This is a genomic window from Paraburkholderia lebeckiae (assembly GCF_050436225.1).
GTDB classification, from domain to species: Bacteria; Pseudomonadota; Gammaproteobacteria; order Burkholderiales; family Burkholderiaceae; genus Paraburkholderia; species Paraburkholderia tuberum.
Map to the genome: position 1 here is coordinate 2,699,899 of NZ_JBNDLU010000002.1, position 226,910 is coordinate 2,926,808.

The window sequence follows — 226,910 nt, forward strand, 5'->3', positions numbered from 1 at the left end:
GGACGACACCATCACCACGGAACCCTGCGTTTCTTCAGACGGAAAAGTGGTTGCTTTCGTTGCATCTTTTCGCAACCAGTCGGTGCAATGCTCAATCAGCCGCGACGCGCTCGAACGGCATTTCTGGTTGCCGGCCGGTGCTAATGAGGCGCGCACATTGAAAGCATTTGCCGACGGACACCAGCGCATAACGGCAGCCGTCGAAAGAAGAATGCTCAAGAAGACCGGCACCGCGATAGTCTTGTCGGCAGCAGATTTTCCGGACCGATGACGCGGCTGGCTCCAGCAACGACCGTCTGTGACGTTCCGCACCGATTAAATCCGACGCATCTTTTAGAGTCGGCGCATTGCGTGCTTCCAACGCAGGCAGTCTCAGGGAAGCAACGCCAAACGCCGACCGAAGCGTTCGGGCCGTGGTCGCGCCCGCCCCCAAGGAATCAACGACGATGAAAGAAAAAAGGTCTCGGCGGAGGCACGCGCCCTCGTGCGTGTGGTGAGCGCCGCGCGAGAAGTACAAGCCGCGTCACTACGGCTCGAAGCGCACTACGCAGGAGACTCACATGAGCATCCATCGACTTTGGGATTGGCCAGATTCGCGGGGCCATGCAGGAACTGAAGGACGCGCGCGAAGCCTTCGATGTTCTGGTCGAGAAATGAGACCTGACCTCGGGCGACAATCTCAAACGTCGGCTTTGAGGGCCACTCGTGAGCCGTCAGCAGTTCCCATACTCGCACTGATGGCATGTCGCAGTCGCGTTACCGTCGACTGGCTCACATCCATAATGCTGGAGCTCCTGATGGTCCTTCCGCCCTCCGTAGAAGAAGGCTTTTCAGATGTCGTCCAGAGACAAGACGACTGTGAGCGTCTTTCTCAAGACCGGCATCCGCCTGACCGGGAAAATCGAATCGTTTGACCGCTACACCGTCGAGCTGGCGTCGCCCAGAGGCTCACAATCCATCATGAAGCACGCAATCGCCACCGTACTGCCGGGGGGGGGGGGAACCGCCTGCTCGCGCCGCATCCGACAAGCCGGAAACCACAGAGCGCCAACTGAATCAGCTTCGGATTCGCTAGTAGCCGAATGAAGGCTCGCCTGCGCCCAAGCGGACAGGACACCGCTGTCGAGAGGGCGCGGAAAATGATGTGGTCCGGCCTCGGCGTTTGCAGTCTGAGAGGATTCCTGCGTAGTGCAGGCCAAGGTTCCGGTTCTGTTGGCAGCATGCCCGGCATGAGGCCAGTGCTCAAATTTGCCACCGCGTCCGCCAAAGCTGATATTGACGGGGAGGCGGCGCCGACACCGCCGTTCACTCGGAACGCTTCGAATTGTGGGGGTCATGCGAATGGCAAAGAGCAGGACGACGACAAGCGCGCTGTACGGCAAGCGTGACGATTACCCCGGACAATAAGCTTATAGTCGCGTCCGGTGTCCTTGGAATTTTCGATAGCGAAGAAGAAACGTCAAAGCGCCCCACGCTAATGCGACGGGGTATGGGACTGGCAGCGCGAGAAGCATTCTCGTCTGACGCCGGGTCATTATCAATTTCCCTGTGGAATACCCGCTCGACCGCCGGCGTCACCGCAGCAGACAGCAAAGCAATGCCTAGGCGGCCAGGAGAACGCTCGCATCGCTGCTGCAGCGAGCATCTTCGATGACTTGCATGAGTGCTTCGAGGGAGAAGGGCTTTTGCAGACACACATCGAAGAGCCGGGCAAACTCTTCGTTGCTATCGCTGTCACCCGTCATGGACGCAACAAAGGGTCGGGGGAAGACTGGCCTGTCCAGCAGCGACAGCGCGACGGCACTGCCGTTGATGTCGGGGAGGTTTTCGTCCAGGAAAACGAGTTCGAAAGTGCCGGCATGGAGCAGTTCCAGCGCAGTCTCCCCGTCGTGCGCCATAACGGCGCGGTGACCAATGCAGTCCAGCAGGAAGGCCAGACTGTCCGCGACGAACTCATTATCGTCGACGACGAGCACATTCATTCAATATCCTTATTACGCGAAGTTCGCGGCGCTGCCAAGAATGCTTCTTTTGTAATAAATATTATTAAATGGCGTTGCCTGTACGTTTAGTTTTACAGATTAATTCGTAAGTATATATCCACAGCCCCCTTCAGCAGGCGTTTAAATACCCCCCATACGACGCAGAGGACAAGGTCGACAATGCAACCAGGGACTAATGGAAGCAGCGGAGCCCCAAGAGCCCGGGTCTTCGCTTCAATCACGCCGGACGTGCCGCCGCCTGGCGTCACTCTCTATCGCGCGGGCAATAGACAGCTCCGCCAGAAAGGCCGGAGTCAAATTTCGACGTCCGCGCTCTTCCGGTGTCGGATAGTTCTGCTTATCGTCATACGTCAGTTGAATTGACAGTGGAGGTGTTGAAAGACTCGTCGACATGCAATGGAGGCTGAAACTGGTCACCGCACGGTCCCGACGCTGCCGCGCGTCGGCGGGTTGCGTCCAGGTCACGCACGGCCTCAGCTGTCGGGGAACTGTTGAACACGACGAGCGCATCTCTGTAGCGTTCAATGTGAACGCCCGTGACCGCCGCCACCGCCCCAGTAATGGCCGCCGCCGCCCATACCACCCCTTGGGTATCCCTGCGCGCCCCAGCCGCCATGACCGCCCCAACCGCCGCGATATCCATGGCCCCAATGGCCGTGGTGGCCCCAGTAGCCGTGCCGGCCCCCGTAACAGCATCCGCCCCAATAGCCGAAGCTCAGTGACACGGATGGTCCGCCCCACCAGGCGGGCCAGCCGTAGTACGGATACGCGACGGGGTAATACGCAGGCGCGACGAAGACGGGCGCGGCTGGTGCGATATAGGTGTTCGTCGATGCAGTTACATCTGACGCGGCCGCACTGGTCGCAGCTGCGTCGGTCATCGAGAAAGGATATTGCTGCTGCGGCGCTGCCGCCGGCACTTCGCCGTACGGAACGTAGCCGTAGGGCATGTAGTAGTAGCAACCGGACAAAGCTGCGGACAGGACCACCACCGCAACGACGCCGCCCGCGCGCGACGTTGCATCCAGCGTCTTCATGACCAGCTCCCGGGTCTGATGCGACGTAACCTGCGCCGCGCCTTTAATACAGTTAGCTTACTTCAGCAAGCAGGATGCCTAGCGTCGCGGGTTCATGCGCATCTGGTTGCGGCCGCCGGGAACGGTCGCGAAACTTTCCTTAACGCTAAAGGGGCCTCAGACGTTCGAGTGAGCTATGCTCCTATTGGACTTCAACGCTGAGAACATTGCGCAACAAGTATTGTTTCGTCAAAGCCGACCAATCCAAAACCGTGGCGAGGACCTGTTGCGTACTTCCCGAGATTCAGACAAAAGGCTTCAAATCGCTGCAGGACAACCAGAAGGTAAGCTTTGACCTGAAGCAAGGCCCGAAGGGTAGCGGGCGGCAAAAATTTATCCGAGCTGACACCTGAGCGCAACTCGCTGACACGCAAAAGAATGGCCCGCCTCGGCGGACCATTCTTTCTTCAGCTATGTGCCGTGACACGGTCTCCCCGGGTGTGTTGGTCCCGGCGCGAGACTGGTAACAGACGTGGGCGGACATGACGTGCGTCCCAACGACCGACCACCGCACACGAGAGCTGGGCTTGTCCGGTCGAGGCCAGGTCGCATGTGTGGCTAGGCGCGTTAGCTCGCCGCGCCGCGCGACCACGGGTTCAACGTTCCTTCAAATTATTGCTTCGCAGCTTTTGCTGCTTTCTCGACTGCCTCGTCAGCCGCTTCGGTCACCTCCGATGCGGCTTTTGTTGCAGCGTCCAGGTTACTTTGCGCGACTTCGACTGCCTGCTTCGTGGCCTTTTGCACGCTTTCCTGAGTGGTGTCGGCCAGCGTAATAGCTTGTTTCAGAAATGCGATTGTGGCTTCGGAGCCGACCGGGGCGTTTTGCGCGAGATTCTCGACGAACGATTGAACCTGGCGGCTGACCTCCTGGTACCGCGCATTGACGACCTCTGCCAGCTGCGTTTGCGTGGTCGAGGCAATCTCCGCAACCTGACGTTCGTACTTCAGGACCTTCTCCGCCGAGTGCAGCGCCAGCGCGTCTTGCAGACCGGTAACTTCCTGTCGGTCCATTTTCGCCACCCCGTCCTGCTCGCGTTGCTGCCAATCGGCAAGCGTCGTTCTCGCCGTATCCAGATTCAGTCTGACGAGCTTTTCCTCGCCCTCCAGCATTCTGCTGGCCAGGCCAAAAAAGAAGTCAAGATTGGCTTGCTGGACTGTAGCAGCCTGTCTCTGAAAATCAGTCATGTTCGCCTCCAGGAGATGTATGCGCAACGCCCAGCATGTTCGGCAACGGTGACCAACTGATGAAGCGCGTCGTCTGGAAGCTCCCGGGTCGGCTCCATTTTCGACACCGGCTCCGCAGTCGTATTGGTCTCAGCCGCGAGCCCGTACAACGTCCCCAGCGCTGGGCTGCGTAAGGGGTGCTCTGCGGACGTCGACAGATGCAGGAACTGCAAACGACAAAGTTAAATTACAGGACGGTGGCGGTCAGGGCGCCAATTGAATCTGTCTATCCGGGACACCCTTGAAGAAGTGGATAGCGTCAAGCAGGACGTCCGGTTTACCGACAAACATCTTGGCCGGTCGGCCGAGGTGATTGTCGCTGCGTCAGGGGAGCATGGTTGTCGCTCCGTTCGGGTTGTCAGTGGGTAATTGACGGCGGCGCTCTTTCTGTTTGTCGCTGGCTGTGCGGCGCCGATAGCTTTCGACATTCAGCTCAAAGATCGTCGAGTGATGGACGAGCCGGTCGATGGCCGCCACCGTCATGCCGGGGTCCGGGAAGACGTCATTCCAGCCGGAGAATGGCTGGTTGGCGGTTATCAGAAGACTTTTCCGCTCGTATCTTTCGGCGATCAGCTCGAACAGCACGCTGGTTTCGGCCTGGTCCTTCCTCACATACGACAGATCGTCCAGGATGATCAGGTCGAACCGGTCGAGTTTGGCGAGCGCCGAAGGCAGTTGCAAACTTTGACGTGCGACCTGGAGCTTCTGCACGATTTCGCCGGTCCGGGTGAACAACACGCGATAGCCGGCATCGATCAGGGCATGTCCGATTGCGCTGCCAAGATGACTTTTCCCGCCTCCAGGCGGCCCGAACAGGAGAATCGTGGCGCCTTTCTCAAGCCACGAATCGCCGGTGGCCAGCGCCATCACATGCGCCTTTGAGACCATAGGCACAACACCGAAGTCGAAGGTGGCGAGCGTCTTGGTCGGATCCAGATGTGACTCGGCACGATGACGTTCGATTCTTCGTTTGGCGCGCTCGGCAAGTTCATGTTCGAGCAATGCACCGAGTAACCGCGACGCCTGCCAGCTTTCCTTGTCCGAGCGTTCAGCGAAGTCCGGCCACAACCGGCCGATCGTTGGCAGGCGCAGTTCGTTGAGCATAAGTGCGATACGGCCAGTATCGTAGGCGGCGTTCATGCGAGCACCTCCTCATCGAGCAACGTATCGTAAAGCGCGGCGGACGGCATCTCGACGACAACCACCGGACACTCGGCCTGGCGCGGCGCGAACTCATCGAACAACACCTTCAGATCGGGCAGTTCACCGAGTTCGAGCAAAGCATCGAGCCGCTCGGCCAGTTGCGCCTCAACGCCGTGGTGCCCGGCGAGTTCAAGCAGGCCCACCATGGTCTTGCAGGCGCTACGCGGCGTCAGTGCCTGATCCAGCCGTTCCCAGGTGCGACGATAGGCTTCACGCGGAAACAGATCGTCACGGAACGCGAGACCCCTGAAGGCCTGCGGCTTGCGTTTGAGCGAATCGATGAAGTGCCGGTAGTCGATGCCGCGACCGCGCCGCTTGCTGGTGTGCGTGGCCCTCGTCGTGCTGTGCACGAGCGCGCCGGACAGATAGCAATCGAGCCGGTCACTGTAAAGGCGCACCTTCAGGCGATGGCCGATCAGCCGCGACGGCGCGCTGTACAGGACGCAACGTACGGTGAAGGTTCCGCAACGGGTCACGCGCGCCTCTTCCTCAACGAAGTCGGTGGTACGGTGCTCAGGCAGATCCAGCAGGTGTTCGCGCTCGATCTGGAACGCTGCAGCATTGCGCCGGTTGCGGTGCATTACCACCCCGCGCACGAACTCGTCGTACGCGGCGCGGTCTGCGAAGTCGCGGTGACCGCGCAACTCCAGAGCCTGATCGACCTGATCCTTCAGATAGCGATGCGAGGATTCGACGCTGCCATTCTCATGACCCATGCCACGGTTGTTGCGCGTGCCTTGCATCCCGTAGTGTTCGAGCAGCGCTGCATAGCGAACCGTGAAGTCTTCCTCTTCCTGCAGGTTTCTGAACGCCGCCGACAGACTGTCGGAACGGTGTTCGCGTGGGCAGCCGCCGGCCTGCCAAAGCGCGTTCTGCAGTCCCGTCGCGAGCGCCTGGAAGCTCTCGCCACCATCGACCACGCTGGCGTATTCCCAGCGCGAGAACGCCAGCACGAAGTGATACAGCAGGTGGTTGAACGGGATGCCACCAATCGTTACGCACAACTTGTCCATGTGCGTGAAGTCCGACAGGCCTCGCGCGCCTGGTTGATACGTTTGAGGGAAGAACACTTCCTGGTTCGGCCCTTCGAGCGCGCGCCACTGGCTGACATGCCGCTCGAACGTGCGCCGCATGCTGTCCGGAAAGCGTTCGGGATGGTCCTCCTGCAATTTGCGCAGCAGGGTGATCGCCTTCAGCTTTGGCGCAGCGCGTAGCAATGGCACCACTTCGCTATCCCAGACATCGGCGAACGGATCTGGGCGCGAGCGCCAGTAGCGCCGGGGCTGCTGCGACGGTAGCCCGGCTTCGTGTTCGACACGCCGCGCCGTGCGCTCGCTCATGCCTGACTTCGCCGCAGCAAGCTTCTGCGGATGGTGTTTGCGATGGTTCATGTAGAGGCGGACCTGCAGGTCGGTAATGCGGCTTCCAGACATGGGCTGACCGCCTCTTTTTAGGTTCAGTCAGCCATCCTAAGCCTCGCCGCTCCGGCGCCGCCGGCAGTTCGTCGTCTCCGGCGGCTACGCCGCCTCCGACTCCTCACTACCGGCCAAGATGAATGTCGGTACACCGGACGTAGTCATTGTCGCCGCCCAAAGAAGGGTGTTTTTTCTCCCGGCGCCACCTGCTGGATGCGTCTGCATCCTTATTGCGATGGCGCTTTCGCCGGAGACCATCATCGCGTTGTGTGACGAGGTCGTGGAACAGCACGCCGCTCCTTTCCACGCAAGCAGATATTTCGCCAGTGGAACTTGCGGCACCCGCGGGTGACCAACGCCGGTGGCGCACGAACAGGTGCCGTCCTTCGGGTAGGTTTTCCGACAGACCTACCTCTGTGAGCGTTGTCATTGCGCTGCTACTTCACTCGAAGAAAGCGGCGGAGTGACTTCTGGCCGTGTACGGCATAGGGAAAACGGTATCCGGGTCGATTACAGCGGGCATTTAAAGCCTTAACGCAGAGCGGGGAAGACGCGCCGCAACGGGCGCTCAGGTGCAGTGAAGTTCACGCGAACGAGACATGCAGCCCGAGTAAAGACGTTCGACCCCAAGCATCAACATCGAAGTCGTGTCACACCTTCGTAGCCTGGAGTACATAGGTTTGGTCACGATGAGTTACAGGGAGCATTGCACGTCATGAATCGTCGTCTGAATCTTGATGTACATCTGCAAGGCACTCTCCAACACAACGGCTCCAGGCGGGCCTTCGCTGCACGACTGGACATGACCATCAAGCGCGCCAAGGTGACCTCCGGTCGGGTGGCCAGGTCACTCGGCGTACCAGAACACGAAGTGACCCTTTGGCGCGCCGGAGTTACCGTTCCGAAGAGTACCGATTGCGCGCGCCTGTCTGAACTTCTCGACGTGGACGTCGTCTGGCTATGCGCAGGTCAAGCGTAAGCGACAGCATGTCATGGCAGTTCTCATCGGACACGGCCTCGCACGCGCTCCGACTTGTCGCCACTCACCGGCACCTCGGTCGGGTCACGTGCCTGGCTCCTGCCATTGGCCGGCAGGACGGTCGAAATGGCATGTTTGAAAACAAGTTGCACACCCGGACCAGACTCGAGCAGAACTACAAACTGGTCAAAGGCGGCCAGTTGACCGCTCAGTCTGATGCCGTTCACGAGGAACACGTTTACGGTGGTCTTGTCGTTCAGGAGCATCTGCAAAAAATCGTCTTGTACGCTTGAGCGTCCGGTCATGTTCGAAGTCACAGCGATAGGTCCTTGGATTGTACCGGCGATACCTGAAGCCGCCAGCCGTTTCGATTTTGGACACAATGATGGCAACCGGTACCGTAAAGTGGTTCAATGCTGCGAAGGGTTTGGGTTTCATCACGCCGGATGGCAGGGGTGAAGACCTTTTCGCTCATTTTTCGGAAATCAGCGCAGAAGGGTCCAAGTCGCCGCAAGAGAATCAGAAGGTCAGCTTCGGCGTGAAGATGGGGCCGAAGGGCAAGCAAACCGCGAATATCAAACCAGTCCAGGAGATAGTCTGTCTCTTTGCCACCTACGGCGCCGGTTCGTCAGGCGTCGTACTTTCAAGGCGGAGTCGAGCAGGAGCGCCTGTCGAAAGAGCAGAATCCGCTACTCAGCGCGGAGATTGGCAGTCAATGCGAAGCGCGCGGTGGCGTCATCACGCATGACTCGAACGCCGATTGCTTCGACCCGTTCGTCGGCGTGGGTCTGTCTGCTCCCGCATCGACGCTTTCACCTTCCGCTGTGAAACTGGCACGCGGAGCAACTTCACGAGTAGTTGCTCGCGAAAATCTCTGCAGGATTGAGCAATGGACAACGTTTCGCGGGAAGGGAAGATTCATGTACGGGCCTACGAGCTCTGGGAAAAAGACGGCAGCCCCGACGGTCGCGCCGACGAGTATTGGGAGCAAGCCCGCGCACAGATAGAAGAGGAAGAATCCGACGCCGACGGGAGCGGAGCCGACCTGAAAGGTCGGCTGCCGCTGTGACGAAAACTGACCTGGCGCTGACGACGAGCCCGCCATAGACCGCTTGGTCGAGTTGCACCTGAAGGCGAGCGACAGCGGCGCAATGCTCGCAACGAGCCTCTTCGTTGTCGCTTTGCGCAGACCACCCGACGTTCCGGACGCTATCCAGCGTCGCTGGTGTCCTGCCGGTACCACGCTCCCGACCGCGAGGCTGGCCTGGCAGGTTAAACAGCGTGCCTCCGCAGCGACACCCTTCTCAGTAAGTCTTCTTCATTCCGCTGCCGTCAGAGGCGGGCGCACTCATTCCCCCCTTCTTCTCCATTTTCGGCTTCATCTGTTTCTGCGACATCTCCCCCGACTTACCCATGGTGTTTGCGCCAGACGCGCCAGATGGTGACTCCGTAGCGCCGCTTGCATTCGGCGTTCCCATTCCGGTGCCACCCTGGCCTGCACCGGCGCCCCCTCCACCCCCTGTTCCCGCACCCTGCGCGCAGACGGCGCCGGACAAACTCAACATAAACGCCGAAGCAAGCAGGATTCCTTTCGTCGCGACTCGCATGATGGACTCCTCCGTATGCAGAGCGACCGGCTGCGACCCAGGTCGGTGCAGCCCGTCGTCCTGGTTGCCGCATTTCCCGTGCCGCTTCTGGCCTTGGCATAAGGTCCTTGATTTCATCGTTGAACGGGTAACAGCCCAGCTATCGCGCGCGCAGCACCCGGGGAGGTTCCCAGCGCGCTCGCGTTTTCAAGGCGGTCAACACAGCGTCTGCAGAATCGGCGGGCGCTGACGAGGAATTACGCCGCTACATGCCGCACGTCATTTCACGGGCGGACATTGTTCACCACCGGTACTGCAGACGGCTGCAAATCTGCCGGCAAGCTTGCCCTGTGAATCTGGGCGCCGACCGCCTCCCACGAGCCGGCTGACGTCACAGTCACGGCATGTCGTGCGCAAAAAGGGCTTTCGCCGTGGCATGCGCGTTGCGAGCTTCGGGGCATCCCCTTTTCAGGAGCGGACAATCCCCGACCCCAAAATACCGTCGCGGACGGGCGGTTCCGGTGCGAACATCGCCGGCGGTGGAGCGGGTGCAGGGCCGGGGCCGGAGGTGATGCAGCGTCGACTCTGGATGGCAACAAGGTGGTCTCGTCGGACGGAGCAGAGATTGGCAAAATATCCGACATCATGCTGGACGTGCGCAGCGGCCATGTCGCATATGCTGTGAGGGGGCTTCCTCAACATGGGCAGCTTCCTGCACGCGATTCCGTGGAGTGCGCTGACACTGGACACTGACGAGCAGTGCTTCTTAGTCGACATAACGGCCGAGCAAATCAAACATGAGCCTGGTTTCGACAAGGACCACTGGCCATCCACGGCGGACGCGCAATGGAGCACCACGGTTCATCGTTAATGCAACCGGGACCCGTACTGGTCTGCGCCCCGCGCTGTTTGCGAAGGAGACGTAACCGACATTTAAGAGTTCCGTCCGCGGTCGGCGGCATGCGAAGCTGCCGCCGCCTGTCAGCCAGTCGGACAGGCAGACCCGGTACATCGGGTCGTTGCCTCCCTCACGGAGGACACCATGACGAATCGACGAAAGAGACAGACGCGCGACGTGCGCCGCGACGATGCCAACGATGAGCAGCCAGGCGACGCCCCGAACGCCTCTAGCTCACCGGTGCCTGACAGCGCTCCCCCTGTCCTGCAGTCAGAGGACGATGACTCATTGGTCGACGAAGACGCGCCGGGACAGGAGTCGCCGGGGCGCGGTGTTGCGCCGGAACAGACCGTTTCCAGCCAGGCACGCAACGAGAGGAGATAGCTGCAGTGGACGACCGATTTGACCGACGCGAACCGCTGCTGCACCTCGGGGACATGCTCGAAGTTTTGAGCTGTTTAGCCGGGACTGGTCGGCCGGATGCGCTGGTAGTGGAGCTTGCGAAGGAACAGGATTTGTTACAGGACTTTGAGTTCCTCCGCGCACTTGCGCGGAAGATGACAGTGGGCGAGGTCAGCGCACGCGTCGCTAGTGCGTTCTTCCTGTGGCCAAAGGAGCTGCTCGATACTGAACTCAACCGCAATGCGCTCGCGTCAACCGTTCAGCATGACCTCTTTGACGGCAACCCTGACGGCTGGAAGGCGTACGTCGCTCACATGCAGAAGAAGGTGAAGTGGTTTGGGACCGGGCTTCCCCAGCTGAGAAGGGACGCGTGGGCCGAGCCGTTGCACGACGTCCAGTCGGGGTCGCTTCGCCCGCGGAGCGGGATGCGCCCGGCGAGCTGAAGGGCGGGCCTTGTCCCGAACCAAAGCCGACGACCTGACCGATGCCGTCGCGACGTTTCTGCCAGACTCAAGGTCAACCAGCGCGCCCCGGCTCAGCCTTGGCGACATCATCGTCAACGACGAAGTCTGTCTCGTGAAACGAACCGGCGACAAATTTGACGACCCTTCCGCGGGACGAAGCCGTCGACTGGTCCACGCGTTCACCGAGCCTGCAGGCATGCGCTAGTTGCTTGTCGAGTGAGCCTGTCGCGATGTTAACGCCGCGTGCAGTCCGCTGTTACCACTACTGGCTGTTTTCTTTTGGGCCGTACCGTGGTCTGTTCACGTCGCTGTTCGCGCCGCTACGGGTGCCCATATTCAGACCATTGGCCTTCCCGCGGTTAGAACGTCCGGTCGGAGGGCTGCTCTGCATCGCACCGACGCCACCGCGCGTGACATCCGGCGAACCGTATCCACTGTCGTTCGGGGCTGTCATCGAACCGACCCCCGGTCTTAACGTCCCGCCAGCAGTGCCGCCCGCGTGCGCGTATGTGATTGCCGCCAGCGCCATCACGAGAGCCGAAGCGCAAAACGTCCTATTGTTAAGTTTCATGGTTCACCTCCGAAGAGGGATGTCTGAAAGCGACTGCCGCTGACGAACGAAGTGCTGCAAGGCCCGTGCCTAGGGCCGCTGATTCGTCGCTTTGCAACGGCAGGTAGGCGATAGAACAGACAACGGACGCTCATTCCGTATCCGAAAATGCCCGCCCTCACAACGCCCCTTCGCATAGCTGGCGCTCCGCGGCGGCCTGCCGTGCAGCGGTGTCATTTTTTTGCTTTGCCGTGCCTACAGCAACGCTTGGTGCTCCCGGTACCTTGGCGGCGGAGGCAGAAGTCACCCTCACCTCTTTTTTCCTTGCGTTACCTACGCCTGTTTCCTATCCTCTGAACAATGGAATTAAGGAGCTTCTAGTGTCCCAGATAAGAAAAAAGATTTCCGTGATATTCACTGCTGCTCGCCTGAGTGCACTCGACGACCGTTCGGCAAGCCGGTTTCGAGGTCGGGTCGGGCAGGTCACAGCGCATGAGCCCACGGGAAAGCACGTAAGCGTCGAATTCCCGGTGGATGGTGAGCGGCGGCCTGAACGGCTGGAGCGGGTTCCGCTGGAATACCTTGAGGTCGTTCATGCGCACTCTGGCGCGGCAGTCCCCTCTCCTGCACACTCACCGCACGCTAATGCAGCTCGAATGCAGCACTCGGCAAGGTTTAAGCGAGACACCTGACGCTTTCATTAGGCCTTGGAGCCACCGCGCTTGCACTTTCAGGGGCAGCGGTGGCTCACGGCGATGTGGGACAAACTATCGGGTTTCCGGCAGCCGTTCATGTGGCGCCCGCCTGTGTATGCGCCACCGCTACCTCTGCCGTCTATGAGCAGCCCGCCCGTACGCGCCAGCGCGAGTCATCGCGGGCCCTGAATAAGTCATCGGCTGGAATGGTGACGGGTGTTGGGACGGACATCGTTACTGGAATAGGCGCGATTGGTGCGCGCGCGGATATCAGCACTATCGCTGCGGCTAACTCGCTCCTCAGGTCAGTTAAGCGACAGGACCACGACCGATGCGACAGTACGAGGTCAGCGTCGAAATGCTACGATGGTCGATGGAAGAGACATTATAAAATAGTTGCAGTTCGCTCAGGATACTCAAAAGCCCGGCAGGTCAAGCGTAAGCAACCTCTTGAGACTGGCCAGATGAGGATGCGCTCCGATTGCGCCGTCTTGCGCCGGTTCTCGATGACGTGCTTAATGCAGGAGAGGTCGAACACGCAGACCAGGCCATGGACCTCGCATTACTGTCCCGGTTATGCTCACAGTTGTTCGACACGTATGACGAGCAGCACCGGGTGGAAATTGCGCAAGCGCGAGCCGACGCCGTTGAGTCGCAGTAGCACATACCTGTGGACTGGCTGTTGATTCCCGCTACGCCGTTGAGGGTCGCACTGCACGAGTTCCTGACCGTCATTCGAAAGTTGCCGGCGTCAAGGAACTTTCCATCAGTGCGGCAAAAATCTGCAGGCGCGTTCGCGCCAATATCGAAGAAGACAGTGTCCGTCGTAAAAACCGTGCCCAGGCTGGCTGCATTGTCGTAGTTGCGTTTCGGCGATAAACCGGTGAGGGTCTTCACAATCGATTCCCGGCCCAGTACGGTTGCGCGCACCCCGCAATATCAGGTCGGCAAACGTCGTGGCACCCTTCGACTGCCTCAAGCCGAAACGCCCGTTTGAAGGCGGCGCTCGCATCACGCAACACATCCTCCGCGCCATACGTCGCCACAATTAGCGAACCGTGGGCCAACGCGCGAACCAGTGCATCCGCCGGCCCGGAACCAGACAGCACGGCGGCTGTTGGGTCCATATTGGCGTAAGGTGAGTCAGCGCGGAGTAGCCAGTCGTGCGCTGCGTGGAGGTTGAGCTTGCAAAGTTATGTCAATAGGTATCCTAACGACATTACATCTTTTTATGTCGATTTAATTCTTCGGTTTAAGAAGCAGTCAAGACGTTTCTTGACAATGTCTTCAGGCAGAGCAAAAACTGAAATCTCGCAGAACTGCATTGACCCATGTGCGCGAGTTACACCCATTGCCAGCCGGCGATTCGTTATCATCGAAGTTACCGGTGCTGCCCTCAAAGAAGGATACGGAAACTGTGCACCGGCAGCCCGTGTCGACCGGTGCGAATCCCACGCAGGAACGATGGTCATTGGCTGTGCATCAGCCGCGCGGGCTATCGCCTTGGGGAGAATCCCTGCTCGCAAGAACATCAGCCAAACGCCATACCTGACATGGCCTGCGGCACAGGCCGTCGAATCCGGGAAGTCTTGCCTCGTAGGCGTCGCATCCGGCCATGCACCGCTCACGGTAACGACGAGGGCACCGCCATATGCCGGGTCGTCGCGTGCTTTCCGGACGAGCCGGAAGTCGTCGCTCCTGCAAAACCGAATGTCGATTAGCCGCGCGCGGCTTCCCGTTTTCAATCATGAGCTTGAGGGTTTGGAGACTTGGCGCATGTCTAGGCTTTTTACGCTACTGCCATCCAAGCCGCGTTGGTCGGAAATCCGTATCGTGGCGGCGACCGGCATAGATGAGAGACAGCAACGACGAACAACGGAAGCCGGCGGATTCGCCCACATGTTGTGCAACACCGCCTCACAGCCAATCGAATCGCAGTTGAAGGGGCGGCGGCTCGCGGCAACGCAAAAAAAGCCCGTTCAACGAACGGGCTGCCAGAAACACACCTTGGAGGGCTGCGAGCAACTGCCCGAAAGTGACAATAGGACGTAGTTTGTGCGGATGCAATATTCGGCGGGCGGATTGTCCGGGAGATGCTACGCGACCTAGCCGGCTTGAAGTGCAATCCCGCCGACCACGATAGCAGCAGCGATGGCGTGCGGGCCGCGCCCTGTTCTGCTCAAACATATCTCCGCTTGTCGATTACCCAATCACACGCGTTCCGCTCGCCTATTCCTGCGCGTTTTTCTTCGCACAAAGCAGTGCGCGCCGCCGCTGCGAGCCGCCCCTCAGGCTTCGTACTTGAATGACAAAGATACGCGTGCGCGATACTCGACGACTTTGCCGCCATCGACCCTCATGTCGAGCTTGCAGACTTCGGCAACGCGCAAATCTCGTAGTGAATTCGCAGCGAGTTCCACAGCATTCTTCGCGGCATCTTCCCAGGAGTTCGGGCTGGTGCCGATAATCTCTGTGACGCTGTAAACGCTGCATTCAGTGTCCTGCGTGGCCATGATTTCCACTCCTCTCGGTTAGGAGGCGCGATTCCCCACCTCGGTCATTTCATCATAGGCCCCGACGTGCGAACCGTCGTCGCTGCCCTCGGAGCCGCGCGTCTCGGCTGGTTAGCAGCCGGTGGAGATTTTTCGGATGTTGTGCGCCCGTCACCTATATCGCAGGCGTTTGTTCCTAACGAAGGCCGGCGCTCAATGCTCGTGGAGCGATTGGCCTCGTTCCGAGCGCTGTACAGGCAACTATCGCCACTTTTCCCAACGTGATGTTGCCAAGGACGGAGCCGAAACTCTTCGCTCGAGTCGGCATTACCCTTCAAATCTCTACCTGCGCTCCCAGTTCGATGACCCGATTGGGCGGAATCTTGAAGTAATCAGCCGCGTCGCGAGCGTTGCGAGACATCGCGGAATACAAGGCCTCCCGCCATAGCGCCATGCCGGCTTTCGGCGTGGCGAGGACTGTCTGGCGGGCGATAAAGAAGGAGGTTTGCATCGGGTTAATCGAGAGTCCAGCATGCCGACCTTTTTGCAAAGCGCGCGGTATGTCGCGCTCATCCGAGAACCCATAGTAGACGTTGACTTGATAGCAGTTGTGTCCAAGCGGGACCACCTTGATGCGTTCCCTATCCGGAACTCTGGGGATGTCGGTGGCGTACACAGTCAAAAATATCGTTCGTTCATGCAGCACTTGGTTATGCAGTAGGTTATGCAACAGCGCATGGGGTACGCCGTCACCTTCTGCACGGAAGAAGACGGCCGTACCAGGCACGCGTAGCGGTGGATTGATGAAGAGCGACTGGAGGAAGTCGTCGAGAGGGATGAGTTGGCGTTGGAGGCTTTGGAATACCAGTTCGCGCCCCCTTCGCCACGTCAGCATGAGCATGACCATCAGCGCACTGATTGTTAGAGTAAACCAGCCGCCGCTAATGATTTTCAAACTCGTGGAAGAGAACAAAGCGACGTCAATCATCAAAAAGAATCCGGTCGCTGCGACCGACAGCAACAGCGGAAATTTCCAGCCGAAACGAACAACGAAGAACGTCAGCAGCGTCGTCGTCAACATCGTAGCGGTCGCAGCAATGCCATAGGCCGAAGCCAGATTGGAAGACGAGCCGAATCCCACAACGGCCAATATGACAGCCGTGAGCTGGAGCCAATTGACGAGTGGGATGTAGATTTGCCCCTTTTGACTTTCAGAGGTCTGGCGGATGCGCATACGGGGCAGGAAGCCCAGCGCAATAGCTTGCTGAGTCACTGAAAATGCACCAGAGATTGTCGCCTGCGATGCGATAACGGTCGCCATCGTCGAGAGCACTACGAGCGGATAAACGCTCCAAGGGCCAAGTTGCAGAAAGAAAGGATTCGAAACCGCTGCCGGATTCGATAACAACAAGGCGCCTTGCCCGAGGTAATTGAGTGCCAGCGCGGGAGCGACGATAGAGAACCAGGCCAAGCGAACTGTCTTCTTGCCAAAATGGCCCATATCAGCATACAGCGCTTCCGCACCGGTGAGCGCCAGGACAACCGCACCGAGGGCGACGAAGGCCAACCACCCGTTGTGGATGAGAAAGCCGAGGGCGTGGAGCGGATTGAAGGCAATCAGAATGACCGGGTTCTTAGCGATATTAGCAACGCCCATCGCAGCAAGCGTAATGAACCAGACCAGCACAATCGGGCCGAACCATTTTCCGATACCGGCTGTGCCCCTGCGCTGCAACAAGTACAGTGCAACCAGAACGGCCAATGTCACAGAGATAACATACGGCTTAAGAGCCGGCGCGGCCACTTCCAACCCTTCAATGGCCGACAAGACTGAAATGGCTGGCGTAATCACACCGTCGCCGAAAAACAGCCCTGCGCCGACCATGCCAAGCAGCATCACCGGATAGTACCAACGGGATTTCTGAGTGACCGACGATAGCGCTAACGCGGTCATCGCCATAATGCCGCCTTCCCCTCGGTTGTCCGCCCGCAAAACAAGAGTTACGTACTTGAGCGAAATCACGATTATGAGGCCCCACAAAATCAGCGAGACCACCCCCAGCACATTGACAGGGACAAGCGAAAGACCGTGATGTTTCGCGAATACCTCCTTCATTGTGTAAAGCGGACTGGTTCCAATGTCGCCGTACACAATTCCAATGGCAGCCAGCGTCAGCGCAGCAATGCTACTTTTATTGGAGTCTGTAGTCACGACGCCGCCTCATTGTTGAGCCTCAAAGCATGTAACTGCGGAGCAAACTGCTGCTCCAGCTCACTACAACTTCTGCAACCGTCGCATCGCATCCGACCGCAACCGACCTCCGCTTACGTTCCGGCAGTTCGCCGCGACGGCGCTTCCCACCTTGTGATAGTCATTATAGGCGGGTGCCATTCTTGCCCGCTCCGAATCCGTAGCCGCGAAGTTCGCGCAAGTCTATGCATTCGGGTTGGCAGGACGCTGCATGGAAGTATGCGCACTCTAAAGCAAGACGTTGGCTTGCTGATAACTCATGGCGGTGATGGAGGTCTTCTCGGGAGCCCTTTATTAGCAATACGGCTCCGGACTGGTACAAACAAGAGCTCGCATCTCAATTGAATTCCATTCGACAACTGGTCGCAGCTCAGCCGTCACTTTCCGTGACGGCCCAGACCGGCACGAGCCTGGTCCCGGGCACGCTTCGGGCGCGGACGGATACGCGTCGTCCGTAGGTGACTGACAAAACAGCAGGCGTGCCTCTTGGGGACACCGGGGGAATGAGCGTTCCCGCCGCGCTGACAAACTGGTCACCACCTCCGATTTCGTAGCACCTGCGCGCCGTGCGTATGGCGTCGGCGTCCCCCGCCGAGAGCGTGTCCTGGACCGCAAGAGACTCAATTGCCGACCGTTGGTCGGCATTTTTCATGGGTGCGGCTTAGCCGCCCCCGCCAGCACCCGTTCGAGCGCCATCGACCTGGCCGCTTCCTCCGCTTGCTCGGCCGTATCGAACACACTGCCCGACACATACACCCTGTGCCACTCCGGGTTATCAGACGCGTCACGGAAAATGCGAAAGCGCGCGCAGTAGCCACGTGGCGTAGCCGGTATCACGTCGATGTCGACGGACGCACCTTCTATCTGATGCCTGACGAAGCCGTCCATGCCACCCTCCTGACGCCTGCGTTGTACGCAGAAATCCTAGCATGATGGTCGCGATGCGGTAGGTGCGTTGCAGCAAATCACCGGGCATCAATCAGACGCTCGATGACTTGCACACTCGTTCGACTTGATTGACATCGGTCCACAAGAAGGGCGCGAAGGAGTTCACACTGCCCGGTCTGCTGAAGGTTGTGGCTCAGGGCGTGCCCGCCACGAAGAAGCGCTTCGGCAAGGACCCGTTCACGGGTGAAGACAAGTGGTTCGCCGCGAAACCTGCTTCAATGCGTCTGAAAGTGCGGCCGCTGAAGAAGCTGAAGGACGCCGCACTGTAAGCGAAAGTGTTCCGACGTGATAGCGCCCCTCGCGACCAAAATCCGGGGGGCGTTTTGATTTGCGACGCACGACGTCGGCGTAGCAATTGGATAGCGCGTCGTTTTGTGAGTGAACCGGTTCTGGTTGAGCGCCCGCCATTTCCTTCTGAAGGACCAGCTCGCGCGTGAGTATGACGCACGACACTTCTCGTCCGGGCCGAAAGCCTCACTACGGTGCGACGTCATTCGACAGCGGCAAGCCTGGCGATGAAAAGCCTTCAGGCCAGCTCTTTAACCTGTCGCGTCGCCCGCTCCGAACTAGGAAGACCCTCAACCATCCGGGCCTGAGCTTTCGTGATGTCGTTGAGGGAAGCAGCGTTGAGTTGTTCACCGAATACAGCAAGAGCGGTGGATAAAGGCAAGTAATCTGCATCGCAGACACGCCACCCGCCTCCTGCGTGCGCTTCGGCGTTGATATGCATAAGTGTGGCTTGTGCCGATTCCCCGTGGGAAAGCATCCAGTGCGATGTAGCACTGCAGAAGCATCGCCTGCGTCACAGGCTCAAGCGAAGCGTGGCTGTAAGTCAGCGTGCGCAATAAAGGCGACATTGCCGGGCGGCTGTGTTTTTGAGAACGAATTTTGCTGGTCACGTTCAGTTGTCTGGTAGCGCGGCAAACGGCCAACATGTTGAGTTAGATGGACGAAAAGCACGATGGCTGCACGACCGCTTTTTGCCGAGCCTCTCAAGGCAACGGTCAGGTCGGCCCGTTAGCACGCTGTGACCCATGACACTGGCTCAAATCCGATGTGTCTTGCAGCTCAAGGCGAGACACGCGCTGGCCGGACTGTTGTCGCCAATGCCAGCTTGACCCGCATGCCGTAATGCGGACGACCAGTTAGATTGGGCCGCGACGCATCGATGCTGGAGTCTTGGTTTGATGCAGGTAGGCCAATCCGCTGTCGGCATGTGGGTCAAAATCATTTTGGCGTCGACAGCAAATCTGCTTGTTCCCTCCCCCTGAGGTTACCGCGTCGTTTTGCCAAAGTACGCCGCTCAGCCGCTTAGCCTCCTGCCAGCGGGCGTCGTGTATTATCGGTGAACACCGACGTTGCCCCGAAACAGGTTTTCCGCACAGGAGGAGCCAATGGACGTATCTTTTCTCATCGACCCACTGCGCGAGACTGTGACAAGTGTCCCGGATGGCTACGCGCGAGCCGCTGAACTGATAGGCACTGATACGGCGAGCGGCTCGCCGCTATGGTCGGAGGCGACTGACCCGGATGCCTCTGTCGAGGTGATTACTGCGGACGACAGCCTGACAAACGAGCCCCTTTCGCGTGGCTTGTTCATGGTCACCTTGACCAGGGACGGTGTACCTTATGAACGCGTATTTGCGGGCAAGGCAATTCTGAACGCCTATGGCAACCCGCCGTCGGACATCAAGGACCAAGTGAAGACGCTGAAAGCTGCACGAGAGCGCGTCAGGTTTCTCGGCTCGGAAGATGCCCTCCTTTGGTTCGAGCAGCACGCAGGTGGTGCCCCCTTCAACCTCGACGGGTCCACGGAAAACTGATTCTCAACGCCGAGCATTTTTGAGTCTGTCGGAGACAGCCCTCGCTATACCTGTAGGTCACCAGGACCCTTAGTGAGGAACTCTATGTCGGCTATTCCTCAGCGAGCGCCGAGATTCCGCGTCACGCGAAGCTTGGGTACAGGCGGCGCCAGCTTGGACTGTCATCGCGGTCGCACGAAGCGGCAACGAAGGAACACCACGCGAGCACCGCGCCGCCGTGCAGTTCGCCAGCAAGAGGAATGTAGTGGCCTGGGTTATGGCTCGGCCACGCACTCAACGGCGTGGCTACTCCTCAGCGCTAGCCGGTTTTCGTCACCCTGGCAGCCGGCCCTTCGGGCCGTCTCCGTTGTCGTCGGCTTCTGATTCTTCCTCATCTATCTGAAACCGCGCTTGTTCCCAATACTCGTCGGCGCGTCCCTCCGGGCTGCCGTCTTTTTCCCAGAGCTCGTAGGCCCTTGCACGAATCTTCTCTTCCCGCGAATCGTTATCCATTGCATGCCTCCTGGTAGGTTCCCCACGACCAGCTACTCATCAATTTGCACAGCGACCCTTTCGATGGCAGAAGGCGAGCAAGAGCGAACGAAAGAACAGACCAACTCAAAGTCGGCGAACATATGAAAGCGTTCCGGACGCTATCCTGCGCTCCCGGCAACCTGCCGCGTAACGCTCCCTAACCGCGAGCCTGACCGTGCAGATTGCTGGGTACACGTCCAACAGCACCGCCTCGCATCCGGGTTTTCGCTTTCGCGCCCATCGTCCGCATTGTCGCGCAGCATCCCTGACCTTTTCCAGACCGCATATGAAAGTTGACGACCCGGGATGGGACGCCTCAAACCCGACCAATGCGAGCAGGCACCGTGCTTATTGACCGCCATACTCCGCGTTTATGCGGTCGAGTTCGCCCGATTTGCGCGCTTGCAGCAACTCCTGCTTGACCTGGGCCCGGGTCTTTCCCGTTGGAGCGCCAGCGTCACTCCTCGTGGCGGGCACACCACCCAGCGAATCTGACGAAGACACGGTGGGATTTGTGGGCTGCGTTGCAGGTGCCATATTTTGCGCGTGGGCATATCCGAATGCGAGAACGGCGGTGATAGCTGCCGCGACTTTGAGCGGTTTCATATCCATGTACTCCACAAAGTTCGATTGGTTTGGTTTCTTTGAACCGACCACCAGAACCGCTATTTCAAATACGGTCTCCTGGGACTATCCCGTCACGGGCAAAGCGGTCGGACGATAAGCCGCGGCATGACGCTCCCCGGTTGCGCTCTGACTTAATTGCCCAAAAAAACGTCGCACTGAGGCCTCGGCTGACCCACCTACCGCTTAAAACGAGACTCGAGCAATAACGACTCGCTGTCCAATTACGGTGTGGTCATCCAAATTTCCGCATGCGGGTCAAGCTGGCATCGGCGACCTCAGGCGTGCTAGCTGCCCTGATAGATATCGCAGGACAGGCCCACCGTGCACGAGGCACCGTTTCTGGCTTTGCCGCTGCCGCTGCTTCCGCCGGGCTGGGGTCCGTATCCCAGGTCAGGGGTGCGGTCCATAGTCGTGGCCGGCTGGGCAGTTGTCATGGGCTGCTGGGCAGACGACGGGTCAGTTGTGCCCGACGGTTGCATTTGCTGCGAGTGGGCGGCGCCGGTCGCAGTGAGCAGGGATACTGCACTGACTACAGCTAAAAGTTGCACTTTCATCTCGTCACCTCTTTTTCGTCAACGGGTTGCGAATAGCACGACCCCGGAATAACAGGGGACTGGCATCCCCACGAGCGCGCGATGGTTGCACTAGACCTTTTCTCGCTCCTTGCTGATTCCTGCTTTCGCTTCACCAAATGCCATACAGCGTCGTCTCCGACGCCGTTTAGCCGAGCAAATGCGAAGTTGGCTTGTGGCACCGTTTGTGCCCAAAGCCGGACTTATTCGATGACTACCTGGGTAATGACGCGAGGCTGGTACCGGGCGGGGCAGAAGTATGCGCAATGAGTGCGCCGGTGACAGGACGTTGTACGCCCATTGACCAATAAGACCGCTGCTGCGTTTATGTTATAGAACGCCAAGGTCATGATTGACAGCGGAATCGACAATCGGCAAATCAGGGGGGCGACAGTCGCGCCTGGTCGCTCGCACGGCCATCGGAAGCAGCGACACACCTGTCACCCCCCGCATCCAGCTACCCGAGGCCCCCGTATATGCAGTCAACGCAGCGCAATCCGTCGCGTCATGAGGAAACCGCTCATGAAACACACCGCTTTTCTCGTTGCTGCCGCGTTGTCAGCCGCAGGGTCCGGGTTTTCGCGGCTAGCGATACCGTCACGGCGGACGGTGCGGCGACGTATCCCGTTGAAGGCATTGTGGACATCGCGATAAATTCGACGGACCACACCACGCCCGTCGTCGCAGTTAAGGCAGTAGGCCTCGTGGGTACGCACAAGCGTGTTGCGCGCCTTATCGTTTTCGCACCGGCCAATGAAGCATTTGCAGCATTGCCGCCGGCCACGGTCGACAGCCTCATCAAACCAGAAAACAAGCCGATGCTGACCTGTATCCTTCCCTGTCCCGTTATCCCGGGGCGTTACGATTTTTAGAAGCTCGACCAGCCCATCAGGGAAGGTGACGGCAAGGTGGAACTTAAAACCGTGAACGGCGAGACGCTCACGTCCCCGGACGGACCACACAACATCGTGCTATTGGACGCTGCGGGGGCACACGGCAGACATCTCGGCCTACGACGTCATCCAGGGTAACGGCGAAGTCGTGATGGTCGACAAGATACCGACGCCGAAGCAGCAGGACCGGCGCGCACGGTCAACTGTTCGAATCCAGCCCGGCTCTGTCATTTTCGGCGCCGAACCACGACTTATCTGCATGCCTGGCGTCCGGATAAGGCAACTGTCTGCCCTGTTCTGGCCCGAGCGGCTGCTTGCGCTTCGCCGCTGCGCAATCAGTCATCCAACGGTCAGGCGTTAGCGGTGCATGAAACTTCGACGCGGCTACAGCACGCGCCGAAATCGCAGGAGCAATGTGATGGAAAAGGTAACGCGGAAAGTCGTGCTGGCGTGCGTCGCTGTCGTCTCACTCTGCGCCTCGAGCGCGACGTTTGCGCAGGGTGGAGGGAATGGGAACGGTGGAAGTGGGGGCGGCGGTGCTCACGGTGCCGCAACAGCAGGGATGACATACCACAGCGAGCCTGTCTCGAGCCCGTGGAACGCGAGACCGGGCAAAATGACAAAGAACACTGGCTCGACCGATACAGGCATGCATAGTATGTCGCCGGACGACGATGTTATGCCGGCAAAAACAGGGCAGTAGTGCCCGCTGCCAGTAAAAGGCTGGCGCGTTTCATACAGTTCTCCTGTCCCGCTCACTGCTGGCGGGTACATGACAGGAGGGAGCGGCTGGGGCTGTACGGGTGGCTCGCCGGACCAGGTAAAGCCGAAACGCGCATTCTGGCCGGCAGCCCCCCGCCGGTCATGTCGGCTTTCACGATGAATCCGACGCCGTCAGAAAGTCGTCGGCGACGTGGACTCGCTCACCAATCTGCAGGGTCGCTGCGAGTCACGGTTAGCACTGGCGTCAAGTCGTCCGCGTACCACGCCAATACTTATTCCTGCCGCGGGCAACGAGTCTGCGCGATGTGCCTCATAGCGTGCTGGCAGCATCTTGCGCTTGGCAAGGGCGGCAGTTGCACCACACAAAACACAAGCGAAGGAAGCCACGCGCGAAAGACGGGTTCAGCGTCTGCGACTCACGACGAGAGGAGTAACGTACGCCATCCCCTTCACGCGTAACGTCTACATCGGCAACGGCGTGATGACGGCAGCAGCGTATGCTACAGGGAGTGTTCAGGAGACGACCATGACCCTTGCCGGCAAGACCATATTCATGTCTGGTGGCAGTCGCGGCATCGGACTCGCCATTGCACTCAGAGCCGCACGTGACGGAGCCAATATCGTGATTGCGGCGAAGACCGGCGACCGGGACCCGCGTCTCGAGGGCACGATTTATACGGCAGCGGCGGCTGTTGAAGCCGCTGGCGGCACGGCGCTCCCGCTTGTTGTGGATATTCGCGACGAAGAACGCGTGAAAGCCGCGGTTGCCGAGACCGTTGGGTTGTTCGGTGGCATCGATATCCTCGTGAACAATGCCAGCGCCATTCGACTGACTGGCACGCTAGACACACCCGTCAAACGGTACGACCTGATGCATGGGGTCAATGGCAGAGGCACGTTCGTGTGCGCGCAAGCGTGCCTGCCGCATCTCCTCAATTCGCCGAACCCGCACATCCTCACGCTGTCACCTCCGTTGGTCCACGACGCAAAATGGTTTAGCGACTTTCCGGCATACACCATTGCAAAATACACGATGAGCCTGTTCACCTTAGCGCTTGCCGGGGAGTTCAAAGACCGAGGTGTCGCAGTCAATTCGCTGTGGCCGCGAACAGCTATCGCGACCGCGGCTGTGCGAAATGAGATTGGTGGAAAGGACATGATTGCAGCGTGTCGCAAGCCTGAGATAGTTGCCGACGCGGCCCACTATATCCTGACGCGCCAAGCCAGGGAGTGTTCGGGAAACCTCTTCCTCGACGACGAGGTTCTGCTGGCAGCGGGTGTGCGCGACTTTGCACAGTACGACGTGCAGGCTGGGGCTGCATTGCAAGCAGATTTCTTTGTGGAGGCCCTGCCGGGCATGTTGCCGGCGGACAATATGACGAAACGTCCATCCCGCAGTCCCCTCCGCTAAATAGCTAGGATGTGCGGAAACGGACTGACGGCACGGCATACGTAGCTACTCTAGTCCCTGTTGAATCCGGAGGAACCATGAATCGAACTGAGACAGCGGTGATTGTGGGCGCAGGCAAGGGATTAAGCGCCTCCCTTGCTCGCCTGTTTGCGGCAGAGGGCATGCAGGTTGTACTCGCTGCCCGCGACACCGGCAAGTTGACAAACCTCGTCGACGAGACGGGCGCTCTCGCCTTGAGTTGCGACGCTAGTCGAGCGGACGAGGTTGCAGCACTCTTTGACCAGGTAGAACGCGCCTTTGACGTCCCCGACCTCGTTGTCTACAACGCGAGTGGCCGCTATCGCACGGCAGTTGAAGCCATCGAGGCAGAGAGACTTGAAGCCGCCCTTAGGGTCACTGCATTCGGCGGCTTTCTCGTCGCGCAAGCCGCAGCCGTGCGCATGCTGGCCCGCGGCCACGGCACCATCCTGCTGACCGGTGCTACGGCAAGTGTGAAAGGGCTAGCCGGTTCGACACCGTTTGCCATGGGAAAATTCGCCCTGCGGGGAATGGCCCAGTGTATGGCGCGAGAGCTTGCCCCAAGGAATCTCCACGTTGCGCATTTTGTGATTGACGGCGGCATTGCCAGTAGCTGGGCACAATCAGACGATGGCGGGACGGACGACAAATGGTTGAACCCTGACGCGATAGCGCGGGAATACCTTCACGTTCATCGTCAGCACCGCAGCGCGTGGACGTGGGAGGTGGAACTCCGACCATGGGTGGAGAGATTTTAGGAAACACCGCTCGCCTCACAACGCTGCGAAGTTGGCCGCTATGCCAGCCGTGGTCTCCCTGAAGAAACAGTGAGATACACCTCGCCATTCTTTCAAGGACTTCGCATGGACGCTGACGACGAAGATGGGATGCCTGAGACTCGGCTCGTTCGAGTACGCGGTCAGGTACAGGGCATCGGCTATCGGGATAGCGTGCGTACGCCGGGCTCAAGCGCTCGGCGTCTCCGGCTGGGTGCGCAACCGGATGGACGGTTCGGTAGAAACGATGCTGCAGGGCTCATCCCGTGCAGCTTGCCGAAAATGTGCGCCTGGTTGAGCGGCGGGATGTCTGTAGCGCTTGTCGACGAGCTTGAGGTGACCGGGGTTCAGCCGGCGTTTGCCCGCTTAGACCACTTTGAGCGATTGTCCACGCTGTAGTGGCGAGCGAGTTTCGCGAAATTGCTCGACGCTGTGTACGCCGAGTTCTACAGCTGCCCGCCGATGCTGCGCCCCACTTTCTGCGGCGGTCGGACTGTGGCCTACGTTAGTTTTGAAGGAGCACGGGAAAAAGAAAGCGAACTTCCTTGTCGGCAATGAAGTCCTTCGTCGCGTCGTCATAGATGGCCCGATATGGCTTCTCGGGCTGCTCGCTGAGCCATTCGTCTCGGGTGCCGTTCCAAACTTCGAATAGAACCAGTTCGTCCGGTGCCTCCGGGTCTTCGCTGAGCACCGCACTGACGAAAGCTGGTTCTTCGGCCATCGTCTTCATGAGCTCCGCAAGATGTGGCACGAACAGTGACCTGGTCGAGGGGTAAAGCTTGAAACGTACGTAGAGAGACAGCATTTGGCGTGTCCTTAATGTTTGCTACGCAGGGTATGACTGGCGAGCGCGAATGTCTCTGGAAGGTCAACTTGTGGAGCATTCGACGAGTGGAAGTCCTAAGGTGACGGCCGCGTTTGCTCGTTCGCGGCCGTTCACAGCTGGGTCCTATTGACGCTTAGTTCTCGAACTGGCGAATCGTCGCGTTATACGCCCGCGCGGCCATCTCTTCTAGCGGCAGCTTGCGCTCAACTTCGGACAGGATTTCCACGCCCCACGGACCATCGAAGCCGGTCGCCTGGACTGCCTTGATGAAGCCGCGCACGTCGAGTACGCCTTCGCCAGGCAAGCGGCGTTTGTGGCAGGTGTCCATCCACAACGGCTCGATTGCGTAGCGGTCCGCGTCGTCGAGTTCGATGCCCTTGATGAATTCCGGCTTGATTGTGGCAATTTCCTTGAAGTCGACATTGCCGCGACTCAGGTGCCAGATGTCGAGCAGCAGGCCAGCGTTCGCCTTGTTCGCCCCTTCGACAATGGCTTTACCGGTTTCAATCGTACGCACGTTACTGAAGGGCATGATTTCCAGCATGACTTGCGTACCTCGCTTCTCCGCGTCATCGGCCAACTTGCCGAACTCGTCGACCATGAGCGGGACGTTTGCGGTCTCTTCGCCGATGCCCGGGCCGACTTTCACGATACGCGCGCGGAGTTCTTCTGCAGCCTTGAGGTAGTAGTACCGCATGCTGTCCGACGTGCGGCGGCGCTCGCCAGTTTGATACCAGTCGACCAGGAACTCGAACTCAACGTGCTTGATGCCATTAGCTTCGAGGATTTGGCGCATCTCGCGGAAGCCAATCTTGTCGGCGGTAGCGTAGATGTCCGAGTGAATCAGACCGATACCATCCCAACCCGCTTTCGCTGCCGCTTCAACGCGGTCCTTGAAGCTGAAGGGGCTGATTTCGGTCGGACCAAACGGAAAAACGTCGCCAGACAGAGTGAAGTAAGCAGCAACAAGTTCGACCTTAGATTTGGACATGTAACCCTCGTGAAGGAAGTAGCGACAAGCCCGACGCGGGTATCGCATGAAGACTATGTCCGAACTATTACGTAGAAACGGCGACGGATAAACAGCCCTGAAATCGCCTCACCGAAGAATAAAAATCTACAGTGCCGCCTCCGGCGACTTGGCGGGCTTGTCGGGGGTCAGAAAAAGTGGCGCGCCGCTTGATTGTTCAAAGGCCGTGGGTCTACCGCAGTTCAGGCGCGTTAATTTTTCCGGTGAGTGGAAATAACTTTTCGTTCTGTCGCATTTTTCTTTCGCATAGCAAGCCTTACTGTGCCTCCTCGAGAACACTAAAACCCGGCTCATCCATCTCAGGGCCCTTCAGGAGACACAGCATGAACATCCGCAAATCCGTTATTTCTTGCCTCATTCTCAGCGCTATCGCCAGCGCTTTCGGCAATGGCGCCCAAGCCGCGGACCAGCCGCGCGTCGCTTTGCTCATGCCGACGCAGAGCGTTGAATACTGGGCGCTCTACGTCAAAGGCTTCGAAAAGGAAGCTGCGGCACAAGGCATCAAGCTCGATGTGAAGGTCACCAACTACGACCCGAATGAGCAGGCAACCCAGGTCGACCAGACGCTCGCGCAGAAGCCCGATGTCATCGTCCTTGTACCGGTGGATTCGAGCGCAATGGTCCCGTCGATTCGCAAGATTGACCAGGCGAAAATCCCGCTCGTCATCTCCAACTCGATGCCAGACCAAAAGTACTCGCGGTACTGGAAGGTTTTCACGGGCCCGAACGACATCAGCAACGGCGAGGTCGCGGCGAAGACGATGATTCAGGGCTTCAAGGAAAAGGGATACGGCGATAAGGGCAAGGTTATCGTCATCAACGGGCCGATGGGCACGCCGCCCCAAGTCCAGCGCTATCAGGGCTTCGTCGATGGCCTCAAGAAGAACGCACCCGGCATCGAAGTCGTTGGCTCGCAGCCGGCCGACTGGGATGCCGTGAAGGCGGAAGCCGCAGCTTCGGCACTCTTCACGCAGTTCAAAGACGTGAAAGGCGTCTACACCGAGAACGACTCTCAACTTCGCGGCGCTGTGACTGCCGCGCAGCGACTCGGACTCGACCCTTCGAAGCTCGTCATCGTCGGACATGGGTGCGACTCCGGCGCGGTTGAGGCTATCTTGGCTGGAAAGGCGTACGCCACCGTCGAGCAATCTCCTTTTGACGATGGTGCCTATGCCGCGAAAGCCGCGAAGGAACTGGCGTCCGGCAAGGCGCCGCAAGCCGTGCAGTACCTGCCGAACCCGGCGGCTACCAAGGCCACCATCAACGTCTGCTATTCCCAGAAGAAGTAGGTCGCGCGTCGGCTACCCAGTTACTGCGTAGCCGGCAGGATGTAACTGCGACCCTGCGGGGTCGCTTTCGCTTTGAAACGGAGACAAGAATGAGACGAGAGATTGGCGTGGCGGTGATTGGAACTGGTTTTATGGGAAAAGCACATGCCCTCGCGTACCGGGCGGTGCCGAATGCTTTCTCTAACTCGTTGAAGCCGCGACTGGTGGCGGTCGCCGATGTAAGCGAGGCAGGTGCGAGGCAAGCGGCAGAGCAATTTGGCTTCGAGCGTGCGACGTGCGACTGGCGTACGCTCCTTGACGACCGTAACGTTCAAGTCGTCTCAATCACGACGCCATGCAGTTTGCATCGGGAGATGGCATTGGCCGCAATCGCTGCTGGGAAGCATGTGCATTGCGAGAAGCCGATTGCGCCGTCCGCATCCGACGCTCACGAGATGATGAGGGCGGCCGAGTCCGCGAACGTCGTCACGCAAGTGGGTTACAACTACATCAAGAATCCCATTCTCAAACTGGCGCAAGAGATGATTGCGTCTGGCGAACTGGGCGAAATCACAAGCTTTCGCGGCATCCATGCGGAAGACTACATGGCCGACCCCGAGATTCCCTACAGCTGGCGAGTCGACCCTCAAAACGGGGCTGGCGCGCTGGCTGAAATCGGCAACCACATTGTCGGAATGTCGCGATTCCTTCTTGGTCCGATTACCCACGTGAACGCACAACTCGAGACCGTCAACAAGACGCGCCCGGCGTCAGTTGGTTCGCCCGAGCGCCGGGAGGTCAAGGTCGATGACATTGCAAGATTGATGATGACCTTCGACCGTGGGTGTTCAGGCTCAATCGAAGCGAACTGGACCGCAACCGGCCGCAAGATGCAGCTTGAGTTCGAGATTTATGGAACAAAGGGTGCGCTGTGCTTTTCCCAGGAGCGCTTCAATGAGCTTCGATATTTCAAGGCCGGCGGCGACCCTCGCACATCGGGATTCACCCGAATTGAAGCCGGCCCGGTTCATCCTCCCTACGAAAACTTCACGGTAGCTGGCGGGCACCAACTGGGTTTCAACGATTTGAAAACTATTGAGATGGCGGAGTTCATCGCGGCAATCGAACATGGGACGCCTACTTTCCCGGACTTCCGGGAAGCGTGGGAAATTCAACGGATTGTTGACGCCGCCATCCGGTCTTCGGCCGAGGCACAGCGAGTCTCTCCGTAAAAGACCAGCAGGCTCCAAGGTTAACGCGCGGTTTGGCAGGCGTCACGTCCTGACTTCCGCGCGTTTTTTTACGACTCCCGCCGGACGCCGATATTTCCGGTGACTGGAAATATCATTTCGCGGTCACGCATTTTTCTTTTCCTGGCGAACGAATAACCTGTGTCTCAACGATAACGAAGCCGCTGAAGCGAGTTTCTGCTGGAGACGACATGCATTCCTGCGCACGCAGCGATTCCTTGCGAACTCCTCTCCCTCCTCGACCAACAGCAGCATCACTGATGCGGAAGCGCCCCATGGTTCGTCGCGAGCCTTGGCAAGCATCCGCTTCAGCTTCGATGCAAGCCTTCGCTATTCGAAATGTATGTGTCACCCAGTGTGAGCAATCACGCGGATGAGCCAGGTGACGGTGACGGGGCATCAACCCGTGGCAGCGGACGACCGAAGAGTGTCCGCGTATGGAGGAAGACAATGCTGCAAGACGCTAAAACAGGCGGCGAGACACTCGCCGCTCAGAGTCTGCTCTGCGCTCGCAATCTGACCAAACACTATGGTGGCGTGAAGGCGCTTACCGGTGTCAGCCTCGAACTGGCACCTGGTGAGATTCACGCACTATGTGGCGAGAACGGTGCGGGCAAAAGCACGTTTATCAAAATTCTCGGTGGCCTCGTGCACCCGGACGACGGCGAAATTACCGTCGACGGACATCAACTGAAACTCGGGCATCGCACGGACCCCAGACTTATCTCCATCGTTCACCAGGAGCTTGCTATCGTCCCGACGCTGTCGGTGCTCGACAACATTCTTCTCGGTGGCGCGGACCAGAGCGAAATCTACCGTCGCAGCCAATACCGGGATTCTGTTCGCGAACATCTGGATTCGGTCGGACTGTCGCATATCAAGCTCGATGTGCCTGCCTCGCGGCTCAGCCTCGCCGAATGCCAGCTCGTCGAAATCGCTCGGGGCATGTCGCGTCAAGCGAAGGTCCTGCTCCTGGACGAACCTACCGCGACCTTGTCGGATGCAGAGATTGTCCGGGTCTTTGACGTCGCGCGCAGGCTGCGTGACCAGGGGACCGCGATGATTTTCGTCAGCCATCGACTCGACGAAGTGTTTGCGCTCACGGACCGGGTAACGGTCTTCCGCAATGGACAGCATGTGCTCACGCAGCGCACCGCGGATATGACGACCGCAGAGGTGGTCAAGGCAATGATTGGTCGCGAGCTGGTGCATAGCAAGGTCATGCCGGCGGAGAACCGCGGCAACATCACGCCGCGTCTCTCGATTTTCAACCTGACGGTCGCGGACAAGGTCAAGGAACTCTCACTGAACGTCGCGCCGGGGGAAATCCTCGCCGTGGTCGGCCAGTTGGGTTCGGGAGCGGAAGTTGTTGTTGAGGCCCTCGCTGGCCTTCGCGGTGATATTTCCAGTGCTGTGAAAATGGACGGTCAAACCGTCAAGCTCGACAGCATCCGGAACTCGCTGCGAGCTGGTATCGCTTACGTGGCGGAAGACCGCGCTGACAAAGGCGTTTTCCTGGATGCGCCGATTGCCATCAATATCACCGCGTCCGTCATGGCGAAGTTCACCCGAGCGGGAATCATGCGGCGAGCCGGTGAACAGGAAGAGGCACGACGCCTGGCCTCAATGTTCACCATCGACCCCAAGCGCCTTCCGCACGAGGTATCCACACTCAGCGGCGGCAACCAGCAGAAAGTCTCTCTCGCCAAGGCAGTGGCACTGGCGCCTCGTCTGTTGCTTCTGAACGAACCTACCCGGGGCGTTGATATTGGCGCCCGCAGCGAAATTTACGCGACGCTGCGCAAGATGGCGGATGAAGGGTTGGCGATTGTCTTCTACTCGACGGACCTCGAAGAAATCCTGGAGCTCGCGGATACGGTTCTGACAGTATTCAAAGGCCGGATGGTCCGTCATAAGCCGCGGTTCGAAATAAGCGGCGACACGCTTCTGCATGACATCGTGGCAGGCGACGGCGATGCATCTCATGCCCATGTCTCTTTCCGAAACCAGCCTGTGGAGGTGGGTAATGCATAAGACAGCTCTTGAGCCTACCGCGCAGGTATCAACAACTGCGCTACGACGTTGGGCCGCAGCATTGTTTGGCACGACGAGTATTCACGCTGCGTCGATTCGCATCGCAACCCTTGCTCTTATCGTGGTCGCTGCGGCTATCGTTCCGCACTTCACCGAATTCGGAAACGTGCAGTCACTAATGTACTCGGTGGCCGCGGTCGGCATTGGCGCTATCGGGATGGCGCTCGTGACCCTCAGCGGAAATCTGTTCATGCTTTCAATGGGTGCGACAGCGGCCGTCTCCACTGTGATGTTTGCCGCGCTCATTCATCTGGGCCTTGGCGCAACGCTGCTGCTCGTCGTGCTGAGCGGCCTTCTGATGGGGGCTGTCCAGGGTGGAATCATCGCATTGGGTAAAGCGAATCCCATCATCACCACGATTGCCACCTCTTCAATCATCGTTGGTGCTGGTGTTATCTACACCGGAGGGCTGACAGTCATCGGAAAGGGTGACGCTACGTGGCTCGGTCAAGGAAGGTTGTGTGGCTGGCTGCCGAATCAAATCCTGGTGCTGGCTATCTTTGCGGCCATCGCAAGCTTCATCCTGCAGAAATCTCGTATCGGGCGGGAAATTAGACTGATTGGTATGCGAGCTGAAGTTGCACGCATCGCTGGACTCCGGTTGATGGCAGCACCGCTCGTTTGCTACGGATTCGCAGGGGCCGCAGCCGCGCTTGCCGGGTCGTTGATTGCATCGTCGTCGGCTCAAGGCAACCTGACCTACGGCATCGACCTCGACTTCAACGCAATCGCTGCCGTGCTCGTCGGCGGAATCTCGATTCGTGGCGGACGCGGACAAATCTCCGACGCGGTCACGGGAGCAATTTTTCTCGCCGTTATCAGCAACATCCTGCTGGTCAGCGGTGTGAGTTACGAGTACCAGTTGGTAGCAAAGGGCATCGTGGTGCTGGCGGCCGTCGTGTTCGGAGCGTTGCTCGCCCGACTCGGCCCGGGACGGAAATAACAGGAGATTTGAAAATGGAAGAGTCTCAACGACTTCTCAATCTGGCCATTCGCCTCGTATTGCTCGTGGGAATGCCTGTTATCTTCGGCCTCTGCGTCGACCACTATTTTTCGCAAGCGAACCTCTACGCAATCTTCCAGGCGTTTGCCTTCCTCGGCATCATCGCGCTGGGTCTCTCGGTCACGATGATTGCGGGCGAGTTCGACCTGAGCGTCGCTGCAATCTCGACAGTTGCCGGCCTCATCACGGTGAAGTTCGGTGGCGATAGTGCGATGCTCGGCATACTGTACGCAATCATCTTCGGCGTGGTGGTCGGCGTCGCCAACGCTGCCCTGCTGCCGTGGCTCGGTGTCTCTTCGCTGGTGACGACCGTCGGCTCCATGATGTTCCTTACCGGTGTCGGTTACTGGATTGCAGGTGGTCGCGTGTTGAGTTACGCCAACCTTGATGTCAGCGACTTCCTCGACCAGAACGTCGCGGGAATCTTCTCGCCCCGTAGCCTCATCACAATCGTCTGTTTCATCGTCGTGTCGCTTTTCCTGCGCTACACCACCCTCGGCCGTGACATCTACGCGTCAGGCGGTCATCGGAAGGCAGCAATTCAGAGTGGCGCGCGTGTGGGTAAGGCGCTAACAGTCGGTTTCGTCATCTCCGGCGGACTGTCGGCACTTGGCGGAGGCCTTCTCTCGCTGAGCCTGGCGACTGCGTCAGCAACGATGGGAAGCAATATCCTGCTTCAGGCGGCTTCGGCCGCGATTGTCGGCGGTGTTGCGTTGGGCGGAGGTATCGGCTCGCCGCTCGGTGTAGCAATGGGCGTTCTGATTCTTACGGTGCTGAACAATGGGCTCGGCCTGTTGAATGCCACGTCTACCCAGATTCTTCTCGTCAACGGACTGTTGCTTCTGATTGTGGTTCTGCTCGATGGGCGCCTGGGCGCGGTATTGGCGGCGCCGCTCGAACGATTCGTTCGGCGAAAGGCGGCCACCGCGGTTTAGCGAAACGATGCTGTTGCAAGGCCGACGCGCTTTTCACGCGTCGGTCATTTTTTTGGGGAGCCAATCTAGAACAGACGTGCCGTCCTGTGCCCCGAGACTCCACGCGACGCTACCCGTAGCTGGAGGGGCCTGCTCGAAAATCGTAAGCCCAGCAGGCCTATGGACAAGGCGAGGTGTCCAGTGGTTACCTTCGACGGCACGCATCGCTAGTTCGACCGACATCCCCGGCTCGATGTTCGCCGGTCCAACCACGTGGATACCGACTGCCGGGCATGACACCTCCAGGTCAAAAGGACCATAGCTACGGCCATAGATTTCCAGGTCGATGCGGTGTTTGAGCGTCATTGCCTCCGGCGTCTGATTTGCGAGGATAGCCTTCAACGGCATGGCTTGGTCGGACGACGCCGCGAGAAAGTTGACTTCGGTCTCTGCGGAGGTTTCGAGGCTAATCAAACCGAGCAGCCAGGCCATGTCGCATTGGAGGAGCAGTACGTCGCTGATGTCGGCAGGCAACGCGAGGTTCAGCTCGAAGAAAGCATCAAGTCGCCGAATAACCGAGATTTCATCCAAAAGCGCGCGCAATGGCCGAAATGTTTCACGTCCATCGAATAGACCCGTCCCGAATTCAGATTCGAGGCCTTCGTGCGTGCATAGGATTTGAACTCGAGTCGGCGCCGTGAGAAGCTGGACAATCTGCTGCAGACGAGAGAAATGGGGTAGCCGGCGAACCGGCTTGCTCGCCCACTGCTGGGTATTGATGTTAAATGTGAAGTCGGTTAAAGCGCCCGAGTAGTCGGCGGTCAGGGTTGCCGTGAGCATTCCGCCGAACGCCGTACCTTGGAACTTCGCACCTTTATTGCCTCGGGAGCCGTTACCGGCGAACTCGATATACAGCGGCGAGCTTGACCTCTCCGCCACCACAACTGTCATCGTGACCGGGCGTAGGGTTGACGATAGCTGCCAGCGAGTGGCGGCTACCTCGTCCGTCCGAAATAGGGGGGAGCCTTCCATCCGAAGGTCCGCGCCGTCCAGCATCAAGTTGCCGCCATAGTTGAAAAATTCGCGTAGTGCCTGGACTTTGCGCTCGTTGTCCTCGGCGGTGACCACGAGCCGGGCTTCAACTGTCTCCTTTGCCGTGACCTCGTACATGGGGCCCGACTCGCCCATGCGCACACCGACCTTGAAGCGCGGGTCGATGCGCTCTTGGCGCGCCGACTCCCGACTGCAAAACACGTCCACCGCTCGCTTGATTGCGGTGGGGTTCGTCAATGCTGACACCTCGCTGCCAGGTGGTTTGCCTGCTCTTATGTTTGCGACCCACTCAGCGTCCGTCTTGATGCGGAGTAAGTCTGCCACCGAATACGCTTCGGCGTCGCGGTCGATGATGTCCGCGCAGGTGGCGCACGCCCACACACCATTTTCAATGGATTTGCGCTCGGCCGGCGTCTGATTCTTGTCGTAACGCGGACCGTTCTTCGCGGCGGCCTTGATGTGCGCCGCCTTGCCGACCGAAAACCTCTTGTCCGTTGTCCCGGTTTTTGACCCCAGAGTCGGCGCGTCGCAGACCGAGCAATGGAAGTTGACGCGTTCGGCGAGCATCTGCTTCACCGGCTGACTGAAGTCGTCTCTTGTGTTTGTTCCCATCTGGCTTCCGCGGCCCATGCACATGATTGTGGCGGCATTCTAGCGCTGCGCGCCTCCCTACACCTCATCAGGACAACCACACCGAGTATGAAAATAAATCTTCGCTCCCTGGAACACGAGTGTGCTGTCGGACGTACGTCGTAGTCAGCATCGTGGTGCCCGCCTGTATTGTGAGCACGGCGGCTTCCGAGCAGCGGAACAATCCCACAACCGTTCCGTGCGAACGGGCATGGGCCCTCTGGGGAAATCCGGTGCGAAGCGCGGCATTGCCGCGCTCTGCATGGCGGGGATGAAGCGACCGCAGTGGCACTGCAGATGGTTTAGCGCCTGGAAAACAACTTCGGCGACGGGTGTGTGCTTATATGGATTCAAAGGAATGGCAACCGTTCGTTTCGCGGATAGCTTAGCATTCATGCCATAGCTTGATTTTGACGTTGACTCCGCGCCAGAGCAATTTCAAATCCAGAAGGAAAACCTGCCGACATGCTGACCGACATCTTTGCCTATCGATATACGAAGTATCGGGTTTGGTCCCAATATACCGAGGCCGAGCGTCGCCTCCTCAATCAAACAATCGCCCTCGCGAAAGAGATATACACAGTATTCGGCGGCTCGGGTAAAAAGGTCGAGGCGAACGAAGCCAAGTGGCAAGAAGCTCACAATCGCCTCGCTCGAGAGTTAGGTGTGAACGAATTGGCGCAGCGCCACTATTCGTTTACGACAAAAGGACCGATGGGTCAGGATTGGCATCAGTCTGGCTATTGGACCTACGACTACGTGTGCGAGCAATTCGTAAACGCCATGCCGCAGGTTGGTCTTTCCAACGCTGACCCCTACATTAAGGAGCGGGTGAGCTTCATTGAACTGGTCATGCGCCTGCGCCACGATGAGGTAGCCAAAGCAAACGCGGACCTCCCACAAGCTCTGCTCGCAGCGAAGCTCCGCCCGACTGCGCGGCAAGGCCTTCGCGTGCCGGGGCTCGCGGAGGACGGAGTTCGGGCGCAAAATGCGTCGCTGAATCAGACCTTCCAAAGGCAGGTCGAAGAGCTCAACGAGCGGTTCCGTCGAGCGGGTGCTCCGTTGACGTTTCACAACGGATTCGTCCAAGTAGCTACCGACGAGGTCATCGAGCGCGAGATTGCTTCTCCCTTCTGGCGTCTCGTCGCGTCTCCTGTGTGGGAAAACGTGAGCATTGACATGGCTGAAGCACTTGACCGTCGCGATTCCAACGACAAGGACCCGGCATTTTTCGCCGGAAAAGCGCTCGAGAGCGCTATCAAAATAGTGTCGGATACCAAAGGCTGGACTCGTGGCAAGGAAAATGGCGCTAGTGCCTACATCGACAATCTTGTGAGGACCAACCTGAGCCCGTCAGTCAGGATTCAGTGCAAATCAGCAGTTATACACGCACACGCGGAAGAATCGTGTTCTACCAGGTTCCTCGACAGTCGCTGCGTGGGCATTGGAGCGGCTAACCCGGAGCACGGTACGGCGAGTCTTTGGCGGAGGAGAGGATTCACAGCTTTTGGGCTGCTTTCAATCAGGTACCCCACCACTACGAATCGACACGCACCCGTGCGTGGAGAAACCTGCCGCTCGCCGCAGTGAACGAAGGTTTGCGACGCACTTCTCCTTGCGGCCCGGCGACAACCGCTGGTCGAGGGAAACGGAATACGGCCGAACAGCGCTGATGCATGCGGGCGCGCATTCGTCGAGCGCCGGCGTGGCGCGTGGCTGCAAAGTGGCGAGTCATCCTTCAAAGGCTCGCGGACCATTACGCCGTTCCTCGCGCAGATGGCGGTCGCTCCGATTGGCTATGGTGACAAAGGCGCGGTGATTATGTGACCGCGCGGAGCAGATAGGGAGGCCCCGACAACTGGTGTTGGGGCTCTTAGAAAAGATTTGGTAGCCCGCGGCCCTCCGACGACGCCAGCGAACTGCTGATACGGTGGGACTCTCTATCCACTCACCGCCTACTTGATTCAGGCCGTTCGATGACTACTGGGCGAGGTATCCGCCGTCGATGACCAATTCGCTTCCCGTTATGAAGGAAGCCTCGTCGCTGGCAAGGAACACGCATCCGGCAGCCACTTCCTCCGGAGTTCCCATCCGACCCATCGGCGTGCTCTTGATGATTCCCGCATTCATGTCGTCGGACTGAGCGTCAACAAGCGGTGTACGAATAAGGCCGGGATGCACTGAGTTCACGCGAATATTCTCAGGCGCGTACGTTACGGCGGCATTCTTGGTCATGTTCCGGACACCGCCCTTAGCTGCGTTGTACGCTGCGGCCCCAGGCACACCCACGTTTCCCCAAATCGAAGAGAAGTTGATAATCGAGCCATGCTTGACGGCTCGCATTGACGGCAGGACGGCCTGCATACCAAGGAAGCTTCCCGTGAGATTCACGGCGAGAACGCGGTCCCAGCTTTCCCTGTCAGTTCCGTGTACCGGCTCGTAGCACTCCACAATGCCAGCGTTGTTGACAAGGACATCAATGCGTCCGTGTTTCGTAAGAATTCCATCAACGACGCGAATCCAGTCATCGTTCAACGAAACGTCGAGCTTCACATGCTCAACCCCGTCCGTCGCGGCTCCGGGTTTAATGTCTCCGGCGATTACTGTCGCTCCCTCTCGTGCAAATGCCTGTGCCACAGCCAGGCCAATTCCCTGCGCTGCTCCCGTGACGAGAGCTACTTTGCCTTTAAGTCTGTCCATATTCATCTCCGGTTCAGCGTCTACGGTTTCTTTTGTCCAGGGTGGAGGCGTCAAGCGCCTCGGTTACGGTTCTAGCGGCCCCTGCGGCGCATCTGGTCGAGGAACACGATGACGATAATGAGGATGCCAGTCACGATTCGTTGCCAGAACGGGTCGATGTTCAGAAGGTTCGCGCCCTGAGCAAGCGTAGTGAGAAGGGCTGCTCCGATAATCGGACCCTGGATGTTTCCGACTGCGCCAAAAAGACTTGCTCCACCGATGACGGCCGAAGCAATCGACTGCAGTTCCCAGCCCTCGCCGGTGGTTGCCATGCCAATGCTGAGGCGACTTGCAACGAGAATGCCGACGAGCGCCGCACATACGGCCGAGACTATGTAGGCCACGTAAATAACGAGGGGCACGTTCACACCAGACAGACGAACGGCCTCTTTGTTCGAACCGACGGCAAAGAGGTAGCGGCCCCACCGGGAACGATGCAGGAGGAAATATCCAGGGACCGCTACGACCAGAACCGTCCAGAAAAGCGTCGGAACACCCAGGAACGAACCGCGTGCGAATGACGTGAACGCCATGGGTAGTCCCGCTACGGGCTCGCCCCGGGTTATCAGGAGCGTGAACCCGCGCAACGACGTGAGAGTTGCCAGCGTGGTGATAAAAGGCGGGAGGCCGAGTTTGGTGGTGCAAAATCCATGGAACCCGCCAATCACGACTCCAATCAGCAAAGTCAGGACAATCGCGGCGCTGATGGGCATGCCACTCTTAATCAGCATCGAGACCACAACAGAAGAAAGACCCACGACAGCACCGACAGAGAGGTCGATGCCAGCGGTAATCATCACGAATGTCTGTCCGATGGCGATGATGGCCCAGAAGGAGACTTGCCGGAGGAGGTTCGTGATGTTTTCTTCCGTGAGGAAGTTCGGGGTCGCTAACGACAGTCCTATCCATAAGAGCACGAGGACGAGAAAGAGTGTGAGGTCCAGCAGCCAGGTCATCCGACCGAGCCGAGACATCGTCGCGGGAGATTGAATGGTCGACATTTTCATCCTCGAGTAAATCCAAAGATTTGGTTGTGAAGCCATCAAGCGCCGATTGCGGCGGCGAGAATCGCTTCGTGGGAAGTTGAGCCAGGATGAGCGCTGGCCGCCAGCTTTCCCTTGCGGAAAACGTGCAGCATGTCCGCGAGGTCGTAGACCTCGGGCAGATAGGACGAAATCAGGATGATTCCGGCCCCGTCCGCTAGCAGCTTTGCAAAGAGCTTGTAGATTTCGCTCTTGGCCCCGACGTCGACTCCGACGGTCGGCTCGTCCACGATGAAGAGGTCGGCACCCGGAATCAGCCACTTGCCAAGCACGAGCTTCTGTTGGTTGCCTCCGGAAAGCGACGACGCGTTGACTTCGATGCCAGGTGTGCGGATAGAAAGCGCCTTGACCTGGTCGCTGGCGTTCTTGCGTTCGTCACCTCGACGCAGCAGACCTCCGAGTGAAATCGACGGATAACTGGCCAGATTGAGATTCAATCGAACCGACAGATTGAGACATAGCCCTTGGTCCCGGCGGCTCTCGGGCAGCAGCGCGATGCCTGCCTTGACCGCATCTCGCTCAGACCTGATACGCAACGACTCTCCGCGCCACTTGACCGCGCCGGCTATTTGCTTTCGACGGCCGAAGACAGTCTCGACAAACTCGCTCCGACCGGAGCCAATCAGCCCATAGAGCCCGACGATTTCTCCGCGGCGCACTGTCAGGGATATGTCTTCGAATCCTTTCCCCGATAGCCCTTCGACCTTGATGAGTTCTTCGCCGGTAGGAACCTTCGCCTTGAAGTGGACGTCTGCCAACTCGCGCGCGACCATGTCTTTGACTAGCCGGGCCGAGAGTGGCGCCGCATCAACACCTTTCACCTGATGCGTCGAGATGAGGCTGCCGTCGCGCATCACGCTGGCGCGGTCCGCAAGCTCGAGAATCTCCTCCATGCGATGGCTGATATACACCACCGTCACGCCGCGCCCATTCAGTTCTCGAACAAGCTTGAACAACTGGTCGGTCTCGCTTCGCGTCAGGTAGGCAGTCGGCTCATCGAAGATGATGAGTCGCGTATCGCCCGCAGCAGCTCGAGCAGTCGCCACAAGCTGCTGCTGTCCTATCGTCAAATCACCGAGCCGTCGCGACGCGTCGATGTCGAAGCCGACGCGTTTGAGCAAGGCACGACCGTCGACGAGCATCTTGCGCCGGCGCATCATGCCGAGTTTTGTCTCTTCATGGCCGAGGTAGAGATTTGCGGCAACGCTTAGATGCGGGCAAAGAACTACCTCTTGATGAATCGCAGCGATGCCAAGCTTCAACGCATCCAACGGACCGTCGAACTCGACTGGTGTGCCTTCCCACACGAGCGACCCCGTGGTCTTCTGCACGGCGCCGGTGAGTATCTTGATGAGCGTCGACTTTCCAGCCCCGTTCTCACCTACGATTGCATGGATTTCGCCCTTGCGGAGCTCGAGGTCTATCGACTTCAGTGCGGTCGTACCTGGATAGACCTTGCTCAATCCGCGTAGCGTGAACAGAGGTTCGTTCATGGCGCTTCTCCCTGTTATCGTTGCCGGGTCTTCACCGGCAGCTGAGGTCCGGATTGAGCAGGCGCTTTCCTTCGGGTGTGTCGAGGTCGGCGGTGCGTATGACGTGGGCTCCGGTGTCAATGAAGGTGTTGACTTTTTCGCCCTTGACCTTCTTGACCGCGGCCTCAATGGACAGGTAGCCCATCTGGAATGGGTCTTGCACAATCATCGCCTTCATGTCGCCGCTGCGAACCAGCTTGACGAGTTCATCGGTCGAGTCGACGGTGACCCCCATCACACGGTCTTTCGCGTGCGTCTCTGCGATACCTTGGCCGACCCCGAGCCCACTGTAAAAGGTGTCGCCAAAAATCCCACGGAGCTGCGGAAACGTCGAAAGCACGTCAAGCGTGGTGTTGAGAGAACCGGTTACCGACCCGTCGCCGATACGGGTCGTGACCACCTTGATGCCCGGGTACTTTTTGGCCATTTCATCCTTGAAACCGTCGACACGGTCCTGAACGGACTTCACGCCTGGTAGGAACTGGAGAATCGCAACCTGGCCTTCGGCTTTGCCGTACTTCTTCTGAATCTCCTGCGCAAGGGTGTCCGCGCCCAGGCGACCGGCAGCGACGTTGTCCGTCATCACAGTCGCGGCAACTTTCTTGGAGTTCGAAGGCGTGTCAGCTACGACGACCGGAACCTTTGTCGCGGCTTCGTCGATGGCCGGTCCGAGCGCCTCAGCGGAGACCGGGGTAATCACGACGGCCGCCGGTTTTCCCGAGACAGCGTTCTCGAAAATGCCGATTTGTCCGGACATGTCTGCCTCGCTGCTTGCGCCAAGTCTGGGCACCGTGACGCCATATTTCTTTCCGGCCGTGCATGCACCGGCGAAGACGGCTTGCCAGAACGGCACGCTCGTGTTCTTCACGATGACGGGGATTGTCATGGTCGGCGCCGCCACCAGGTTCGGTGACACCAATACCGTGGCCATAGCAGCAACGCTTGCAATGAATGCTTTCATGTTTGTCTCCTTCAGTAATACGCTTATGTGATTGCTTTGAGCAACTGACGTTTAGCTCATCGGTTAATGCTGACGAGAATCTTCAGCTTTGCGCTTCCGGGCGCGAGCAATGCGTCAAACCCTCGCTCTTTGACATCGTGCATATCGACTTCTGCATCGACGACTTTCTCGACCGGAAAGAGTCCGCCACGCATCATCGAGAAAATGCGCGGCCAGATGGTTAGGGGGTAGTTCAGCGAGCCCCTGATGGTGAGGTCCTTGACGGTCCAACGGAACGGGTCCGCCTCAATCTTTCCCGGCATCAGTCCGACCTGAACGACCACGCCTTGTGCGCGGACCGCGTCGGTGCAGGTGTTGAATGCTCTGCCGTTGCCTGAACATTCGATGGCGGCATCCACGCCGATGCCTTCGAAAGTCATGCCGCGAACCCGGGATGTGATGTCAGTGGACAGAGGGTCGAAAACGGTTACCCCGATGTCCATGCGCTGAAACCGTTCGCGACGGTTTGCATTCGGCTCGCTTACGAAGATGTTCGTGACCCCGGACGCCCGCGCAGCCAGGGCCACCATCGCGCCGATGGTCCCCGCTCCGGTGATGAGGATGCTGTCCCCAGGCTTGATGCCTGAACGGTCGACCGCGTGTACACCCACGGCAGCAGGTTCGACAAGTGCGCCTTGCTGGTCCGTGATGTCCGGTGGCAGCACGATTGCGTTTGATTCCTGGATGATGGCTTTTTCTGCCATGCCACCCCATGGCCAACTCAGACCTACGACCGAAGCTTTTGGGCCGAGGAATGGTAGATTGCGACGGCCGAAATAGTCTTCGCGAGGCCCAATCTGCGGTTGAATGGAAACGCGGTCACCCGGTGAGACGTTCGTCACGGCGTTGCCGACCGCGAGTACCTCGCCGGAGAACTCGTGTCCAAGAATTTGTGGAAGCGCCGCGCCGCTGTATGGGTTCGATTCTGCGGAGGTCCAGGTAGGTCCGTGGTCGTACTCGTGAAGGTCCGTGCCACAGATGCCGCAGAAAGTGGCACGTACAAGGACCTGGTCGGACTTGAGGTCGCCGGGTTCTTTGACGTCGTCAATGCGAAGGTCGTGCTTGCCATGGAATCGGACGGCTTTCATCTCTATCCTCAAAATGAAGACAACAGGTCACCAGTCGGACAAGACCGAAATGGTCTTCCGCAACAAAAAGCGTGCGCTGTAGATTTGCTACCCGGCCGACTATGAGCGAAGGGGTGCAGAGGGAGCGCTCGGTGGCGAGGCGAGAAGGATTGGATAGTTCATAGGTGTCTCCTGGGCATCATGGGCTTCGGTTCCCTGAGCGGGATTTTGTTTTTATAGGGTATGGCCGCCTTCCATCGGGAAACATGCCTGATGCCGAAATCATATTTCCACCAGGCGGAAATATCGGTACACGTTAATGGGCTTCGGGTCGGCGAAGCCCCGAGGTCCCGGCCTGCTTCAAGTCGCAAAGGTCATCCATCGTTCCTCGAGATTGAGATTCTTCACGCGCTCGATGAGGAACTCGGTGAAAACTCTGATTTTCGCCGGCTGGTAACGCCTGCTTTGATAAGCCAGGTTGATGGTCAGACGCGGCAGCTGCCAGTCTTCGAGTACTGGAACGAGGCGCCCCGACACGATGTCATCGTGAATGATGTAAAGGGGCTGCACGACAATTCCGAGTCCCGCCCGTCCGGCCGCCACGATGACCTGGCCTTCGTTTGAGTCCAGGGCACTGGTGATGGCGATATTGCGTTCTTCCTTTCCGCGACGCAGGTGAAGCAGACACGGGTCAACGGCGAGGTTGTAGACGAGCATGTTGTGCTGCTCCAGGTCCTCCGGGTTCTGAGGACGACCGTGAGCCGCGAGGTAAGCCGGTGACGCCGCCAGCACTCGCCGGGTCTCAGCAAGACGACGAATGGTGATGCCCGAGTCTCCCTCGTGCTCCTTGGTGCGAATGGCGATGTCTATCCCGGCTTCGATGAAGTTCTGGTACTGATTCGCCGCGACGATTTGCACCGACAGGTTGGGATAGCGCTTGAGGAACTCGGGAAGCGATGGAGCGATGTGCATCATTGCGAATGACACGGAACTCGTCACGCGAAGAACGCCCTTCGGACTGACCGCTTCTTCGGAAGCAATCGAGTCAGCCTCGGACAGTTCAGAGATAACCGCGGTGCAGCGACGATGATATTCACGACCGGCGTCAGTGAGCCACATGCGCCGCGTCGTCCGTTCTATCAATCTCGCGCCGAGGCGCTCTTCCAGCGAACTTAGGGTGCGGCTGGCGGCGGCGTTTGACATGTCGAGCTGCTCCGCAGCCTTCGACAGGCTGCCCAAATCGGCAGTGAGCACGAACAACTGCAGTTGCGTCCAGCGGTCCATCATCTACCTCATCGAGTCCTGCTGGAAAAATCGGAAGGGATTCTTCCACGCCTTCGGGACCAAATATGCCGTAGAAGGGAGAACTGATAAACCGACTTCAGGTAGTCGATTTGTAGAATCACTTTCTACAATCGAGAAGCGAGCACGAACGGGCAAAAGTGCCGTGAAGGCCTGAATTGCGGCAGGCGGGCCGATTCTTCCGGAGGGTGGAAATGTCATTTCACTTCGAGGCATTTTATTTACCCGGTTGACCCTTTACCTTTCGTTCTCAGACGCCTGAGCGCACAACGGAGACACGCACGATGCGCAACATCAACGAAGACACCATTACTCAAGCCGCCATCGCCTCATTCGCAGACTGCACGGACGCGAGATTGAGGACCGTAATGACGAGCCTGGTTCAACACCTCCATGCCTTTGCCCGCGACGTTCATCTCACCGAGGACGAGTGGTTCAAGGCAATCAGGTTTCTGACGGAAGTAGGTCACATCACCGATGACAAACGGCAGGAGTTCATCCTGCTGTCCGACACGCTCGGCCTTTCCATGCTGGTCATGTCGCAGAACAACCGGAAGCCGTCGAATTGCACGGAAGCAACCGTCTTCGGGCCATTCTATGTGGAGGGAGCGCCCCTCTATAGCAACGGCGACGACATCTCGAACGGTGCGAAGGGTGCGCCCTGCTATGTGAAGGGGCAGGTTCGCGGCGCAGATGGCGAAAGCATCGCGAATGCGCAAATTGACGTCTGGCAATCGGACGAGGACGGGTTCTATGACGTCCAGAACCTCGACGAGGCAGGCAACGCCATCCACCGTGCCCGCGGTCGATTGAAGGCCGACGCCGAAGGTTTTTTCAGCTTCCGCTCGATTCTCGCCGAAGCGTATCCCATCCCGCACGATGGGCCTGTTGGTCGCATGTTGGCGGCTACCGGTCGGCATCCGTGGCGGCCTGCTCACCTGCACTTCATGATTGAAGCGCCGGGTTACCAAACGCTCATCACGCATGTGTTTCGTGATGGGGACCAGTATCTCGATTCGGACGTCGTGTTCGGGGTTCGCTCATCGCTGATTTCCGAATGGAAGCGCCACGAGCCGGGTGTGGCGCCGAATGGCCGGGAAATGACGGTCCCGTGGTATTCGCTTGAATACGACTTCGTGCTTAACCCTTCGGAGGTTCACGCATGATTCGGCATATCGTGATGTGGCGAGTCCGTGGTGACACGCCCGCGGAGCGCCTAGCTGCATCTAACCTCGTCAAGACCAGTTTCGAGGGTCTGCGTGGCCGCATCCCCGGGATGCGGCACCTCGAGGTCGGACTTGATGACAGCCAGGTCGCTTACGCTTGTGATGCAGTTCTCGTCACCGAATTCGACTCTTGGGAAGCGTTGGAAGCATATGCGTCTCATCCCGAACATCTGCGCGTGCGTAATGAACTCGGTGACCTGCGCACCGAACGGTTCCAGGTCGACTACCACGCCGATGTCGGTCTAAGTTTCGAGCGTACAGCGGAGTTACTTAATGCAAAAGCGTGAGTTTGTTTATCAGGCACGTGCCGGCCGGGTTGTGTTTGGCCCGGGCAGTTTGCAGCACCTTGAGCGCGAAGTGCTTCAGCTGAATTCCGAGCGAGCACTCATTCTGTGTAGCCCGGAGCAGAAGGAGACGGGCGAAGCCGTCGCTGCGCGCCTCGGGTCGCGCGCCGCTGCCGTTTTCGACCGCGCGGTCATGCACGTGCCACTCGAGTTGGCCAAGGAAGCTCGCGCCCTCGCGAGGGAACTGAAGGCCGACTGCGCGATAGCTGTTGGAGGCGGCTCGACGATAGGTCTGGGGAAGGCTATTGCGCTCGAGTCAGACCTGCCGATTCTCGCGGTACCGACGACTTATGCGGGCAGCGAAATGACGCCTATCTATGGCATCACTGATGCCGGGCTGAAGAAGACAGGTACGGACCTGCGCGTGTTGCCAAAGACAGTCATTTACGATGCGGACCTGACGATGTCGCTTCCGGTCGCGCTGTCGGTCACGAGCGGCATCAACGCAATCGCACACGCTGCCGAAGCTTTGTATTCGCGCGATGCAAACCCTGTCACGAGTTTGATGGCCGAAGAAGGCATCGCTGCTCTCGCTCGTGCATTGCCAGCAATCGTCGCCAACTCGCAGAACATCGAAGCCCGTTCGGACGCCCAATACGGCGCGTGGCTCTGCGGAATGGTCCTTGGCAGCGTCGGAATGGCGCTTCACCACAAGTTGTGTCACACGCTCGGCGGAAGCTTCAACCTTCCCCACGCGCAGACGCACACCATCGTCCTGCCGCATGCGCTCGCTTACAACCGGCAGGCCGCACCGGAAGCGATGCATCGCATTGCTCGCGCGCTTGGCTCGGGCGACGCTGCGCTGGGTGTCTATGAACTTGCCAAGCGCTGCGGCGCACCTTTGGCTCTCAAGGACATCGGCATGTCGGCCGAGGACGTCACGAAGGCCGCCGATATAGCCAGCTCGAATCCCTACTGGAATCCGCGGCAAATTGAACGCGAAGCTCTACTTGAGCTTTTACAGGATGCCTTCGACGGTGTCGCACCGCGCGCAGTGACGACCTGAAGCCCGGAATAAATGAAACGGGATTCGAATGCCTGAATCGAAGTAAGGAGACGAAAATGAACTTCACCGTCTACTGTCTTGACCACCCGAACATGGTCGAGCGCCGCCTTGAAAACTATGACGCACACAAGGCCTATCTGCAAACGGCACCTGTAAAGACACTCATCTCCGGACCGCTGACGAAGGCAGATGGCCAGACGATGATTGGCAGCTTCTTTCTCTACGAAGCCGATAGCATCGAAGACATCAAGAATTTCGTAGAAGCAGACCCGTTCAACAAGGTAGGAATTTGGGACACGGTCGACATCAGGCCATTCATCAAGCGGGTCGATAACCGCTAACCCGTCGCATCGCTACATTTTTACATTGCGGCCTCGCAATTGCGAGCCTTGGGTCGCGCTCGTCCTCGAAAAACAGAGGACTTCGATGAAGGAAACATCATCGATTCTCCGAGCGCTGGCAACAGTACGGAACATCACGACGGAGACATCATGGAGACAGGCCTCGAAGGAAAGATTGTGCTCATCACAGGCGGGGCGCAAGGCATCGGACGCGCCACAGCGCTGGGCTTCGCACGCGAAGGCGCACGTCTTTGCCTTATTGACATCGATGCGAATGCGCTCAAAGAAACCGAGTCGGAGTTGCGCTCGTTTGGCGCTAACGTCACGATTGCACAGGCAGATTTGTCCACGGCCGATGGTGTCAAAGGCGGTGTTGACGCGGCCCTGAAGTCACATAACGGCCAGGTGGACATCCTCGTCAACAACGTTGGCGCTGGGAAGGTCCGCACGTTCGAAGAACTTTCGGACGAGGAATGGGACTTCACGATGAATCTCAATTTCATGAGCTACGTCCGCACATGCCGATACCTGCTGCCGGTGCTGCGTACTCGTGAGAAGGCCGTGATTATCAACAACGCGTCGGACCTGGCTCGCCAGCCTGAACCTGTTCCTATTGACTATTCTGCATCCAAGGCAGCGGTGCTCGCTTTGACAAAGGGTCTCGCGCGCGCCGAAGCTCCCAAGATTCGTGTGAACGCAGTTGCGCCGGGTCCAGTCTGGACGCCGTTCTGGACGAAAGACGGCGGATTTGCCGACACGATGGGCAAGTTTCATGGCATGGCTCCAAAAGACGCGGTCGAGCACGAGTTGTCTCGGCGCCAGCTGCCGCTGAAGCGCTTGGGCCAACCCGACGAAGTGGCCAACGTGATTGTTTTCATGGCCTCCGACCTCGCATCGTTCGTTACGTCCGCGGTCTGGGGTGTCGACGGCGGCAGTATCCGCAGTCTCATTTGACGGCGGAAGGACCCGTTGTCGGCATTGTTTCATCCCGAAGTTTCGCGACCGCTTTCACGGCTACATTGTTCTGAGGACCAGAGTATGTCTTCCTACGACCATGTGATTGGGGCGAAAGTGTCGCCGAGAGAGCGTACTTTTCTGGTCGAAGCTCTCGAATTACTGATGCGTGAACGCTCAAATGCGCTTCGCATCGCGACTGCAGTAGCAAAAGCACGCGGAGAGCGAGTACCGGAGGTGCGGGACTTTGGGCTGGATGACATTCTTCGGCTCAGCCGACAGATTGCTGAGGTTCCCTCTGTTGAGTCGACTGAGAACCAGTCCGAGGCGCCGCCGTCGAGCAAGCAAACAGCGCGTGTTGGCGGACGAAAACCGTCCTGACACGTATCAAATGAATGAGTAGTCGGCGTGCCTGATAAGCCGACGGAAATATAGGAGACTCACATGTTGCGTATCGCAGTTCTCGGTGCCGGGCGCATCGGAAAAATTCACGCGGCCAATGTCGCCGCAGACCGTCGAGTGAAACTCGTCGCCGTGGCCGACCCCAACAAGGAGGCGGTCGAGGTGCTTGCAACGGACCTTGGATGCGACGCATCCATAGACTGCAAGGCAGTCGTCGACCGTGAAGACGTTGATGCCATTATCGTCGGCACGCCGACTGATACACATATTGACTTGACGCTACAGGCCGTTCGGCTCGGCAAGCCGGTTCTCTGCGAGAAGCCCATCGACCTTGATATCGCGCGCGCCCTCGCGGCGGTGGAGGAAATCGAGCGTCTCAATGGTCGCGTCATGCTCGCTTTCAATCGACGCTTCGACCCCGACGCAATGCGACTCAAGCGGGCCATCGAAGACGGCGAGGTGGGCGAAGTGAGGCAGGTTGTCATTACGAGCCGCGACCCCGGCTTGGCTCCGCGCGAATATCTTCGGCACTCGGGCGGAATATTCCGCGACATGACCATCCACGATTTCGACACAGCTCGCTGGTTGCTCGGCGAGGAGCCTGTCGAAGTGATGGCTATGGGAAACTGTCTTGTCGACCCTGGCTTGGAAGAGCTTCCGGACTACGACAGCGTGATGGTGTTGCTGCGCACTGCTTCCGGTAAGCAATGTCATATCAATGGTTCGCGCCAGGCGGTGTATGGGTTCGACCAGCGTGTAGAAGTCTTCGGCTCAAAGGGCATGGTGCTGAATGAGAACCATCGTCCGTCTAGTCTACGGCGCTGGACGAGCGAAAGGACTGAGGCACGTGAGCCGCTTCTCAATTTCTTTCTGGAGCGACATGCGGACTCATACAAAGTCGAACTGGACAGCTTCCTGACGGCACTTGAAACGGACGCGCCGATGCCCGCGACGCCCCGAGACGGAATTTGTGCTTTGCGAATCGCGAACTGCGCCATCCAGGCGGCTAGCACGGGGTCCGCCGTCAAAATCTAGCGGTGGACGGCTACAGCCACCAGCCTGGGGCTTTCGCCTCAAGTTGACAATATCCGGTTTTGAGCCCTATATGGAGAACGATACTCTTCAATAGGACAGCCCCATGGCACAGGTCGATTCATTCAGCGGCGTCGTGATTTTCGTCACCGCCGCCAAATCGCGCAGCTTTACCGACGCGGCCGAGCAACTGGGGCTGACGAAGTCTGCTGTGGGGAAGGCAATTGCCAAGTTGGAAGACCGTCTTGGTGCACAGCTGTTCCATCGCACAACGCGAAGCATCTCCCTCACTGCGGACGGCGAAGCCTACCTCGCGGCATGTGCCTCAGCACTCGATGAAATCTCCACAGCAGAGACTGCGCTCGGTCCTGGTCATCAGCGACCGGCAGGCCGCTTGCGAGTTGATATGCCCGCTGCCTTTGGCCGACGGATACTCGTGCCTATCCTGCTGCAAATCGCTCAGAAGAATCCTGATTTGCAGTTGACGATGACTTTCTCGGACCACTTGATAGACCCGATAGAAGAAGGAGTCGACCTCGTCATCCGTTTTGGCGAACTTCAAAGCTCAAGTGGCTTGATAGCTCGTCGCCTAACCCGCCAGCGCATGGTGATTGCAGCATCTCCGGAATATCTCGAACAGCGTGGAACTCCGGGTAGGCTTGAGGACCTGGAACTTCACGCTTGCATCCTCGGCCATCGGCGCGGTCAACCGCTCTCGTGGCGAGTCAATATCAATGGCGAATCTCGTCGCATATCGCCACCTGCAACGCATCAAATCAGCGACGGTGACTCGATTGTTGAGGCTGCTCTCGCTGGTATGGGGCTTTGCCAGATGCCGATGTCGCTGCTACGGCGACATCTGGAATCTCGAGCATTGCTGTCGGTGCTTGACGATTTCTCCAGTGACCTTATCGATGTGCACGCGGTTTGGCCGAAGGTAGCTCACTTGCGACCGAAAGTACGACATGTTGTCGACACCCTGTTATCACTAGCCGAACAAGGCGAGCTTGACTGATTTAGCGCTGCGTCCGGGCGGCGAACACCGGAACTCGCCACATGTTGGAAGCCACCTGCAGCGCAGGCGTGTGGCCTGCGGTTAGCGCCTGCAAAGATGAACTGCGACTTGTTCGCGATGTCGACGCCCATGTGAGCCCTCGCTCAGTTGGCTGTCACCAGCCGAGCAAGACCCGCAGCCGTTGCATAAGCCAGTCCGTTTCAGCGCCCCCCGTCCAATTTTTTCCTACAATCGCTCGCCTCATTCGTCGCAGCGTCACATCGTGCGAATTTTGCGGAAATTTGGCTGCATCTTGTAGGGTTTTTGGCACCAACTGCTGCGCCAAGTCTTCACACATGTCCCAACGTACCCATCGCTCTTCCGCTGTCAAGCCGACGACAAACCTGCCGTCAATTATCCGCCCCGCGAGTTTCGGCTGCGTTCCTGACAGCAATGCAGGCGTTGGGTTCGAGGGAAAGTCTATTGGCACGCACGAGGTTAATCGTTCGTCGCGATGACGACGTTCAGCATCATGCAGCAGTGCGCTCACGCGGATGTCTTCATCGAGCTGGTCCCATCTCAAACCAGCTCCAGAGGCAGAGATGCGAACGTCGCTACGTTGCTCAGGGGCCGCCACCCACAATTTTGGAAACAATCGCAACGGAAGTCGCACCCGGCCCCCATGCTTTAGGAGGACGGTCAGATTACTTTCGTCGACGATTACTTCAATGGCTATCGGTCGTATGTGACTTATCATGACGCCGCTCCTTTAGCGGCCTCCGCTTTTCGCGACGGAGTGAGCGATGACTCGCTCTGCAACTTCGACAAAGCTCTTGGCGTTGCCGCTGAGCACAGCTTCTGAATCCAAGTGAGTGCCAGCGGCAGCGATGATGCGGACGCGAATGCATTCGCCGTCGACCAAGATTTGCACGCAAGCCTCCGGCGTCGGCGTAGCGTGTCCAACTGTTTGTCGCTCAACAAAGAGGGTAAATTTTCGGACGTCAGGATATGGACCCGGTGGCCATTCGTATCCGTGAATATGCAGCGCTTCCGATGCGCGCGTCCATATCGGCCTCCTCGGGTCAATCTCTGCAGCAGCTGTGTATAAGGGGTTAATGCCTATGGGCTCAAACTCGTGCTCGCCTTGATACATTTTGACGACAGTGCGCGACCACTTACTTGCCCACGCTGTAGCCGCTTTGCGCGCACGTTTGAAATCATGGTCAGCATCAAGCATCTCAACAGGACTGCGGTCACCCAAGCTTCCTCGCTTTGACGACAAGAAATCTAGTCGAGACCACGATGGAGCAGGAACAATCACTCGGCAGATTTCCTGCAGGCGCTGTTGGTTAAGTGCTGGGTCTGCGAGCAAGACAGGGAAGTACTCTGCACCTTCGACCTCCAGCGCGAAGACGCTGCCGTCTGCGAGCAATTTGCTTAGACGCGGCCGAGGCAGGCCAAGACGTTGGCGGAAATCGGCTTCTGAAATCAATTCGCCATTTGCAACCATATCGCGTCGAGCAGTTAGGGCTTGCTGCCAAAGGTGCGCGCGCACAGTGTCGCCGCCAACATCCTCCCCAGCTTCGAGGTATGCGTCGCGTACGATTTCTTCGATGCGAGCAATCACCTCATCGGATAGCCGCTGAAACTTAACGCGCTCCGTCGGCGGTAGCCGGAATTGGTTCGCCGCGATTTTCCGCACAAGAGCTGACGCCAAAAATTGAGGAAGGTCGTACTCCGCGTCGATTCGACGCATGGCTATTTCCCAGCCACTAGACATAGGGGCCTCCCGGACTGGAGGACAGTATGACTACCCGTTCGGACCATTGCTGGTCAGTCCGTTCGTCCCACCCGAGCGATGGCCCGTGTCCGGATGGATAGTGCACGTCGCTCAAATGTCCGTCTGTCGACAAATGCCGCTCGCAGGTCCACGGCTCCTGCGGACAGGCTATATAACAAATCTCCTCTGCGTCGGTGGCGTCAGCATACGATTGAAGCCACAACACAACTGCCTCCGGGTCTGCATCATGCAAGCACTTGAGAAGCTCGCGTACTTTCATTGCTTTGCCTCCTTTCGTCGCAATGCTCTGTCGCGCTCATACGTCAAGGTTCTGCGTCCAACCTGAATCTTTCGGGTTATGCGACGATTCCCCGTGTTGACGACTGCAAGCATCGGCACCTGCGTCGAGCGGCCTGAGTTGTACTCCAGACCAAGCTTCCCGTGCTTGATAGCAATGCCGAGCTTCCTGAATGTCTCCGCAGCAATTGACTCCAAAGTGCCGGCCGGCGTTAAATCGCCGGTGAATTTGTTGCGTCTCGTCTTCGCATAGACGCCCCGACTGACTCGCACCAGCGCTCCAGTGCCGACAAGTCTTGCCAACACGCGGCTCAGCTGTGCGGGACTTCCAAAGCGTTCCAGCTCGCGACGAAGAATCACGGCGCCCTTGCGCCTGCCAATTGAACGCGTAACGCGGTCCTCGAGTTTCATCGCACAGGGAACGGTCCTTGAACGAACCGCGAGCGTAGTGCTGCGATGCTCGGCTCCCACGGCGCCCCCTCAAACTGAATTGACTGTCCTTCGCACACTGGATGCGAGCGCGATAGCCCGCAAAGTGCACTCATGCTCTCCACATACGAGCGCACACGTGTATCTACGAGCGGCTCCGGTACCTCATAGCTTGTAGTGCTCATGGTGGCTCCGCATGCATGAGAGCGAGTTTTGTGGACAGCTCAGCGAGCACTACGGGCGCACTTATACCCAGTATCTCGTGAGTTTTCACAAGTTTGTCCTTGGCCCATGACGGCCAGTGCAGATAGTCGTCGTCGACGGCAAGCCAATCCGTCGGCTGTCGCCGCAGTACATCGGCCCATATTTGCATTCCTCGGGGCGCCCGTCGAAAAGTCTCCGGGTCCATGCTTGCGTGATACGTCGCGCCCACTATTCGAGCTCGCAGTTCAGGCGGCAATTTGCGCGCGACTCGCGCGACACTTTGGTACACGCGTACCCAACTCGTACTCAACACAATCTTGACGTCGGGGTATGGCAGCAGCACGCGCTCCAGCAGTTCCGCATGCTCAAACAGCTCGTGCCCCTCAGGGGACGCTATGTAAGGGCCCCGACCCGTTCGCATGTAGACATTCTCGGGGTGTAAAACGCCGTCAAAATCAAGGTATAAAACGAGGCCGCCAGTCGTGGCGGGTGGTGGCACTGCCGGAAGCGGAGTCGGGATAGTGCTCATTTTCGTTTGTCGTTGTACAGGCCGACTTCCTGCGAGACGCGCGCGAGTTCTTCGAGCGCCTCGCGGCCACGTCTCCTTGCTCGCAACCGGTACGCCTCTGCATCAGTGCGTGTGATAGCGCGTGTACCGTCCGTGTCTGCGGTTGCGCCCAATTTGCCGCCAGTGATTAACTTCACCACATACGCGGGCGTTACGTTCAGTAGTGCCGCGACCTCTGCGACAGTCATGGTGCTGTTCATTGGTCACCGCCATGGGAATACTGGGCGGGGAGGCAGCCCTTCTTTGCCGGCAGAAGCGGTCGCGACTCCGCGTGCGACGAAATCCCAAACAGTGCCGCCAAAACGGGGGGAAGAGGTCAGCGTTGCTGGGCCCACTTCGTGCTCATCGGCGCCCTCACGGAGCGTGACGGCATAGTCCCCGTAGTTGGCGAAAGAGGTTACGTAGTCAGCGTGCTCTTCGTCACCGCTAACGTTCTCGATTTCCGCGTCCCCCAGGACGTGGCTAGGGCCATGCGGCCGGCACAGCTCGATGGTGATTTTCAGCACTATCTCGCCCCACGCAAAAAGTCTTCCCAATCCCAGGCGTAGACGCAGCCTCGCGGCTCATCGTCTTCCTCGATTAGCGGGCACGTTGAGCTACGCATGTTCCTCGCAAAAAGCGTTCGCGCAGGCTCAGGAATTTCACGCATGCGCACATATGGCGTCGTGCCACTTTTGTGCACAGTCACCTCGGGCATTACGGGGCGGGGCGGTAGCTGCTCGCTACCCGCAAGCGCAGTAGCGATGGCACGGGTGGCGAGGTCGAGCACAGTGCCAGCACAGCGACGGTATCCCGTCAAAGTTGCAGTGCCGATGTCGCCAAGAACGTCGTCGTGCAGCCGGATGGCGTAGTCTGCATGCGCACCACTTCTTACCCGGGCAATGTCCGCAGTTGCAAGCAGTCGCTTGCCCGACTCTCGACCGCCTGGCCACAGTTCAACCGTCACTCTCAGCACCTTTATCTCCTACCGCGCGTAGTGCGCAACGGCCATAAATCAGATTGGTTCGAATCACACCATCAGCGGTGGCACCGTCGACGCTGTGGCAATGGCGTCAATGCGACGTTCTGCCGCTGTGATTGCAGCAGCTCGTGGCGCTTGCCGATTCACATTTGCCATGTTCGCCGTTAGAAATCAAAGCTGCAGACAAGACAACATGGTGCTGCCGCCCAATGACTACCAGTCGAGGAACTGTGCCCAGTTCCAGTCTGTCGGCAGAGCGTCTGGATTTTTTTCCTCAGATTCGGGACCTCTTTTCCGGCCGTATTCCTTAACCAGCGACCTGTATCGGCCCATAAGTGCGTCGCCTTCACTTTTTACATGCGCTTCGAACAACGGTTTTCCTGATTCCAACGCCGATATCTCGCTGTCGTCGACATCGTCAATTGAAATCAGTGCACCTTCGGCGACAGCCCGTGCTTCGATTGGATGCAGATTGGTCTTTCGAATGAGCTCGTCTTCGACGCAGAGGAGAGACTTAATTCGCTCATCTGGAGGCAGTGTCGCGAGATGGTGAAACGTTCTGGCGATAAGCCAGCGGATGAAATCAATGCGCCATTCAATCTCGCCTGGCATTTCATGCGGGGACAGTCGATACCTTTCGCCGTCAACATCGACCGTGATGAAGGCACCAACGCGCGCCATCATGGTTCGCGTGGTTGCAGGGGCGTAACTCAGACAAACGGCTTCCATCCAGTTCTCCGTTGCAAGTTAATGGAGTCTTCGGTGCACTTGGCCCTGCCTGTGCTTGGAACCGGCAATCACATTTGGGATTTCAACTGCCGTGCCGGGCCTGTGTTTGGCTGAAGTTGTATGCGCCGCACGCTGCGCCTAGACGTCCTCCGGCCACAGGGAGCGCCCTGACATCTGCTAAAAAATCGTCCCGAGAACTCAAATAAGTCGTATACGCCTTATTTTAGCTGTATGCGCTCTGTACGCAAGTGCTTTTTAGCGGAAAACTGTGCGCTCCGCAAATTTTCTGAAGACGTGCATGCTGTTACGGAAGGCTTTTGGTATTGCGGTGAGCTCGGAACGCAAGTTGCGAAATCTGACGCAAGCGCAGCTCGCAGAGCTTTCCAACGTCCATCTATCCGCGCTAAGTAACCTTGAGCGCGGTGCCCGCCCTGCCTCCTTCGACACCATGGAAACTATTTCTTTAGCTCTGGGCGTTCCGTTGTCGACACTTTTTAGGCGAGCGGAGGAGTTGCAACAATCCAACCCCGGCCTTTAGACAAACCGGTCTCCGTGGCTCGCGGTGAAAACTCGTATATCCGGCTTCCGAATCGAGCCGGGTATGCAATCAAGAGGCTCGTCGAGGGCCAGGAGCGCTGTGCAGAAGGCGGCGATGGGACGGTCCGCAGCAATGTAAGCAGAGGCCTAAGCAGTCGACGGACTTGGGAAAGCCTTGGCCTCCTTATTTGCCAGCCGTGAGCCACGCTTCGACGACGTCCTGTCGCCAACGGAGCAGTTCGCGGTCAAACAGTTCAGCGCGGGGTGGTAGCAGCCAGGGACGGTGGCGTACTCGCAAGATGATTGTGCGCGTTGAGACGTTCAGCAGTTCACCCAGCTCTTGAGCATCAAGATAGGAGTGGCTGTGGGTTAATTGTGACGTGGTCATCCGGCGTCTAGAGCAATAGCTTTAAACGCATCCCGCCCTCGGCCTAAACCCGTTTACTTGCACGGCCGGCTGAGAGCGTACAGCGCTGGTCGGCACAGTTCCGCGACCTCCCTGCTCAAGCAGGCTTTATCGGCAGCTGGGAAGGATTTGAAGAGAAAAGTTCGTTGCGCCAATATTCACCGAAACGGGCGGCCTTGGCAGCGAGCACGGTAAGAAAAGGCGTGGAGGTCAATGCGCTCACGTGCCTCCTGCTAGAGCAGAGGTACTCGATGCGGATTTGTCTAACCCTCTTTTCGGTCGGGCATGACAGTCACTTTGCCAGATAGGCGACCTCGTAGGGTGGCAATCTCATCGCGAAGCGTCTCGTTTATCGAGGCCACTTTCGCATTGTCTGCCTCACTATCTTCCAGTTTCTTTGTCAGGTCCCGTATTCTATCTTGGGCCTTATCTAACTCCTCTGCCTTAGCATCGCGTTGCTGCCGCGCGGTACGGCCAGTCTTTACGCGGATTTCTTCGGCAATTATAGGATAGGTGTTGTGAATCAACGCGGGAGTAACGCCTATTTCACTTGCTATCGCTGAAATGCTCAAAGTCAAACCGTTCTTTTCGAACCGTCGAATGGCGAGTCTCAGCGCCAACCTAGTCTTGGACCGGTCGCGGACTCTCGGCTTTGACGCCGCGCTTTTTTCGGTTGTTTTCATACCTTCCTCCGTTAGATATACGCCGCAGCCTGTTCCGCTGAAGGCAGTGGAACCTGAAGGTCAGACAGCACCTCCGTCGAACGTGCAATCGAGCGCTGGGCTTTCTGTACGACAGCTGGTCCACAATCAATGATTGCCGCCAAACGAAGATTATCAAGGTGAATCATCTGCCAAGTGGGAGCCTGCTCGTGGTCAATAACGGACTGAGAACAGTCGGCGCAGTCCGTGGGCTGGTAGATGCCTTGTCCATGACATTTGCGGGCGCCGCTTAGGCACCACGAATGGCCGGTGCAGCGGATTTCGACGTGCTCGGCCGTCAGCAGCAGCAGCTCTTCAAAGTCACGCACGGGAATTGCGCGCGTTAGCATCAGCTTCCGCGTTTCCATTACCTTTCTGCCTGCACCGCCGCTCAAAGGAGCATCGGACTGCATCCACCCTTCCATCAGCTCCGCACGTGCGGCTGTTTGCTCATCCTCCAATTCCCGATACAGCGAACTGTCTTGGTAGGGATTGGAAGCATAAAGCTCGGTCCACGACATCGACGCGTGCTTGAGCTGCCACTTGAGAAACACCAGCCCCATGCGTCCTAGGCGCGAGTTTGCGACGTTATAGCCGAAGGTACGGCGGCACTGGTGATTGGCCAACTTCCAGTCCGACCCAACTCTGCGAGCCAGCCCCTGAAGCTGAACGTTGCATGACTGGTCCTTCAGCGTGTCGACGCAAGAGCCCGTGCCAAGATGGTCTGAATGACGTTTATCCAAGCCAAGGAACATGTGCTTGGAGATTTCGCGAACATGGTTGAGTCGGCTAATCGCGTCTGTAATAGACAGTCCATTCTGAAGCAAGCCGTTCTCATCCGCACCTTGATTCAACAGTGTCTCAAGCCATTTCGCTTCGTCGGCCAATCTTGCCTGCAGCGGCTCCGCGTAACGCTGCAGGACTGCCAAGGCTTTCAACGTCTCTGGAGGGACTAAAAAATCAACGATACCTTTGCCGGTTTTGAATTCAATGGTGCGTACCCAGTGGTACGTTACTCCAATCTTGACCTCTACACGCCAGCAATCATTGGTAATTCCTATGCATTCGCTATTGCGCATTCCAGATGTAATCTCTGTGAGGTAAAGGGATGAATCACGTATCTCAATCAATTCTGATGCAACGGCACCGATTCTCCCTGCGTCTCGAGCTTGAAATACTGCCTCGCTGTCCAATACTCGAGATTCGCAGTACGCAAAGAGGTCGCGCTGTAGCGAACGCGGAATAACGGGAGTCTTACCGGTACGTCCAGATGGACCGCCAATGTCGTCGTCGTTGCAACCGCACGCCTGACGATGTGTCTGTTCTCCCCATGGATTCTCGGCCAAGGGATGCAACACTTCAAACTGAAATCTCCATATTAGTTCAACGATAGCGGTTATATTTCGTATGGAACTTGCCTTGAGTTTTGTACTCAAGTCGCCAATGAAATCGCTTAAATGAATCGCACGGACGTCGCTAAATGTTTCCACCCGTTTCGCGGCCAATTGGCAGAGCAGCTGACTCGCACCCGCCGCCGTTTGAAACGCATAGCTTACAGACCAAGGATGACCATGCGGACCGCGACGTAACGCGCAATACAGCGCCGCCTTTGCGTCATCCACAAGTGCCTTAGGAACATCCGCCGGCCAGTTGATTATGAGCTGGGAAAGTTTCCTATTCTTTGGCCCTCGCGCGTGCAGCGAAGCTAGTTTCCATGTGCGGTCACCAATCCTACTTACCGCATATTCGCTTCCGTGCTCGTCGGCAACCGCTGAAACGATGACGTCATCTCGCTCCACCTGGGACATACCAACTAAGCTGACGGGCTGAGCCCCCAGCATTTGAGAAGCCTCAGGACTAACATAGACCAAAGGATTCCCAGACGGCTGACGTTTTGCTCGTCTCGACTTCTTCGCCGAAGTGGAAGCAGAAGTTATTCCGTCACTCCTTGAACTCTTTCCTAAGCTAGGCGGTGACGCCTTACCGCCTTCGACCTGAATGGGAGACATAGCCGACTCCTATCTTACTGACAATCGATGGTGAGACATGTCACTCTCTCCCCGGCATGCGAGCGCGCGCCCGCCGACTCAATTTCATTTGGTGCACCCAAAATGGATGCAACCGCTCCTCGGTCTTTTTGCGTGCCGCTTTGACGACGCTGGCGGGAAACTGCCGCTTCGTAAATTGGTCAATGTAAGGGATTGCGATTCTGTACCGGTCCCGCAGGTCTTCTAAATCATCATTTTTCGTCCGTTCTGGACCTAAGACTGAGTCAAGGTATTTTAGTTCTTCCATCGCAAATACTTGAAAGCTGAAGAGCCGCCAAATCTCGTCGACAGTACCGACAATCGCAAAGCTGGAGCAAAAAAGGCACATGATGTAACGGTCGCAATGAGTACGTCCGTCGCGCGGTGCGAATTCCCCATTAAGACTGTCTTTGCAGCCAGACACAGGCGTCGATTCGAGCGGCACCAACGGGCGGCCTTCGACATCAGTTGCCACCGGCACGACCCTGATAACTTTTGGGCTTATGGAAGGCTTTGACGTAGCTGTGGCTCCCCCCCGCATCACGTCGATGTAATCCTCGTTGAGGAATTCAGCGGCTTCGGCTTTCCTTTCTTCGTTTATCGAAGGATAATTCGAGGCCGCCACTTGCCTCGAATTGCCCATTAAATTACTGGTCTTACCCAAGTCACCGTCAGACACGCGCAAAGCACGGTCAAAAAAAGATTTACGCGTACGGCTGAAATTGATTCGCAGAGGCTTGCCATCGTCGCCAAGCAATTTGTGCCGCTCAATCAATGCTTTAATTGCCAATGCCAATGTCACAATCGAAAGACAAGTGACTACCGACTTCTGGTTCTCGCCTGTGCGATAAAGCCAGACGCGATTCTTAATGCGAGGCGGGGCTTCTTCCACGAGAGCTTCCGTGTCTTTGATAGCCTGCTGTAGCACAGCGCCTTCAGCTAACCCAAAGACAGCGTCGCCAATGCCTTTCTTACCGGTGTCAGACTTTTTCTTTGATTCGCCTGACCCGGCCCGACCGACACTCGCCCTCATCTTTCGGTTCCGGAACTTAACCGTCGCGACGCGTATTGTGCCGGGAATAAGCCCGGGAGCCACTGCATCCCTCCTTAACTCCAAGAGGGGTGTCGGATTACCGCCCTGGCGATGACCCACGAGCAAAAGCCTGAGTCCCTGTATCTCTCCTGGATTAAGTATGAGCCTTCGGTGGTACACAGAAGCGAGGTCAGTTTTGATTGCGCTAGCCATGCGCTCCTGCTCGGCTTCGCTCAAACTGGTTTGTTTGCTTTCACCGGAACCCCAAGGAAGAGCTTTCCTCTCGAAGAATTGCGAAGGGTCGCCAGGAATCAGGTCGAGTTCGAACATCTGCTTCAGAACAGCTTTCACGTTTTTGTAATAACTTCGAACTGTCTCTTTGGTCAAGCCGCGCCGCCGCCCGCGTGCTGCCAACCAGCCGGTAAACTCTTTTACGTGTGATGGAAGCAGCTGTGTCGGGGATGCAATGCTGAGAGCACGACGACCCTGAGTAAGGTACTCAAAGAAGTAGGAAATGTTTTGTGAATCTTGGCTGACGGTAGAGGTCTCTCGCGCTCCCGAAAGGAGCCAAGCACGGAGGCAAACGAGCACCGACCAAACCCATGCATCAATGCCGCGCCCCAACCAAACGTTGAAGTCGATGACTCTTCGATTATGCGCGAATCGCTCTTTTGGACCCAAGAGGGCCACCATGTCGATGCGTGCATCTCCGGTGCTCGCAAGCTGCGCAACAGCGCTTGGACGAGCGGGAGCGTCGGGCACCGGAGTCGCGGTGCGGGCCTGTTCCCTGCGAGTGGGACTAACCTGGTAGATTTTTTTCCGTGCCATCAGGAGCCTCGCGAACTTCCTGCACGCTAAGTGACCATTGACGTGTATGTAGCAAGCAAAGCGGACGTCGCATCGTAGAGATGGTCGAACTCTTCAACCACCGCTAACGCTTCCCGACCGGTTATCCGCTCAATCTGGTCGAGGTACACCATCGTCATCAACACGCTCTTATGTCCGAGCTGGTCGCGCACGTAGATGAGCGGCTCCATACGAATCTTTGGTTGTTCTCGAAGGAGCAACAATGTATGAACGGCGTAGCTGTGACGGAGCATTAACGCGCCAATAGGAAAGCCGACCTTGCGACCAAGGTCACTCATGACCTTGTGCACCGACTCTTTGCCGAACGGATTGCCGCACACGGTCAACAGAAGCGTTTTTTGCTCGCGCGTCGACACTACGTGCCGATTTCGTTCAAACTGCGCGTACGCATGCATCTCTTCCATCAAGCTGTACGGAACGTCCACCCATCGAGACTTGTCCAGCTTGATGTCCATTTGATGCGGGTCGAGGTGCACCCGTATCATGGTGCCGGGCCTTAAGTGCGGCTTCGTGGCGGGGTCGAATACTGAGGCCAAAGGGAAGGTGCGTGCTTCAACTGACCGCAAGCCTACCCGAGCCATGAGGTCGAAGAGCAGTCGGTGCGCCGTCGAACGGATAGCGGCCCGTGCTAGGCTCACCTGCGTCGCGGTGAGAAAGACAGGCTCCTTATCCCATTCGTCGAGAATGAGAACCGGTTTGTTGCTGACTTGCTCGCCATCCGTGACGTGGACTAAGTCGTGGGCGATGCCGTGGGAGGTCACCTCAGAGGAGCTAAAGGGCACCTCCACAAGCATCCCACGTCTTACCGCCCATCGATACAAATTTGCGATAAGTCTGATTCGACGATTGATGGTGCTTGACTGGAGTCTAAGGTCGAAGCTTTGCCAGTCGCGGTACACAGTTATTACGCTCTGACCCTTGGATTCGTATGACTGATTCCAAGTGAAGTCATTTGCGTGGAGATAGCGAGCGAAATCCCACACAATCCTCCCGTAAGTTTCCCAGGTCTTCAGGTCGAGCGCTTTCCCCCGCTCCAGCAGTATCCAACGAAGATAGCTATGAAACGGCTCGGCTGGCGTCATTTCGTCGCTGAGGATTAGCGGAAACCCGGGCCGGGGGCGACCGGCATAGACAAAGTCCGACGTGGAAAAGAGAAGCCTCATGTCTGAGCCTCCCGCAGCATCGCAACTGCTTTCCTGAACGGAACCCGCCACAAGTGCATGACAAGGTCAATAGCGCCACCGCCGCCCTTCCCAGCCCTTGTGTCAAAGAATCGGGGCCCGTCGACCAGAAGCTCCCAGTCAGCGTCCCCGGCGTACACGTGCACGCGCAGTGTCGACTTTGCTTTCAGGGGTTTGAAGTCGCGGTCCACCTTGACGTAGGTCGCCAATAGCAGAAGTACCTCCAGCGCCGGGAGGTCTCTGTACCGCTGCAATTCAAAGTTATCCACAGGCGCCATTCTTCCCCCGCACCCCCATCTGCTACTCGTCTCATAGAGACTGTAGGGAAGAATAGCATCTCATTGTTTTAAAACAAGTTTTTTACTAACTAATGACGGTTGACCATCCAGTCGGCGGTTTCGAAGAACGAGCCGAGCAGGCGCTCGCGCAGCGGCTCCGGCAGGCCGACATCCTCCATCGCCCATGCCATGCACCTCAACCACTGGTCACGCTCGCTCGACGCGATCGCGAACGGCAGATGCCGCGCGCGCAGACGGGGATGGCCAAAGCGGCCGATGTAATGATCGGGACCGCCGAGCCAGCCGCACAAAAACCAGAATAGCTTGTCGCGCGAACCCTCGAGCGACGCCGGATGCAGCGCGCGAATCCCGGCGAAATCCGCCTCGAGATCCATCAGGTCGTAAAACCGGTCGACCAGTTCGCGCACCCGCGTCTCGCCGCCCACCTGTTCGAAGGCCGTCGGCTTATCCGAAGACACTTCGTCGTTCAAATCGCTCATACCTGCTCAACAGCAAAAAGACATCACCAGGGAAACTCACGCGTCGCGCAGCGACTGCAGCGCTGGCCGCGCCAACACATGCCGCAAACTCAGCCAGCCGCCGACACCGGCACACGCGATGCCGGCCGCAACGCCCACCGGCAGCAGCCACGGATCGAAGTCCAGATAAAACTCGAACACGTGCGTGGCCAGCATCGAGCCGACGATCTGCGCGCCGAGCGCCGCCATCAGGCCGGCAAGCGCGCCGACCGCGACGAATTCGGCCACCTGCACCGCCCGCACCTGACGATGCGATGCGCCCAGCGCACGCAGCAGCGCGGATTCTCGCATACGCTCGTCGCGCGTGCCGGCGAGCGCCGCGTATAGCACCAGCACGCCGGCCGCGAGCGTGAAGGCGAACAGGAATTGCACCGCGCCGATCACCTGCTGCAACACGCGCTGCACCTGCGCGAGGATCGGGCCGGTATCGATCGCGGTCAGATTGGGATACGTGGCGATCAGGCCGTCGATCGTCGACTGTTTGTCCACCGGCAGATGGAAGCTTGTGATGAACGTCGCCGGAAAATCCTGCAACGAAACCGGCGGCATCAGCACGAAGAAGTTGACCTTGAAAGAACCCCAGTCGAGCTTGCGCACGCTCGTCACCGGCGCCTCGACAGTCAGCCCCGTCACGTCGAAGCGCAGCACGTCGCCGGGCTTCACGTTGATCAGCTTCGCGAGACCCTGCTCGATCGAGATCTGCGGCTTCGTCGTATCGCCGAACCAGGTTCCCGCGGCGATCCGGTTGTCGTCGGGCAGTTGCGTCGTGTAGGACAGGTTGAACTCGCGGTCGACCAGTCGCCGCGCATCCGCGCCCTTGAACGAATCCGGATCGACCGCCTTACCGTTGATCGCGACGAGCCGCCCGCGCACCATTGGCGACAGCGCCGCGCCGGCGATGCCGTGCGCGTCCAGATACTGCGTGACCGCGTCGCGCTGATCGGGCTGGATGTCGATGATGAACTCGTTGGGCGCATCGGGCGGGGTCGATTTGCGCCAGCCCTGCACGAGGTCGTTGCGCGTCATCGCGATCAGCAGCAGGCACATCAGGCCGATGCCGAGCGCGGTGATCTGCAGCGCGCTGGTACTGCTGCGCCGCTCGAGCGACGCCAGCGCATAGCGCCAGCCGATGCCCGCATTGACGCGCTCGCTGCGCACCACGCGCGCCGCGCCCCACAACGCGAGCCGCGCGATGCCGGCGAACGCCAGCAGCCCGCCCGCGAATCCACCCGCGACGATGCCCCCGAGCTTCAATTCCCCCGCGGCCAGTATCAGCAGTCCCGCGAACAGCACGATGCCGAACGCGTAGGCGGCCCACGCAGTGCGTCCCTCCTCGCCCCATTCACGCCGCAGCACGCGCACCGGCGGCACGCGCGTGAGCGGCAATAGCGGCGGCAGCGCGAAGCCGAGCAGCAGCACGAGGCCGGCCGCGATGCCTTCGAGCGCGGGCCACAGCGTCGGCTGCGGCAGCACCACGTCGATCAGGCCGCCGAGCCACGTCAGCAGCGCGAGATGCCCGAGATAACCGAGCGCCACGCCGAGCACGCCGCCGAGCACGCCCAGCCCGACGAATTCGAGCGTGAACAGCGCGCGCAGCGCGGCCTGGCTCACGCCGAGACAGCGCATCGCCGCGCAGCCGTCGAGATGCCGGCGCATATAGCGGTGCGCGGCCATCGCGATCGCGACGGCCGCGAGCAGCGCGGTCAACAGCGCCACGAGCGTCAGGAAATGGCCCGCGCGATCGAGCGTCTGACGCACCTGCGGCTGGCCGTCCTGCAGCGACTCGAGCGCGACGCCGCGCATCTTGCCGCCGTCGACGCGCTCATGCGCAAACTGCGCGAAGCGCGCGACCGCGTCGTCTGAACCGGCGACCAGCAGCCGGTACGTGACGCGGCTGCCATAGGTGATCAGGCCCGTCGACGGTACGTCAGCGGCGTTCAGCATCAGGCGCGGCGAAAAGTTGACGAACGAAAAGCCGCGATCGAGCTCGCGCGTGATCAGCGCGCCGACCGTGAAGTTGCGATTGCCGACCTTCACCGCATCGCCGATCTTCAGCTTCAGCGCGTCGAGCAACTGCTGGTCGACCCACACGGTGCCCGGCGCCGGAATCGACGTCGCCGGATGATCGGCCGCACCCGGCGCCGCCGCGATGCGCAGCGCGCCGCGCAACGGATAGCCGGGCGACACCGCCTTGACGGCGGCGAGCCGCGAGGCAGGCTGCGCGCCGGTCGAATTGATCATGCTGGGAAAGATCGCCGTGGTGGCGGTGCGCAGGCCCAAGGCGTGCGCCTCGGCGGCGAATTGCGGATCGACCGGATGATCGGCGCGCACGATGAAGTCGGCGGCGATCATGCGCCGCGCATCGCGCTCGAGCCCCTGATGCAGCCGATCGCCCAGAAAACCGACGCTCGACAACGCCGCGACCGCCAGCACGAGCGCGAGCAGCAACATCGTCAGTTCGCCCGCGCGCCAGTCGCGCGCCGTCATCCGCATGGCCTGGCGCAACAGATCGATGCCGCCAAGCCGCCGCGCCGGTCTCGTGTCGGCGCGCGTCCTTGAACCCGCCTTGGATCCTGGTAGTGCTTCGCTCAATCGTGCCTACTCCTCGCAAATCGCGACACCATGTGCGTGGCCATGCCGCGAAAACCGCCCTGCACGCCACGCCACAATCGCGGCAATGCCCACGCCGCGAGCAGCAGGAAGCCTACCATCAAGACCAGAAACACGAGCGGCACGAACAGCGCAAGCAGTACGCCGCCGACCACGAGGCCGTCCTCGGCGGTCGACGTGACGACGTTCGACACCGGCTCCGGCGACAGGTTGATCAGCGCGCGCGTGCCCGCCTTCGCGAGATGCGCGGTGCCGGCGAGCGTGCCGCCCGCGAGCGCGGCAACGCTCAGCAGCGTCGGATCGGCGTGGCCGAGCGCGCCGGCGGCCAGCACGGCGCCGGCCGGAATGCGGATGAAGGTGTGGATCGCATCCCACAGCGAATCGAACGCGGGGATCTTGTCGGCGAGGAATTCGGCCAGCGTCAGCACGGCCGCCGCGCCGATCACCCATGGCGACGACAGTGCGGACAACGTGTTCGGCAAGTGAATCAGGCCAAGACGTTCGAACACGCCGGCCAGGAGGACCGTCAGATAGAGGCGCAGACCGCTGCCCCATGAAAGGCCCGCTGCAAGTGAAAGTGATTCAAGCATGGCCGCCTCCACGCGCTCAGTGCGTGCCGGGCGCCGCGGCGGGAACGAGCGGACGTTCCGCGCCGAAGCCGTCAGGCTCGCCAGGCCGGCCGCGCCAGCCAGGCCGCGGGCAATTTCAAGGTCGTTTCTGTCTCATTATAGCTACGATAATTCGCAGAACGCAGAGCGGCGAAGCCTTCGCTGTGGCTTGCAGGCAATGGCGGCCGCGCCCCGAGCGCAGGTGGCCGCCCGGTCAGTGTCCCGACGACAGCTTCAGGCCGACGAGGCCGATCACGATCAGCGACGCACTGGCGACGCGCGCGACCGTCAACGCCTCGCCCATCATCACGACGCCGAAGATGAACGCGCCGACCGCGCCGATCCCTGTCCAGACGGCATAGGCTGTGCCGAGCGGCAACTGGCGCATCGCGAGCGCGAGCAGCACGAAGCTGCCGAGCGCGGTCACGATCGTGAAGACAGACGGCCACAAGCGGGTGAAACCTTCGGAAGTTTTGAGACCGGCCGCCCACGCGACTTCGAGCAGACCGGCAATCAGGAGAAGAAACCAGGACATCGACACAGCTCCATGAAAAATGGGGCCGTCCCCGATGATTGATGCACGCGCAAGGTCGTCCTTACGTCGGGAAATTATAACGAAGCGGCATCGCGGACGAACTCACACCGCGCCCACCAGCCGGTACCCGACGCCCGTCTCCGTGACGATATGCTCCGGTTGCGCCGGATCGCGCTCCAGCTTGCCGCGCAGATGCGCCATGTAGATGCGCAGATAGTGGTGACTCTCGACGTGCGACGGCCCCCACACGTCGCGCAGCAACTGCCGGTGCGTGAGCACGCGGCCCGCATGGCGCACGAGCGTCGCGAGCAGCCGGTATTCGATCGGCGTCAGATGGACCGCGGCGCCGTCGCGCGTAACCTGGCGCAGCGCGAGGTCGACGGTGACCGCACCGAAGCGCACCTGCGGCGATTCGTTCGCGCCGCCGTGATTGCGCCGCCGCAGATGCGCGCGGATCCGCGCAAGCAACTCGGACACGCCGAACGGCTTGGTCAGGTAATCGTCGGCGCCGGCGTCGAGCGCGGCGACCTTTTCGCTTTCCTGGGTACGCGCCGACAGCACGATCACCGGCAGCTCGCTCCAGCCGCGCAGCTCGCGGATCACGTCGAGGCCGTCGGTGTCGGGCAGGCCCAGATCGACGATCACGAGATCGGGCTTGCGCGTCGCTGCTTCGACGAGCCCCTGCTTGCCGGTCTCGGCGTCGTGCACGGCGATGCCCTCGCCTTCGAGCGCCGTGCGCACGAAGCGGCGAATCTGCTTCTCGTCTTCGATCAGAACGACGGTGATGCTCAGGTCACTCATGGGTGGGTCGGGTGAGCGGGTTGAGGTCGGCGGCGGTGTCGGTGGCTGCGCCTTCGTCTTCGAGCGTATCAAACGTCTCGGGTGCGTCGGGCGGCGTCTTGACCGGCAGCGTGAACCAGAAGCGCGCGCCCTCGACGTGGCCATCCGTGGCCATCCGGTTGAGCGCGCCGATTGTACCGCCGTGCGCCTCGACGATCGCGCGGCAGATCGCGAGCCCAAGGCCGATGCCTGGTTTCGCCGACTCCTTCTCGCCGCGCGTGAACTTCTCGAACACGCGCGCTTCCATGCCGGCGGGCAGGCCGGGGCCGTTGTCGTCGATCGTGATGCGCACGAACGGCGTGCCGTCCGCGTCGATCTGCTGCGCGCCGATCGCGAGCGGCGTGCCGGACGCCGTGTATTTGGCCGCGTTCTCGAACAGGTTCGAGAACAGGCGCTCCATCAACACCGCGTCGAGATGCAGCAGCGGCAGATCGGCGGGCAGCGCAACCTGCACCGGATGATCCGCGAGCACACGCTTGCACGCTCGCAGCGCGGCGCCGACGGTCTCCTCGAGCAGCGTCCATTGCTGGTTCAGTTGCAGGCTGCCGGCCTGCAAGCGCGCCATGTCGAGCAGATTCGTGACGATGCCGGTCATGCGCAGCGCTTCTTCGTGGATTGCGTCGACGAGTTCGTCGTCACGCCGCGCGGCGGATTGCGCGTCGGTCCGCAAAGAGGCATTCGCCTCGCCTTCTGTCCGCCCCTGTCCCGCCTGCCGCCCCTGTGCGAGCATCGACGAAAACCCGACGATCGTCGTCAGCGGCGTGCGCAGATCGTGCGAAATCGCCGACAGCAGCGAATTGCGCAACCGCTCCGACTCCATGTGGACGAGCGCATCGCGCGCGATATCGACGTAGTGCACGCGTTCGAGCGCGAGCGCGATCTGCGCGGCGAACGCGTCGAGCATGCGGCGCTGTTCGGGCACGGTCAGCTCGCGCTCGTCACGCACGACCGCCGCGAGCACGCCGCGCGTGCGCATCGGCGCCTTCAGCGGCAGATACAGCGCCGCGGCGGCCGGTAGCGTATCGGTGCCGTGGCCGGCCGGCTTCTGCTGATCGTAGACCCACTGGCCGACGTCGAGATCGAGCGCGTCGCCTTCGAGCGTGATCGCCGCGTCGGGGTCCTCGATCTTCTGTTTGACCTTATCGACGCTGTCGGGCAGCAGAATCGCGACGCGCGCGCCGAACACCTCGCTCACGTGCCGGCTGCCGATCCCGACGATCTGCTCGGTGGTCAGCGCCGCGGCCATCTCGCGCGCCATCTCGTACATCGCGCCGGTGCGCTGCTCGCGGCGTCGCGCGACACTCGCCTCGCGGCGCAGGCTCGAAGTCAGATGGCTGATCACGAGCGACGTCAGCAGCATGCCGAAGAACGTCAGCAGGTACTGCGTATCGGAAACCGACAACGACATGCGCGGCGGCACGAAGAAGAAATCGAACGCGGCGACGCTCGCGAACGACAGTACGACACCCGGCCCGCGTCCGAGCTTCACCGCGGTGAAGATCACGCCGAGCAGATACAGCATCACGAGGTTGGTCAGATCGATGCGGTCGATCAGTTGGCTCGACAGCAGCGTGATCGCCGTGCCGATCGCGAGCGCGAGCGCGTATGCGCGTGGCGGCGAACGGCGCTCGCGGGCCGCGCTCAACGCCTCGCGCCACGCGTTCGCGGTCGTGTTCAACAGACGCCGCTGCTCGCCGCCATCGCGCTCCGACGACACGCGAATCAGCGTGAGATCGAGATCGCCGCTCTTCTCGGCGATGCGCTCGCCAACCGGCCGGTGCAGCCAGCGGCTGATGCCGGTGCGCGACGACGCGCCCGCCACCAGCTTCGACACGTTGCGCGCCTGCGCGTAACCGATCAGCGCGTCGAGCGCATCGGTGGCGGCGAGCGTCGCGGTTTCCGCGCCGAGCTCGGCGGCGAGCTTCAGCGCGTTCAACGTGCGTTCGCGGCGCGCGTCGGGCAGGCGCTGCAACGCGGGCGTTTCGACATAGACCGCGAGCCAGTCGGCCCTCAGGCTCGCGGCGAGGCGCGCCGCCGAGCGCACCAGCGCCGGCGCCTCCGGACCGGGACCGACGCACACCAGCAGCCGCTCGCGCGCCTGCCAGATACGCTGGATCGAACGATCGGCGCGGTACTCGCGCATCTGCGCGTCGACGCGATCGGCGGTGCGACGCAGCGCGAGCTCGCGCAGCGCGATCAGGTTGCCCTTGCGAAAGAAGTTGCGCACCGCGCGCTCGGCCTGCTGCGCCAGGTACACCTTGCCGTCGCGCATGCGGTCGAGCAGTTCCTCGGCCGGCAGATCGACGAGCGTGACTTCGTCGGCATGATCGAACACGCGATCGGGCACGGTCTCCCACACCCGGATGCCGGTGATCTGGCCGACCACGTCGTTCAGGCTCTCCAGGTGCTGCACGTTGACGGTCGTATAGACGTCGATGCCCGCATCGAGCAGTTCGTAGACGTCCTGCCAGCGCTTCAGATGACGCGCGCCCTGCAGGTTCGAATGCGCGAGTTCGTCGACGAGGATCAGTTGCGGCTTGCGCGCGAGCGCAGCGTCGAGATCGAACTCGCCGAGCTTGCGGCCGCGATACTCGATAGGCGCGAGCGGCAGCACGTCGAGCCCCGCGAGCAACGCGGCGGTTTCGCTGCGCCCGTGCGTTTCGGCGATGCCGACCAGCACGTCGACACCCTCTTCCTGGCGGCGGCTCGCGGCCTGCAGCATTGCATAGGTCTTGCCGACGCCGGCCGACGCGCCGAAGAAAATCTTCAGCCGGCCGCGCTGGCGTTTTTCTTCGTCGCGCTGCAGCTTGTCGAGCAGTTCGTCAGGATCGGGGCGGTTCATGCTCAGTGGTTGTCGTAGTCGTCCGGGCGGCGGTGTCTGCATGGTGGCACGGCCCGCGCCGGCCCGCAAATGGCGGCGCGGCGCCACGCGAAACGCCGCTGTTTCATCGATGAACCGAAATCGCCACTGGTGCGTCGTCGATGCGTTCAGTCTCAGCCGCGCTTCATTTCATCGAGCGCGAGATTGAGCTTCAGCACATTCACGCGCGGCTCGCCGAGCACGCCGAACTGGCGCCCCGTCGTGTAGCGCTCGACGAGCGCCTGCACGTCGTTCGGCGCGAGGTGACGGGCCTGCGCGACCCGCTCGAGCTGATACGCGGCCGCGGCCGGACTGATCTCCGGATCGAGCCCGCTGCCCGACGACGTGACCAGATCGACCGGCACCGGCTTCGACATGTCGGTGCCCGCCGCCTTCAGCGCCGCGAGACGGCCCTTGATCTCGTCGAGAAGCGCGGGGTTGTTCGGCCCGAGGTTCGAGCCGCCCGAGCTTTGCGGGTTGTACGGCATCGGGCTCGTCGCCGACAGCCGGCCCCAGAAGTACTGGGGCGCGTCGAACTGCTGGCCGATCAGCTGTGAGCCGACCACCTTGCCGTTCTGCTCGATCAGGCTGCCGTTGGCCTGTTCGTGGAACGCCGCCTGGCCGAACGCGGTCATCACGGCGGGATATGCGAGTCCTGTGATCGCGGTCAGCACCGCGAAGATCACGATCAGCGGACGGAACAGATTTTTCATGATGGGTCTCTTTCCCTTTTCATCACCTGTGTTGCTGCGTAATGACGCGCTGCGCGCTCAAACCCAGCCGAACGCGGCGAGCACCATATCGATCAGCTTGATGCCGATGAACGGCACGATGATCCCGCCAAGGCCATAGATCAGCAGATTGCGGCGCAGCAGGATCGCAGCGCCTAGCGCGCGATAGCGCACGCCCTTCAGCGCCAGCGGAATCAGCAGCACGATGATCAGCGCGTTGAAGATCACCGCCGACATGATTGCCGAGGTCGGCGTCGCCAGATGCATCACGTTCAGCGCATTCAACGCCGGATACGTCGACGCGAACGCGGCCGGAATGATCGCGAAGTACTTGGCGACGTCGTTGGCGATCGAGAACGTGGTCAACGACCCGCGCGTCATCAACATCTGCTTGCCGATTTCGACGATCTCGATCAGCTTGGTCGGATTCGAATCGAGGTCGACCATATTGCCGGCCTCTTTCGCCGCCTGCGTGCCGGTGTTCATCGCGACCGCGACGTCGGCCTGCGCAAGCGCGGGCGCGTCGTTGGTGCCGTCGCCGGTCATCGCGACCAGACGCCCTTCGGCCTGGTGCGCGCGGATCGTCGCGAGCTTCGCTTCGGGTGTCGCTTCGGCGAGGAAGTCGTCGACGCCCGCTTCGGCCGCGATCGCGGCGGCGGTCAGACGGTTGTCGCCCGTCACCATCACGGTCTTGATGCCCATCTTGCGCAGCTCGGCGAAGCGCTCCTTGATACCGCCCTTCACGACGTCCTTCAACTCGATCACGCCGAGCACGCGCGCGCCCTGCTCGACTTTCTCGGCGACCACCAGCGGCGTGCTGCCGCGTCGCGCGACATCGGCGACCGCATTGCTGACTTCGTTCGGGAAACGGCCGCCGTTCGCTTCGACATAGTGCTTGACCGCATCGGCCGCGCCCTTGCGGATTTCACGGTTCGGCGCCCCGGAGGAAGTCCCCTGGGGGGAGAGATCGACGCCGCTCATCCGGGTCTGCGCCGTGAAAGCGAGAAACACCGCATTCAGCGAGGCCATATCGCGCTGACGGATATTGAAGCGCTGCTTCGCGAGCACGACGATGCTGCGGCCTTCCGGCGTTTCGTCGGCAAGCGACGACAACTGCGCCGCATCGGCAAGCGCTTCTTCGGTCAGACCTGGCGCCGGCAGAAACTGCGACGCCTGGCGGTTGCCGAGCGTGATCGTGCCGGTCTTGTCGAGCAGCAGCACGTCGACGTCGCCGGCCGCTTCGACGGCACGGCCCGAGGTCGCGATCACGTTCGCCTGCATCATGCGGCTCATCCCGGCCACGCCGATCGCCGACAACAGGCCGCCGATCGTCGTCGGGATCAGACACACGAGCAGCGCGGCTAGCGCGGTGATCGTCACCACGTGGCCCGCTTTCGCAGCTTCGACGGAGAACATCGAGAACGGCAGCAGCGTCGCGGTGGCGAGCAGCATCACGATGGTCAGTGCGACGAGCAGGATGGTGAGCGCGATTTCGTTCGGCGTCTTCTGACGCTTCGCGCCCTCGACCATCGCGATCATGCGGTCGAGGAACGCCTCGCCCGGGTTCGCTGTGACGCGCACGACGATCCAGTCCGACAGCACCCGCGTGCCGCCCGTCACAGACGAAAAGTCGCCGCCCGACTCGCGGATCACCGGCGCCGATTCACCGGTGATCGCCGATTCGTCGACCGAAGCGACGCCCTCGATCACTTCGCCGTCGGCCGGGATCACGTCGCCGGTCTCGACCAGCACGACGTCGCCACGGCGCAGATCGGTCGCGGTCGTGATGCGGATCGGCGACTTCGGATGCGGCTCGTTGAGCTTCTTCGCCATCACGTCTTTCTTCGCGCTGCGCAGCGACGCGGCCTGCGCTTTCGAGCGGCCTTCGGCGAGCGCCTCCGCGAAATTCGCGAACAGCACCGTGAACCACAGCCACAGCGTGACCGCAAGGATGAAGCCCACGGGCGCCTCGGCCTGACCGCCGAGCGCGGCGATCCACAGGATGGTCGTCAGGATGCTGCCGACGTACACGCAGAACATCACCGGGTTGCGAAACTGCGTGCGCGGCGTCAGCTTTTTAAAGGAGTCCACGATCGCCGGGCGCAGCAGCGCCGGGTCGAACATGGACCGGGTAGCGTTATGTTCAGTCATTGAATCCTCGAATGTCCGTGGGCGCTTGCAGGCTTGCGGCGTGCAAGCGCCTGTTCGGTCGTTGGCTCGCGGCCGTGGGTCACTGCGCGCCGATCATCATCAGATGCTCGACGCCGGGACCGAGCGCGAGCGCCGGGACGTAGGTCAGCGCGCCGACCAGCAGCACCGTGCCGAGCAGCAACACGACGAACAGCGGTCCGTGCGTCGGCAGCGTGCCGGCGGTGACGGCGATGCGCTTCTTCGCGGCGAGCGAACCGGCGATCGCGAGCACCGGCACGATCGTGCCGAAGCGGCCGAACCACATCGCGATCGCGGTGAGCCAGTTGTAGAACGGCGTATTCACCGTGAGACCCGCGAACGCGCTACCGTTGTTGTTCGCCGCCGAGCTGAACGCATAGAGGATCTCGGAGAAGCCGTGTGCGCCGGGGTTTGCGATGCCGGCCTTGCCCGCCTCGCTGAGCACCGCGATCGAGGTGCCCACCAGCACGAGCAGCGGCGTGAGCAGCACGACGATCGACACCATCTTCATCTCGTAGGCCTCGATCTTCTTGCCGACATATTCAGGAGTACGCCCGATCATCAGTCCCGCGACGAACACCGCGAGCAGCGCGAACACGAGCATCCCGTACATGCCGGAACCGACACCGCCGAAGATCACTTCGCCGAGCTGTATCAGCAGCATCGGATACAGGCCGCCGAGCGGCGTCAACGAATCGTGAGTGTTTGCGACCGCGCCGCACGAAGCCGCCGTCGTCGCGACCGTGAAGATGCCCGACTGCGCGATGCCGAAGCGCGTTTCCTTGCCCTCCGCATTGCCGCCCGCCTGCAGCGCGTTCGCCGACTGATCGACGTTGAGCGCCGTGAACGCGGGATTGCCGCTCTGCTCGGCGCTGATCTCGCCGAACACGCAAACGCCGAACGCGATCGTCATCGCCGCGAGCACCGCGACACCCTGCCGCCGGTCGCCGATCACGCGGCCGAACACGAGCGCGAGCGCGGCCGGGATGATCAGGATCGAGAGGATCTGCACGAAGTTCGAGAACGGTGTCGGGTTTTCATACGGATGAGCCGAGTTGCCGTTGAAGAAGCCGCCGCCGTTGGTGCCGAGCATCTTGATCGCTTCCTGCGACGCGACCGGGCCCATCGCGATGGTCTGCGTCTTCACGGGCGTGTCGAGCGTCACCGGATCGCCCTTCGCGTCCTTCACCGGATTGCCTTGCGCGTCGAGCTTCGGCGCGGCGTAGGTGGTGGTCTGCAGCGTCGGCACCTCCTGATATGCCTTGAAGTTCTGGATCACGCCCTGACTCATCAGCAGTGCGGCGATGATCGCCGCCATCGGCAGCAGGACGTACATCGTCACGCGCGTGATGTCGACCCAGAAGTTGCCGATCGTCTGCGCGGTATGACGCGCGAAGCCGCGCATCAACGCGAACACGACGACGATGCCGGTCGCCGCCGACAGGAAGTTCTGCACGGTCATGCCGAGCATCTGCGTCAGATAGCCGACGGTCTGCTCGGGCGTGTAGTCCTGCCAGTTGGTGTTGGTCACGAAGCTGACCGCGGTGTTGAACGCGCTGTCGACCGACATCGCGCCGAACTGCTGCGGATTGCCGGGCAGCCACCCTTGCACGCGCAGCAGCACGTACAGGAACGCCGCACCGAGCACGTTGAACGCGAGCGTGGCGACCGCGTAGTGCCTCCAGCCCATTTCCGCCGCTGGATCGACGCCCGCAATACGGTAAAGCAGCCGTTCGAGCGGCGCGCCGAAGCGCACCACGCGCGAACTGCCGTCCATCACGGCGCCGAGATAGCTCGCCACCGGCACCGCCGCGGCCAGTAGCACGACGATAAAAAGACTCGCCTGCAGGACATCGTTCGTGTTCATTCAATGTCCTCCGCGCGCAGCAGCGCATACACGAGATAAACGAACAGCAGCGCGGTGGACGCGCCGGCCAGCCACAGCATCCAGGTCATCAGCGCGCTCCTTGTCCGCGGCGCAACTGCATCAGCTTCTCGCAGCCGCCAATCAGCCCAAAGGTCAGCACGGCAAACAGCGCCAGGCCCCCGACATACAGCACATCCATCTCGTTCTCCATTCACGGACTTTGGATGGATAGAACGGTATGCCGATCGGCCTAAAGGGCTGGTCAAAGATCGCGGCGTACGCGTAAAAATCGCGTAAACGGACAAGGCCGTTTCATCTCGCGATGAAACGGCCCTGATGGATGACGTGTAGCGCAGCCCGAGGCCGCGCTGCCACTTTTTACGGCAGCAGGATCGTCGACCCCGTCGTGCGGCGCCCTTCGAGGTCCGCATGTGCCTGCCCGACGTCCGGCAGCGCATAGCGCTGATTGATGCTCGTCTTGACCTTGCCCGAGCTCAGCACGTCGAACAGCTCGGCCGACATCGCCTCGTAGTCGCTGCGTTTCGCCATATAGGTGAAGAGCGTCGGTCGTGTAAAGAACAGCGAGCCGCGTCCCGCGAATTCCGACGAGTCGATCGGCGGCAGCGGACCCGACGCGTTGCCGAAGCTCACGAACAGGCCGAGCGGCGCGAGACAGTCGAGCGATTTTTCGAAGGTGTCCTTGCCGATCGAATCGTAGACAACCGGCACGCCAGCGCCGTTGGTGATCTCGCGTACGCGCTTCGTGAAGTTCTCACGCGTATAGACGATCGCGTGATCGCAGCCGTGCGCTTTCGCGATCTCGGCTTTCTCGTCGGAACCGACCGTGCCGATCACCGTCGCGCCGAGCGCCTTCGCCCACTGGCACACGAGCAGGCCGACGCCGCCCGCTGCGGCCTGAATGAGGATCGTGTCACCGGCCTTCACGCGATACGTGCGGCGCAGCAGATATTGCGCAGTCAAGCCTTGCAGCATCACCGACGCGGCCTGCTCGTCGCTGATCGCGTCGGGCAGCTTGACGACCTGCGCGGCCTGCAGCACGCGCTCCTGCGCATACGCGCCGGGCGGCCGCGCGACATACGCCACGCGATCGCCGACCTTCAGACCGGTCACGCCCGAGCCCACCGCACTGATCTCGCCGGCCGCTTCCATGCCGAGCCCGCCCGGCAGCGGCAGCGGATACAGACCGGTGCGGAAATACACGTCGATGTAATTGAGGCCGACCGCCGTCTGGCGAATGCGGATCTCGCCCGCGCCGGGCTCGCCCACCTCGACGTCGACCCATTTCATGACTTCGGGGCCGCCGGTTTTGTCGAATCGGATCGCCTTGGTCATCATGTCTCCTTCATCTGTATGGATGTGGGTGCGGCGACGCGCGCGCTCACGCCTCGCCGGACAGGCGCAGAGTCAGCACGTCGAGCACCATGCGGGCGGTCGAAATGTTCGTCGCGCACGGAATGTTGTGCACGTCGCACGCGCGCACTAGCGCGTTGATGTCCGGCTCGTGCGGCTGCGGCGTCATCGGGTCGCGCAGGAAAATCACCATGTCGACGCGCCCTTCGGCGAGCTGCGCGCCGATCTGCAGGTCGCCGCCGTGCGGGCCCGACAGCATGCGCTCGACCGTGAGGCCGTGCGCGTCGCTGATGCGTCCGCCGGTCGTGCCGGTTGCGACGATCTCGCAGCGCGCGAGCGTGTCGACGTATTCGCCGGCCAGTTTGACGATGTCGTCCTTCTTGTGATCGTGCGCGATCAGCGCAATGCGGGTGCTCATGACGTAAGACTCCTCGAACCGTTGTGACTATCGTTGTTGTGATGTGACGGGTGTCGTTCGCGCGCGGCGGCTCGGTACGTGCCTGCTCAGTACGTACCAGGATAGGCGCCGCCGTCGATCAACCAGTTCTGCCCGGTGATGTAACCCGCGTGCGTGCTGCACAGGAACGCGCAGGCGCGGCCGAATTCTTCGCGATTACCGAAACGGCCGGCGGGGATCGTCTTCATGCGCTGCTTGCGCGCTTCGTCGATCGAAATGTTGTGCGTCTTCGCCTGCGCCTCGAACGTGACCGCGATACGGTCGGTGTCGAACAGGCCCGGCAGCAGGTTGTTGATCGTCACGCCGGTCGGCGCGACCTTGCGCGCGAGCCCCGCGACGAAACCGGTCAGGCCGGAGCGCGCGCCGTTCGACAGACCGAGCACGTCGATCGGCGCCTTCACCGCCGAGCTCGTGATGTTGACGATGCGCCCGAAGCCGCGCGCGCTCATCGTGTCGATGGTCTGACGGATCAGCTCGATCGGCGTCAGCATGTTGGCTTCGAGCGCGCGGATCCAGTCCTCGTGCGTGAAGTTGCGGAAATCGCCCGGCGGCGGGCCGCCCGCGTTATTGACGAGAATGTCCGGCTGCGGGCAGGCCGCGAGCGCGGCCGCGCGCCCTTCAGGCGTGGTGATGTCGCATGCGACGGTCTTCACCTCGACGCCGCTCTGCTTGCGGATCGCCTCGGCGGTCGCTTCGAGCGTTTCGGCGGTGCGCGCGACGATCGTCAGGTTGACGCCCTCGGCGGCGAGCGCTTCCGCGCAGCCGCGTCCCAGACCTTTGCTCGCCGCGCAAACCAGCGCGCTACGTCCTGCGATTCCCATGTCCATGTGGATGCCCTCCTGGAAGTTTCCCCAGATTCTAGAAGAATCGGTGCCGGACTGTGCCGCGTCGCTGCAATCTCAGGTATCGCCGGGCGGTACTCTTTCGGTAAACTTGCGCGGTAGCGCGCTTTTCCACCGTTCGTCCGACCTTCCGGCGCGCACGGAGCCAACGGATGAGCGCGCCGAACCGATCCACCTTGCCGCCGCGCGCGAGCCCGCCATGACCCAGGACAGCCGTTTCCCCAATCTCTTCATCCTCGATCACCCGCTGATCCAGCACAAGCTGTCGCACATGCGCGACCGGGACACGTCGACGCGCACGTTCCGCGAACTGCTGCGCGAAATCACGCTGCTGATGGGCTACGAAATCACCCGCAACCTGCCGATGACGACGCGCCGCATCACCACGCCGCTCGTCGAGATCGATGCGCCGGTGATCGCCGGCAAGAAGCTCGCGATCGTGCCGGTGCTGCGCGCGGGTGTCGGCATGTCGGACGGCCTGCTCGAGCTGGTGCCGTCGGCGCGCGTCGGCCATATCGGCGTGTATCGCGCGGAGGATCATCGGCCGGTCGAATACCTGGTGCGGCTGCCGGACCTCGAAGACCGCGTGTTCATCCTCTGCGATCCGATGGTCGCGACCGGCTACTCGGCCGTGCACGCGGTCGATGTGCTCAAGCGCCGCAACGTGGCCGCCGAGAACATCATGTTCCTCGCGCTCGTCGCCGCGCCCGAGGGCGTGCAGGTGTTCCAGGACGCGCACCCGGACGTCAAGCTGTTCATCGCGTCGCTCGATTCGCATCTGAATGAGCATGCGTACATCGTGCCGGGCCTGGGCGACGCGGGCGACCGGTTGTTCGGTACGAAGAACTGACCCGCCGAGGGCCAGCGGGGGTGGCCTGGCGATGCCGCCGCTCCCGAACCGGCCCCGCTTTCGCCCGCATCCGGCCCTCCCGGCGACACATCCGCGCCGCCTCCATTCATTTTCGCGTCGACTTCATTGCATTTGCGGCCGGTTTCGCGGCGCGGCCCCCTCTGCCGCACCCTCGCGGCATGATAAAATTCGCATCCGCTCGACGGAGCGGCTCGACCCGCACGATCACTCGCACCGCCGCCTGCAATTTCGACTGGCGCCCCGCGCCTTCGCACCGGGTCATGCGGCGCCTGGCCGCGCAAGCTGCCCCGCTCCATCGCGCCGCCGCCCTGCGGCCCCGTCTGGCCGGCCGATCCTGCACGAACCGGCACGAACGCCTACCGGCGGGCAAGCGCGGAACGACGCGCGGGAACGGCCAGGCTGAGATCGGCGGCACAGGTGGCCGCCTCGATCGGCCAACAGGAGCAACAAGCACGAGCGGCCGGCAGCCTTTCGCCTGACGGATTGACATCGAGGCGCAACACGCGAGGCGCCCGACATCGCAACGACAATTGCACTATGCGTGCGCCCCGCTGGCGCGCGCGACGGAGAAAAGTATGGCGGGTCATTCGAAATGGGCCAACATCAAGCATAAGAAAGCAGCGGCCGATGCCAAGCGCGGCAAGGTCTGGACGCGGCTCATCAAGGAAATCCAGGTTGCGGCCCGTCTGGGCGGCGGCGAAATTGACTCGAACCCGCGTCTGCGGCTCGCGGTCGACAAGGCGTACGACGCCAACATGCCGAAAGACAACATCAATCGCGCGATCCAGCGCGGTGTCGGCGGCGCGGACGGCGCGAACTACGAGGAAATCCGCTACGAAGGCTACGGCATCGGCGGCGCGGCCGTGATCGTCGACACGATGACCGACAACCGCACCCGCACGGTCGCGGAAGTGCGTCACGCGTTCTCGAAGAACGGCGGCAACATGGGCACCGACGGCTCGGTGTCGTTCATGTTCGATCACGTCGGCCAGTTTCTGTTCGCTCCCGGCACCGCCGAAGACGCGCTGATGGAAGCCGCGCTCGAAGCGGGCGCCGACGATGTCGTGACGAACGAGGACGGCAGTATCGAGGTGCTGTGCCCGCCGAACGATTTTTCGAAAGTGAAGGCTGCACTCGAAACGGCGGGCTTCAAGGCCGAACTGGCCGAAGTCACGATGAAGCCGCAGACCGAAGTCGAATTCACCGGCGACGATGCCGTGAAAATGCAGAAGCTGCTCGACGCGCTGGAAAATCTGGACGACGTGCAGGAAGTCTATACAAACGCGTCGATCGCCGGCGAGTGATGGCCCGCCGGGCTCTGACATCGTTTGCCCTTGCTGTTGATGGTTTATTGCACGGCTGAGCACACCGCTCGGCCGTTTATGGTTTTCAAGTCTCGGGGATTCACATGAAGTTACTCGTCGTCGGTTCCGGCGGTCGCGAACATGCGCTGGCATGGAAGCTCGCGCAATCGCCGCGGGTCCAGCTCGTCTACGTCGCGCCGGGCAACGGCGGCACCGCTCAGGATGAGCGTCTGCTCAACATCGACATCACCGAGCCGGCCGCGCTCGCGGATTTCGTCGAGAAAGAACAGATCGCGTTCACGCTGGTCGGGCCGGAAGCGCCGCTCGCGGCAGGCATCGTCAACCTGTTCCGCTCGCGCGGTCTGAAGATCTTCGGGCCGACCAGGGAGGCCGCCCAGCTCGAAAGCTCGAAAGATTTCGCCAAAGCGTTCATGAAGCGCCACGGCATCCCGACGGCCGAGTACGAAACCTTCGCCGACGTCGCCGCCGCGCACGCGTATCTGGACGCCAAGGGCGCGCCGATCGTGATCAAGGCCGACGGCCTCGCCGCCGGCAAGGGCGTGGTGGTCGCGCAAACGCTGGAGGAAGCGCACGCCGCGGTCGACATGATGCTGTCAGACAACAAGCTCGGCGACGCCGGCGCGCGCGTCGTGATCGAGGAGTTCCTCGCCGGCGAGGAAGCGAGCTTCATCGTGATGGTGGACGGCAAGCACGTGCTCGCGCTCGCGTCGAGCCAGGATCACAAGCGTCTGCTCGACGGCGACCAGGGCCCGAACACGGGCGGCATGGGCGCCTACTCGCCCGCGCCGATCGTCACACCGCAACTGCATGCGCGCGTGATGCGCGAAATCATCCTGCCGACCGTGCGCGGCATGGAGAAGGAAGGTATCCGCTACACCGGCTTCCTGTACGCGGGCCTGATGATCGACGCGCAAGGCAACCCGAAGACGCTCGAATTCAACTGCCGGATGGGCGACCCCGAAACGCAGCCGATCATGGCGCGTCTGAAAGGCGACTATTCGAAGGTGGTGGAACACGCGATCGCCGGCACGCTCGACACCGTCGAGCTCGAATGGGACCGCCGCACCGCGCTCGGTGTCGTGCTCGCCGCGCACAACTACCCGGACACGCCGAGGAAGGGCGACCGCATCAACGGCATTCCCGCCGAAACCGCGGATTCGGTCACGTTCCACGCCGGCACCACGCTGACGGACGGCAAGCTGACCACCTCGGGCGGGCGCGTGCTGTGCGTCGTCGGTCTCGCGGATTCGGTGCGCACCGCGCAGGCGGCCGCGTACCACACGATCAACCAGATCGCGTTCGACGGCATGCAGTACCGCCGCGACATCGGCTATCGCGCGCTCAACCGCAAGCACGACGGCAAGTAAGCTTCGCTAGCGCTGGACGCCGTGCGGGCGGCGCACTGCCGGTGCCACAGGCGCCGCAGTGCGGGCACGTTACACGACGCGCGCTACACTCAATCTTTCCCGCTCGTCGCGGCAGACGGGCACGGAGCCCGCGAATCGACTGAAGCGGCAAGCCGCCTCCCAGTTTGCCTCCGGCAACCAGGCAATCCGAACCAGCGGTCCGAGTGCGCAGACATCCAGCGCGAACGCGGCCATCGCTTTCTTTCGAAGAACCCGCGGCACGACGAGCGTGCCGCCCCAGCACCTGCATTCATGAGCAATTCGAGCTACGACGCACAAGCCGTGCGCAGCTGGCTGCAAGGCCTGCAATCGCATATCGCGGACACGCTCGGCGCCTTCGACGGCACCGCGTTCGCTACCGACGCGTGGCAGCGCGCGCCCGGCGAGAAGCTGCGCGGCGGCGGCGTCACGCGGATTCTCGAAGGCGGCCAGTTCTTCGAGCGCGCGGGCATCGGCTTCTCGGACGTCGCGGGCGACGCGCTGCCGGGCTCGGCAAGCGCCGCGCGGCCGCAACTGGCCGGGCGCGCCTTCGAGGCGATGGGCGTGTCGCTCGTGCTGCATCCGCACAATCCGCACTGCCCGACCGTGCACATGAACGTGCGCCTGCTCGTCGCGACGAGGGAAGGCGAAGAACCGGTGTTCTGGTTCGGCGGCGGCATGGACCTGACGCCCTACTACGGCTACGAAGAGGACGCGCGGCATTTCCATCAGGTGTGCCGCGACGCGCTCGCGCCGTACGGCGCGGACCTGTACCCGCGCTTCAAGCGCTGGTGCGACGAGTACTTCTTCCTGAAGCACCGCAACGAACCGCGCGGCATTGGCGGGATTTTCTTCGACGATTTCTCGGCGCCGGGCTTCGAGCAATCGTTCGCGATGCTCAAGAGCGTCGGCGAAGGCTTTCTCAACGCGTACCTGCCGATCATCGAGCGGCGCCGCAATACGCCGTACGGCGAAGCCGAGCGCGCGTTCCAGGCCTACCGGCGCGGCCGCTACGTCGAGTTCAATCTGGTCTTCGACCGTGGCACACTGTTTGGGCTGCAGAGCGGCGGACGCACCGAATCGATCCTGATGTCGATGCCGCCCGTGGTGAACTGGCGCTACGACTGGCACCCCGAGCCGGGCACGCCGGAAGCGCGTTTGTACAGCGATTTCCTCGTGCCGCGCGAGTGGGTGTGACGCGCCACCTGTCTCGCTTACGGTCACGACAAAGGATCCTCACCTGAAGCCTAACGCTCACCCTGTCGCCCTGCCTCGCCGGATCGGTCTGCTGGGCGGCACTTTCGACCCGATCCACGACGGCCACCTCGCGCTTGCGCGGCGGTTCGCCGACGTGCTGCGGCTGACCGAACTGGTGCTGCTGCCGGCCGGCCAGCCGTGGCAGAAAGCCGACGTGTCGCCCGCCGAACATCGCCTGGCGATGACGCGCGCGGCGGCCGCGTCGCTCGCGATCCCCGGCGTGACGGTACGCGTCGCGACCGACGAAATCGAGCACGATGGCGCGACCTACACGGTCGAGACGCTGCAACGCTGGCGCGAGCGCGAAGGCGACGACGCATCGATCACGCTGCTGATCGGCGCGGATCAACTGGTGCATCTCGACACGTGGCGCGACTGGCGGCGCCTGTTCGAGCTCGCGCATATCGGCGCGGCCACGCGGCCCGGCTTCGACCTCGCGTCGGTCGCCCCCGCGGTCGCCAAGGAAATCGCCACGCGCCGTGCGCGCGCCGACGTGCTGCAGGCCACACCCTGCGGCCATCTGCTGATCGACACGACGCTCGCGTTCAACGTTTCGGCCACCGACATTCGCGCGCATCTGCGCGAGCAGGTCAACCAGCGGCTCGCCCACGCGGGTGCGGGCAGCGCACAGGATCAGGCCGCAAGTCATGTCCCCGCCGCGGTGTGGGACTATATTCTTCAACATCATCTGTACCACCGGTAACTCCATGGATATTCGCAAACTGCAACGCGTAATCGTCGACGCTCTCGAAGACGTCAAGGCGCAAGACATCAAAGTGTTCAACACCAGCCACCTGACCTCGCTGTTCGATCGCGTGATCGTCGCGAGCGGCACGTCGAACCGGCAAACCAAGGCGCTCGCGTCGAGCGTGCGCGAAGGCGTGAAGGAAGCCGGCGGCGAGATCATCAGCACCGAGGGCGAGGATATCGGCGAATGGGTGCTGGTCGATTGCGGCGACGCCATCGTGCACATCCTGCAGCCGGCCCTGCGCCAGTACTACAACCTCGAGGAAATCTGGGGCGACAAGCCGGTGCGCATCAAGCTGTCGACGCCGAATCCGTTCGGCGGCGCGCGCGCAAGCGAGCCCGACGACGAGGAAGACGAGGAAGCGCCGGCCGCGAAGCCCGCGCGCAAAACCACGGCGCGCCGCAAGTAAGCGGGCCGTGTCGGGCACAGCGCTACTGTCCTCGCGATGAAACTGCACATCCTCGCCGTCGGCCACAAGATGCCGGACTGGATCGCGACCGGCTTCGACGAATACGCGAAACGCATGCCGCCCGAGTTGCGCATCGAGCTGCGCGAGATCAAACCGGAGCAGCGCTCGTCGGGCCGTTCGGCCGAAAGCGTGATGGCCGCCGAACGGCAGAAGATCGAAGCCGCGTTGCCGAAGAACGCACGCATCGTCGCGCTCGACGAACGCGGCAAGGACTGGACCACGATGCAGCTCGCGGGCGCGTTGCCGGGCTGGCAGCAAGACGGCCGCGACGTGGCCTTTCTGATCGGCGGCGCGGACGGGCTCGATCCCGATCTGAAGGCACGCGCCGATATGATGCTGCGCGTGTCGAGCCTCACGCTGCCGCACGCGATGGTGCGCGTGCTGCTGGCCGAACAGCTTTATCGGGCGTGGACCATCACGCAAAATCATCCGTATCATCGCGCGTAGGTGCTGAAGCCTCGCGCGGCGACACCTGGCAACGATTCGTTGCTACTGACGCGTCGCGCGCGCTCTGCTCCATACGCTTAAGCGTATTGCGGCCGCTTCATGCGATGATGCGCCCGACGCGCTGTGCATCGATGCCGCTATTGGATGCAACGCATCGATCGGATCACCGGCTCAACCTCGCCCCGCTCGTTCTTCCACGCCCACCCGCGTTCACCACCCCACGCCATCCGTTTCCCGCTCCAACGAGACCCGTTCATGCCCACGCCTTCCGCTTCGCTGCATCCGTTCGTCTATCTCGCCTCGCAAAGTCCGCGCCGCCAGGAGCTGCTGCAACAGCTCGGCGTGCGTTTCGAATTGCTGCTGCCGCGCCCCGATGAAGACGCCGAAGCGCTCGAAGCGGAACGGCCCGGCGAACACGCGCGCGACTACGTGCAGCGCGTGTGCATCGCGAAGGCGCATGCGGCCCGCGCGCGGCTCCTCGACGGCGGTCACGAGGTGCGGCCGATCCTCGTCGCGGACACCACCGTCACGATCGACGACGCGATTCTCGGCAAGCCCATCGATGCCGACGATGCGGTCGCGATGCTCACACGTCTCGCGGGCCGCACGCACGAAGTGCTGACCGCGCTCGCCGTGATCGATGCCAACGGCGCGCTGCTGCCCGCGGCGTTGTCGGTCTCGAAGGTGCGTTTTGCTGCAGTGCACGCAGACGCGTTGCATCGCTACGCGGCGAGCGGTGAGCCGCTCGGCAAGGCGGGGGCGTATGGCGTGCAGGGACGCGCGGCGGAGTTTATCGAGCATATAGACGGGTCCTATTCGGGTATCATGGGTTTGCCGCTTTTTGAAACCGCTGCCCTCCTGCGTGCAGCGCGCATCGACTTCTAGAACAACACCATGAATGAAGAAATCCTGATCAATGTCACGCCGCAGGAAACGCGCGTCGCGCTCGTTCAACAGGGCGCCGTCCAGGAACTTCATGTCGAACGAACGCTGTCGCGCGGCCGCGTCGGCAATGTCTATCTCGGCAAGGTCGTGCGCGTGCTGCCCGGCATGCAATCGGCGTTCATCGACATCGGCCTCGAACGCGCCGCGTTTCTTCATGTCGCCGACATCTGGCATCCGCGCATCGCCGGCGAAGCGCAACATCAAACACCGCATCAGCCGATCGAAAAGATCGTCTTCGAAGGTCAGACGCTGATGGTGCAGGTCGTCAAGGACCCGATCGGCACCAAGGGCGCGCGGCTGTCCACGCAAGTGAGCATCGCCGGGCGCACGCTCGTGTATCTGCCGCAGGAGCCGCACATCGGCATCTCGCAGAAAATCGAAAGCGAAGCGGAGCGCGAGGCCGTGCGTGCGCGTCTGACCGCCGTGCTGCCCGCCGACGAGAAAGGCGGCTACATCGTGCGCACGATCGCCGAGGATGCGACCAGCGAAGAGCTCGCAGCCGACGTCGCGTATCTGCGCAAGACGTGGGCGACGATCCTGTCGCAGGCCCAGCGCATGCCGCCCACCAGCCTGCTCTACCAGGATCTGAATCTCGCGCAGCGCGTGCTGCGCGATTTCGTCAATGATGAGACGTCGCGCATCCAGGTCGATTCGCGCGAGACGCATCAGATGCTCGCCGATTTCGCGGCCGAGTTCACACCGGCGGTATCGTCGAAGCTGCACCACTACACCGGCGAGCGGCCGCTGTTCGATCTGTACAACATCGAGGCCGAGATTCAGCGCGCGCTATCGCGTCGCGTGGATCTGAAGTCGGGCGGCTACCTCGTGATCGACCAGACCGAGGCGATGACGACGATCGATGTGAACACCGGCGGTTACGTCGGCGCGCGCAACTTCGACGACACGATCTTCAAGACCAACCTCGAAGCCGCACATACCATCGCGCGGCAATTGCGGCTAAGAAATCTTGGCGGCGTGATCATCATCGATTTCATCGATATGGAAAACGTCGAGCATCGCGACCAGGTGCTAGGCGAATTGAAGAAGGCGTTGTCGCGCGATCGCACGCGGGTGACCGTCAATGGTTTCTCGCAACTCGGGCTTGTCGAGATGACGCGCAAGCGTACGCGTGAGTCGCTCGCGCATGTGCTGTGCGAGCCTTGCCCGATTTGCCAGGGCAAGGGGCAAGTGAAGACTGCGCGCACGGTGTGCTATGACGTGTTGCGGGAGATTTTGCGCGAGTCGCGGCAGTTCAATCCGCGCGAGTTTCGCGTGGTCGCTTCGCAGCAGGTGATCGATCTGTTTCTCGAGGAAGAGTCGCAGCATCTGGCGATGCTGATCGATTTCATCGGCAAGCCGGTGTCGTTGCAGGTGGAGTCGAATTTGAGTCAGGAGCAGTACGACATTGTGTTGATGTAAGAATCACGCCGGATCAATCCAGATCACCAACCGCCAAGAAGTCCCCGTGTGGCCGCGCTTTAGGGAAAAAGACGAATCATTCAGTATCATCCAGTCTCATGAAAGCGCGCTTCAAATGGGTAGCCAGATGGGTAGCTAGGCGCGCTCTATTGACCGGGAGATGGCCTTATGGCGAAACGTGAATCCAATCTGCTGTCAGATGCGCAACTGCGGGCGTGGGTGCGTGCGGGCGTGCCCGTTGCCAAGTCTGACGGCGGCAGCCTGACATTCACGCTTTCGGCCGCCGGTACCGCCGCTTGGGTGTTCCGGTTCAGGCACGGCGGGCGCCGGCAAGAGCTCACGTTGGGTCGATATCCTGATCTGTCGCTATCGGCGGCGCGCGCCGCCGCGGCAAAGCGCCGAGTAGCCGTGAGTGACGGAAGCAACCCGGCCGACGAAGTACGCAAAGCGAAATCGCGTCGGGACTGGACCGTGCGCCAGCTCATTGCCGACTACCGGGACAAGCTGCTGTCCACGCTCGCCGAGAGCACCCAAGCCAGCTACGGCCGCAACCTGAAGCGTATAGAGAACGGCATGGGCGGCATGTCGGTTCAATCGGTAGCGCCAGGCGACATCGTGGCGGAGATCGAGCGTCACAAGCTCGGATGGGTCGAATTGTTCACCCTATGGTGCGCGCTGCGCGGAATCTTCAAGCACGCTACTGGCAAAAAAATCATCATCGCCAATCCATGCGCGGGAATTCAACTGGAGGCCATCATCGGCAAGCGCCCCGAGGTCAAGAAGCGCCTCATGCTGACCGATGACGAGTTGCACGTACTGACGACCGCCAAGATGCGAGACGAAAACCTGTACGCGGTCCGCATCGCCTTGGCTACTGGCGTTCGCATCTCTGAGCTCTACACGGCGCTTCGACAGCACATCCACATCGCCGAGGCCCGTTGGCACATCCCCGCGAGCAAGACCGGCCCCGAAATGGATATCCCATTGGCCCCTGTCGTGGTTCAGTGGTTTGAACACCTCTTCAAGCTGGCCGGCACATCGGAATACGTGTTGCCCGCCCGCCTGCGTCCACGCATCGATCGCCTCGGAGGCGACGCGCACGTTTCCAAAGATGCTATCCGCGAAGCGATCGACTTCTGGATCGAGAACCACGCGCCGAAGATTCGACGCTTCACCCCTCACGATTTGCGCAGCACGATGAAAAGTCAGATGCGCCGCCTTGGCGTATCCCGCGACGTGACGGAGATGTGCCTGAATCACAAGCTCAAGGGCGTCGAAGGGATCTACGACCAGTACACCTATTACGACGAACGACGGGCCGCGCTCGAGCTGTGGGCGCGGTTCTTATCGTGCTGCCAAGCGGGCGAGAAGTGGAATGTAACGCCGCTGCGCAAGCACGCGTGACGCTGGCGGCTGCATGGTATCCATCGACAGAAATCACGAAACAATCGGATTGACTCATGACTCAATTTCAATGGCTTCGCGAGCATCAAGGCCGGATGCAATCTCGCGTACCTGTTTCCGCCAGCATCGACCGCCTGATACGTCGCGCCGGCGACGGGTGTTCGTGGAACGCTGGCCGAATGCCGCCGCTAACGCTCGCCGAAATTGAGGCCATAGCTACGTTTGCTCAAAACGAGATCGCAAGCGCTTCGGAGCGTGAAGCCGCATACGTGCGCCAAAAATCAGCGGAAGCACAATCCGAGAGCCGTCAGGTTCCTGAGATCAACGCGCAGATATCGACAGCTACGGGCTACCTCCAAAAGTACGGGCCCGTTGCGTTACTGATGGGCCAGATGCTGAGTACAAAGGACCAGGAGGGCTATGAGGCGGACTGGAGTGGGCTACCGGATGACATACCGAAAGACCGGGCAGAGTTCGTTCTATCGGCGTACGCCCTTCTGCAGCTCAATCTGTTCATCGGATATTCACAAGCAGGCCGTGTTGCTGACGCTTACGACGCTTTGGCATTCGCTCATGAATGTGTCGAGACCGCCAGTTTCTGGCTCGGATGGCATGAGGGCCGTGACTGGGCCGGCGAACAGCGACGGAAGAACGCAGCAAAAGGAGGGCTAGCGCGAAACGCTCTTTTCAGACAACTCCGCGAATGGATCGTAGAGCGTTATAAGGCGGGCACTTGGAATTCTCCGCACCAGGCATCGCACGAACTTGAAAGCGCAGCGATCGAGCAAGCGAAGATCCTCGGGACAAATCTCAGCCCCTACCGCGCCCAGCAAACGATCTACGAATGGCTGCTGGCGGCCGAAAAGCAGAACCGCTGATAGGTTACGCCAACCCGGAAAGCGAATGCGCCACGTATGCGCCAACATGCCAGACGTGCTGCGCAAGCCGGGCTGGCGGACTGTTCCTCAACGCTTCAGAGCTATTAAATCCCTATCGCCCCGCATCATTTGATTGCGACGGCGATACGGCAGGGGCACTTCGTATCGCCGTCGCATTGTTGGAGCGATACCCCATGCCCGCAGTAACCATCCCTTCCGCCCTTGAGGCGTTTGACTCTCTCCCCGATTCTGCGCACGTTGGTGTGCGTGTGGTGGCCGGCCTGTACGGCTGTGCAGTTCCGACCGTGTGGCGCCGTGCGCGCGAAAAGCGCATCCCCTCCCCCCGCAAGTTTGGTGCGTCCTCGCGCTGGAACGTGGGCGAATTGCGCGCCGACCTCGCTGCCAATGACGACGACGAGGCCGCGTAATGACCGGTCGCAACACTGCCGCATCTCAGCGCACCCGTTTGCTGCGCGCACTCAAGCGCGGCCCGGTCGACACGCAGCACGCGAGCCGCCACCTCGACATCATTCACCCGCCGCGCCGCGTGTTCGAGCTGCGCAAGCTCGGGCACGACATCACGACAGCGTGGGTTTGGAGAACGACCGAGGCCGGCGAGCGGCATCGCGTGGGCTTGTACGTGTTGGAGGGCCGTCAATGATCGCCGCAATCTACGCCCGCATCGAACCCACCGACGATCCCGCTTTCGTGCTGGTGCGCACGAGCTCGATTCCGAACCCCGAGCGCAAGCCGCCTATGCGCGTGCGCCGCGACGAGCTGGACAAGGTGCTGTTGGCGCTGTTGGACGCTGCGAATGCGGAGGTGGGTCTATGAATGCCTATCGCTTGACGAATAGGACCAAAAGCCCTACATTTGTCCTCAGCGGTTGCGCATTCGCGCGACTCATCGCAGCCGAGAGGAGCTCACAAATGATGCACGCATTGCGGGCGGCCCTGCGCCGCTTTTCCCCCCATGCAATACACCCCACCGTCGCCGCACGACTTGGAGCGCTTGAAGCAGGAACTCGAGCTAAGCAGCGCACAGATGGCCGACTTATTCGGAGTGGCCGGCGGCCGCCAGTGGCGCAAGTACACGGGCGGAGCGGAACCTCGCGAATTGAGTCCGCACATTCTGTTCTTCGCAATGGCCCGCCTGGAACTCGACCCGCCGACGCTGGAACGCATCCTCGACCGGATGCGAGCGGCGGGCGCGACGATCGATCTGGACGCATCCGAATAACCGCGCCACCTGAGCCCCACCGCGCCCACGATCGCCGGGCGCAATCTCCCATTCAATCCATCGTCGCCGACGCCTTGCGCGCCGCCGCGCTGGCTGACACGTATCAGGATGCGCTTGACATTACCGGCGACGCGCTGCGCTTGCTGGCGGAGATGTCCGCAAACAATCCCGGCGCAATTCGGCGTGCGCACAGCGCTGAGTACTCCTACACGGTAAGCGGAGGCGGCCATGCGTAAGAACACGACAGCAACAGTCGAGTCCCTGAACGCGGAAATCGACCGCATCGGCTACGCACTGGCAAAGCAGGTTCCAGACATGGAACGAGGCTTCACGATTCAGACGAGCTACGGCGAACTGCGGATCGACGCCGAGGATGCCCCGCGCTTTGTCGCGCTCGCCCGCAACCTCCTGCAAAAGCAACTCAAGCGCGCGGAGGTGAGCCATGTCTAACCTCGCACGCACACAGCAAGAAAGCAGCATGACCGAGTTGGACGCCGCCGTTATCCGCGTCGACCAGTTGCAAGCGCTGGCCAGCCTGCTGAGTCTCGAGGAAGTGGCCGAGCAGTTCGCCGGCCTGTCGACCACGGCGCAGGTCGCGCTGTTCGGTCTGTTCGAGGATGGCCTGGGCGACGTTCGTGCAACGCTGGTTCGCGGGATGGAGGCGGCACATGGCTAACACGACGAAGAAGGCCGCGCCGGTCGCGACGCAACCGCTCACGCCGGAACTCACCGCACGTCTCAATGCTGGCGTCCGCGACGTGAGCGCCGTGGCGCTCAGTTACATGGAATTCGCCGATAGCCTGTTTGCAGCTATCTCGATGGTTTCGCTTGAGAATCGCGCCGTCGCAAAGGGGCTTGCGGACATCGGCAGCTATCTGACCGAATGCGCAATGGCGAGCGTGGAAGCCGAGTCTGACCACTTGGCCGAGATTGTGAAGAACGCCGCCGAGGCCGCACATGGCTGAGACCATCACGACGCTCGACGCCGCGCTCGAGGCGGGTATTGAGGCGACCGACGCGGCACGAGCTGCCTTCGACACCGCGACCATGCGACTGGGCGAGCTGGTTGCGCTGACCGCGCTACTCGCTGACGACGATACGATCATCGCCGTTGGCAACCTCAACCCGATCGAGCGGACGACGCTTTTTTCCCTTGTTGAACGCCTCGCCCGCGATACGCGCACAAGCCTTCTCCAATCGCTGGAGGCCTCCCATGTCTGAGAACACAAAGAATCCCGTGCGCCAACGTGTGACGGCCGCCACCCTCATCGACTTCCTCCGGGATCGCACCGATATGTCCGCCCTTGCGGCCGCTGACCTTGAATGGCTCGGCGGTGCAGCCGACGCGGCGCAGACAATGGCCGGCACGTTGAGTGACACGCTCGCAGGCCTTGCAAATCTGATTTGCGACAGCAAGGGGGGCGCCCCCCATCTCGGCGAAGGCTGCATCGAACAGGTTTTGTGGGGCGCGGCGGACACGCTCACGATCATTGGGTCGCTGTCGCTCGTCGCGAGCGAGGCGGACTTCGTATTGCGTGAGCGTCTGTCGGGCGAACTGGAAGCGGCGCGTACGAGTCCCGAGGCAAAAGCGTGGAACGCTCGCACAAAGCCGGTCGCCGCTTCTTCGCGTAAGCGTGGCAATAAGGACTCCTCACAGGAGGCGGCCCATGCCTGAGTCTGCCTACCGCCTGAAGCTATCGACCGAATGGCCGTACCGGTTGACGTTCTACGTGGCCGTCGAGCGCGTGGCCCCGCACATGATCGACGTCGACGGCGTGGAGATTGTCGACGCGCTGGCACAGGCCGCAGAACGTCAGCGAGCGCGCCTGCAGGGCTCCGACTACAGCGAGCCGCGCGAGCCATTCACGGTGGCCGCAATCCCGCACTACACCGTAGCGATTGCGTTCGATGCCCGCGCATTCGACTCGTTCCGCATTCGCAACGAAGCGGCATCAATTCTTTTCACACTCAGGCGCGAGATCGAGCGCGCGCAGGAGGTACCGCATGAGTGAAATCATCGTGGACGAACAGCAACGCATCGAGGCGGCGCTCGCCGCCATCCCACCCGACATCGAGCGGGAACAGTGGTGGCGCATCGGCGCTGCCCTGAAACACGAACTCGGTGACGCCGGGTTCGACGTGTTCGAGGCATGGAGCCGCGGCGCACAGAGCTATGTGGCGGCCGACACGCGCGACACGTGGCGATCCCTCAACGCGAGCGGCGGAATCACCATCGGCACGCTATTCCAGATGGCGAGGGAACACGGTTTCGACACCCGGACGCATACGGCCGCATCGCCCGACCCAGCCGAACAGGAGCGGCGGCGCGTGGAGCGTGAAGAACGTGATGCCGATGCGAAACGTAAGCGCGAGATGGACGCGAAGAACGCGGCGACCAAGGCCGTCGCCGTGTGGCACAAGGCAACGCCCGCCGCCGGCGACCATCCCTACCTGATGCGTAAGGGTGTCAAGCCCGTGGAGACACTGCGCGAGATTGGCGCGGGCAAGCTGGCCGCCGTGATTGGATATTCGCCACAGAGCGACGGCGAACCCCTCTCGGGGCGAATTCTCATTGCACCCGTAGGCGTCGGCGGCAAGCTCTCCACGCTCGAAATGATCGACGGCGACGGGCGTAAATCGGCGCTGTCGGGAGGCGCGAAAGCTGGCGGCTATTGGGAAGCGCAAAAGATGCCTGAACAGGTCGAGGTGCTGCTCATCGCTGAAGGTGTCGCCACGGCGCTGTCCGCCAGCGGATCCACGGGCCATCCGTCGATTGCCTCGCTGTCAGTGGGGCAGATGGAAGCGGTTGCGCGCGCAATGCGCGAGCGCTATCCGGACGCGGCGATTGTGCTGCTGGCGGATCTCGACAAGGCAACCGGCAAGCCGCACGGAACCGCCATCAAGGCCGCGCTGGCGACCGGCGCGCGCCTCGCCGTTCCGGACTTCGGCGCGGATCGTCCGGACGGTGCCACGGACTTTAACGACCTGTTCCTGATACGCGGTGCTGAAGTGGCGCGCGCGTGCGTTGATAGTGCGCAAGGCGTCGAACTGGCAGGCGAAACGGATTATGGTTCAACCGGCCTCCCCCGAATCGAGGAGCGTCCGTGCTGGCGCGTTTATGACGCGTGGCAGGAGATTGACGGCAGGCGGATGAAGCCGGGTGTGTACTGGCATGGCGTCAAGCTCGGCAAGGGCGACGCGCCGCCAGAGATGGTCGACAAGTGGATCAGTTCGCCTTTGTGGGTCGCGGCCATCACACGCAATCAGGAAGATGCCGAGTATGGCCGGTTGCTCGAGCTGCTGTCGCCGGCCGGCAGGCGCAAGAAATGGGCGATGCCCATGTCCATGCTCGCTGGCGACGGAAACGAGGTGCGCGCCGTGCTGCTATCCGAAGGGCTGGTGTTTGATCTGAATGACCGGCAGGCCGTGCCGCGCTATATCGCGGGTCAGCATCCAAAGCTGACGATGCGTGCGGCGAGCGTGACAGGCTGGCACGCCGGCGCATTCGTTCTGCCCGAAGTAGTGATCGGCGCAGACGATATCTGGTTCCAGTCAACCGGGCGCACCGCGCCGTATTCGACCGCCGGCAGGTTCGAGCAATGGCGCGAGCTCGCCGCGCTCGCCGTCGATAACCCGCTGCTGGTGTTCGCCATGTGCGCCGGATTCGCTGGACCCTTACTTGGTCCGTTGAACATTGACGGAGGCGGTGCGCATCTGTACGGCGACTCGTCACACGGCAAGACGACAGCGGCGCGGGCCGCAATCAGCATTTGGGGCAGTCCGCGCTTTGAGAGGAAATGGCGGGCTACTTCAAATGGTCTGGAGGGGACCGCTGCGCTCCACTCAGACACACTGCTGATGCTGGACGAGATCGGCGAGATCAAGCCGCACGACCTGTACGAGACAGCCTATGCGCTTGCCAACGGCATGGGAAAAACACGCGCGAACCGGCACGGTGAGGCCCGGCAGGCGACGCGCTGGCGCGTTTTCGTGCTCTCTACGGGCGAACCGACCGTTGCGGCACGCATGGCGGCCGGCGGCATCGAGGCGAAGGCGGGCCAGGCCGTGCGCCTGCTGGACGTGCCAGTCACCGGCACATACGGCGTGTTCGAAACACTGCACGGACGCGCATCGGGTAGCGCGCTGTCGGACGAAATGCGCGCAATGGCGGCGACGCACTACGGCCACGCCGGGCCGCGCTTCATTGAGGCGCTGGTGCGCGAGCTGCGCGCTGATTTTCGGCTCGCCGATGCGTTGCATGGTCTTCTGGAGAGATTCGACGCGGCGGAGGGACAGGAGCGGCGGGCGGCGCGTCTGTTCGCGGTGTGTGCGCTGGCCGGGGAAATGGCGATCGCATGGGACATCGTGCCGTGGCAATCGGATGAACCGACCCGCGCCGCCCTTCATGCGTTCAACCTCTGGCGCGGAGAACGTCCCCACGGTGGTCAAAGCGCGGAGCACGCCGCCATCCTGCGCGCGGTGGCCGACTTCATTGACCGCTATGGCGACAGCCGGTTTTCGAACATCGAGGGAAGCGCCGACCTGATCCGCGATCGCGCTGGGTACTGGAAACAGGACGGCGAGCGGCGACTGTACCTGTTCACGTCTGGAGGCTTGCGCGAAGCGACAAAGGGCAACGACTTCAATCGGGCCTTGCGCGCGCTCGACGAAGCGGGCGCGATTGCTGATAGAGGCAAAGTGGAGATTGCGAAAGTGACGCACACGCCGGAAAGGAAGAAACGCCTCTATCACATCGACCCCAGCGCGATCGAGGGAGGCGGGGAATGAAATTCACAGCGGACATTGCATTTTGTGCCGTAACTCACGTAACCAACGTAACAAGCCTACCAGCAAAGGCTTTCAGCGGTTACGCCGGGTTCAGTGATGACGTAACTGACGTAACCCAATGTCATCAACCACACCATCCGTTACGTGGGTTACGCCCAGTCCAAAGCCGGCGTAACCGCGCAAACCCTTACCGCATAGGGCTGTTACGCCAGTTACGTGAGTTACGCCTCAAGAAAGAGTGGGTGGGGCGAATCCGTCAACTCGCGGAACCGGACAAGGGAGGCACACATGTTTTATGAAAATCCAAATGGATCGCCCTGGAGCGAGAAAGTCATTCCATTGGCGGGCGTCAGGCTTCCCTGGGGGCTGCGTCTGTCGGGTGATGAAATACTCAGCCTGCGCGGCGATCTGGTAGAGCTCGTTGAGCAGGTGGCCGCTTACGAATACTGGGCGGAGGAGTTCCTGTGCAGCGTCATGTATCTGGCGCTACACGCGCCGGTAAGCGATCTGCTGCCCAACCTGCACCATTACCGGGAGCGGCTCGATGTGGCGGAGGCTGAGATCGACGCGCGCATCGCGCTTGATAAGAAACCGTCGCGCTCGCCCGATGAGAGGCTGCGATGAGTGAGCGCACCCCGAAAACCCTCACCGCCCGAGTGCGAGCGCCCGTCGATCCGGACGGCGGCGCGCATCTGCCGTGGGGGCCGTATCTGTCACCGGATGACGTGCGTCGGCGGCGCGCCGATCTGGCCGGGATGCTGGAGGAACTGGCGGCGCTCGAAGGCTGGGCGCGTGAGCTGCTGGACGACGTGATGACGCGAGCCATGCGCGGGCCACTCGCCGACCTGCTGCCGAACCTGCACTACTTCCGCGAACGCGTGAAGGCGATGCGCGCGAAGGTAGCCACCCGCGACGAGGCTGCCCGGCGCACGTGGCGGGCGAATGAGGATCTGACGAAGCGCGGTTATTCGGAGGCGCGAGGCACGGCCGCGACCCGTCAGCCAGGGAGGGTGCGCCGATGACGGAGTGCATCCGCGAACCGATGCGGCACGGCGGCACAGCATCGGAAACCAGTACGGGAGGCCGTCGTGATCAATGACCTGTTTTTCACCGCGAAGGAAATGCAATGACGATTCAGAACGAGTACGTACTGGCTGAAGCAACCGCGACGCTCGTGTTGAGCGAGAACTGCGGCATGGATCTGGTCACCATGCAGGCGACTATCGCGCAGCACCTCTGCGACCGCGGCGACAGCCTGGACGACGAAACGCAGACGATCCTGCGCGGTGTCATGGTCGCGCTGAACGTCATTGCATCGTCAGATAGACGTGATGGCCTCGTCGCTCGAGTTGCCGCCCTATCGCTCGGATATCGAGGGGGGCGCACAATGATGTGCGAACCGAAGGCGGGGTCCGGTCGCATCCGCTTCCTGATGGCGGACGGCGAGCCGCGGCGGCCACTCAATAACCAAGGGGGAGTTGCATGATCGATGGGCTGATCGCGGGGAAGCTGTACGGCACCGCGCAAACACGCACGGGACAGAGTGGCAAGACGTTCGTCACGGCGAAGGTGCGCGCCGCCGGCGGCGACGGAGAAACGCTGTTCGTGAACGTCATCACGTTTTCGGATACGGCCGGCGCCGCGCTGCTCGGGCTCGAGGACGGCGACGCTGTGGCGCTGGCCGGCACGCTTTCGCCGAAGGTCTGGACGGACAAGCACGGCGAAGCCCGCCCGGCGCTCGACATGGTGGCGCACGCGGTGCTGACCGCCTATCACGTGCGGCGCAAGCGCCGTGCAGCGCAGGGCGTGGCAACGCCGCCAGCCACGCCGACCGGCGAATTCGACGACGATCTTTGAGCCAGACGACGTGGCTTTTGCTGAACGTATGCTCGACGTGAGGTATGACCTCGCACAAACCGCTTTCCTGGATGGATCGCACAACTAGCTCGCCGCTCCAGACCGAGTGCGCGAGTGCCTCGCTGTGCTGATTCGCGAACACTGCCACAATGGGCCGCCAAGCTTTGAACATTTAGAACGTCAACCTTTGGGGGCCGCTATGCCAATGTCAACTGCAAGCACAGCACTTGCGACTACGGCGTCCGGATGGAGCGCACTTCTCGCATCGGCAGGGTCAACGATCGCCCAGGTTCCGAAGGAGGTCTGGGCTGCGATACTCGGGGCCGTTATCGCCGCAGCTATCAGCGGCTTCACTACGTGGCGCGCGAATGCAAACGCGCGGCGGATGCTTGGAATGCACCTCGAAGACGCCGCGAAACAATCTGAGGCCAAGCGCAGAATGGACCTGAGACGGGACGTATTCTTGCCGGCCCTTCAGGAGGCAGCCAAAGCGTCACACGTTCTCGGAGAGATGACAGGAGCGGAAACCGATTCCGCGAAAGCCAACGAACAAATGAAGGCCGTGACTGCCGCACTTGCGGGAATCCATGCAGTCGGATCGGCAGAGACAGTCACGGCTACATTCCATCTTGCTCAGTTTGTGGGGGAGATCTTCGCGGAGCTCGCAATTAGGCGAGCCGAGTCAGTAGCGAAGTTCACGTTAGTGACCCAATTGGCGCTGCTAATCGACAAGGAGCTTGCCAACGGAAACGCACTGACTGAAATGATGAAGGCCTGCAATCTCCAGGGAGGAAATGCAGTCCAATTTGCACGGGTGATGCAGCAATGGGAAGGGCAACAAAAGCTGCTTGCCACAATGATAGAGGACCGCGACAAAGCAACCCTGCGATATCGACAGTCAATTGCTCGATCTATCGAGTACTTAGCCAAAAATTTGTCGAAATTGACCGAATTGCAGTCAGGGGCAATCCTTGCAATGCGTCGAGAACTCGATCTCTCGATTGACGAAGAAGTCGTGAAGCGCATCGCAAGCGAGGCCGCAGCGCATGGCGCGAATTCGCTCGATAAATTGACCCGCTTTCTTCAGCGAAACGATCTCGATTCCCCCTCCGGTCAACCGTCCGCTTCTGTGTCAGCAGGACAGGGGTAACGCATTGGCCGAAGTCTCGATTCGCAAATTCGCTCGCCGTGAAGGCGGCTCTGAAGGCGCCGTGCGCAAGGCGATCAAGGCCGGGCGGCTCGCCGCACCGCTGGCCGAGGGGTCGCTCGACCCCGGCCTGATTCGTGGCGTGCGCCTATGCGACTGCCGCGGACCACGGTACGCACCCACGCCCCTGCTCGGCCTGCCCATAGTCGTGCGCCGCTACGAACACCCCGGCGGGCCTCGGATGTATGTGGGCCTGATCGCGCGTGCGGACCGCGATGACGCGGTGGATATCGTCGCGCTCCCTTCGGCGGATCGCCACTGGCGCTCGAGCGCGTGCCGCTCCTCGATGGTCCGCCCGACGATGAGCGCCGGCTGGCCGCGTGGCTGGCCGGATGACAACGCAACGACTCGCGTTGCATGGAATATTGCTGGCCGCACCGGCGGCCGCCACGTAGTATTGGCCGCTTTGCATCCGAAGACTTTGTGGCCGTGGACATAATTCAAGCTGTGCTCAATTGGACCAACAACAACGCCGGGCTGTCGGGTTGGGTTCAGGCAATCGGGAGCATTCTGGCCGTGGTCTCAGCCTTCATGTTTCCGTGGCTTCAGTCTCGCAAAGACCGGCGGTTACGCGAAAGCGAGCGCCGAACTTCCAACCTCGCTCTGGCCGCCGCCGTTCGCGCAATAGCTGACGAAGCCGACGAGGCGCTCCGCGACCTGACACGCACATTTGACCATTCGCCTGAGGTCTTTTTGCCAGAGGACTTCCTAGCAACTTTTCACCATATGGAGTGGCCCAATCACCCGCGCGCCACAATGTTCCGTCGGACGATGGACGATCTGCTCGAGCGCATATCTGCGTTGAGCCAGCGTCCTAGTATTAGCGACGGACAGCTCGGTGAACTCGTTGAGATTCGTCGTTGCCTTAAGGACGCCTGGCTACTGTTCGATGGTGTCCAAAATCCCTATCGAGAGTTCGCTACGAAGGACAAGAACCAGTGCTATGCGATTCTGAATCGCGCATCGATTGTTAGAGGCGCCACGTCGGCGGCCTACGATGCCCTGACCGAGACCGAGTGAGTTCGGCGTAGAGTGCGCGCCGATGTCGACGCACCGAAGAGCAGGCCCCCGGCGCCACCCACCGTGCCCGATGGACTGAAAGCCTTGAGGGTCACAGTTTTCGCGCCGGTTACCACTCCGGTTGCCACTGGAAACTAGCCATCAACGCGGCGCAAGGCTCGGCAGCAGGGGCCGCACGCAACGGCCACGCACCCAAACGGAAGCGGACCCAATGAGAGGTTGAGAAAAGTTGAGGTTGGCGCGAATGCCTGCGCCTCAGCCTGAGCGGAAACCGTTTGCGGATATGGCTCTCGCGCTGGTACGCACAGAAAACGCGGTTTCCGGCTGCGAACCATCGGCGGCAGGTTTCCACTGGAAACGACCCGCGAAGGGCCGCCGGCAAAGGCTGAGCCGCTGGTTGCCGCTCGCGAGGTTGCCACACAGGTTTCCACGGAAACCGCACTTTGCGTGTGCGGGCGAAATGTTCAGGTTTGTTAAGGTTCGCGCCGCCGATCCTGTAACACGGCGGCTGTAACAGTCGATGTAACAGCTGGGCGCGCTGTTACGGAGCGCCAGAGTGCCCGCGGTCTCGGCCTCGACGCATAGGTATCCAACGCGCGGTATCCACTGCGGTATCCACGGAAAACGCAGTTACCACGCTGGCGGTTACCACTCTGGTTACCACGGTTTGGGCGGTTCGCACGCTGGTAGCCATCGGTCAGTGCGAACCACGGCGAGCGCGCCGCCCGTCACGGCTTTGCGGCTGGTTCGCGGCCGTTGGTTCGCGCTCAGGTTCGCACGGAAAACGGCCTTGCCGACTGCGAACCAAGCGGGGACCGGTTGCCACCGGAAGCGCCCCGCGAAGGCCCGCCAGCCAAGCAGAGCGGCTGGTTGCCACTCGCACCATTGTGCTCGGCCATCGCGTTGAACGCCTCAATGAACGCCTCCTTCATTGAGGCGGCTGCCTTGCCGGTAAATCCCATCACGAGAAACATGAACCCGTCTTTTGTCAGCACATAGAACGGCTGAGGCTTACCCCGCTGCCTCGCGTTAGCTTCCGTACAAAATCCAAAATTGGCTTCTGCAAAATCACTGGGGCATTCGGCTGTTATTTTCGGTTACCACGCCGGTTACCACGGAGACCGGGAGTTTTTTTCCCCTATTAAAAAGCGTGGAACGGGAAAGAAACGCCGGGAGTGTCAACAGGACGGGCTCCCCGGACGCATTCCCAGCTACGAAAACCGGGGGCGCCGACGGAAAAAATCCGGACTCCACCACACGCGCACCGGCCTCAAAGCGTCAAAGTCCAAGGTGCGGACCACCCGGCAATGTCTGCACAACGCCGCACGAAGGCACGAATAGGTGCAAGCGGGAAAAGCCCGCAAAGCCCTGTCGCGCAAGGCCGCGCGCGGTTAGCCGCTGCTTCGAAAGTTCGCACGAAACACCACCCGTTTGTACCGGGTAGTTAATGCGGGCCGACTTTCTTGAGTCCATTACGCGCGGGCGAGGCAGGTTTTTTCCGTCTATAAAAAGGGGGATTCGAGGGGAAAAACCGGCGCTCGGCGCGCGCACGGCGAGCTCGCAGACGCCCCGCCAGCTTTCCGGTCAGACGTCGAACTGGCAGCCCAGAAAGACCGGCACAAAAAAGCCGACTCGCGAGGGTCGGCTTTTGCATTTGGGCGCTTGCTGCGCTATCGGTATTCGTCAATCTCGACCGTGCCGCCCATTCCTTCCATCATCACGCGGATATCGTCGGGCACATCGGGCACGCGGTCGCCGCTCTCGTTGTACCAGTAACAGAAGAAACGCATCTCTGCGCCCTTGTCTTCGAGTAACTGGCGCAAGTCATCGCGCGGCAAATTCAGGCGGTCAATCAGGTAACGCAAATGCGGCTCAAGTGAATCGCTGCGAACTGCGCCCTCACTGCGCACGCCCCAAAGGCCAACGCGGCCCGGCACGCTGCTCAATCGCCCCGACGGCGTCATAAACTGCTTGCCCTTGACTATCGCCGTGTCCGGTGCAACGCCAAAATATCTGGTCCAAATCTCGGGGTCCAAATCATCCGAGGTTATCGAAAATGATACATGTGCAAGTTGATGTGCGTTCATCGTAGAAATATCAGTTCGTATAGTCGTGCATATTGCCGATGATGTTTTTCCTGAATTCGACCGCACCGGTATCGTGCCAAATCACATTGTCATCGCCTCGTAGCTTGAGGTCGAATTTCATCGCGTGGACCATATCGCCAAACGTCTTGCGGTCATACCCCAGCATCTTCGCCGCGTAGTTTGGGTTGTTCGTGCTCGCGGCGAGTTCAACGGCATCGCCGCTTAACGCCTCAGGCACATACTCGAACGGCTTCGCATCGCCGAGAAGCGTCGAGTTCGCGATCGCGCCTGCGCCGTTGCCGCCATTAACGGCGAACCCAGCTCCGCCGATTGCGGCCCCCGCCATTGCTCCGACCGCGCCAAGCAAATCAAACCTGCTGCTCGAGCTGGACGATGCGGAGAGCGTGCGCTCGATAAGACATCCGTCCGCACCGAACGGTACGAGCTGGCCGTCGAGAAACCCGTAGACGGTCGGCTTCGGGTCCGGCACGCGCTTCGGCCAGCTCTGCGGCCCGTAGGGCCGGGCAACGCGCCGGCTACCCCGCCATGCACGGTCGATCGCAGGAACGAGCCGGCCATCGCGTACCGCGTCGCGAAGGATACGCGTCACGCCTTCGCCGTCGACTGGCGCGCCCAGGCACGAGATGCTCAGGTGCTCGCTGATAAAGGCGGCATAGGTGCTGAAGTCACTACAGCCGCGTGCATCGCGGCGGCTGGTTGAAACGCGGAACAGCCGGTCAAAGTCCCGCTCGTCCTGCTCGATCTGTTCCTCGCGCTCCTTGCGTGCTTTCTGGCGCTCCTCGTAAGAGAGCTTCCAGCCGCGATCCACCTCCTGCACGTCACGAGCCGGCACGAGCGAGCATTGCCAGTCGCTCGTCAGTGGCACGTGCAGCGCATTGTACGACTGCCCCCATTCCGGAAATGCCATGTCTCCTCCGCTTCAATCTGAGGCGGGTATACGTAGCACGAAACAGGGGCGGAAAACTGCACACGACAATTTATGACGATTGCCGACGGGTGCGCCTCTGCTGGGAAAGCGCATCGCCGCGGCCGATGCGAACCTCGACACGCTGATGGCAGCCCTTCGTGCATCAGGGATGCGGCCCGTCTCGTTGCGCCCTGTGGATAACTCCCATGCACGTCATTGCCCAAAAAATAAGCAAAACAGGGGCATCACGCACACCCTTTATTGACGGGCAATTCCCGTAAAGCGGACAAAATCTATCCACAGGTCGACAATGTGATAACGAACGTTATGTAAAATTGCGGACGTTATCGCTGGTTATCTCCGCTTTACGGTAGACGTGCTATTCTCGCCGCACACCCACTCTCACGCGTACGCGAGAACACGATGACCCCTGAAGAGTTCCAGGCCGCACTGACGCGGCTTGACTGGAAGCAATCCGATTTCTGCCGTATGGCCGATGTCGACAAGAACACCCCGAGCCGCTGGATCAAGGGCACCACGCCGGTTCCCGGGTGGGCGGCGCGCTTCCTTGCGATGGCGTTGGAGATAAAGAGGCTGGCGGCGCTGATCGAGCCGCCCAAGGGATAACTGATAACTAGCGCATCTCACTGCCAGGGGTATCAAAATAATTTGGGGGCACGTTTTGGGGGCGAAGCGTCCAGCCTTACTCCCAGCCAATGCTTGCGTCTCTGCCGCCGCAGTATCAGCGTGTATCATCCGCTATCAGTCCAGTGCGCCTCAAATGGGTAGCCAGGTGGGTAGCCAGCGCCGCTAATCAGTCAATCGACACCACACAACTTACTGATCAATAAGAACTTTTTACGGCCCATCAGAACAGTACGACATTGTTTTGATGTAATTGCCAAAATCCTTATCCAGCAAGGATAGCGGCTAAAAAAATGGCCTATTTTTCGCGCTAGCTACCCATCTAGCTACCCATTTTTGGGTGCGCTGGCGATGAACGAGGATCAACGGGCCGTTCCCGTGACCATCAGAATTCGAAATCAGAAAAGAAAGGCCCGCGCGGATCACTCCGGCGAGCCCTTCCGTATAGATGACGCCCTATCGACACTCGCCCAGCAATGCCCACCCCTCGGCCAGAATCGAGCCAATAGCGATCAACGATAAAAGGGTGGCGGCAAGGACATAGGCGCGGCATGCGGCCATGGGCTGCCGGTTAGGTCTGCGTTCGTTGCTCGTCATGCTGCGTGATGTTTCGGCCGCGCGGCGTCGCAGCGTTGATCAATTGTGGCGCGCACGATCGGATTGGCGAGCAGCTGGCGGGAATCAAGCACGCCATAACGGGCGCGAAGCGTTTTTTCAACCGCCTGACAGTCTGCATAGTTGCCGCTGTCGGCAAGGCTGTACGCAGCTCGCCGCATGGCCTCGCGCCGCCCAGCCCCTAGCACATCCCGCCTCGTCGTGGCTTGCCTCTGACGTAAGGGTGTCCCTTACATCATAGGTCGCACGACGAGACATGTTTGCACGTTATCAATTGCGCGGCCTTCATTGTGGCGGTATGCAGGACGACCGGTGAGCAGCGCGAGGCCGATAGCCAGGTTCGTCGCCATTCGTACAAGCTCACCGGGCAAGCATCCGAGTCTTCTGCTCAACAAACTCTGCCTCGGTCAGAATACCGCGCTCCCGTAGGCCGGCCAGCCGTTCCAGCTTCGAAACAATATCATCTGTCTGCACTGCATTGGTCTCTGTCGGCGCAGCGACAGGGGCGGGACTTCGGTATGCGTTCAAGGCGTCGCGTACTTTGTTGGTGAAGCCGGCTACCGACTTCTTCGGGACATTCTTGATTACGCGCTCACTGGCCGCGTCCTCGATGCGGATCGTCCCGAACACAAGCCCCGTGCTGCCAGATACCGCGTTTATCTTGTCCAGGTTGATAGAGATCTGCTTTAGTCCGAACAGAAGTCCCTTATCAAGGAAGATCACGCGATGGTCAGTCAACGCAATCAGCCAGGTGTTGCCGTCCATAAGCCCTGAAGCAAAAGCTAAAACCTGCTCACCATCCATGAGAATTTCAGGGAGGTGATTCAGCTCCTTTTTCGTGAAGAACCGGTCGTCACCGATTTCGCGGGCGATGCGGTTGTACTCCGCTTTGAGATCCTGCTTGCTGGCATACTTAAAATCAAACATCGTGGGGGCCTTCTCCTGTTTATCGGTACTCGTCAATCTCGATGGTGCCGCCCATCGCTTCCATCATCGCGCGGATGTCGTCCGGCACATCGGGCATTCGGTCCCCAGTCTCGTTCATCCAGTAGCACCAGATCGACATAGCTACCCCGTCCCGGCAAACGAGATCGCGAAGACCGTGACGAGGCAAGGCGAGCGTCTTTATCAGGTACCGGAGATGCGGTTCCAACAGATTGCTTTGCACAGCGCGCTCGCTTTCAACTGCCCAGGAGCCACGTTTCGCCGGATGGTCGCTGAGCTTGCCAGATGGATAAAGGTACGGCTCTCCCTTCGTTCTGCTCCGACTCGGCGTCACGCCGAAATAGTCGGTCCAAAAGTCCGGCGATACGGCGTCCCCATTGATGTAGAACGTCGCATGAGCAAGCGGCCAGGTACTTGATGAATCAGGGCGCATAGTTGTGGATGTTGTCATCGAGCAGTTGTCCGTTGGATTCGACGCTTCCGTCGTCGTGGAAGATCACGTTATCCGATGGGCGCAGTCCGTTCTCTGGCTTGAGGAGGTGCAGCATTTTGCTGAAAGTGTTCTGGTCGTAACCAAGCATCTTCGCGGCAAACTTCGGACTATTCGTAGAGGCCGCCAGCTCTTCAACGTCACGGCTTACCGCGTCCGGTGTGTATTCGAACGGCTGCGCGTCACCGAGCGGCGTCGATGTACCCTCGGCCGATTCAGCGAACCCCTCGGCCACACCATCACCTTCGCCCATGTCCGCGTTGCCGCCGACAAGTGCACCGGCCACGGCCTCGACTACCCCAAGCAGGGCGCCGCCACTGCTACTGCCGCCCATCGCAGCGCGCGCGGCGACCAGTCGCGATTCCCACGTGGCCGGATCGTACGGGCCTGACAGGACCGGCTCGCCGTTGAATGAGGTGATGCCGGGCGGGAACAGATTGGGTGAGCGGCTCCAGTAGGTTCCACCTCCACCCCCTGATGACGGCCAGCGCAGCGGTGCAGGGGTGGGGCTGTACACATGCCCCAGCGCGGAACGCCGGTCACGGTGGACCACCGGGACGAGCCGCCCATCTTTCACCGCCTGCCTGAGAACGCGCTCGATACTCGCGTTGTCGGTCGGCAGGTTCCAGTGCGCGAGACCCAGCGCATCCCTGACATAGGTCTGGATTTCGCGTAGAGCCTGACCGCCCGTGATCGTTCGCAGATCCCAGCGGGGACGGAAATACCGGTCGAAGTCTTTCCGGTCCTGTTCAAGCTGCCTGCGCGCGTCTTCTTCTTCGTCCCGCCTGTCGTCCCTCATGAACGACCAGCCTCGCGAGCGGCTGCTATCTCGATCCCAAAACAGGCTACTGCGCCGTTCTAGCTCCATGCTGTGATACTGGCTGGCGGCATGTAGCGTGCACTGCCAGCTGCACTCCAGCGGAATTTCTAGCGTGTCCCAGGGCATACGATGGTCTCTATCCGTGTGACGGCGTAAACGTAGCAGATCATCGGAAGGCTATGTTTTCGGGATATGTGCTGAAACTCGAGCTGGACGAGTGAGTTTGCGAGGCGCCTCGGCGTTGCGATGCTTAACCTGATCGCCTTTGGAACGTCAGAAATCAAGCAGTACATGAGTGCTACGCAGAAGCCCATTCAGCCCTAGCGTTCGGGCTCGTCGTGATTCCGGCCCCGGTCCCGCTGACGCTGCTGTTCGAACTGACGAGACCGCGCGGCACTGGCCTGTTCGTTGACCTGTCGTTGAGCCTTGACTGCTGCCTTCGCCAGTTCGGGTTGTCGGACCTGCACGCGCTCCTGGGCGACCGTGTTCGGGAACGGCAGACCCGTTACCCAGGCGGTGTCGCCCGTGCCGTACGCCTCGGCCCGCTTGCGAATCGCCCTGAGCGCAGCGTCCGCCCGATCTGCCTCGATCGCGAGCGCTCTGCGCTCCTGCTCCCACTTGTCACTGATGAGACGCCGCAACGCTGACGGGCGGGCCTCGTCGTGCTCGGCCAGCGAGTGCCGCGCGTCTTTGGCGGCCTGTTCGCGTCCGGCCACTGCCTCGGCGATGTAAGCCGCCTGTTCGCGCACCACCTCGCGCTGGTAAAGGGCCAGCACTCGGTCGGAGAATACTGCCCGCAGCTTGTCCTGCAGCGCCTCAGGCTGGTCCTTTATCCGACTATCGAGCTCGGCCCATAGCTGATCAACCGTTCCCCGCTTCTTCGCGTCAGCTACCTCCGGTGCCAGCTCTGCGCGGGGCGGCTCGATGACGGCGATCACCTCGCCGGAACGCACTACATCTTTAAGCACGCTCGCCAAGTCATCGGCGGCCGTACCAAGCCGGTGAAACTGGATGAAACTCAGTCCGTCCGGTGATATAGGTCACAGCGTCCGCTTGGACCTAGGTCTACTCTAAGTGATCGCATTCAGCACCTTGCAAGGTTGCTTCAATCGTGAGGGAATAACCTAGCAGATCGCCGGGAGGCTATGTTTTCGGGATACGCCCCGTCAACAAAAAAGCCGACCATCGCGGGTCGGCTTTCTCATCCTCGTCTTTCCCGGCTGTCCGTTAGTGGTGCAGAACGCGTCGAGGGAGGGCTTTGGGGATTATCGATACTCAAGCCGGACATAGACAAGCGGGCGATCGGGCTTGCCGTTGAGTCGTTCTATTTTCGCTGAGAGGTGTCCTGTTGATGCCCACTTTGCTACGCGGGCGCGAAGAGCCCGATTCACGTAACCCAGCGGCTTTCCGTGATGCACGACAAAAAGCGCGTCACGCTATCGGCCTGAGGAGGAACGTTCGGCTTCCCAGTAGTTGACGCACCTGCGGTCGGGGAGATCGACTCCCGCCCCAAAACACGCCCCCGCCCTTGGACTAAAGTCCCCTATCACGCTGATAACCAAAGTGTGGCCGTTTCATCGGATATGGTTTGATCGCAGGAGACCCAGATTGAGCGTTGCAATGTCGCTGGAATCGATAATGCCCATGCGAGCGTCTCGCATCGGGAAGGGCAACACTCCCGTGGCCGTGTTGCACTTCGCTCTTGGAAACCGCCCCACCAGGCTTGTCATTTCAGAGTGTTCGAAATTCCGCGCTAACATACGTTCGATTGCCCAATTGGATGGAGTGAGCGCGCACTCGTCGACGCCTGGGAACACCGCAGCGTCCGCGGGTCTAGTGGATCTTGAATGGCCGCAACACGCAACTAATCCACGAAGTCGGACAGCTTTAGTCAAACGGTCTGCAGAATGAGAAAACGATTACCTCCCCTTAACTGGTTGCGCGCATTCGAATCCTCTGCCCGGCATCTCAGTTTCACCCATGCGGCGACAGAGTTGAGCCTGACCCAGGCGGCGGTAAGCCAACAGGTGAAGGGACTCGAGTCGCAGTTGGGGGCAGTCCTCTTTAAGCGCTTGCCAAGAGGACTCGAGCTCACTGAGGCCGGGCTAGCCTATTTGCCGGTTGTCCACGAGGCCGTAGAGCGACTGGCGGCCGCAACTGAAGAAATCTTCGGGCAAGGTCACGGCAGAGTCCTTACCGTTCGGGTCAGCCTGGTGTTTTTTACCCATTGGCTGGCAATGCGCTTACCCGACTTTCGTGAACGCCACCCCGAGGTCAATCTGCGTATCACCAGCAACATATGGGGGGGCGATTCGAGCGTGACCGACGTCGAAGCCGATATGGAAATCCGCTATGGACATGGAGAATGGACGGGACTCAAGGCCGAGCGGCTGACCTGGGATACGTTGCTGCCGGTCTGCGCCCCATTCTTGCCCTCCGAACAGACGCCACTGGCTACCCCGAAGGATCTCCGTCACCACGAACTACTCCACGTCCTGGGCTACGAGGAGGGCTGGGGATACTGGTTGAAGAAAGCAGGCGCGGGACAGGTCGACTCTTCGAAGGGAATGCAGTTCGATACCTTGATCTCTGCTTTGAGAATGGCCGAGCTTGGTCAAGGGGTGGCCTTGGCGCGCTCGTCGCTGGTCCAGTCGATGCTGGACACTGGGCAACTGATAGCGCCTTTCAAATCCCAGCTTACGACCAGTGAAGCTTTCTACCTGGTCTATTCTCCTCACAGCATCGTCAACCCTGATGCCGCGGCATTCGTGGCCTGGTTGAGTGCGAAGGCCCAGGAGGGGCGTGCGCGGAACTGATCAACCAGGTTGACATCGCACGTCCATTTCGCCGGGCTGCCAGTGATCGACTGGCCATTTTCCTGCGCGTTCACTCCGCCGGCCTCAGCCATAAATAAAATAGCCCCATCCTCGTTTTTTTTATTGCTTTACCGGCTCCCCGTTGTATCCGACAGTGATCCCAGTTCGTCGCCACGGCCACTCGCCTCGCATTCGAAATGCGGTTGATTGGTGCGGGCGGCGACCCACCACAATGATGACCTGCGTTTCGGAAGATCTGCAGGTCCTGGAGATGAGTCGGTGAGCCATGGGAAAGCACAATCAACTGCCTTTTAGCGGCGTGAAAGTCATCGACTTTGGCCAGTACATCGCCGGCCCGGCCGTGGCGATGATCCTGGCGGATCTCGGCGCCACCGTCATTCACATCGATCCCCCTGCTGGGCCGCTTTGGGACAGCCCGGCCAATGCCGTACTGAACCGCAACAAGTATTGCTTGCAGCTTGACCTGAAGTCCGCGCAGGGGCGCGAGGCGGCCATGGCATTCATCGCGCGTGCCGATATCGTGATCGAGAACTTCCGGCCGGGCGTCATGACCCGGTTGGGCCTGGACTTCGCCGAGCTGCGTCGTCAAAGGCCCGAGCTCATCACGCTGTCCATCCCTGGCTTCGCCAGCAACGACCAGTTGCGTCGTCACTGGCGCGCCCTCGAGCCGATCATTGCGTCGGCCTCCGGGGTATTCACCGATATGGGTCAGAACCGCGTACTGATGGGGATAAACCCGAGCTTTTCGCCGCTGCCGCTAGCCTCGTCCTACGGCACCATGCTGGCTGTCTCCGCGGTGGCACTCACTCTGCAAGCGCGGGAGCGCACGGGAGTGGGTGATCAAATCGAGGTGCCTCTGGCCGCGGCGGTGATGGAGGGGCTGTCTTACAACTCGATCAAGATCGACGGTTATCCCGAACGCTACAAGACCTTGCGCGAAAAGGAAATTGAGCGGCGGCGGTCGGAAAATCTTCCGATGAACCTCAGCTACGAAGAACTGCAAGAATATCTCGACCCCTTTTACCGCACATACGAGTGCGCGGACGGTCGCAAGTTCTATGCGGTATGCCCGTCACACCGCTCGCACGCCAGGCGTTGCCTTCAGGCGATGGGGTTGTACGAGGAAATGCTATCTGCCGGGCTGTCGACAGTGAGCGACCCATACCTTCCTATCTCTCAATGGGAGGGGGATGCCTCACTCGGTGTCTACCCGTTGCCTGACCATTGGGCCCGGCGCATTTCGGCACGCATGAAGGAGGTGTTCCTGACCAAGACAGCGACCGAGTGGGAAAAAATTTTCGGCGAAGGCCGTTTTCCCGGGGCACCCCACCGCTCGACTCAGGAGTGGTTGCACGACGAGCACGCCAACGCCGCTGGTCTGGTGGTCGATGTCGACGACCACCAGTATGGCAACATGAAACAGCCTGGCGCGATCGCCTGGCTGGAAGACAGTGCCGAACTGATGCTCTCGCCCGACGCACGCCGCACGGTGAGTCTCGAAGAAGCCCTGGCCATCCTGGATGAGTGCGCGCCCACGGCACTGCCGCCCCCATCTGAACAGCATGTTGGCGGCTGGCTTGACGGTGTGCGTGTCCTCGATCTGACCAACGTCATCGCGGGTCCGCATTCGACCTCCTACCTCGGCCGGTTCGGCGCCGAGGTTATCAAGCTCGACCCCGTAACGCCCAACTATGATCCCTGGAACACAGTGGTCTTTGGCATGTCTTCGGGCCGCGGCAAGCAAAGCGTCCTGGTCGACCTGAACCACCCCGACGGACGCGAGGTGTTTAACCAATTGGTTCGTTCGGTTGATGTGATCGTGATGAATGCACCGGATCGTCAACTGGCACCTTTGGGTCTTGACGAAGCGAGTCTCCAGGCTGTCAACCCTGGCGTGATCTTCTGTCAACTGGATTGCTTTGGCGGACCGCGTCGCGGCCCGCGGACCGATTATCTCGGCTACGACGACTTGATCCAGGCCGGCACCGGCATCATGCTGCGCTTCGGCGGCGGCATGGCAACGCCAGAGGAACACGCTCACGTCGGAACCATTGACGTGAATTGCGGGTTCGCTGCAGCGCTCGGCGTTGCCGCCGCTTTATATCGCAAAGCCAGAACCGGCCAGATCAGCCGTGCCCGGACCTCCCTGGCATCGCTCGGCAACCTGGTGCAGATTCCCTTCTGCTACGACTACTCACGGCGGGCCCCGTTCGATGAGCCTTCCGGCCGTAGCGCCCAGGGCTTTGGCAACCTGTCACGCTTCTTTCGGGCCGCGGATGACTGGTTGTATGTGGACGCCAGCGAAAAGGAACTGGACAAGCTAAACGCCGTAGAGGGGCTGACGGGCATCCGCGACGCGGCAGATCCCGCAGCGTTTCTCAGCTCCGCGTTCGCCACGGCCTCCGCCGAAACCTGGCAGACGCTGTTGCAAGCGGCCAATGTGGCGGCAGCCATTCCGGACAATATCGACAACTTGCGCCAACGCTACAGCCGCCCTGCAGACAATCGTCCGGGCATCGATAACGGCAGCTATTCATTCAGTGTGTATGCCGAGCATCCGAGTGGACGACGCGTCATCCAACTCGATCCTTTTGCGATTCGCCCTCACGTTGCTCCGATCCGCGCACTGGCGCCAGCAGAAAAGTTTGGTGCCTCGACCCGAGGGGTTCTGCGCAAGATGGGCTACAGCGATACCCAGATTGCGACGTTGATTGCGCGAAGGGCGGTCGGCGAAAGCTGGTGCGAAGAGTACTTGCCCAGCTGAACACGTCACCGTTGCGGGCAAGCCGGAACAAATCGCGACCGTTCCGCTGATGCGTGGACGCGACCGACAGCAGCAAGCACCTAGAAGAAAAAAGGCTGTAGCGAAGGGGTGTTCGAATATTTATAAGATTGGAGACGAAGATGCACGTACGACACCGCAAGCTCCCGGGTACCGAAAACACCCGGCGAGGCGCAGAAATCGTTATCGAGAACCTCAATCGAGCTACGCAGCACATGGCGCGAAAACGCCCATGGCGAGGCACGGGGAAGGAGGTACCCTGCGCGCCTCCCTGTCGCCGCAGCCGATCCGCAGACACAGCGCTACCGCCTGCGCTGCCAGGTGCCTTCCGCACCGAAAGACATTGAGGGTAACGATCATGCAAGACCAGGGCAACACATTTGTGAGCTTCCGCAATGTTCGGAAGACATACGACGGGGAAACACTCGTCGTCAAAGACCTGAATCTCGACATCCAGAAGGGGGAGTTTCTCACTTTGCTCGGTCCGTCCGGCTCGGGAAAGACCACCTGTCTCATGATGCTCGCCGGGTTTGAATACCCAACCGATGGAGAAATCTGGCTGGATGGTCAGTTACTTAATCGCATTCCGCCGCATAAACGCGACATTGGAATGGTATTTCAGAACTATGCACTCTTTCCACACCTGACCGTCGGACAGAACCTCGAGTATCCCCTCAAGGTTCGCAAGATGCCGCCAGACGAGCGGGCCGCGCGCGTCAAGCGGGCGCTCGAGATGGTCCACATGGAAAAGCTGGGCAAGCGAATGCCAGGTCAGCTCTCAGGCGGTCAGCAACAGCGAGTGGCGCTTGCGCGTGCGCTGGTGTTCAACCCCAAGCTTGTGCTGATGGACGAACCGCTTGGCGCGCTGGACAAACAGCTGCGCGAGCACATGCAGATAGAGCTCAAGGCATTGCACGAATCTCTTGGCCTGACCTTTGTGTACGTCACACACGATCAAGGTGAGGCGCTCACGATGTCTGATCGAGTAGCGGTCTTTGATCAGGGGGTGATCCAACAGCTCGACCAGGTCGACTCGCTCTACGAATCGCCGAGGAATCTGTTTGTAGCCAACTTCATTGGTGACAGTAACCGGGTGGAAGGCACCGTCGTAAGCCGGGATGGTAATTATTGCGAGTTGCGAATTGCAGACGGTACGACCGTACGTGCGCTGAATGTTGCCGGGCTCAATGTCGGTAGCCACGCCACAGGGGTGATCCGTCCCGAGCGGCTCTCGATTGGACGGCAATCCGAACAGCAGCGCAATGTCATCAACAGCGAAACGCTTGGGATGATCTACTTCGGCGATCACGTCCGGCTGCGTTGCCGCTGCCCCGGAGAAACAGAGTGTTTCGTGAAGGTTCCGCTCGGGCAGGACGGGGCGGCCCATGTCCAACCGGGAAATCGAATCGCGTTGTCGTTTCATGAAGATCATCTAAGAGTTTTCAATTGACCACGCGTAGCGAAATCACCTTGTGCCAAGGAGAACGAAATGAGGTTCTTTAGAAATACGGTCGGCGTGGCTGCCATGATGTGTTGTTCCGCTTTCGCATTGGCCGACGGCCTTACGACGGTCAATTACGGTGGCGCCGTGGGGAACGCCGAGAAGGCTGCCTGGGTTGAACCGTTCTCGAAAGCGAGCGGTATTCCGACGAATGCGATTGAGTACACGGGCGAAATGGCCAAAGTCAAAGCGATGGTCGACGCCAAAGATGTCACGTGGGATGTCGTTGAAGTCGAGTCGGCAGACATCGGACGCGGCTGTCAGGACGGACTCTTCGAGAAGCTCGACTGGTCGAAGATCGCGAAAAAGGGTGATCTGGTGCCTGGATCGGTGACTCCCTGCGCTGCCGGCACATTCGTGTGGTCGACCGTGCTGGCATACAACCCGACGCTGACGAAGGGCGCGCCACAGGGCTGGAAGGATTTCTGGGACGTCAAGAAATTTCCTGGCAAGCGTGGCATGAAGAAGGAGGCGCGTTATAACCTCGAATTCGCACTGATGGCAGATGGCGTTCCGGCGAAAGACGTGTACACCGTGCTGGGCACGGAGGCTGGCGTCAATCGGGCGTTCAAGAAGATGGACGAACTCAAGCCACACATTCAGTGGTGGGAGGCTGGCGCACAGCCGCCGCAGTTCCTGGTCGCCGGTGACGTTTCGATGTCCACCGCGTATAACGGCCGCATCGACGCCGCAATGCGGGCAGGGAACAAGAACCTGGGTATCTCGTGGGACCAAAGCGTCTATGAGCTGGACTTTTTCGTGATTCCGAAGGGCTCAAAAAATAAGGATGCAGCCGAGAAGTACCTTGCCTACGTGCTCGAACCTCAGGCTCAAGCTACGTTCGCCCAGCACATCCCGTACGGACCAACCAACAAGGGCGCCTTAAAGTTGCTTGATGCAACCACTCTTGCAAACCTGCCTAACTCGCCGAAGAACGGCAAAACCGCTATCCCCAACGACGTAGAGTTCTGGACCGACCACGGCGACGCGCTAGAACAGCGTTTCACCGCGTGGGCAGCGAAATAACGCGAATCGCGTACCCATCGCTCGAACGCAGGGGTACGCGAAGGAGAGAGACATGAGCGCGGTAACTACTCAGCAGCAGGATTGGCATTTGCGTGAGCTCAAGCGATCGCTCAGGAACGTGAATTTACGTAAGCAGATGGCGGCGCTGGCGCTGGTCGCTCCTCTTGCTATTTTCATTTTTCTGGTATTCGTGATGCCCGTTGCATCCATGATTTCGCGGTCGATTCAGAGTCCGGAAGTCGTTGACGCGTTGCCAGACACGACGGCGGCGCTGCGAAACTGGGATCGGAAATCGGCAGTTCCGGATGACGCTTTTCGCGGGCTGATGCTCGATATCGAGCGCAACGGCGGGAACAACAGTTCGGGTACCGCTGCCGGTCGACTGAACGGGCAGAAGGAGGGTTTCCGTTCGTTGTTTTACAAGACTTCGAGCGCACTTCCGTTCGGCGACAATGATTCAGCGCTGCCTGCGCACGAGGTTCGACAAAAACTGATCGAAATCGACAGGCGTTGGGAAGATCCCGGTTACTGGCAGGCAATAGCTAAAGATTCATCCCGATACACAAGCCAGTATCTCCTCGCGACGATGGACTACCGTCGCAATTCTGCCGGTGACATCGTTCCGGTTGATCCAGGCGCCTCGGCATATCGGGAGGTATTCCAGCGAACGTTCGTGATTAGCGGCCTGGTAACGTTCGCCGCGCTGCTCCTCGGCTACCCCCTGGCATACTGGATCTCCAGTCTGCCGGCGGGTAAGGCAAATCTGCTGATGATCCTGGTGCTCCTTCCCTTCTGGACTTCGATCCTCGTGCGGATCTCCGCCTGGATTGTCATCCTTCAAGGATCTGGCCTCGTCAACAAGGCGTTGCTGTCGCTGGACCTGATATCGTCTCCATTGACACTGCTGTTCAACCGGACGGGGGTGCTGATCTCGATGACTCATATCCTCCTGCCGTTCATGATCCTGCCGCTGTACAGCGTCATGAAATCGGTGCCAGCCAGCTATACGAAGGCAGCGATCTCGCTGGGTAGTCACCCGTTCGGCGCGTTCTGGAAGGTCTACTTTCCGCAAACGCTGCCAGGAGTCGGCGCCGGCGGACTGCTGGTATTCATCACGGCGTTGGGCTACTACATTACTCCGGCATTGCTGGGCGGAGCCGGCGACCAGATGGTGAGCTACTACATCGCCTATTTCACGAACGTGGCCTTGAACTGGGGGATGGCGTGCGCACTGGGAGCGGTTCTGCTTCTTGTGACGTTGATACTCTTCGGTGTTTATCGAAAGATCGTCGGCAACGAACTGAAGGTAGGTTAGGACCATGAAAACGACCGTATCGCGTTTTGCACCTTATACGTCGGCTCCCGAGATCGCGTGGCACTACTTTTTGCGATCGACCAATGTCATGATCCTGCTTTTTCTGGTCTTGCCGATACTGGTGATCATCCCGCTTTCTTTCACGGACAATACATTCCTGGTCTATCCGATACACAAGTTCTCGTTCAAGTGGTACCACAATCTGTTCACGTCCATTGACTGGCTTCGTGCCGGAAAAAACAGCTTCATCGTAACCCCGCTTGCCACGATCTTGGCCACTGTCCTCGGGACGTTGGCCGCGTTAGGCCTCAACAAGGCGACGTTCAAAGGCAAGGGCGCGCTGATCGGCATTTTGATCTCGCCGATGATCGTGCCGGTGATCGTCACTGCCGTCGGGATGTATCTGTTCTTTGCGAAGTGGGGGTTAGCCGGGTCGTACCTTGGTCTGATTTTGGGTCATACCGCTATCGCTGCTCCATTCGTGGTGGTCACTGTCAACGCCACCCTTGCCGGGTTCAACCAGAATTACGTGCGCGCGAGCCTGAGCCTCGGTGCGTCGCCCGTCAAGACGTTCTTCTCCGTCACCCTGCCCATCATTGCGCCGGGCGTTATTTCTGGAGCCCTGTTTGCATTCGCAACGTCGCTCGATGATGTCGTCATCACGATGTTCATCGCGGGTCCGACACAAGGTACATTGCCGTTGCAGATGTTCATCGGCCTCCGGGAAAACATTACTCCGACGATTGCTGCCCTTGCGACAATTCTGATTGTATTTTCCAGCCTGCTTCTGGTGACGATGGAGTGGCTGAGGTCCAGAAGCGCGGCGCGACAGATAGCGACGTGACATTGCTTGCCGCGGCACCTGTCGCCTTAGAGAGTGTTTCAAAAAGAGTCGTCCGAGCGCCGAAGTGTTCGCCAGCAGATCAGGCAACAGGCGAGTTTAAGGAGCCCTTCATGGATGTCGGCACGACGCTCATATCGAGTACGAAGGCGGCGAAATCCATGCAGCCACGCATTGGTTCGCTCGACGACCCAACGGACCTTACCCAGACCGCTGCCATGGGGTTCGCCACGCCGGGCGATCGATGTGGGGATGCCGACAGCGTGCAAGGGCCGGCGATACTTGTCGTGGTCGTAAGCGCGATCCGCATAGATTCGGGCCGGTTTGCGAAGTGGTCGACCGCGCAAGCCACGAACCGGCGGGATCGCATCGACCAGTGGAAGCAGTTGCGTGATGTCGTTGCGGTTCGCGCCAGTCAGGATGACCGCGAGCGGCGTACCGTTGGCGTCGGTGGCGACGTGATGTTTGGAACCGGGTCGCGCACGATCGGTGGGGTTCGGTCCAGTTTTTCGCCCGCCCCAACCGCTCGAACAGAAGTGGAATCGATGACGACGCGAGAAAAATCGATCCGGTCGGCGGCACGCAACTTTGCGAGCAGGATCTCGTGGAGCCGATCCCAGACGCCGGCCTGTTGCCAGTCGCGCAAGCGCCGCCAGCAACTGATACCCGATCCGCAACCCATTTCGGCGGGCAGATCGCTCCAGCGAATGCCGCTTTTGAGCACGAACAGTATCCCGGTCAGTGCGGCCCGATTGGCCACGGGCTTGCGCCCTGGATACCGGAAGCGTCTCGGTCTTGCTGGCGGTAGAAGTGGTTCGATCAGTGCCCACAATTCGTCGTCGATGATTTGCCTGGCCATCTCCTCGCTCCGCTCGTCACAACGGTCGAGGTTAACAGCTTTGCGTTTGAGTTAACAGTAGCCGTAGCTCTTTTTGAAACATCGTCTTATGCCCGTGGAGGCCGTCGGGCATGGCGTAGTGGTACATCCTTGAATGGTTTATGTTGTCTGGATGTATCACTTCGCCATGCCTGACCGCCTGCGTTTACCGTCAGAGAGGACAAGCATGGCTTTTTCAGCCCTTTATCTGCAGCAGAATGACAGCGGTTTTTCGGCCGGGGTTACCAGCCTCGATGACCGAACCCTCGACGAGCATCCCCTCGCAGCCGGCGAAGTGCTCATTCGTATCGCGCACTCGACGCTTAACTACAAGGACGCGCTAGCGGTCACGAACCGCGGTCCGGTCGTACGCGCCTGGCCAATGGTCGCGGGTATCGATGGCGCCGGTGAGGTGGTGACATCGACAGATTCTCGCTGGAAAGCGGGAGATATTGTCCTCGTCAACGGATGGGGCCTCGGCGAAACACACTGGGGGTGCCTCGCAGAGAAAGCCCGCCTGAAGGCCGACTGGCTGATTGCGGTACCGCAGGGACTATCAACGGCCGAAAGCATGGCAATCGGGACGGCCGGCTACACGGCGATGCTATCCTGCCTTGCGCTGGAACAGGCCGGTGTCAAGCCGGCCGACGGTGAAGTCCTCGTGACCGGCGCGAGCGGCGGTGTGGGCAGCGTGGCAATCTCGCTATTGAGCAGTTGGGGATTTACGGTCGTGGCGTCGACGGGCAAGCCCGAGCAGGCGCATTTTCTGAGGCGTATCGGCGCCGCCGATGTGGTCGATCGGGACTCGCTGTCGGCAGCCGGCAAGCCGTTGCAGAAAGAGCGCTGGGCGGCGGTTGTGGATTCTGTCGGCTCGCATACGCTTGCCAACGCATGCGCACAGACGAAATATGGCGGCGTCGTGACGGCGTGTGGTCTCGCGCAAGGCATGGAGTTCCCGGCGAACGTTGCACCGTTCATTCTGCGCGGTATAAAACTGCTGGGCATCGACTCGGTTATGTGTCCGATCGCTCATCGTCAGATTGCGTGGAACCGGCTCGCTGCGAATCTGGATCGAGCAAAGCTCGCCGAACTCACGCACCGAATAGCGTTGCACGACGTGCCGGAGGCAGCCGCGCAAATGATGGATGGAAAGCTGAGCGGTCGCACGGTTGTCGACATTTGCCGCAGCGCATGATGTCGGGCGCTTCCGTTCGGATTTGAAGGTCTGCTACTTCAGGACCGGTGGTGTGCTCTCCCGTGCCGGGATGTGGCAGCACGGGAGCTGTAGCGGGTTTTGCAGTGGAAAGACTATCTCGCCGTCGGCATCGCGAATTCGGCACCTTGCTCGATACTGTCCGGCCAGCGTTGCATGATTGACTTCTGACGCGTATAGAACCGGACGCCTTCCTCGCCATACGCGTGCGTGTCACCGAACAAGCTACGCTTCCAGCCGCCAAATCCGTGCCACGCCATCGGTACCGGGATCGGCACGTTGATGCCAACCATTCCAACCTCTATTCTCCGGCCGAACTCGCGCGCGATGTGTCCGTCGCGAGTGTAACAGGCGACGCCATTGCCGAATTCGTGCGCGTTGACCAGGTCGACGGCCTCTGTAAAGTCCTTCGCGCGGACGCAGGACAGCACCGGTCCGAAGATTTCCTCTTGATAGATTCGCATCTCGGGCGTGACGTGGTCGAACAACGTGGCACCGGTAAAAAAGCCTTCCTCGTGCCCCGGAACTTTGAGGCCACGTCCATCGACAACCAGCGACGCGCCTTCTTCGACGCCAATCGCGATGTAGTTTTCAATGCGTTCCAGCGCCTGACGTGTGACGATCGGCCCCATCTCGGCGTCGGCCTCCATGCCGTTCTTTACTATTACGGAGCGTGCTCGATCAGCGAGCCGCGGAATCAGCTTGTCCCCAACGTCGCCTACGAGGACTGCTACCGAGATCGCCATGCACCGTTCACCCGCGGAGCCGTAGCCTGCGCCGACCAAAGCGTCGACGGCTTGATCAATGTCAGCGTCGGGCATCACAACCATGTGATTCTTCGCTCCGCCAAGCGCCTGGATCCGTTTTCCGTGCTTTGCCCCCGTCTCGTAGATGTAGTTGGCAATCGGCGTCGAACCGACGAAACTGATCGCTTTTACGTCAGGATGCTCGAGTAGTGCGTCCACGACTACCTTGTCCCCCTGCACGACGTTGAACACGCCGTCAGGCAACCCGGCTTCCTGCAGCAGGCGGGCCATGTAGAGCGAAGCTGACGGATCACGCTCGCTGGGCTTCAGAATGAACGCATTGCCTGCGGCGATCGCGATCGGAAACATCCAGCAAGGAACCATGCACGGAAAGTTAAAAGGCGTGATTCCCGCGACAACGCCGAGGGGTTGCCGGGTCGTCCAGTTGTCGATGTCGGTCGACACCTGTTCCGTATGATCGCCCTTCAGCAATTGCGGAATGCCGCAGGCAAACTCGATCACATCAATGCCCCGTGCTACTTCGCCTTGCGCATCGCTGAACACTTTTCCATGCTCGGCCGTCATGATCGCTGCCAGCTCGTCCTTGTGCTGGTTCATCAGTTCGAGAAAGCGGCGCATGACGCGCGCGCGACGGATGGGGGGCGTATTGCTCCATCCCTGGAATGCCCGTGTCCCTGACGCTACTGCGGCACTTACGTCGGACGCGTCGCCGAGGTGCACCATGCGTGCAGGAGAACCGGTCGCGGGGTTGAATATCGGCTGCTTTCGAGTGCCTGAGCCAGGCACGTGGCGACCGTTGATGAAGTGAACCACGTCTGCGTCGTCGTTGAAGGGCTGCATTTCATACTCCTTGCTGGGATTGGAACAGGTTCTAAGTGCCACAAAAACGGGCGATGGGAATAGGCTTTTGCCTTCCGATGGCAAGAGCTGTTGTTGCATCTGAATGACCGTCACTTCGACAGATCAGATGCGGTTTTTTTGAGGGGGAATTCGCTTACCAGAGACCGCGGTAGAGCTCGACCATTTCCGCGACCGAGGGCACGCGTGGGTTATTGCCAGGCGAGCCAGAGGCCAGAGCCTGCTGTGCCATGGTCGGCATTAAGCTGAAGAAGCGCTCGCGGTCGATACCAAATTGTTCGGGCATCGGCACCTGAAGGTCAGCGTTGATCGACCGCAATTCAGCGAGCAACCTGGCATTGGCGGTCTGCGTACTGTCCTGCCTGTCGGCCACGCCCATGGCACGAGCGCAATCAGCGTAGCGTTCTTCCGCCGCCGGGATCGAGAACGCGGTCACACTGGGCAGCAGCATGGCGTTGGACAGGCCATGGGGAACGTGGAAAAAAGCGCCGATCGGTCGACTCATGCCGTGTACCAGCGCCACGGATGCGGCGGAGAACGCCACACCCGCGAGCGTCGAACCGAGCATCAGGGCTTCGCGGGCGGCTGTATCCTGGCCCGATCGATAGGCTTTACGCAGATTGGGGCCAATCAAGCGCATGGCCGCCAAGGCCTGACTGTCGCTGTACAGGTTGGCTTTCTGGCTAACGTAGGCCTCGATCGCGTGGGTCAGCGCATCAATACCCGTATCGGCGGTGACGCGCGGCGGCAGGCTGAGGGTCAGGTTATAGTCGACCAAGGCTGCCACGGGCATGAAGCCAATGCCCACACAGAGCATTTTTTCGTCGTTCTGCTCGTCAGTGATGATCGTGAAGCGGGTCACTTCCGAGCCGGTTCCCGCAGTGGTGGGCACCGCGATAATGGGCAACCCAACCTCGGTAACAATGCGCGGAAATTTATAGTCGCGCATTTCTCCACCATGCCTGGCAAGAACGCCAATCGCCTTGGCGCTGTCGATCGGACTGCCGCCGCCCAGTGCAATGATGCTGTCGTAGTCTCCTGCGCGAGCCTTCTCCACGCCAGCTCGAATCGAGTCAACCGTGGGCTCGGGGACCGTATCAGCGAAAATTTCGGCTGTCATGCCATTGGCGGCGAGATTTTCCTGAATGCGCCCGGCATAGCCCAGCTGCACCATCATCTTGTCAGTGATGATCAGAGGGCGACTGCAGCCGAGAGTCGCCAGAACCGCGGGAACTGTCTCGCTGGCGTTGGCGCCGACCTGAAGGATGCGCGGCAAAATCACTTGGTTAGACATATCGAATCCAGTATTAATGTCGGTTAAATATAAAAAGCTATCCGGGATCTAATCATTAATTGAAGTCTTCGTCTCGATGCCTTGTCTTTTTGATAATTTAGATAATAAAACATCGATATCCTTGATATTGGGAATGGTGAAAATTGCCGGAGCGGTATGATTTTCGGTGTTCCTTAATTCCCAGTTAGGCATCACCTGTTCGAGAGGTCCCTGCAGGCGTGCATCGCGATGACGCAATAAATCCCGCGTCATTAATAGAGGTAGCAGCAAGGTGATATGCCCATGGCCGGGCCGGCCGTGTGTTGGCCGAAGTGAATGGCCCCTGACTTCGTAAGCCGGTAGTTGATTAAGCTTCTGTCCATATGACTCATCGACTCGTCTCCCGGACCCGCAGATTTTCTGCAATGCAGGTCATCATTGTCATAGGTAGCCGTCAGCACTGATCAATCGCGTTTCGGCTGCAAGCTGCCGTGGCGGCGCGCTGAGGTTACTGTCGGGTAGAACGAGGAGCGGGTAAAGCAATAAAAAAGACGATAATGGGTCCGCTTTACTTATGGCTTTGGCCGTCGGGGGCGAGCTGGAAGGCTATTTTTGCCCATCCCCCGAAACTGAAATCCTCCGAAAACCGCTGCCAGGCTTGGCTTTTAGGGGTGTACTGCAGCAAAAATAGCCGACCGGTTTATTCTCCACATCGGGAATCGAACTCCCGCAAAGCGTATTGCAAGTCGAGGTCACGACGGCTGTTCTTGCCATCCTTCGGTCCGGGCTTCGTGTCGCTGCAACGCTGTGCCTGACTATCGCTTATCGTATCGGGTCGGCTCCCGATCCCGCCTTCGGTAACCCCCTCGCGGGCTAATCGCCGGGTGTTGTCCTCAATGGGCGCTTTCACCCGCATCATGCAAAATAGCCGCATCGAAAATGCGGAGGATGACCCGTGGGTGTCAACTTCGACCTGAACGATTTGCAGGCGTTTCGAGCTGTCGTGGAATTGGGTAGCTTCCGCAAAGCAGCGGAGGCGGTCAATATTTCGCAGCCAGCGCTGAGCCGGCGCATCGAGAAGCTCGAAGCGGCGCTCGGCGTGCGGCTCTTCGAGCGGACCACCCGCAGCGTGACGCTCACCACCATAGGTCGCGTGTTCGCCCCAAGCGCGGAACAACTTCTCGACGATCTCGATGTCGCATTGCTCGGCATCCGCGACGTCTCCAGCAGCCGCCTCGGTCATGTGACCATCGCATGCGTGCCGTCGGTCGCCTACTATTTCCTGCCGAGCGTCGTTGCTGCCTATCACAGCCGCTATCCGCGTATCCGGGTCAAGCTGCTGGACTCGAGCGCCAACGAAGTGCTCGGCTCGGTCATCAGCGGTGAAGCCGATTTCGGCGTCAGCTTCATGGGCAGCCAGGAAACCGAGGTCGAGTTCAAGGTCCTGCTGCAGGAACGGTTCGTCGCCGCGTGCCGTCGCGATCATCCCCTTGCCCGGAAAAAGCAGGTGACCTGGAACGAGCTTTATGAACACGAATATGTATCCGTGGACAAGACTTCTGGCAACCGCCTGCTGCTCGATCAGGCGTTGACCAAGGTGGCGCCGGCAACGCCGAGCGTTTGCGAGACTCGCCATGTCACCACCATGCTCGGCCTGATCGAAGCGGGACTCGGTGTGGCAGCGGTGCCTTCAATGGCAATGCCCATGCGCGATCATCCGATTTTGACCAGCGTGGCGCTCGTCGATCCGGTCGTGACGAGGCGAGTGGGTATTGTCAGACGCCGGGGACGTCCTCTCGCGCCGGCCGCGCAGCAGTTCTATCAGACGATTCTCGACACGAAGCGCAGCGGCATGGCCCGCGCGGCGAAGAAGACCCCGAAATGACACTGCCAAGGCCATTCCGGCTGCTTTACGTCCAGGTCCTGCTTGGAATGGGACTCGGCATGACCGTCGGGCACTTCTGGCCACAGGTAGGCGCGTCGCTGAAACCGCTCAGCGATGCGTTCGTCGCGCTGGTTCGCATGATGATCGCGCCAATCGTCTTCTGCACGATCGTCATCGGCATCACGTCGCTTGCGAGCGGCTCGAAGATCGGCCGGACCATCCTGAAGGCGCTCGCGTTGTTCTACGTGCTCACCATCGTTGCGCTCGTTCTGGGCCTGGCGACCGCGTTCGCCCTGCATCCGGGTGCGGGACTGCACATCGACGCGCATCATCTGGACACGGCCATCCTGGCGCAGTATTCGACGCGCACGCAGTCGCACGGGCTCGTCGAGTTCGCACTGCATCTGATTCCGGAGACGCTCGTCGGCGCCTTCGAGAAAGGCGAGGTTCTGCCGGTCCTGCTGCTTGCCCTTCTGTTCGGCTTCGCACTGAACGCCAGCGGAAGCGCCGGACGGCGAGTGCAGGAATTCATCGATAGCGTCGCACACGTGCTGTTCCGCATCCTCGCGCTGATCATGCGGCTTGCCCCCGTCGGGGCGTTCGGCGCGATGGCGTTTACGGTGGGCCGTTTCGGCATCCGTTCGATTGGCTCGCTCGGCATGCTGATGTTGTCGTTCTATGCGGCGTGCCTGCTGTTCGTCGTCTGCGTGCTCGGTCCCCTCGCACGCCTGCATCGCTTCTCCCTCTGGCGTCTGCTGCGCTACATTCGCGAGGAACTCGTCATCGTGCTCGCGACGTCGTCGACCGAACCGGTGCTGCCGCGTCTCATCGTCAAGCTCGAAGCGCTTGGCTGCGACAAGGGCATCGTGGGTCTCGTGCTGCCCGCCGGCTATTCCTTCAATCTCGACGGCACGGCGATCTACCTGACGCTCGCCTCGATGTTCATCGCGCAAGCGTGCGATGTACACCTCTCGGGCGGCCGGATCGCGACGATGCTCGTGGTCATGCTGATCACGTCGAAGGGCGCGGCGGGCGTGTCGGGCAGCGGACTGGTTGCGCTCGTCGCGACGCTCACCGTCATTCCCGATCTGCCGGTTGCAGGCGTCGCGCTACTGGTCGGCATCGATCGCTTTATGTCCGAGGCGCGTGCCCTGACGAGTGTGATCAGCAACGCCTGCGCGGTGATCTTCGTATCGATGTGGGAGCGCGCCTGCGACCGAACGCGTCTGAAGGATGCATTGAGCCTGGCGCATGCGCCCGAAGAAGCTTTCGATCAGCCCGCCGACCTGCCGGGCTGAATTGTTGCCGTCGTCTCAATGCGTGGCGATGGAATCGAGCCCGGTCGATGTCACCTCCGGCTGCGCGGCGGGCGACGCGAGATAGTCGAGCAGCGCTTTCGCCTCCTTCGGATGCTGCGCGCCGACCGGGATGCCGGCCGCAAAGCGCGTGACGGACTGTATCGACTCCGGAATCTTGCCGACGTAAGCCGCGCCCTTCACCGGGAGCAACTCGCTCACCTGCTGAAATCCCACTTCGTAGTCGCCGGTTGCAACCACCGACGCCACCGGGATCTTCGGGATCATTTTCGCCTTGTTCTTCACCTGTTCCTCGATGCCGAGCCGCTTGAACAACTCGCGCTCGATATAGACGCCGCTCGCGCTATCCGAGTAAGCGATCGACCGGGCATGCAGCAAGGTTTCCTTGAGCGCCGCCTCAGACCCGATGTCGGGCTTCGGCGCGCCATCGCGCACGACCATCCCGATGCGCGAATCCGCGAGCTCGACGCGCGAATCGGGGATCACCTTGCCCTGCTTGATGAGGTCGTCGAGTGCATAGCCGACCATGATCACCACGTCGGCGGGCTCGCCGCGCTGAAGCCGGTTCGGAATGGCCTCCGGCGACTTGCCCATCGACGGTCCGAGCGCGGTATCGAGCGTGTTGCCTGTGGACGCCGCGAACTTGGGGCCGAGCAGCTTGTAGGCGGCGGTGAAGCCGCCAGAGCTCATCACGTGCAGATCGGCGGCCTGCACGTTCGCCGCAGCGGCGCCGCTGCCGAGGAGCGCCGCGGCGCAGAGTTTCAGAAGGATGGATTTCATGGTTGAAAGAACGTCAGGCTGAAGTTCGAGGAGCGAAGCGATGCTTCAGGAAGCCGCATGCAGCGGAATGCGATGGCGCCGATACAGTGCGAGTGTGGCGCCGAGCCCGCACACCGCGGCGAAGCTCATCCAGTAGCCCGGCGCGGCCTTATCGCCCGTCATGTGAATGAGCGCGGTCGAGATAACGGGTGTGAAACCGCCAAAGACCGCCGTCGCGAGGCTGTAGGCCAGCGAGAATCCAGCGACACGCACTTCGACCGGCATCACTTCGGTGAGCGCGACGATCATCGCGCCGTTGTACATCCCGTACATGAACGAGAGCCAGAGCAGCACGAGCAGCATGTTGACGAAGCTCGGCGCGTGAGCCAGCAGCGAAAGCGCGGGGTAGGCGGTCGCAATTGCCAGGATCGTCATTCCGAGAAGGAGCGGACGGCGTCCGATCCGGTCCGATAGGGCGCCACCGATCGGCAGCCAGATGAAGTTGGAGATCCCCACGCACAGCGTGACGAGCAGGCTATCGGCGGTGCTCAGATGCAGGACCGTCTTGCCAAACGTCGGCGCATACACCGTGATCAGATAGAAGCTCGTGGTGGTCATTGCGACCAGCAGCACGCCCGCGATCACGACATTCCAGTTCTGCACGAGCGTCGTAAAGACTTCTTTCATGCTCGGGCGATGCTGGCGCTGTTTGAATTCCTGCGTTTCCTCGAGATTGCGCCGCAAGATGAAGATGAACGGCACGATCATGCAGCCGACGAAGAACGGCACGCGCCATCCCCACGCAGCGATCGCCGCCGTATCGAGCCACTGATTGAGCGAGAAGCCGAGCGCGGCAGCGATGACGATCGCCACTTGCTGGCTCGCCGACTGCCAGCTCGTGAAGAAACCCTTGCGGCCCGGCGTCGCCATCTCGGCGAGATAAACCGATACGCCGCCCAGTTCCGCACCCGCGGAGAAGCCCTGCAGCAGACGGCCAATGAGAACCAAGGCCGGGGCGAATAGTCCGATCGTCGCATAGCCGGGCACGAACGCGATCAGGATGGTGCCGCTCGCCATGATCGACAGCGTGACAATCAGGCCCTTGCGGCGACCGACATCGTCGATATACGCGCCGAGGATGATCGCGCCGAGCGGCCGCATCAGGAAGCCCGCGCCGAACACTGCGAACGTCATCATCAGTGAAGCGAACTCGCTCCCCGCCGGGAAAAAGACCGCGGCAATCTGCGTGGCATAGAAGCCGAACAGGAAGAAGTCGAACTGCTCCAGGAAGTTGCCTGCCGTCACGCGTAGCACGGCGAATGCCTTCGATTGCCCGGGGGCCAGCGGGGGTGAGGAGGGATGCATCGAGGTGTCTCCAGAAATTTTGAACTTGCGGTGTTCGGGCGATTTGTTGTTTGTCGAATGTTCGCTCGGACCACACGAAACGATAAGTGCTATTTTCGAAACGATTGATGTCCGTTGGTTATCAGTGTCGGCGAAGCGCTCAAGCTACGAAGCGGCACTGGGACGCGGGCGTTCGGGTGTCCATGTTGCGTCCGCGGTTCAGGTGATCGTCGATTTCCGCCGCGCATCCGAGCATGCGCGGATAAAGGAAGATCGTGAACGCGGCGGTTTCGAGATCGGACTCGCTGAATTCACCACGTTGCAGCGGCTGCCACAGCATCTTCAGCAGCAATGCGGCGATCACCGCATCGACATTGACGCAATAGACGTTGCGCGAGACGCCTGCCTCGAACAACGCCTGCACCAGCTCGCGGTAGTACGCATGGAACACGTTGTATTCACCGCGCTTCCCGCGCAGTTCCGCGATGAACACTTCGCGCGGGTCGTGGTTGACCGGTCTGTCCTTGAAGACGGGATGGTTCACGCCCGGCAGCTTCGCGATATCGAGGCTGCCCGCATGCTTCTGCCGCGCCTTGTACTGCGCATAGCGCTCGACGGAGCGCTCGGCGAGCGAGCGCAGGTCCACGCCGTGGCCGGGCTTCGACGGATCGTCCAGCGCGGTTTCCCTGAAAGCATCCATCAGGAACGCGATACCCTCGTACCCGTTCCCGCCGTGCGTGTAGCCGGTATGCGAGAGAAAGCCGACCAGCGCCTTGTTGAGCTGCACGCGCTCGGGGCTTTCCGGGCCGTCGGCGGATACCGCGCCCTTTGCTCCCTGCGCCGAGATGGCTCCCGGACCGTTGGTGAGCAGCAGACCGACGAGCGTCTTGAAGGCGAACAGGTCGTCCGGACCCGGCTTCAGGTTGAGCAGCGCGGCGAAGCCGATTTCGGTGAGACTGCGCTCGTTCAGCAATTCGTCGGTGGAGAAGCCGCAGAAACCGTCCGGGCGATGCCGCGATGCGTCAGCCGATGCACCGATCAGCGTCCCAAACAGCATGCTCCACCAGGGCAGGCTTTCGGCGGTCACGCGCGAGATGCGCTTGCGCATGAGCGGGCCCCACGCCAGCGTCGTCGTGATCGCGGCCAGCACCGCGTCGCCGGTCGGGTGAGCGGGCTGAGACGTGAGCCAGCGCACGAACGCCGATTTCGCGCCGCGCGCGGCGAGTCCCGCGAGCATTGCTTCGGCGAGCGGATCGCGGGAGTCGGTGAAGAACTGTTCACAGCCGCTTGCGTCGATGCGTGCGACGTCGAAGGTTTCATTCAGCGCGTCGGCAAGACCAGCGGCCGCAAAACGATCGATCAGCCACCTGGTGACGTCCCGCGCCGCGCGCTGACGTTTCGGCCCGACGATCGACGCCGCGGCGGCCAGAATGGCGTTGGGTGCATTGCCGGCCTCGCGTGCTGCTTGCGCCGCCGCGAGTTCCGGCCTGCCGTGCAGATTGACGAATGCGGCGATCGCGACATCGATGAGTTTTTCGTCGTTTTCTCCGCCGAACTCGTGCAGCAGGGCAAGGCCGACGTTCGCTTCGAGCGAACGCGTCGCGGCCTCCAGCATCGACGCGCCGTGCAGGCTGCTCACCTGCGTCTTCGCATCCATCTGCGACGCGCCCGATGCGTCCTTGAGCGCCTGGCGCGGAGCGATCACGCCGATCTGCCGATTGACCTGATGGACCTGCTCGTTATACGGCGCAACAGCTTCCACGACCGGAATCCCGAGGCCCTCCGGCAGCGCGATGCCCTGATCGGAGCCAAACCACGGCTTGAGTGCGAGACTGCCCTCCGACTCGAAATCGGGCATCGTCGCGTTGGCGCGCATCACGGCGCTCAGCGCGGCCGGGATGTGCGCGATGTTCGTCACCACGGCACCCTTCGTCGAGCAGCATGGATCATCCGGCGTGAAGAGGCGCTCGACGCCGAACTTCTGCATGAACCAGCGTTCCTTGGCTTGCGCATCGTCGTTGCCGCCGGCCATCGCGCCGGCGTGGCCGACTGCCCGCGTGAGGCGGCTCTTCCACCGACCCACGACGCACGCGACGACTGGCTTCGTGAAGACCGCATCGGCCTCGTAGTAGCCACCCGGTTCGCAGTAAAGCACCGCAGCCTTGCTGCGCGCATCGTTGGCGAGTGCGAACGCGAATTCCGGCGCGGCATAGTGGATGTAGACGTCCTTGCCGCTCGAGATGACCGTCGACGTGCCCCAGCCACCCATGCGCAGGTATTGCGCAATCGTCGTGCTGAAGCCACCGGAGTTGGAGAAGATCGCGATCGAGCCCTTGCGCAACGAATCGTCAGGATTGTCGCCGCCGAGCGCTCCGCCGATCCTCACGCGATTCCACGAATCGGCGACGCCGAGGCCGTTCGCGCCGAAGATGTCGATGCCCGCCTGCTGGCCCATCGCGCGGATTTCGCGGGCGTCGTGGACCGCGATCTTCTCGGTGATGATGAAAATCTTCCGCAGCTCGGGATTCACGCGAATCAGCTCAGCGACGCCGTCGCGGGCCGCGGACGGCGGCAGGTAAACGACGCCGCAGTTGAACCGGTGTCCCGCCTGCAGCCCCTCACGGACGTTGTTGTACACGGGGATATCGCCGGCCGGCGTCGCGAGCACTTGCCCGCCCTTGCCCGGCGCGGTGCCGAATACGACGTTACCGCCCGAGAATGCGTGACTCACCGGCGTCACGTCCGACGATTCACCGCCCAGGATGTTGAGCACGCACACGCGATCCTCGCGCGTGGCGATCTGTGCGAGTGAGTTGACGCCAACGAAGTACCTGAACGTATTGCTGCCTTGCTTGTACATGTCGATCTCCTCAGGCATGAGCCGTTCCGGTTTGCCTCGGTGACGCGCCAATCCTTGCTGCGATCTCGGTGCGGCCGCCGGCGCGCATCCAGGCGTCCGCCTGGCGTGCGTACTGGATCACTTCGCTGATGTCAGAGTCGAAGCCGAACAGCCGGTAGGGCAGGCCCAGCGAGTCGCATGTGTCCCTCAGCGCCGACATGCCGCGCACGAGGTTCGGGCCTCCCCGGCCCAGCACGACATAAAGCGGTGTCGGCCCATACTCGCTGAAGTGCTCGCGCAGGGCGTCGGCCATGGCGCGCAGCGTCTCGTAGATGTCCGTGTTATTGGACTTGCCGCCAATGATGAAGAGCACGTTCGCCTGTTCGAGCCAGTGCCTGAAACAGATGCGCGCCACTTCCTTCATCTTCGCGTAAGGCGGATTGCCGCCGAAATCCGACGAGATGATCGCGGCGTCGCCCAGCATTTCGGTGACGAGCGAGTTGGCGCCGCCGCCGAAGGTCGGGGCGAGGATCGTCCCCTTCTCGTTGATCACATACACATCGCTCTGGCCCTGATGGGTGCGAAGCTGGTTGATCTCCTGCTCAAAATCCGAGTAATCGGCGGCGAACAGATGAGGCGGCAGGCCAAGCCGCGCCCAGCGCGGATCGTCGCGATCGAAGCCGCACTTGAAGTCGCACGCAACCGGCGTGAGGCGACCGTGCCTGTCCTCGCGCATGCGGATCGGGTTCAACTCGAGCGTCGTCATGCCGAAGTCGTGAAAGAGTTCCCAGAGTTTCGGCAACTGCTGCACGAGCGGCGAGATGATCTCCTTCGGCGCGCCGATCTCGCTCAGTGCATTCGCTACGACGAACGCCTTCAGCCCGGTCAGCGCATCGAACGGCACCATCGCCACCTGTTTCGGGTCGACTTCCTCGATGTCCATGCCGCCCATGTGGGAGAGCGTCATGGTCGGTGCGCGAAAGCGGGTGGAATCCGTGATCGAGAAGTAGACTTCGTGCGTGGCCGGCACACCGGCTTCGAAGGTGACGCCATTCGCCTTCGCCTTGATGTGGCCGACGGTATGCCCGGCGAAGTAGAGCCGCTCCTTTTCCGCGAGCGCGGTCTTCAGGTCGGTCGCGCGGCCAAGCAAACCCGCCTTGCCTTTCTTGCCGACTCCGCCCTTGAAGACGGGCTTGATGAAGATCTGGCGATGACGGTCGATCAGCGCCTTGACTTCCTCTTCGCTGGCGCCCGGGCCGAGGATTTCGCTGGCCGGAAATCCGACGAATTGCAGCAGGCGCGCGCCGTGCAACATACCGGTGATTTGCATGAAGTTGTCTCCTGAAGGGCATAGCGATATAGAAAGAAACGGGTGTTCGGATTGGTCGTTTGACGAAAGCGCCAGGCGTGACAAGCGGCCGTGACGCCGATGGCGTTCGGAATGCGTTGCTGATGTGTGTTGAATTGTCCGGTGCTCGAACCGGCTGGGGCTCGAGACCGCCCGGCCCAAGGGGCGATCGTTAGCCGCTCCAGGTGCGCCTTGCGTTGTACATAGCCTTGTCTCCGATGCGTTTTACTTTCGTTCCAATCTTGCTGAAATCTTGAGTACAGATACTCACGCAAATGGAGTTACGCGATAAGTGCATTTTTTCGAAACATTGATGTTTGGACGTTATCAATGCAGCTGGATGAAACGTGGCATCACCGGCCACGTTCCTCCGCTGCCTGTCGGGGCAGACGGGTCAGCGGTCCAATTTGTGATGTGACTTTCGTTGATGGTCCGTCATGCGCGAATGAAGCGCCTCCCACTGCCCTCGCGTGAAACTTCTGATGGCCGGCATGACTCGCTCCGACACACGACCTTCATTGCATCTTGCGCAGGTGTTCACGTGCCGTCAACACCAGTTGCGTGCAGTTGTCGGCGCGGATGGAATAGATCGGAATACAGAGGAATTTGGCGGAACAGGAAATATTTTTTGGTGTTGATACCAGTTCCCTTCAATGCACATGGACTTTCACACGCTCACTGCTCACGCACACGAGCGTCAACAGAACTGGTCAGCATGTGCTCGTCGATTCACCTTGAGGGAGAACCGGAACACGTTCGATGTTGCTAGCCAGCAAACGCGATACTCACCTACCCTGCGTCGCCATCGCTACGGTGCTTCCATTCACGGCCATTCGACTTGCACAGGCATTCACGACCGCGCAACGGCGCCTCCAACATCAGTGGAATCTGCTCTATACCCAGTGATGTGTCGGGTGTCGCCACGTCTGATGCACTCGGAGATCAACCGGCCATGCACACGCAACTTACTTCGCTGCATCACTGCATTGAACGCACGACACACTGCGACTACATTGAAGCGAATTTCTGTTGCACATGGCTTGTACATCCTATGCACGGAGGTCACACATGGCGCAGAAAACAACATGAAAATTGAGGTATGGCAGGATAGGCTTGCGCCGGTTTTGGGCGCCATGGGCACCCACTCCGACACGCCGCACCCGCTCGCAGCATCAGTGGCTTCTGCGATCCGCACAATCCGCGGCAACGCGGGTCGAACGAAAATACCAATGGACTCCTGAGACAGTATCTCCCTAAAGGAATCGATCTCTCAGTGTATTCGCAGGCAGAACTCAATGCCGTCGCAAGGCGACTCAACGAACGTGCGAGGAAAACTCTAAACTTCGATACACCGGCTGAGCGATCTCATCAATCTGTTGCATCGACCGGTTGAATCCGCCGAGTGAACCGGCCATCGCAATGACGGCTTTGTGTGTTGCGCGAACGGCAACTATTGGCCGACTATCGCCTGATGCGCCCAGCGTTTGCCACTCCGCAAGTGGCGCTCGACTTTCTCACGCGCGGTCGTTGGCGAAAGGTTGGTCTCAGGGAGTTCCGCGGCGCGCGCCCGCCCTCACGAGTAACCGGCAGCAGGCCGCTGCCGGTTTCAACTACGCTCTCATCCGTCAATTTGCTGAATGCCGGCCAGTCGCCACGCCTGGTTGCCACGTGCGTCGCTGACCATGTTCCAGACTTCCTGGAACGGCTGGGCAGTCGGCGCATCGTCTTCCCGCATTTGACCGTAAAAGCGAACGCTAACCAGCGTTTCATCCGCATTGCGTTCTGTGCCAAGCAGTTCCGCGTCAAGTTGCGTGACTTCCGTATGACTCACCTGGCGACCCCGAGCTTCGAGATCCCGCTTGATTTGCGCGAACATCTCCGGCGTCGTCAATTCGAACAGGTCACCCTGCTCGTTCCGGTCCCATGCGCCTTGAAGGCGCATGAACAAGGTCTTTGCCGATACAAGAAACGCCGCCTGATCTTGCTCGAGTGGTAGTCCCGTTGTCCTCTCCGTGTCCGCTGCTCCCGTCGAACCCATCGCCGCGTTCGGCCAGCCCCGCAAGTTCGCTTCAGGCCGCGCTTGCGGGATCTGATTCAGAAACCGTGAGCCGTTCGTTTGCTGGCGGTTCACGGGACCGTGTCCATAGGCAAGATCCGGACGACGCCGGTTGGCGATAAAGCGGAATAGCATCACGCCGGCGAAAATCACCGCCCCGATCAGCAACGCATTCGACAGCATCTGCGCCAGTTCTTCGCCCAGGCCAAACGACGACAGCAATGCTGCAATCCCAAGGCCCGCAGCGAGACCAGCCAGCGGGCCCATCCAGCGGTTACCCGCTGGCGCAGCAGGCGCCTGCGCGGCCTGTTGTGCCGGCTGTGCCTGTTGGCTTCGCTGCGCTTGTCCAGACGGCGACGCCGTCTGCGACTGCCGCCCGATGCTTTGACTCCCGCCTACGCGCTTCGCCTCGGCGTCGTTCGACGCCACGGCGCCCAGCGCCAGCAGTCCCGCCAGACCGAGCGCGGCCGTCCCGCGCGTGACTGCACCGGCAGCACCTCGTAATTTGTTGATGATTTGCGTGTACATAAAAACCTCTTTCGATGAGTCGGGAAACTGCCCGCAACGCGCTCCATTTGCGCGCGCAAATACATTGCGAACAGTAATATTTTTAGCTACGCAAGCTCGCCGCCGGTTGTGCCTTCGATCCATCAAAAGCGGCGTGAAAACCGTTGCCGTGGATGTAGTGCACCAGTTGCCGGATGGTGTGTTCCTGCTCGGAAATCAGGTTCTTGATCAGATCGCCGATCGACACCATTCCTGTCACCTGCCCTGCGCTGATCACAGGCAGATGGCGAATCCGATGTTCTGTCATGATCGCCATGCACTCGTCCGTCGTCTGCTTCGGGCTGACATAACGCACCGCCGTCGACATGATGTCGCGCACAGGCGTATTCGTTGACGAGCGTTCCATTAGAACGATCTTCCGGGCGTAATCCCGCTCCGTCACGATGCCGGCTATGCGCCCGTCGTGCACGGCGATGAGCGCTCCAACCTCCCTGTGAGCCATGATCGATATCGCGTTGCAAACCGAAGCGGATGCCTCGATCGACCACACTGTCCGGGAAGCTTTCGCACGCAGCAATTCTGCAACCGATGCCATATGTCACCTCTGTCAGCTGTCATGAAACGCCGCCGACACCTCGGGGCGAGGTTTCAAATCTAACTGAACCCATACCGACATAAAATTCGTATTTTTATTGTCGATACCTCGAGAAAATCGTATCTTTCCGTAATCGACGGAGGGTACGTGAATTTCAAGCATCTCTATTACTTTTGGGTCGCGGCTCGCGCGGGCGGCATCGTGCGCGCGGGCGAACAGTTGCACATCACGCCGCAAACGCTCAGTGGCCAGATCAAGCTTCTCGAAGAGGCGCTGGATAAGAAGCTGTTCAGGAAAACCGGCCGCACGCTCGAACTGACCGATGCGGGGCGCCTCGCGCTCGACTACGCCGACGAGATATTTTCGTTAGGTTCGGAACTCGAAAGCGCTGTGCGGCGCGAAAGCGAATCCGGTGCGCAAACGCGGTTTCGCGTCGGGATCGCGGATTCGGTCCCCAAGGCGATTGCGTACCGGCTGCTGGAACCCGCGCTGAGCGCGTCGGCGTCGCTGCGCATGATCTGTCACGAAGGCAAACTGCACGCGCTGCTCGCGCAACTGGCCGTGCACCGCCTCGATCTGATCATCGCGGACGCCCCCATTCCCGTCGACGTCAACATCAAGGCGTTCAATCACCGCCTCGGACGTTCGACGCTAAGCTGCTTCGGAACCCAGGCGCTGATTCAAAGCAGCAAAAAACGCTTCCCGATGTCGCTCGACAAGCTGCCGGTGCTACTGCCCGGCACGGAATCCGCCGTGCGGCGCAAGCTGGATCACTGGCTCGCCTCGCACGCCATTTCGCCGCGCATCGTCGGCGAGTTCGACGACGGAGCGATGACCATGGCATTCGGCCGCGAAGGCCGCGGCCTGCTGTTCGCGCCAACCGTGCTCGAAAGCCAGTTGCAGACAGAGCACAACCTGACGATAGTCGGGCAGATCAATTCGATCGTCGAGGAATTTTTTGCAATCTCTATCGAGCGCCACATCAGCCACCCGGCTGTCGCGATGATCATGGACGCGGCGCGTAGCGAACTGTTCAACGTTTAGGCGGGGCCGTTTCTGTGTAGGATGACCTCGCGATGCCGGCAACACCCTGGTTTGAGCACGGTTGCGGCCCCTTACGTAGCAGGAACGCGGCGATCACCTCGAAGGTCTCGATGCGAACGCACGCGTGTTCAATTCGATGATGACAATAGCTACTATCGCTATTCCATTAGAGCGATGAACAGATTGCGAATGTCCGCGAGAAGCACGCATGCGTTTTATATCGAGTCGACGTCCATACGCGATCTATCCAAAGTTTGCGGCCGACGGCTCGCCTGATCAAACGGCCGGGCAGATGAAGGCTATGGCCGTTTCCGATGCGAAGGGTACGCCTCTCGCGATTGATACCCTGCATCTTGCAATGCTTCGTTACGTTGTCAGAGTCGCTCTTTATTCAGGCTCCTAGACGCGCCCGGTGACACGGGCGGTTCCCTCATGTTGAAGCGGGAACAGCTCCTGCAAGCAACTTCGTGTCGCAGTCACCACCTTCTATCCGCTGGCGGCTAGCCAGCCTCATCTGTTGCGCGTTGCGCCGGAATTTCTTTTCGGGAGCACGCCCCATCTCAAGAATCGGTTACGTGAGTAACCGGGCACCCCACGCGCATGTTCACTTCAAACCGCCCATACATCGTGTCCCGCGCTTTCCATGGTGATGTAGTCGGAACGCCTTTGCGGATCACTGACTTCAGTTGCGCCCCCTCGGCTATCACCCCGTCCTTCAGATAGCGCCACAACGCAATTGCGAGACGCCGCGCCACCGCGACGATGGCGATACGTCGGGCGCGGCGATTCAGTGGGACGCCCTGCGTTCGCTGGAAGAACCACCGTGTCAGGACACTGTCGGGCTGGTACCGCAGCCAGGACCAGGCCATCTCGATGAGCAGGGCACGCACCCGTCGATTGCCCTGCTTGCTGATGCCCTGATCTGTGCGGCTCCCGCTACTGTCGTATGGCCGTGGTACGAGGCCCAAGCACGCACCGACTTCACACCGGTTGTGGAATGCCCGCCAAAACAGTTCGAGCGCAGGATGCATGCAGGTCAGTCAAAGTCGAACATATCGAACAGTGACTTCTTCTTGCGGCGCGGATCGTAGTGCTTGCGCTGATCGCCGTGGTAAGAATCGTTGCGCCGTCCCCCCTGCTGGTCATGGTGGCCGTCGCGGTCGCCGTAGCGCGCGTCGCGCTCGACCTGATTGCTTCTGTTGTCCGGTTCGGGCGTGTCCTGCATCTGGGTCAGCAGCTTGTCCAGCTCGCCGCGATCGAGCCATACGCCACGGCATGTCGGGCAATAGTCGATCTCGATGTTCTGACGCTCGGTCATCAGCAGATCGGGGGTCTTGCAAACGGGGCACTTCATTGCGTTGCTCCTTTCGTAACGTTCAACCTTTGTGCTGCCGGTCGGGGCGGCGTTCAACCGCCCCGATACTTCTGTCAGTCCGCTTCGTTCAGTTCGAGAAAGCCGAACCGCTGGTCTGCGTCTTTTCAGACCTTGCTTCGGAGCCGGCTTCACGCTCCGCTTCCAAAACTGCCGCCTTGTGCTCGCGCTTGTCCTTTCTGCGCCGCGCCATCATGTTCATGCCTTCGACGAAGCCTGCGAACGCCATGGCCGTGTAGATGTAGCCCTTCGGCACGTGCGAACCAAAACCTTCGGCAATCAGCGTCATCGCGATCACCAGCAGGAAGCTCAGCGCAAGCGTGACGATGGTCGGATTGCGCTCGATGAACTTCGACAGCGGGCGAGCCGCGAACAACATCGCCGTGACAGCAGCGATCACTGCAATGAACATGATGGGCAGGTGATCCGTCATGCCGACCGCGGTGATGATGCTGTCGACGGAAAACACGAGGTCGAGCAGCAGGATCTGGCCGATGGCAGCCGTCACCGTCAGGCCGCCGACGCCCATCGCAGGATTCGTGTGCGCCTCGGCGTCACGGCTCACGTGATGGTGCATTTCACGCGTGGCCTTCCACACAAGGAACAGACCGCCCGCGAGCAGGATCAGGTCGCGCCACGAAAACGCGTGATCGAACACGGAAAACACAGGCTCGGTGAGACGCGCGATCCACGCGACGGTGCCCAGCAGGCCGAGCCGCATCAGCAGCGCCAGCATGATGCCGATACGCTGCGTGCGCGCGCGTTGCGCTTCGGGGAGCTTGTTGCTCAGAATCGAAATGAAGATCAGGTTGTCGATGCCAAGCACGATCTCCATCACGACGAGCGTCACGAGTGCAGCCCATGCAGCGGGATCGGCGGCCAGGGTCAGTAAGGATTCCATTTGCGAGCGTCGTTCTCCGGTTGAGAAGAAAACGGCTGACTACTGGGTCACAGCCTGTGGAAAGCATGATCGCCTGGCGCCGTATTCGAAAAAACCAGTGATAAGCTGACAGTTGGTTCGGTTTTTTCGAGGTGAGGCCACACATGCTCAACTACCGGCACTTGCACTATTTCTGGGTCGTCGTGAAGGAAGGCGGGTTTGCGCGCGCCGCCGAACGGCTCGACATGGCGGTGCAAACCATCAGCGCGCAGGTGCGCGAACTGGAAAAATCGCTCGGACATCAACTGCTGAAGCCCGCCGGACGCGGCGTCGCGATGACGGAAGCGGGACAGGCGGCGTATGCGCGAGCGGAGGAAATCTTCCAGATCGGGCGCGCGTTGCACGACGAAGTGCGCGAAGCGGCCAGCGGGACCGTCGCGCGCTTCGCGGTCGGCTTGACGGATGGCATTTCGAAGCTGGCCGTCCACGCCATTCTTGCGGACGTGCTGGGCACGCCTTCGCTACGGCTGCTCTGCCACGAAGGCGAAGCGGAAGACCTGCTGGCGGAACTGGCGCATCACCATCTGGATCTCGTGCTGTCCAGCCAGCCCGCGCCGCACAACTCGAATCTGCGTCTATCCAGCGAGCGCCTGATCGCTTCGCCGATCGACTGGTACGGGCCGGCCGCCGCGGTGCGAAAAACGCATGTCGATCATTTTCCGCAATGCCTCGCGTCGCTGCCGGTGTTGCTGCCGACGGGGCACTCGTCGCTGCGTTCGCGCCTCGACCGCTGGTTCGAAGCGGAAGGCATCCGGCCACGCGTCGCGGGCGAGTTCGAGGACAGCGCGTTGATGGCGCTGTTCGCGTCGCGCGGCATGGGCGTGTTTCCGCTCGCGGCGTTCGGCGCCGAGCGCAACGATCCCACGCATCGCGGCTTGCGCTGGCTCGGCCGCTCGCCGGAAGTGAAGGAGGAAATACACGCAATCGTGTCGCGGCGCGGGCGGCATCATCCTTTGACGCAAAAGGTGCTGAGTGCGGCGCATGCGTGACCGCGTTCGCGATCACGAAAAAGAAGGTTCGGTTTTTCCGAAGCTGCATTTCCGTTATTTCTGCTTTTTCCTCGACGCCTCCTCACCGTACTCTTGAGCCGTACCCACGAAGGAGGTGTCTCATGCAAGTCCTGTTCAAGTCCCGCGACCGTGAAGCCGTCCGTCTGCGCAGCTTCGCGCGCCAACGCATCCGGTTCGTGTTTCGCCGCATGGACTGGCTGATTTCGAAGGCGACCGTCAGCATGTCGGACATCAACGGCCCGCGCGGCGGACTCGACAAACGCTGCCAGGTGCAGGTGCAGACGCCCGATGCGACGCCTGTCGTCGTGACGTCGATCGCAAGAGACTGGCGCGGCGCACTCGATCTCGCGCTGGCCCGCGCGGCGCGTTCGATCATCCGCAGGCAGCAGGCGCGCATTGCGACTCGGGGTCCCCGTGATTTTGATGCCGTTTACGGGCGATGAACAAGGTACGCGCGAATCCTATGAAGACAGATAGCAAACGTCTTGTGCTGAAATAGCAACATTACATAAACCTTTCGATTATCCGGTGTCAAAGGAGAGTTGAGGGTTCTATGTCACCGCAGTCATTCAGCCAGTTTCCACAGGAGACTTGTGAATGAAAAGAATTTTGCTGTTCCTCGCCACCAACCTCGCGGTGGTGTTGGTGCTTTCGTTAGTAATGAATGTGTTGGGCGTCGGCCGCTTCCTGACCGGGAGCGGGCTCGACTTCAATGCGCTGTTCGTGTTCTCGCTGGTGATTGGCTTCGCCGGTTCCATCATTTCGCTGCTTATCTCCAAACCGATGGCGAAATGGGCAACCGGGGCGCGTGTCATCGATTCGCCGCGCGATTCGACTGAGCAATGGCTGATCGACACTGTACGGGAGCTCGCGCAGCGTGCTCGCATTCGTATGCCAGAAGTGGCAATTTTTGAAGGCGCGCCGAACGCGTTCGCCACAGGGGCTTTCAAGAATTCAGCCCTGGTGGCCGTCTCCACCGGATTGCTGCAATCGATGAACACGGAGGAAGTGGAGGCTGTCCTTGCCCATGAGATTTCGCACGTGAGCAACGGCGACATGGTCACCTTGACGCTCATTCAGGGCGTGGTGAATACCTTCGTGATTTTCTTGGCCCGTGTGGTCGGGTACTTCGTGGACAAGACCTTGTTTCGTACCGAACGCGGTGTCGGTCCCGGGTTCTACATTACCGTTATTGTTTGCGAGATTATTTTCGGCATTCTCGCTTCGGTGATCGTCGCGTACTTCTCGCGCCGGCGCGAGTTCCGCGCTGATGCGGGCTCTGCGCAACTGCTGGCTTCTCCGCGACCGATGATCAATGCGCTGGCCCGCCTGGGTGGACTTGCACCCGGCGAACTTCCGCAATCCTTCAAGGCATCCGGCATTACCGACAAGCCGGGGTGGCTCGGGCTCTTCTCCACGCACCCACCGATCGACAGGCGTATTGCCGTGCTGCAAAGCAGCGGGTAGTCAGTAAAGCAGGGCTGCGCGCGGCATTCCAACATGCGACGTCGACGTTTAGACAAGGGTGCTCCACGTGCCACGGCGCGCGGAAGCACCGGCGCGCCCGCAAATTCTCAGCGTATCTAAAGGGAACGCGTTCATGGACGAGAGCTATCAGATGTCCCTGGTCAAGCGCATCATCCTTGCATTTCTTCTTGGCGGGCTCGTAGTGCTGAGCTACATAGTGCTGCACCTGTTCCTGGTGCCAGTGGCCTGGGCCACCATCTTTGCCTACGTGACCTGGCCCGCTTATCGCCGCTTGCGCTCGCTTATGCGCGGGAACGCCACCGGCAGCGCGATGCTGATGACGATCATTCTCTCGGTGGCGTTCATTCTGCCGTCAATCTGGCTGATCGTGCTGCTGCGTGACGAACTGACCGCGGCCTACCAGACCGTCGCCAGCTACCTCGCCAATGGGCCGCACAAACTGCCGGAATTGATTGCGCGCGTCCCGTGGCTCGGGCTGTGGCTGCAGGATCTACTGAATCAGGTATCGGCCGATCCGATGGCTTTGCGCGCGCAAATCGCTGAGTGGGGCCGGCAGTGGACCGGGGAGGTCGGCCAGTTAGTCGGCGGCGTGGGTCGCAATGCGACGAAATTGGGCTTTGCCTTGCTGACGCTGTTTTTTATGTACCGGGACGGCGAAAGCGCGTTGGATCAAGTGTGCCGCATACTACGGCGTTTTCTGGGCGATCGCCTGGACGCCTATCTCGCTTCTATCGGCGGAACGACCAAGGCGGTCGTCTACGGGCTCGTGCTGACGGCACTGGCGCAGGGCGCGCTTGCCGGCTTGGGTTACTGGGTTGCCGGGATGCACGCGCCGGTGTTGCTGGCTGCGTTTACGGTGCTGATCGCGTTGATACCCTTTGGCACGCCGTTCGTATGGGGATCGATCGGTGTATGGCTCCTCGTCACAGGAAAAACGATAGCCGGGGTCGGTCTTTTACTCTGGGGCGCACTGGTCGTTAGCTGGGTGGACAACCTGATTCGTCCGCTCGTGATCAGCAGCGCTACCCGGATACCGTTTCTTCTGGTCGTGTTCGGTGTGCTGGGCGGGCTTGCGGCCTTTGGCCTGGTAGGACTGTTTGTAGGTCCCGTCATCCTGGCGGTCCTGATGGCAGCGTGGCGTGGGTGGCTGGAGGAACAGGCAACCGTGGGCACTGGAACACAAGGCTAGCCCAACGCACTGCTGAAGTGATCAACTGCTTGCTGCAATCATTCACGGCTTGGGCAATGCGGCTAAAGCGAGATTTAGTCACGCTTATGTTCGCCAGTCGCGATCCGGCCACGCCGTTGCTTGCGAAATTTCTCGCATTGGCAACGGTGGCACATCAGCCCTGTCGACCTTATTCCCGACTTCATACCCGTCCTCGACATCTGACAGATCTGGTCGTCGTGCCGCTTGGAGTCTGGCTTTGCTTGCGTCTCATCCCGAAGGCTGTCATCGAAGACAATCGCGGAAAGGCCGAAGGCTGGCTAACTGACAACCCGGTAAGCCAAGAAGCATAGTCGGTCTCGCGACAATTTCGGCTATCTGGGCACTCGGCGCCTGGTTGCTGTGGCGTTGGCTTGCTCGCTGAACTGGTCGCACGCCTCGCACGTTGTGCGACAGCTGACGTAGCAATCGGTTGAATGTCCGGTCAAGCCAGTGCAACGGCCGGTCGAATGTCGCCACCACAAGTCAAACGAGTGTCCCTTGATGGCCCGAATTCGGCCGAAGATCGCGAAGATCAAGGCGGCGGGCTTCGAAGTGACGGCCAAGCGCACGATCACCGAGCACATCAGGTAGCACGACAAGTCATCATGCGCGTGCGTGATCGGTGCCGCGGCTTGAGGACCGACGATTATCTGTGCAATTGATTGCAACGCCATCACCCGCTGCGTGCCCACGCCCGAGATTCAAAAAAGTCGCGTGTGCAAGTTGATGAACACTCATGTCGGTTCTGCACTCAATCCTTGTGTATGTTATCGATGATCTGCCGAACGCTATCTGATTGATCACCCTTGAACTGAGCGGCTCGCCGCTTATGGAAGAAGACCGTGGCGATTGAGTGCGGAAATGCCTGTTGGAGCGAGTTGCGCGTATAAACTCAGTGCAACTTCAACAGGGAGACATCCAATGCAGCTTCTTGATCACGTGTCGATCGGCGTTCCCGACATCGAGGCAGCACGACGTTTCTACGACGCCGTCATGACGGCTCTCGGCGCGAGCAAAGTCTTCGACCGCCCCACCGCGTTAGGCTACGGCGAGCGTTGCACGACCGACGACACCTCATCGACCTATCTGGCCGTGTATCTCGATCCAGATGAAATAGGAGAAAACAAACGTCACTGGTGCTTCAAAGCGCCGTCCCGCGAGCACGTCGATGCATTCTTCAAAGCGGGACTCGCGACTGGTGGCAAATCCGACGGCCAGCCCGGCTTGCGACCTCACTATCACCGCGACTACTACGCGGCATTTCTGATCGACCCGGCCGGCAATCGCGTCGAGGCCGTATGTCATGCCCCTACTAATCCCTAACCCTAAGCCGCTACCTCACACCCCGCCAGTTCCAACACGGACTGCGCCCTCTCATGCAAATCGCCGCCAGCCAACGACGCATCCGGCGACCTGACCCACACGGCGATCCTCGACGTCGCGCCGCCATCCGCCGGATAATCCGCAACCGACGCCACCGGTGCAAGCGTCGAGCCGCTCAGCACGCGCGGCTCGTCGGCCACGAGTTTCTGCAGTTGCCCGATCGCCGCATCCACGTCCTTGCGCTGCGCGAGTTCCACCTCGACCTCGATGCGCTGTGTGCCGCCACAGCTGTAGTTGATCACCGGATTGTTCCAGATCTGGCTGTTCGGCACGACCACGATGTTGCCGTCGCCGCATCGAAAGCGGACCCGCACGACGAAGTGGCAAGCGAGAAAAGCGCCAAACACGCGACGCATCGCGGTGATGCGCTAGAGCGTCTCAAAGATTGAGATGCACGGTCTGCACCTCAGTGCTGCGCGCCGCGCTCGGCGCGATTCGGCGACGCTACACGCCGCGTGGCAGCGCTGCCTCGATGAACACCGCGCACAACGCTTCCATGCCCTTCGCGTCCTCCTCGTCGAAGCGCGCGACGACCGGGCTATCGACATCCCACACGCCGATCAGCGTGCCGTCGGGCGCGACGAGCGGCACGACGATCTCCGATTGCGACGCCGAATCGCATGCGATATGGCCGGGAAACTCGTGCACGTCGCGCACGACCTGGGTCTGACGAGTTTGCGCGGCCGTACCGCAGACGCCCTTGCCGAGCGCAATGCGCACGCACGCGGGCTTGCCCTGGAACGGGCCGACCACCAGTTCGCGGCCATCGTGAAAGTAAAAGCCGGCCCAGTTCAGATCGCTCAACGAATGAAAGACGAACGACGAGAAATTCGCGGCATTGGCGATCCAGTCCGTTTCGCCGGCCAGCAGCGCGCGCGCCTGCGCGACCAGTTCTTCATATTGCGCGGCTTTGGGCAGATGCGAGGTAGAGGAAACTTCGAACATGACGGCTTCCGTGATCAGAGCGGGAAGGAAAGCGATAAGGGGTGAAGTGTAAAGCAAGCGCAAACCCCGCGCGCGGGTGTCGAACGCTGTGACACGCGCCGCGCGTCTACGCTCGCCGTCCCCGTCGGTTCTCGACTCTCCCTCCTTGGTTTTCTCCCTTCCGGCAGTCAGCACAATGACAGGCCACTAGCTTTTTTCGAATATGGCTCTCACGCTGACCGTCTCGGCAAGCGTGTGCGCGGCACAAACACCACACGCTACGATTAATGATTTCATCGGCAATTGGGCCGTGATCGATGTAGTTGACTACGCCGATATTTCCGGTGGCATCCCCGAAGCAAAACGGATTCTCGGCATGACGATGACAATTACGCCGCAATGCATCGTTCGCGCCCTACGCGATAAGTGAGAACTCGTTGAGTACCCGTCCCAGAGGCCCGGGCCTTTTACTGATCGACCCCAATAATCACGCTCGACGCCTTGAAAACCGCCGTCGCCGCCTTGCCGCTCGCGAGGCCGAGGCGCTCGACACTGTCGTTCGTGATGATCGCCGCGATCTGCGTACTGCCGGCACTGATCGTCACTTCCGAATTGACGGCGCCCTTCGTCACCGCCGCGACGGTCCCTTCGATGCAGTTGCGCGCCGACACCTGCTGCCTCGCGACATCGACCATTACGATCACCGACGATGCCTTCACGAGCGCAAACGCCTGCTTGCCGGTTGCCAGTCCGAGCGACTTCGCGCTGCCGTGCGTGATGATCGCGACGACCTCGAGACCGTCCGGCGTGCGCAGCGTGACTTCGTCGTTGACGGCACCGTGCTTGACGCCGGTGACTTCGCCGCTGAACTGATTGCGTGCGCTGGTTTGCATGGCGGACTCCCTGGCGATTGTCGCGCGTGGCGACGCGCGGTGGACGGATAAAGCGAGTGTAGTCGAAGCCGCGCGCGCCGCCGCCAAACATCCGATGTGCCGTGCGCATCGCCGACACCGTATCATCGTGGCCGTGCACCTCATACGCCGAATCTTTATGCCCGTCGCCGTTCTCTCCCGCCGTGCCTGCCGCGCCGTCGTGCTGTGCGTCGCCGTCACGACGCTCGCCGCGTGCAGCGCGCCAACGCCGCCGCGCAGCACGCACGCGTTCGTCGACAACGTCACGCTGTTTTCGCTCGCCCATTACGACCAGAACGTCGATCACTGGCTCGATCCGAACAGCCCCGACTACGATCGGCCGTTTCTCAGCGCCGCCGAGCAGCGCGCACATTTCGACGCGCTGTTCGCGCGCTACTTCGGCACGGGCGAGAACGCGCCGTCGCCGTGGAATCCCGCGTGGGTGACGACACGCGTGTTTCGCGAGCAGGGCGAGGACATTGCCGCACTGCAACAGCGCCGCATCGACAGGTTCGACAACACCGGCAAGCGTGGCGGCGTGATCGGTTACGGCGAAAACTTCCGGCCGCACAACAAGGCGTGGATCGACGCGATCGCGCGCAACATCAACGTCGCGCAGTTCACGCAAACACCGGTCTATCAGCCCGAGCGGCGCGCGATCGCGACCGGCAACCTGATGGTGCGCGAGTTGCCTACCACCGATCCATCGTTCTACGACCATCGCCTGGCCGGCGAGGGCTACCCGTTCGACAACCTGCAGATCTCGGCGGTGCGACCCGGCACGCCGCTCTATGTGCTCGGCAGCAGCGTCGACGGCGCGTGGCATTACGTGCAGACGCCTGACGTGCAGGGCTGGGTGCGCAGCGACGGCGTCGCGTTCGCCGACGATGGTTTCATCGATCAATGGCGCGCGGCGGCCGGGAAGTCGCTAGGGACGGTGATCGTCGCGTCGGCGGCGGTCAACGACAGCCACGGCGTGTTCCGCTTCGCTGCCCCGGCCGGGACGATGCTGCCGCTGGCGGCGGGTGCCTCGGCATCGCCAGCCGCGACCAGCACCAATGCAGGCACACTCCAGCTCCTCGTTCCCGCGCGCGACGTCGACGGCCACGCGCTGATCCGCTCCGCGTCGCTCGACGCCACGCAGATCACGCCGATGCCGCTCGCCGCGACGCCGCGCCATCTCGCGATGCTGTTGAAGGCGCTGATCGGCCGGCCGTACGGCTGGGGCAACAGCGGGCTCTACAACGACTGTTCGTCGGAACTGCAAAGCATCTTCGCCGCGTTCGGCGTGTGGCTGCCGCGCCATTCGTCGACGCAGATGAGCGCCGGTCGCATGGTCGATCTGTCGGAGTCGACACCCGCCGAACGACTCGACTATCTGGCGCGGCATGGCGTGCCGCTGCGCACGCTGATCTACATCGGCGGCCACGTGATGCTGTACCTCGGCAACACGACGCGCGACGGCGCCACGGTCCCAGTCGTCTATCAGGACGTCTGGGGCCTGCGCCCTGCCGACAACAGCCGGCGCGCGGTCATCGGCGGCTCGGTGATCCTGCCGCTCGACGAGCGCATCCCCGAGGACGCGACGCTGCAGTCGCTCGCCGCGACGCCCATGTTCCAGATCAGCATCCTCGGCGCGCCGGCGGGCAGCACGGCGCCGTCGTCCGCGCCGCCGGCGGACGAGGACAATCCGGCGGGATAAATGCCGGGCCGCTCTCCCCCGCGCCTGAAAATATTTTTTTCGGAGTGTCGATCCGACGGTGACCAACTCGTCGTAACGTTGAAGATCCAGCTCACGCAGCCGGTCTTTCCCCTGAGGAACCGTTACTTCAAGGAGTCACCATCATGTCCAGCGCCGCAGCCAAACCGATCCCGGACGGGATGCACTCGCTCACGCCGTACCTGATCTGCAAGAACGCCGCCGAAGCGATCGCGTTCTACACGAAAGCTTTCAACGCCGTCGAACAGATCCGTCTGCCGGGCCCCGACGGCAAGGTGATGCACGCGACCCTGAAAATCGGGGACTCCATGCTGATGCTGACCGACGAATGGCCCGAGCACCAAACCTTCGGCCCGAACACGCTGAAGGGCACGCCGGTCACGATTCACCACTACGTACCAGACGTCGACGCGAGTTTCAAACAGGCGGTCGAGGCGGGCGCGACCGTCACGATGCCCGTCACCGATATGTTCTGGGGCGACCGCTACGGCCAGGTCAAGGACCCGTTCGGCCACAGCTGGTCGCTCGCGACGCACAAGCGCGACCTGAGCGCCGAGGAAATCCAGCAGGCGATGGCCACGATGGAGTGTTCGTCCCAAGAGAAGAAGTGAGCGGCCGATGGGCGTCGGGCAATCGCACGCCCACGCCCACCGACACCAGTCCCGAAGGAGCAACGTCATGCAGAAAATCGCGCCGTGCCTGTGGTTCGACGGCAACGCGGAAGAAGCCGCGGAGTTCTACACGTCGGTGTTTTCGGCGTCGCGCATCGCTACCACGCTGCACGCCACGGACGCAGGCCCAGGACCAGCGGGCAAGGTCGTCGCCGTCACCTTCGAAATCGAAGGCCAGGAGTTCATGGCGCTGAACGGTGGCCCGCAATATAAATTCACGCCGGCCATCTCGCTGTTCGTGCACTGCGACTCGCAGGAGGAAATCGATCGCTACTGGTCGAAGCTGCTCGACGGCGGCGAGCCGTGGGCCTGCGGCTGGCTGCGGGACCGCTTCGGCGTGTCGTGGCAGATCGCGCCCAACGTGCTGCTGCAGATGCTGCGCGACCCGGATCGCGCAAAGGCAAGCCGTGTGATGGCGCAGATGATGAAGATGGTCAAGCTCGATATCGCCCCGCTCGAGCAGGCGTATCGCGGCGAATAGGACGGCGGCCAGCGGGCGCCCCGCCTCGCCCGCGCGATCTTTTGATAGGATCGGTCTCGACCCCAACACGGCGAGACAACCACGGTGCGCGTCAACCATCAGGCCTTCTTCTGCTCGCTGTTCATCGCGCGTCTCGCCGATCAGATCCTGCTCTTCCTGGTGCCGCTCGTGGTGTTTCAAACGACGCGCCAGGTCTCGTGGTCGGGGCTCGCGTTTTTCATCGAAACGCTGCCGCGCTACCTCGTGTTCCCGTTCTTCGGCGCGCTCTGCGACCGCTTTCCACCGCTGCGGCTGATGCGGCTGAGCCAGGCGGTGCGTGCGCTCGCATGCTTCGGCGGTATCGCCGCGTATGCGCTGTTCGGCGGCATCGGCTGGCTGATCGCGCTGTCGGCCGCGTGCGGCGTGCTGACGAGCCAAGGGCTCGTTGCGCGCGAGGTGATGCTGCCGCAGATCTTCAGCACGCAGCAGATCCAGAAGGTCCTCGCGTATTCGCAACTGGCCGATCAGCTCGGCTTCGTGCTTGGGCCGATGCTCGCCGCGTTGCTGCTCGGTGTGTGGCATTGGGAATGGGTGGTCGGAGCGACCGGCGTGCTGTTTCTGTGCGCCGACGCCGCGCTGTTCGTCTGGCAGCGACTGAGCGGTTTTCGCGCGCCTTCGCCTCTGTCCGCTCAATCGCTCGCGCCCACCGCTCACTGGACCACGCCGCTGCGCATCGCGCTCGATCACGTGTGGACGCTGCCGGGCCTGAAGAAGGTCATCATGCTCGCGGCCGCGGAGAACCTCGTCATCGGTGTCACGCTTGCGACGTCGGCGGCGATGGTGACGGGTTCGCATGCGCAATCGAGCCGCTACTACGCCGGTCTGCAAACGGCCGGAGCGATCGCCACGGTGCTGGTGCTGCTGACGGTTGCGCGCGCCGGATGGCCGGCGCGCGTGCTCGGTCTCGTCGCGTTCGTGACGATCTGCGCGGGCGGCGTGATCGCAGGCGCGAGCGCGTCGCCGTGGGGCTATGCGCTCGGCTTCCTGCTGATCGTCGGCTTCGACAAGATGTTCAACGTCTACATCCGCAGCGCGCGTTTGCAGATCATTCCGCCCGAGGACTACGGCAAGACCATCGGCGTCGCGATTCTGCTGAACAACCTGACGCAGCCGCTCGCCGGCCTGCTCGTCGGCGTGTTCTCGGCGCGCACCCAAACCGGCCCACTGATCGTCGCGCTGTCGCTGACGATGGGCGGCATCGGCGCGGCGGTATCGATCGGCTCGGCGCTGCTGCGCCGCAAGCGCGCGTGGGCGCTCGAAGACTAACGGCGCTTCGACGCGCGACGACACGCTCGAAGTTACCCACAGTTTTTGTTGGCAAATCTGTGCATAACTTCCCGGAAAAATCCGCAAGCCTTTGATACGGCTGTCGTTTTTTCGTCTGCATCGAAGGTGCGGCAGCGCACGGAGTTTTGCTGGGGTTCATGAGTGGCCGGCTGCGCGCAGACCGTCGTCAGTGCCGCGCGCATGCGAAGAGTTTCATCAGATTTACACGCCCGTCAGCTAAACCCGGCATGCTGTAATTCGTGACAAAAAGGCCGCGTTTATTGCGGCGCAATTAGTCGCATTTCTGGTTAAGAATTCACGAAAAGAAACAATCCACACATAGCCTAAATTTTTTGTATCGATGACAATGGGTCTGCATGCTCCGACGCAGCCGGGGCCCACGCTTCCGCTCAGAATAAGGTTTGAGTCAATTCGATGTGAACTCGATCCGAATATGCGCCGCAAATCATTATTAACAGATAGAAATTGTCAGATCTTGATTTGTTAAATTCAATTTAAATCACACTTGTCAAATGCGTTCGGAGTACCGCATCTTTAACCAAATGCTTCGGCGAGCGCAGCAATTGCGGCGCGAAATCGGCGCCGTGCCCGCGGACGTCGGCCCCGCGCTACGCGAAGACGCGGAAGCTGCCGGCGTGTCGCAGGGACGGCGGCGCGCGCTGAAAACGCTCTTGGGGCTTGCGGTCGCCGCGCCCGCGGGCTGGCTCGCGAGCCGCTTGCCGTGGCAGATGTGGACCGCCGAATTCCGCACCGCGACTGGCCAACTGGACGACGTGCTTCTGGCAGACGGCACTCAGATCACGCTGGGCAGCGCGAGCGCGATCAACGCCGCGTTCGAGACGAACGTTCGGCGCGTCGATCTGCTCGGAGGGGAAATCATGGTGCGGCCCGTGAGCGATGTTGGCGGCGCACCGGGCGCCCGAACGACTCATGCGCCTTTGCTCGTGCAGACGGCCGAAGGCGTCGTCGAAGCGCGCGGCGCGCAGTTCAGCGTGAGGCAACGGGATGGTTTCACACGCGTGGCCGCGTTTCGCGGCGACGCGTTGGTGAGGCCAGCATCAGGCGCGGCGCTGTTGCTGACGCAAGGCCAACGGTGCACGCTGACACGCTTCTGCGTCGCGGCGCCGCAAGCGCTCGACCCGCGCGAGGCGATGTGGACGCGTGGCCTGCTCTACGCGAACGACATGCGTATCGCGGATCTCGTCGACGAACTCGCGCGCTATCACGCCGGCGTATTGCGCTATGCCGACGACGTCGCCGATCTGCGTGTGTCGGGCATCTATCAGCTCACCGATACCGACGCGACGCTCGCGCTGCTGCAGCGGACCCACCCGATCCGCTTGCGCTCGATCACGCCTTACTGGACCCTCGTCGAAGCGCTCGACAGCGCGAGAATCTGACGCTCAGGCCGCGACGGCCTGCGGCAACGCGAACCCTTGCTCGCCCTGCTCGCCGCCCAGCGCATCGAGCAGATCGCGCAGCATGCGGTCGAGCTCGGCCGTCATCAGCGCGACGTCGGAATCGAAGCGCTCGTCGTCGTTCTGCGCGGTCGGGTCGCTCGCTTCCTTGAGCACGTCGAGCGCCGCGACGCGCTTGATCGTCAGCGACGGCGTCAGCACGAACGACACGCGATCGTTCCACGTCATCGCAAGCCGCATGCATTGCTTGCCCGCCTCGATGTGGCGGCGCATGTCTTCGGCGTCCAGCGTATGCCCGACATAGCGCACCGTCGCGTTGCCCTCGGTGGGCGAACGCAGCTCGGTGTCCTGATCGAGCGTGAAACCCGCCGGCGCGTCGCCGTCGAGCAGCCAGCCGGTCATCGCCGCGACCGGCGACTGCGCGACGCGCACCGTCATCAGCGGCAACCGGTCGATCGACTTGACGAGCAGACCGCGCACATCGTCGGCGATCGCCTGCGACGCCGCGTCGATCACGAGCCAGCCATTCGTGCAATCGATCCACACGCGCGTATCGCGGCGGATGCTGAACGCGCGCGGCCGCAGCTCGTCGGTGACCTGCTCCTTCAGGTCACGCATCTGCTTGCGGCCCGGCTTGAAGCCCTGCTGCTCCTCGAGTTCGGCCGCGCGCTCGCGCGTGATCTGGGTGACCACCGACGCGGGCAGCAGCTTCTTCTCGGCACGGAACGTCAGCAGCATCTGACCGTTCATTGCGTAGACGAGCGAGTCGCCGTCGCGCGGCGGCGCCCAGCCTTGGGCCTGCATCTCGATGCTCTGGCCGGGCGCGAACGCGTACGGCGCGAGCCACTTCTGCATCTGTTCAGGGTTAACGGACCACGGCGCGGGCAGACGGTGCAGCTGAAGGTTTTTGAACCACATGAGCGAAGTCGGATTTAGCCAAAGCGCAGCATTTTATCCGACGAGAACCAGCCGGGGCGTTCTGGCGGACGCAATCCCGCAGACCGCCTATTTTCAAAAATAAACCGTAAATCCTTCCAACTGCAGGCCGATTATCAAATCTCGCCGATGTCAGCCGAATGCGCTTCATCAACTTACTTCCCAAGAGCGCCTCCATAGTCGAAGCCGTCATGGTTTGGCGGTAGCCGGCCGGCCGCGCGTTTTGGCTCCAAATCACCTAGACTTTTGGACAGGACAGACCCAGACGGAGGCGGTCATGGCCGACCAAACCGCAAGCTGGCAGACAGTGCAATACGAGGGCTTCGAGATACACGTCTCACCGGTCGAGAAGGACCCGCCCGACCCGGCGCATGCTGCCAATGCGGCCGCGCAAAACAGCCGCTACACGTATCTAGGCTATGTGTGCCATCCGGGCGCCAACCCCCAGCTTCCCGGCCATGCGGTGCCGTTTCACGCGGACGGCGAGGAGAGCTTCGCGAGCCTCGACGACGCGCTCTACGAAGCGGTGCACGTGGGACGTAGCATCATCGACGGCACGCATCCGGATCTGACGGTGCTGCCGCTCGTGACGGGCGGCGTTTGACACACGCAGCGCGTCAAGCACCCGTTTTCGGCTCGCCGCCCGTCAGCCCAGCGCGCGCTTGATGCGCGACTTAAGCAGCGCACGGCACAGCCGGCCGGTGCGCTCGGGCTCGCTGACCGCGAGCGCGCCGTCGATGGCGGTGCCGCGGCGCAGGTAATAGCGGTCGAAGGTCGCCTGAGTCATCCCCCACTTGTTGAGGAACTGGCGACGCCCGTCGTTCTTCACGATCTTGCCGGTGCTCTTCTGCTGGAAGTGGTAGACGAGACTGTCGCCGACGCCGACGAACACGCGGCAGCCCGCGTCCCACAGCTTCATCGAGAAATCGTTGTCGCTGCTCATGCCGGGGCTCAGTTCGCTGCTGTAGCCGCCCACCTTGAACCACCAGTCCCGATGCACGAGCGTCGGCGGCCACGTCGCACCGCGCCAGTCGGCGCGCACGAGACCGGGCGCGGCGGCGACCAGCTCGTCGGCGTGAAACGCCTGCGCATCGCGGCCGAAGTCGCGCACGACCACGCACGGATTGCCCGACTCGACCGGCTCGATCATCGTGCCCGACAACATGAACAGGTTGTCGGCCGGCATCTGCGCGAGACGCTTGACGAGCGCGTCGTCCCAGCCGGGGCAGCAGTACATGTCGTCGTTCATGTAGACGATGTAGTCCTGCGTCGCGCGCGCCGCCGCGAGATTGACCGCGTGGCAGATGCCGATATTGCCGGGCGACGCCGTGTGCTCGATGCCCTCGTCGCGCACCCACGCGAGCGTGCCGTCCGAACCGTCGTTCACGTGCACGATGAGCTGGTGCGGATGCGTCGAATGACGGCGCAGGCTTTTGATCACGAGGCGCAGATAAGGCAGGTTGTTCCAGGTCGGGATGATGATTGAGAACATCGAGTCGGTCCGTTGAGCTGGGCGCGTGGCGCGGCATGCGCCGCGCGCCGGCCATGAATGTCGCGCGATTGTACCGCCCCCTCCCGCTCGCACGACAGACGCCGCCCGCCGCCGCCCCGCTGCGTCCCGCGGGCCAGCGCAACCTCACCGCGTGCGGCAGCAAGCATTTCGCAAGGAAGCGCATGGTTATAATCCGGGTCGCTCCACCGTCTTGAAAAACTCAAATGGTCCGGCGCCCCCTGCATTTTTCACCACCGGAACGGTAGTGTTTCATCGATAACACGTAGATCTATGATTTTTGCTTCCAGTCTGATCTGGCTCACGTCGGCTCTGCTGTTTCTCGCGCCCGCGGTCAATCTGGTGTGGCGCGGCGGCACCGGCTACTGCTTTTTCGCGCTCGTCGCGCTCGCGCTCGGCGCGGCCATCGTCAACCGGCGCATGCCGGGATATTTCTCCGCGTTGCGGACCTACCGCTGGTTCACGATCGGCATGCTTGCGTTCGTCGTCGGGATCGGCGCGCAGCAGTTGGTGCTCGGCTACTGGCTGCCACGCGAATTCGACTCGGTCGCGCGCTTCATGCTCGCGCTGCTGGTGTTCCTGCTGCTGCGCCAATTGCCGTCGCGCAACCTGCGCATGATCGGCTGGGGCTGCGCGGCCGGCGCGCTCGCGGTCGGCGCATGGGCGTTCATCGATCAGCCGCCCGGCGGCTGGACCGACGCGAACCGCCTGAACAACTCATACACGAACGCGATTCCGTTCGGCGATACCGCGCTGCTGCTCGCGTTCCTGTCGGTGTTCACGCTCGGCTGGGACAATCCGCGCGACTGGCGCGTGCTCGTGCCGCGCGTGCTCGCGCTGGTGTCGGGCGGCTATGCGTCGTTTCTGTCTGGCACGCGCGGCGGCTGGGTCGCGGTGCCGGTATTCGTCGTGCTGCTCGGCATGCAGTACCGCTGGTTCACCCAGAAGAAGCGCCTGCTGATCGCGACGCTCGTCATCGTGATCGGTGCGGGCGGGCTGCTGTCGACCGAACGGGTTCAGAAGCGCTTCGCCGAAGTGCCGAACGATGTCTCGATGATGCATAAGGGCGAGGACTTCACGGCCACCGGTCTGCGCCTGCAACTGTGGAACGCGTCACGGATGATCTTCGAGCGGCATCCGGTGTGGGGCATCGGCAAGGGCCATCTGGTCGACGAGCTCGGCGTGATGGCGAAGCGCGGCGAAGTGAAGGCCGAGATCGTCAACGAACGCGCGCATAGCGACTTCTTTTCGACACTCGCCGAGATGGGCGCGGTCGGCGTGATCTGTCTGCTGCTGTTCTACTACGGCATGACGGTGTACTTCTGGCGACACCGGCACGCGACCGATCCGACGATTCGCGCCGCGTCGTATTCGGGTCTCGCGGTCGCGACGAGCACGGTGATCTTCGGGCTCACGATCGACGTGCTGGTGCCGATCATGGTGACGGTACTGCTCGCGCTGCTGGTGGCGACGCTGCTGGCGGTGATCGATGCACGCAAGCGCGAGTTGCGAAGCGAAGCGCGGACCACGCCGGCGCCAGCCGCGGTCATGCGCGAGACGTAGCCGCGCGATTCATTTTGACTTGAGGACAAGCGGCGACCCGAGCGCGGAGCGCCACCCTCATCCTCGCGTGAATACCTCGTAAAGCGCCGCGACGTGCGCGTCGACGCTCGGGTCGTACACGAAGCTGTCGCGCGGCGTCGCGATGCGCGCGGCGCCGCTCTTCACGCGCCCGACCGCCTGCTCGATCGCGCTCTCGAAACTGCCCGCGGTCTGCCGCGAGAACTCGATCTTCGCTGCGCCGGTCACCGTCTCCGCCGAGCCGACGTTATCGGCGATCACGAGCGGCGTGCCGCACATCACCGACTCCACGCCGACGAGCCCGAACGGCTCGTACGCCGACGCGACGACCGTGAAATCGGCGGCCGCGAACAGTTTCTCGATCTCCTTGCTGTAACCCGCGTAACGAATTGTGTCGCCGGTTTTCGGCACCGGGCGTCCCGCGACCACGAGGCAGACCGGCAGCGTGGTGCGCGAGAAAAACGCTTCGAGCAGCGGATAGCCCTTGCGCTCGTGACTCGTCGACGAGAACACGAACATCACGCGATCGTCGGGCACGCCGAGCTGGCGGCGCACCGCCGCGCGCGCGGCGGCGTCGAGCGGCCGGAAGCGTTCGGTATCGACGGGCGGATAGAGCACGTCGATGCGCGCGGCCGGCACGTCATAAAAACGCTGCAACTCGCGGCTCATCAATTGCGAATGCGCGACGATCGAGCACGCCCGCGTGTAGACGCGCCGCTCGAGCTCGATCTGCCATTCGTCGCTGCGGCGCGGCGCGCGGCCCGCGGCTTCGAGCGAACCCGGATGCGTGCCACCGCACAACGCGACGTCGGCATGCGTCGAGTGATTGATCGAGAACACGCACGCCGGACGATGCCGCTTCAAGCGCTGCTTCAGACGCCAGTCGAACGCGAGGTTGCGCAGCTTGCGCGGCGCCCAGCGCACGTCGAGCGGCTGCGCATCGATCCACGCGGCCTCGGGCAGCGCGCGGTCGATCTCGCGCGCGAACAGCGTCGGGCGCAAACCCATGCGATGCAGGCCGGCGATCACGTCGCGCGTGTAGCGCTCGGCGCCACCGCTGTTCTTCAGCGCCTGAGCGGTCAGCGCGATGTCGGTGAGGGGACGGCGGTTCGGGTCGAGGGCTGCGTCGCGGGTTGGCTCTGACAAGGATCGGTCTCGGTGAGGCGCACGCGCGGGCGAGGCCGTGGGTGCGGAGTTTCGGGGCAGCGGCAATTGTAAAGGATGGCTTTCGCCGGCTTCGGCTCGGGGTGCCCGGGTTTGCGGCGTGCGTCGCGCGGCGCGGCCGTCAGCGGTTAGAATCTAGGCCAATCGCCTTCGTCCCGACTCCATGACCGATAGCCCGCCGTCCGCCGCAACCGCCGACACCGCCCGCCCGCTCGTCTCGATGCTGCTGATCGCCTACAACCAGGCAGAGCAGATCGGCGACGCCGTGCGCAGCGCGCTCGCGCAAACCTACGAGTCGCTCGAAATCATCGTCTCCGACGACGCGTCCAGCGACGCCACCTACCCCGCGATCGAAGCGGCGCTCGCCGGCTACGCGGGCCCGCATCGCGTGATCGCACGGCGCAATGCCGTGAACCAGGGCATCAGCGCGCACCTGTCGCAACTCGCGCAGCTCGCGCACGGCGAACTGCTGTTCGTCGCCGCCGGCGACGACATGTCGGCGCCCGAGCGCTGCGAGCGCGTCGTCGATTGCTGGCTCGCGCACGGGCGCCGCCCCGACCTGATCGCCACCGACCTCGCCGACATGGACGAAGCGGGTCACGTGCACGAGCGCGTGAGCCCGACCGAGCTCGATCGCTATCGCAGCTTCGACGACTGGCTCGTCGAACGTCCGTGGCTGATCGGCGCCGCGCATACGTGGTCGCGACGCCTGATCGAGCGCTTCGGGCCGATGCTGCCGGGCGCCGCGGCCGAGGATCAGATCATGGTGCTGCGCGCGATCCTGTCGGGCGGCGCGATCAGTCTGCGCGAGCCGCTGGTGCGCTATCGGCGCGGCGGACTTTCGCGCAAGCGCCGCTTCCAGTCGGTCGACGAACTGATCGCGCGGATGCGGCAAAACAATCGCTACGGACTCGCGGAGCTCGCGCAACTGCAGCGCGACGCTCAGATCGCCGGTGTGGGCGAACGCATGCGCGCGGCGATGGCGCCGAAGCTCGCGCGCGAGCAGTTCATCCACGCGATGTTCGAAGCGGGCAGCCTCGGCGAACGCCTCGGGCTCGCGACGCGCAGCGCCGGCGTGAAGCTCGGGCTGCGGATTCGGATGTTCCTGTATGCGAGTTGCCCGATGGTCTACGCGCCGGGCATGTGGATCAAGCGGGTCGTGCGGGGCAGAAAGGCCTGAAGACGACGATAGGGTCTCGCGGTGCCTGGCGACGCCACATGGGTCACGAAAGTCCGCGCGACGCACCCCGCCGCTGCCGCAAGCGCCGCGCGAGACTCGGCCTTCGCACCTCGACGCCGAAGCTCAGCACGCTCGCGCGCAAGCGCCGCAGCATCTTCACCGAGCGCACGAAGGTCTCGCCGGTGTGGCTGATCATCACGAACTCGAATGCGCCCCGCCAGCTCGCGACACCGCGCGAAAAGGCATACATGTCGTGACGCGCATCGACGGGCAGCTCGGCGCCGAAGCGTCGCACGAACACCCGCACCTGATCCGCGATGGCTTCGATCTGCCGCCGCCGACTCGCGCCGCGCCGTCGTGCCGCCCCGGCGCCGCATTCGTCGCGCGCCGCGCCGCGCTCGTTGGTCGCGCTCGCGCCTACCGCGTTGCCGTCATGCTGCCGATACTTCAGATGCGGCGCCGCGACGTGGCGAATCTCGCCGAACGACGCGACCACCATCGCGAGCCACCAATCGTGCATCACGATGCCGGGCGGGAACGGCAGCGCGCGTTCGAGCGTCGCGCGATTGACGAGCATCGCGCAGCCGGGCACATGGTTGCTCAGCAGAAAATCGCGCAGTCGCGTCGCGCAGCGCGACTTCGCGGTGATATCGAACAGCGAGCGCGACAAACAGCACAGCGTCGAGTCGACGAGCTCGATGTCGCAGAACGCGAGCGCCGGCGTCGCGGCGCCGCCCCCCGCGCTTTCCACGCGGCGCAGCTCGCGCATCAGATCGGTGACTTTCTCGGGCGCCCAGACGTCGTCCTGGTCGGCGAGCGCGAGGTAGTCGCCGCGGCAGCCGGCGAGCGCGCGCTCGAAATTGCCGACGATGCCGGCCCGCGTACCATCGCCGACGAGCCGCACCGGCACGCGTCCCGTATAGGACGCGAGCAGTTCGCGGGTGCCGTCGCTGGAGGCGTCGTCGGATACCACGACTTCGAGATAGGGCCAGCTCTGCGCTTCGAGCGAAGCCAGCAGCTCGGGCAGATAAGTGCGGCCGTTGTATGTTGCGAGCGCGATGGAGACGAGCGGCTTGCTCGGATCTTCGTGAGACATGGGCAGTCGATTTCCGCGAGGCGGGCCGTGATTGCCCGCCAGCATGCGATTAGCGCCAAAAAAACGCAATAAATTGAAACTTAAACACAACACCGGCGCAGAAAATGGGCTGGATAGGCGAATCAGCGGCGGGGGCCGCGGCACAGCGCGCGCGCCCGCCGTTCGCAATGTGCCGGATCAAACCGGGCTTTGCTGGAACTGGATGCGATGCAGATGCGCGTACAAGCCGTCGTGCTCGAGCAGCTCGCGATGGCTGCCGCGCTCGACGATCCGCCCCGCTTCCATCACCAGGATGCGGTCGGCGCGCTCGATCGTCGACAGCCGGTGCGCGATCACGAGCGTGGTGCGGCCTTTCATCAGCGTTTCGAGCGCCGCCTGCACGTGGCGCTCGGACTCGGAATCGAGCGCCGACGTCGCTTCGTCGAGAATCAGGATCGGCGCGTCCTTGTAGATCGCGCGCGCGATCGCGAGACGCTGGCGTTGCCCGCCCGAGAGCATCATGCCGTTGTCGCCGACGAGCGTCTCGATGCCCTGCGGCATTGCCTGCACGGTGTCCCACAGGTTCGCCGCGCGCAACGCCGCCTTGACCTTCTCCGCATCGACCTCCTGACCGTACGCAACGTTGTGCGCGATGGTGTCGTTGAACAGCACGACGTCCTGGCTCACCATCGCGATCTGGCTGCGCAGCGCGTGCAGGTCGTACTCGGGCAGCGCGACGCCGTCGACCAGAATCGCGCCGCCGGTCGGATCGAAGAAGCGCGGCAAGAGGTTCACGAGCGTGGTCTTGCCGCTGCCCGACGGACCCGCGAGCGCGACCATCTCGCCAGGCGCCACCTTGAACGACACCTTGTCGAGCGTGTGACGGTTTTGCGTGGAGTTCGTGCCGTAGGTGAACGACGCGTCGCGGAACTCCACCTCGCCGCGCGCGCGAGCGAGCGGCTTGCCGCCGCCTTTTGGCTCGGCGGGCTCGTCGATCAGGCCGAAGATCAGCTCGGCCGCGGTCATGCCGCGCTGCAACGGCTGGTTCACGTCCATCAGATGCTTGAGCGGCGAGATGATCAGGAGCATCGACGTGACGAACGCGACGAAGCCGCCGACCGTCGTCTGATCCGACGACGACTGCACCACCGCGATCGTGATCACGACCGCGAGCGCGATCGACGCGAGGAACTGAGTCAACGGCTGCGCGAGGCCACCGGAGACCGTCATGCGCATCGCGTAGCCGCGCAGGCGCCGGCTCATTTCGGTGAAGCGGTCCGTCTCGTACTGCTCGCCGTTGTGCACCTTGACGACCTTGTAGCCGCCCACCGTTTCTTCGACGATGTACGACAGCTCGTTGGTGAGCAGCTGATGCTCGCGGTTCAGTCGCCGCAGCCGGCGGTTGATCTTGCCGACCAGCCAGCCGATGCCCGGCAGCAGCACCGCGACGATCAACGTCAGGCGCCAGTTCAGATAGAACAGATAGCCGAGCAGGAAGACTACCGTCAGCGAGTCGCGCACGAGCGTGACCATCACGCTCAGCAGCACGTTCAGGATCTGGTTGACCTCGAAGACGATCGCGTTGATCACCGTGCTTGCGGTTTCGCGCTGGAAGAACGCCACGCTCGTGTGGATCATGCGGTCGAACATCTTCAAACGCAGCTCGAGCAGGATCTTGTTCGACACGTACGCGAGCAGATAGCCGGACGCGTACTGCGACACGCCGCGAATCAGCGCGAGGCCGATCACCGCGACCGGCACGAGCCACTTGGTCTTGTCGACTGCGTGCGAGCCGAAGCCCTTGTCGAGCAGCGGCTTGAGCAGCGCGGGAATGGCGGCGTCGGTGCCGGCGCTCACCGCCATCGCGATGATCGCGCCGACCACGACCCACAGCAGCGGCTTGATGAAAGGCCACAGGCGCCGCAGGACGACGGCCGGCGACGACGCATCGCCTGAACCCATGGGTTTGCTTAACGTTGGCTTTGCGCTCAAGGAATCCTCTGGAAATGCGGAACAGCGAGCACGCGGCGCATAATTGGGCGGCCGCGTGAAATATCAAAAAAGAGCATTGTAATCGGTTGCAGATGACGGCCGGCGCTCGACGCGCGACGGCATGCGCGCAACACCTGGCGGATCGGCGCCGTGGTGTGGGGCCGGATGAGATGTGTATACTCGCTGCTCGATTGCCGGGTCGCGACCCGCTCCGTCACTTCGTCCTCCACGCAACTCAGGTATGCAAGAAACCACTCTTGGCGTTGCCATCATCACCCGGAACGCCGCGGCGCGGCTGGCCGAATGCCTGCAGGCCGTGGCTTTTGCCGACCAGATCGTCGTGATCGACGGTGGTAGCACCGACGGCACCGCCGACATCGCTCGCGCGCACGGCGCTCGTGTCATCGAACAGACGGACTGGCCGGGCTTCGGCCCGCAAAAGAACCGCGCGGTCGATGTCCTGACGACAAGCTGGATCCTGTCGCTCGACGCCGACGAAATCGTCACGCCGGAACTTGCCGCATCGATTCGCGCGACGCTCGCCGCGCCCGCCGCCGACGTCTATGCGGTGGATCGTCTGTCGAGTTTCTGCGGTCACTGGGTCCATCACAGCGGCTGGTATCCGGACTGGATTCCGCGCCTCTTCAAACGCGGCACTGCGCGCTTCTCCGACGACCTCGTGCACGAGCGCCTCGTGTTCGACACGCCCGCGCAACGCCTGACCGGCAAGCTGATGCACTACTCGTACGAGGACTACGAGGGCGTGCTGCGCAAGCTCGACGCGTATTCGACGGCCGGCGCGCGGCAGCGTTACGAGGCCGGGCAGAAAGGCGGCATTCGCCTCGCGCTCGGGCGCGGCCTGTGGGCGTTCGTGCGGACTTATCTGCTGCGGCGCGGTTTTCTGGATGGCCGCGCCGGGCTGATGATCGCGCTGTTCAATGCGGAGACGGTGTACTACCGGTTTCTGAAGCTGGCGCGCCTGGAAAAAACGAGCGGGCGCTAAGGCCAGCCGATACACGCGGCACCGGCCCATCCACACCGCGGACCTCGCTCAATACACGATTTCGATCGAGCTTCCCGCAAACTCGCCGCGCAGCGCGGCGAGCAGTTCATCGGTCGGCTTCACGCGCCACGCGTCGCCCAGACGCATTTCGCCTTGCGCATGCTCGCTGCGATAAACAACCTGCACCGCGAGCCCGTTCGGAATCTGCACAGCTTGACGCTGACGGCCGCCGTCGCCGCCGAAGCCGCCACGCCCACCGCCATTGCCGCGCGGCGCGGCCGCCGGCGTGGCTGTGGCGGACGGCTCGTCCTTGCCGGCGGTGTGCGCTTCGAGCACTCGGCGCAATGCCTGCGCGTCCGCGTTGCCGTTCATCTGCACCTTCAGCGAGTCCGCGTAACGGCAGCGCGCGCGGCCGAGATCCATCACCGTTTCGACCGTGAAGCGGATGCCGCCCGTGAACGCGTCGTTGCGCGCCTGGCCCTGCACGACCAGCAGCTCGTCTTCCTTGAACAACTGCTTGTGCTCTTCGAAGACCTCGTTGAACACCGTCACTTCGCACTGGCCGGTGCCGTCGTCGAGCAGCGCGATCAGCATCTTGCCGCGCTGGGTCATCTGCGTGCGCAGCGACACGATCACACCCGCGACCAGCTTGTCGCGCCCTTCCTTCAGTTCGCCGATCTTCTGGCGCACGAAGCGACGCACTTCGTCCTTGTATGCATCGAACAGATGGCCGGACAGGTAGAAACCGAGCGCGGCCTTCTCTTCCTGCAGCTTGCGCTTTTCCGGCCACTCCGGTTCGTCGACGAGTTCGTGGCCTTGCGACGGCGCGTCGCCCATGTCGAACAGGCCGGCCTGCAGCGCATTCGCCGCCGCCTGCTCGGCCGCTTCCATCGCGAGCGACACCGACGCGATCAGCTGCGCGCGGTTCGGATGCAGCGTGTCGAACGCGCCGGCGCGAATCAGCGCCTCGATCGTGCGACGATTGACGATGCGCCGATCGACGCGGTTGCAGAAATCGAAGATGTCGATGAAGCGGCCTTCCTCGCGCGCGCGCAGGATTTCTTCGATCGCGTTCTGGCCGCTGCCCTTGATCGCGCCGAGACCGTAGCGGATCGTGCGCGAGCGCTTGCCGTCGGCTTCGGCGACCGGCTCGAAGCGATACGCGGACAGGTTCACGTCCGGCGGCAGCACGGCCATCTTGTTCGCGAGGCAGTCTTCGAACAGGATCTTGACCTTGTCCGTGTCGTCCATCGCGAGCGACATGTTGGCCGCCATGAATTCGGCCGGATGGTGCGCCTTCAGCCACGCGGTGTAGTACGCAAGCAGCGCGTAGGCGGCCGCGTGCGACTTGTTGAAGCCGTAGCCCGCGAACTTCTCCATCAGGTCGAAGATTTCGTCGGACTTCTCGCGCGTGAGGCCGTTGGTGGCCGCGCCTTCCGCGAAAATTTCGCGGTGCTTGGCCATTTCCTCGGGCTTTTTCTTACCCATCGCGCGACGCAGCAGGTCGGCGCCGCCCAGCGAGTAGCCGCCGATGATCTGCGCCATCTGCATCACCTGCTCCTGGTAGACCATGATGCCGTAGGTCTCTTTCAGAACAGGTTCGACGCGCGGGTCCGGATATTCCACCACCTCGCGGCCATGCTTACGCGCACAGAAGCTCGGGATCAGGTCCATCGGACCCGGGCGGTACAGCGCGACGAGCGCGATGATGTCCTCGAAGCGGTCGGGCTGCGCGTCCTTCAGCATGCCCTGCATGCCGCGGCTTTCCAGCTGGAACACGGCGACCGTATTCGCTTTCTTCAGGATCGAGAACGACGCCGGGTCGTCGAGCGGCACCTGGGCGAGCGACCAGTCCTGCTTCGACGGATCGAGGCGGCGAATGTAGCGCTCGGCCCAATCCAGAATGGTCAGCGTGGTCAGGCCCAGAAAGTCGAACTTCACGAGGCCGACCGCTTCGACGTCGTCCTTGTCGTACTGGCTGACGACGCCGCTTTCGTCGCCCTGCGTGTACAAGGGGCAGAAATCGGTCAGCTTGCCCGGCGCGATCAGCACGCCGCCCGCGTGCATGCCGACGTTACGCGTCAAGCCTTCGACGCGCTGCGCGAGTTCGAGCAGCTGATGCACTTCGTCTTCGTTGTCGAAGCGCTCCTGCAACAGCGGCTCTTCCTTCATCGCGTCGGCGATCGTCACGTGCTTGCCCGGCTTGAACGGAATCAACTTCGCGATGCCGTCCGTGAACATGTAGCCGAGATCGAGCACGCGGCCGATGTCGCGCACCGCCGCCTTCGCCGCCATCGTGCCGAACGTCGCGATCTGCGACACCGCGTTCGCCCCGTATTTCTCCTTCACGTACTGGATCACGCGATCGCGGCCGTGCTGGCAGAAGTCGATATCGAAGTCGGGCATCGACACCCGCTCCGGATTCAGGAAACGCTCGAACAGCAGGTTGTAGCGCAGCGGATCGAGATCGGTCACGCCGAGCGCATAGGCGACCAGCGAACCCGCGCCCGAACCCCGGCCCGGCCCGACCGGCACGCCGTTGTTCTTGGCCCAGTTGATGAAGTCCGCGACGATCAGGAAGTAGCCCGGAAAACCCATCTTGATGATCGTGCCGCACTCGAATTCGAGGCGCTGGTAGTACGTCGGGCGTTGCGCGTCGCGCTCGGCCTCGTCCGGATACAACTGTTCGAGCCGCTTTTCCAGGCCCTCTTTCGACAGCTGCACCAGGTAGTCGTCGAGCGACATGCCGTCGGGCGTCGGAAAGAGCGGCAGCTTCGGCTTGCCGAGTTCGAGCGTCAGATTGCAGCGCCTGGCGATCTGCACCGTGTTCGCCAGCGCCGAAGGAATGTCCGCGAACAGCGTGGCCATTTCCTGTTGCGTGCGGAAATACTGCTCGGCCGTGAAGCGCTTCTGACGACGCGGATTCGCGAGAATGTCGCCTTCGGAAATACACACGCGCGCTTCGTGCGCTGTGAAGTCGTCCGGCGTCATGAACTGCATCGGGTGCGTCGCGACGACCGGCAGTTTCAGCGATGCCGCGAGCGCGACCGCCTGCTGCACGTACTGCTCGCCGCCAGGCTGGCCGTAGCGCTGCAGCTCGATATAGAAGCCGCCTGGGAACACCTTCGCCCAATGCTGCGCGTGGCGCTTGGCCGCCTCTTCGTTGCCGGCCGCCAGCGCGAGGCCGATGTCGCCCTGCTGCGCGCCCGACAGCGCGAGCAGCCCTTCGCCCAGACCGGATTCGAGCCAGCCGGCTTCGATTTCCGCGCGGCCGCGATACTGGTTCGTCAGCGAGGCCTTGCTGAGCAATTCGCAGAGGTTCAGGTAACCGCGGCGGTCCTTGACCAGCAGCAGCAGACGGGAAGGCTTGTCGCGGTCGTCGGGATTGGTGATCCAGACGTCGCAGCCGGCAATGGGTTTGATCCCTTTGCCACGCGCTTCCTGGTAGAAACGGACGAGGCCGAACGCGTTGCCGAGGTCGGTAAGCGCGAGCGCGCCCTGACCGTCTTTGGCCGCCGCCGCGACGATGTCGTCGAGACGCACGATGCCGTCGGCAATCGAGAATTCGGAGTGAACGCGGAGATGAACGAAGCGGGGATCTGACATGGGCGACATTGTAACCCCACCCTTCCGCGGTTTTCAGGTCAAAACGGCGCGTTGGCGATCCGGCCAGGACGAGGTCGGAGCGAGCGCTGTTTGCGCTGGCGCAACTCGTTAGCCATTCGGCCAGGTCGGGGAAAATGTCGGGTTGAGGGATAATAGAGGTTTCGCCTCTCTCGACGTGGCCATTTAACCGGCAAACGCGCGGCAAACGCGCGCGAACCCGCGCGTCAAACCCCGGGTCTCATACGGGGCGCAACAGCGGCGGCACATCCCGCCGCCCCTCGCCACGCCGGCCATCTTTACCGCAGAACACACATGAGTATCGTCAATCTCGCCGCGTATCAATTCGCGACCATCGAAGACACCGCCGCCTGGCGCTCGTTCGTCACCGAACGCTGCAATGCGCTCGGCCTGCGCGGCACCATCCTGCTCGCGCCCGAAGGCATCAACCTGTTCATCGCCGGCGCGCGCGAGAACACCGACGCATTCATCGACTACATCCGCCACGACGCGCTGTTCGAAGGCAAGTTCGCGAATCTGCAGTTCAAGGAAAGCCTGTCGGACAAGCAGCCCTTCACGCGCATGCTGGTCAAGCTCAAGCGCGAAATCATCACGATGAAAAAGCCGGCGATCCGCCCCGAGCTCGGCCGCGCACCGTTCGTCGACGCGCCGACGCTGAAGAGCTGGCTCGACCGCGGTCACGACGACGAAGGCCGTCCGGTCGTGATGCTCGACACGCGCAACGCGTTCGAAGTCGACGTCGGCACGTTCGAGAACGCGCTCGACTATCGGATCACGAAGTTCAGCGAATTCCCCGGGGTAATCGAGAGCAACCGTGCCGATCTCGAAGGCAAGACGGTGGTGTCGTTCTGCACGGGCGGCATCCGCTGCGAGAAGGCCGCGATCCATATGAAGGAGGTCGGCATCGAGAACGTGTACCAGCTCGAAGGCGGCATCCTCAAATACTTCGAGGAAGTGGGCGGCGCGCATTATCACGGCGACTGCTTCGTGTTCGACTACCGCACCGCGCTGAATCCGCAACTCGAACCGAGCGCGACCGCGCAATGCTTCGGCTGCCGTGCGGTGGTCACGCCCGAGCAACAGCAATCGCCGATGTACGTCGCGGGCAAGACCTGTCCGGCGTGCCATCCGGACAGCAAGGCCGCGTGCGCCGCGTAATGACAGCCGGGGTGCCCCGCGACGCGGGCGCCTCGCCTGTCGTCCCCAAACCATGACCTATCGCGGACGCTTCGCGCCGTCGCCGACCGGCCCGCTGCATTTCGGCTCGCTGGTCAGCGCGCTCGCGAGCTGGCTCGACGCGCGCGCGCAGCGCGGCGCGTGGCTCGTGCGGGTCGAAGATATCGACGGGCCGCGCACGGTGCCGGGTGCCGCCGAAGACATCCTCGCGACCCTCGAACGCTTCGGCATGCGCGCGGACGAAACGCCGGTCTGGCAAAGCCAGCGCATGGCGCGCTATCAGCACGCGCTGGAGCAGTTGAAATCGACCGGTCTCGTCTATCCGTGCGGCTGCACGCGCAAGGAAATCGCCGATTCGCTGCTGCACGCGCACGCGCGCAACACCACACTTGCCTACCCCGGCACCTGCCGCACCGGTCTGCATGGCAAGCCGGCGCGCGCGTGGCGCCTGCGCGTGCCCGACGGCGAGCCCGCCGTGATCACGTTCGACGACCGCTGGCAGGGTCCGCAGACGCAAAATCTCGCGACCGAGGTCGGCGATTTCGTGCTGCGCCGCGCGGACGATCAGTGGGCATATCAGCTGGCGGTGGTGGTGGACGATGCGGACGCGGGCATCACGCACATCGTGCGCGGCGCGGATCTGATGGATTCGACGGCGCGGCAGATTTATCTGCAGCGTTGTCTGGGTGTGGCAACGCCCGAGTATCTGCATGTGCCGGTCGTCACGAACGAGCACGGCGAGAAACTGAGCAAGCAGAACGGCGCGACCGCGCTCGATAGCGACAAGCCGCTCGAAGCACTAGGCGCGGCGGCACGGCATCTGGGACTGAAGTTGGGAAGCGAGCCGCCCACGACGCTGGAGCAGTTCTACAGCGCCGCGACCGCGGCCTGGGCAAAACGGATGAACATTCGCGCATCCCGATGATGCGCACGCGTGAAGCCTGCTGCGTTTTCCGAGACTTCGAACCGCGCGGCCCCACCATTTTTACGCTCGAGGCGTTGCACCCCGAGCTCTGAACCCGACAGCCCGTCTTACGACGAGGAAGGCGTCTTCCTCGGCATTCCGAAGCCACCGAGCAACGCTGCCAGTTGCCGCTTCGGCGCCGTCTTTTGCGGCCCGGAGTTCGACGCGGCCGTCTCCTCGATCTTGCGCACCGATGCCGGCGACGGCTCGTACGGCTTCAGGAAGAAATCGTCGACCGGTTGCGCGCGATGATGATGCGGACGGTCATACGAACCCGACGCCCCGCCCGTGCGACGGCGGCTGCGCTCGTCGCGCGATTCGCTGCGCTCGCGGCGCGGCGGACGGTCCTCGTGATGATGGCGCACCGGCGCCTCGACGGTCAGGCGCTGCAAGTCGAGCGGACGCTTGATCAGCTTCTCGATGTCGGCCAGTTGCTTGCGCTCGTTCGGGCTGCACAGCGACAGCGCGTCGCCCGATGCGCCCGCGCGGCCCGTGCGGCCGATCCGGTGCACGTAGTCTTCGGCGTTGAACGGCAGGTCGAAGTTGATCACGGTCGGCAGTTCGACGATGTCGAGACCGCGCGCGGCGACATCCGTCGCGACGAGCGCCTCGACTTCGCCGCGCTTGAACGCGTCGAGCGCCTGCATGCGCTCGCTCTGCGAGCGGTCGCCGTGAATCGCGGTCGCGACCACGCCGTCGCGTTCGAGACTGCGCGCGAGCCGGCTCGCGCCGATCTTGCTGTTGCAGAACACGAGCACCTGCTTCAGGCCACGCTCGCGGATCAGCTGCACGACCGCGCCGGTCTTGTCGCCCTCGGCGACTTCATAGACGATCTGCGTGACATTGGTCGCGGTCGAGTTGCTGCGCGCCACTTCGATGGTCTGCGGGTTGCGCAGATACGTCGCGGCGAGCTTCTTGATTTCGCCCGAGAACGTCGCGGAAAAGAGCAGCGTCTGGCGTTCTTTCGGCAGCAGGTTCAGGATGCGCTGCAGGTCGGGCAGGAAGCCCATATCGAGCATGCGGTCGGCTTCGTCAAGCACGAGCATCTGCACCTGGCCCAGGTTCGCGGTTTTCTGCTGCACGTGATCGAGCAGACGGCCCGGCGTCGCGATCAGGATTTCGACGCCGCGGCGCAACTGGTCCGACTGCGGATTCATGTCGACGCCACCGAACACGACCGCGCTGCGCAGCGCCGTGTGCTTCGCGTAGGCCTGCACGTTCGCGGCGACCTGATCGGCGAGTTCGCGGGTCGGCGTGAGGATCAGCGCGCGGACCGGATGGCGCGCCGGCGACGCGCTCGTACTGGCCTGCGGCAGCAGACGCTGGATGATCGGCAGCGAGAAGCTCGCGGTCTTGCCGGTGCCGGTCTGCGCGGCGCCCATCACGTCACGGCCCGCCAGCACGACCGGGATCGCCTGAGCCTGGATCGGCGTGGGCGACGTATAGCCCGATTCCTTGACGGCTTTCAGGATGTCGGGCGCGAGGCCGAATTGATCAAAAGTGTCGGTACTGGGCGTGACGGCGGTGTCGGACATGGTGGCTTTCGCTAAAAATGCGCGTGGCGCGATGCGCGCGGCAGCGGTCGGGACCGCGGAGGGCATCATGATGAAGGCGGAGCCACGTCGTTCCGCGCGAGACCCGTCTGAGTTCGGTTAATGCGGCCGGCTCCGGCTGGCGGAAACAGCCGCCGAAAGCCGAGCATTGTAGCACTTCAGCAAAAACGCTCGTGACGGCTGGCTGACCGGCGGCTCGCGGCCGTTGCTTCGGTCGCAGCGTAGTGCGCACAGACGACAGTGGCGTGACAGCCTGGCGCTTTGCGCGGGCGGCGGGCGGCGGGCGGCGGGCGGCGTTTGTCAGCCGTCCCCGCGCCCGCACTGGCCCCAATTGCGAACGGTCGCCCGCCCCCGCTCACGTCAGATCGCCTCTCACCACGTCTCGCGCATCACCATCAGCCGCAGCTCCGTCATATCCTCGATCGCGTAGCGCACGCCCTCGCGCCCGAGCCCCGAATCCTTGACGCCGCCATACGGCATGTTGTCGACGCGGAACGACGGCACGTCGTTGATCACGACGCCGCCCACTTCGAGCGCGTCCCACGCGCGATGCGCATGCGCGAGCGAATCGGTGAACACGCCGGCCTGCAGGCCGAAGTCGCTGTCGTTGACCTGCGCGAGCGCCGCCTCGAAATCGTCGAAGCGCTCGAGTATCGCAACCGGCCCGAACGCCTCCTTGCGATACAGATCGGTGTCGCGCTTCACGCCTTCCAGCAGCGTCGCCTCGAACATCGCGCCGTCGACCTTGCCGCCCGCGACGATCTGCGCGCCCGCCTGCACCGCCCCTTCCATCCAGCCGGCGAGCCGTTTCGATTCCGATTCGGAGATCATCGGCCCGACGAAGGTCTTTTCGTTCTTCGGATCGCCCATCACGAGCGACTTCGTCTTCGCGATCAGCTTCTCGCGCAGCGCGTCGTATACGCTCGTGTGCGCGAGAATCCGCTGCACGCCGATGCAGCTCTGCCCCGACTGATAGAACGCGCCGAACGCGAGCCGGTCGACCACGTAGTCGAGCTTGCCGCCCTGGTCAGCGTCGACGATCGCCGCCGCGTTGCCGCCCAGCTCCAGAATCACCTTCTTCTTGCCGGCTTTGCGCTTCAACTCCCAGCCGACCGCGGGCGACCCGGTGAACGACAGCAGCTTGAAGCGCTCGTCGGTCGTGAACAGGTCGGCGCCGTCGCGATGCGCGGGCAAAATCGAAAACGCGCCCTTCGGCAGATCGGTTTCCGCGAGAATTTCGCCCATGATCAGCGCACCGACCGGCGTGCGGCTCGCCGGCTTCAGCACGAACGGCACGCCGGCCGCGATCGCCGGCGCGACCTTGTGCGCGGTCAGGTTCAACGGAAAATTGAACGGCGAGATGAACGAGCACGGCCCGATCGGCACGCGCTTCACATAGCCGTGATACCCGTTCGCACGCGGCGAAATCTGCAGATTGACGATCTCGCCGTCGATACGCACGCTCTCTTCCGCGGCGACCTTGAACGTGTCGATCAGACGCGTGACTTCGCCCTTCGAATCGTTGATCGGCTTGCCCGCCTCGATGCACAGCGCGAGCGCGAGTTCGTCGTAGCGCTCGCGAAAGCGCTTCACGCAGTGCTCGAGCACCGCCTGGCGCTTGAACGGCGGGTACGCTCGCATGGCCGGCATCGCATCGACCGCGAGACCGATCGCCTTGTCGATCGCGGCCGCGTCGGCCATGGCGACGCGGGTGGCGACTTCGCCGCTGAATTTGTCGGTGACTTCGAGATCGGTGTTGGCCGCCACAGGTTCGTTGGCGAGGTAGTACGGATAGGTTGTCTGCAACATGTCGCACTCTCCTTGATTCGATGCACGCAAGCTCAAAGCCGCGCGGACAGCCGCTTGATCTCGCGATTGAGCACGCGCTCGTTGTCCGAATAGTCGATCGGCAGGTCGATCACGTGCACGCCCGGCGTCGCGAAGCACTCGCGCAACAGCGGCGCGAACTGCTCGGCCGCCTCGATCCGATGACCCTGCGCGCCATAACTTTGTGCATAGGCGACGAAATCCGGGTTCGCAAGCGTCATGCCGTAGTCCGGGAAGTTCATGTTCTCCTGCTTCCAGCGGATCATGCCGAACGCGTCGTCGCGCAGAATCAGGATCACCAGATCGAGCTTCAGCCGCACCGCCGTTTCGAGCTCCTGCGAATTCATCATGAAGCCGCCGTCGCCGCACACGGCGATCACCTTGCGCTCCGGATGCACGATCTTGCTCGCGATCGCCGACGGCAGCCCCGCGCCCATCGACGCCAGCGCGTTGTCGAGCAGCAGCGAATTCGGCTCGTGCGCGCGGTAGTAGCGCGCGAACCAGATCTTGTACATGCCGTTATCCAGACACACGATGCCGTCGACCGGCGTGGTCTCGTACACGTCGTTGACGATCCGCACCGGGTACATCGGAAAGCGGTCGTCGTGCTGGCCCTTCACCAGGTGCGCCTCGAAGTGCTCCTTGATCTCCTTGAAACGCGTGAAATCCCAATGCTCCTGACGCGTCTTCAGGCTCTCCTTCAGTTGCCACACCGCGTTGGCGATATCGCCGACCACTTCGATCTGCGGGAAATACACCGGATCGACTTCGGCGCCGAGGAAGTTCACGTGGATCACGGTCTTCTCGCCCGCCTCGCCGCTGCGCATGAAAAACGGCGGCTTTTCGATCACGTCGTGACCGACGTTGATGATGCAGTCCGCGTGCTCGATCGCGCGGTGCACGAAGTCGCCGTCGGAGAGCGTCGCGTTGCCGAGCCACATCGGATGCGATTCGTCGATCACGCCCTTGCCCATCTGCGTGGTGAAAAACGGAATGCCGATCTGGTCGACGAACTCGCGCAGCATCTTCGTCGTGGTCTTGCGGTTGCCGCCCGCGCCGATCATCAGCAGCGGATGCTTCGCGGCGGTGATCGCCTCGACCGCGCGCGCGACTGCCTTCTCCTCGGCGACCGGGCGGCGGCTGTAGCTCTTCGGAATCGGCTTGCCATCGCCCTCCTCGTGCGCAACGTCCTCGGGCAATTCGAGGTGCGTGGCGCCCGGGCGCTCCTCCTCGGCGCGGCGCACCGCCTCGCGCACCGTCGCCGGAATATTGCCGATCGACACGATCTGCCGTGTGTACTTGGTGAGCGGCTCCATCATCCGCACGACGTCGACGATCTGGAAGTGCCCCTGCTTGCTCGACTTGATCGGCTTCTGGCCCGTGACCATCAGCATCGGCATCCCGCCTAGCTGCGCGTAGGCGGCCGCGGTCACGAAGTTGGTCGCGCCGGGGCCGAGCGTCGCCAGACATACTCCCGTGCGGCCGGTGAGCCGCCCGTAGGTGGCGGCCATGAAGCCGGCCGCCTGCTCGTGGCGCGTGAGGATCAGACGGATTTTCGAGCGGCGCAGCGACTCGAGCAGATCGAGATTTTCTTCACCGGGGATGCCAAACACATACTCGACACCTTCGGCTTCCAGCGATTTGACGAACAGGTCCGATGCTTTCATTGAGGGTCTCGCTTGATGACTCGGGAAACGGACAATCGAAGACGACAACGACGGCTGCGCGCGAAACACGGCACCGCGCGCGCGGCATGGCAAACGGCATGGCGAACGCCATGCCGGACAGCTTACTACTCGAACGGAAACGATGCGCGCGAGCGGACGAGGCCGCGCGGGGGGACAGGAAGCCAGGCGCGAGAAGAAGCAGGCGGCGGTAGGGATGAAGCCGCCGCATGAGGTGGATGTGTCCGCCGATCAGCAAATCAGCAAATCAGCGAATCACGGTCACGCAGTCGGAGAGAATCGGCGGCGCGTTCTCGCCGCTCGTCAGGTCGTACAGGTTGGCGCGCGGACCCTTGGTCCACCACGTATAGCTGCCAGCCCGGTACTTCGCACCGGACGCCGAGATCGTGTTGACGAACAGCATCGACGTGCCTTTCACCGGCAGCACGGCGAAGCTCTGGCCGTTCCGCGCGTTCCAGTATGTGACTTGCAGGATCTTGCCGGTCGCGCAGGTGTATTTGCGCGTCTGGTGGTTCTTGCCCTCGAAGTGCTTGAACTGCAACGGCGCGGCCGATGCGCCGCCGGAAGATGCCGCCAGCCAGGCCACCGTCGATGCTGCCGCCGTGAGGATTGCAACACGCCATGTCTTCATCGAACACCTCGATTGTTGCGGGGGGTCAGGCAGGGAGGGCAACACCGGCCGCGACGCCGAGTCACGGCCGAGTCACAGGCCGCTCATGGGCGATTCACGGACAGCTCAACGACGCTTCAAGGATCGATCACGTCGGCACACGCATCGGTCGGCGCAGCGGCGACGTGGCCGACCACCGGCACGATCTTCAGTCCCGCCGAAGCGATCCGGCACGGCGCGGCCGCGAGCCCGCAGCCGCTGATGCCGGCGCACAGCGCGAACGCCACGGCGAGAGTGCCGACCCGGCGAAGCGCGCCGCGCCATGGATTGCTGCGCGATTCAAGCGCCATACGATCCTCTGATCTCTTTGCTTCGATAAGCCGGAAACAAATGCCGCGGGCTCTTTCGTGTGCGTCCCGCACACTTTTGCGCCACGCGTCGCCGCCTGCCCGCTACTTCGCCGACACCGGCCGCACCGCGGCCGCCGCCTGGCTGGCACGCGAGCGCGCTTGCCCGATGTTCTCGCCGGTCGCGAGCGCGACGCCCATGCGACGTTTGACGAAGCTTTCCGGCTTTCCGAACAGGCGCAGATCCGCATTGGGCACCGCAAGTGCGGCCGCGACGCCTTCGAACGCGATGCCGGCCTCGTCGCGACCGCCGTAGATCACCGCCGACGCGCCCGGAGCACGCGGCGACGTATCGACCGGCAGGCCGAGGATCGCGCGCGCATGCAGTTCGAACTCCGAGAAGCGCTGCGAGCACAGCGTGACGAGCCCCGTGTCATGCGGACGCGGGCTGACTTCCGAAAACCATACGTCGTCGCCGCGCACGAAAAGTTCCACGCCAAAGAGGCCTCTGCCGCCGAGCGCCGCCGTCACCTTGTGCGCGATCTCGCGCGAACGCTCGAGCGCGAGCGGGCTCATCGGCTGCGGCTGCCACGATTCGACATAGTCGCCCGCGACCTGCACGTGGCCGATCGGATCGCAGAAATACGTGCCGACCGCGCCGCTCGCCGGGTCGATCGCGCGCACGGTGAGCTGCGTGATCTCATATTCGAAGTCGATGAAACCCTCGACGATCACGCGCCCGAAATGCACGCGGCCGCCCGCCATCGCGTACTGCCAGGCGGGTTCGACGTCGGCGTCGCCGCGCAGCACCGACTGCCCCTTGCCCGACGACGACATCACCGGCTTCACGACGCACGGATAGCCGACCTTCGCGATGCCCGCGCGCAGCTCTTCGAGCGAATCGGCGAATGCGTACGGCGAGGTCGGGAGACCAAGCTCTTCCGCAGCGAGGCGGCGGATGCCTTCGCGGTTCATCGTCAATTGGGTGGCACGCGCGGTCGGGATCACCTCGGCGAGCGCCTCGGCTTCGATCGCGGCGAGCTCGTCGGTGGCGATCGCCTCGATTTCGGGGACGATCAGATGCGGGCGCTCCTGCTCGACCAGCGCGCGCAGCGCGGCGCGGTCGGTCATGTCGATCACGTGCGCGCGATGCGCGACCTGATGGCCCGGCGCGTTCGGGTAACGGTCGACCGCGATCACTTCGACGCCCAGCCGTTGCAGCGCGATGATCACTTCCTTGCCGAGCTCGCCGGCGCCGAGCAACATCACGCGCGTCGCGGATTCAGAAAGGGGGGTGCCGATCCGTTGGCCGATCTGCATGGGAACTCCAGATAAAAGTCGGGATGAGGGTGGGATTGGATAGACCGCGATGTTAACATGCGGGCCCCTTGCCGCGCGGCGCTCAGGGTGCGCTTTGGGTGCGCTCGCGAGGCCGTGGCAGTCGAGCGGAACCGTGCCGCCGCGTCGACGTTCGCAGCCGCGATCACGTCACCGCGAGCATCGCTCGCGCACGACAAGCTTAGTACGTTACCCTTACGCCTTCGCCAGTTTGAACAGGAACGACGCCATGCTCATCCGCTCCCGCCCGCGACGTCTTGCGCGCTTTACTCCGTGCCTGCGCACCGCCGTCGCCGCGTTGAGCATCGCCGCGCTGCTCGGTGCCTGCGCGATGCCGAAGCATCCGGACGCGTCGGCGGCGCCGCCTGATCCGTTCAATCCCGCCGCCGCGCAACTGCTCGACGACACCAGCTGGGTGCTGAGCTCGTGGAAGAACGCCGACGGCACGGCGCGCGCGGTGCCGTCGGCGGATCAGAAGCCGCTCACGCTGACGTTGTCGACCGAAGGCGGCCGGCGTCACGCGAGCGGCTTTTCCGGCTGCAACCGCTTCATGGGTTCGTACATCCTGAAGGACGGCAAGCTGAGCTTCGGTTCCCTCGCCGGCACACGCATGGCGTGCGTCTCGCCGGGCGGCGACATCGAGAAGCCGTTCCTCGACGCGCTCGAGCGCATCGATCGCACCGGCGTGCAGATGCGAGCGCCGCAACAGATGCAGTTGATCCTCGACAACGGCGACACCCTGATGTTCGATCGCAGCGACAAGTGATGCGAGTCAGCGCCGCGTTCGGGATTCGCGCCGGCCTTCGAAGCCGCGCGCTGCGCCGTTTAAACTCGACGGATTGCGCTTGCGCGCGCTCCGTCATTCGTAGATGTCTGGTATGCACACGGTAGTTTTCGGCTGGTTCGGCGGGTCGGCCGTCTGGTTCATTCCTCTTTTGTGGCGCCTCGTGAAGTCGATGCTGCCGGGCGGCGCGGGTCTGCGCGGCCCCGGCACGATCCGGCTGTGGCTCGGCTTCGTCTGCGTGCTGATCGCGAGTTGCACGCTCGAGGGCTCGCTGATCGGCATCGCCGGCATCAATGGTTTCGGTCATGCGCTCGCCGCGGCGCTTGGACATCTGCTCGGCCATGTCGGCACGCCGCTCGCGGCGCTCGCGCTGCTCGTGATCAGCCTGCCGTGGCTCGTCGACTTCCGCTGGAGCGACGTCGCCGTTTGGGCCGACGGCGCGTTCGGCCTCGGTCTGTCGCGGGGACTCGCGAAGCGCGACGAGGATGCGCGCCGCCACCGCAGCGTCGACGACGGCGCGCCGTCGCATGTGTCGCCCGCTACCAACATGATGGCGCCGCGCAATAGCAAGGGTCGCTACGCGCGGCCGACTGTGTGGCGTCCGCCCGCGAGCGGGCGCGGCGCGGGCTCCGCCGCTGCTGCCGGCAACGCGGCCGCTGGCATCGCGGGTAGCAAGGACGCTTCCGCCCGTGGCGCCGGCGCAAGCTGGCGAGCCGATGCGGCCGCTGACGCGGCGCGCGGGCCGGTCAAGCAGACCGAGCCGGTGTTACGCACGGGGTCGAGCGCGTCGCCGCCCGCGGCAATGTCGACGGCAACGCAGGCGCTGCATGCGGGCAAGGCTGCGGACAGATCCGCCGCACCATTCGTGCCGACCGAGCCGATCGCGCCGGCCGGCTGGCTGCGCACGACGGAGCCGCGCGCGGCGACGGCGGCGGCATCGCTGGGTGCGGCGGGTTCATCGGCCGCATCGGGCATGCCGGCTCGTGATGGCGCTGCGCAGGCCGGGCGGCGCCCGGTCGGAGATCAGCGTGCGGCCGCGTCGTTCGGCTCCAGTGCCGCGTTGGCGGCGACGGCCGCCAACGCGGCCGGCGTGTCGGCGCGAGCGGCACAGGCAATGGCGGGCCGCGCGGCCGCGTCGGGCGCCGGTATAGGCATGGCGGCGGGATCGATGAATGCCGCGGGTCGCGCAAGCCGCCCGTCGTCGCTGCCACGTCCGGACGACGGCAGCGCGCCGCTCAATCGCGGCGCGACCCCGCGTCAACCGTTCCCGGCCGCTTCGCGCGCCAACGGCGTGACCTTGCCGTCGACCGTGCGCCGGCCTACACCGAACTTCACTGGAACGACGACGAACGCGTCGACGGTCGCGCCGCCCGCGAGCGTCGAGGAAACGCTGCGCACCATCGCGGAAAACGCCGCGCGCTGGACCGACATGGCCGGTGTGAGCCTGGCGCGCAGCCGCGGCGCCGATGGCGCGAAGATTGGCGATGCAGAGCGTGCGTCGACGACGTTCGATGTGCCACCGGCGCAGCGGGACGTGCTGCCTGTCGAAAACGGCGAGACGGTTGCGGCGCCGCAGGCGCAGAGCGTGGGGAGTTCGGCGCGGATGGTGTCGCCGGCGCAGTCGCAGCAAGAAGCCGCACCAGTCGAGTTGCCGGCTGGGCGTGCGGTGGCCGAGTCCGAGAGGTCGGTCGAGGGCGGCAACGAAGCGGTTGCGCAATGGCCGACCGAACCGCCCGTCATTCATGCGCCGCTTACGGTTGCGCCGCAGACGACGACTGCAATCGAGTCGGTGACCGAGGTGGCTGCTGCGGCTGTCGAATCCGCGGTTGTCGAACCATCGGCATCCGCTGTGGCTGAGCCTGCCGCCACGGAACCCGCCGCAAGCGCGCCGCAACACGAGCCGCCGACGGCGACGCCATTCGAGCGCTTCGCAGCCGGCCTCCGGGACGATGCTTCGCAAGAAGACGCACCGGCGGTCCAAAACGATTCGACGCAGACGGCAACAAACACCAGCGTCCCGGCGTCGCAGAGGGAGGAATCCGCGCGAACCGTCGAACCGGCCACCGCCGACACCGCGACGCCTTTGCAAGCGCTGGCTCCGGCAGCCGAAATCGTCATCGACAAGACGCTCGTGCCTTGGGAGAGCAAGCTCGGCCCCGCCGCGGCTCAACGCGCGGCCGCATCGGCGGACTCGCCGCAGACGGAGGCCGCCGCGCCGTCGAGCGCAAGCATGCCCCCGTGGTCCGGCGCGGCGGTCTCGGAGCTCGCGAGCGAAAGTGCGCAGTCAAGTGTGCCCGCGACGTCGCACGCCCCTGCCCTGCTCGCTGTGAACGAGCCCGCAAACGACTCGCCGTCGTCCACTTCTTCGAGTGCGGCGAACCTCGCTATGCCGGCAACCGCACCGGCCGTCGTCTCGAACGTAGTCCGTTTCCCGGGCTTCGCCGCGCCGGCGACCAGCATCGAGCCTTCGGTCGGCGCAAGCGCAACGCCTGTCGCGAACGCGCCGGCCGTCGAATCGTCGCCCACGCCGTCACCCACTTCGTCGTCTTCACCCGCGCTAACACCGCAACCGCAGGTCCAATCCGCCGATCAACCCACTGCCGAGCCCGCCGCCCGCCCGCCGCTGCCCGGCCACGCGCCGGTCAACGGCTTCGAGTTCCATGCGCCGGCCGCATCGATGGTCGAACTGCCGACGCTCGATCTGCTCGCCCCCGCCGATGCCGACATCGAACCGATCCCGGACGAAAAGCTCCGCGAAACCGGCCAGCTGATCGAGCAGCGCCTGCAGGAATTCAAGGTGCCGGTGACGGTGGTCGGCGCATCGGCGGGTCCGGTCATCACACGCTTCGAAGTCGAACCGGCGCTCGGCGTGCGCGGCAGCCAGATCGTCGGTCTGATGAAGGACCTGTCGCGCGGTCTCGGTCTCACGTCGATCCGCGTGGTCGAAACGATTCCGGGCAAGACCTGCATGGGCCTCGAACTGCCGAACGCGAAGCGCCAAACGATCCGCCTCTCGGAAATTCTCGAGGCGAGCGTCTACCAGAACTCGCACTCGCAACTCACGCTTGCGATGGGCAAGGACATCACCGGCCATCCAGTCATCGCCGATCTCGCGAAGGCGCCGCACATGCTGGTGGCCGGCACGACCGGCTCGGGCAAATCGGTCGCGATCAACGCGATGATCTGCTCGCTGCTGTTCAAGGCGACGCCAGAGGAAGTGCGCCTGATCATGATCGACCCGAAGATGCTCGAACTTTCGGTCTACGAAGGCATTCCGCATCTGCTCGCGCCGGTCGTCACCGACATGAAGCTCGCGGCCAACGCGCTGAACTGGTGCGTCGGCGAAATGGAAAAGCGCTACCGGCTGATGTCGGCCGTCGGTGTGCGCAATCTCGCCGGCTTCAACCAGAAGATCCGCGACACCGAGGCGAAGGGCAAGAAGCTCGGCAACCCGTTCTCGCTGACGCCCGATGCGCCCGAGCCGCTCGCGCCGCTGCCGCTGATCGTCGTCGTGATCGACGAGCTCGCCGACCTGATGATGGTCGCCGGCAAGAAAATCGAAGAGCTGATCGCGCGGCTCGCGCAGAAGGCGCGCGCGGCCGGCATCCACCTGATCCTCGCGACGCAGCGGCCGTCCGTCGACGTCATCACCGGTCTCATCAAGGCGAACATTCCGACGCGCGTCGCGTTCCAGGTATCGTCGAAGATCGACTCGCGCACGATTCTCGACCAGATGGGCGCCGAGTCGCTGCTCGGCCAGGGCGACATGCTGTTTCTGCCGCCGGGCACCGGCTACCCGCAGCGCGTGCACGGCGCGTTCGTCGCCGACGAGGAAGTGCATGCGATCGTCGAATATCTGAAGCAGTTCGGCGAGCCGCAATACGAGGAAGGCATTCTCGACGGCCCGGCTGCCGATGGCGGCGCGGCCCAGGACCTGTTCGGCGAAGCGCCGGATGCGGAAGCCGATCCGCTGTACGACGAAGCGGTCGCATTCGTCGTACGCACGCGGCGCGCGTCGATCTCGTCGGTGCAGCGGCAGTTGCGCATCGGCTATAACCGCGCGGCGCGGCTCGTCGAGCAGATGGAGACGGCCGGCCTCGTGTCGGCGATGAGCATCAACGGCAGCCGCGAAGTGCTGGCGCCGGGACCGGCGGAATGAGCGCACGGTGAATCGCTAACCGGGTCGGCGATGATCCGGAAGAAAAAACGGACAGCCTCACGGTGTGAGCTGTCCGTTTTTCATTTACCCGCGCATGCCGCGCATCACGACGGTGATACCAGCTTGAAGTCGACTGGCGAGCCGAGGTCGAAATGCTGCTTCGGATTCGGATCGAGCAGCCCCGTCTGCGGATCGCGCTTGAACACATAGACCGTGTCGCTCAGCTGATTGCCGACGATCAGCCAGTTGCCGGTCGGATCGATGGTGAACTCGCGCGGCGATTTGCCGAGGCTCGACTGCCGGCCGATCTGCTTCAGGTGTCCAGTGGCGGGATCGACCGAGAAGATCACGATCTCGTTCGCGTCGCCGCGATTGGATGCATACACGAAGCGTCCGTCCGGCGACATATGGATCGCCGCCGCGCCCACCTTCCCCTTGAAGTCAGGCTCGCTCAATGGCAGCGTCTGCACGAGCTTCAGCCTGCCGTCGTGGTAGTCGAACGTGCTGACGGTCGCCGCGAGTTCGCTCGTCAGATATGCGTGCTTGCCGTCCGCGCCAAAGATCAGATGGCGCGGACCCGTGCCGGCCTTCTGCTGCGTGTAGCCCCAGTCCGTCGCGACGAATGGGCCCGCGCCGGCGCTGCTCTGCGGCGCGTAGCGGTACGAGTACAGCTTGTCGGCGCCGAGGTCCTGCGCGAACAGATAGCGGCCGTCAGGCGAGAACACGGTCGAATGCACGTGCGAGTTGTCCTGCCGCCCTTTCACCGGACCGCCGCCCTCGTGATGCACGGTCTGCACCGAGGTGCCGACTTGGCCGTTCGCCTGCAGCGGAAACACCGCGAAACTGCCGCCCGGATCGGGCGCGACCGAATAGTTCGCGGTCAGCAGATACCTGCCGTCCGCCGAGATGCTCAGATAGCACGGATCATTGCCGTCCGACGACACCTTGTTCAGAAACGTCAGCTGCCCGCGCGCGGCATCGAAGCCGAACGCGCTGATGCCGCCGCGCTGCGTGGCCGGGCCGTTGTCACCGGGCAGTTCGTTGACCGAATAGACGAAGCGGCGGTCGCGGCTCACGACCAGAAACGACGGATTGACCGTCTGCGCGACCGACACCTGGGTCGCCGCGCCGGTCTTCGTATCGAAGCGAAAGACGTAGATGCCCTCGCTCCTGCCGCTGGTGTAAGTACCGACCAGCATCGTATAGACGCCGTCCGCGGGGACCGGGCCAGAATCTTGCGCATCCGCGTGCGAAGCAACAATCGAAACCATGAGCGCGAAACCTCTTATTATCGAACGGGCGGCCCGCAACCGCGTTGGCCGCGTTGCGCGCCGGGCGATGCTTTCCGCCGTGCAATCCGCGGCAGATGGAGCGGCGCGGTCAGCGCCAAGCGGACGGGAACCCTGAAAGGCAACACTCGCAAGAGCAGAAGTAAAAACGGAAGTCGGAACTGGGCGTACGGCAATACGCCCGACGGCACGGCGACTGTGAAGCATGAGACCTCCTCGACATCGATTGTCTGGTACGGGCTCGCGTATGAGCCGGGGTACGAGCGGTTGCAACGGTGTCTGGTCTGCCGCGCCGCGAATCGAGCGTCGTTCCACGTTGTTGTTGTCGAAGTCAGTATAAAAGCGTTGGGTCGGATCATGCAGTGAATCCACCGCGGCGGCACGGTCTGCGCCGGCGGCTCTGGTCCCGCGCGGCGGGACGTTTTTCAATCGTTTTCTCAATCGCGCATCACGCGTCTCAACCACGGAGTCTCCATGAACGTCACTCTCAGCCTGGGCCCGCTCGTTTCGCTGATCGCCGGCATCCTGATCCTGATCATGCCGCGCCTGTTGAACTACATCGTCGCGCTTTACCTGATCATCATCGGCATCATCGGGATCTTCGGCGTGGGCTCGTCGCATCTGTGAGCGGCAGGCGCCGCGACGCCGGGCGTGAGATTTGCGTCCGGTATCGAGGTGGTTTCGCACGAAGGGAAGGTTCGCTGGGTGCCAGTGCCACTCGCCCGTGTGAGAGCGCGGCAAATGTCACGCCGTGACATATGCGGGAAGCGGGCATCGCGCGCAAGATGGACGCGCGCGACCGCCCGCGCCACGGGATCGACCTGACGCGACCCAGCGTGAAGAGACGGATAGGAGATGCAAAGGCGCGGTGCGAAGGGATGCGGCGAATGGCCGGCGCGGATACGCCAGGAACCTGCGCTACGAACGCTCGGCCCTAGCGCTCAACCGTTCGCCAGCTGTTCGAGCCGCAGGCGCCCCTGCAACGACAGCGCGCCGACCGCATAATGATCGGCATCCTGCTGATAGCGCCGGAAGCAGGCCCGCTCGACCAGGAAGGAGGCGGCAGCCAGCAAGTCGTTGCGGCTCAGGCCGAGCCGGCCATGATCGAGCGGCAGCATGGAGTCGCCGGCAAGCTGGCTGGCGGCCGAGAGAATCGTGATGCAATCGGATTTCGAAGGGTTCAGCATGGCTTTCGTCCTCGGAAACGGCGTCTGCATGCGCCATGAGCAAGGCCGATTCGCAGTCCGGCAGCTCGCCGGACATCGGCATGAAATTTGATTGTATGCATGGATTTGACAATTTTCCAACCCGCGTTTTGCCGTACTGTGCGGTGAACCAAACACTGCCGATCATGGTCCGGTAATAACACCCCCTCGAAGCTCGGCTGCTGTCGCCGTCCGTAATAACGACTCGTTTTCCGACACGCTTTCCATGCCTGCATACATCGAAGACTACGCACTCATCGGCGATGGCCATACCGCCGCGCTCATCTCCCGCGAGGGTTCCGTCGACTGGCTCTGCTGGCCGCGCTTCGACTCGGGCGCCTGCTTCGCCGCGCTGCTCGGCACGCCCGACAACGGCCGTTGGCTGCTCGCCCCCGCCACCGAGGGCGAGCATGCCGCGCCGACCATCACGCGGCGCTATCGAGGCGAAACGCTGATCCTCGAAACCGACTTCGAAACGCCCGACGGCGCCGTCACGCTGATCGATTTCATGCCGCCCGGCAACGGCTGGTCTGAGCTGATCCGCATCGTCGTCGGCAAGCGCGGCACCGTGCGCATGAAGATGGAACTCGTGCTGCGCTTCGACTACGGCTTCTCGATTCCGTGGGTCGACAAGCTCAAGCACGACAGCGGCATCAAGGCGATCGTCGGCCCCGACAACGCGGTGCTGCGCACGCCGGTCGAGCTGCACGGCGAAGACATGAAGACCGTCGCGGAATTCACGGTAACCGAGGGCGAGCGCGTGCCTTTCTCGCTCGCGTACGCGGCGTCGCATCTGCGCATTCCGCCCGCGCGCGATCCGCACACGTCGCTCGCGCGCACCGAGAACCACTGGCTCGAATGGGCGGCGCGCGGCACCGTCGAAGGACGCTGGGCCGGGCCGATCCGCCGCTCGCTGATCACGCTGCGCGCGCTCGCCTACGAGCCGACCGGCGGCATCGTCGCGGCGCCCACCACGTCGCTGCCCGAGCGGCTCGGCGGCACGCGCAACTGGGACTACCGCTACTGCTGGCTGCGCGACGCGACCATCACGCTGCTCGCGATGATGCGCGGCGGCTACTACGACGAAGCGCGCGCCTGGCGCAGCTGGCTCGGCCGCGTGATGGCGGGCGCGCCGGACCAGTTGCAGATCATGTACGGCATCGGCGGCGAGCGACGCCTGCCCGAATCCGAAATCGACTGGCTGCCCGGCTACGAGGGCGCGAAACCGGTGCGCATCGGCAACAACGCGGTCGGGCAGCGTCAGCTTGACGTCTACGGCGAGGTGATGAACGCGCTGCATCTCGCGCGCGTCGGCGGCCTGCAGGCGGACGTCACCGCGTGGAGCGTGCAGCGCGCGATGCTGGAGCACCTGACCAAGATCTGGCGCGAACCCGACGAAGGCATCTGGGAGACGCGCGGCGGCCCCGAGCATTTCACGTTCTCGAAGGTGATGGCGTGGGTCGCGTTCGACCGCGCGATCCGCTCGGCCGAAATGTTCAAGCTCGACGGCCCCCTCGACGAATGGCGCGCGACGCGCGACACGATTCACGCCGAGGTCTGCGAGAAGGCATGGAATCCGGAGCTCAACGCGTTCTCACAGTACTATGGCAGCGATCAGCTCGACGCGAGCGTGCTGCTGATGCCGCTGGTCGCGTTCCTGCCGCCGCAGGATCCGCGCATCAAGGGCACGGTCGAGGCCATCGAGCGGGACCTGATGCACGGCGGCTTCGTGCTGCGCTACCGCACCACGGAATACGACGACGGCTTGCCACCGGGGGAAGGCACCTTTCTTGCTTGTTCGTTCTGGATGGTGGATAACCTTGCGCTGCAGGGGCGCGTGCAGGAAGCAACCGAGATGTACGAGCGGCTGCTCGCGCTGTGCAACGACGTCGGCCTGCTGTCCGAGGAGTACGACCCGGTCGATAAACGTCTCGTCGGCAATTTTCCGCAGGCGTTCTCCCACGTGGCGCTCGTGCACACCGGACTGAACCTGATGAAGCACGAGCAGGAGATGGCGCAGGCGACCGGCCATCCGGCGCATAACGGCATCCGCGCGACGGAGCTTGAGGTTCAGGCAAGCCCTGATAGCGGCGGAGCAGCATCGCCGTTAGCATGATGCCGTGACAATTTGCGTACACTGAATGCGAATATTGTTGCATTGCACAAATTTGCCTTGTTCGATATCATCGATCTGTCTGTCGGCCGACAATAATGTGCCTACAACCACAATGGCCCGCCGCAACGCCTCACGCGTGTTTGCGAAGCCCCATGCGAACCGCTTAAAACGGAGCGAACATGCTCTATCAATTTCATGAATTCCAGCGGGCGATGTTGAGCCCCCTCACTGCCTGGGCTCAGGCTGCATCGAAATCATTTGCGAATCCGGCCAGTCCGCTAGCCTATGTGCCGGGCGCCACGCGCCTTTCCGCCGGCTACGAACTGCTTTACCGGCTCGGCAAGGACTACGAAAAGCCCGAGTTCAATATTCACCAGATTGTCAAAGACGGCCATAACATTCCGATCGTCGAGCAGACATTCATCGAAAAGCCGTTCTGCCGTCTGATGCGCTTCAAGCGCTTCGCGGACGACAGCGAAGCTGTCAGCCAATTGAAAGACGAACCGGTCGTGCTCGTCTGCGCACCGTTGTCAGGACACCACGCCACACTGCTACGCGATACCGTGCGCACGTTGCTGCAAGACCACAAGGTCTACATCACCGACTGGCTCGACGCGCGCATGGTGCCGCTAGAAGCCGGCTGGTTCGGTCTGAACGACTACATCGCGTATATCCAGGAATTCATTCGCCATATCGGCGCGAAGAATCTGCACGTGATCTCGGTGTGCCAGCCGACCGTGCCGGTGCTCGCCGCCATTTCGCTGATGGCGAGCCGCGGCGAGGACACGCCGCGCACGATGACGATGATGGGCGGCCCGATCGACGCACGAAAGAGCCCGACCTCGGTCAATTCGCTGGCCACGCAGCACTCGTACGAGTGGTTCGAGAACAACGTGATCTTCACGGTGCCGCCGAACTATCCGGGCGCGGGCCGCAAGGTCTATCCCGGCTTCCTGCAGCACACCGGTTTCGTCGCGATGAATCCGGAGCGTCACGCGGCGTCGCACTGGGATTTCTACCAGAGCCTGCTGCGCGGCGACGAGGACGACGCCGAAGCGCACCGCCGCTTCTACGACGAGTACAACGCGGTGCTCGACATGGATGCCGACTATTACCTCGACACGATCCGCGTCGTGTTCCAGGAATTCCGTCTTGCCGAGGGCACGTGGGTCGTCAACGGCGAACCGGTGCGGCCGCAGGACATCACGACGACCGCGCTGTTTACGATCGAAGGTGAACTCGACGACATTTCCGGCGACGGCCAGACTTACGCGGCGCACGACTTGTGCAGCGGCATTCCGGCGAAGAGCAAGCGTCACTTCACTGCGGAGAAATGCGGCCACTACGGCATTTTCTCGGGCCGCCGCTGGCGCACGATCATTTACCCGCAATTGCGCGACTTCATTCTCGAGCACAACAAGGCAGCAAAGACGGCGAAAGAAAAAGTCGAAGCCTGAGCATTAAACTTGCATTAGCATATAAAAAGCCAACGGTCCCGTTCGAGGCCGTTGGCTTTTTTATCGCGCTTTGTTCGTGATACTGATTTTTTGCCGCGGCCCGTGATCACCGCCGCACTGCCCGTTACTTTCTCAACAAATACGCGAGCAGCAGCTCTGTATTCATCTGAATCACCTCGCTGCGTTCGGCGGCGCTGCTGAAATCGCGGCCGAGCGTCGCCTCGAGCGTGAAACGGTTCGATACGATGTAGTAGCCCATGCCCGAGAGCGTCACGTAAAAGCGCAGCGGGTCGATGTTCGTGCGAAACAGCCCCGCGCGCTGCCCACGTTCGAGAATGCCGCCGAGCGTGGCGACGATCGGCGAAATCATTTCGCGTATGCGCGTGGACTTCTGCATATAGCGTGCTTCATGCAGATTCTCGTTGTTGATGAGCCTCAACAACTCGGGATGATCGCGGTAGTAGTCCCACACGAAATGCGCGAGACGCGTCACCGCCTCGACGGGCGCGATTCCGTTGAGTTCGAGGGTGCGTTCCGCTTCGTTGAGCGCGCTGAACGCGTGCTCGAGTACCGCGGTGAATAGCTGCTCCTTGCTACCGAAGTAGTAATAGAGCATTCGTTCATTGGTTTCCGCGCGGCGAGCGATCTGATCGACCCGCGCGCCGAACAGCCCTCCATTTGCAAACTCTTCCGCCGCCGCGAGCAAGATGCGGCGCCTCGTGCCTTCAGGATCTCTTTTGATTTTCGGCTGATTCATGGTGGCATCGTCTTCGTGAGCCGCGTTCTCCGGATCGCGCCGCCGGCCTCTCCTCGAGCCTTTTTGTGGCGGCGTTTAGCGGGCGCGTCGTGGTTGGGAAACACACCCTTTTCTGCGGTCTTTCGAATGAAGCGCTTCGATTATGGCACATGGATTGCGAATGGCAATCCGGGAAATCGGCGATAATGTGCTATTTAGTTCAGGTCGTGCGATCGCACGGCAAGCTCCCGCGCCGCAACCGTGACAGACGTCAAAACACTCGCGGATCGCATCGAAGATCTGCTGCCCCAAACGCAATGCACGAAGTGCGGTTATCCCGCATGCCGTCCGTATGCCGAAGCCGTCGCCAATGGCGAGGCGAACTATAACCAGTGCCCGCCCGGCGGCGCCGAGGGCATCGCGCGCCTCGCCGCGCTGCTCGGCAAACCGGTGATTCCGCTCAATTCGGCCAATGGCGTCGAACGTCCGCGTCCGTTGGCGGTTATCGACGAACAGGTGTGCATCGGCTGCACGCTGTGCATGCAGGCGTGTCCGGTCGACGCGATAGTTGGCGCACCGAAACAGATGCACACCGTGGTCGCCGAGCTATGCACCGGCTGCGACCTGTGCGTGCCGCCCTGCCCGGTCGACTGCATCACGATGCGCCCCGTGACCGGCGAGGCCACCGGCTGGGATGCATGGAGCCAGAGCCACGCGGACGCCGCGCGGGCGCGTCATAACCGCCACGAGACCCGTCTCGCGCGCGAGCGCGACGCCGCCGAAGCGCGTGCTGCGGCGCGGCGAGCCGCAAGCGCGCCGGCGGCTGCGCCGCACGCGGTTGCGGCAAGCGGCGCGGCAGTGCAGTCCGAGGCCCCCGCCGCCCCGATTGCGGACGACGCGGAAGCGAAGAAACGCGCGATCATCCGGGCCGCGCTCGAACGCGCGCGCAAGAAGAAGGAAGACTTGGCCGCGAAAGGCCAGGGACCGCTGAACACCGAGAACGTCAGCGCCGACGTGCAGGCACAGATCGACGCCGCCGAAGCGCGCCGCCGCCGTCTCGGTGTTGCCAGCGGTGGCGACACGCCCGGCTCGGAGCAGCAGTCCGACGAGTCAAATGAGTCAACCGAATCCAATCCGCCGTCCAACTCGCCGCCTACCGCGCGCTGACCACGCCGACGCAACCCGGCCCACTCACACGGACCCGCTCCGCATGAACGCGAACAAACGCCGCGCGATCTACGAAACGCTTCAGAGCCTCAATCCGCATCCGACCACCGAACTCGAGTACACGACGCCGTTCGAACTGCTGATCGCGGTGCTGTTGTCGGCGCAGGCGACCGACGTGTCGGTCAACAAGGCGATGCGCAGGTTGTTTCCGGTCGCGAACACGCCGCAGAAGGTGTTCGACCTCGGCGAGGAAGGTGTCGCGAGCTATATCAAGACGATCGGTCTGTATCGCACGAAGGCGAAGAACGTGATCGCGACCTGCCGCATGCTGCTCGACCAGTACGGCGGCGAGGTGCCCGAGGATCGCGAGGCACTCGAAGGGCTGCCCGGGGTCGGCCGCAAAACGGCCAACGTGATCCTGAACACTGCATTCGGCCATCCGACCATCGCGGTCGACACGCACATTTTCCGCGTTGCCAACCGCACCGGCCTCGCGCCCGGCAAGGACGTTCGCGCGGTCGAAGCGGCACTCGAAAAATTCACGCCCGCCGAATTCAGGCAGGATGCGCACCACTGGCTGATCCTGCATGGACGCTACGTGTGCAAGGCGCGCCGCCCCGAATGCTGGCATTGTGCGATCGAGCCGCTTTGCGAGTTCCGGCCGAAGACTCCGCCACCCGATCTATAAGGCCGGCCCAGCTCGAAACCCGAGGCCGTGCAGCGCGCCTGCAGCCCACGGGGCCGCCGCGTAAAATAACGCCTTACGCGCAGCGCGCACTGCGGACATGCACCGTCGCGCTCCGCGCCCTCACTCCCACGCACCGGTTCCACGATGTTCAATCCCAGCCGCGACGAAGTTCGCCTCTTTTTCACCGACACCTGGCGCAAACAGCGCCAGGGCGAGATTTTGACGCCGCTCGAGGCGATCGCCGCCGACTGGATCGTCGAGCATCCCGAATATCACGCCGATCTCGCCGATGGTCCCGCCGCCCAGGCGCAGGACTATTCGCCGGAGCGCGGACAGACCAATCCGTTCCTGCACCTGTCGATGCACCTGGCGATCTCCGAGCAGTTGTCGATCGATCAGCCGCCCGGCATTCGAGCCGCGCATGAGCGGCTCGCCGCGCGCCTCGGTTCGACGCACGAGGCGCAGCACGCGATCATGGACTGCCTCGGCGAAACCATCTGGGAAGCGCAGCGCACCGGCACGCCGCCGGACACGGACGCGTACCTGCAGCGCATCGAACGGCGCGCGACGCGCGACTGAGGCGACTGGAAACTCTGGCGTGGCACCACGCCAGCACGCCGAGGTACGACGCCCTCAAAGCAAAACACCCCGCCAAGGCGGGGTGTTTTGCTTTTGAAGCTTCGGCGCGAAACCGGCGCCCGACGCTTACTTTTTCTGCACGAGGTCGCCTTTCAGCGATTCGACGTAGGCGGCGATGTCCTTCATGTCGCCTAGCGACAGGCTCTGCACCTGTGCCTGCATGATCGCGTTGTTGCGGCCGAGGTGTGGATTGCCAGTACCCATCTGGTACTGACGCAGCGCCCAGAACACATAGTCGGCGTGCTGACCGGCCAGCTTCGGATACTCCGGGCTCACCGGCTTGTTCAGGTTGGGACCGTGACAGGCCGCGCAGTTGTGGCTGTCGGCGAGCACCTTACCGTTGCCGGCGTCGGCCGCGTGTGCTGCGTTCGCCGCGGCCAGACCGATTACCGTCGCCGCGCCGACCGCCTTGAATACCGTGTGGAGTGCCTGTTGGGGCTTGATCATGAAATCTCCTATCCCGCGAATTGGATGTGCTGGTGACCGACGCCGATCACTTGTCGGGATTGTTTTTCGAAGCGGCAGTTTGCGCTGCGTAGTACGCGGCGACATCGGCAATGTCCTGATCCGACAGCGTCACCGCGATCGCGTGCATCGTGGCGAAATGGCGGTCGCCCTTCTTGTAGGCGCGCAGCGCGTTTTCGAGGTACGCCTGATTCTGGCCACCGAGCATTGGCACGCGGAAAACCTCTGGATAAGCCGTGCGGTATTCAGGGATGCCGTGGCAGCCGATACACATCGCGACCTTGTCCCGGCCCGCCTTGGCGTTGCCTACGACATCCGCTGCCTGCGCATTGGCCGCATACCCCGCGAGCACCGACAGCGCTGCGATCACGACGTGTTTGCCGACGAATTTATTCATAGATGTAACCTGGCTTGAGGGGAAACGGGTGCCCACAAAGGCAGCGGTCCGCGCCGTTCTTCTTGTAGGGTAGCCACGCAGGCCAAAAAAATCGGGCTAATTGTACCGCGACGCCGCGCCGAACGTCCACCGGACACGGGGGCCGCGCAACGCCCGCCGGGACGGGTCCACGCCATGACCGCGGCGGCTTCGCAACGACGCCACAGCGGCACCGCGGCCGCGTCGCTGCGCGGCTGACACCATACGTGAGACGGTTTCAGGCCAACAGGCCTTCTGACTTATACTGGGTTTTTTCCCGCACAAGAGCATCTCGCCATGCGTTTCGAAGGCTCATCGCAGTACGTCGCCACCGACGACCTCAAGCTCGCGGTCAACGCCGCGATGACGCTCAAACGTCCGCTGCTGATCAAGGGCGAACCCGGCACTGGCAAGACCATGCTTGCCGAGGAAGTCGCCGCCGCGCTCGGCATGCCGCTCTTGCAATGGCACATCAAGTCGACCACCAAGGCACAGCAGGGGCTGTACGAATACGACGCGGTGTCGCGTCTGCGCGATTCGCAGCTCGGCGACGAGCGCGTGAAGGACATCCGCAACTACATCGTCAAGGGCGTGCTGTGGCAGGCGTTCGAATCGGACGAGCAGAGCGTGCTGCTGATCGACGAGATCGACAAAGCCGACATCGAATTCCCGAACGACCTGCTGCGCGAACTCGACCGCATGGAGTTCTACGTGTACGAGACGCGCGAGCTGGTGCGCGCGAAGCATCGCCCGCTCGTGATCATCACGTCGAACAACGAGAAGGAGTTGCCCGACGCGTTCCTGCGCCGCTGCTTCTTCCACTACATCCGGTTTCCGGATGCGACGACGATGCAGCAGATCGTCGACGTGCACTACCCCGGCATCAAGAAGGATCTGCTCGCCGCGGCGCTGCAGAGCTTTTTCGAGCTGCGCAACGTCGCGGGACTGAAGAAGAAGCCGTCCACCTCCGAACTGCTCGACTGGCTCAAGCTGCTCCTCGCCGAAGACATTCCCCCCGAAGCACTGCGCTCGGCCGATCAGAAGCAGATCGTGCCGCCGCTGCACGGCGCGCTGCTGAAGAACGAACAGGACGTGAGCCTGTTCGAGCGGCTGCTGTTCATGAACCGCAACAACCGTTGAGCGGGCGCCGCGCCGCAGGACATCCAGCATGCTGATCGACTTTTTCTACTCGCTGCGCGCCGCCAGACTGCCAGTCTCGGTGAAAGAATACCTGACGCTGCTCGAAGCGCTGAAGGCCAACGTGATCGCGCCGTCGCTCGACGAGTTCTACTACCTCTCGCGCATCACGCTCGTGAAGGACGAGCAGTACTTCGACAAGTTCGACCAGGCGTTCGGCGCCTTTTTCAACGGTGTCGCGGCGACCTCGGAGCTCGCGTTCGAGATTCCGCCCGACTGGCTGAAGAAGAAGCTGCAACGCGATCTGTCGCCCGAGGAAAAGGCGCAGATCGAGGCGATGGGCGGCATCGACAAGCTGATGGAGCGCCTGAAGGAACTGTTCGACGAGCAGAAAGAGCGCCACGAGGGCGGCAACAAGTGGATCGGGACGGGCGGCACGTCGCCGTTCGGTCACGGCGGCTATAACCCCGAAGGCGTGCGCATCGGCGGCGACGCGGCCGGCAATCGCACGGCCGTCAAGGTATGGGAAGCGCGCGCGTATCGCGACTACGACGACCAGGTCGAAATCGGCACGCGCAACATCAAGGTCGCGCTGCGACGGTTGCGCCGTTTCGCCCGCGAAGGCGCCGCGGAAGAACTCGACCTGCCCGACACGATCCGCAGCACCGCCGCGAACGCCGGCTGGCTCGATCTCAAGATGGTGCCCGAGCGGCACAACAACGTGAAGGTGCTGATGCTGCTCGACGTCGGCGGCTCGATGGACGATCACGTGAAGCGCACAGAGGAGCTGTTCTCCGCCGCGAAGGCCGAGTTCAAGCACCTCGAGTTCTACTATTTCCACAACTGCGTGTACGACTTCCTGTGGAAGCACAACCGCCGCCGCCATGCCGAGCGCACACCGACGTGGGACGTGCTGCACAAGTTCACGCCCGACTACAAGCTGATCTTCGTCGGCGACGCGACCATGAGCCCGTACGAAGTGTTGCAGCCCGGCGGCTCGGTCGAGTACAACAACGCCGAGGCCGGCGCGGTGTGGTTGCGCCGTCTCGCCGACCACTTCCCGCACTTCGCGTGGCTGAACCCGGAGCCGGAAGCGCTGTGGCCGTACCGGCAGTCGGTCAGCGCGATCCGCGAAGTGCTGGGCCACCGCATGTATCCGCTGACGCTCGCGGGCCTCGAGACGGCCATGCGGGTGCTGAGCAAGTAACGCCCGCCGTTCCAGAATCCACGTCCCGTCGCTCTAACTTCCAAAACAAGAAAGCCTTCGCATGAGTTCGTCCCCGTCGCCCCAGCTGTCCGCCGCCACGCCGCAGAGGCGCTTCAATCCGCTCGCCGATACGTCGCTGTCGACGATCGTCGCGGGCTTCGTCGCGGCGATGACCGGCTACACGAGCTCGCTCGTGCTGATGTTCCAGGCGGGCCAGGCCGCGCATCTGAGCGACGCGCAGATTTCGTCGTGGATCTGGGCGCTGTCGATCGGCATGGGCCTCTGCACGATCGGCCTGTCGCTGCGCTTTCGCGCGCCGATCGTGATCGCGTGGTCGACGCCGGGCGCGGCGCTGCTGGTGTCGTCGCTGCCGCATGTCGAGTATGCGCAGGCGATCGGCGCATTCATCTTCTGCGCGGCGCTGCTGACGCTGGTCGGCGTCACCGGCTGGTTCGATGCGCTGATGAAGCGGATTCCGTCCGGCCTCGCGGCAGCGCTGCTCGCGGGCATCCTGTTCGAGATCGGCATCGAGATTTTCCGCGCCGCGCAGTACCAGACCGCGCTCGTGCTGACGATGTTCTTCACCTACCTGATCGTCAAGCGGTTCGTGCCGCGCTATGCGATTCCGACCACGCTCGTGGCAGGCACCGCAGCCGCCGGCGGCCTCGGGCTGCTCGACTTCAGCCACTTTCACGTCGCGCTCGCGCATCCGGTGCTGACGCTGCCGTCGTTTTCGGCGGCGGCTTGCGTGAGCATCGGCATTCCGCTGTTCGTGGTCGCGATGGCCTCGCAGAACGTGCCGGGCATCGCGGTGCTGCGCGCCGACGGCTATACGACCCCGTCCGCGCCGCTGATCGCGACGACCGGCGTCGCATCGCTGCTGCTCGCGCCGTTTGGCTCGCACGGCATCAATCTTGCGGCGATCACGGCGGCGATCTGCACCGGCCCTGAAGCGCACGAAAACCCCGCCAGGCGCTACACAGCGGCCGTATGGGGCGGCATTTTCTATCTGCTCGCGGGCGTGTTCGGCGCGACGATCGCCGCGCTGTTCGCGGCGTTCCCGAAGGAACTGGTCGTCTCCGTCGCGGCGCTCGCGCTGTTCGGCTCGATCATGAGCGGGCTCGCCAATGCGATGCAGGATACGAGACAGCGCGAGGCGGCGCTCGTCACGTTCATGGTGACCGCCTCGGGACTCACGCTGCTGTCGATCGGCTCTGCGTTCTGGGGGCTCGTCGCCGGCGTGGTGACGCAAGTCGTGCTGAACGCGCGGCGCGTGTGAACGGATCGCCACGCCCGGCTGTCCATACCCGGTGTTCATACCGTCCTCGGCGATCCGCCATAGAATAGATGTATCCGGCAGCGTTTCCCAAGCCATCGTGGGACGCGCTGCGGCTTGACCCGCGGCCGCCGGCGCCGGCTGATTCCTCCTGCCGGCGCGGCGGCGTCCTCACTTCTCCTGAACCATGGCGCACACGCGCCCTGAAGGCCCGAACATGACAACCGCACTCGACCAACTCAAGCAATACACCACCGTGGTGGCCGACACCGGCGACTTCCAGCAGCTCGCGCAGTACAAGCCGCGCGATGCGACCACCAATCCGTCGCTGATTCTGAAGGCCGTGCAGAAAGACGACTACCGGCCGCTGCTCGAAAAGACCGTGAAGGCGCATGCGTCGAAGCCGGCCGGCGCGATCATCGACCAGTTGCTGATCGCCTTCGGCACCGAAATCCTGAAGATCATCCCGGGGCGGGTGTCGACCGAAGTCGACGCGCGCCTGTCGTTCGACGTCGAAGGCTCGATCGCGAAAGGCCGCGAGCTGATCGCGCTGTACAAGGAACACGGCATCGAGCGCGACCGCGTGCTGATCAAGCTCGCGTCGACGTGGGAAGGCGTGCGCGCGGCCGAGGTGCTGCAGAAGGAAGGCATCCACTGCAACATGACGCTGCTGTTCTCGCTCGTGCAGGCCGCCGCCGCCGCGGAAGCTGGCGCGCAGCTGATCTCGCCGTTTGTCGGCCGCATCTACGACTGGTACAAGAAGAACGCCGGCAGCGCGTGGGACGAAGCGAAAGACGGCGGCGCCAACGATCCGGGCGTCAAGTCGGTGCGCCGCATCTACGCGTACTACAAGAAGTTCGGCTACAAGACCGAGGTGATGGGCGCGAGCTTTCGCACGACCTCGCAGATTCTGGAACTGGCCGGCTGCGATCTGCTGACGATCAGCCCCGACCTGCTGCAGAAACTGCACGAGAGCACCGACAAGGTCGAGCGCAAGCTGTCGGCGGAGACATCGCACGACGCGGACATCGAGCGCGTGCCGGTCGACGAGAAGTCGTTCCGCTTCCTCCTCAACGACGAAGCGATGGCGACCGAGAAGCTCTCCGAAGGCATCCGCACGTTCGCCGCGGACGCGGTGAAGCTGGAAAAGCTGATCGACACGCTGCGCTGAGGCGCCGGAGGCGGCGGGCGTGGCTGGCTGAGTGACGCTCACGCTCGCTGCGCCGCTCCGCGCGAATGCCATCCATGACAGGCGGCGCTGGACCTCACGGTTCAGCGCCGCTTCTCGTTCACGCTGGGTCGCCACCGGCGACGTAGCGTCACAATCGACGCGCCGCCACCGACTACAATCGACTTCACGCCTCTCCCCGCCGCCGCTGGCGAGGAACGACGGCGCCCGCCCAACGCCTGACCATGGAGACGATCATGTACGTTCAGCCCTATGTGTTCTTCAACGGCCGTTGCCAGGAAGCGCTCGATTACTACACCGACAAGCTCGGCGCCGAGGTGACCTTCAAGATGCTGTTCAAGGAAGCGCCGCCGGACGCGCACAATCCGCCACGCCCCGAACTCGCCGACAAGATCATGCACGCGAGCGTGCAGCTGGGCTCGAGCACGTGGATGGCTTCCGACGGCAACTGCGATCCGGCGGCCGGCCCGTTCAATGGCTTCAGTCTGTCGCTGACCGTCGATGACGACGCGTCGGCGGAAAAGTGCTTCAACGCGCTCGCCGATGGCGGCCAGGTCGCGATGCCGTTCCAGCAAACGTTCTGGAGCAAGGGCTTCGGAATGGTGGTGGACCGCTTCGGCATGATGTGGATGGTCACGCTGCCGCCGCAGGTTTGAGGCTTTCGGGGCAGGGCCGCCAGCGCTAGCACCTACCTACCACGCGTCGCCCGCTCGTGCCGCTCGATGTTCCAGTTCGGCTCGGTCTCCAGCAATAGCGCGCGCAACCGGTCTACCTGCTCCGCGAGCCGCTGACCGAGCCAGTACGGCCCTTGCCAGTCGGGCGGCAACGCGGTGGCCACGTCGCCGTGCCCCTTCGCGAGCGGCGCCGCGGCCGGAATGCCAAAGCGCGACGGACGGCCAAAACGCAGCCCGCGCGCGGTGGACAACAGGATCGCCCGCACGGCGCGCACCTCGGCGCCGCAACGCGCTGCATAGGTGGTGCGTGCGGCGGCATCGGCGTTCATCAGCGGCCCCGTGGCAAGCAGTTCCAGCGAGCTGAGCACCGAGCGATGCAGCCGCTGGATCTCCTCGAGCCTCGTCTGCGGCACGTCGATTTCCTTCGCGACCGACGGCATCAGCGAGCGCAGTTGCACGAGCCGCTTGTTGATCCGCAGGAAGCGCTTGACCTGCTCCTCCTCGGTGATCGTTTCGCCGTCGAGCAGCCGCGCGTAGATGCCCGCGCATTCGCGCAGATTGGCGGCGAGGCCGTAGCGCCACGAATACGTCGCGTGCAGAGGAAACGCGAACGAAGACGCCAGCGCGATGACGATACCGATCAGCACGTTCAGCGTGCGCCACAGGCCGACGTCGATCAGATTGTCGCCGTGGCCCGCAACGATGCACATCGTGATGGCGGTCAGGAGCCCGATATAGCCGGACGAGCCAATCGCGAACCATGCGCAGATCGACGCGATGATCGCCTCCAGCACATAGGTGAGCGGCAGCGAACCGATGAAGTGCTGTTGCACGATCAGCAGGAGCCCGATCGATGCGCCGAGCAGCGTGCCGGCCGCGCGTTCGGCCGCTTTCTTGCGGATATTGCCGTGATGCTGCAAGCCGCCGATCACGACCAGCAGCGTCACCGACGACCAGATGCCGTGCGGAATATCGATGCCGGTCGTCGCGAGAATCGACACCAGCATCGCGAGGCCGACGCGCAGGCTATGTAGCACCTTGGCGTGCCGGTAGCGGTAGTACGGCGACGTGACCGCGCGCACCATCCGGCTGAGCGCCGCGCGGCGGGAAACCAAAGTGGGAGTATCGGCAGCAGCCATGGCGGCGCGCGGCGAACGCGTGAAAGGACGGTTCCGCTATCCTGCCCTGGAGTGCCCCGCAAACACAAACGCCCGCCAACTTCCGTCGGCGGGCGTTGCGTGTTTCAGAACGTGATTTGCGGCTGGAATCAGCCTTCGACGATGTCCAGGTAGTCCTCCGGATGCGTACGGTCCTCGGCGCGCTGCATGCCCACCGCGCGCACGATCAGGCTCACGACGACCGACACCACGAGGTTCACGACCAGCGACCACACGGCCGCATAGCCCGGAATCGCCATGCCGAACAGATGGATCGTGAAGATCGAGCTCGCGAGATTCAACGAAATCGCCATCCACGTGCCGGTCGCGATACCTGCCGCCCAGCCGAGCAACAGACCCCGGTAGTCGAGCACGCGCGTGTAGAGACCCAGCACGATCGCCGGCAGCGTCTGAATGATCCAGATCCCGCCGAGCAGTTGCAACTGGATCGCGTACGTGAGCGGCAGACCGAGAATGAACGCCACCGCGCCGACCTTGACGATCAGCGACACCAGCTTCGCGACGTTGGTCTCCTGCTCGTGCGTCATGTTGCGGTTGACGAACTCCTTGTGCACGTTGCGCGTATACAGATTCGCCGCCGCGATCGACATGATCGCCGCCGGCACCAGCGCGCCGATACCGATCGCCGCGAACGCGACGCCGACGAACCACGACGGGAAGAAGTGCAGGAACAGCGCCGGCACTGCGAAGTTCGGGCCGAAGGCCTTGAAGTACGGCGCGAACTCCGGCATGTCCTTCACGCCGGCCGCGAGCGCCATGAAGCCGAGTAGCGCGAGCAGGCCGAGCACCAGCGAATACGCCGGCAGCAACGCCATGTTGCGGCGGATCGTGTTGCCCGACTTCGACGACAGCACCGCGGTGATCGAGTGCGGATACAGGAACAGCGCGAGCGCCGAACCCACCGCGAGCGTCGCGTACGCGCTATAGCCGTTCAGGCTCGACACGTCCGGCGACTTCAGCAGCAGCTTGGCCGGCGGGACCGCGCCGAAGATATGGCCGAAGCCGCCCAGCTGCGGCGGAATCACGATGATCGCGGCGAAGATCGTCACGTAGATCAGGATGTCCTTGACGACCGCGATCATGGCCGGCGCGCGCAGGCCCGACGTGTACGTGTAGGCCGCGAGGATCGCGAATGCGATGATCAGCGGCAGATCGCCGACGAAGCCGGTCGTGTCGAAACCGAGCGCGCCGATCACCACTTCGATACCGACCAGTTGCAGCGCGATGTACGGCATCGTCGCGACGATGCCGGTCACCGCGACGGCGAGCGCGAGCATGCGGCTGCCGTAGCGGGCCGACACGAAGTCCGCCGAGGTCACGTAGCCGTGCCGCTTCGCGACGCTCCACAGCTTCGGGAACACGACGAACGCGAACGGATAGATCAGGATCGTGTACGGCAGCGCGAAGAAGCCCGTTGCGCCCGCACCGAACACGAGCGCCGGCACCGCGATGAACGTGTAGGCGGTGTACAGGTCGCCGCCGAGCAGGAACCACGTGACGATCGTGCCGAAGCGCCGGCCGCCGAGACCCCACTCTTCGATATGCGCGAGATCGCCGCGCCGCCAGTGGGCCGCGACGAAGCCGAGAATCGTGACGCCGATGAAAAACAGAACGAAGACGAAGGTTGCAATGGGGTTCATCGTTGCGCGCCCCCGTTCGTGCGACCCGTATAGCGGGACTTGGTCTTCGAATAGACGAACGCGGTGATCACCGCGCTGATCAGCACCCACAGCAGCTGATACCAGTAGAAGAACGGGAAATCGAACAGCTGCGGCTCGATCCGGTTGTAGGACGGCACCCAGATCATCGCGATCCACGGTAGCAGCAATAGCCACAGCCAGTGCTTGCTGGCTTTCTTCACGTCGGCATCGTGAGCCATGACGTCTCCTGTTTCCTATTTAGAATTTATCTGCCCGCGGTCGACGGGAGGTGGGACTCAGCGGGTGGTCGTCCCGCGGTCAGCCACGGGCTCCCCGAAAGCTTCGAAAGAGTATAGGAGTGGCGAACGCCCGGTCAAGCAGGGACGACCCGAGTCGCGTCGGCGTCCAGCAACGCGACGAAGCGCCAACGATGCAGGCTGGATGACGTTGCAGCGCAGACGTGACAAAAATACCGGAAGCAAAGCGGCCGTGCCGACCGATACGCCCGCACGGCCGCTTCATTCTCTGTGCGCTGATCAGAGCTCAGCGCTCAGCGCTCAGCGAAGTGGGATGGCGTCGCTCAGATCGCAAACGATGCGCCCGTCTGCCCCGTCGATTCGCGCAGGCCCTTGATCCATTTGCGCGCCGGCAAGCCGAGCTCGGCTTCGATCAGCTTCGCGCGCGCCTCTATCGCGGTGAACGGCACGTCGAGGGCGGGGCCCGAGAACGCGATCGCGATACGGTTGCCGTCGTGCACTTCGGGCAGCGCGACGACGCGACCGTCGAAGGCTTCGTTCAGACGCTTCATGTTGCGCACGAAGCTCGGATGATCGCCGAACAGATTCACCGTGACGATGCCCGCGTCGGTCAGACACGCACGTGCCGCACGGTAAAAGCCGACGCTGTCGAGCACTGGGCCGCGCGCGGTCGCGTCGTAGACGTCGATCTGCAGCGCGCCGATGGTGCCGTGGTTCGCGCTCTCGTTGACGAAGTCCCACGCGTCGGTTTCATGCACGCTCAGACGCGCGTCGTCGGGCGGCAGTTCGAACATCGTGCGCGCGGCCACGACGACCGCCGGATTCAGTTCGACGGCCTCGACCTTCGCGCTCTTCAGGAAGCGGTGCGCGAACTTGGTCAGCGACGCGGCGCCGAGCCCGAGCTGCACGATGCGCTTCGGCGTTTCGAGGAATAGCAGCCAGGCCATCATCTGCTGCGCGTATTCGAGTTCGATGTGATCGGGCTTGCGCAGACGCATCGCGCCTTGCACCCATTCCGTGCCGAAATGCAGGTAGCGCACGCCGCCCTCTTCGGAGAACGTCACCGGTGCGAAGCGCGGCTTGCGCGGCGCTTCGATTTGCGGCGCGTCGTGTGCGTCGTGCTCGACGGTGCCGCTCGCGTTGCGCGTGGACTTGGGCGCCTTTTTGTGGGCCATTTTCTGTTTACCGCCGATGGCTTGGGCGTCGCGGTCACGGAAAGCGCGCGCCTCGGCCGAAGCGCGCTTGATCAGATTCGTCATGTAGGGATGTCGCGCAACAGGCGCAATATTTTTGGTCGAACGAGAGCATAGCATTCGCTGCGACTCGCTCATTAAATCAACCGCTCACAAACTGCTTTCAACGAACTCACAACACGCCCACGACGAAGCCGAATTTGGTTCGGCATCCTCGAAGAACCAAAAATTTTTGCGACCGCCGGGTCGCGACCAACCTGCGCCATTACGCCACGCGCAAACGATTCACGTGGCGCTTTATCGCCGTTTTCCGTCACCAGCCGCAGCTTGCAGCGCATTTCCTGCCGGTGCGGCCCTCTCCCGCCGGTTAAAGAGTCCCCTGCCCAATGTCGTAAACGGGCGTACGAGGAATGACTGTCGACGCAATGCGATGCATCGCATCGCATGGGTCGCACGGCCGCCACTACAAATCAGCGCTGCAGGGGAATTACTTTGAATCGTCAACAGTCCTGGACGCGCACAGCAGCGCCCGGCGAGATCATCTATTCCGAGGGCTACTCGGGTGAGCCTGTGGTCTTTCTGATCACGGAAGGCAAGGTCGAACTTTCCACTCGCTGCGACGACAAGAAGGTCGTCGTCGCGACGCTGGGCCGTGGCGAATTCTTCGGCGAGGCCGCGTTGCTCGCTGCCGAGCCACGCAGCAACACGGCGAAGGCGCTGACCTTCTGTCAACTGACCGTCGTGCCGGCCGGCATGCTCGACGACGAGATCGAGCGCGTGTCGCCGTTACTGCGTCATATCACGCGCACGCTGATTCGTCGCGTAAAGCGCAAGGACGATCTGCTTGCGACCTACACCCACGCCGACTTTCTGCCGGGCGTACTGTCGTACGCGCACGTGCTGACGCTGATGTCGAACGGCGAACGGCGCGATGGGAACGACAGCTGGGGACGCCGGCCGCTGCAATCGCATGCCGAGGAGATCTCGGTGCCGCTCGTCGAAGTGATCAAGAAGTGTCGCGCGATTGCCGGCCATTCGCGTCCGCACGTGATGGCGATGCTCAAGCGGATGGAGAAGCTCAACCTCGTTACGATCGAGGCCGCGCAGCCCGGACAGCTGACTAACGCGTCGACCGAATACTCGGCGTATGACGGCGCGGCCGCGCGCCAGGTCGTCACGTTCGACGCCGCGCGCATCGTCGATCGCGCGCAGCAGGTCGCGGACGGCGACCTCGATATCGCGGTGAACAGCGAACTCGAGCTGATTGAGCTGACCGATCTGGAAGCGTTGATCGGTGTCGACAAGACGCTGATTCTGAACAAGTTGTCGCACGGCGAAATCGCCGACGAAGTGTTCGCGTTCCGCAAGTCGAAGGTACTGACCTATGTCGAGCAGCAAGGCGTCGCCTATTTCTCGCGACGCAATACGCACCAGAGCGGCGCGCTGAATTCGCTCGACGATCTCGCCTTCGTCGACCAGCGCACGCTGTTCGAAGCCGTCAGCGGCTTCGATACGTACGATCTCGCGAAGCTGCTCGCCAGCGTCGACGGGCAGCCAGTGGCCGAGCGCCTGCTGGCGGTGATGACCGAAGTGCGTCGCAACGAAGTGTCGTGGGTGATGCGGCGCGATATCAAGATCGATGCGATCGAAGTCGGCGGCATCGAGCAACGGTTGCTCGACGCGGTGAAGACACTGAAGGCACCGTCGGCGCCTCGCGCGGCGCTGCAGGACGCCGCGCGCTAACCGGTTTGACGGCGCGCTGTCGCTCACGCGCGCAGCGTGAGCGCGGCGCCGAGCGAGGAAAAGCATGGATCTGTTGACGTTGTTTGGTGTGCTGTTCGGTGGAGCGGCAATCGTTTTTGGCTTCGCGCTCGAAGGCGGGCATTTTCCGACGCTGTTCCAGTACGAGGCGTTCGTCATCGTGCTCGGCGGCACGTTCGGCGCTGTGATGATCCAGAACACGTGGGCGCGCTTTTTCGATGCGCTGAAGCTGCTCGGTCTCGCGTTCACGCGCGCGCGACGGGTCGACCAGAACAGCCTCTCCGACCTCCTCGAATGGGGCGACCAGGCGAAGCTCAACGGTCTGCTGGCGTTCGAATCGATGGACGTCAGCGGCATTCATCCGTTCGCCAGACGCGGGCTCGAACTGCTCGCGAACGGCGTGTCGACCGCCGTGCTCGAAGATGCGCTGCAGCGCGAACTCGATGCGTACGCGCGCAACCACATGGCGGCGGCGCGCGTGTGGCAGCAGGCGGGCGGCTACGCGCCGACGTTCGGCATCCTCGGCTCGGTGCTCGGGCTGATCCAGGTCACCAATCACATTCTCGACCCGGCGCAACTCGGCTCAGGGATCGCGACGGCGTTCGTCGCGACGCTGTACGGTCTCGCGTTCGCGAATCTGGTGTTTCTGCCGCTGTACGGCAAGCTGCAGGCGCAGGTCGACAGCGAGGTGCGGTTTCGCCGCCTCTATCTCGACGGGCTGCTCGCGATTTCACGCAAGGAGTCGCCGCATACGATCGCAACGCGCCTGACGGGCGAGGTGCGCGGGCGCGCGGCGGAGTCGCTGGCCTGAGCCTGCCATCGAGCGCGTTCTCATTGGAAACGGATCAATCACCTATGCAAACGACGGCTGGTGGCAAGGGCGCGCCAGGCGGCGCGGACGATCATCGCGCCGAACAGGGCGGCGAAGGCACCGAGGGCGGCCGCTGGCTGATCTCGTACGCGGACCTCGTCACGACGATGATGGTGCTGTTCCTCGCGCTGTATGTGTTGCAGTTGGCGAAATCGAAGCAACTCGAACTCAGGTATCAGACGCTGGAAACGAAAACGTCGCAGCAGAGCGCGCCCGCGCCATCAGGCGGCACGCAACAGGAGGCGCGCAAGCAGTTGAGCGCATGGCTCGATGCGCTGCGCGAGAAAGGGCTGATCACTGTGACCGATCTGCCGCACGGCGTCGAAATCGGCGTCAACGCGAAGATCCTGTTCAACGCCGGCGACGCGCGGCTGCTGCCCGATTCGTTCGATGTACTCAATCAGATCGCGCAGGGACTGCAAAAGGATGCGACGGGGAATGTGCTCGTCGAGGGGCATACCGACAGTGTGCCGATCTCGACCGCGAAGTATGCGTCCAACTGGGAGCTGTCGTCGGCTCGCGCGGGCGCAGTGGTCAGGTATCTGGTCGAGCGCGGGATCGAGCCGCATCGGTTGGCCGCGATCGGACGGGCGGACAATTTTCCGCTGGTCGCCGGCAATGACACGGCGGCAAGAGCGGCCAACCGGCGGGTCGCGATCGTCGTGCAGTATTGAACGCGTTCGCCGGTAGCATTGGCCGCCCTTCCCTGCTACGAGCCGCCCGCCGGCGGCTCGTCTTCACATCACCTCACTTCACGCATCACGTCATTCGACGCATACCGCCCCAAGCGCCTCGTTCAGCGTGCGGCTCGGCCGCATCACCTCTTCGAGCTTGTTGAAGTCCGGCTTGTAATAGCCGCCGATGTCCGCCGGCGCGCCCTGCACCGACGCGAGCTCCGCCACGATCACCTGCTCGTTGGCGGTCAGCTGCGTCGCGAGCGGCGCGAACTGCGCGGCGAGCGCGGCGTCGTCCGTTTGCGCGGCCAGCTCCTGCGCCCAGTACATCGCCAGATAAAACTGGCTGCCGCGATTGTCGAGCTCGCCCGTCCTCGGGCTCGGACTGCGGTTGTTGTCGAGCAACTTGCCGGTCGCGGTGTCGAGCGTCTTCGCGAGGATCTTCGCCCGGTTGTTGCCGGTCTTGATGCCCAGTTCTTCGAGCGACGCCGCGAGCGCGAGGAACTCGCCGAGCGAGTCCCAACGCAGATGGTTCTCTTCGACGAGCTGCTTCACGTGCTTCGGCGCCGAACCACCCGCGCCGGTCTCGTACATGCCGCCGCCCGCCATCAACGGGACGATCGACAGCATCTTCGCGCTCGTGCCCAGCTCCATGATCGGGAACAGGTCGGTCAGATAATCGCGCAGGATGTTGCCGGTGACCGAGATCGTATCGAGCCCGCGCACGACGCGCTCGAGCGTGTAACGCATCGCGCGCACCTGCGACATGATCTGGATGTCGAGGCCGGTGGTGTCGTAATCCTTCAGGTAGGCCTCGACTTTCTTGATCAGCTCCGCTTCGTGCGGGCGATACGGGTCGAGCCAGAACACCGCGGGCGTGCGCGAATTGCGCACGCGCGTGACCGCGAGCTTGACCCAGTCGCGGATCGCCGCGTCCTTCACCTCGCACATGCGCCAGATGTCGCCCTGCTCGACGTTCTGCGTGAGCAGCACCTCGCCGCTGGCTAGATCGACGATGCGCGCCTCGCCGTCCTCCGGCACTTCGAAGGTCTTGTCGTGCGAGCCGTATTCTTCCGCCTTCTGCGCCATCAGGCCGACGTTCGGCACGGTGCCCATCGTGACCGGATCGAACGCGCCGTTGGTCTTGCAGAAGTTGATGATCTCCTGGTAGATGCGCGCGAACGTGCTCTCCGGAATCACCGCCTTGGTGTCTTTTGGCCGACCGTCGGCGCCATACATCTTGCCGCCAAGCCGGATCATCGCCGGCATCGACGCGTCGACGATCACGTCGTTCGGCGCATGCAGGTTCGAGATGCCCTTCGCCGAATCGACCATCGCCAGTTCCGGACGATGTTCGTGGCACGCGTGCAGGTCGCGGATCACCTCCTCGCGCTGCGATTCCGGCAGCGTCTGGAGCTTCTCGTACAGATTGACGAGGCCGTTGTTGACGTTCACGCCGAGCTCGTCGAACAGCTTGCCGTGCTTCGCGAACGCGTCCTTGTAGAACACCTTCACCGCGTGGCCGAAGACGATCGGGTGCGAGATCTTCATCATCGTCGCCTTCACGTGCAGCGAGAGCATCATGCCGGTCTTGCGCGCATCTTCCATCTGGTCTTCATAGAACTCTAGGAGCGCCTTCCTGCTCATGAACATGCTGTCGATGATCTCGCCGTCCTGCAGCGCGACCTTCGGCTTCAGCACGATCGTCTTGCCGTTCTTCGTGACCAGTTCCATCTTCACGTCGCGCGCGCGATCGAGCGTCATCGATTTTTCGCCGTGATAGAAGTCGCCGTGCCGCATGTGCGCGACGTGCGTGCGCGACGCCATGCTCCATTCGGCCATGCTGTGCGGATGCTTGCGGGCGTAGTTCTTCACCGCGGCCGGCGCGCGACGGTCCGAGTTGCCCTCGCGCAGCACCGGGTTCACCGCGCTGCCGAGACACTTCGAGTAGCGCTGACGGATCGCCTCCTGTTCGTCGGTCTTCGGATCTTCCGGATAGTCGGGCACCCTGTAGCCCTTCGCCTGCAGTTCCCTGATCGCGCTCGTCAGTTGCGGCACCGATGCGCTGATGTTGGGCAGCTTGATGATGTTGGTGTCGGGTAACGAGGTGAGGCGACCGAGTTCCGCGAGGTTGTCGGGCACCCGCTGCGCTTCGGTCAGAAACTCGGGGAACTCACCGAGGATGCGGCCCGCGACCGAGATGTCGCTGGTCTCGACCTCGATGCCGGCCGGCCTGGTGAAGGTCCGGATGATCGGCAGGAACGCGGCCGTCGCAAGCAGCGGGGCCTCGTCGGTGAGGGTGTAGATGATGGTCGGTTGCTGGGTCGTCATTGCTAGGCTCTGGGCGGGCGGTTGAGAGGCATCTCGCACGTGATAAGGGCAGGATGCGCAAACGTCGATCAGGAAAACGACAACGCTAGGACACAAACGCTGTGCGTGGCGGATGGCGATGCGGAGCCCTGGAACGCCAAAGCGGAACGATTAAGCGAACACGGCGGACTGCGTCGCGCAGCGGGTCGCACGTTTGGATTCTGCCTCATTTTCGGGCTGCGAGGAGAATTTGGAATGTGAACAACGGGAGCACACATGGACACGGCAGAGCAAATGACGATCGCGGCTGACTGGATACGCGAAGCCGGCGTCAGTCGCGCCATCGTGCATGCCAGGCGTGCGAACATTCGCACCGCTACAATCCTCCGATATCGATGTTCCCGCAGATCTGCCAAACCAAGCCGGAGCGTGTGATGGACGGCGATACCCGGAAAGCCCAATCCGACTGGATTTCCCGTTCGGAATCCACCCGCGGAATCGAACGCATCGAAGCCTTTTTCCACGGCAACGCGTACTCGATGCATCGGCACGACACCTATGCGATCGGCCTGACCCTCGCCGGCGTCCAATGCTTCCATTACAGGCGCGGTTTGCGCACCAGCCTGCCCGGACAGACCATGGTCCTGCATCCCGACGAAGTGCACGACGGTCAGGCCGGCACGAACGAGGGATTTCGTTATCAGATGATTTACGTGCAGCCCGCCGCGATCCAGGAAGTCCTTGGCGGCCGCCCCCTGCCGTTCGTCGAAGGCGGCGTCACGACCGATCCGCGCCTCTTCGAAGCCACGAAGACAGCGCTGCGCCAGATGCGTGGCGACGCGGAGCCGCTCGAACGTGACGACGCGCTCGCCGGTCTCGCGCTTGCGCTGGATAACGCCTCGGGCGCGCGGCAGACGCGCAGGTCCGCGGATTTCGCGGCAGCGCAGCGAGCACGGGAATATCTGCACGCATCGTGCACGCACACCGTCACGCTCGATGAACTTGCCGTCGTCAGCGGGCAGGACCGCTGGAGCCTCTCGCGCGATTTCCGAACTTTTTACGGCACCAGCCCCTATCACTACCTGGTCATGCGCCGGCTCGAAGCCGCGCGCGCGATGATGCTGCGCGGCGTTTCCCTCGTGGACGCGGCGGCAGCAGCCGGCTTCGCCGACCAGAGCCACATGACCCGACATTTTCGCCACGCATACGGAATCCCTCCCGCACGTTGGCTCGCGATGACGAGCGATCGGCGCGCCGGCTAACGCAAGCTTGCACGATCGTTCAAGACACTCGCCGGCGGCGGGACTATGCTCTGTTCCAGGTATCACCCGAATGGAGCCACCATGCACAGCGATTCCGAGCCGACACCCGAGCAACGCGGCCAATACAAGACCATCAATCTGCTCGACAAGATCAGTCAGATCGACGACCACTGGCAGCCGCGCGTCGTGGCTGAAATGAATGACTATCAGTTCAAGGTCGTAAAGATAGCCGGCGATTTCGTCTGGCATCGGCATGCCGATACCGACGAGACGTTCATCGTCCTCGCAGGCCGGTTGCGCATCGACTTCCGCGACCGCTCGATCGAACTGTTTCCCGGAGAAATGGCGGTGGTACCAAGGGGAGTCGAGCACAAGCCGTATGCCGAGTCAGAGGTGAAGCTGCTGCTCATCGAACCGCGCGGCGTCGTCAATACCGGCGATACGACCAACGAAAGAACCGCCGAAAACGACGTATGGATCTGAGAGCCGCCATGCAAACGCCGCGGCCGATCGTTCGCGAAGCCGTTTTTCCCGCCGACACGCACAACCTCGTCGCCGTGATCCGCGAGTATGTCCGCTGGCTGGATATGGATCTGTCGTACCGTGGATTCGATGCAGAAATGGACGCGTTCGAACACGTTTATACGCTGCCATCCGGCATGTTCTTCGTCGCCGACGCCGGCGGCGAGCTCGCCGGTTGCGCGGGGCTGCTTCGTCATACGGCAGACACTGCGGAAATCAAACGGCTCTATGTTCGTGAAGCATTCAGAGGCTTGTCGCTTGGCGAAACGCTGGTCACATCGGTGATCGGGAAAGCGAAGACATTGGGATTCTCGACGCTGGTTCTCGACACGGTTCCGCAAACCGGTTTTGCACAGCGCATCTACGAGCGGTTAGGGTTCGTCGAAACCGCGCCCTACTACGAGAATCCAGTCGAAGGCACACGGTTTCTTGCACTCGATCTATGACCGCGAATGGCATCCTGTCGGTCGATCAGACGCAGGTTAGCCGTCGCCATATGTCGAGCTTTTGAGCGTATGAAACCGAGGCATGGGCGGGACTGCTCGATGGCAAACGGACAAGCCGATATTGCTCTGCCAGCTCGCCCAACGCTTTCATCCCGATTTTGGCCGCCGTCCCCCCGTTGAACGCGATGGTAGCCAGTTTCGGCAGCGTATCGATGAGAGCAATCAGATCGTTGCTGGCATGGTCGCGAATCCGGCTATCCAGGCTTCCTGCTCGACGAGCCTCGGCAACGACATCCCACAGTCCGATATGGTGTTCGAGCAACGTCTCAAGACGCGTCGAATAGGCCATACCGACCAGATCCCGTTCTATCGCTTCACCGACCAGTAACCAGAATTTGTTCTGCGGGTGTGCGTAGTATTGGCCGTGAGCCAACGACACCTCGCCCGGCAAGCTACCGAGGATCAAGACCCGCGTATCAGCATCGACGACAGGCGCAAAGCAACGCTTGAACGACATCAGCGGCTCCGCTCGTCGGCGCTGCGCGGCACGCTGTGCGCACGCGACGCGGTGTGATCGAGCGGACGACCGTGCTCGCGCACCCGCGCGTGCGCGATATGCGCCGCACCGGTGCCTGACGCGGCAGCGTGCGCGCGAGCGGCCGCGTCCAACGCACGCAAATGCTCCCACAGTGCCGGCAACATGCATTCGGTCACCATCAAAGGCGCGCCATGCCGCTCGAATACCGAGCGACGCGCCACCAGCGCATGCGGCGCATGCCGATCGCCGCCGTCGATTTCATGCGCGGCCAACCGATACAACGGATGCCGCTGCCCCACCCTGCGGCTCACCAGCGACGAACGCGCGACGCTGCTATCGCTATACAGCAACTCCGCGAGCGGCCGGGTGCGCAGCCGGCGCGTCGCCTGCCAGACGCCGACGCTCGCGGCACGCGGCGTCACGCTATGCGCGGCGACGAACGGCACGTCATCGACCGACAGCACCACTTCGCGCACCCACACCGGCGCGCGCGGCGCGAGTCCAAGCGCGGCGGCTTCGTCGGGCCACGGCAGCGCGACGGCTTCGCGAGTCACGCGCACCGCGACCGCGCCGAGCGCGCGCAGGTGCGCGGTCAGTGAACCGCCGCGGGTCAGCCAGTCTTTCTGGGCGGCGCTGAAAGTGGCCAAAGGCGCGACGCGCCAGTGGGCGCCGGTGGGATCGAAACGGATAGGCATGGTGTCGGATTATAGCGGCGTGCTCCGAGGGCAATTTTTCGCGGCGACGACCGCGGCGATCATGCGCCCTCCTTCAGCCAGGGAGCCGACGCAAACCAGAAGGCAAAAAAAATGCGCTGCCGAAGCAGCGCATTTCTCAACTACCGGGCGTCAATCCAGCAACGACATCAACGCTTTCGGCTCACGCTCAACCCGCGCGCGACAGCAACAACGCATTGGTCCGCTTCACGAAGCTCGCCGGATCTTCCAGCGCGCCGCCTTCGGCGAGCAGTGCCTGATCGAACAGCAGATGGCACCAGTCGTCGAAATTCGCGCTATCGGCATGCAGGCCCTTCACGAGGGCGTGCTCCGGATTCACTTCGAGAATCGGATGGAACTCGGGCGCCTGCTGGCCCGCGGCCTTCAGCATGCGCTGCAGGTAGCCGCTCATTTCGCCGTCATCGGCAACGAGGCACGACGGCGAGTCGGTCAGGCGGAACGTCAGACGCACGTCCTTCGCCTTGTCCTTCAACGCTTCCTTCATCTTCTCGACGAGCGGCTTGAACGCTTCGCCGATCTTCTCCTGCGCCTCTTTTTCCTCGTCGTTCAGCGCGCCGAGATCGAGGTCGCCGCGCGCAACGCTTTGCAGCGGCTTGCCGTCGAATTCGTTGAGGAACGACAGCATCCATTCATCGACGCGATCGGTCAGCAACAGCACCTCGACGCCCTTCTTGCGGAACACTTCGAGATGCGGGCTGTTCGACGCGGCCTGCCACGTGTCGGCGGTCACGTAATAGATCTTCGTCTGCTCGGGCTTCATGCGAGCGACGTAGTCGGCCAGCGACACGGTCTGCTCGGCCGTGCCCGTATGCGTCGTCGCAAAGCGCACGAGCTTCGCGACGCGCTCGCGATTGGCGAAGTCCTCGCCGATGCCCTCCTTCAGCACCTGGCCGAATTCCTTCCAGAAGCCGGCGTACTTTTCCTTATCGGCGTCGTTGTCCGCGTTGGCCAGTTCTTCCAGCATCGACAGCGCGCGCTTGGTCACGCCTTCGCGGATCGCCTTCACGTCGCGGCTTTCCTGCAGGATTTCGCGCGACACGTTGAGCGGCAGATCGGCCGAATCGACCACACCCTTCACGAAGCGCAGGTACGTGGGCAGCAATTGCTCGGCGTCGTCCATGATGAACACGCGCTTCACGTACAGCTTCAGGCCGCCGCGCTGCTCGCGGTTCCACAGGTCGAACGGCGCGTGCGCCGGCACGTACAGCAGTTGCGTGTATTCGCTGCGGCCTTCGACGCGGTTGTGCGTCCACGTCAGCGGATCTTGATGATCGTGCGAGATGTGCTGGTAGAACTGCTTGTACTGATCGTCGGTGATGTCGTTCTTCGAACGGGTCCACAGCGCGCTCGCCTGGTTGACGGTCTCGTCCTCGTCCTTCGTGACCATCTCGCTCTTTTCCGCGTCCCACTCTTCCTTCTTCATCAGGATCGGCAGCGCGACGTGGTCCGAGTACTTCTGGATGATCGACTTCAGCCGATACGACGACAGCAGTTCGTCCTCATCGGCACGCAGATGCAGCGTGATGGTCGTGCCGCGCGCGGCGCGCTCGATCGTCTCGACCGCGAAATCGCCTTCGCCCGCGCTTTCCCACCGCACGCCTTCGGAGGCCGGCAAACCGGCGCGGCGCGTCTCGACGGTGATCTTGTCCGCGACGATGAAGCCCGAATAGAAGCCCACGCCAAACTGGCCGATCAGCGCCGCGTCCTTCTGCTGGTCGCCCGACAGCTTGCCGAAGAATTCCTTGGTGCCCGAACGCGCGATCGTGCCGAGGTGCGCGATCGTCTCGTCGCGGCTCATGCCGATGCCGTTGTCGTCGATCGTGACGGTGCGCGCGGCCTTGTCGTACGACACGCGAATTCGCAGGTTCGAATCGTTCTCGTACAGCGCGCTGTTTTCGATCGCCTCGAAGCGCAGCTTGTCGGCCGCGTCGGACGCGTTCGAAATCAGCTCGCGCAGAAAGATTTCCTTGTTGCTGTACAGCGAATGGATCATCAGTTGCAGAAGTTGCTTCACTTCTGCCTGAAAGCTCATGGTTTCTTGTGCCATGGTCGGACTTCCTCTCTGTTGCGAATGGGGGATGAGCGGCGGCCGAAGCGGATTCCAAACCGCGGTTCGGGCCCGCCGTGCCGGAGCGCCGGACCGCCGGATCGTCCGCGCAAATGGGGACGCTCCGGCGCGGTTTCAAGAGGCGCGACGCGCGACGCCGTCGAGATAACGGCTTAGGAACGCCGGTAATTCAGGATCGCCGCAATTGGCGATATTGAAGCGCATCCACGTGCTCGGCGACTGCTGCGGCGAAAACAGCCCGCCCGGCGTCAGCAGATAGCCGGCTTCGTGCCCGGCCGCGGCGAGCCCGCCTGCGTCCACGCCGGTGTCGGCCCACAGGAACATCCCGGCCGTCGGCGTCAGGAACAGCTTCATGCCGGTCTTCTCGATCATCCGCACGGCCTTCTCGCGCACGCCGTCGAGCCGTGCGCGAATGCGCTCGACGTGCCGCCGGTAGTGGCCCTCGGTCAGGATCTTGTAGATCACGCGCTCGTTCAACTCCGGGCTCGTCATGCCGACCAGCATCTTCTGATTGGCGACCACCATCGCGACCTCTGCCGCGCATGCGATGAAACCGACGCGCAGATTCGGCGCAAGCGTCTTCGAGAAACTGCCAAGGTAGATCACGCGCTTTAGCTGGTCGAGGCTCGCGAGCCGCGTACCCGCGTAGCTGGGCGGGCACAGGTCGCCGTAGATGTCGTCCTCGACGACGATGAAGTCGTACGCCTCGGCAAGCCGCAGGATTCGGAACGCCTGCGCGGCGCTCAGCGAGGTGCCGGTCGGGTTCTGCAGCACCGAGTTGATCACCAGCATTTTGGGGCGCCATTCCTGGACCAGCGCTTCGAGCGCGTCGAGATCGGGGCCGTCCGGCCTGTACGGCATGCCGACGAGCCGCGCGCCCTGCGACGCGAAGCAGCCGAACATCTGGAACCACGCCGGATCGCCGACGATCACCGCATCGCCCGGCTTCACGTAGATGCGCGAAATGAGGTCGATCGCCTGGGTGATGCCCGACACCATCACGATCTGCTCGGGCGACGCGCCGATCTCCAGCTCCTCGAGCCGCGTCTGCAACTGCTGACGCAGCGGCAGGAAACCTTGCGCGGTGCCGATGCCGAGCATCTGCATGCCGCTTTGCCGGCCGAGCGTGCGCAGCGCGTTGGTGATCAGGTCGCCGTCGAGCCAGCGGGCCGGCAGATAGCCGAGGCCCGGACTGCGCTCGGGCCGCGCGCCGGTGTGCAGCATGTTGCGCAGCAGCCAGACGACGTCGATATTGGCCGGCGCGGGCAGCGGCTCGGCGCGCGGGCGCAGCTCGGAGACCGTCGCCGCGCCGCCCTGGCGCTCGCGCACATAGAAGCCGGACCCCCGCCGCGACTCCAGAAAACCCTGCGCGACGAGCCGCTCGTACGCTTCGACCACCGTGAAGCGCGACACGCCCTTGTCGAGCGCGAGCTTGCGGATCGACGGCATGCGCATGCCGGGGCGGAACACGCGCTCCTCGATGCGGCGCTGCGCCCATTGGACGAGCTGTTCGACCAGCGTCAGCGACGCTGTGTCGTGCGGGGCAGGAATCTGGGTAAGCGGGACGGACATGACGGACTCCAACTGTACCGAACAGTATCGCGCCGATTGTACCGTTACTGTGCAGGTCACGGCCGTTACATTTGAATCCAGCGAGGCTGGTGACACCATGTAAATCCATACGTATGGCCCGCCGATCCGGCAAACGGTTATGCTTACGGCCCCGGCAGCGCTGCCCTCAAGCGTGCCGCGCAACTGGCCCTTGCGCAGAACAGCGTTTTCCATCGATCCGCCATGACAACCCTGACAGCCCAATCGCTCAGTCTCGATCACCTCGTCGTTTCCGCGCGCACGCTGGACGAAGGCGTCCAGTACGTCGCCGATACGCTCGGCGTCGCGCCGGCCGGCGGTGGCGCGCATCCGCTGATGCGGACCCACAATCGCCTGCTCGGCCTGTGGGGCGGCGTCTACCTGGAAGTGATCGCCATCGATCCGCGCGCCGCGGCCGACGCAACCGATGGCACCGCGCCGCGCCCGCGCCTGTTCGCGCTCGACGACCCGGCGACGCAGGCGCGACTGGAAAACGGGCCGTATCTGTCGCATTGGGTCGCGCGCGTCGAGCGGCCGAAGCATCTGGCGACGTGGCAAGCGCAGTATCCGCAGCGCATCGCGCCGGTCGTGCCGATGACGCGCGGCGATTTCACGTGGGGCCTGACGGTGCCCGACGACGGGTCGTTCCCCGCGTGGCAAGGCGCCGGCGACGGCGTGCTGCCCTCGCTGATCCAGTGGGACTCGACGCGGCATCCGTCGCAGTCGCTGGCGCCGACGAACCTCGCGCTGAAAGCGTTGAAAGCCGTGCATCCGCGGCCAGAGCTGATTAGCGAGCAACTGCGCTGGCTCGGCGCCGCGCACCTGCTCGACGTACAGCCGACCGACGGCGCCGCGGCGCTCGTCGCCGAATTCGAAACACCCGAGGGTCCGCGAACCCTCGGATAAGCAGCGCGTGATTGGGCAACCCCAACGGCAATGGTTGGCCAGTCGCGCGATAATCGAGATTTTGACCGGTTCCAGAAATACCAGAGGAGATCATGGACCAAAGCGACCTGAAAGCCCCGACGTGGCAATTGTCCGAACGCGCGCGCAAGCTCACGAGCTCCGCGATCCGCGAGATCCTGAAGGTCACGGAACGGCCCGAAGTCATCTCCTTCGCCGGCGGCCTGCCCTCGCCTGCCACCTTCCCGGCCGAGCGCATGCGCGAGGCGTCCGACCGCATCCTGCGCGACACGCCCGCCGCGGCGCTGCAGTACAGCGCGACCGAAGGTTATCTGCCGCTGCGCGAATGGGTCGCGCAACGCCACTCGACCAACGGCGCGCAGATCCGCGCGTCGCAGGTGCTGATCACGACCGGCTCGCAACAGGCGCTCGACCTGCTCGGCAAGGTGCTCGTCTGCGTCGGTAGCCCGGTGCTGGTCGAAACGCCGACCTACCTCGGCGCGCTGCAATCGTTCTCGATGTACGAGCCGCACTACGTGCAGGTGCCGACCGACGAGCAGGGCCTGGTCCCCGACGGCCTGAAGCCGGAACTGACCAATGGCGCGCGTCTGCTGTACGCGCAGCCGAATTTCCAGAATCCGACGGGTCGCCGTCTGCCGGTCGAACGCCGCCGCGCGCTCGCCGAGTTCGCGAAGACCGCGCCGTTCCCCGTGATCGAGGACGATCCCTACGGCGCGCTCGACTACGCGGGCGAACCGCTGCCGACGATGTTGTCGATGGCGCCCGATCACATCGTCTATCTCGGCTCGTTCTCGAAGGTGCTCGCGCCGGGTCTGCGGGTCGGCTTCATCATCGCGCCCGAGGAGCTGATCTTCAAACTCGTGCAGGCCAAGCAGGCCACCGACCTGCATACGCCGAGCTTCACGCAGCGCATCGTGCACGAAGTGGTCAAGGACGGCTTCCTCGACACGCACGTGCCGACGATCCGCGAGCTGTATCGCAACCAATGCGACGCGATGCTCACCGCGCTCGAGCGCTATATGCCCGAAGGCGTCAGCTGGAACCGTCCGGAAGGCGGCATGTTCATCTGGGTCAATCTGCCAGCGGGAATCGACAGCATGAAGCTGCTCGCGGAAGCGGTTGCGCAGAACGTCGCGTTCGTACCGGGCGCTCCGTTCTTCGCGAACGAAGCCCAGCACAACACGCTGCGTCTGTCGTTCGTCACGGTGCCACCGGCTAAAATCGACGAAGGCGTGGCGCGTCTCGCCGCACTCGTGCGCGCGAAAATCTGAACGGCGTTAGCCGCACTGCCATCGGGGCGAAGCTTGCACGCGCGTTGCGTGCGGACTTCGCCGGCATTCATGCAATCTCACCGAAACGAGGACACGACATGGCTCAATCGAATGTGTACGACAAGCTCAAGGAACTCGGCATCGAATTGCCGGCGGCGGGTGCGCCGGCAGCGGCCTATGTGATGAGCGCGCAAAGCGGCAACACGGTGTACCTGTCGGGCCACATCGCGAAGAAGGACGGCAAGGTATGGGTCGGCAAGCTCGGTGCGACGCTCTCCACCGAGGAAGGCAAGGCCGCCGCGCGCTCGATCGCGATCGATCTGCTCGCCACGTTGCATGCGCACGTCGGCGACCTGAACCGCGTCACGCGCATCGTCAAGCTGATGAGCCTCGTCAACTCGACACTCGAGTTCACCGAGCAGCATCTGGTCACCAACGGCGCGTCCGAGCTGATCGCCGACGTGTTCGGCGAGCGCGGCAAGCACGCGCGCTCGGCGTTCGGCGTCGCGCAGATTCCGCTCGGCGCGTGCGTCGAGATCGAGCTGATCGCCGAGGTCCAATAGCATCGACGCGATGTAACCAAGCATGCGGTGTCGCGTGAGATGCGCATACGACTCACGCCGCATTGCGATTCAGGCGCGCCGTCCGGTGTCACGCACCGGCGGCGCGTTTCTGTTTTATGGCGACGGTGGATCGCCGCCGCGTAGCCGGATAGAATCCGCGAACTCCCTCAACGTCCATTGCCCCGGGGCCCGTCGATGTCCGCTCACACCGTTCGTTTCAAACAGGTCGACGTGTTTACGTCGACACCGTTCAAGGGGAATCCGCTTGCCGTCGTATTCGATGCCGACGCGCTCGATACCTCGGAAATGCAGGCCATCGCGCGCTGGACCAATCTGTCCGAAACCACGTTTCTGCTGAAGCCGACCGACGCGGCCGCCGACTATCGCGTGCGCATCTTCACGACGGGGGGCGAGTTGCCGTTCGCGGGTCATCCGACCTTGGGCACCGCGCATGCTTTGCGCGAAAGCGGCTACCAGCCGAAGCAGGGCGGCAAGCTGATCCAGCAATGCGGCGTGGGTCTCGTCGAACTCGAAGCGCTCGACGGCGCCGACAACATGCACGGCGCATGGGCATTCGCCGCGCCGCCCGCGCGCGTGGCACCACTCGCCGAGCATCATTACGAAGCGCTGTCTACGGCTTTACGTAGTCAGGCGATCGACTTCAGCGCGCCGCCGTGCGCGGTCGACAACGGTGCGCCGTGGCTCGTCGTGCGGGTCGATTCGGCACGCGCCTGCCTCGCGCTCGAACCCGACGCGGCGGCGCTCGCCGAGCTCGTGCATTCGGTCGACACGCTCGGCGTCGCCGTGTATGGACCGCACGACGCCGACGGCCCCGCGACATTCGAGGTCCGTTGCCTGATGGCGGGCGGCGGCTTCGGTGTCGGCGAAGACCCGGTCACGGGCAGCGCCAATGCCGCGCTCGCGGGTCTGCTGAACCTGCAGCACCGTCGTCCCGCCGCGCGCTACACGGCGCGTCAGGGTACCGCGCTCGGGCGCGCGGGCGAGGTGTCGGTCCACTACGACGATGCACGCGGCAAGATCTGGATCGGCGGACCCTCGGTGACGATCGTCGAGGGCACGTGCCGGCTCGCGTAAGCGAGCTGCGGCTTCGCGCGCACGCCACGGCGACACGCCACATGTCGCCGCTTCACACCACAAAAAGCCGCGGCGCGATTGCGTCGCCATACCTGGTTCTCCGAATTCATCGTGGCCGGATTGCAAAAGCCCTGCCAGAAACTGCCGAGTGGCAGGCACCGTTGCCGATGAGGTCTTCGACAAATCACGGACCTGTCGCGTCGTAAGACCGGCGATGCAGGCCACGTGAACAGCCGCACCTAGGCGCTCGCCGCGCGAGCGTATACCCCATGCCCGGAAGCTTCCTTAATCCAGTGGCATTCAGTAATATCGAGACGTATATAGCGAACTCTATCCGATGACCTGTGGACGGTCCGGGCGCGGCGCCACGCCCTCTCCTCCTGCGCAGCAGCTTTGGCATCTTGGTCACCATGCAGCCATCCATCTATTTCGCGCAGTCGATGCCCATGCGTTTGCAAGCGGCCCGCACCCAGCCAAGGCCCGCGCGATGACTCAGTCCCGCTTCTCCGAGCCGCGCGAGGCCAGGCCGCGACGCGATCCATTGGTCACGCGCCGGCGCGCGTTGCTCGTCATTCCCGCGCTCGGGGTACTCGTACTGATCCTGCTGTGGACCGTGATCTTCGCGCGGCTGTCGGTAGAAAGGGACGCGACGTACCGCGAGGCGATGGCGTCTTCCGCAATACTTTCAGCCGCGCTCGAACAGCACACCGTCAAGGCGATTCACCAGGTCGATCAGATCACGCGCTTCGTCAAGTACGAATTCGAAAAGACGCCCGATCATTTCGATCTCGCGAGCACGGTCGAAAAAGGCGTCGTGCAAAGCGAAACGCTCGTGCAGGTGTCGATAATCGACGAACACGGCAGACTGATCGCCAATACGACCGAACTCAACCCCGCTCACATCGACTTGTCGGACCGCGAGCACTTCAAGGTCCACGAGCACGAAAACGACGACCAGCTGTACATCAGCAAGCCCGTGCTCGGCCGCGTATCGGGTCACTGGACGCTGCAGATGACGCGGCGTCTCAATCATCCGGACGGCTCGTTCGCGGGCGTCGTCGTGGTCTCCGAAGACCCGAGCTACTTTACGTCGGACTTCTACAACAACGCGGCGATCGGCCGCGAAGGCGTGATCGCGGTGATCTCGGACAACGGCACCGTGCTCGCGCGCCGCACCGGCAACGCCAGCAGGACGAGCAGCACGTTCACCGCGAGCGGCATGTATCCGACCTCGGAGCACGTGTCGGGCACCTACGTCGATTCGATCGACAACGTGACGCGCATCGTGTCGTACCGGCACATCGACGGCTATCCGCTCGGCGTGCTCGTCGGTCTTTCGCAGGACGAAGAATTCGCCGATTACAACCACACGCGCAACGTCTATCTGTTGATGGCGGGCTTCATCTCGCTCGCGATGCTCAGCTTCTTCGCGGTCGCGACCGGCCTGATAGGAAAACTGCTAGGCCGCGAGCGGGAGATGACGCACCTCGTCGAATACGATCTGTTGACCGGCCTGCGCAATCGCTACGCGACGCTGCAGGCGCTGCGCCATGACGTCGCGCAGCCGTTCAACCTGGGCCGCCTCGCGATTCTTTTTATCGACCTCGACAACTTCAAGACCGTCAACGACACGCTCGGCCACAACGCCGGCGACATCGTGCTGCAGATGACAGCCTCGCGCCTCGCCACCGCGGTCGGCGACGACGGCGCGCTGAGCCGCATCGGCGGGGACGAGTTCGTCGTCATGATCAAGGGAGACGATGTCGAAAAGCGCGCGGTCGCGCTCGCCGAGGCCGCCGGCGAAGCGTTCTCGAAGCCGTTCGAGGTGCGCGGCAGCGCGTTCGTGCTGCATGCGAGCATTGGCATCGCGCTGTACTCGGTCGCCAACGAAAGCGAGATCGATCTGCTGAAGAAAGCCGACCTCGCGATGTACAGCGCGAAGGACGCCGGCAAGAACTGCTACCAGTTCTATTCGCCGCATCTGTCGCATCGCGCGGACCATCTGATGAAGTGGGAGCAGCAGTTGCGCGTCGCGCTGGCCGAGGGGCAACTGTTCCTCGCCTATCAGCCGAAGATCGATCTGACGCGCCGCTGCATCACCGGCTTCGAAGCGCTCGTGCGCTGGAACCATCCGCAGCACGGACAGATCCCGGCCAACGAGTTCATCCCCGTGGCCGAGTCGACCGGCCTGATCGTGCCGATCGGCGACTTCGTGATCGAGACCGCATGCCGTCAGCTCGCGCAATGGCAGCGGCAGGGCTACGACACGCTATCGCTCGCGGTGAACATTTCGGCGGTGCAGTTCTGGCGCGGCGACCTGCTCGAAACGGTCTCGCGCGCGATCGAGGAAACCGGCATCTCCGCCCGTCGCCTCGAACTCGAAATCACCGAAACGACGATGATGGAATTTCCGGACGTGGTCTCCGAAAAAATCTTCGCGTTGAAGCGTCTCGGCGTACGCATCGCGCTCGACGATTTCGGCACCGGCTACTCTTCGCTGTCCTATCTCAACCGCTTTGCCGTCGATACGCTGAAGGTGGACCGCTCGTTCGTCCAGGCGATTCCGGGGGACCGCAGCGTCTGCGTGATGGTCACCGCGATCGTCAATCTCGCGCGCTCGCTCGGGCTCGCGGTCGTGGTCGAAGGCACGGAGACTGAAGAGCAGATTGCGTGGCTGGCCGCGCTCGGCCATATCGAGGCACAGGGCTTCCTGTTCTCGCGGCCGGTGCCGGTTGAGGCGATCCCGGCACTGCTCGAACGCTTCGGGGTATGCGGCATGAACAGCGTCAGCGGCCGCCGCGTCGCGCACGAAGCCGACAGCACAAGCAGCCTATCCAGCAACAATTAAAGGACGGGCGCCCGCACGGCGGGGCCCGCGCAGCGCCGATGCAGACCATCACGAGCGATGAGGCTGCCCGCCGCGGGCAACGGGAACCGCTATGGACGCTGTTCCGGGTCGTGTGCGGCCTGTCGGCGCTGTCGTGGGGCGGTCTCGCGTTGATGGCGCAGCTCGAGCATCATTACGTGGAACGCGAGGGGCGGCTCTCACGCGTCGCGTTCTCGGACCTGATTGCGCTCGCGTGGATGGTGCCGGGACCCGTCGGCTGCAACGTCGCCGTGCAGCTCGGCCACGCGCTGCGCGGACGCGCGGGCGCATGGGTCGCCGGTGTGGCGAGCGTCCTGCCCTTCTTCACGCTGATGACGCTGTTCGCAATCTTTTATCGCACGCCCATCGTGCACACGATCGCGTCGCAAACCCTGCTGCATCACTTCAGCGTCGTGCTCGCGACGCTGATCGCGGTCAGTTGGTACAAGCAAACCCGCGCGCTCGTGCGCGGCAAGCTCGAATGGACGGCGGCGCTGCTCGGCAGCATCGCGCTGCTCTATGCGCACAGCGCCGCGGCGTATGTGGTGATGCTCGGCGCGGCCTTCGGCGCCGGCTGGTTCGCGAGTCCGGAACGCGACTCGCGACTCGCCGTGTCGCTCCAGCGCGGCGACTATCGGCTGCTGGCCGCGCTCGGCGTGCTGCTCGTGCTGTTTGCGCTGCCGCTGCCGCATCGCTATGACCTCGCGCTGCTGTGGCCGCGCCTCGCGGGCGCCGGCATGACGCTGTTCGGCGGTGGCTTCTCGGCGTTGCCGGTGCTGAAGACGCTGTTCGTCACGCCGGCGGTCGGCGTGTCCGATAACGACTTCACGCTTGCGTTTACGCTGTCGCCGTTGTCCCCTGGACCCTTGCTGAACGTTGTGCCGTTCTTCGGCTATCTCGTCGATGGCTGGCTCGGCGCGCTGATCGCGACGCTCGCGCTATTCGTGCCGTCAGGCTGCCTCGTCGTGCTCGCGCAGCGGCATCTGCATCAGTTGAAGGTGAACCCGCGCTTCGAGCACGGCATGAGGATTCTGCGCGCGGTCACGACCGCGTTTCTCGCGGTCGCGGTACTGCGCATTGCCGTGCACGTACCGCTGGAGCCGATCTATCTGCTGACCGCGACGTTCTCCGCGATGTGCTTCGCGAAGCTGAAGGTACCGGTGTATGCCGTGTACGGAACGGTGGCGGTGGCGTGCGGTTTGTGGCTCGCGTACGGCGCCACGACGTGATGCGTCGCGGGCCGCACGAAGCCCGTTGCGCCGTTGGCGATCCGGCGATCCGGCGGTCCGGCGGTCCGGCGATCCGGCGATCCGGCGATCCGGCGATCAGAACCCGCGCGACAGCACAGCGACGCCGATCGTCACGACGCCCAGCACGAGATTGATCAGCACGAGACGGCGGACCGTACCGACCGCCTGCGCGCCATCGGGCCACTTCTGCGCCTGCACCGCGCGGCGAACGCGCGGATACACGGCGAAGCGGATATGCCCGAAGATCAGCATCATCACGATGCCGAGACCGGCCATCGCATGCAGCGGCCAGCTAGCATGACCGCCGCCGAATTGCATCAGCAGGAAGCCGCCGCTGATCAGGATCACGAGCACCGACACCCCGACCCAGTTGAAGAAGCGGCCAAATACCGACTCCCACAGCGGCAGGCGCAATTGCGGCGACAGATCGCCGAGCGCAGGACGCAGGCAGAAATGCGCGAACACCATACCGCCGACCCACACCGCCACCCCGAGCAGATGCAGAAAAAGCGCGACTTCGATAGCCTTGTTCATGTAGTTTTCCTCTCCCGACGACGCCACACCGTTTAGGACACGCGATCCGCTCAGCACCAACTGAGCGCGTTCGACCATACGTGATGCAGGCAGTTCCGGGTATCGACGTCTATTGCGTCGTGTTTTGTCGTTGTGATCGCGGCACTTTCGTCTGGCCGCGATGCCGACGCGCCCCGTTTGCTTCCACGCCCTTCGTGCGACGGACTTTTCTGCGATAGACCGCGAGCGCCCCGCATGCTAGCAGGCGCCCATGGTTTCACCGCGTCAAACTTCGTTAAATCGACTCCACTAAGCCGGCAACACCGGACGCATGCCGTCGAGCTTCAGCTTGCTGTCGGGCGCGCGTCCCTTGCGCGCACGCTTGCCGACATGCGCCGCAAGTTCGGCGCCGGCCAGCTTCTCCTCGTCGACACGGCCGCCACGACGCGTGCCGATCAGCATCACGCCTGCCTTGTTGATCGCGAGCGCCTGCACGAGCGTTTCGTTGTCGTCGAGCGCCATCAGCGTGACGCCACGGCCGCCGCCCGACAGCGTCTTCATCTCGTCGAGGCCGAACACGAGCAGACGCCCGCCCGACGACAGACACGCGACCTGCGCCGCGTCCGGCAGCATCGGCATCGGCGCGAGCGGCGCGGCGCCGGCGTCGATCGTCATGAACGACTTGCCGGCCTTCACGCGGCTCACCATATCGCCGACCTTTGCGATGAAGCCGAAGCCGTTGCTCGACGCGAGCAGCAGCGCCTGTTCCGCCGACGCCGCGTAGTAGTGCATCAAATGACTGCCCGATTCGAGCTCGATCAGCGACGTGACCGGCACGCCGTCGCCGCGTCCGCCCGGCAGTTGAGCCACCGCGACCGAATAGACGCGCCCGTTGCTACCCCACGCGATCAGCGTATCGGGCGTGCGGCATTGGAACGCCGCGTAGAGGCCGTCGCCGGCCTTGAAGCTGAAGCCGGCCGGATCGAGCCCGTGGCCCTTCAGCGCGCGCACCCAGCCCTTCTGCGACACCACGACGGTGACCGGCTCGTCGACCACGCGCGCTTCGAACGTCGCGCGCTTTTCCTGCTGGATCAGCGTGCGGCGCTCGTCGCCATACTGTTTCGCGTCGGCTTCGATTTCCTTGATCAGCAGGCGCTTCATCGCCGGTTCGCTGCCGAGCAGTTCCTCGAGCTTCGCCTTCTCGTCGCGCAGCTCGGCCAGTTCCTTCTCGATCTTGATCTTCTCGAGGCGCGCCAACTGACGCAGCCGGATTTCGAGGATGTCTTCGGCCTGGCGGTCCGTGAGTCCGAACGCGGCCATCAGCGCGACCTTCGGCTCGTCCGATTCGCGAATGATGCGGATGACTTCGTCGATATTCAGGAAGACGATCATCCGGCCTTCGAGAATATGGATGCGGTCGTCGACCTTCGATAGACGATGCCGCGTGCGGCGCGTCACCGTCGCGAAACGGAACGCGATCCACTCGTGCAGGATTTCGCTCAAGCCCTTCTGACGCGGCCGGCCGTCGCCGCCGACCATCACCATGTTCAGCGGCGCGTTCGATTCGAGGCTCGTATGCGCGAGCAGCGTGTTGACGAAGTCGGTCTGATCGATGCGGCTCGACTTCGGCTCGAACACGAGACGCACCGGCGCGTCCTTGCCCGATTCGTCGCGCACCGCGTCGACGAGCCCGAGCAGCGTCTGCCTCGTCTGCAACTGCTCGGGCGTGAGCGTCTTCTTGCCGAGCTTGATTTTCGGGTTGGTCTGTTCTTCGATTTCCTCGAGCACCTTCTGCGCGGCCGTATTCGGCGGCATTTCGGTGATCACGAGTTGCCACTGGCCGCGCGCGAGATCCTCGATCTTCCAGCGCGCGCGCACCTTCAGGCTGCCGCGGCCGGCTTCGTACGCGGCGGCGATTTCCGCCTCGCTCGAAATGATCTGGCCGCCGCCGGGAAAGTCCGGACCGGGCACGTGCTGCATCAGTTCCGCGTGCGAGAGCTTCGGATTGCGGATCAGCGCAACCGCCGCGCCCGCGACTTCGCGCAGGTTGTGCGAAGGGATTTCGGTCGCGAGACCCACCGCGATGCCCGATGCGCCATTGAGCAGCACGAACGGCAGACGCGCCGGCAGCACCTTCGGCTCTTCGAACGAGCCGTCGTAGTTCGGCATGAAGTCGACCGTGCCCTGGTCGATTTCGGCAAGCAGCAGCTTCGCGATCGGAGTCAGGCGCGCTTCGGTGTAACGCATCGCCGCCGCGCCGTCGCCATCGCGCGAGCCGAAGTTGCCCTGGCCGTCGATCAGCGGATAGCGCATCGAAAAGTCTTGCGCGAGACGCACGAGTGCGTCGTACGCGGACTGGTCGCCGTGCGGGTGATACTTACCGAGCACGTCGCCGACCACGCGCGCCGATTTGACCGGCTTCGCGTTGTCGCCGAGGCCCATCTCGTTCATCGCGAACAGGATGCGGCGCTGCACCGGCTTCTGCCCATCGCAAACATCGGGCAGCGCGCGGCCCTTGACCACGCTGACCGCATACTCGAGGTACGCGCGCTCCGCGTAGTTGCCGAGCGTCAGCACGTCGCTGTCCGACGGCGGCTCGTTGAAAAGGTCGAGAGTGTTATCGTCGTCCATCTAGATTCCGTGTCCGTGTTTGGCTTGAAGTGTCGTATGCCGCATTGAGGCGCAATGCGCTCAGATGTCCGCTTCTACTTCGTTGCCTTTCTCTTCGAGCCAGTTGCGACGCGACGCCGCTTCGCCCTTGCCCATCAGCATCGTCATGCGCGCGACGGTCGCATCGTAGTCGAGTTCGCCGAGCGCGACCGGCTGCAGGCGGCGCGTGTCGGGATTCATCGTCGTGTCCCACAGCTGCTCGGCGCTCATTTCACCGAGACCCTTGAAGCGGCTGATCGACCACTGGTTGTCGCGCACGCCGTCCTTGCGCAACTTGTCGAGAATCGCCTCGAGCTCGCCTTCGTCGAGCGCATAGAGCTTCTGCGCGGGCTTCTTGCCGCGAGCGGGCGCATCGACGCGAAACAGCGGCGGACGCGCGACGCACACATGGCCGCGCTCGATCAGTTGCGGGAAATGCTTGAAGAACAGCGTGAGCAGCAGCACCTGGATATGCGAGCCGTCGACATCCGCATCCGACAAAATGCAGATCTTGCCGTAGCGCAGATTCGACAGATCGATCTTGTCGTCCGGACTATGCGGATCGACGCCGATCGCCACTGAAATGTCGTGCACCTCGTTGTTCGCGAACAGGCGATCACGTTCGGTTTCCCATGTGTTCAGCACCTTGCCGCGCAGCGGCAGGATCGCCTGGTATTCCTTGTCGCGACCCATCTTCGCGGAGCCGCCCGCCGAGTCGCCCTCGACGAGGAACAGCTCATTGCGGCCGATTTCCGTCGATTCGCAATCGGTCAGCTTGCCGGGCAGCACGGCGACGCCCGAACTCTTGCGCTTCTCGACCTTCTGCCCCGCGCGCGTGCGCGCCTGCGCCTGCTTGATCACGAGGTCCGCGAGTTTCTTGCCATGCTCGACGTGCTGGTTCAACCACAGTTCGAGCGCCGGCCGGGCGAACGACGAGACGAGCTTGACCGCATCGCGGCTATTCAGGCGCTCTTTGATCTGCCCTTGAAATTGCGGGTCGAGCACCTTCGCCGACAGCACGAACGACACCCGCGCGAATACGTCTTCGGCGAGCAGTTTCACGCCCTTCGGCTGCAGGTTGTGCAACTCGACGAAGCTCTTGACCGCCTGATAAAGACCGTCGCGCAAGCCCGACTCATGCGTGCCGCCCGCGGGCGTAGGAATCAGGTTCACGTACGACTCGCGCGTGAGCGGACCTTCCTCGCTCCACGCGACGACCCACGTCGCGCCCTCGCCTTCGGCAAACGTCTCTTCGCTCGAACGCGAGCTTTCCGCGTAGCGCTCGCCCTCGAACAGCGGAATCAGCAGATCGCTACCGTTCATGCCTTCGAGCAGATAGCCGCGCAGGCCGTCTTCGTATTTCCAGCTTTGCCGCTCGCCGGTTTTCTCGTTGACGAGCGCGACCTCGACGCCCGGCAGCAGCACCGCTTTTGAGCGCAACAGACGCTGCAATTCACCGAGCGGCAGGTTCGGCGAATCGAAGTACTTCGGATCGGCCCACGCGGTCACGCGCGTGCCGGATTTCTTGTCGGCCTTGGTGGCGGCACGCACTTCGAGCGGCTTCGCGACATCGCCGTGCGCGAAGCTCAGTTCGGCGACCTTGCCGTCGCGCCACACGGTGACGTCGAGCCGCGTGGACAGCGCGTTGGTGACCGACACGCCGACGCCGTGCAGACCGCCCGAGAACGTATAGGCGCCGCCGGCGGCCTTGTCGAACTTGCCGCCCGCGTGCAAGCGCGTGAAAACGATTTCGACGACCGGTACGCCTTCGTCGGGGTGCAGGCCGAATGGAATGCCGCGGCCGTCGTCGTCGACCGAGACCGAATGGTCCGCGTGCAGCGTGACCGTGATTTGCCGGCCGTAGCCGCCGAGGGCTTCGTCCGATGCGTTGTCGATGACTTCCTGAATGATGTGCAGCGGATTCTCAGTGCGGGTGTACATGCCGGGTCGTTGCTTGACCGGCTCCAAACCCTTCAACACCTTGATCGACGCTTCGCTATACGCGGCGTTTGGCTTTTTCGTAGACATGATTGACTCGGTGCGTCGGTTCATCGTTGTCCACAGGTCCTGTGGACAGGGCCGTGGACAATGCGTTGAGTATTCAAAAAAAGCGAAACGAAACAACGGGGTTAGGTGGAGCGCCCGCGATGCGGGCAAGCTGTTTTGTCGCGCGGCTTCCGTTGGCGCGCTCGAATGCCGGAGATGGACGCACCGCCCGCCGGGGAAGCCTGTTCGCGGGGTATTGTACTGATTTCGATCACGGCGGCAATTGACCCCACGCTGAATTGGCCGACTGGATAAGGCGCGGCGGGCGTTGGCGGACATGCAATGGAGGATGGACGGCTTGCAGGACGGCGGCGCGATAGGTATCGGCGGAAATGCACGGGCGCCTGCCCCCTGAATTTCAGTGCCGTGCGCGGCGGCGCTTTCTGTTGTTTTTGTGCCGGCCGCGCACGCCGCGTTACTTGACGCGGTTTTCCAGCTCGTCCCAACGTTCGAGCGCGAGCATCAACTCTTCGTCGATCTCGGTATAGCGCTCGGTCAGACGCGCGCCTTCGCGTGCATCTTTCGCGAACACCGAACCGTCTTCGAGCTGCGCGCCGATTGCCTTCTGTTCGGCCTCGAGGTCGGCAATCATTTTCGGTAGCGCCTCCAGTTCGCGCTGCTCCTTGAACGACAGCTTCGCGCTGCGCTGCGCATTGCGGCCCGACGCGCTGTCCTTCGGCGCCGCTTCTTTCGGCGCTTCCTTGCTCGATTCTTTCTGCGCTTCGAGCGCGAGTTGCTCCGAGCGATCGCGCTGCGTCTGCCAGTCCGTGAAGCCGCCGACGTATTCGCGCCACTTGCCGCCGCCTTCCGATGCGATCACCGACGTCACGACGTTATCGAGAAACGCGCGGTCGTGGCTGACGAGCAGCACCGTGCCGTCGTAGTCGATCAGCAGTTCTTCGAGCAGTTCGAGCGTCGGAATGTCGAGGTCGTTGGTTGGTTCATCGAGCACCAGCACGTTGGCCGGGCGCGCGAACAGGCGCGCGAGCAACAGCCGGTTGCGCTCGCCGCCCGACAGCGACTTGACCGGCGAACGCGCGCGCTCCGGCGCGAACAGGAAGTCGCCGAGATAGCTCATCACGTGCTTCTTCTGGCCGTTGATTTCGACCCACTCGCTGCCGGGGCTGATCGTGTCCGCGAGACTCTTTTCCAGATCGAGCGCCGCGCGCATCTGATCGAAATACGCGACCTGCAGATTCGTGCCGACACGCACGTTGCCCTCGTCCGGCGCGAGTTGACCGAGGATCAGCTTCAGCAGCGTGGTCTTGCCCGCGCCGTTCGGACCGACGAAGCCGATCTTGTCGCCGCGCATCACCGTGGCCGTAAAGCGGTCCACCACCGCGCGCTCGCCATAGCGCTTCGTCACATCCGTCAGTTCCGCGACGATCTTGCCGGACTTCTCGCCCTGACCGACGTCGAGCTTCACGTTGCCCTGCACGTTGCGGCGCTCGGCGCGCTCGTTGCGCATCTGCACGAGCCGCGCGATGCGGCCGACGCTGCGCGTGCGGCGTGCCTCGACGCCCTTGCGAATCCACACTTCTTCCTGCGCGAGCAGTTTGTCGAACTTCTCGCTCTCGATGCGCTCGACTTCGAGCTGCTGCGCCTTGCGCGTCTGGTACGCGGAGAAATTGCCCGGATACGACAGCAGCCGCCCGCGATCGAGCTCGACGATGCGCGTCGCGACGCGGTCGAGAAACGCGCGATCGTGCGTGATGAACAGCAGCCCAGCGCGCAGCGACACCAGCAGATCTTCGAGCCAGCGGATGCCGTCGAAGTCGAGATGGTTGGTCGGCTCGTCGAGCAGCAGCACGTCGGGCTGCACGACGAGCGCTCGCGCGAGCGCCGCGCGCTTCTGCATGCCGCCCGACAGAGAGCCGACACGGGCTTCGCCGTTCAGGCCGATCTGCTGCAACGTGGTCGCGACGCGCGTGCTCCAATTCCATGCGTCCGCGGCGTCCAACGACGATTGCAGCGTGTTCATGCGCGCGAGCAGCGTGTCGTGTTCGGCGCCCTCAGGCGTGTCGGCGAGCTGGTGCGCGACCGCGTCGTATTCGTCGAGCAGCGCGCGCGCCTCGGTGAGTCCGGCGGCGACCGCGTCGAACACGGTGTCGTCGGCGTTGAACTCGGGCTCCTGCGGCACGTAGACCGTGCTCAGATGCTGCTGACGCGTGACGAGGCCGTCGTCGGGTTTGGTCAGATCGGCGACGATTTTCAACAGCGACGACTTGCCCGCGCCGTTGCGCCCGATCAGCCCGACGCGCTCGCCCGCTTCGAGCGAGAAATCCACGTGGTCGAGCAGCGCGACGTGACCGAACGCGAGCTGGGCTCCGGTAATGGTGTAAAGCGACATGGGAATGGGAGAAGACAGCGATGAGTCGGAACTGCTCATTGTACCGGGCGCGGGGCCGGTCGCAGGTATGCGGGACGGGAACATCCGTGCGATGAAGCGCGCAACACAGCGTGCAACGCAATCGGCGCGGGCCGGCGACGCGCGCGCCGGGCCGGCCTTTCGAACAGTTGCTTACTTGACGTGCACCGTGATCGTCTTGCTCATCTCCGGCCCATACGAGCGATGCGCGCCGTCGCCGAATTGCAGCGTCAGCGTATGGTCGCCCGGCGGCAGCGTCAGATCGGTTTCAGTCTGGCCTTTGCCGAAGTGCAGCGACTTGTCGGTCGCGGGGATGACCTCGCCCTTCGGCAGCGGCTTGCCGTCGATCAGCAGGTGATGATGCCCGGTGCCGTCGGTCAGCGTGCCGGCGGGCGCGATCTTCATGCCGTCGAGGCCAAACACGACGTGCACCGGATTGGTGACGGTCGCGCCGTCCGCCGGTTGCACGAAGGTCACGCCCGCCGCCTGCGCCACAGCTGACCCGGCG

At 62.2% G+C, this 226,910-nt stretch carries 209 protein-coding genes and 7 pseudogenes (2 of these 216 only partly in view); 113 read left to right on the plus strand and 103 right to left on the minus strand.

All coding sequences use genetic code 11. The features are described 5' to 3' along the window. Together OKW45_RS27015 and OKW45_RS27020 are read left to right on the plus strand one after the other, a co-directional pair. Positions 1–271, plus strand: the 3' portion of a protein-coding gene (locus OKW45_RS27015; protein ID WP_429472122.1) for a DUF1488 family protein. It extends 2 nt beyond the left edge of the window; only the last 271 of its 273 coding nucleotides appear in the window; only part of the start codon is in view: it crosses the left edge, with 1 base visible at position 1; the stop codon is at positions 269–271. Positions 272–834: 563 nt separating this feature from the next. Then, positions 835–1,086 (plus strand): RNA chaperone Hfq, encoded by a 252-nt coding sequence (locus OKW45_RS27020; protein WP_084754005.1) that lies wholly within the window; start codon positions 835–837, stop codon positions 1,084–1,086. A gap of 515 nt (positions 1,087–1,601) precedes the next feature. On the opposite strand, the gene OKW45_RS27025 is transcribed toward OKW45_RS27020, so the two are convergent. Both OKW45_RS27025 and OKW45_RS27030 read right to left on the minus strand, forming a co-directional pair. Beyond that, positions 1,602–1,982 (minus strand): response regulator, encoded by a 381-nt coding sequence (locus OKW45_RS27025; RefSeq protein ID WP_429472124.1) that lies wholly within the window; start codon positions 1,980–1,982, stop codon positions 1,602–1,604. Between the two features lie 542 nt (positions 1,983–2,524). Beyond that, positions 2,525–3,040: a hypothetical protein gene (locus OKW45_RS27030; RefSeq protein ID WP_429472127.1), complete on the minus strand. Its 516-nt coding sequence runs from the start codon at positions 3,038–3,040 to the stop codon at positions 2,525–2,527. A gap of 278 nt (positions 3,041–3,318) precedes the next feature. Here OKW45_RS27030 and OKW45_RS27035 point away from each other — a divergent pair. Beyond that, positions 3,319–3,432: pseudogene (locus OKW45_RS27035) on the plus strand (cold shock domain-containing protein); the annotation flags it as partial. A gap of 259 nt (positions 3,433–3,691) precedes the next feature. On the opposite strand, the gene phaP reads toward OKW45_RS27035, so the two are convergent. The 3 genes from phaP to istA all read right to left on the minus strand — a co-directional run bounded on the left by phaP (position 3,692) and on the right by istA (position 6,939). Further along, on the minus strand, positions 3,692–4,264 hold the full coding sequence (gene phaP / locus OKW45_RS27040) for a TIGR01841 family phasin (RefSeq protein WP_429472129.1): 573 nt from the start codon (positions 4,262–4,264) through the stop codon (positions 3,692–3,694). A 363-nt stretch (positions 4,265–4,627) separates the two neighbouring features. Beyond that, on the minus strand, positions 4,628–5,443 hold the full coding sequence (gene istB / locus OKW45_RS27045; RefSeq protein WP_429470884.1) for an IS21-like element helper ATPase IstB: 816 nt from the start codon (positions 5,441–5,443) through the stop codon (positions 4,628–4,630). Then, entirely contained in the window at positions 5,440–6,939 is a 1,500-nt protein-coding gene (gene istA, locus OKW45_RS27050; protein ID WP_429472120.1) for an IS21 family transposase, read from the minus strand. The genes istB and istA overlap by 4 nt, the downstream gene beginning before the upstream one ends. A 697-nt stretch (positions 6,940–7,636) precedes the next feature. Between istA and OKW45_RS27055 the strand changes: the two genes are divergently transcribed. Further along, the gene (locus OKW45_RS27055; RefSeq protein ID WP_429472132.1) at positions 7,637–7,900 is read left to right on the plus strand and encodes a helix-turn-helix domain-containing protein; all 264 of its coding nucleotides are present in this window, start codon (positions 7,637–7,639) and stop codon (positions 7,898–7,900) included. A gap of 23 nt (positions 7,901–7,923) precedes the next feature. Here OKW45_RS27055 and hfq read toward each other — a convergent pair whose 3' ends face one another. After that, positions 7,924–8,205 (minus strand): RNA chaperone Hfq, encoded by a 282-nt coding sequence (gene hfq, locus OKW45_RS27060; protein ID WP_429473369.1) that lies wholly within the window; start codon positions 8,203–8,205, stop codon positions 7,924–7,926. Positions 8,206–8,285: 80 nt separating this feature from the next. On the opposite strand from hfq, the pseudogene OKW45_RS27065 reads away from it, so the two are divergent. Then, positions 8,286–8,486 (plus strand): annotated as a pseudogene (locus OKW45_RS27065) (cold-shock protein); the annotation flags it as partial. A gap of 303 nt (positions 8,487–8,789) precedes the next feature. After that, positions 8,790–8,969 (plus strand): DUF2934 domain-containing protein, encoded by a 180-nt coding sequence (locus OKW45_RS27070; RefSeq protein ID WP_429472134.1) that lies wholly within the window; start codon positions 8,790–8,792, stop codon positions 8,967–8,969. Between the two features lie 235 nt (positions 8,970–9,204). Here the strand turns inward: OKW45_RS27070 and OKW45_RS27075 are convergent, their stop codons facing one another. Beyond that, positions 9,205–9,507, minus strand: coding sequence for a hypothetical protein (locus OKW45_RS27075; RefSeq protein ID WP_429472136.1), 303 nt, complete (start codon positions 9,505–9,507; stop codon positions 9,205–9,207). 415 nt (positions 9,508–9,922) lie between these two features. Between OKW45_RS27075 and OKW45_RS27080 the strand changes: the two are divergent. Beyond that, positions 9,923–10,354, plus strand: a pseudogene (locus tag OKW45_RS27080) (PRC-barrel domain-containing protein); the annotation flags it as partial. Positions 10,355–10,773: 419 nt separating this feature from the next. Continuing rightward, a complete protein-coding gene (locus OKW45_RS27085) occupies positions 10,774–11,229 on the plus strand; it encodes a hypothetical protein (RefSeq protein WP_018419019.1) in 456 nt (151 codons plus the stop codon). A 948-nt stretch (positions 11,230–12,177) separates the two neighbouring features. On the opposite strand, the gene OKW45_RS27090 is transcribed toward OKW45_RS27085, so the two are convergent. The 4 genes from OKW45_RS27090 to OKW45_RS27105 all read right to left on the minus strand — a co-directional run bounded on the left by OKW45_RS27090 (position 12,178) and on the right by OKW45_RS27105 (position 18,126). After that, positions 12,178–12,396, minus strand: a complete 219-nt coding sequence (locus OKW45_RS27090) for a hypothetical protein (RefSeq protein ID WP_429472138.1) — start codon at positions 12,394–12,396, stop codon at positions 12,178–12,180. A 2,387-nt stretch (positions 12,397–14,783) separates the two neighbouring features. Beyond that, positions 14,784–15,008, minus strand: coding sequence for a dodecin family protein (locus tag OKW45_RS27095; protein WP_018419010.1), 225 nt, complete (start codon positions 15,006–15,008; stop codon positions 14,784–14,786). A 313-nt stretch (positions 15,009–15,321) separates the two neighbouring features. Further along, a complete protein-coding gene (locus OKW45_RS27100) occupies positions 15,322–17,199 on the minus strand; it encodes a potassium transporter Kup (RefSeq protein WP_018419009.1) in 1,878 nt (625 codons plus the stop codon). A 687-nt stretch (positions 17,200–17,886) separates the two neighbouring features. Beyond that, a complete protein-coding gene (locus OKW45_RS27105) occupies positions 17,887–18,126 on the minus strand; it encodes a hypothetical protein (RefSeq protein WP_018419007.1) in 240 nt (79 codons plus the stop codon). 128 nt (positions 18,127–18,254) lie between these two features. On the opposite strand from OKW45_RS27105, the pseudogene OKW45_RS27110 reads away from it, so the two are divergent. Both OKW45_RS27110 and OKW45_RS27115 read left to right on the plus strand, forming a co-directional pair. Beyond that, positions 18,255–18,455: pseudogene (locus OKW45_RS27110) on the plus strand (HU family DNA-binding protein); the annotation flags it as partial. A gap of 1,125 nt (positions 18,456–19,580) precedes the next feature. Next, on the plus strand, positions 19,581–20,009 hold the full coding sequence (locus tag OKW45_RS27115) for a hypothetical protein (protein ID WP_429472140.1): 429 nt from the start codon (positions 19,581–19,583) through the stop codon (positions 20,007–20,009). Positions 20,010–20,321: 312 nt separating this feature from the next. Here the strand turns inward: OKW45_RS27115 and OKW45_RS27120 are convergent, their stop codons facing one another. Together OKW45_RS27120 and OKW45_RS27125 are read right to left on the minus strand one after the other, a co-directional pair. Beyond that, positions 20,322–20,501, minus strand: a complete 180-nt coding sequence (locus tag OKW45_RS27120; RefSeq protein WP_429472142.1) for a DUF2934 domain-containing protein — start codon at positions 20,499–20,501, stop codon at positions 20,322–20,324. Positions 20,502–20,870: 369 nt separating this feature from the next. Then, entirely contained in the window at positions 20,871–21,128 is a 258-nt protein-coding gene (locus OKW45_RS27125; RefSeq protein WP_026225546.1) for a DUF4148 domain-containing protein, read from the minus strand. 1,069 nt (positions 21,129–22,197) lie between these two features. On the opposite strand from OKW45_RS27125, the gene OKW45_RS27130 reads away from it, so the two are divergent. Further along, positions 22,198–22,593, plus strand: coding sequence for a fasciclin domain-containing protein (locus OKW45_RS27130; protein ID WP_239499021.1), 396 nt, complete (start codon positions 22,198–22,200; stop codon positions 22,591–22,593). Positions 22,594–23,508: 915 nt separating this feature from the next. On the opposite strand, the gene OKW45_RS27135 is transcribed toward OKW45_RS27130, so the two are convergent. Beyond that, positions 23,509–23,724, minus strand: coding sequence for a hypothetical protein (locus OKW45_RS27135; RefSeq protein WP_275426071.1), 216 nt, complete (start codon positions 23,722–23,724; stop codon positions 23,509–23,511). A 139-nt stretch (positions 23,725–23,863) separates the two neighbouring features. Between OKW45_RS27135 and OKW45_RS27140 the strand changes: the two genes are divergently transcribed. From OKW45_RS27140 to OKW45_RS27150, 3 genes and pseudogenes are all read left to right on the plus strand, one after another. Continuing rightward, a complete protein-coding gene (locus OKW45_RS27140; RefSeq protein ID WP_018419002.1) occupies positions 23,864–24,748 on the plus strand; it encodes an SDR family oxidoreductase in 885 nt (294 codons plus the stop codon). 77 nt (positions 24,749–24,825) lie between these two features. After that, a complete protein-coding gene (locus OKW45_RS27145; RefSeq protein WP_429472144.1) occupies positions 24,826–25,524 on the plus strand; it encodes an SDR family NAD(P)-dependent oxidoreductase in 699 nt (232 codons plus the stop codon). Between the two features lie 105 nt (positions 25,525–25,629). Beyond that, a pseudogene (locus tag OKW45_RS27150) lies at positions 25,630–25,941 on the plus strand (acylphosphatase). 106 nt (positions 25,942–26,047) lie between these two features. On the opposite strand, the gene OKW45_RS27155 reads toward OKW45_RS27150, so the two are convergent. Next, a complete protein-coding gene (locus OKW45_RS27155) occupies positions 26,048–26,347 on the minus strand; it encodes a putative quinol monooxygenase (protein WP_429472146.1) in 300 nt (99 codons plus the stop codon). A 154-nt stretch (positions 26,348–26,501) separates the two neighbouring features. Beyond that, positions 26,502–27,407: a sugar phosphate isomerase/epimerase family protein gene (locus OKW45_RS27160; RefSeq protein WP_429472148.1), complete on the minus strand. Its 906-nt coding sequence runs from the start codon at positions 27,405–27,407 to the stop codon at positions 26,502–26,504. A gap of 314 nt (positions 27,408–27,721) precedes the next feature. On the opposite strand from OKW45_RS27160, the gene OKW45_RS27165 reads away from it, so the two are divergent. The 5 genes from OKW45_RS27165 to OKW45_RS27185 all read left to right on the plus strand — a co-directional run bounded on the left by OKW45_RS27165 (position 27,722) and on the right by OKW45_RS27185 (position 33,948). Next, positions 27,722–28,687, plus strand: a complete 966-nt coding sequence (locus tag OKW45_RS27165; RefSeq protein ID WP_429472150.1) for a sugar ABC transporter substrate-binding protein — start codon at positions 27,722–27,724, stop codon at positions 28,685–28,687. Between the two features lie 89 nt (positions 28,688–28,776). Beyond that, positions 28,777–29,898 carry a Gfo/Idh/MocA family protein gene (locus OKW45_RS27170; RefSeq protein WP_429472152.1) on the plus strand — a complete coding sequence of 374 codons (1,122 nt, stop codon included), beginning with the start codon at positions 28,777–28,779 and terminating at the stop codon, positions 29,896–29,898. A 468-nt stretch (positions 29,899–30,366) separates the two neighbouring features. Further along, positions 30,367–31,950, plus strand: coding sequence for a sugar ABC transporter ATP-binding protein (locus OKW45_RS27175; RefSeq protein ID WP_429472155.1), 1,584 nt, complete (start codon positions 30,367–30,369; stop codon positions 31,948–31,950). After that, positions 31,943–32,953 carry an ABC transporter permease gene (locus tag OKW45_RS27180; protein WP_429472156.1) on the plus strand — a complete coding sequence of 337 codons (1,011 nt, stop codon included), beginning with the start codon at positions 31,943–31,945 and terminating at the stop codon, positions 32,951–32,953. Before OKW45_RS27175 ends, OKW45_RS27180 begins: the two co-directional genes overlap by 8 nt. A gap of 14 nt (positions 32,954–32,967) precedes the next feature. Beyond that, the gene (locus OKW45_RS27185) at positions 32,968–33,948 is read left to right on the plus strand and encodes an ABC transporter permease (protein ID WP_429472158.1); all 981 of its coding nucleotides are present in this window, start codon (positions 32,968–32,970) and stop codon (positions 33,946–33,948) included. 33 nt (positions 33,949–33,981) lie between these two features. On the opposite strand, the gene OKW45_RS27190 is transcribed toward OKW45_RS27185, so the two are convergent. Continuing rightward, positions 33,982–35,592, minus strand: a complete 1,611-nt coding sequence (locus OKW45_RS27190; RefSeq protein ID WP_429472160.1) for a hypothetical protein — start codon at positions 35,590–35,592, stop codon at positions 33,982–33,984. Positions 35,593–36,075: 483 nt separating this feature from the next. Here OKW45_RS27190 and OKW45_RS27195 point away from each other — a divergent pair, with 483 nt between their 5' ends. Further along, on the plus strand, positions 36,076–37,200 hold the full coding sequence (locus tag OKW45_RS27195; RefSeq protein ID WP_429472162.1) for an AbiJ-NTD4 domain-containing protein: 1,125 nt from the start codon (positions 36,076–36,078) through the stop codon (positions 37,198–37,200). A 390-nt stretch (positions 37,201–37,590) separates the two neighbouring features. On the opposite strand, the gene OKW45_RS27200 is transcribed toward OKW45_RS27195, so the two are convergent. The 6 genes from OKW45_RS27200 to OKW45_RS27225 form a co-directional block, all read right to left on the minus strand. Then, positions 37,591–38,310 (minus strand): SDR family NAD(P)-dependent oxidoreductase, encoded by a 720-nt coding sequence (locus OKW45_RS27200; protein WP_018418991.1) that lies wholly within the window; start codon positions 38,308–38,310, stop codon positions 37,591–37,593. 71 nt (positions 38,311–38,381) lie between these two features. After that, a complete protein-coding gene (locus tag OKW45_RS27205) occupies positions 38,382–39,350 on the minus strand; it encodes an ABC transporter permease (protein WP_018418990.1) in 969 nt (322 codons plus the stop codon). A gap of 41 nt (positions 39,351–39,391) precedes the next feature. After that, positions 39,392–40,885: a sugar ABC transporter ATP-binding protein gene (locus OKW45_RS27210; RefSeq protein WP_429472164.1), complete on the minus strand. Its 1,494-nt coding sequence runs from the start codon at positions 40,883–40,885 to the stop codon at positions 39,392–39,394. A gap of 31 nt (positions 40,886–40,916) precedes the next feature. Next, positions 40,917–41,885, minus strand: coding sequence for an ABC transporter substrate-binding protein (locus OKW45_RS27215; RefSeq protein ID WP_018418988.1), 969 nt, complete (start codon positions 41,883–41,885; stop codon positions 40,917–40,919). Positions 41,886–41,941: 56 nt separating this feature from the next. Continuing rightward, entirely contained in the window at positions 41,942–43,012 is a 1,071-nt protein-coding gene (locus OKW45_RS27220; protein WP_429472166.1) for a zinc-binding dehydrogenase, read from the minus strand. Between the two features lie 339 nt (positions 43,013–43,351). Then, positions 43,352–44,275, minus strand: a complete 924-nt coding sequence (locus tag OKW45_RS27225; RefSeq protein WP_026225542.1) for a LysR family transcriptional regulator — start codon at positions 44,273–44,275, stop codon at positions 43,352–43,354. 302 nt (positions 44,276–44,577) lie between these two features. Here OKW45_RS27225 and OKW45_RS27230 point away from each other — a divergent pair, with 302 nt between their 5' ends. The 8 genes from OKW45_RS27230 (at position 44,578) to OKW45_RS27265 (ending at position 50,613) form a co-directional block, all read left to right on the plus strand. Further along, entirely contained in the window at positions 44,578–45,459 is an 882-nt protein-coding gene (locus tag OKW45_RS27230) for an intradiol ring-cleavage dioxygenase (RefSeq protein WP_429472168.1), read from the plus strand. Beyond that, positions 45,456–45,806: a Dabb family protein gene (locus OKW45_RS27235; protein ID WP_084754000.1), complete on the plus strand. Its 351-nt coding sequence runs from the start codon at positions 45,456–45,458 to the stop codon at positions 45,804–45,806. Before OKW45_RS27230 ends, OKW45_RS27235 begins: the two co-directional genes overlap by 4 nt. Beyond that, complete coding sequence (locus OKW45_RS27240; RefSeq protein ID WP_429472169.1) at positions 45,793–46,869, plus strand: maleylacetate reductase; 1,077 nt, start codon at positions 45,793–45,795, stop codon at positions 46,867–46,869. Before OKW45_RS27235 ends, OKW45_RS27240 begins: the two co-directional genes overlap by 14 nt. Positions 46,870–46,925: 56 nt before the next feature. Next, entirely contained in the window at positions 46,926–47,210 is a 285-nt protein-coding gene (locus OKW45_RS27245; protein ID WP_429472171.1) for a YciI family protein, read from the plus strand. A gap of 150 nt (positions 47,211–47,360) precedes the next feature. Continuing rightward, on the plus strand, positions 47,361–48,164 hold the full coding sequence (locus OKW45_RS27250; protein WP_429472173.1) for an SDR family NAD(P)-dependent oxidoreductase: 804 nt from the start codon (positions 47,361–47,363) through the stop codon (positions 48,162–48,164). 84 nt (positions 48,165–48,248) lie between these two features. After that, entirely contained in the window at positions 48,249–48,545 is a 297-nt protein-coding gene (locus tag OKW45_RS27255; protein ID WP_162633913.1) for a hypothetical protein, read from the plus strand. A 63-nt stretch (positions 48,546–48,608) separates the two neighbouring features. Continuing rightward, positions 48,609–49,601 (plus strand): inositol 2-dehydrogenase, encoded by a 993-nt coding sequence (gene iolG, locus OKW45_RS27260; RefSeq protein WP_018418980.1) that lies wholly within the window; start codon positions 48,609–48,611, stop codon positions 49,599–49,601. Positions 49,602–49,704: 103 nt separating this feature from the next. Next, positions 49,705–50,613 carry a LysR family transcriptional regulator gene (locus OKW45_RS27265; RefSeq protein ID WP_018418979.1) on the plus strand — a complete coding sequence of 303 codons (909 nt, stop codon included), beginning with the start codon at positions 49,705–49,707 and terminating at the stop codon, positions 50,611–50,613. 154 nt (positions 50,614–50,767) lie between these two features. On the opposite strand, the gene OKW45_RS27270 is transcribed toward OKW45_RS27265, so the two are convergent. From OKW45_RS27270 to OKW45_RS27295, 6 genes are all read right to left on the minus strand, one after another. After that, complete coding sequence (locus OKW45_RS27270) at positions 50,768–51,349, minus strand: DUF2442 domain-containing protein (protein WP_429472175.1); 582 nt, start codon at positions 51,347–51,349, stop codon at positions 50,768–50,770. A 12-nt stretch (positions 51,350–51,361) separates the two neighbouring features. Further along, complete coding sequence (locus OKW45_RS27275) at positions 51,362–52,348, minus strand: hypothetical protein (RefSeq protein WP_239499019.1); 987 nt, start codon at positions 52,346–52,348, stop codon at positions 51,362–51,364. Positions 52,349–52,648: 300 nt separating this feature from the next. Further along, positions 52,649–53,080 carry a DUF6088 family protein gene (locus OKW45_RS27280; RefSeq protein ID WP_018418977.1) on the minus strand — a complete coding sequence of 144 codons (432 nt, stop codon included), beginning with the start codon at positions 53,078–53,080 and terminating at the stop codon, positions 52,649–52,651. A 199-nt stretch (positions 53,081–53,279) separates the two neighbouring features. Continuing rightward, entirely contained in the window at positions 53,280–53,831 is a 552-nt protein-coding gene (locus OKW45_RS27285) for an HAD domain-containing protein (protein WP_018418976.1), read from the minus strand. Further along, positions 53,828–54,070 (minus strand): excisionase family DNA-binding protein, encoded by a 243-nt coding sequence (locus OKW45_RS27290; RefSeq protein WP_018418975.1) that lies wholly within the window; start codon positions 54,068–54,070, stop codon positions 53,828–53,830. The genes OKW45_RS27285 and OKW45_RS27290 overlap by 4 nt, the downstream gene beginning before the upstream one ends. A 974-nt stretch (positions 54,071–55,044) precedes the next feature. Further along, positions 55,045–55,560, minus strand: coding sequence for a hypothetical protein (locus tag OKW45_RS27295; RefSeq protein WP_429472177.1), 516 nt, complete (start codon positions 55,558–55,560; stop codon positions 55,045–55,047). A 298-nt stretch (positions 55,561–55,858) separates the two neighbouring features. Here OKW45_RS27295 and OKW45_RS27300 point away from each other — a divergent pair, with 298 nt between their 5' ends. Further along, positions 55,859–56,098 (plus strand): helix-turn-helix domain-containing protein, encoded by a 240-nt coding sequence (locus tag OKW45_RS27300; protein WP_429472179.1) that lies wholly within the window; start codon positions 55,859–55,861, stop codon positions 56,096–56,098. A gap of 502 nt (positions 56,099–56,600) precedes the next feature. Here OKW45_RS27300 and OKW45_RS27305 read toward each other — a convergent pair. The 20 genes from OKW45_RS27305 to OKW45_RS27400 all read right to left on the minus strand — a co-directional run bounded on the left by OKW45_RS27305 (position 56,601) and on the right by OKW45_RS27400 (position 78,004). Continuing rightward, positions 56,601–56,726, minus strand: a complete 126-nt coding sequence (locus OKW45_RS27305; protein WP_429472181.1) for a hypothetical protein — start codon at positions 56,724–56,726, stop codon at positions 56,601–56,603. A 40-nt stretch (positions 56,727–56,766) separates the two neighbouring features. Beyond that, positions 56,767–57,186, minus strand: a complete 420-nt coding sequence (locus OKW45_RS27310) for a TetR family transcriptional regulator (RefSeq protein ID WP_429472183.1) — start codon at positions 57,184–57,186, stop codon at positions 56,767–56,769. 11 nt (positions 57,187–57,197) lie between these two features. Next, complete coding sequence (locus tag OKW45_RS27315; protein ID WP_429472185.1) at positions 57,198–59,213, minus strand: integrase; 2,016 nt, start codon at positions 59,211–59,213, stop codon at positions 57,198–57,200. 40 nt (positions 59,214–59,253) lie between these two features. Then, positions 59,254–61,092, minus strand: coding sequence for a site-specific integrase (locus OKW45_RS27320; protein WP_429472186.1), 1,839 nt, complete (start codon positions 61,090–61,092; stop codon positions 59,254–59,256). A 26-nt stretch (positions 61,093–61,118) separates the two neighbouring features. Then, complete coding sequence (locus OKW45_RS27325) at positions 61,119–62,294, minus strand: tyrosine-type recombinase/integrase (RefSeq protein ID WP_429472187.1); 1,176 nt, start codon at positions 62,292–62,294, stop codon at positions 61,119–61,121. Next, positions 62,291–62,590 carry a hypothetical protein gene (locus OKW45_RS27330; protein WP_429472189.1) on the minus strand — a complete coding sequence of 100 codons (300 nt, stop codon included), beginning with the start codon at positions 62,588–62,590 and terminating at the stop codon, positions 62,291–62,293. The genes OKW45_RS27325 and OKW45_RS27330 overlap by 4 nt, the downstream gene beginning before the upstream one ends. A gap of 89 nt (positions 62,591–62,679) precedes the next feature. Next, on the minus strand, positions 62,680–63,090 hold the full coding sequence (locus OKW45_RS27335) for a group II truncated hemoglobin (protein ID WP_429472191.1): 411 nt from the start codon (positions 63,088–63,090) through the stop codon (positions 62,680–62,682). A gap of 36 nt (positions 63,091–63,126) precedes the next feature. Further along, positions 63,127–65,616, minus strand: a complete 2,490-nt coding sequence (locus tag OKW45_RS27340) for an ABC transporter permease (RefSeq protein WP_429473370.1) — start codon at positions 65,614–65,616, stop codon at positions 63,127–63,129. Positions 65,617–65,717: 101 nt separating this feature from the next. Further along, positions 65,718–66,329: a DUF4126 domain-containing protein gene (locus OKW45_RS27345; RefSeq protein WP_090805650.1), complete on the minus strand. Its 612-nt coding sequence runs from the start codon at positions 66,327–66,329 to the stop codon at positions 65,718–65,720. Positions 66,330–66,561: 232 nt separating this feature from the next. Beyond that, on the minus strand, positions 66,562–66,882 hold the full coding sequence (gene sugE, locus OKW45_RS27350) for a quaternary ammonium compound efflux SMR transporter SugE (RefSeq protein ID WP_018419983.1): 321 nt from the start codon (positions 66,880–66,882) through the stop codon (positions 66,562–66,564). A gap of 102 nt (positions 66,883–66,984) precedes the next feature. Continuing rightward, the gene (kdpE, locus tag OKW45_RS27355) at positions 66,985–67,683 is read right to left on the minus strand and encodes a two-component system response regulator KdpE (protein ID WP_184010146.1); all 699 of its coding nucleotides are present in this window, start codon (positions 67,681–67,683) and stop codon (positions 66,985–66,987) included. Continuing rightward, on the minus strand, positions 67,676–70,564 hold the full coding sequence (locus OKW45_RS27360) for a DUF4118 domain-containing protein (RefSeq protein WP_429472194.1): 2,889 nt from the start codon (positions 70,562–70,564) through the stop codon (positions 67,676–67,678). Before OKW45_RS27360 ends, kdpE begins: the two co-directional genes overlap by 8 nt. A 152-nt stretch (positions 70,565–70,716) precedes the next feature. Continuing rightward, positions 70,717–71,295, minus strand: a complete 579-nt coding sequence (gene kdpC / locus OKW45_RS27365; protein ID WP_090803729.1) for a potassium-transporting ATPase subunit KdpC — start codon at positions 71,293–71,295, stop codon at positions 70,717–70,719. Between the two features lie 57 nt (positions 71,296–71,352). Beyond that, positions 71,353–73,464: a potassium-transporting ATPase subunit KdpB gene (gene kdpB / locus OKW45_RS27370; protein ID WP_429472196.1), complete on the minus strand. Its 2,112-nt coding sequence runs from the start codon at positions 73,462–73,464 to the stop codon at positions 71,353–71,355. 79 nt (positions 73,465–73,543) lie between these two features. Next, on the minus strand, positions 73,544–75,349 hold the full coding sequence (gene kdpA, locus OKW45_RS27375) for a potassium-transporting ATPase subunit KdpA (protein WP_429472197.1): 1,806 nt from the start codon (positions 75,347–75,349) through the stop codon (positions 73,544–73,546). After that, positions 75,346–75,438 (minus strand): K(+)-transporting ATPase subunit F, encoded by a 93-nt coding sequence (gene kdpF, locus OKW45_RS27380; RefSeq protein WP_013088901.1) that lies wholly within the window; start codon positions 75,436–75,438, stop codon positions 75,346–75,348. Before kdpF ends, kdpA begins: the two co-directional genes overlap by 4 nt. Then, a complete protein-coding gene (locus OKW45_RS27385; RefSeq protein WP_018431541.1) occupies positions 75,438–75,548 on the minus strand; it encodes a hypothetical protein in 111 nt (36 codons plus the stop codon). The genes kdpF and OKW45_RS27385 overlap by 1 nt, the downstream gene beginning before the upstream one ends. A 179-nt stretch (positions 75,549–75,727) precedes the next feature. Continuing rightward, entirely contained in the window at positions 75,728–76,702 is a 975-nt protein-coding gene (locus OKW45_RS27390) for a quinone oxidoreductase family protein (RefSeq protein ID WP_429472199.1), read from the minus strand. Positions 76,703–76,748: 46 nt separating this feature from the next. After that, positions 76,749–77,138 (minus strand): methylglyoxal synthase, encoded by a 390-nt coding sequence (locus OKW45_RS27395; RefSeq protein ID WP_013088898.1) that lies wholly within the window; start codon positions 77,136–77,138, stop codon positions 76,749–76,751. Positions 77,139–77,224: 86 nt separating this feature from the next. Beyond that, positions 77,225–78,004, minus strand: coding sequence for an SDR family oxidoreductase (locus tag OKW45_RS27400; protein WP_429472201.1), 780 nt, complete (start codon positions 78,002–78,004; stop codon positions 77,225–77,227). A 214-nt stretch (positions 78,005–78,218) separates the two neighbouring features. On the opposite strand from OKW45_RS27400, the gene upp reads away from it, so the two are divergent. The 29 genes from upp (at position 78,219) to OKW45_RS27545 (ending at position 99,278) form a co-directional block, all read left to right on the plus strand. Beyond that, positions 78,219–78,869 carry a uracil phosphoribosyltransferase gene (upp, locus tag OKW45_RS27405; protein ID WP_026225693.1) on the plus strand — a complete coding sequence of 217 codons (651 nt, stop codon included), beginning with the start codon at positions 78,219–78,221 and terminating at the stop codon, positions 78,867–78,869. 596 nt (positions 78,870–79,465) lie between these two features. Further along, positions 79,466–80,194, plus strand: coding sequence for a YebC/PmpR family DNA-binding transcriptional regulator (locus OKW45_RS27410; protein ID WP_018419973.1), 729 nt, complete (start codon positions 79,466–79,468; stop codon positions 80,192–80,194). Between the two features lie 104 nt (positions 80,195–80,298). After that, the gene (gene purD / locus OKW45_RS27415) at positions 80,299–81,582 is read left to right on the plus strand and encodes a phosphoribosylamine--glycine ligase (RefSeq protein WP_429472203.1); all 1,284 of its coding nucleotides are present in this window, start codon (positions 80,299–80,301) and stop codon (positions 81,580–81,582) included. A gap of 291 nt (positions 81,583–81,873) precedes the next feature. Further along, entirely contained in the window at positions 81,874–82,797 is a 924-nt protein-coding gene (gene hemF, locus OKW45_RS27420) for an oxygen-dependent coproporphyrinogen oxidase (protein WP_429472205.1), read from the plus strand. A 43-nt stretch (positions 82,798–82,840) separates the two neighbouring features. Continuing rightward, positions 82,841–83,560, plus strand: a complete 720-nt coding sequence (locus tag OKW45_RS27425) for a nicotinate-nucleotide adenylyltransferase (protein WP_429473371.1) — start codon at positions 82,841–82,843, stop codon at positions 83,558–83,560. A 4-nt stretch (positions 83,561–83,564) separates the two neighbouring features. Beyond that, positions 83,565–84,014, plus strand: a complete 450-nt coding sequence (rsfS, locus tag OKW45_RS27430) for a ribosome silencing factor (protein WP_018419969.1) — start codon at positions 83,565–83,567, stop codon at positions 84,012–84,014. Positions 84,015–84,050: 36 nt separating this feature from the next. Continuing rightward, positions 84,051–84,521, plus strand: a complete 471-nt coding sequence (gene rlmH / locus OKW45_RS27435; RefSeq protein ID WP_429472206.1) for a 23S rRNA (pseudouridine(1915)-N(3))-methyltransferase RlmH — start codon at positions 84,051–84,053, stop codon at positions 84,519–84,521. Positions 84,522–84,776: 255 nt separating this feature from the next. Then, positions 84,777–85,406: a Maf family protein gene (locus OKW45_RS27440; RefSeq protein ID WP_429472208.1), complete on the plus strand. Its 630-nt coding sequence runs from the start codon at positions 84,777–84,779 to the stop codon at positions 85,404–85,406. 9 nt (positions 85,407–85,415) lie between these two features. After that, positions 85,416–86,885, plus strand: coding sequence for a ribonuclease G (gene rng / locus OKW45_RS27445; RefSeq protein WP_018419966.1), 1,470 nt, complete (start codon positions 85,416–85,418; stop codon positions 86,883–86,885). 168 nt (positions 86,886–87,053) lie between these two features. Continuing rightward, positions 87,054–88,289: a tyrosine-type recombinase/integrase gene (locus OKW45_RS27450; RefSeq protein ID WP_429472210.1), complete on the plus strand. Its 1,236-nt coding sequence runs from the start codon at positions 87,054–87,056 to the stop codon at positions 88,287–88,289. A gap of 56 nt (positions 88,290–88,345) precedes the next feature. Next, on the plus strand, positions 88,346–89,167 hold the full coding sequence (locus tag OKW45_RS27455; RefSeq protein WP_429472212.1) for a hypothetical protein: 822 nt from the start codon (positions 88,346–88,348) through the stop codon (positions 89,165–89,167). Next, positions 89,134–89,595 carry a helix-turn-helix transcriptional regulator gene (locus tag OKW45_RS27460; RefSeq protein WP_429472214.1) on the plus strand — a complete coding sequence of 154 codons (462 nt, stop codon included), beginning with the start codon at positions 89,134–89,136 and terminating at the stop codon, positions 89,593–89,595. Before OKW45_RS27455 ends, OKW45_RS27460 begins: the two co-directional genes overlap by 34 nt. Then, positions 89,595–89,828, plus strand: a complete 234-nt coding sequence (locus OKW45_RS27465; protein WP_429472216.1) for a helix-turn-helix domain-containing protein — start codon at positions 89,595–89,597, stop codon at positions 89,826–89,828. The genes OKW45_RS27460 and OKW45_RS27465 overlap by 1 nt, the downstream gene beginning before the upstream one ends. Next, the gene (locus tag OKW45_RS27470) at positions 89,825–90,001 is read left to right on the plus strand and encodes a hypothetical protein (RefSeq protein WP_429472218.1); all 177 of its coding nucleotides are present in this window, start codon (positions 89,825–89,827) and stop codon (positions 89,999–90,001) included. Before OKW45_RS27465 ends, OKW45_RS27470 begins: the two co-directional genes overlap by 4 nt. 138 nt (positions 90,002–90,139) lie before the next feature. Next, on the plus strand, positions 90,140–90,406 hold the full coding sequence (locus OKW45_RS27475) for an XRE family transcriptional regulator (protein WP_429472220.1): 267 nt from the start codon (positions 90,140–90,142) through the stop codon (positions 90,404–90,406). A 228-nt stretch (positions 90,407–90,634) separates the two neighbouring features. Continuing rightward, the gene (locus tag OKW45_RS27480) at positions 90,635–90,856 is read left to right on the plus strand and encodes a hypothetical protein (RefSeq protein WP_429472221.1); all 222 of its coding nucleotides are present in this window, start codon (positions 90,635–90,637) and stop codon (positions 90,854–90,856) included. 28 nt (positions 90,857–90,884) lie between these two features. Beyond that, positions 90,885–91,082, plus strand: coding sequence for a hypothetical protein (locus OKW45_RS27485; protein WP_429472223.1), 198 nt, complete (start codon positions 90,885–90,887; stop codon positions 91,080–91,082). Next, positions 91,075–91,371 carry a hypothetical protein gene (locus tag OKW45_RS27490; RefSeq protein WP_429472225.1) on the plus strand — a complete coding sequence of 99 codons (297 nt, stop codon included), beginning with the start codon at positions 91,075–91,077 and terminating at the stop codon, positions 91,369–91,371. The genes OKW45_RS27485 and OKW45_RS27490 overlap by 8 nt, the downstream gene beginning before the upstream one ends. Continuing rightward, entirely contained in the window at positions 91,364–91,627 is a 264-nt protein-coding gene (locus OKW45_RS27495; RefSeq protein WP_429472227.1) for a hypothetical protein, read from the plus strand. Before OKW45_RS27490 ends, OKW45_RS27495 begins: the two co-directional genes overlap by 8 nt. Next, positions 91,620–92,081, plus strand: a complete 462-nt coding sequence (locus OKW45_RS27500; RefSeq protein ID WP_429472229.1) for a hypothetical protein — start codon at positions 91,620–91,622, stop codon at positions 92,079–92,081. The genes OKW45_RS27495 and OKW45_RS27500 overlap by 8 nt, the downstream gene beginning before the upstream one ends. Further along, entirely contained in the window at positions 92,074–92,418 is a 345-nt protein-coding gene (locus tag OKW45_RS27505) for a hypothetical protein (protein ID WP_429472231.1), read from the plus strand. Before OKW45_RS27500 ends, OKW45_RS27505 begins: the two co-directional genes overlap by 8 nt. Next, the gene (locus OKW45_RS27510; RefSeq protein WP_429472233.1) at positions 92,411–95,194 is read left to right on the plus strand and encodes a DUF927 domain-containing protein; all 2,784 of its coding nucleotides are present in this window, start codon (positions 92,411–92,413) and stop codon (positions 95,192–95,194) included. Before OKW45_RS27505 ends, OKW45_RS27510 begins: the two co-directional genes overlap by 8 nt. A 288-nt stretch (positions 95,195–95,482) precedes the next feature. Beyond that, the gene (locus tag OKW45_RS27515) at positions 95,483–95,818 is read left to right on the plus strand and encodes a hypothetical protein (protein ID WP_429472235.1); all 336 of its coding nucleotides are present in this window, start codon (positions 95,483–95,485) and stop codon (positions 95,816–95,818) included. Continuing rightward, positions 95,815–96,216 carry a hypothetical protein gene (locus OKW45_RS27520; protein WP_429472237.1) on the plus strand — a complete coding sequence of 134 codons (402 nt, stop codon included), beginning with the start codon at positions 95,815–95,817 and terminating at the stop codon, positions 96,214–96,216. Before OKW45_RS27515 ends, OKW45_RS27520 begins: the two co-directional genes overlap by 4 nt. Positions 96,217–96,320: 104 nt before the next feature. Beyond that, positions 96,321–96,680 (plus strand): hypothetical protein, encoded by a 360-nt coding sequence (locus tag OKW45_RS27525; RefSeq protein WP_429472238.1) that lies wholly within the window; start codon positions 96,321–96,323, stop codon positions 96,678–96,680. Then, positions 96,677–97,051, plus strand: a complete 375-nt coding sequence (locus OKW45_RS27530) for a single-stranded DNA-binding protein (protein WP_429472240.1) — start codon at positions 96,677–96,679, stop codon at positions 97,049–97,051. Before OKW45_RS27525 ends, OKW45_RS27530 begins: the two co-directional genes overlap by 4 nt. 394 nt (positions 97,052–97,445) lie before the next feature. Beyond that, complete coding sequence (locus OKW45_RS27535; protein WP_429472242.1) at positions 97,446–98,201, plus strand: hypothetical protein; 756 nt, start codon at positions 97,446–97,448, stop codon at positions 98,199–98,201. Between the two features lie 4 nt (positions 98,202–98,205). Continuing rightward, positions 98,206–98,697, plus strand: coding sequence for a hypothetical protein (locus OKW45_RS27540; RefSeq protein ID WP_429472244.1), 492 nt, complete (start codon positions 98,206–98,208; stop codon positions 98,695–98,697). Next, positions 98,688–99,278, plus strand: coding sequence for a hypothetical protein (locus tag OKW45_RS27545; protein ID WP_184068925.1), 591 nt, complete (start codon positions 98,688–98,690; stop codon positions 99,276–99,278). Before OKW45_RS27540 ends, OKW45_RS27545 begins: the two co-directional genes overlap by 10 nt. A 767-nt stretch (positions 99,279–100,045) precedes the next feature. Here the strand turns inward: OKW45_RS27545 and OKW45_RS27550 are convergent. From OKW45_RS27550 to OKW45_RS27560, 3 genes are all read right to left on the minus strand, one after another. Beyond that, a complete protein-coding gene (locus tag OKW45_RS27550) occupies positions 100,046–100,369 on the minus strand; it encodes a Rha family transcriptional regulator (RefSeq protein ID WP_429473372.1) in 324 nt (107 codons plus the stop codon). A 579-nt stretch (positions 100,370–100,948) separates the two neighbouring features. After that, a complete protein-coding gene (locus OKW45_RS27555; protein ID WP_429472246.1) occupies positions 100,949–101,365 on the minus strand; it encodes a DUF4279 domain-containing protein in 417 nt (138 codons plus the stop codon). 10 nt (positions 101,366–101,375) lie between these two features. Next, a complete protein-coding gene (locus tag OKW45_RS27560) occupies positions 101,376–102,203 on the minus strand; it encodes an HMG-box domain-containing protein (protein ID WP_429472248.1) in 828 nt (275 codons plus the stop codon). Positions 102,204–102,716: 513 nt separating this feature from the next. Between OKW45_RS27560 and OKW45_RS27565 the strand changes: the two genes are divergently transcribed. Then, positions 102,717–102,920: a hypothetical protein gene (locus OKW45_RS27565; RefSeq protein WP_429472250.1), complete on the plus strand. Its 204-nt coding sequence runs from the start codon at positions 102,717–102,719 to the stop codon at positions 102,918–102,920. 611 nt (positions 102,921–103,531) lie between these two features. Here OKW45_RS27565 and OKW45_RS27570 read toward each other — a convergent pair. The 5 genes from OKW45_RS27570 to OKW45_RS27590 all read right to left on the minus strand — a co-directional run bounded on the left by OKW45_RS27570 (position 103,532) and on the right by OKW45_RS27590 (position 106,785). Then, positions 103,532–103,714 (minus strand): hypothetical protein, encoded by a 183-nt coding sequence (locus tag OKW45_RS27570; RefSeq protein ID WP_429472252.1) that lies wholly within the window; start codon positions 103,712–103,714, stop codon positions 103,532–103,534. 199 nt (positions 103,715–103,913) lie between these two features. Further along, a complete protein-coding gene (locus OKW45_RS27575) occupies positions 103,914–104,480 on the minus strand; it encodes a PH domain-containing protein (RefSeq protein ID WP_429472254.1) in 567 nt (188 codons plus the stop codon). 19 nt (positions 104,481–104,499) lie between these two features. Further along, the gene (locus tag OKW45_RS27580; RefSeq protein WP_239499044.1) at positions 104,500–104,949 is read right to left on the minus strand and encodes a DUF4279 domain-containing protein; all 450 of its coding nucleotides are present in this window, start codon (positions 104,947–104,949) and stop codon (positions 104,500–104,502) included. Beyond that, positions 104,921–105,934: a hypothetical protein gene (locus tag OKW45_RS27585; protein ID WP_429472256.1), complete on the minus strand. Its 1,014-nt coding sequence runs from the start codon at positions 105,932–105,934 to the stop codon at positions 104,921–104,923. Before OKW45_RS27585 ends, OKW45_RS27580 begins: the two co-directional genes overlap by 29 nt. A 194-nt stretch (positions 105,935–106,128) precedes the next feature. Further along, on the minus strand, positions 106,129–106,785 hold the full coding sequence (locus OKW45_RS27590; protein WP_429472258.1) for a hypothetical protein: 657 nt from the start codon (positions 106,783–106,785) through the stop codon (positions 106,129–106,131). A 930-nt stretch (positions 106,786–107,715) separates the two neighbouring features. Between OKW45_RS27590 and gcvA the strand changes: the two genes are divergently transcribed. The 6 genes from gcvA to OKW45_RS27620 all read left to right on the plus strand — a co-directional run bounded on the left by gcvA (position 107,716) and on the right by OKW45_RS27620 (position 116,113). After that, entirely contained in the window at positions 107,716–108,624 is a 909-nt protein-coding gene (gene gcvA, locus OKW45_RS27595) for a transcriptional regulator GcvA (RefSeq protein WP_026225692.1), read from the plus strand. A 286-nt stretch (positions 108,625–108,910) separates the two neighbouring features. Then, positions 108,911–111,409, plus strand: a complete 2,499-nt coding sequence (locus tag OKW45_RS27600; protein WP_429472260.1) for a CoA transferase — start codon at positions 108,911–108,913, stop codon at positions 111,407–111,409. A 376-nt stretch (positions 111,410–111,785) separates the two neighbouring features. After that, positions 111,786–112,877, plus strand: coding sequence for an ABC transporter ATP-binding protein (locus tag OKW45_RS27605; protein ID WP_018419956.1), 1,092 nt, complete (start codon positions 111,786–111,788; stop codon positions 112,875–112,877). Positions 112,878–112,916: 39 nt separating this feature from the next. Beyond that, entirely contained in the window at positions 112,917–113,954 is a 1,038-nt protein-coding gene (locus OKW45_RS27610; protein ID WP_429472262.1) for an ABC transporter substrate-binding protein, read from the plus strand. A gap of 52 nt (positions 113,955–114,006) precedes the next feature. Further along, entirely contained in the window at positions 114,007–115,269 is a 1,263-nt protein-coding gene (locus OKW45_RS27615) for an ABC transporter permease (protein ID WP_429472264.1), read from the plus strand. A gap of 4 nt (positions 115,270–115,273) precedes the next feature. Then, on the plus strand, positions 115,274–116,113 hold the full coding sequence (locus OKW45_RS27620) for an ABC transporter permease (protein ID WP_018419953.1): 840 nt from the start codon (positions 115,274–115,276) through the stop codon (positions 116,111–116,113). Positions 116,114–116,151: 38 nt separating this feature from the next. Here the strand turns inward: OKW45_RS27620 and OKW45_RS27625 are convergent. Then, positions 116,152–116,969, minus strand: a protein-coding gene (locus tag OKW45_RS27625) for an IS5 family transposase (RefSeq protein WP_429472266.1) whose coding sequence is annotated in 2 segments (ribosomal slippage) — positions 116,152–116,621 and positions 116,621–116,969 — 819 coding nt in all. Because the reading frame shifts where the segments join, the coding sequence is not laid out codon by codon here. Between the two features lie 205 nt (positions 116,970–117,174). Here OKW45_RS27625 and acuI point away from each other — a divergent pair. Next, complete coding sequence (acuI, locus tag OKW45_RS27630) at positions 117,175–118,182, plus strand: acrylyl-CoA reductase (NADPH) (RefSeq protein WP_429473373.1); 1,008 nt, start codon at positions 117,175–117,177, stop codon at positions 118,180–118,182. 113 nt (positions 118,183–118,295) lie between these two features. Here acuI and OKW45_RS27635 read toward each other — a convergent pair whose 3' ends face one another. Beyond that, on the minus strand, positions 118,296–119,807 hold the full coding sequence (locus OKW45_RS27635) for a CoA-acylating methylmalonate-semialdehyde dehydrogenase (protein ID WP_429472268.1): 1,512 nt from the start codon (positions 119,805–119,807) through the stop codon (positions 118,296–118,298). A gap of 154 nt (positions 119,808–119,961) precedes the next feature. Beyond that, positions 119,962–121,119 carry an iron-containing alcohol dehydrogenase gene (locus OKW45_RS27640; RefSeq protein WP_429472270.1) on the minus strand — a complete coding sequence of 386 codons (1,158 nt, stop codon included), beginning with the start codon at positions 121,117–121,119 and terminating at the stop codon, positions 119,962–119,964. 934 nt (positions 121,120–122,053) lie between these two features. Between OKW45_RS27640 and OKW45_RS27645 the strand changes: the two genes are divergently transcribed. Then, positions 122,054–122,983 carry a LysR family transcriptional regulator gene (locus tag OKW45_RS27645; RefSeq protein ID WP_018419949.1) on the plus strand — a complete coding sequence of 310 codons (930 nt, stop codon included), beginning with the start codon at positions 122,054–122,056 and terminating at the stop codon, positions 122,981–122,983. Then, positions 122,980–124,281: a C4-dicarboxylate transporter DctA gene (gene dctA, locus OKW45_RS27650; protein ID WP_429472272.1), complete on the plus strand. Its 1,302-nt coding sequence runs from the start codon at positions 122,980–122,982 to the stop codon at positions 124,279–124,281. Before OKW45_RS27645 ends, dctA begins: the two co-directional genes overlap by 4 nt. Before the next feature lie 15 nt (positions 124,282–124,296). Here the strand turns inward: dctA and OKW45_RS27655 are convergent, their stop codons facing one another. From OKW45_RS27655 to OKW45_RS27670, 4 genes are all read right to left on the minus strand, one after another. After that, positions 124,297–125,079 (minus strand): substrate-binding domain-containing protein, encoded by a 783-nt coding sequence (locus tag OKW45_RS27655; RefSeq protein WP_429472274.1) that lies wholly within the window; start codon positions 125,077–125,079, stop codon positions 124,297–124,299. A 45-nt stretch (positions 125,080–125,124) separates the two neighbouring features. Then, positions 125,125–126,423, minus strand: coding sequence for an MFS transporter (locus OKW45_RS27660; protein WP_429472276.1), 1,299 nt, complete (start codon positions 126,421–126,423; stop codon positions 125,125–125,127). A gap of 139 nt (positions 126,424–126,562) precedes the next feature. After that, positions 126,563–129,262 (minus strand): CoA-binding protein, encoded by a 2,700-nt coding sequence (locus tag OKW45_RS27665; protein ID WP_429473374.1) that lies wholly within the window; start codon positions 129,260–129,262, stop codon positions 126,563–126,565. 10 nt (positions 129,263–129,272) lie between these two features. Then, the gene (locus tag OKW45_RS27670; protein WP_429472278.1) at positions 129,273–130,571 is read right to left on the minus strand and encodes an ATP citrate lyase citrate-binding domain-containing protein; all 1,299 of its coding nucleotides are present in this window, start codon (positions 130,569–130,571) and stop codon (positions 129,273–129,275) included. 1,198 nt (positions 130,572–131,769) lie between these two features. On the opposite strand from OKW45_RS27670, the pseudogene OKW45_RS27675 reads away from it, so the two are divergent. Then, positions 131,770–131,982: pseudogene (locus OKW45_RS27675) on the plus strand (transposase); the annotation flags it as partial. A 225-nt stretch (positions 131,983–132,207) separates the two neighbouring features. On the opposite strand, the gene OKW45_RS27680 reads toward OKW45_RS27675, so the two are convergent. Next, positions 132,208–133,173, minus strand: a complete 966-nt coding sequence (locus OKW45_RS27680; RefSeq protein WP_018419938.1) for a Tim44 domain-containing protein — start codon at positions 133,171–133,173, stop codon at positions 132,208–132,210. 82 nt (positions 133,174–133,255) lie between these two features. Continuing rightward, positions 133,256–133,747, minus strand: a complete 492-nt coding sequence (locus tag OKW45_RS27685; RefSeq protein WP_429346513.1) for a CBS domain-containing protein — start codon at positions 133,745–133,747, stop codon at positions 133,256–133,258. A gap of 147 nt (positions 133,748–133,894) precedes the next feature. Here OKW45_RS27685 and nhaR point away from each other — a divergent pair, with 147 nt between their 5' ends. Further along, positions 133,895–134,791: a transcriptional activator NhaR gene (gene nhaR / locus OKW45_RS27690; protein WP_429293062.1), complete on the plus strand. Its 897-nt coding sequence runs from the start codon at positions 133,895–133,897 to the stop codon at positions 134,789–134,791. 680 nt (positions 134,792–135,471) lie between these two features. On the opposite strand, the pseudogene OKW45_RS27695 reads toward nhaR, so the two are convergent. From OKW45_RS27695 to OKW45_RS27705, 3 genes and pseudogenes are all read right to left on the minus strand, one after another. Beyond that, positions 135,472–135,810, minus strand: a pseudogene (locus OKW45_RS27695) (transposase); the annotation flags it as partial. Positions 135,811–135,827: 17 nt separating this feature from the next. Next, entirely contained in the window at positions 135,828–136,145 is a 318-nt protein-coding gene (locus tag OKW45_RS27700) for a TFIIB-type zinc ribbon-containing protein (RefSeq protein WP_018419933.1), read from the minus strand. An 88-nt stretch (positions 136,146–136,233) separates the two neighbouring features. Further along, positions 136,234–137,064 (minus strand): TerC family protein, encoded by an 831-nt coding sequence (locus OKW45_RS27705; protein WP_429472281.1) that lies wholly within the window; start codon positions 137,062–137,064, stop codon positions 136,234–136,236. Between the two features lie 143 nt (positions 137,065–137,207). On the opposite strand from OKW45_RS27705, the gene OKW45_RS27710 reads away from it, so the two are divergent. The 6 genes from OKW45_RS27710 to OKW45_RS27735 all read left to right on the plus strand — a co-directional run bounded on the left by OKW45_RS27710 (position 137,208) and on the right by OKW45_RS27735 (position 142,134). Further along, positions 137,208–138,092 (plus strand): LysR family transcriptional regulator, encoded by an 885-nt coding sequence (locus tag OKW45_RS27710; RefSeq protein ID WP_429472283.1) that lies wholly within the window; start codon positions 137,208–137,210, stop codon positions 138,090–138,092. 122 nt (positions 138,093–138,214) lie between these two features. Next, positions 138,215–138,556, plus strand: a complete 342-nt coding sequence (locus tag OKW45_RS27715) for a hypothetical protein (RefSeq protein WP_018419930.1) — start codon at positions 138,215–138,217, stop codon at positions 138,554–138,556. Between the two features lie 154 nt (positions 138,557–138,710). After that, a complete protein-coding gene (gene htpX / locus OKW45_RS27720; protein ID WP_018419929.1) occupies positions 138,711–139,580 on the plus strand; it encodes a protease HtpX in 870 nt (289 codons plus the stop codon). A 133-nt stretch (positions 139,581–139,713) separates the two neighbouring features. Continuing rightward, positions 139,714–140,790 carry an AI-2E family transporter gene (locus OKW45_RS27725; RefSeq protein WP_429472285.1) on the plus strand — a complete coding sequence of 359 codons (1,077 nt, stop codon included), beginning with the start codon at positions 139,714–139,716 and terminating at the stop codon, positions 140,788–140,790. Positions 140,791–140,910: 120 nt separating this feature from the next. Beyond that, positions 140,911–140,994, plus strand: coding sequence for a DUF1232 domain-containing protein (locus OKW45_RS27730; protein ID WP_429473375.1), 84 nt, complete (start codon positions 140,911–140,913; stop codon positions 140,992–140,994). 738 nt (positions 140,995–141,732) lie between these two features. Next, positions 141,733–142,134: a VOC family protein gene (locus OKW45_RS27735; RefSeq protein WP_429472287.1), complete on the plus strand. Its 402-nt coding sequence runs from the start codon at positions 141,733–141,735 to the stop codon at positions 142,132–142,134. Positions 142,135–142,136: 2 nt separating this feature from the next. Here the strand turns inward: OKW45_RS27735 and OKW45_RS27740 are convergent, their stop codons facing one another. Together OKW45_RS27740 and msrC are read right to left on the minus strand one after the other, a co-directional pair. Further along, the gene (locus OKW45_RS27740; RefSeq protein ID WP_429472289.1) at positions 142,137–142,550 is read right to left on the minus strand and encodes a mechanosensitive ion channel domain-containing protein; all 414 of its coding nucleotides are present in this window, start codon (positions 142,548–142,550) and stop codon (positions 142,137–142,139) included. 88 nt (positions 142,551–142,638) lie between these two features. After that, positions 142,639–143,139, minus strand: a complete 501-nt coding sequence (gene msrC / locus OKW45_RS27745) for a free L-methionine (R)-S-oxide reductase MsrC (protein WP_018419924.1) — start codon at positions 143,137–143,139, stop codon at positions 142,639–142,641. 202 nt (positions 143,140–143,341) lie between these two features. On the opposite strand from msrC, the gene OKW45_RS27750 reads away from it, so the two are divergent. Then, positions 143,342–143,548 (plus strand): hypothetical protein, encoded by a 207-nt coding sequence (locus tag OKW45_RS27750; protein ID WP_429472291.1) that lies wholly within the window; start codon positions 143,342–143,344, stop codon positions 143,546–143,548. Positions 143,549–143,585: 37 nt separating this feature from the next. Here OKW45_RS27750 and OKW45_RS27755 read toward each other — a convergent pair whose 3' ends face one another. Then, positions 143,586–144,011, minus strand: a complete 426-nt coding sequence (locus OKW45_RS27755; RefSeq protein WP_429472293.1) for a TOBE domain-containing protein — start codon at positions 144,009–144,011, stop codon at positions 143,586–143,588. A gap of 157 nt (positions 144,012–144,168) precedes the next feature. Between OKW45_RS27755 and OKW45_RS27760 the strand changes: the two genes are divergently transcribed. From OKW45_RS27760 to OKW45_RS27780, 5 genes are all read left to right on the plus strand, one after another. Next, complete coding sequence (locus OKW45_RS27760; protein WP_429472295.1) at positions 144,169–145,731, plus strand: SH3 domain-containing protein; 1,563 nt, start codon at positions 144,169–144,171, stop codon at positions 145,729–145,731. Between the two features lie 143 nt (positions 145,732–145,874). Then, on the plus strand, positions 145,875–146,360 hold the full coding sequence (locus OKW45_RS27765) for a VOC family protein (RefSeq protein WP_429472297.1): 486 nt from the start codon (positions 145,875–145,877) through the stop codon (positions 146,358–146,360). A gap of 67 nt (positions 146,361–146,427) precedes the next feature. Next, on the plus strand, positions 146,428–146,901 hold the full coding sequence (locus OKW45_RS27770; RefSeq protein WP_429472299.1) for a VOC family protein: 474 nt from the start codon (positions 146,428–146,430) through the stop codon (positions 146,899–146,901). 84 nt (positions 146,902–146,985) lie between these two features. Further along, on the plus strand, positions 146,986–148,206 hold the full coding sequence (locus OKW45_RS27775; RefSeq protein ID WP_429472301.1) for an MFS transporter: 1,221 nt from the start codon (positions 146,986–146,988) through the stop codon (positions 148,204–148,206). Positions 148,207–148,769: 563 nt separating this feature from the next. Then, a complete protein-coding gene (locus OKW45_RS27780) occupies positions 148,770–149,627 on the plus strand; it encodes a FecR family protein (protein ID WP_429472303.1) in 858 nt (285 codons plus the stop codon). Positions 149,628–149,630: 3 nt separating this feature from the next. On the opposite strand, the gene OKW45_RS27785 is transcribed toward OKW45_RS27780, so the two are convergent. After that, positions 149,631–150,563 carry a recombination-associated protein RdgC gene (locus OKW45_RS27785; protein WP_429472305.1) on the minus strand — a complete coding sequence of 311 codons (933 nt, stop codon included), beginning with the start codon at positions 150,561–150,563 and terminating at the stop codon, positions 149,631–149,633. A 295-nt stretch (positions 150,564–150,858) separates the two neighbouring features. On the opposite strand from OKW45_RS27785, the gene OKW45_RS27790 reads away from it, so the two are divergent. Beyond that, on the plus strand, positions 150,859–151,185 hold the full coding sequence (locus OKW45_RS27790; RefSeq protein ID WP_018419916.1) for a hypothetical protein: 327 nt from the start codon (positions 150,859–150,861) through the stop codon (positions 151,183–151,185). A 42-nt stretch (positions 151,186–151,227) separates the two neighbouring features. Here OKW45_RS27790 and OKW45_RS27795 read toward each other — a convergent pair whose 3' ends face one another. Then, positions 151,228–152,073 carry a glycosyltransferase family 2 protein gene (locus OKW45_RS27795; RefSeq protein WP_429472307.1) on the minus strand — a complete coding sequence of 282 codons (846 nt, stop codon included), beginning with the start codon at positions 152,071–152,073 and terminating at the stop codon, positions 151,228–151,230. Positions 152,074–152,364: 291 nt separating this feature from the next. Here OKW45_RS27795 and OKW45_RS27800 point away from each other — a divergent pair, with 291 nt between their 5' ends. Continuing rightward, positions 152,365–153,654 (plus strand): O-antigen ligase family protein, encoded by a 1,290-nt coding sequence (locus tag OKW45_RS27800; RefSeq protein WP_429472309.1) that lies wholly within the window; start codon positions 152,365–152,367, stop codon positions 153,652–153,654. Positions 153,655–153,711: 57 nt separating this feature from the next. Here OKW45_RS27800 and OKW45_RS27805 read toward each other — a convergent pair whose 3' ends face one another. Then, positions 153,712–154,818 carry a glycosyltransferase family 4 protein gene (locus OKW45_RS27805; RefSeq protein ID WP_429472311.1) on the minus strand — a complete coding sequence of 369 codons (1,107 nt, stop codon included), beginning with the start codon at positions 154,816–154,818 and terminating at the stop codon, positions 153,712–153,714. A 181-nt stretch (positions 154,819–154,999) separates the two neighbouring features. On the opposite strand from OKW45_RS27805, the gene OKW45_RS27810 reads away from it, so the two are divergent. Next, the gene (locus OKW45_RS27810) at positions 155,000–156,016 is read left to right on the plus strand and encodes a glycosyltransferase family 2 protein (protein WP_429472313.1); all 1,017 of its coding nucleotides are present in this window, start codon (positions 155,000–155,002) and stop codon (positions 156,014–156,016) included. A gap of 43 nt (positions 156,017–156,059) precedes the next feature. Here OKW45_RS27810 and OKW45_RS27815 read toward each other — a convergent pair whose 3' ends face one another. Together OKW45_RS27815 and msbA are read right to left on the minus strand one after the other, a co-directional pair. Next, positions 156,060–157,112, minus strand: coding sequence for a glycosyltransferase family 2 protein (locus tag OKW45_RS27815; RefSeq protein ID WP_429472315.1), 1,053 nt, complete (start codon positions 157,110–157,112; stop codon positions 156,060–156,062). 177 nt (positions 157,113–157,289) lie between these two features. Beyond that, positions 157,290–159,083, minus strand: coding sequence for a lipid A export permease/ATP-binding protein MsbA (gene msbA / locus OKW45_RS27820; RefSeq protein WP_026225686.1), 1,794 nt, complete (start codon positions 159,081–159,083; stop codon positions 157,290–157,292). Between the two features lie 241 nt (positions 159,084–159,324). Here msbA and OKW45_RS27825 point away from each other — a divergent pair, with 241 nt between their 5' ends. Then, complete coding sequence (locus OKW45_RS27825; protein ID WP_429472317.1) at positions 159,325–160,086, plus strand: glycosyltransferase family 2 protein; 762 nt, start codon at positions 159,325–159,327, stop codon at positions 160,084–160,086. 48 nt (positions 160,087–160,134) lie between these two features. Here the strand turns inward: OKW45_RS27825 and dnaE are convergent, their stop codons facing one another. Continuing rightward, a complete protein-coding gene (gene dnaE, locus OKW45_RS27830) occupies positions 160,135–163,701 on the minus strand; it encodes a DNA polymerase III subunit alpha (RefSeq protein ID WP_026225685.1) in 3,567 nt (1,188 codons plus the stop codon). A gap of 303 nt (positions 163,702–164,004) precedes the next feature. Between dnaE and OKW45_RS27835 the strand changes: the two genes are divergently transcribed. Next, entirely contained in the window at positions 164,005–164,868 is an 864-nt protein-coding gene (locus OKW45_RS27835; protein ID WP_429472319.1) for a sulfurtransferase, read from the plus strand. Positions 164,869–164,920: 52 nt separating this feature from the next. After that, complete coding sequence (gene gluQRS, locus OKW45_RS27840; protein WP_018419906.1) at positions 164,921–165,811, plus strand: tRNA glutamyl-Q(34) synthetase GluQRS; 891 nt, start codon at positions 164,921–164,923, stop codon at positions 165,809–165,811. A 107-nt stretch (positions 165,812–165,918) separates the two neighbouring features. Here gluQRS and OKW45_RS27845 read toward each other — a convergent pair whose 3' ends face one another. The 6 genes from OKW45_RS27845 to purT all read right to left on the minus strand — a co-directional run bounded on the left by OKW45_RS27845 (position 165,919) and on the right by purT (position 173,192). Then, on the minus strand, positions 165,919–167,385 hold the full coding sequence (locus OKW45_RS27845) for a DEAD/DEAH box helicase (protein WP_429472321.1): 1,467 nt from the start codon (positions 167,383–167,385) through the stop codon (positions 165,919–165,921). Positions 167,386–167,775: 390 nt separating this feature from the next. Continuing rightward, positions 167,776–169,212, minus strand: a complete 1,437-nt coding sequence (locus OKW45_RS27850; protein ID WP_018419904.1) for an aldehyde dehydrogenase family protein — start codon at positions 169,210–169,212, stop codon at positions 167,776–167,778. Positions 169,213–169,244: 32 nt separating this feature from the next. Continuing rightward, positions 169,245–170,897, minus strand: coding sequence for an acetolactate synthase large subunit (locus tag OKW45_RS27855; RefSeq protein WP_184009636.1), 1,653 nt, complete (start codon positions 170,895–170,897; stop codon positions 169,245–169,247). Positions 170,898–171,162: 265 nt separating this feature from the next. Next, positions 171,163–171,546, minus strand: coding sequence for an MliC family protein (locus tag OKW45_RS27860; protein WP_429472324.1), 384 nt, complete (start codon positions 171,544–171,546; stop codon positions 171,163–171,165). A gap of 116 nt (positions 171,547–171,662) precedes the next feature. Then, positions 171,663–171,875, minus strand: a complete 213-nt coding sequence (locus tag OKW45_RS27865; protein WP_429472326.1) for a DUF6726 family protein — start codon at positions 171,873–171,875, stop codon at positions 171,663–171,665. A gap of 102 nt (positions 171,876–171,977) precedes the next feature. Continuing rightward, positions 171,978–173,192 carry a formate-dependent phosphoribosylglycinamide formyltransferase gene (gene purT, locus OKW45_RS27870; protein WP_429472328.1) on the minus strand — a complete coding sequence of 405 codons (1,215 nt, stop codon included), beginning with the start codon at positions 173,190–173,192 and terminating at the stop codon, positions 171,978–171,980. A 247-nt stretch (positions 173,193–173,439) separates the two neighbouring features. On the opposite strand from purT, the gene OKW45_RS27875 reads away from it, so the two are divergent. Further along, positions 173,440–173,976: an META domain-containing protein gene (locus OKW45_RS27875; protein ID WP_429472330.1), complete on the plus strand. Its 537-nt coding sequence runs from the start codon at positions 173,440–173,442 to the stop codon at positions 173,974–173,976. A gap of 112 nt (positions 173,977–174,088) precedes the next feature. Beyond that, complete coding sequence (locus OKW45_RS27880) at positions 174,089–178,153, plus strand: FtsK/SpoIIIE family DNA translocase (RefSeq protein ID WP_429472332.1); 4,065 nt, start codon at positions 174,089–174,091, stop codon at positions 178,151–178,153. Between the two features lie 104 nt (positions 178,154–178,257). On the opposite strand, the gene OKW45_RS27885 is transcribed toward OKW45_RS27880, so the two are convergent. After that, positions 178,258–179,649: a lactonase family protein gene (locus OKW45_RS27885; RefSeq protein WP_429472334.1), complete on the minus strand. Its 1,392-nt coding sequence runs from the start codon at positions 179,647–179,649 to the stop codon at positions 178,258–178,260. Positions 179,650–179,916: 267 nt separating this feature from the next. On the opposite strand from OKW45_RS27885, the gene OKW45_RS27890 reads away from it, so the two are divergent. Beyond that, positions 179,917–180,069: a DUF3096 domain-containing protein gene (locus tag OKW45_RS27890; protein WP_013088853.1), complete on the plus strand. Its 153-nt coding sequence runs from the start codon at positions 179,917–179,919 to the stop codon at positions 180,067–180,069. Between the two features lie 314 nt (positions 180,070–180,383). Here OKW45_RS27890 and OKW45_RS27895 read toward each other — a convergent pair whose 3' ends face one another. Continuing rightward, complete coding sequence (locus OKW45_RS27895) at positions 180,384–180,629, minus strand: hypothetical protein (RefSeq protein ID WP_026225683.1); 246 nt, start codon at positions 180,627–180,629, stop codon at positions 180,384–180,386. 244 nt (positions 180,630–180,873) lie between these two features. On the opposite strand from OKW45_RS27895, the gene OKW45_RS27900 reads away from it, so the two are divergent. Next, on the plus strand, positions 180,874–182,763 hold the full coding sequence (locus tag OKW45_RS27900; protein WP_018419894.1) for a glycoside hydrolase family 15 protein: 1,890 nt from the start codon (positions 180,874–180,876) through the stop codon (positions 182,761–182,763). A gap of 179 nt (positions 182,764–182,942) precedes the next feature. Continuing rightward, a complete protein-coding gene (locus tag OKW45_RS27905) occupies positions 182,943–184,220 on the plus strand; it encodes a polyhydroxyalkanoate depolymerase (RefSeq protein ID WP_018419893.1) in 1,278 nt (425 codons plus the stop codon). Between the two features lie 124 nt (positions 184,221–184,344). On the opposite strand, the gene OKW45_RS27910 is transcribed toward OKW45_RS27905, so the two are convergent. Beyond that, entirely contained in the window at positions 184,345–184,977 is a 633-nt protein-coding gene (locus OKW45_RS27910; protein WP_013088849.1) for a TetR/AcrR family transcriptional regulator, read from the minus strand. Between the two features lie 240 nt (positions 184,978–185,217). Between OKW45_RS27910 and rsxB the strand changes: the two genes are divergently transcribed. From rsxB to OKW45_RS27925, 3 genes are all read left to right on the plus strand, one after another. Beyond that, on the plus strand, positions 185,218–186,123 hold the full coding sequence (gene rsxB / locus OKW45_RS27915) for an electron transport complex subunit RsxB (protein ID WP_429472336.1): 906 nt from the start codon (positions 185,218–185,220) through the stop codon (positions 186,121–186,123). Positions 186,124–186,166: 43 nt separating this feature from the next. After that, complete coding sequence (gene nth, locus OKW45_RS27920) at positions 186,167–186,811, plus strand: endonuclease III (protein WP_018419891.1); 645 nt, start codon at positions 186,167–186,169, stop codon at positions 186,809–186,811. 144 nt (positions 186,812–186,955) lie between these two features. After that, positions 186,956–187,390: a DUF1841 family protein gene (locus OKW45_RS27925; RefSeq protein WP_018419890.1), complete on the plus strand. Its 435-nt coding sequence runs from the start codon at positions 186,956–186,958 to the stop codon at positions 187,388–187,390. Between the two features lie 126 nt (positions 187,391–187,516). Here the strand turns inward: OKW45_RS27925 and OKW45_RS27930 are convergent, their stop codons facing one another. Further along, positions 187,517–187,897, minus strand: coding sequence for a c-type cytochrome (locus OKW45_RS27930; protein WP_018419889.1), 381 nt, complete (start codon positions 187,895–187,897; stop codon positions 187,517–187,519). A gap of 46 nt (positions 187,898–187,943) precedes the next feature. Further along, a complete protein-coding gene (locus OKW45_RS27935) occupies positions 187,944–188,312 on the minus strand; it encodes a c-type cytochrome (protein WP_018419888.1) in 369 nt (122 codons plus the stop codon). Positions 188,313–188,627: 315 nt separating this feature from the next. On the opposite strand from OKW45_RS27935, the gene OKW45_RS27940 reads away from it, so the two are divergent. The 5 genes from OKW45_RS27940 (at position 188,628) to OKW45_RS27960 (ending at position 193,795) form a co-directional block, all read left to right on the plus strand. Continuing rightward, on the plus strand, positions 188,628–189,470 hold the full coding sequence (locus tag OKW45_RS27940; protein ID WP_018419887.1) for an AAA family ATPase: 843 nt from the start codon (positions 188,628–188,630) through the stop codon (positions 189,468–189,470). Positions 189,471–189,498: 28 nt separating this feature from the next. Continuing rightward, the gene (locus OKW45_RS27945) at positions 189,499–190,674 is read left to right on the plus strand and encodes a vWA domain-containing protein (RefSeq protein ID WP_018419886.1); all 1,176 of its coding nucleotides are present in this window, start codon (positions 189,499–189,501) and stop codon (positions 190,672–190,674) included. Between the two features lie 61 nt (positions 190,675–190,735). Next, a complete protein-coding gene (locus tag OKW45_RS27950; protein ID WP_429472338.1) occupies positions 190,736–191,953 on the plus strand; it encodes a benzoate/H(+) symporter BenE family transporter in 1,218 nt (405 codons plus the stop codon). A gap of 214 nt (positions 191,954–192,167) precedes the next feature. Beyond that, positions 192,168–193,121: a transaldolase gene (gene tal, locus OKW45_RS27955; RefSeq protein ID WP_026225682.1), complete on the plus strand. Its 954-nt coding sequence runs from the start codon at positions 192,168–192,170 to the stop codon at positions 193,119–193,121. Positions 193,122–193,375: 254 nt separating this feature from the next. Beyond that, the gene (locus OKW45_RS27960; RefSeq protein WP_429472340.1) at positions 193,376–193,795 is read left to right on the plus strand and encodes a VOC family protein; all 420 of its coding nucleotides are present in this window, start codon (positions 193,376–193,378) and stop codon (positions 193,793–193,795) included. A gap of 32 nt (positions 193,796–193,827) precedes the next feature. On the opposite strand, the gene OKW45_RS27965 is transcribed toward OKW45_RS27960, so the two are convergent. The 4 genes from OKW45_RS27965 to OKW45_RS27980 all read right to left on the minus strand — a co-directional run bounded on the left by OKW45_RS27965 (position 193,828) and on the right by OKW45_RS27980 (position 198,147). Continuing rightward, on the minus strand, positions 193,828–194,952 hold the full coding sequence (locus OKW45_RS27965) for an FUSC family protein (protein WP_429472342.1): 1,125 nt from the start codon (positions 194,950–194,952) through the stop codon (positions 193,828–193,830). A gap of 128 nt (positions 194,953–195,080) precedes the next feature. After that, positions 195,081–196,631, minus strand: a complete 1,551-nt coding sequence (gene mctP / locus OKW45_RS27970; RefSeq protein ID WP_090803629.1) for a monocarboxylate uptake permease MctP — start codon at positions 196,629–196,631, stop codon at positions 195,081–195,083. Continuing rightward, the gene (locus tag OKW45_RS27975) at positions 196,628–196,870 is read right to left on the minus strand and encodes a DUF3311 domain-containing protein (RefSeq protein ID WP_018419880.1); all 243 of its coding nucleotides are present in this window, start codon (positions 196,868–196,870) and stop codon (positions 196,628–196,630) included. The genes mctP and OKW45_RS27975 overlap by 4 nt, the downstream gene beginning before the upstream one ends. A 341-nt stretch (positions 196,871–197,211) precedes the next feature. Continuing rightward, positions 197,212–198,147, minus strand: a complete 936-nt coding sequence (locus OKW45_RS27980; RefSeq protein WP_429472345.1) for a class I SAM-dependent methyltransferase — start codon at positions 198,145–198,147, stop codon at positions 197,212–197,214. 426 nt (positions 198,148–198,573) lie between these two features. Between OKW45_RS27980 and OKW45_RS27985 the strand changes: the two genes are divergently transcribed. The 3 genes from OKW45_RS27985 (at position 198,574) to OKW45_RS27995 (ending at position 201,387) form a co-directional block, all read left to right on the plus strand. After that, positions 198,574–199,824, plus strand: coding sequence for a Crp/Fnr family transcriptional regulator (locus OKW45_RS27985; protein ID WP_429472347.1), 1,251 nt, complete (start codon positions 198,574–198,576; stop codon positions 199,822–199,824). 64 nt (positions 199,825–199,888) lie between these two features. Next, positions 199,889–200,653: a flagellar motor protein gene (locus tag OKW45_RS27990; protein WP_429472348.1), complete on the plus strand. Its 765-nt coding sequence runs from the start codon at positions 199,889–199,891 to the stop codon at positions 200,651–200,653. 44 nt (positions 200,654–200,697) lie between these two features. Continuing rightward, positions 200,698–201,387 carry an OmpA family protein gene (locus tag OKW45_RS27995; protein ID WP_018419876.1) on the plus strand — a complete coding sequence of 230 codons (690 nt, stop codon included), beginning with the start codon at positions 200,698–200,700 and terminating at the stop codon, positions 201,385–201,387. Positions 201,388–201,477: 90 nt separating this feature from the next. Here OKW45_RS27995 and OKW45_RS28000 read toward each other — a convergent pair whose 3' ends face one another. After that, on the minus strand, positions 201,478–203,718 hold the full coding sequence (locus OKW45_RS28000) for an NADP-dependent isocitrate dehydrogenase (RefSeq protein ID WP_429472350.1): 2,241 nt from the start codon (positions 203,716–203,718) through the stop codon (positions 201,478–201,480). Positions 203,719–204,131: 413 nt separating this feature from the next. Between OKW45_RS28000 and OKW45_RS28005 the strand changes: the two genes are divergently transcribed. From OKW45_RS28005 to OKW45_RS28015, 3 genes are all read left to right on the plus strand, one after another. Beyond that, positions 204,132–204,959, plus strand: coding sequence for an AraC family transcriptional regulator (locus OKW45_RS28005; protein ID WP_429472352.1), 828 nt, complete (start codon positions 204,132–204,134; stop codon positions 204,957–204,959). Between the two features lie 81 nt (positions 204,960–205,040). Then, on the plus strand, positions 205,041–205,442 hold the full coding sequence (locus tag OKW45_RS28010) for a cupin domain-containing protein (protein ID WP_429472354.1): 402 nt from the start codon (positions 205,041–205,043) through the stop codon (positions 205,440–205,442). Continuing rightward, on the plus strand, positions 205,433–205,927 hold the full coding sequence (locus OKW45_RS28015) for a GNAT family N-acetyltransferase (protein WP_018419872.1): 495 nt from the start codon (positions 205,433–205,435) through the stop codon (positions 205,925–205,927). Before OKW45_RS28010 ends, OKW45_RS28015 begins: the two co-directional genes overlap by 10 nt. A 25-nt stretch (positions 205,928–205,952) precedes the next feature. Here the strand turns inward: OKW45_RS28015 and OKW45_RS28020 are convergent, their stop codons facing one another. From OKW45_RS28020 to OKW45_RS28035, 4 genes are all read right to left on the minus strand, one after another. Further along, positions 205,953–206,444 (minus strand): DNA-deoxyinosine glycosylase, encoded by a 492-nt coding sequence (locus tag OKW45_RS28020; protein ID WP_429472356.1) that lies wholly within the window; start codon positions 206,442–206,444, stop codon positions 205,953–205,955. Then, positions 206,444–207,160 carry a chorismate--pyruvate lyase family protein gene (locus OKW45_RS28025; protein WP_018419870.1) on the minus strand — a complete coding sequence of 239 codons (717 nt, stop codon included), beginning with the start codon at positions 207,158–207,160 and terminating at the stop codon, positions 206,444–206,446. The genes OKW45_RS28020 and OKW45_RS28025 overlap by 1 nt, the downstream gene beginning before the upstream one ends. A 187-nt stretch (positions 207,161–207,347) precedes the next feature. Beyond that, on the minus strand, positions 207,348–209,246 hold the full coding sequence (gene htpG / locus OKW45_RS28030) for a molecular chaperone HtpG (protein ID WP_429472358.1): 1,899 nt from the start codon (positions 209,244–209,246) through the stop codon (positions 207,348–207,350). 135 nt (positions 209,247–209,381) lie between these two features. Next, positions 209,382–210,839, minus strand: coding sequence for an aminotransferase-like domain-containing protein (locus OKW45_RS28035; RefSeq protein WP_429472360.1), 1,458 nt, complete (start codon positions 210,837–210,839; stop codon positions 209,382–209,384). A 231-nt stretch (positions 210,840–211,070) separates the two neighbouring features. On the opposite strand from OKW45_RS28035, the gene OKW45_RS28040 reads away from it, so the two are divergent. The 6 genes from OKW45_RS28040 to OKW45_RS28065 all read left to right on the plus strand — a co-directional run bounded on the left by OKW45_RS28040 (position 211,071) and on the right by OKW45_RS28065 (position 218,805). Beyond that, positions 211,071–211,763 (plus strand): VOC family protein, encoded by a 693-nt coding sequence (locus tag OKW45_RS28040; RefSeq protein WP_429473376.1) that lies wholly within the window; start codon positions 211,071–211,073, stop codon positions 211,761–211,763. A 92-nt stretch (positions 211,764–211,855) separates the two neighbouring features. Then, complete coding sequence (locus OKW45_RS28045; RefSeq protein ID WP_429472362.1) at positions 211,856–213,052, plus strand: aminotransferase-like domain-containing protein; 1,197 nt, start codon at positions 211,856–211,858, stop codon at positions 213,050–213,052. A 98-nt stretch (positions 213,053–213,150) separates the two neighbouring features. After that, complete coding sequence (locus OKW45_RS28050; protein WP_018419865.1) at positions 213,151–213,615, plus strand: RidA family protein; 465 nt, start codon at positions 213,151–213,153, stop codon at positions 213,613–213,615. 195 nt (positions 213,616–213,810) lie between these two features. Then, positions 213,811–214,710, plus strand: coding sequence for a PhzF family phenazine biosynthesis protein (locus tag OKW45_RS28055; RefSeq protein ID WP_429472364.1), 900 nt, complete (start codon positions 213,811–213,813; stop codon positions 214,708–214,710). Positions 214,711–215,197: 487 nt separating this feature from the next. Then, the gene (locus tag OKW45_RS28060) at positions 215,198–217,558 is read left to right on the plus strand and encodes a bifunctional diguanylate cyclase/phosphodiesterase (RefSeq protein ID WP_429472366.1); all 2,361 of its coding nucleotides are present in this window, start codon (positions 215,198–215,200) and stop codon (positions 217,556–217,558) included. Between the two features lie 38 nt (positions 217,559–217,596). Next, on the plus strand, positions 217,597–218,805 hold the full coding sequence (locus OKW45_RS28065; RefSeq protein WP_429472368.1) for a chromate transporter: 1,209 nt from the start codon (positions 217,597–217,599) through the stop codon (positions 218,803–218,805). A 96-nt stretch (positions 218,806–218,901) separates the two neighbouring features. On the opposite strand, the gene OKW45_RS28070 is transcribed toward OKW45_RS28065, so the two are convergent. From OKW45_RS28070 to OKW45_RS28090, 5 genes are all read right to left on the minus strand, one after another. Continuing rightward, positions 218,902–219,360, minus strand: a complete 459-nt coding sequence (locus OKW45_RS28070; RefSeq protein ID WP_429472370.1) for a CopD family protein — start codon at positions 219,358–219,360, stop codon at positions 218,902–218,904. Positions 219,361–219,648: 288 nt separating this feature from the next. Further along, positions 219,649–221,970: a DNA topoisomerase IV subunit A gene (parC, locus tag OKW45_RS28075; RefSeq protein ID WP_018419860.1), complete on the minus strand. Its 2,322-nt coding sequence runs from the start codon at positions 221,968–221,970 to the stop codon at positions 219,649–219,651. A 60-nt stretch (positions 221,971–222,030) separates the two neighbouring features. After that, entirely contained in the window at positions 222,031–224,016 is a 1,986-nt protein-coding gene (locus OKW45_RS28080; protein ID WP_429472372.1) for a DNA topoisomerase IV subunit B, read from the minus strand. Positions 224,017–224,449: 433 nt separating this feature from the next. Further along, on the minus strand, positions 224,450–226,384 hold the full coding sequence (locus OKW45_RS28085) for an ATP-binding cassette domain-containing protein (RefSeq protein WP_018419858.1): 1,935 nt from the start codon (positions 226,382–226,384) through the stop codon (positions 224,450–224,452). 171 nt (positions 226,385–226,555) lie between these two features. After that, a protein-coding gene (locus tag OKW45_RS28090; RefSeq protein WP_018419857.1) for a DUF4399 domain-containing protein crosses the window boundary here: on the minus strand, positions 226,556–226,910 show its 3' portion. It continues 47 nt past the right edge of the window; the window shows 355 of its 402 coding nt (coding positions 48–402); its start codon lies beyond the right edge, outside the window; it ends in the stop codon at positions 226,556–226,558.

What these genes read in the sequence shown, in the direction of transcription:
- OKW45_RS27020 (WP_084754005.1), top strand. Translation starts at nt 835, where the DNA reads ATGTCGTCCAGAGACAAGACGACTGTGAGCGTCTTTCTCAAGACCGGC.
- OKW45_RS27025 (WP_429472124.1), bottom strand. Translation starts at nt 1,982, where the DNA reads ATGAATGTGCTCGTCGTCGACGATAATGAGTTCGTCGCGGACAGTCTG.
- OKW45_RS27030 (WP_429472127.1), bottom strand. Translation starts at nt 3,040, where the DNA reads ATGAAGACGCTGGATGCAACGTCGCGCGCGGGCGGCGTCGTTGCGGTG.
- phaP (WP_429472129.1), bottom strand. Translation starts at nt 4,264, where the DNA reads ATGACTGATTTTCAGAGACAGGCTGCTACAGTCCAGCAAGCCAATCTT.
- istB (WP_429470884.1), bottom strand. Translation starts at nt 5,443, where the DNA reads ATGAACGCCGCCTACGATACTGGCCGTATCGCACTTATGCTCAACGAA.
- istA (WP_429472120.1), bottom strand. Translation starts at nt 6,939, where the DNA reads ATGTCTGGAAGCCGCATTACCGACCTGCAGGTCCGCCTCTACATGAAC.
- OKW45_RS27055 (WP_429472132.1), top strand. Translation starts at nt 7,637, where the DNA reads ATGAATCGTCGTCTGAATCTTGATGTACATCTGCAAGGCACTCTCCAA.
- hfq (WP_429473369.1), bottom strand. Translation starts at nt 8,205, where the DNA reads ATGACCGGACGCTCAAGCGTACAAGACGATTTTTTGCAGATGCTCCTG.
- OKW45_RS27070 (WP_429472134.1), top strand. Translation starts at nt 8,790, where the DNA reads ATGGACAACGTTTCGCGGGAAGGGAAGATTCATGTACGGGCCTACGAG.
- OKW45_RS27075 (WP_429472136.1), bottom strand. Translation starts at nt 9,507, where the DNA reads ATGCGAGTCGCGACGAAAGGAATCCTGCTTGCTTCGGCGTTTATGTTG.
- OKW45_RS27090 (WP_429472138.1), bottom strand. Translation starts at nt 12,396, where the DNA reads ATGAACGACCTCAAGGTATTCCAGCGGAACCCGCTCCAGCCGTTCAGG.
- OKW45_RS27095 (WP_018419010.1), bottom strand. Translation starts at nt 15,008, where the DNA reads ATGGCCACGCAGGACACTGAATGCAGCGTTTACAGCGTCACAGAGATT.
- OKW45_RS27105 (WP_018419007.1), bottom strand. Translation starts at nt 18,126, where the DNA reads ATGGACGGCTTCGTCAGGCATCAGATAGAAGGTGCGTCCGTCGACATC.
- OKW45_RS27115 (WP_429472140.1), top strand. Translation starts at nt 19,581, where the DNA reads ATGGACGTATCTTTTCTCATCGACCCACTGCGCGAGACTGTGACAAGT.
- OKW45_RS27120 (WP_429472142.1), bottom strand. Translation starts at nt 20,501, where the DNA reads ATGGATAACGATTCGCGGGAAGAGAAGATTCGTGCAAGGGCCTACGAG.
- OKW45_RS27125 (WP_026225546.1), bottom strand. Translation starts at nt 21,128, where the DNA reads ATGAAACCGCTCAAAGTCGCGGCAGCTATCACCGCCGTTCTCGCATTC.
- OKW45_RS27130 (WP_239499021.1), top strand. Translation starts at nt 22,198, where the DNA reads ATGCAGTCAACGCAGCGCAATCCGTCGCGTCATGAGGAAACCGCTCAT.
- OKW45_RS27140 (WP_018419002.1), top strand. Translation starts at nt 23,864, where the DNA reads ATGACCCTTGCCGGCAAGACCATATTCATGTCTGGTGGCAGTCGCGGC.
- OKW45_RS27145 (WP_429472144.1), top strand. Translation starts at nt 24,826, where the DNA reads ATGAATCGAACTGAGACAGCGGTGATTGTGGGCGCAGGCAAGGGATTA.
- OKW45_RS27155 (WP_429472146.1), bottom strand. Translation starts at nt 26,347, where the DNA reads ATGCTGTCTCTCTACGTACGTTTCAAGCTTTACCCCTCGACCAGGTCA.
- OKW45_RS27160 (WP_429472148.1), bottom strand. Translation starts at nt 27,407, where the DNA reads ATGCGATACCCGCGTCGGGCTTGTCGCTACTTCCTTCACGAGGGTTAC.
- OKW45_RS27165 (WP_429472150.1), top strand. Translation starts at nt 27,722, where the DNA reads ATGAACATCCGCAAATCCGTTATTTCTTGCCTCATTCTCAGCGCTATC.
- OKW45_RS27170 (WP_429472152.1), top strand. Translation starts at nt 28,777, where the DNA reads ATGAGACGAGAGATTGGCGTGGCGGTGATTGGAACTGGTTTTATGGGA.
- OKW45_RS27175 (WP_429472155.1), top strand. Translation starts at nt 30,367, where the DNA reads ATGCTGCAAGACGCTAAAACAGGCGGCGAGACACTCGCCGCTCAGAGT.
- OKW45_RS27180 (WP_429472156.1), top strand. Translation starts at nt 31,943, where the DNA reads ATGCATAAGACAGCTCTTGAGCCTACCGCGCAGGTATCAACAACTGCG.
- OKW45_RS27185 (WP_429472158.1), top strand. Translation starts at nt 32,968, where the DNA reads ATGGAAGAGTCTCAACGACTTCTCAATCTGGCCATTCGCCTCGTATTG.
- OKW45_RS27190 (WP_429472160.1), bottom strand. Translation starts at nt 35,592, where the DNA reads ATGGGAACAAACACAAGAGACGACTTCAGTCAGCCGGTGAAGCAGATG.
- OKW45_RS27195 (WP_429472162.1), top strand. Translation starts at nt 36,076, where the DNA reads ATGCTGACCGACATCTTTGCCTATCGATATACGAAGTATCGGGTTTGG.
- OKW45_RS27200 (WP_018418991.1), bottom strand. Translation starts at nt 38,310, where the DNA reads ATGGACAGACTTAAAGGCAAAGTAGCTCTCGTCACGGGAGCAGCGCAG.
- OKW45_RS27205 (WP_018418990.1), bottom strand. Translation starts at nt 39,350, where the DNA reads ATGTCGACCATTCAATCTCCCGCGACGATGTCTCGGCTCGGTCGGATG.
- OKW45_RS27210 (WP_429472164.1), bottom strand. Translation starts at nt 40,885, where the DNA reads ATGAACGAACCTCTGTTCACGCTACGCGGATTGAGCAAGGTCTATCCA.
- OKW45_RS27215 (WP_018418988.1), bottom strand. Translation starts at nt 41,885, where the DNA reads ATGAAAGCATTCATTGCAAGCGTTGCTGCTATGGCCACGGTATTGGTG.
- OKW45_RS27220 (WP_429472166.1), bottom strand. Translation starts at nt 43,012, where the DNA reads ATGAAAGCCGTCCGATTCCATGGCAAGCACGACCTTCGCATTGACGAC.
- OKW45_RS27225 (WP_026225542.1), bottom strand. Translation starts at nt 44,275, where the DNA reads ATGGACCGCTGGACGCAACTGCAGTTGTTCGTGCTCACTGCCGATTTG.
- OKW45_RS27230 (WP_429472168.1), top strand. Translation starts at nt 44,578, where the DNA reads ATGCGCAACATCAACGAAGACACCATTACTCAAGCCGCCATCGCCTCA.
- OKW45_RS27235 (WP_084754000.1), top strand. Translation starts at nt 45,456, where the DNA reads ATGATTCGGCATATCGTGATGTGGCGAGTCCGTGGTGACACGCCCGCG.
- OKW45_RS27240 (WP_429472169.1), top strand. Translation starts at nt 45,793, where the DNA reads ATGCAAAAGCGTGAGTTTGTTTATCAGGCACGTGCCGGCCGGGTTGTG.
- OKW45_RS27245 (WP_429472171.1), top strand. Translation starts at nt 46,926, where the DNA reads ATGAACTTCACCGTCTACTGTCTTGACCACCCGAACATGGTCGAGCGC.
- OKW45_RS27250 (WP_429472173.1), top strand. Translation starts at nt 47,361, where the DNA reads ATGGAGACAGGCCTCGAAGGAAAGATTGTGCTCATCACAGGCGGGGCG.
- OKW45_RS27255 (WP_162633913.1), top strand. Translation starts at nt 48,249, where the DNA reads ATGTCTTCCTACGACCATGTGATTGGGGCGAAAGTGTCGCCGAGAGAG.
- iolG (WP_018418980.1), top strand. Translation starts at nt 48,609, where the DNA reads ATGTTGCGTATCGCAGTTCTCGGTGCCGGGCGCATCGGAAAAATTCAC.
- OKW45_RS27265 (WP_018418979.1), top strand. Translation starts at nt 49,705, where the DNA reads ATGGCACAGGTCGATTCATTCAGCGGCGTCGTGATTTTCGTCACCGCC.
- OKW45_RS27270 (WP_429472175.1), bottom strand. Translation starts at nt 51,349, where the DNA reads ATGATAAGTCACATACGACCGATAGCCATTGAAGTAATCGTCGACGAA.
- OKW45_RS27275 (WP_239499019.1), bottom strand. Translation starts at nt 52,348, where the DNA reads ATGCGTCGAATCGACGCGGAGTACGACCTTCCTCAATTTTTGGCGTCA.
- OKW45_RS27280 (WP_018418977.1), bottom strand. Translation starts at nt 53,080, where the DNA reads ATGAAACTCGAGGACCGCGTTACGCGTTCAATTGGCAGGCGCAAGGGC.
- OKW45_RS27285 (WP_018418976.1), bottom strand. Translation starts at nt 53,831, where the DNA reads ATGAGCACTATCCCGACTCCGCTTCCGGCAGTGCCACCACCCGCCACG.
- OKW45_RS27290 (WP_018418975.1), bottom strand. Translation starts at nt 54,070, where the DNA reads ATGAACAGCACCATGACTGTCGCAGAGGTCGCGGCACTACTGAACGTA.
- OKW45_RS27295 (WP_429472177.1), bottom strand. Translation starts at nt 55,560, where the DNA reads ATGGAAGCCGTTTGTCTGAGTTACGCCCCTGCAACCACGCGAACCATG.
- OKW45_RS27300 (WP_429472179.1), top strand. Translation starts at nt 55,859, where the DNA reads ATGCTGTTACGGAAGGCTTTTGGTATTGCGGTGAGCTCGGAACGCAAG.
- OKW45_RS27310 (WP_429472183.1), bottom strand. Translation starts at nt 57,186, where the DNA reads ATGAAAACAACCGAAAAAAGCGCGGCGTCAAAGCCGAGAGTCCGCGAC.
- OKW45_RS27315 (WP_429472185.1), bottom strand. Translation starts at nt 59,213, where the DNA reads ATGTCTCCCATTCAGGTCGAAGGCGGTAAGGCGTCACCGCCTAGCTTA.
- OKW45_RS27320 (WP_429472186.1), bottom strand. Translation starts at nt 61,092, where the DNA reads ATGGCACGGAAAAAAATCTACCAGGTTAGTCCCACTCGCAGGGAACAG.
- OKW45_RS27325 (WP_429472187.1), bottom strand. Translation starts at nt 62,294, where the DNA reads ATGAGGCTTCTCTTTTCCACGTCGGACTTTGTCTATGCCGGTCGCCCC.
- OKW45_RS27330 (WP_429472189.1), bottom strand. Translation starts at nt 62,590, where the DNA reads ATGGCGCCTGTGGATAACTTTGAATTGCAGCGGTACAGAGACCTCCCG.
- OKW45_RS27335 (WP_429472191.1), bottom strand. Translation starts at nt 63,090, where the DNA reads ATGAGCGATTTGAACGACGAAGTGTCTTCGGATAAGCCGACGGCCTTC.
- OKW45_RS27340 (WP_429473370.1), bottom strand. Translation starts at nt 65,616, where the DNA reads ATGACGGCGCGCGACTGGCGCGCGGGCGAACTGACGATGTTGCTGCTC.
- OKW45_RS27345 (WP_090805650.1), bottom strand. Translation starts at nt 66,329, where the DNA reads ATGCTTGAATCACTTTCACTTGCAGCGGGCCTTTCATGGGGCAGCGGT.
- sugE (WP_018419983.1), bottom strand. Translation starts at nt 66,882, where the DNA reads ATGTCCTGGTTTCTTCTCCTGATTGCCGGTCTGCTCGAAGTCGCGTGG.
- kdpE (WP_184010146.1), bottom strand. Translation starts at nt 67,683, where the DNA reads ATGAGTGACCTGAGCATCACCGTCGTTCTGATCGAAGACGAGAAGCAG.
- OKW45_RS27360 (WP_429472194.1), bottom strand. Translation starts at nt 70,564, where the DNA reads ATGAACCGCCCCGATCCTGACGAACTGCTCGACAAGCTGCAGCGCGAC.
- kdpC (WP_090803729.1), bottom strand. Translation starts at nt 71,295, where the DNA reads ATGAAAAATCTGTTCCGTCCGCTGATCGTGATCTTCGCGGTGCTGACC.
- kdpB (WP_429472196.1), bottom strand. Translation starts at nt 73,464, where the DNA reads ATGACTGAACATAACGCTACCCGGTCCATGTTCGACCCGGCGCTGCTG.
- kdpA (WP_429472197.1), bottom strand. Translation starts at nt 75,349, where the DNA reads ATGAACACGAACGATGTCCTGCAGGCGAGTCTTTTTATCGTCGTGCTA.
- kdpF (WP_013088901.1), bottom strand. Translation starts at nt 75,438, where the DNA reads ATGACCTGGATGCTGTGGCTGGCCGGCGCGTCCACCGCGCTGCTGTTC.
- OKW45_RS27385 (WP_018431541.1), bottom strand. Translation starts at nt 75,548, where the DNA reads ATGGATGTGCTGTATGTCGGGGGCCTGGCGCTGTTTGCCGTGCTGACC.
- OKW45_RS27390 (WP_429472199.1), bottom strand. Translation starts at nt 76,702, where the DNA reads ATGACCAAGGCGATCCGATTCGACAAAACCGGCGGCCCCGAAGTCATG.
- OKW45_RS27395 (WP_013088898.1), bottom strand. Translation starts at nt 77,138, where the DNA reads ATGAGCACCCGCATTGCGCTGATCGCGCACGATCACAAGAAGGACGAC.
- OKW45_RS27400 (WP_429472201.1), bottom strand. Translation starts at nt 78,004, where the DNA reads ATGGACATGGGAATCGCAGGACGTAGCGCGCTGGTTTGCGCGGCGAGC.
- upp (WP_026225693.1), top strand. Translation starts at nt 78,219, where the DNA reads ATGACCCAGGACAGCCGTTTCCCCAATCTCTTCATCCTCGATCACCCG.
- OKW45_RS27410 (WP_018419973.1), top strand. Translation starts at nt 79,466, where the DNA reads ATGGCGGGTCATTCGAAATGGGCCAACATCAAGCATAAGAAAGCAGCG.
- purD (WP_429472203.1), top strand. Translation starts at nt 80,299, where the DNA reads ATGAAGTTACTCGTCGTCGGTTCCGGCGGTCGCGAACATGCGCTGGCA.
- hemF (WP_429472205.1), top strand. Translation starts at nt 81,874, where the DNA reads ATGAGCAATTCGAGCTACGACGCACAAGCCGTGCGCAGCTGGCTGCAA.
- rsfS (WP_018419969.1), top strand. Translation starts at nt 83,565, where the DNA reads ATGGATATTCGCAAACTGCAACGCGTAATCGTCGACGCTCTCGAAGAC.
- rlmH (WP_429472206.1), top strand. Translation starts at nt 84,051, where the DNA reads ATGAAACTGCACATCCTCGCCGTCGGCCACAAGATGCCGGACTGGATC.
- OKW45_RS27440 (WP_429472208.1), top strand. Translation starts at nt 84,777, where the DNA reads ATGCCCACGCCTTCCGCTTCGCTGCATCCGTTCGTCTATCTCGCCTCG.
- rng (WP_018419966.1), top strand. Translation starts at nt 85,416, where the DNA reads ATGAATGAAGAAATCCTGATCAATGTCACGCCGCAGGAAACGCGCGTC.
- OKW45_RS27450 (WP_429472210.1), top strand. Translation starts at nt 87,054, where the DNA reads ATGGCGAAACGTGAATCCAATCTGCTGTCAGATGCGCAACTGCGGGCG.
- OKW45_RS27455 (WP_429472212.1), top strand. Translation starts at nt 88,346, where the DNA reads ATGACTCAATTTCAATGGCTTCGCGAGCATCAAGGCCGGATGCAATCT.
- OKW45_RS27460 (WP_429472214.1), top strand. Translation starts at nt 89,134, where the DNA reads ATGGCTGCTGGCGGCCGAAAAGCAGAACCGCTGATAGGTTACGCCAAC.
- OKW45_RS27465 (WP_429472216.1), top strand. Translation starts at nt 89,595, where the DNA reads ATGACCGGTCGCAACACTGCCGCATCTCAGCGCACCCGTTTGCTGCGC.
- OKW45_RS27470 (WP_429472218.1), top strand. Translation starts at nt 89,825, where the DNA reads ATGATCGCCGCAATCTACGCCCGCATCGAACCCACCGACGATCCCGCT.
- OKW45_RS27475 (WP_429472220.1), top strand. Translation starts at nt 90,140, where the DNA reads ATGCAATACACCCCACCGTCGCCGCACGACTTGGAGCGCTTGAAGCAG.
- OKW45_RS27480 (WP_429472221.1), top strand. Translation starts at nt 90,635, where the DNA reads ATGCGTAAGAACACGACAGCAACAGTCGAGTCCCTGAACGCGGAAATC.
- OKW45_RS27485 (WP_429472223.1), top strand. Translation starts at nt 90,885, where the DNA reads ATGACCGAGTTGGACGCCGCCGTTATCCGCGTCGACCAGTTGCAAGCG.
- OKW45_RS27490 (WP_429472225.1), top strand. Translation starts at nt 91,075, where the DNA reads ATGGCTAACACGACGAAGAAGGCCGCGCCGGTCGCGACGCAACCGCTC.
- OKW45_RS27495 (WP_429472227.1), top strand. Translation starts at nt 91,364, where the DNA reads ATGGCTGAGACCATCACGACGCTCGACGCCGCGCTCGAGGCGGGTATT.
- OKW45_RS27500 (WP_429472229.1), top strand. Translation starts at nt 91,620, where the DNA reads ATGTCTGAGAACACAAAGAATCCCGTGCGCCAACGTGTGACGGCCGCC.
- OKW45_RS27505 (WP_429472231.1), top strand. Translation starts at nt 92,074, where the DNA reads ATGCCTGAGTCTGCCTACCGCCTGAAGCTATCGACCGAATGGCCGTAC.
- OKW45_RS27510 (WP_429472233.1), top strand. Translation starts at nt 92,411, where the DNA reads ATGAGTGAAATCATCGTGGACGAACAGCAACGCATCGAGGCGGCGCTC.
- OKW45_RS27515 (WP_429472235.1), top strand. Translation starts at nt 95,483, where the DNA reads ATGTTTTATGAAAATCCAAATGGATCGCCCTGGAGCGAGAAAGTCATT.
- OKW45_RS27520 (WP_429472237.1), top strand. Translation starts at nt 95,815, where the DNA reads ATGAGTGAGCGCACCCCGAAAACCCTCACCGCCCGAGTGCGAGCGCCC.
- OKW45_RS27525 (WP_429472238.1), top strand. Translation starts at nt 96,321, where the DNA reads ATGACGATTCAGAACGAGTACGTACTGGCTGAAGCAACCGCGACGCTC.
- OKW45_RS27530 (WP_429472240.1), top strand. Translation starts at nt 96,677, where the DNA reads ATGATCGATGGGCTGATCGCGGGGAAGCTGTACGGCACCGCGCAAACA.
- OKW45_RS27535 (WP_429472242.1), top strand. Translation starts at nt 97,446, where the DNA reads ATGCACCTCGAAGACGCCGCGAAACAATCTGAGGCCAAGCGCAGAATG.
- OKW45_RS27555 (WP_429472246.1), bottom strand. Translation starts at nt 101,365, where the DNA reads ATGAACGCACATCAACTTGCACATGTATCATTTTCGATAACCTCGGAT.
- OKW45_RS27565 (WP_429472250.1), top strand. Translation starts at nt 102,717, where the DNA reads ATGACCCCTGAAGAGTTCCAGGCCGCACTGACGCGGCTTGACTGGAAG.
- OKW45_RS27570 (WP_429472252.1), bottom strand. Translation starts at nt 103,714, where the DNA reads ATGCGGCGAGCTGCGTACAGCCTTGCCGACAGCGGCAACTATGCAGAC.
- OKW45_RS27575 (WP_429472254.1), bottom strand. Translation starts at nt 104,480, where the DNA reads ATGTTTGATTTTAAGTATGCCAGCAAGCAGGATCTCAAAGCGGAGTAC.
- OKW45_RS27580 (WP_239499044.1), bottom strand. Translation starts at nt 104,949, where the DNA reads ATGACAACATCCACAACTATGCGCCCTGATTCATCAAGTACCTGGCCG.
- OKW45_RS27585 (WP_429472256.1), bottom strand. Translation starts at nt 105,934, where the DNA reads ATGCCCTGGGACACGCTAGAAATTCCGCTGGAGTGCAGCTGGCAGTGC.
- gcvA (WP_026225692.1), top strand. Translation starts at nt 107,716, where the DNA reads ATGAGAAAACGATTACCTCCCCTTAACTGGTTGCGCGCATTCGAATCC.
- OKW45_RS27600 (WP_429472260.1), top strand. Translation starts at nt 108,911, where the DNA reads ATGGGAAAGCACAATCAACTGCCTTTTAGCGGCGTGAAAGTCATCGAC.
- OKW45_RS27605 (WP_018419956.1), top strand. Translation starts at nt 111,786, where the DNA reads ATGCAAGACCAGGGCAACACATTTGTGAGCTTCCGCAATGTTCGGAAG.
- OKW45_RS27610 (WP_429472262.1), top strand. Translation starts at nt 112,917, where the DNA reads ATGAGGTTCTTTAGAAATACGGTCGGCGTGGCTGCCATGATGTGTTGT.
- OKW45_RS27615 (WP_429472264.1), top strand. Translation starts at nt 114,007, where the DNA reads ATGAGCGCGGTAACTACTCAGCAGCAGGATTGGCATTTGCGTGAGCTC.
- OKW45_RS27620 (WP_018419953.1), top strand. Translation starts at nt 115,274, where the DNA reads ATGAAAACGACCGTATCGCGTTTTGCACCTTATACGTCGGCTCCCGAG.
- acuI (WP_429473373.1), top strand. Translation starts at nt 117,175, where the DNA reads ATGGCTTTTTCAGCCCTTTATCTGCAGCAGAATGACAGCGGTTTTTCG.
- OKW45_RS27635 (WP_429472268.1), bottom strand. Translation starts at nt 119,807, where the DNA reads ATGCAGCCCTTCAACGACGACGCAGACGTGGTTCACTTCATCAACGGT.
- OKW45_RS27640 (WP_429472270.1), bottom strand. Translation starts at nt 121,119, where the DNA reads ATGTCTAACCAAGTGATTTTGCCGCGCATCCTTCAGGTCGGCGCCAAC.
- dctA (WP_429472272.1), top strand. Translation starts at nt 122,980, where the DNA reads ATGACACTGCCAAGGCCATTCCGGCTGCTTTACGTCCAGGTCCTGCTT.
- OKW45_RS27655 (WP_429472274.1), bottom strand. Translation starts at nt 125,079, where the DNA reads ATGAAATCCATCCTTCTGAAACTCTGCGCCGCGGCGCTCCTCGGCAGC.
- OKW45_RS27660 (WP_429472276.1), bottom strand. Translation starts at nt 126,423, where the DNA reads ATGCATCCCTCCTCACCCCCGCTGGCCCCCGGGCAATCGAAGGCATTC.
- OKW45_RS27665 (WP_429473374.1), bottom strand. Translation starts at nt 129,262, where the DNA reads ATGTACAAGCAAGGCAGCAATACGTTCAGGTACTTCGTTGGCGTCAAC.
- OKW45_RS27670 (WP_429472278.1), bottom strand. Translation starts at nt 130,571, where the DNA reads ATGCAAATCACCGGTATGTTGCACGGCGCGCGCCTGCTGCAATTCGTC.
- OKW45_RS27680 (WP_018419938.1), bottom strand. Translation starts at nt 133,173, where the DNA reads ATGTACACGCAAATCATCAACAAATTACGAGGTGCTGCCGGTGCAGTC.
- OKW45_RS27685 (WP_429346513.1), bottom strand. Translation starts at nt 133,747, where the DNA reads ATGGCATCGGTTGCAGAATTGCTGCGTGCGAAAGCTTCCCGGACAGTG.
- OKW45_RS27700 (WP_018419933.1), bottom strand. Translation starts at nt 136,145, where the DNA reads ATGAAGTGCCCCGTTTGCAAGACCCCCGATCTGCTGATGACCGAGCGT.
- OKW45_RS27705 (WP_429472281.1), bottom strand. Translation starts at nt 137,064, where the DNA reads ATGGAATCCTTACTGACCCTGGCCGCCGATCCCGCTGCATGGGCTGCA.
- OKW45_RS27710 (WP_429472283.1), top strand. Translation starts at nt 137,208, where the DNA reads ATGCTCAACTACCGGCACTTGCACTATTTCTGGGTCGTCGTGAAGGAA.
- OKW45_RS27715 (WP_018419930.1), top strand. Translation starts at nt 138,215, where the DNA reads ATGCAAGTCCTGTTCAAGTCCCGCGACCGTGAAGCCGTCCGTCTGCGC.
- htpX (WP_018419929.1), top strand. Translation starts at nt 138,711, where the DNA reads ATGAAAAGAATTTTGCTGTTCCTCGCCACCAACCTCGCGGTGGTGTTG.
- OKW45_RS27725 (WP_429472285.1), top strand. Translation starts at nt 139,714, where the DNA reads ATGGACGAGAGCTATCAGATGTCCCTGGTCAAGCGCATCATCCTTGCA.
- OKW45_RS27735 (WP_429472287.1), top strand. Translation starts at nt 141,733, where the DNA reads ATGCAGCTTCTTGATCACGTGTCGATCGGCGTTCCCGACATCGAGGCA.
- OKW45_RS27740 (WP_429472289.1), bottom strand. Translation starts at nt 142,550, where the DNA reads ATGCGTCGCGTGTTTGGCGCTTTTCTCGCTTGCCACTTCGTCGTGCGG.
- msrC (WP_018419924.1), bottom strand. Translation starts at nt 143,139, where the DNA reads ATGTTCGAAGTTTCCTCTACCTCGCATCTGCCCAAAGCCGCGCAATAT.
- OKW45_RS27750 (WP_429472291.1), top strand. Translation starts at nt 143,342, where the DNA reads ATGGCTCTCACGCTGACCGTCTCGGCAAGCGTGTGCGCGGCACAAACA.
- OKW45_RS27755 (WP_429472293.1), bottom strand. Translation starts at nt 144,011, where the DNA reads ATGCAAACCAGCGCACGCAATCAGTTCAGCGGCGAAGTCACCGGCGTC.
- OKW45_RS27760 (WP_429472295.1), top strand. Translation starts at nt 144,169, where the DNA reads ATGCCCGTCGCCGTTCTCTCCCGCCGTGCCTGCCGCGCCGTCGTGCTG.
- OKW45_RS27765 (WP_429472297.1), top strand. Translation starts at nt 145,875, where the DNA reads ATGTCCAGCGCCGCAGCCAAACCGATCCCGGACGGGATGCACTCGCTC.
- OKW45_RS27770 (WP_429472299.1), top strand. Translation starts at nt 146,428, where the DNA reads ATGCAGAAAATCGCGCCGTGCCTGTGGTTCGACGGCAACGCGGAAGAA.
- OKW45_RS27780 (WP_429472303.1), top strand. Translation starts at nt 148,770, where the DNA reads ATGCTTCGGCGAGCGCAGCAATTGCGGCGCGAAATCGGCGCCGTGCCC.
- OKW45_RS27785 (WP_429472305.1), bottom strand. Translation starts at nt 150,563, where the DNA reads ATGTGGTTCAAAAACCTTCAGCTGCACCGTCTGCCCGCGCCGTGGTCC.
- OKW45_RS27790 (WP_018419916.1), top strand. Translation starts at nt 150,859, where the DNA reads ATGGCCGACCAAACCGCAAGCTGGCAGACAGTGCAATACGAGGGCTTC.
- OKW45_RS27795 (WP_429472307.1), bottom strand. Translation starts at nt 152,073, where the DNA reads ATGTTCTCAATCATCATCCCGACCTGGAACAACCTGCCTTATCTGCGC.
- OKW45_RS27800 (WP_429472309.1), top strand. Translation starts at nt 152,365, where the DNA reads ATGATTTTTGCTTCCAGTCTGATCTGGCTCACGTCGGCTCTGCTGTTT.
- OKW45_RS27810 (WP_429472313.1), top strand. Translation starts at nt 155,000, where the DNA reads ATGACCGATAGCCCGCCGTCCGCCGCAACCGCCGACACCGCCCGCCCG.
- OKW45_RS27815 (WP_429472315.1), bottom strand. Translation starts at nt 157,112, where the DNA reads ATGTCTCACGAAGATCCGAGCAAGCCGCTCGTCTCCATCGCGCTCGCA.
- OKW45_RS27825 (WP_429472317.1), top strand. Translation starts at nt 159,325, where the DNA reads ATGCAAGAAACCACTCTTGGCGTTGCCATCATCACCCGGAACGCCGCG.
- dnaE (WP_026225685.1), bottom strand. Translation starts at nt 163,701, where the DNA reads ATGTCGCCCATGTCAGATCCCCGCTTCGTTCATCTCCGCGTTCACTCC.
- OKW45_RS27835 (WP_429472319.1), top strand. Translation starts at nt 164,005, where the DNA reads ATGAGTATCGTCAATCTCGCCGCGTATCAATTCGCGACCATCGAAGAC.
- gluQRS (WP_018419906.1), top strand. Translation starts at nt 164,921, where the DNA reads ATGACCTATCGCGGACGCTTCGCGCCGTCGCCGACCGGCCCGCTGCAT.
- OKW45_RS27845 (WP_429472321.1), bottom strand. Translation starts at nt 167,385, where the DNA reads ATGTCCGACACCGCCGTCACGCCCAGTACCGACACTTTTGATCAATTC.
- OKW45_RS27850 (WP_018419904.1), bottom strand. Translation starts at nt 169,212, where the DNA reads ATGTTGCAGACAACCTATCCGTACTACCTCGCCAACGAACCTGTGGCG.
- OKW45_RS27855 (WP_184009636.1), bottom strand. Translation starts at nt 170,897, where the DNA reads ATGAAAGCATCGGACCTGTTCGTCAAATCGCTGGAAGCCGAAGGTGTC.
- OKW45_RS27860 (WP_429472324.1), bottom strand. Translation starts at nt 171,546, where the DNA reads ATGAAGACATGGCGTGTTGCAATCCTCACGGCGGCAGCATCGACGGTG.
- OKW45_RS27865 (WP_429472326.1), bottom strand. Translation starts at nt 171,875, where the DNA reads ATGGCGCTTGAATCGCGCAGCAATCCATGGCGCGGCGCGCTTCGCCGG.
- purT (WP_429472328.1), bottom strand. Translation starts at nt 173,192, where the DNA reads ATGCAGATCGGCCAACGGATCGGCACCCCCCTTTCTGAATCCGCGACG.
- OKW45_RS27875 (WP_429472330.1), top strand. Translation starts at nt 173,440, where the DNA reads ATGCTCATCCGCTCCCGCCCGCGACGTCTTGCGCGCTTTACTCCGTGC.
- OKW45_RS27880 (WP_429472332.1), top strand. Translation starts at nt 174,089, where the DNA reads ATGCACACGGTAGTTTTCGGCTGGTTCGGCGGGTCGGCCGTCTGGTTC.
- OKW45_RS27885 (WP_429472334.1), bottom strand. Translation starts at nt 179,649, where the DNA reads ATGCTTCACAGTCGCCGTGCCGTCGGGCGTATTGCCGTACGCCCAGTT.
- OKW45_RS27890 (WP_013088853.1), top strand. Translation starts at nt 179,917, where the DNA reads ATGAACGTCACTCTCAGCCTGGGCCCGCTCGTTTCGCTGATCGCCGGC.
- OKW45_RS27895 (WP_026225683.1), bottom strand. Translation starts at nt 180,629, where the DNA reads ATGCTGAACCCTTCGAAATCCGATTGCATCACGATTCTCTCGGCCGCC.
- OKW45_RS27900 (WP_018419894.1), top strand. Translation starts at nt 180,874, where the DNA reads ATGCCTGCATACATCGAAGACTACGCACTCATCGGCGATGGCCATACC.
- OKW45_RS27905 (WP_018419893.1), top strand. Translation starts at nt 182,943, where the DNA reads ATGCTCTATCAATTTCATGAATTCCAGCGGGCGATGTTGAGCCCCCTC.
- OKW45_RS27910 (WP_013088849.1), bottom strand. Translation starts at nt 184,977, where the DNA reads ATGAATCAGCCGAAAATCAAAAGAGATCCTGAAGGCACGAGGCGCCGC.
- nth (WP_018419891.1), top strand. Translation starts at nt 186,167, where the DNA reads ATGAACGCGAACAAACGCCGCGCGATCTACGAAACGCTTCAGAGCCTC.
- OKW45_RS27925 (WP_018419890.1), top strand. Translation starts at nt 186,956, where the DNA reads ATGTTCAATCCCAGCCGCGACGAAGTTCGCCTCTTTTTCACCGACACC.
- OKW45_RS27930 (WP_018419889.1), bottom strand. Translation starts at nt 187,897, where the DNA reads ATGATCAAGCCCCAACAGGCACTCCACACGGTATTCAAGGCGGTCGGC.
- OKW45_RS27935 (WP_018419888.1), bottom strand. Translation starts at nt 188,312, where the DNA reads ATGAATAAATTCGTCGGCAAACACGTCGTGATCGCAGCGCTGTCGGTG.
- OKW45_RS27940 (WP_018419887.1), top strand. Translation starts at nt 188,628, where the DNA reads ATGCGTTTCGAAGGCTCATCGCAGTACGTCGCCACCGACGACCTCAAG.
- OKW45_RS27945 (WP_018419886.1), top strand. Translation starts at nt 189,499, where the DNA reads ATGCTGATCGACTTTTTCTACTCGCTGCGCGCCGCCAGACTGCCAGTC.
- OKW45_RS27950 (WP_429472338.1), top strand. Translation starts at nt 190,736, where the DNA reads ATGAGTTCGTCCCCGTCGCCCCAGCTGTCCGCCGCCACGCCGCAGAGG.
- tal (WP_026225682.1), top strand. Translation starts at nt 192,168, where the DNA reads ATGACAACCGCACTCGACCAACTCAAGCAATACACCACCGTGGTGGCC.
- OKW45_RS27960 (WP_429472340.1), top strand. Translation starts at nt 193,376, where the DNA reads ATGTACGTTCAGCCCTATGTGTTCTTCAACGGCCGTTGCCAGGAAGCG.
- OKW45_RS27965 (WP_429472342.1), bottom strand. Translation starts at nt 194,952, where the DNA reads ATGGCTGCTGCCGATACTCCCACTTTGGTTTCCCGCCGCGCGGCGCTC.
- mctP (WP_090803629.1), bottom strand. Translation starts at nt 196,631, where the DNA reads ATGAACCCCATTGCAACCTTCGTCTTCGTTCTGTTTTTCATCGGCGTC.
- OKW45_RS27975 (WP_018419880.1), bottom strand. Translation starts at nt 196,870, where the DNA reads ATGGCTCACGATGCCGACGTGAAGAAAGCCAGCAAGCACTGGCTGTGG.
- OKW45_RS27980 (WP_429472345.1), bottom strand. Translation starts at nt 198,147, where the DNA reads ATGACGAATCTGATCAAGCGCGCTTCGGCCGAGGCGCGCGCTTTCCGT.
- OKW45_RS27990 (WP_429472348.1), top strand. Translation starts at nt 199,889, where the DNA reads ATGGATCTGTTGACGTTGTTTGGTGTGCTGTTCGGTGGAGCGGCAATC.
- OKW45_RS27995 (WP_018419876.1), top strand. Translation starts at nt 200,698, where the DNA reads ATGCAAACGACGGCTGGTGGCAAGGGCGCGCCAGGCGGCGCGGACGAT.
- OKW45_RS28000 (WP_429472350.1), bottom strand. Translation starts at nt 203,718, where the DNA reads ATGACGACCCAGCAACCGACCATCATCTACACCCTCACCGACGAGGCC.
- OKW45_RS28005 (WP_429472352.1), top strand. Translation starts at nt 204,132, where the DNA reads ATGGACGGCGATACCCGGAAAGCCCAATCCGACTGGATTTCCCGTTCG.
- OKW45_RS28010 (WP_429472354.1), top strand. Translation starts at nt 205,041, where the DNA reads ATGCACAGCGATTCCGAGCCGACACCCGAGCAACGCGGCCAATACAAG.
- OKW45_RS28015 (WP_018419872.1), top strand. Translation starts at nt 205,433, where the DNA reads ATGGATCTGAGAGCCGCCATGCAAACGCCGCGGCCGATCGTTCGCGAA.
- OKW45_RS28020 (WP_429472356.1), bottom strand. Translation starts at nt 206,444, where the DNA reads ATGTCGTTCAAGCGTTGCTTTGCGCCTGTCGTCGATGCTGATACGCGG.
- OKW45_RS28025 (WP_018419870.1), bottom strand. Translation starts at nt 207,160, where the DNA reads ATGCCTATCCGTTTCGATCCCACCGGCGCCCACTGGCGCGTCGCGCCT.
- htpG (WP_429472358.1), bottom strand. Translation starts at nt 209,246, where the DNA reads ATGGCACAAGAAACCATGAGCTTTCAGGCAGAAGTGAAGCAACTTCTG.
- OKW45_RS28035 (WP_429472360.1), bottom strand. Translation starts at nt 210,839, where the DNA reads ATGTCCGTCCCGCTTACCCAGATTCCTGCCCCGCACGACACAGCGTCG.
- OKW45_RS28045 (WP_429472362.1), top strand. Translation starts at nt 211,856, where the DNA reads ATGGACCAAAGCGACCTGAAAGCCCCGACGTGGCAATTGTCCGAACGC.
- OKW45_RS28050 (WP_018419865.1), top strand. Translation starts at nt 213,151, where the DNA reads ATGGCTCAATCGAATGTGTACGACAAGCTCAAGGAACTCGGCATCGAA.
- OKW45_RS28055 (WP_429472364.1), top strand. Translation starts at nt 213,811, where the DNA reads ATGTCCGCTCACACCGTTCGTTTCAAACAGGTCGACGTGTTTACGTCG.
- OKW45_RS28060 (WP_429472366.1), top strand. Translation starts at nt 215,198, where the DNA reads ATGACTCAGTCCCGCTTCTCCGAGCCGCGCGAGGCCAGGCCGCGACGC.
- OKW45_RS28065 (WP_429472368.1), top strand. Translation starts at nt 217,597, where the DNA reads ATGCAGACCATCACGAGCGATGAGGCTGCCCGCCGCGGGCAACGGGAA.
- OKW45_RS28070 (WP_429472370.1), bottom strand. Translation starts at nt 219,360, where the DNA reads ATGAACAAGGCTATCGAAGTCGCGCTTTTTCTGCATCTGCTCGGGGTG.
- parC (WP_018419860.1), bottom strand. Translation starts at nt 221,970, where the DNA reads ATGGACGACGATAACACTCTCGACCTTTTCAACGAGCCGCCGTCGGAC.
- OKW45_RS28080 (WP_429472372.1), bottom strand. Translation starts at nt 224,016, where the DNA reads ATGTCTACGAAAAAGCCAAACGCCGCGTATAGCGAAGCGTCGATCAAG.
- OKW45_RS28085 (WP_018419858.1), bottom strand. Translation starts at nt 226,384, where the DNA reads ATGTCGCTTTACACCATTACCGGAGCCCAGCTCGCGTTCGGTCACGTC.